The 230,686-nt window shown below is 38.4% G+C and carries 195 protein-coding genes, 1 tRNA gene, 1 other RNA gene, 5 pseudogenes and 1 riboswitch; of the genes and pseudogenes, 40 read left to right on the forward strand and 162 right to left on the reverse strand.

The features are described from left to right. Positions 1–1,709 precede the first annotated feature (1,709 nt). The 6 genes from IGJ39_RS08245 to IGJ39_RS08270 all read right to left on the reverse strand — a co-directional run bounded on the left by IGJ39_RS08245 (position 1,710) and on the right by IGJ39_RS08270 (position 10,426). Positions 1,710–2,213, reverse strand: a complete 504-nt coding sequence (locus IGJ39_RS08245; RefSeq protein WP_195339187.1) for an AAA family ATPase — start codon at positions 2,211–2,213, stop codon at positions 1,710–1,712. A gap of 1,627 nt (positions 2,214–3,840) precedes the next feature. Further along, positions 3,841–5,493, reverse strand: coding sequence for a glycosyl hydrolase family 28-related protein (locus IGJ39_RS08250; RefSeq protein WP_438764444.1), 1,653 nt, complete (start codon positions 5,491–5,493; stop codon positions 3,841–3,843). Between the two features lie 363 nt (positions 5,494–5,856). Beyond that, the gene (locus IGJ39_RS08255) at positions 5,857–6,870 is read right to left on the reverse strand and encodes an RnfABCDGE type electron transport complex subunit D (RefSeq protein WP_195339185.1); all 1,014 of its coding nucleotides are present in this window, start codon (positions 6,868–6,870) and stop codon (positions 5,857–5,859) included. Further along, positions 6,867–8,156 (reverse strand): electron transport complex subunit RsxC, encoded by a 1,290-nt coding sequence (rsxC, locus tag IGJ39_RS08260; RefSeq protein ID WP_195339184.1) that lies wholly within the window; start codon positions 8,154–8,156, stop codon positions 6,867–6,869. The genes IGJ39_RS08255 and rsxC overlap by 4 nt, the downstream gene beginning before the upstream one ends. A 528-nt stretch (positions 8,157–8,684) precedes the next feature. Beyond that, positions 8,685–9,575 carry a 6-phosphofructokinase gene (locus tag IGJ39_RS08265; protein WP_195339183.1) on the reverse strand — a complete coding sequence of 297 codons (891 nt, stop codon included), beginning with the start codon at positions 9,573–9,575 and terminating at the stop codon, positions 8,685–8,687. Between the two features lie 593 nt (positions 9,576–10,168). Next, positions 10,169–10,426 carry a PqqD family peptide modification chaperone gene (locus IGJ39_RS08270; RefSeq protein WP_195339182.1) on the reverse strand — a complete coding sequence of 86 codons (258 nt, stop codon included), beginning with the start codon at positions 10,424–10,426 and terminating at the stop codon, positions 10,169–10,171. 1,106 nt (positions 10,427–11,532) lie between these two features. On the opposite strand from IGJ39_RS08270, the gene IGJ39_RS08275 reads away from it, so the two are divergent. Next, positions 11,533–11,991, forward strand: a complete 459-nt coding sequence (locus IGJ39_RS08275) for a helix-turn-helix domain-containing protein (protein WP_066026429.1) — start codon at positions 11,533–11,535, stop codon at positions 11,989–11,991. A 50-nt stretch (positions 11,992–12,041) separates the two neighbouring features. Here IGJ39_RS08275 and IGJ39_RS08280 read toward each other — a convergent pair whose 3' ends face one another. The 20 genes and pseudogenes from IGJ39_RS08280 to rpsB all read right to left on the reverse strand — a co-directional run bounded on the left by IGJ39_RS08280 (position 12,042) and on the right by rpsB (position 35,043). Beyond that, positions 12,042–12,893: a GRP family sugar transporter gene (locus IGJ39_RS08280; protein WP_195339181.1), complete on the reverse strand. Its 852-nt coding sequence runs from the start codon at positions 12,891–12,893 to the stop codon at positions 12,042–12,044. A gap of 10 nt (positions 12,894–12,903) precedes the next feature. Then, positions 12,904–13,689 carry a glucose-1-dehydrogenase gene (locus tag IGJ39_RS08285; protein WP_062805095.1) on the reverse strand — a complete coding sequence of 262 codons (786 nt, stop codon included), beginning with the start codon at positions 13,687–13,689 and terminating at the stop codon, positions 12,904–12,906. Positions 13,690–13,880: 191 nt separating this feature from the next. After that, entirely contained in the window at positions 13,881–14,825 is a 945-nt protein-coding gene (gene ribF, locus IGJ39_RS08290) for a riboflavin biosynthesis protein RibF (protein WP_065097010.1), read from the reverse strand. Between the two features lie 7 nt (positions 14,826–14,832). Further along, positions 14,833–15,756, reverse strand: a complete 924-nt coding sequence (truB, locus tag IGJ39_RS08295; protein WP_065097011.1) for a tRNA pseudouridine(55) synthase TruB — start codon at positions 15,754–15,756, stop codon at positions 14,833–14,835. A 638-nt stretch (positions 15,757–16,394) separates the two neighbouring features. After that, positions 16,395–16,742: a 30S ribosome-binding factor RbfA gene (rbfA, locus tag IGJ39_RS08300; RefSeq protein ID WP_010735198.1), complete on the reverse strand. Its 348-nt coding sequence runs from the start codon at positions 16,740–16,742 to the stop codon at positions 16,395–16,397. Between the two features lie 24 nt (positions 16,743–16,766). Beyond that, a pseudogene (infB, locus tag IGJ39_RS08305) lies at positions 16,767–18,656 on the reverse strand (translation initiation factor IF-2); the annotation flags it as partial. Positions 18,657–18,794: 138 nt separating this feature from the next. Further along, positions 18,795–19,217 (reverse strand): annotated as a pseudogene (locus IGJ39_RS08310) (translation initiation factor IF-2 N-terminal domain-containing protein); the annotation flags it as partial. 12 nt (positions 19,218–19,229) lie between these two features. Then, complete coding sequence (locus IGJ39_RS08315) at positions 19,230–19,541, reverse strand: YlxQ-related RNA-binding protein (protein ID WP_010735196.1); 312 nt, start codon at positions 19,539–19,541, stop codon at positions 19,230–19,232. After that, positions 19,538–19,831 (reverse strand): RNase P modulator RnpM, encoded by a 294-nt coding sequence (rnpM, locus tag IGJ39_RS08320; protein ID WP_010735195.1) that lies wholly within the window; start codon positions 19,829–19,831, stop codon positions 19,538–19,540. Before rnpM ends, IGJ39_RS08315 begins: the two co-directional genes overlap by 4 nt. Before the next feature lie 23 nt (positions 19,832–19,854). After that, positions 19,855–21,042, reverse strand: coding sequence for a transcription termination factor NusA (gene nusA, locus IGJ39_RS08325; protein WP_195476197.1), 1,188 nt, complete (start codon positions 21,040–21,042; stop codon positions 19,855–19,857). Positions 21,043–21,063: 21 nt separating this feature from the next. Further along, positions 21,064–21,537: a ribosome maturation factor RimP gene (gene rimP, locus IGJ39_RS08330; RefSeq protein WP_010735193.1), complete on the reverse strand. Its 474-nt coding sequence runs from the start codon at positions 21,535–21,537 to the stop codon at positions 21,064–21,066. 205 nt (positions 21,538–21,742) lie between these two features. Next, a complete protein-coding gene (locus tag IGJ39_RS08335; RefSeq protein WP_195476199.1) occupies positions 21,743–26,095 on the reverse strand; it encodes a PolC-type DNA polymerase III in 4,353 nt (1,450 codons plus the stop codon). 642 nt (positions 26,096–26,737) lie between these two features. After that, positions 26,738–28,447 carry a proline--tRNA ligase gene (locus IGJ39_RS08340; RefSeq protein ID WP_010735191.1) on the reverse strand — a complete coding sequence of 570 codons (1,710 nt, stop codon included), beginning with the start codon at positions 28,445–28,447 and terminating at the stop codon, positions 26,738–26,740. A gap of 58 nt (positions 28,448–28,505) precedes the next feature. Further along, positions 28,506–29,774 carry an RIP metalloprotease RseP gene (gene rseP, locus IGJ39_RS08345; protein WP_062805088.1) on the reverse strand — a complete coding sequence of 423 codons (1,269 nt, stop codon included), beginning with the start codon at positions 29,772–29,774 and terminating at the stop codon, positions 28,506–28,508. 200 nt (positions 29,775–29,974) lie between these two features. Further along, a complete protein-coding gene (locus tag IGJ39_RS08350) occupies positions 29,975–30,775 on the reverse strand; it encodes a phosphatidate cytidylyltransferase (RefSeq protein WP_023519848.1) in 801 nt (266 codons plus the stop codon). Next, positions 30,772–31,578 carry an isoprenyl transferase gene (locus IGJ39_RS08355; protein WP_195476203.1) on the reverse strand — a complete coding sequence of 269 codons (807 nt, stop codon included), beginning with the start codon at positions 31,576–31,578 and terminating at the stop codon, positions 30,772–30,774. Before IGJ39_RS08355 ends, IGJ39_RS08350 begins: the two co-directional genes overlap by 4 nt. A gap of 180 nt (positions 31,579–31,758) precedes the next feature. Beyond that, positions 31,759–32,316 (reverse strand): ribosome recycling factor, encoded by a 558-nt coding sequence (gene frr, locus IGJ39_RS08360; protein WP_023519849.1) that lies wholly within the window; start codon positions 32,314–32,316, stop codon positions 31,759–31,761. A gap of 3 nt (positions 32,317–32,319) precedes the next feature. After that, complete coding sequence (pyrH, locus tag IGJ39_RS08365; protein WP_010735186.1) at positions 32,320–33,042, reverse strand: UMP kinase; 723 nt, start codon at positions 33,040–33,042, stop codon at positions 32,320–32,322. Positions 33,043–33,276: 234 nt separating this feature from the next. Beyond that, entirely contained in the window at positions 33,277–34,158 is an 882-nt protein-coding gene (gene tsf, locus IGJ39_RS08370) for a translation elongation factor Ts (RefSeq protein ID WP_195476205.1), read from the reverse strand. Between the two features lie 102 nt (positions 34,159–34,260). Further along, complete coding sequence (gene rpsB, locus IGJ39_RS08375) at positions 34,261–35,043, reverse strand: 30S ribosomal protein S2 (protein ID WP_010735184.1); 783 nt, start codon at positions 35,041–35,043, stop codon at positions 34,261–34,263. Positions 35,044–35,417: 374 nt separating this feature from the next. On the opposite strand from rpsB, the gene IGJ39_RS08380 reads away from it, so the two are divergent. The 6 genes and pseudogenes from IGJ39_RS08380 (at position 35,418) to IGJ39_RS08405 (ending at position 41,538) form a co-directional block, all read left to right on the forward strand. Beyond that, complete coding sequence (locus tag IGJ39_RS08380; protein ID WP_010735183.1) at positions 35,418–35,897, forward strand: arginine repressor; 480 nt, start codon at positions 35,418–35,420, stop codon at positions 35,895–35,897. Positions 35,898–36,302: 405 nt separating this feature from the next. Then, entirely contained in the window at positions 36,303–37,286 is a 984-nt protein-coding gene (locus IGJ39_RS08385) for a hypothetical protein (protein ID WP_195476206.1), read from the forward strand. Between the two features lie 40 nt (positions 37,287–37,326). Further along, complete coding sequence (locus IGJ39_RS08390) at positions 37,327–38,310, forward strand: hypothetical protein (protein WP_438764451.1); 984 nt, start codon at positions 37,327–37,329, stop codon at positions 38,308–38,310. Between the two features lie 188 nt (positions 38,311–38,498). Then, on the forward strand, positions 38,499–39,482 hold the full coding sequence (locus tag IGJ39_RS08395; protein ID WP_438764453.1) for a hypothetical protein: 984 nt from the start codon (positions 38,499–38,501) through the stop codon (positions 39,480–39,482). 45 nt (positions 39,483–39,527) lie between these two features. Beyond that, positions 39,528–40,512 (forward strand): annotated as a pseudogene (locus tag IGJ39_RS08400) (hypothetical protein). 45 nt (positions 40,513–40,557) lie between these two features. Further along, positions 40,558–41,538 (forward strand): hypothetical protein, encoded by a 981-nt coding sequence (locus IGJ39_RS08405; protein ID WP_071867877.1) that lies wholly within the window; start codon positions 40,558–40,560, stop codon positions 41,536–41,538. 20 nt (positions 41,539–41,558) lie between these two features. Here the strand turns inward: IGJ39_RS08405 and IGJ39_RS08410 are convergent, their stop codons facing one another. The 5 genes from IGJ39_RS08410 to arcA all read right to left on the reverse strand — a co-directional run bounded on the left by IGJ39_RS08410 (position 41,559) and on the right by arcA (position 49,604). After that, the gene (locus IGJ39_RS08410; RefSeq protein ID WP_438764455.1) at positions 41,559–43,598 is read right to left on the reverse strand and encodes an EndoU domain-containing protein; all 2,040 of its coding nucleotides are present in this window, start codon (positions 43,596–43,598) and stop codon (positions 41,559–41,561) included. Between the two features lie 355 nt (positions 43,599–43,953). Continuing rightward, the gene (gene argS, locus IGJ39_RS08415) at positions 43,954–45,645 is read right to left on the reverse strand and encodes an arginine--tRNA ligase (RefSeq protein ID WP_019722840.1); all 1,692 of its coding nucleotides are present in this window, start codon (positions 45,643–45,645) and stop codon (positions 43,954–43,956) included. Positions 45,646–46,182: 537 nt separating this feature from the next. Next, the gene (gene arcC / locus IGJ39_RS08420) at positions 46,183–47,136 is read right to left on the reverse strand and encodes a carbamate kinase (protein ID WP_010735176.1); all 954 of its coding nucleotides are present in this window, start codon (positions 47,134–47,136) and stop codon (positions 46,183–46,185) included. Positions 47,137–47,249: 113 nt separating this feature from the next. Next, on the reverse strand, positions 47,250–48,269 hold the full coding sequence (argF, locus tag IGJ39_RS08425) for an ornithine carbamoyltransferase (protein WP_010735175.1): 1,020 nt from the start codon (positions 48,267–48,269) through the stop codon (positions 47,250–47,252). 105 nt (positions 48,270–48,374) lie between these two features. Then, positions 48,375–49,604 (reverse strand): arginine deiminase, encoded by a 1,230-nt coding sequence (gene arcA, locus IGJ39_RS08430; RefSeq protein WP_062805084.1) that lies wholly within the window; start codon positions 49,602–49,604, stop codon positions 48,375–48,377. Between the two features lie 459 nt (positions 49,605–50,063). Here arcA and IGJ39_RS08435 point away from each other — a divergent pair, with 459 nt between their 5' ends. Together IGJ39_RS08435 and IGJ39_RS08440 are read left to right on the forward strand one after the other, a co-directional pair. Then, complete coding sequence (locus tag IGJ39_RS08435; RefSeq protein ID WP_023519859.1) at positions 50,064–50,765, forward strand: Crp/Fnr family transcriptional regulator; 702 nt, start codon at positions 50,064–50,066, stop codon at positions 50,763–50,765. A gap of 131 nt (positions 50,766–50,896) precedes the next feature. After that, positions 50,897–52,193: pseudogene (locus IGJ39_RS08440) on the forward strand (ISL3 family transposase). A 246-nt stretch (positions 52,194–52,439) separates the two neighbouring features. On the opposite strand, the gene IGJ39_RS08445 reads toward IGJ39_RS08440, so the two are convergent. From IGJ39_RS08445 to galE, 26 genes are all read right to left on the reverse strand, one after another. Further along, positions 52,440–53,606: a nucleotide sugar dehydrogenase gene (locus IGJ39_RS08445; protein WP_438764457.1), complete on the reverse strand. Its 1,167-nt coding sequence runs from the start codon at positions 53,604–53,606 to the stop codon at positions 52,440–52,442. Between the two features lie 103 nt (positions 53,607–53,709). Continuing rightward, on the reverse strand, positions 53,710–54,972 hold the full coding sequence (locus IGJ39_RS08450; RefSeq protein ID WP_438764459.1) for a hypothetical protein: 1,263 nt from the start codon (positions 54,970–54,972) through the stop codon (positions 53,710–53,712). After that, positions 54,972–56,366, reverse strand: coding sequence for a lipopolysaccharide biosynthesis protein (locus IGJ39_RS08455; protein WP_438764461.1), 1,395 nt, complete (start codon positions 56,364–56,366; stop codon positions 54,972–54,974). Before IGJ39_RS08455 ends, IGJ39_RS08450 begins: the two co-directional genes overlap by 1 nt. Before the next feature lie 3 nt (positions 56,367–56,369). Further along, the gene (locus IGJ39_RS08460; RefSeq protein ID WP_438764463.1) at positions 56,370–57,635 is read right to left on the reverse strand and encodes an O-antigen polymerase; all 1,266 of its coding nucleotides are present in this window, start codon (positions 57,633–57,635) and stop codon (positions 56,370–56,372) included. Between the two features lie 34 nt (positions 57,636–57,669). Further along, a complete protein-coding gene (locus tag IGJ39_RS08465) occupies positions 57,670–58,554 on the reverse strand; it encodes a glycosyltransferase family 2 protein (protein ID WP_438764465.1) in 885 nt (294 codons plus the stop codon). Beyond that, entirely contained in the window at positions 58,551–59,675 is a 1,125-nt protein-coding gene (gene wecB, locus IGJ39_RS08470) for a non-hydrolyzing UDP-N-acetylglucosamine 2-epimerase (protein WP_438764467.1), read from the reverse strand. The genes IGJ39_RS08465 and wecB overlap by 4 nt, the downstream gene beginning before the upstream one ends. Before the next feature lie 3 nt (positions 59,676–59,678). Continuing rightward, a complete protein-coding gene (locus tag IGJ39_RS08475; RefSeq protein WP_438765024.1) occupies positions 59,679–60,788 on the reverse strand; it encodes a capsular polysaccharide biosynthesis protein CapF in 1,110 nt (369 codons plus the stop codon). Beyond that, positions 60,785–61,807, reverse strand: a complete 1,023-nt coding sequence (locus IGJ39_RS08480; protein ID WP_438764469.1) for a polysaccharide biosynthesis protein — start codon at positions 61,805–61,807, stop codon at positions 60,785–60,787. Before IGJ39_RS08480 ends, IGJ39_RS08475 begins: the two co-directional genes overlap by 4 nt. Before the next feature lie 17 nt (positions 61,808–61,824). After that, the gene (locus IGJ39_RS08485) at positions 61,825–63,039 is read right to left on the reverse strand and encodes a glycosyltransferase family 4 protein (RefSeq protein WP_438764471.1); all 1,215 of its coding nucleotides are present in this window, start codon (positions 63,037–63,039) and stop codon (positions 61,825–61,827) included. Beyond that, positions 63,039–63,662 carry a sugar transferase gene (locus IGJ39_RS08490; RefSeq protein ID WP_438764473.1) on the reverse strand — a complete coding sequence of 208 codons (624 nt, stop codon included), beginning with the start codon at positions 63,660–63,662 and terminating at the stop codon, positions 63,039–63,041. The genes IGJ39_RS08485 and IGJ39_RS08490 overlap by 1 nt, the downstream gene beginning before the upstream one ends. Then, positions 63,655–64,773 carry a DegT/DnrJ/EryC1/StrS family aminotransferase gene (locus IGJ39_RS08495; RefSeq protein WP_438764475.1) on the reverse strand — a complete coding sequence of 373 codons (1,119 nt, stop codon included), beginning with the start codon at positions 64,771–64,773 and terminating at the stop codon, positions 63,655–63,657. The genes IGJ39_RS08490 and IGJ39_RS08495 overlap by 8 nt, the downstream gene beginning before the upstream one ends. A gap of 1 nt (position 64,774) precedes the next feature. After that, a complete protein-coding gene (locus tag IGJ39_RS08500) occupies positions 64,775–65,404 on the reverse strand; it encodes an acetyltransferase (RefSeq protein WP_010735165.1) in 630 nt (209 codons plus the stop codon). A 10-nt stretch (positions 65,405–65,414) separates the two neighbouring features. After that, on the reverse strand, positions 65,415–67,232 hold the full coding sequence (locus IGJ39_RS08505) for a polysaccharide biosynthesis protein (protein WP_438764477.1): 1,818 nt from the start codon (positions 67,230–67,232) through the stop codon (positions 65,415–65,417). 21 nt (positions 67,233–67,253) lie between these two features. Further along, a complete protein-coding gene (locus IGJ39_RS08510) occupies positions 67,254–67,994 on the reverse strand; it encodes a tyrosine-protein phosphatase (protein ID WP_034687636.1) in 741 nt (246 codons plus the stop codon). A gap of 17 nt (positions 67,995–68,011) precedes the next feature. Beyond that, positions 68,012–68,689 (reverse strand): CpsD/CapB family tyrosine-protein kinase, encoded by a 678-nt coding sequence (locus tag IGJ39_RS08515; protein ID WP_062805073.1) that lies wholly within the window; start codon positions 68,687–68,689, stop codon positions 68,012–68,014. A gap of 12 nt (positions 68,690–68,701) precedes the next feature. Further along, complete coding sequence (locus IGJ39_RS08520; protein ID WP_010735161.1) at positions 68,702–69,478, reverse strand: YveK family protein; 777 nt, start codon at positions 69,476–69,478, stop codon at positions 68,702–68,704. 20 nt (positions 69,479–69,498) lie between these two features. Then, positions 69,499–70,353, reverse strand: coding sequence for a hypothetical protein (locus tag IGJ39_RS08525; protein WP_010735160.1), 855 nt, complete (start codon positions 70,351–70,353; stop codon positions 69,499–69,501). A 9-nt stretch (positions 70,354–70,362) separates the two neighbouring features. Continuing rightward, positions 70,363–71,010: a class D sortase gene (locus IGJ39_RS08530; RefSeq protein WP_023519871.1), complete on the reverse strand. Its 648-nt coding sequence runs from the start codon at positions 71,008–71,010 to the stop codon at positions 70,363–70,365. A 31-nt stretch (positions 71,011–71,041) separates the two neighbouring features. Then, positions 71,042–71,623: a hypothetical protein gene (locus IGJ39_RS08535; protein ID WP_065096446.1), complete on the reverse strand. Its 582-nt coding sequence runs from the start codon at positions 71,621–71,623 to the stop codon at positions 71,042–71,044. Positions 71,624–71,914: 291 nt separating this feature from the next. Beyond that, complete coding sequence (gene tsaD, locus IGJ39_RS08540; RefSeq protein ID WP_071867865.1) at positions 71,915–72,958, reverse strand: tRNA (adenosine(37)-N6)-threonylcarbamoyltransferase complex transferase subunit TsaD; 1,044 nt, start codon at positions 72,956–72,958, stop codon at positions 71,915–71,917. After that, on the reverse strand, positions 72,955–73,425 hold the full coding sequence (gene rimI, locus IGJ39_RS08545) for a ribosomal protein S18-alanine N-acetyltransferase (RefSeq protein ID WP_065096444.1): 471 nt from the start codon (positions 73,423–73,425) through the stop codon (positions 72,955–72,957). Before rimI (IGJ39_RS08545) ends, tsaD begins: the two co-directional genes overlap by 4 nt. Positions 73,426–73,431: 6 nt before the next feature. Beyond that, complete coding sequence (gene rimI / locus IGJ39_RS08550) at positions 73,432–73,974, reverse strand: ribosomal protein S18-alanine N-acetyltransferase (protein ID WP_065096443.1); 543 nt, start codon at positions 73,972–73,974, stop codon at positions 73,432–73,434. After that, the gene (tsaB, locus tag IGJ39_RS08555) at positions 73,958–74,680 is read right to left on the reverse strand and encodes a tRNA (adenosine(37)-N6)-threonylcarbamoyltransferase complex dimerization subunit type 1 TsaB (RefSeq protein WP_438764481.1); all 723 of its coding nucleotides are present in this window, start codon (positions 74,678–74,680) and stop codon (positions 73,958–73,960) included. The genes rimI (IGJ39_RS08550) and tsaB overlap by 17 nt, the downstream gene beginning before the upstream one ends. Before the next feature lie 134 nt (positions 74,681–74,814). After that, positions 74,815–75,810: a LacI family DNA-binding transcriptional regulator gene (locus IGJ39_RS08560; protein WP_065096441.1), complete on the reverse strand. Its 996-nt coding sequence runs from the start codon at positions 75,808–75,810 to the stop codon at positions 74,815–74,817. 29 nt (positions 75,811–75,839) lie between these two features. Then, a complete protein-coding gene (galT, locus tag IGJ39_RS08565) occupies positions 75,840–77,324 on the reverse strand; it encodes a UDP-glucose--hexose-1-phosphate uridylyltransferase (protein WP_438764483.1) in 1,485 nt (494 codons plus the stop codon). A 10-nt stretch (positions 77,325–77,334) separates the two neighbouring features. After that, on the reverse strand, positions 77,335–78,324 hold the full coding sequence (galE, locus tag IGJ39_RS08570; RefSeq protein ID WP_438764485.1) for a UDP-glucose 4-epimerase GalE: 990 nt from the start codon (positions 78,322–78,324) through the stop codon (positions 77,335–77,337). A 246-nt stretch (positions 78,325–78,570) separates the two neighbouring features. Here galE and IGJ39_RS08575 point away from each other — a divergent pair, with 246 nt between their 5' ends. Then, complete coding sequence (locus IGJ39_RS08575) at positions 78,571–78,738, forward strand: DUF3042 family protein (protein ID WP_010735150.1); 168 nt, start codon at positions 78,571–78,573, stop codon at positions 78,736–78,738. A gap of 193 nt (positions 78,739–78,931) precedes the next feature. Here the strand turns inward: IGJ39_RS08575 and IGJ39_RS08580 are convergent, their stop codons facing one another. The 13 genes from IGJ39_RS08580 to IGJ39_RS08640 all read right to left on the reverse strand — a co-directional run bounded on the left by IGJ39_RS08580 (position 78,932) and on the right by IGJ39_RS08640 (position 89,792). After that, positions 78,932–80,734, reverse strand: coding sequence for an FAD/NAD(P)-binding protein (locus IGJ39_RS08580; protein WP_438764487.1), 1,803 nt, complete (start codon positions 80,732–80,734; stop codon positions 78,932–78,934). A 332-nt stretch (positions 80,735–81,066) separates the two neighbouring features. Continuing rightward, the gene (locus tag IGJ39_RS08585; protein WP_019723943.1) at positions 81,067–81,462 is read right to left on the reverse strand and encodes a rhodanese-like domain-containing protein; all 396 of its coding nucleotides are present in this window, start codon (positions 81,460–81,462) and stop codon (positions 81,067–81,069) included. Between the two features lie 14 nt (positions 81,463–81,476). Next, on the reverse strand, positions 81,477–82,442 hold the full coding sequence (locus IGJ39_RS08590; RefSeq protein ID WP_019723942.1) for an ROK family glucokinase: 966 nt from the start codon (positions 82,440–82,442) through the stop codon (positions 81,477–81,479). Between the two features lie 2 nt (positions 82,443–82,444). Continuing rightward, entirely contained in the window at positions 82,445–82,654 is a 210-nt protein-coding gene (locus IGJ39_RS08595) for a YqgQ family protein (protein ID WP_010735144.1), read from the reverse strand. 19 nt (positions 82,655–82,673) lie between these two features. Continuing rightward, a complete protein-coding gene (locus IGJ39_RS08600) occupies positions 82,674–83,378 on the reverse strand; it encodes a rhomboid family intramembrane serine protease (protein WP_271553458.1) in 705 nt (234 codons plus the stop codon). 17 nt (positions 83,379–83,395) lie between these two features. Further along, positions 83,396–83,947, reverse strand: coding sequence for a 5-formyltetrahydrofolate cyclo-ligase (locus IGJ39_RS08605; protein ID WP_195339150.1), 552 nt, complete (start codon positions 83,945–83,947; stop codon positions 83,396–83,398). Positions 83,948–84,313: 366 nt separating this feature from the next. Continuing rightward, positions 84,314–84,643, reverse strand: a complete 330-nt coding sequence (locus tag IGJ39_RS08610) for a hypothetical protein (protein WP_019723939.1) — start codon at positions 84,641–84,643, stop codon at positions 84,314–84,316. Then, a complete protein-coding gene (locus tag IGJ39_RS08615) occupies positions 84,643–86,154 on the reverse strand; it encodes a transposase (RefSeq protein ID WP_438764490.1) in 1,512 nt (503 codons plus the stop codon). Before IGJ39_RS08615 ends, IGJ39_RS08610 begins: the two co-directional genes overlap by 1 nt. Next, positions 86,151–86,498 carry a DUF3958 family protein gene (locus tag IGJ39_RS08620; RefSeq protein WP_317742935.1) on the reverse strand — a complete coding sequence of 116 codons (348 nt, stop codon included), beginning with the start codon at positions 86,496–86,498 and terminating at the stop codon, positions 86,151–86,153. Before IGJ39_RS08620 ends, IGJ39_RS08615 begins: the two co-directional genes overlap by 4 nt. After that, positions 86,498–86,779 (reverse strand): TIGR04197 family type VII secretion effector, encoded by a 282-nt coding sequence (locus tag IGJ39_RS08625; protein ID WP_019724481.1) that lies wholly within the window; start codon positions 86,777–86,779, stop codon positions 86,498–86,500. The genes IGJ39_RS08620 and IGJ39_RS08625 overlap by 1 nt, the downstream gene beginning before the upstream one ends. Positions 86,780–87,001: 222 nt before the next feature. Beyond that, complete coding sequence (locus IGJ39_RS08630) at positions 87,002–88,006, reverse strand: FecCD family ABC transporter permease (protein WP_195339562.1); 1,005 nt, start codon at positions 88,004–88,006, stop codon at positions 87,002–87,004. Further along, complete coding sequence (locus tag IGJ39_RS08635; protein ID WP_108145762.1) at positions 88,003–88,992, reverse strand: FecCD family ABC transporter permease; 990 nt, start codon at positions 88,990–88,992, stop codon at positions 88,003–88,005. The genes IGJ39_RS08630 and IGJ39_RS08635 overlap by 4 nt, the downstream gene beginning before the upstream one ends. After that, positions 88,992–89,792, reverse strand: a complete 801-nt coding sequence (locus tag IGJ39_RS08640) for an ABC transporter ATP-binding protein (protein WP_066025272.1) — start codon at positions 89,790–89,792, stop codon at positions 88,992–88,994. Before IGJ39_RS08640 ends, IGJ39_RS08635 begins: the two co-directional genes overlap by 1 nt. A 165-nt stretch (positions 89,793–89,957) precedes the next feature. Between IGJ39_RS08640 and IGJ39_RS08645 the strand changes: the two genes are divergently transcribed. Then, complete coding sequence (locus IGJ39_RS08645; protein WP_104776573.1) at positions 89,958–90,914, forward strand: iron-hydroxamate ABC transporter substrate-binding protein; 957 nt, start codon at positions 89,958–89,960, stop codon at positions 90,912–90,914. 153 nt (positions 90,915–91,067) lie between these two features. Here the strand turns inward: IGJ39_RS08645 and IGJ39_RS08650 are convergent, their stop codons facing one another. From IGJ39_RS08650 to rpmG (IGJ39_RS08680), 7 genes are all read right to left on the reverse strand, one after another. Next, positions 91,068–91,751, reverse strand: coding sequence for a response regulator transcription factor (locus tag IGJ39_RS08650; RefSeq protein ID WP_438764494.1), 684 nt, complete (start codon positions 91,749–91,751; stop codon positions 91,068–91,070). Further along, a complete protein-coding gene (locus IGJ39_RS08655; RefSeq protein WP_438764496.1) occupies positions 91,729–94,353 on the reverse strand; it encodes a DUF4118 domain-containing protein in 2,625 nt (874 codons plus the stop codon). Before IGJ39_RS08655 ends, IGJ39_RS08650 begins: the two co-directional genes overlap by 23 nt. 27 nt (positions 94,354–94,380) lie before the next feature. Continuing rightward, positions 94,381–94,902, reverse strand: a complete 522-nt coding sequence (locus tag IGJ39_RS08660; RefSeq protein ID WP_438764497.1) for a potassium-transporting ATPase subunit C — start codon at positions 94,900–94,902, stop codon at positions 94,381–94,383. A 34-nt stretch (positions 94,903–94,936) separates the two neighbouring features. Next, positions 94,937–96,967 carry a potassium-transporting ATPase subunit KdpB gene (kdpB, locus tag IGJ39_RS08665; RefSeq protein WP_019723986.1) on the reverse strand — a complete coding sequence of 677 codons (2,031 nt, stop codon included), beginning with the start codon at positions 96,965–96,967 and terminating at the stop codon, positions 94,937–94,939. Positions 96,968–96,982: 15 nt separating this feature from the next. After that, positions 96,983–98,659, reverse strand: coding sequence for a potassium-transporting ATPase subunit KdpA (gene kdpA, locus IGJ39_RS08670; protein ID WP_195476315.1), 1,677 nt, complete (start codon positions 98,657–98,659; stop codon positions 96,983–96,985). A gap of 315 nt (positions 98,660–98,974) precedes the next feature. Then, positions 98,975–99,466 (reverse strand): dihydrofolate reductase, encoded by a 492-nt coding sequence (locus IGJ39_RS08675; protein ID WP_010735128.1) that lies wholly within the window; start codon positions 99,464–99,466, stop codon positions 98,975–98,977. A gap of 82 nt (positions 99,467–99,548) precedes the next feature. Beyond that, positions 99,549–99,713: a 50S ribosomal protein L33 gene (gene rpmG / locus IGJ39_RS08680; RefSeq protein ID WP_373865805.1), complete on the reverse strand. Its 165-nt coding sequence runs from the start codon at positions 99,711–99,713 to the stop codon at positions 99,549–99,551. Positions 99,714–99,930: 217 nt separating this feature from the next. Between rpmG (IGJ39_RS08680) and IGJ39_RS08685 the strand changes: the two genes are divergently transcribed. After that, positions 99,931–100,377, forward strand: coding sequence for a DUF2188 domain-containing protein (locus IGJ39_RS08685; RefSeq protein ID WP_019724148.1), 447 nt, complete (start codon positions 99,931–99,933; stop codon positions 100,375–100,377). A gap of 127 nt (positions 100,378–100,504) precedes the next feature. Here the strand turns inward: IGJ39_RS08685 and asnB are convergent, their stop codons facing one another. After that, a complete protein-coding gene (gene asnB / locus IGJ39_RS08690) occupies positions 100,505–102,400 on the reverse strand; it encodes an asparagine synthase (glutamine-hydrolyzing) (RefSeq protein ID WP_019724147.1) in 1,896 nt (631 codons plus the stop codon). A 651-nt stretch (positions 102,401–103,051) separates the two neighbouring features. On the opposite strand from asnB, the gene IGJ39_RS08695 reads away from it, so the two are divergent. Next, on the forward strand, positions 103,052–103,615 hold the full coding sequence (locus IGJ39_RS08695; RefSeq protein WP_195476317.1) for a hypothetical protein: 564 nt from the start codon (positions 103,052–103,054) through the stop codon (positions 103,613–103,615). An 816-nt stretch (positions 103,616–104,431) separates the two neighbouring features. On the opposite strand, the gene IGJ39_RS08700 is transcribed toward IGJ39_RS08695, so the two are convergent. Continuing rightward, a tRNA-Ser gene (locus IGJ39_RS08700) sits at positions 104,432–104,519 on the reverse strand. A 330-nt stretch (positions 104,520–104,849) separates the two neighbouring features. Beyond that, entirely contained in the window at positions 104,850–105,416 is a 567-nt protein-coding gene (locus IGJ39_RS08705; protein ID WP_023519894.1) for a TetR/AcrR family transcriptional regulator, read from the reverse strand. A gap of 253 nt (positions 105,417–105,669) precedes the next feature. Here IGJ39_RS08705 and IGJ39_RS08710 point away from each other — a divergent pair, with 253 nt between their 5' ends. From IGJ39_RS08710 to IGJ39_RS08725, 4 genes are all read left to right on the forward strand, one after another. Then, the gene (locus IGJ39_RS08710) at positions 105,670–107,004 is read left to right on the forward strand and encodes a DUF1576 domain-containing protein (protein ID WP_108145755.1); all 1,335 of its coding nucleotides are present in this window, start codon (positions 105,670–105,672) and stop codon (positions 107,002–107,004) included. After that, a complete protein-coding gene (locus tag IGJ39_RS08715; protein WP_023519896.1) occupies positions 106,973–107,308 on the forward strand; it encodes a hypothetical protein in 336 nt (111 codons plus the stop codon). Before IGJ39_RS08710 ends, IGJ39_RS08715 begins: the two co-directional genes overlap by 32 nt. A gap of 186 nt (positions 107,309–107,494) precedes the next feature. Further along, positions 107,495–108,091 carry a TVP38/TMEM64 family protein gene (locus tag IGJ39_RS08720; RefSeq protein ID WP_010735121.1) on the forward strand — a complete coding sequence of 199 codons (597 nt, stop codon included), beginning with the start codon at positions 107,495–107,497 and terminating at the stop codon, positions 108,089–108,091. A gap of 101 nt (positions 108,092–108,192) precedes the next feature. Further along, positions 108,193–109,992, forward strand: coding sequence for a glycerophosphoryl diester phosphodiesterase membrane domain-containing protein (locus IGJ39_RS08725; RefSeq protein WP_195339565.1), 1,800 nt, complete (start codon positions 108,193–108,195; stop codon positions 109,990–109,992). A 58-nt stretch (positions 109,993–110,050) separates the two neighbouring features. Here IGJ39_RS08725 and IGJ39_RS08730 read toward each other — a convergent pair whose 3' ends face one another. Beyond that, positions 110,051–110,245, reverse strand: a complete 195-nt coding sequence (locus IGJ39_RS08730) for a hypothetical protein (protein WP_019724616.1) — start codon at positions 110,243–110,245, stop codon at positions 110,051–110,053. A gap of 345 nt (positions 110,246–110,590) precedes the next feature. Here IGJ39_RS08730 and IGJ39_RS08735 point away from each other — a divergent pair, with 345 nt between their 5' ends. After that, entirely contained in the window at positions 110,591–110,740 is a 150-nt protein-coding gene (locus IGJ39_RS08735) for a hypothetical protein (RefSeq protein ID WP_010735118.1), read from the forward strand. A 142-nt stretch (positions 110,741–110,882) separates the two neighbouring features. Here IGJ39_RS08735 and IGJ39_RS08740 read toward each other — a convergent pair whose 3' ends face one another. Further along, a complete protein-coding gene (locus tag IGJ39_RS08740) occupies positions 110,883–111,272 on the reverse strand; it encodes a phage holin family protein (protein WP_019722946.1) in 390 nt (129 codons plus the stop codon). A 316-nt stretch (positions 111,273–111,588) separates the two neighbouring features. Between IGJ39_RS08740 and IGJ39_RS08745 the strand changes: the two genes are divergently transcribed. From IGJ39_RS08745 to IGJ39_RS08755, 3 genes are all read left to right on the forward strand, one after another. Then, positions 111,589–111,951: a helix-turn-helix domain-containing protein gene (locus tag IGJ39_RS08745; protein ID WP_010735116.1), complete on the forward strand. Its 363-nt coding sequence runs from the start codon at positions 111,589–111,591 to the stop codon at positions 111,949–111,951. A gap of 6 nt (positions 111,952–111,957) precedes the next feature. Then, complete coding sequence (locus IGJ39_RS08750) at positions 111,958–112,386, forward strand: ImmA/IrrE family metallo-endopeptidase (protein WP_019722947.1); 429 nt, start codon at positions 111,958–111,960, stop codon at positions 112,384–112,386. Positions 112,387–112,565: 179 nt separating this feature from the next. Continuing rightward, a complete protein-coding gene (locus tag IGJ39_RS08755; RefSeq protein ID WP_019722948.1) occupies positions 112,566–113,489 on the forward strand; it encodes an Ltp family lipoprotein in 924 nt (307 codons plus the stop codon). A gap of 243 nt (positions 113,490–113,732) precedes the next feature. Here the strand turns inward: IGJ39_RS08755 and IGJ39_RS08760 are convergent, their stop codons facing one another. Both IGJ39_RS08760 and IGJ39_RS08765 read right to left on the reverse strand, forming a co-directional pair. After that, positions 113,733–113,897 (reverse strand): hypothetical protein, encoded by a 165-nt coding sequence (locus IGJ39_RS08760; protein WP_157999840.1) that lies wholly within the window; start codon positions 113,895–113,897, stop codon positions 113,733–113,735. Between the two features lie 177 nt (positions 113,898–114,074). Further along, on the reverse strand, positions 114,075–114,272 hold the full coding sequence (locus IGJ39_RS08765) for a cold-shock protein (protein ID WP_019722950.1): 198 nt from the start codon (positions 114,270–114,272) through the stop codon (positions 114,075–114,077). 314 nt (positions 114,273–114,586) lie between these two features. On the opposite strand from IGJ39_RS08765, the gene IGJ39_RS08770 reads away from it, so the two are divergent. Next, a complete protein-coding gene (locus tag IGJ39_RS08770; protein WP_019722951.1) occupies positions 114,587–115,081 on the forward strand; it encodes a hypothetical protein in 495 nt (164 codons plus the stop codon). Between the two features lie 344 nt (positions 115,082–115,425). Here IGJ39_RS08770 and IGJ39_RS08775 read toward each other — a convergent pair whose 3' ends face one another. Then, on the reverse strand, positions 115,426–116,772 hold the full coding sequence (locus IGJ39_RS08775; RefSeq protein WP_019722952.1) for a glucose-6-phosphate isomerase: 1,347 nt from the start codon (positions 116,770–116,772) through the stop codon (positions 115,426–115,428). Between the two features lie 111 nt (positions 116,773–116,883). Then, positions 116,884–118,233: an NADP-specific glutamate dehydrogenase gene (gene gdhA / locus IGJ39_RS08780; RefSeq protein ID WP_019722953.1), complete on the reverse strand. Its 1,350-nt coding sequence runs from the start codon at positions 118,231–118,233 to the stop codon at positions 116,884–116,886. Positions 118,234–118,345: 112 nt separating this feature from the next. Here gdhA and IGJ39_RS08785 point away from each other — a divergent pair, with 112 nt between their 5' ends. Next, positions 118,346–119,605, forward strand: a complete 1,260-nt coding sequence (locus tag IGJ39_RS08785; protein ID WP_010735106.1) for an NAD(P)/FAD-dependent oxidoreductase — start codon at positions 118,346–118,348, stop codon at positions 119,603–119,605. Between the two features lie 109 nt (positions 119,606–119,714). Here IGJ39_RS08785 and ybaK read toward each other — a convergent pair whose 3' ends face one another. Genes ybaK through IGJ39_RS08800 form a run of 3 tightly spaced genes read right to left on the reverse strand, consistent with a single transcriptional unit; the run spans position 119,715 to position 122,162 of the window. After that, on the reverse strand, positions 119,715–120,200 hold the full coding sequence (gene ybaK / locus IGJ39_RS08790) for a Cys-tRNA(Pro) deacylase (RefSeq protein ID WP_010735105.1): 486 nt from the start codon (positions 120,198–120,200) through the stop codon (positions 119,715–119,717). Between the two features lie 20 nt (positions 120,201–120,220). After that, positions 120,221–120,976 carry a type I 3-dehydroquinate dehydratase gene (gene aroD, locus IGJ39_RS08795; RefSeq protein ID WP_019722954.1) on the reverse strand — a complete coding sequence of 252 codons (756 nt, stop codon included), beginning with the start codon at positions 120,974–120,976 and terminating at the stop codon, positions 120,221–120,223. Between the two features lie 16 nt (positions 120,977–120,992). Then, complete coding sequence (locus IGJ39_RS08800; RefSeq protein WP_019722955.1) at positions 120,993–122,162, reverse strand: class I SAM-dependent rRNA methyltransferase; 1,170 nt, start codon at positions 122,160–122,162, stop codon at positions 120,993–120,995. Between the two features lie 391 nt (positions 122,163–122,553). Between IGJ39_RS08800 and IGJ39_RS08805 the strand changes: the two genes are divergently transcribed. The 3 genes from IGJ39_RS08805 to IGJ39_RS08815 all read left to right on the forward strand — a co-directional run bounded on the left by IGJ39_RS08805 (position 122,554) and on the right by IGJ39_RS08815 (position 126,457). Next, positions 122,554–124,752 (forward strand): LTA synthase family protein, encoded by a 2,199-nt coding sequence (locus tag IGJ39_RS08805; protein ID WP_438765026.1) that lies wholly within the window; start codon positions 122,554–122,556, stop codon positions 124,750–124,752. Between the two features lie 477 nt (positions 124,753–125,229). Then, positions 125,230–125,958, forward strand: a complete 729-nt coding sequence (locus tag IGJ39_RS08810; protein WP_019722957.1) for a hypothetical protein — start codon at positions 125,230–125,232, stop codon at positions 125,956–125,958. Next, positions 125,945–126,457, forward strand: coding sequence for a hypothetical protein (locus tag IGJ39_RS08815; RefSeq protein WP_010735100.1), 513 nt, complete (start codon positions 125,945–125,947; stop codon positions 126,455–126,457). Before IGJ39_RS08810 ends, IGJ39_RS08815 begins: the two co-directional genes overlap by 14 nt. A 77-nt stretch (positions 126,458–126,534) precedes the next feature. On the opposite strand, the gene IGJ39_RS08820 is transcribed toward IGJ39_RS08815, so the two are convergent. The 3 genes from IGJ39_RS08820 to IGJ39_RS08830 are packed head-to-tail and all read right to left on the reverse strand — an operon-like array spanning position 126,535 to position 129,024. Next, positions 126,535–127,977, reverse strand: coding sequence for a sensor histidine kinase (locus IGJ39_RS08820; RefSeq protein WP_019722958.1), 1,443 nt, complete (start codon positions 127,975–127,977; stop codon positions 126,535–126,537). Next, on the reverse strand, positions 127,977–128,693 hold the full coding sequence (locus tag IGJ39_RS08825) for a response regulator transcription factor (RefSeq protein ID WP_195339552.1): 717 nt from the start codon (positions 128,691–128,693) through the stop codon (positions 127,977–127,979). Before IGJ39_RS08825 ends, IGJ39_RS08820 begins: the two co-directional genes overlap by 1 nt. Further along, positions 128,674–129,024, reverse strand: a complete 351-nt coding sequence (locus IGJ39_RS08830) for an SdpI family protein (protein WP_019724437.1) — start codon at positions 129,022–129,024, stop codon at positions 128,674–128,676. Before IGJ39_RS08830 ends, IGJ39_RS08825 begins: the two co-directional genes overlap by 20 nt. 142 nt (positions 129,025–129,166) lie before the next feature. On the opposite strand from IGJ39_RS08830, the gene IGJ39_RS08835 reads away from it, so the two are divergent. Next, positions 129,167–129,940: a Cof-type HAD-IIB family hydrolase gene (locus tag IGJ39_RS08835; RefSeq protein WP_019724436.1), complete on the forward strand. Its 774-nt coding sequence runs from the start codon at positions 129,167–129,169 to the stop codon at positions 129,938–129,940. Between the two features lie 293 nt (positions 129,941–130,233). On the opposite strand, the gene IGJ39_RS08840 is transcribed toward IGJ39_RS08835, so the two are convergent. From IGJ39_RS08840 to IGJ39_RS08885, 10 genes are all read right to left on the reverse strand, one after another. Continuing rightward, the gene (locus tag IGJ39_RS08840) at positions 130,234–131,628 is read right to left on the reverse strand and encodes an oxaloacetate decarboxylase subunit alpha (RefSeq protein ID WP_195339551.1); all 1,395 of its coding nucleotides are present in this window, start codon (positions 131,626–131,628) and stop codon (positions 130,234–130,236) included. Next, positions 131,629–132,168, reverse strand: coding sequence for a citrate lyase holo-[acyl-carrier protein] synthase (gene citX / locus IGJ39_RS08845; RefSeq protein ID WP_195339550.1), 540 nt, complete (start codon positions 132,166–132,168; stop codon positions 131,629–131,631). It lies immediately after the preceding gene. Then, positions 132,161–133,693, reverse strand: a complete 1,533-nt coding sequence (gene citF / locus IGJ39_RS08850; protein ID WP_195339549.1) for a citrate lyase subunit alpha — start codon at positions 133,691–133,693, stop codon at positions 132,161–132,163. Before citF ends, citX begins: the two co-directional genes overlap by 8 nt. A 2-nt stretch (positions 133,694–133,695) precedes the next feature. Then, a complete protein-coding gene (citE, locus tag IGJ39_RS08855) occupies positions 133,696–134,583 on the reverse strand; it encodes a citrate (pro-3S)-lyase subunit beta (RefSeq protein ID WP_195339548.1) in 888 nt (295 codons plus the stop codon). Continuing rightward, positions 134,571–134,879 carry a citrate lyase acyl carrier protein gene (gene citD, locus IGJ39_RS08860; protein WP_010735091.1) on the reverse strand — a complete coding sequence of 103 codons (309 nt, stop codon included), beginning with the start codon at positions 134,877–134,879 and terminating at the stop codon, positions 134,571–134,573. Before citD ends, citE begins: the two co-directional genes overlap by 13 nt. Further along, a complete protein-coding gene (citC, locus tag IGJ39_RS08865; protein WP_195339547.1) occupies positions 134,876–135,886 on the reverse strand; it encodes a [citrate (pro-3S)-lyase] ligase in 1,011 nt (336 codons plus the stop codon). The genes citD and citC overlap by 4 nt, the downstream gene beginning before the upstream one ends. A 16-nt stretch (positions 135,887–135,902) precedes the next feature. Further along, positions 135,903–136,028: an OadG-related small transporter subunit gene (locus IGJ39_RS08870; protein ID WP_010735089.1), complete on the reverse strand. Its 126-nt coding sequence runs from the start codon at positions 136,026–136,028 to the stop codon at positions 135,903–135,905. Positions 136,029–136,043: 15 nt separating this feature from the next. Further along, a complete protein-coding gene (locus IGJ39_RS08875; protein WP_034691433.1) occupies positions 136,044–137,159 on the reverse strand; it encodes a sodium ion-translocating decarboxylase subunit beta in 1,116 nt (371 codons plus the stop codon). A 72-nt stretch (positions 137,160–137,231) separates the two neighbouring features. Further along, complete coding sequence (locus tag IGJ39_RS08880; RefSeq protein WP_195339546.1) at positions 137,232–137,627, reverse strand: acetyl-CoA carboxylase biotin carboxyl carrier protein subunit; 396 nt, start codon at positions 137,625–137,627, stop codon at positions 137,232–137,234. Between the two features lie 19 nt (positions 137,628–137,646). After that, positions 137,647–137,883, reverse strand: a complete 237-nt coding sequence (locus IGJ39_RS08885; protein ID WP_438764505.1) for a hypothetical protein — start codon at positions 137,881–137,883, stop codon at positions 137,647–137,649. A gap of 484 nt (positions 137,884–138,367) precedes the next feature. On the opposite strand from IGJ39_RS08885, the gene IGJ39_RS08890 reads away from it, so the two are divergent. The 3 genes from IGJ39_RS08890 (at position 138,368) to citG (ending at position 141,499) form a co-directional block, all read left to right on the forward strand. Continuing rightward, positions 138,368–139,714, forward strand: a complete 1,347-nt coding sequence (locus tag IGJ39_RS08890; protein ID WP_195339544.1) for a CitMHS family transporter — start codon at positions 138,368–138,370, stop codon at positions 139,712–139,714. 200 nt (positions 139,715–139,914) lie between these two features. Beyond that, on the forward strand, positions 139,915–140,610 hold the full coding sequence (locus IGJ39_RS08895) for a GntR family transcriptional regulator (protein WP_019724391.1): 696 nt from the start codon (positions 139,915–139,917) through the stop codon (positions 140,608–140,610). Then, positions 140,603–141,499 (forward strand): triphosphoribosyl-dephospho-CoA synthase CitG, encoded by an 897-nt coding sequence (gene citG, locus IGJ39_RS08900; RefSeq protein ID WP_229049026.1) that lies wholly within the window; start codon positions 140,603–140,605, stop codon positions 141,497–141,499. Before IGJ39_RS08895 ends, citG begins: the two co-directional genes overlap by 8 nt. Here citG and IGJ39_RS08905 read toward each other — a convergent pair. The 26 genes from IGJ39_RS08905 to IGJ39_RS09030 all read right to left on the reverse strand — a co-directional run bounded on the left by IGJ39_RS08905 (position 141,454) and on the right by IGJ39_RS09030 (position 171,817). Next, a complete protein-coding gene (locus tag IGJ39_RS08905) occupies positions 141,454–142,182 on the reverse strand; it encodes a response regulator transcription factor (RefSeq protein ID WP_195339543.1) in 729 nt (242 codons plus the stop codon). The genes citG and IGJ39_RS08905 overlap by 46 nt on opposite strands. A 569-nt stretch (positions 142,183–142,751) precedes the next feature. Continuing rightward, on the reverse strand, positions 142,752–143,765 hold the full coding sequence (locus tag IGJ39_RS08910; protein ID WP_195339542.1) for an Abi family protein: 1,014 nt from the start codon (positions 143,763–143,765) through the stop codon (positions 142,752–142,754). Positions 143,766–144,242: 477 nt separating this feature from the next. After that, positions 144,243–144,610: a transfer-messenger RNA gene (gene ssrA, locus IGJ39_RS08915) on the reverse strand. A gap of 227 nt (positions 144,611–144,837) precedes the next feature. After that, entirely contained in the window at positions 144,838–145,125 is a 288-nt protein-coding gene (locus IGJ39_RS08920) for a putative quinol monooxygenase (protein WP_023519920.1), read from the reverse strand. A gap of 21 nt (positions 145,126–145,146) precedes the next feature. Continuing rightward, a complete protein-coding gene (locus IGJ39_RS08925; RefSeq protein ID WP_010735080.1) occupies positions 145,147–145,785 on the reverse strand; it encodes a nitroreductase family protein in 639 nt (212 codons plus the stop codon). A 31-nt stretch (positions 145,786–145,816) separates the two neighbouring features. Next, positions 145,817–146,221, reverse strand: coding sequence for a MarR family winged helix-turn-helix transcriptional regulator (locus IGJ39_RS08930; protein ID WP_195339541.1), 405 nt, complete (start codon positions 146,219–146,221; stop codon positions 145,817–145,819). 286 nt (positions 146,222–146,507) lie between these two features. Further along, positions 146,508–146,771 (reverse strand): hypothetical protein, encoded by a 264-nt coding sequence (locus IGJ39_RS08935; protein ID WP_066025247.1) that lies wholly within the window; start codon positions 146,769–146,771, stop codon positions 146,508–146,510. A gap of 141 nt (positions 146,772–146,912) precedes the next feature. Then, positions 146,913–147,401: a GAF domain-containing protein gene (locus tag IGJ39_RS08940; protein WP_065095991.1), complete on the reverse strand. Its 489-nt coding sequence runs from the start codon at positions 147,399–147,401 to the stop codon at positions 146,913–146,915. An 84-nt stretch (positions 147,402–147,485) separates the two neighbouring features. Next, positions 147,486–148,193, reverse strand: coding sequence for an acetolactate decarboxylase (gene budA, locus IGJ39_RS08945; protein WP_065095992.1), 708 nt, complete (start codon positions 148,191–148,193; stop codon positions 147,486–147,488). Between the two features lie 12 nt (positions 148,194–148,205). Further along, positions 148,206–149,912 carry an acetolactate synthase AlsS gene (gene alsS / locus IGJ39_RS08950; RefSeq protein WP_195339540.1) on the reverse strand — a complete coding sequence of 569 codons (1,707 nt, stop codon included), beginning with the start codon at positions 149,910–149,912 and terminating at the stop codon, positions 148,206–148,208. A 178-nt stretch (positions 149,913–150,090) separates the two neighbouring features. Further along, complete coding sequence (locus tag IGJ39_RS08955) at positions 150,091–150,642, reverse strand: GNAT family N-acetyltransferase (protein WP_065095993.1); 552 nt, start codon at positions 150,640–150,642, stop codon at positions 150,091–150,093. 51 nt (positions 150,643–150,693) lie between these two features. After that, on the reverse strand, positions 150,694–150,810 hold the full coding sequence (locus IGJ39_RS08960; RefSeq protein ID WP_141687160.1) for a putative metal homeostasis protein: 117 nt from the start codon (positions 150,808–150,810) through the stop codon (positions 150,694–150,696). A gap of 35 nt (positions 150,811–150,845) precedes the next feature. Next, positions 150,846–150,995: a 50S ribosomal protein L33 gene (gene rpmG / locus IGJ39_RS08965; RefSeq protein ID WP_010735066.1), complete on the reverse strand. Its 150-nt coding sequence runs from the start codon at positions 150,993–150,995 to the stop codon at positions 150,846–150,848. Positions 150,996–151,257: 262 nt separating this feature from the next. Next, positions 151,258–152,274, reverse strand: a complete 1,017-nt coding sequence (locus IGJ39_RS08970; RefSeq protein ID WP_019723930.1) for a family 20 glycosylhydrolase — start codon at positions 152,272–152,274, stop codon at positions 151,258–151,260. A gap of 130 nt (positions 152,275–152,404) precedes the next feature. Further along, positions 152,405–153,802, reverse strand: coding sequence for an aminopeptidase P family protein (locus IGJ39_RS08975; protein ID WP_019723929.1), 1,398 nt, complete (start codon positions 153,800–153,802; stop codon positions 152,405–152,407). After that, positions 153,799–154,566 (reverse strand): DeoR/GlpR family DNA-binding transcription regulator, encoded by a 768-nt coding sequence (locus tag IGJ39_RS08980; protein WP_029594167.1) that lies wholly within the window; start codon positions 154,564–154,566, stop codon positions 153,799–153,801. Before IGJ39_RS08980 ends, IGJ39_RS08975 begins: the two co-directional genes overlap by 4 nt. A gap of 248 nt (positions 154,567–154,814) precedes the next feature. Continuing rightward, the gene (phnX, locus tag IGJ39_RS08985) at positions 154,815–155,609 is read right to left on the reverse strand and encodes a phosphonoacetaldehyde hydrolase (RefSeq protein WP_019724449.1); all 795 of its coding nucleotides are present in this window, start codon (positions 155,607–155,609) and stop codon (positions 154,815–154,817) included. Continuing rightward, positions 155,602–156,753 carry a 2-aminoethylphosphonate--pyruvate transaminase gene (gene phnW, locus IGJ39_RS08990; RefSeq protein ID WP_019724450.1) on the reverse strand — a complete coding sequence of 384 codons (1,152 nt, stop codon included), beginning with the start codon at positions 156,751–156,753 and terminating at the stop codon, positions 155,602–155,604. Before phnW ends, phnX begins: the two co-directional genes overlap by 8 nt. 10 nt (positions 156,754–156,763) lie before the next feature. Further along, complete coding sequence (locus tag IGJ39_RS08995; protein WP_104776716.1) at positions 156,764–157,762, reverse strand: extracellular solute-binding protein; 999 nt, start codon at positions 157,760–157,762, stop codon at positions 156,764–156,766. Further along, positions 157,689–159,374 carry an ABC transporter permease subunit gene (locus IGJ39_RS09000; protein ID WP_019724216.1) on the reverse strand — a complete coding sequence of 562 codons (1,686 nt, stop codon included), beginning with the start codon at positions 159,372–159,374 and terminating at the stop codon, positions 157,689–157,691. The genes IGJ39_RS08995 and IGJ39_RS09000 overlap by 74 nt, the downstream gene beginning before the upstream one ends. Then, on the reverse strand, positions 159,371–160,153 hold the full coding sequence (locus IGJ39_RS09005; protein ID WP_104776718.1) for an ABC transporter ATP-binding protein: 783 nt from the start codon (positions 160,151–160,153) through the stop codon (positions 159,371–159,373). The genes IGJ39_RS09000 and IGJ39_RS09005 overlap by 4 nt, the downstream gene beginning before the upstream one ends. Before the next feature lie 310 nt (positions 160,154–160,463). Next, complete coding sequence (locus tag IGJ39_RS09010) at positions 160,464–162,227, reverse strand: 1-deoxy-D-xylulose-5-phosphate synthase (RefSeq protein ID WP_195339539.1); 1,764 nt, start codon at positions 162,225–162,227, stop codon at positions 160,464–160,466. A gap of 166 nt (positions 162,228–162,393) precedes the next feature. Continuing rightward, complete coding sequence (locus IGJ39_RS09015) at positions 162,394–162,771, reverse strand: hypothetical protein (RefSeq protein ID WP_066025237.1); 378 nt, start codon at positions 162,769–162,771, stop codon at positions 162,394–162,396. 21 nt (positions 162,772–162,792) lie between these two features. After that, entirely contained in the window at positions 162,793–163,449 is a 657-nt protein-coding gene (locus IGJ39_RS09020) for a hypothetical protein (protein WP_065096003.1), read from the reverse strand. A 59-nt stretch (positions 163,450–163,508) separates the two neighbouring features. Beyond that, positions 163,509–164,048 (reverse strand): hypothetical protein, encoded by a 540-nt coding sequence (locus tag IGJ39_RS09025; RefSeq protein WP_065096004.1) that lies wholly within the window; start codon positions 164,046–164,048, stop codon positions 163,509–163,511. Positions 164,049–164,068: 20 nt separating this feature from the next. Then, positions 164,069–171,817, reverse strand: coding sequence for an InlB B-repeat-containing protein (locus IGJ39_RS09030; RefSeq protein WP_195339538.1), 7,749 nt, complete (start codon positions 171,815–171,817; stop codon positions 164,069–164,071). Positions 171,818–172,593: 776 nt separating this feature from the next. Between IGJ39_RS09030 and IGJ39_RS09035 the strand changes: the two genes are divergently transcribed. Next, positions 172,594–174,096: a helix-turn-helix domain-containing protein gene (locus tag IGJ39_RS09035; RefSeq protein WP_195339537.1), complete on the forward strand. Its 1,503-nt coding sequence runs from the start codon at positions 172,594–172,596 to the stop codon at positions 174,094–174,096. A gap of 212 nt (positions 174,097–174,308) precedes the next feature. Here the strand turns inward: IGJ39_RS09035 and IGJ39_RS09040 are convergent, their stop codons facing one another. Next, positions 174,309–175,301, reverse strand: coding sequence for a zinc-dependent alcohol dehydrogenase family protein (locus IGJ39_RS09040; protein WP_195339536.1), 993 nt, complete (start codon positions 175,299–175,301; stop codon positions 174,309–174,311). Positions 175,302–175,562: 261 nt separating this feature from the next. Further along, positions 175,563–177,986: a hypothetical protein gene (locus tag IGJ39_RS09045; RefSeq protein ID WP_104776345.1), complete on the reverse strand. Its 2,424-nt coding sequence runs from the start codon at positions 177,984–177,986 to the stop codon at positions 175,563–175,565. A 422-nt stretch (positions 177,987–178,408) separates the two neighbouring features. Between IGJ39_RS09045 and IGJ39_RS09050 the strand changes: the two genes are divergently transcribed. After that, positions 178,409–179,290 (forward strand): hypothetical protein, encoded by an 882-nt coding sequence (locus IGJ39_RS09050; RefSeq protein WP_104776346.1) that lies wholly within the window; start codon positions 178,409–178,411, stop codon positions 179,288–179,290. Between the two features lie 563 nt (positions 179,291–179,853). Here the strand turns inward: IGJ39_RS09050 and IGJ39_RS09055 are convergent. The 5 genes from IGJ39_RS09055 to IGJ39_RS09075 all read right to left on the reverse strand — a co-directional run bounded on the left by IGJ39_RS09055 (position 179,854) and on the right by IGJ39_RS09075 (position 185,342). Beyond that, positions 179,854–180,861 (reverse strand): DUF916 and DUF3324 domain-containing protein, encoded by a 1,008-nt coding sequence (locus tag IGJ39_RS09055; protein ID WP_100207160.1) that lies wholly within the window; start codon positions 180,859–180,861, stop codon positions 179,854–179,856. A 127-nt stretch (positions 180,862–180,988) separates the two neighbouring features. Next, positions 180,989–181,564: a hypothetical protein gene (locus IGJ39_RS09060; protein WP_010735043.1), complete on the reverse strand. Its 576-nt coding sequence runs from the start codon at positions 181,562–181,564 to the stop codon at positions 180,989–180,991. Between the two features lie 23 nt (positions 181,565–181,587). Further along, entirely contained in the window at positions 181,588–182,148 is a 561-nt protein-coding gene (locus IGJ39_RS09065; RefSeq protein WP_019724051.1) for a WxL domain-containing protein, read from the reverse strand. After that, positions 182,145–182,450 carry an LPXTG cell wall anchor domain-containing protein gene (locus IGJ39_RS09070; RefSeq protein WP_438764517.1) on the reverse strand — a complete coding sequence of 102 codons (306 nt, stop codon included), beginning with the start codon at positions 182,448–182,450 and terminating at the stop codon, positions 182,145–182,147. The genes IGJ39_RS09065 and IGJ39_RS09070 overlap by 4 nt, the downstream gene beginning before the upstream one ends. A 12-nt stretch (positions 182,451–182,462) precedes the next feature. Then, positions 182,463–185,342, reverse strand: coding sequence for a hypothetical protein (locus tag IGJ39_RS09075; RefSeq protein WP_438764519.1), 2,880 nt, complete (start codon positions 185,340–185,342; stop codon positions 182,463–182,465). Positions 185,343–185,963: 621 nt separating this feature from the next. Here IGJ39_RS09075 and IGJ39_RS09080 point away from each other — a divergent pair. Continuing rightward, the gene (locus tag IGJ39_RS09080; RefSeq protein WP_430607585.1) at positions 185,964–187,259 is read left to right on the forward strand and encodes an ISL3 family transposase; all 1,296 of its coding nucleotides are present in this window, start codon (positions 185,964–185,966) and stop codon (positions 187,257–187,259) included. Between the two features lie 157 nt (positions 187,260–187,416). Here the strand turns inward: IGJ39_RS09080 and IGJ39_RS09085 are convergent, their stop codons facing one another. From IGJ39_RS09085 to chvE, 9 genes are all read right to left on the reverse strand, one after another. Beyond that, positions 187,417–189,792, reverse strand: a complete 2,376-nt coding sequence (locus IGJ39_RS09085) for a phosphoketolase family protein (protein ID WP_195339479.1) — start codon at positions 189,790–189,792, stop codon at positions 187,417–187,419. 263 nt (positions 189,793–190,055) lie between these two features. Then, positions 190,056–191,480, reverse strand: coding sequence for an L-arabinose isomerase (araA, locus tag IGJ39_RS09090; protein WP_066025225.1), 1,425 nt, complete (start codon positions 191,478–191,480; stop codon positions 190,056–190,058). A 21-nt stretch (positions 191,481–191,501) separates the two neighbouring features. Next, positions 191,502–192,200: an L-ribulose-5-phosphate 4-epimerase gene (locus tag IGJ39_RS09095; protein ID WP_065096014.1), complete on the reverse strand. Its 699-nt coding sequence runs from the start codon at positions 192,198–192,200 to the stop codon at positions 191,502–191,504. Further along, positions 192,194–193,819, reverse strand: a complete 1,626-nt coding sequence (locus tag IGJ39_RS09100; RefSeq protein ID WP_411161383.1) for a xylulokinase — start codon at positions 193,817–193,819, stop codon at positions 192,194–192,196. Before IGJ39_RS09100 ends, IGJ39_RS09095 begins: the two co-directional genes overlap by 7 nt. A 262-nt stretch (positions 193,820–194,081) precedes the next feature. Further along, a complete protein-coding gene (locus tag IGJ39_RS09105; protein WP_065096016.1) occupies positions 194,082–195,170 on the reverse strand; it encodes a GntR family transcriptional regulator in 1,089 nt (362 codons plus the stop codon). Between the two features lie 176 nt (positions 195,171–195,346). Continuing rightward, positions 195,347–195,670 (reverse strand): PTS sugar transporter subunit IIB, encoded by a 324-nt coding sequence (locus tag IGJ39_RS09110; protein ID WP_062804969.1) that lies wholly within the window; start codon positions 195,668–195,670, stop codon positions 195,347–195,349. Positions 195,671–195,682: 12 nt separating this feature from the next. Further along, complete coding sequence (mmsB, locus tag IGJ39_RS09115; protein ID WP_019723427.1) at positions 195,683–196,885, reverse strand: multiple monosaccharide ABC transporter permease; 1,203 nt, start codon at positions 196,883–196,885, stop codon at positions 195,683–195,685. Further along, positions 196,885–198,417, reverse strand: coding sequence for a multiple monosaccharide ABC transporter ATP-binding protein (mmsA, locus tag IGJ39_RS09120; RefSeq protein ID WP_066025220.1), 1,533 nt, complete (start codon positions 198,415–198,417; stop codon positions 196,885–196,887). The genes mmsB and mmsA overlap by 1 nt, the downstream gene beginning before the upstream one ends. A 294-nt stretch (positions 198,418–198,711) precedes the next feature. Continuing rightward, positions 198,712–199,755 carry a multiple monosaccharide ABC transporter substrate-binding protein gene (gene chvE, locus IGJ39_RS09125; protein ID WP_229049006.1) on the reverse strand — a complete coding sequence of 348 codons (1,044 nt, stop codon included), beginning with the start codon at positions 199,753–199,755 and terminating at the stop codon, positions 198,712–198,714. A 274-nt stretch (positions 199,756–200,029) separates the two neighbouring features. Here chvE and IGJ39_RS09130 point away from each other — a divergent pair, with 274 nt between their 5' ends. The 4 genes from IGJ39_RS09130 (at position 200,030) to IGJ39_RS09145 (ending at position 204,800) form a co-directional block, all read left to right on the forward strand. Next, positions 200,030–200,995, forward strand: coding sequence for an ABC transporter substrate-binding protein (locus IGJ39_RS09130; RefSeq protein WP_195339480.1), 966 nt, complete (start codon positions 200,030–200,032; stop codon positions 200,993–200,995). Between the two features lie 8 nt (positions 200,996–201,003). Further along, positions 201,004–202,452 carry a sensor histidine kinase gene (locus IGJ39_RS09135; RefSeq protein ID WP_066025218.1) on the forward strand — a complete coding sequence of 483 codons (1,449 nt, stop codon included), beginning with the start codon at positions 201,004–201,006 and terminating at the stop codon, positions 202,450–202,452. Continuing rightward, on the forward strand, positions 202,445–204,031 hold the full coding sequence (locus IGJ39_RS09140) for a response regulator (RefSeq protein ID WP_104776355.1): 1,587 nt from the start codon (positions 202,445–202,447) through the stop codon (positions 204,029–204,031). The genes IGJ39_RS09135 and IGJ39_RS09140 overlap by 8 nt, the downstream gene beginning before the upstream one ends. A 112-nt stretch (positions 204,032–204,143) precedes the next feature. After that, on the forward strand, positions 204,144–204,800 hold the full coding sequence (locus tag IGJ39_RS09145; protein ID WP_104776356.1) for a YitT family protein: 657 nt from the start codon (positions 204,144–204,146) through the stop codon (positions 204,798–204,800). 337 nt (positions 204,801–205,137) lie between these two features. On the opposite strand, the gene IGJ39_RS09150 is transcribed toward IGJ39_RS09145, so the two are convergent. The 16 genes and pseudogenes from IGJ39_RS09150 to IGJ39_RS09225 all read right to left on the reverse strand — a co-directional run bounded on the left by IGJ39_RS09150 (position 205,138) and on the right by IGJ39_RS09225 (position 226,466). Next, complete coding sequence (locus tag IGJ39_RS09150) at positions 205,138–210,096, reverse strand: LPXTG cell wall anchor domain-containing protein (protein WP_438764525.1); 4,959 nt, start codon at positions 210,094–210,096, stop codon at positions 205,138–205,140. Continuing rightward, entirely contained in the window at positions 210,062–211,513 is a 1,452-nt protein-coding gene (locus IGJ39_RS09155) for an FAD-dependent oxidoreductase (protein ID WP_104776357.1), read from the reverse strand. Before IGJ39_RS09155 ends, IGJ39_RS09150 begins: the two co-directional genes overlap by 35 nt. A gap of 456 nt (positions 211,514–211,969) precedes the next feature. Then, positions 211,970–212,674: a fructose-6-phosphate aldolase gene (locus IGJ39_RS09160; RefSeq protein ID WP_104776358.1), complete on the reverse strand. Its 705-nt coding sequence runs from the start codon at positions 212,672–212,674 to the stop codon at positions 211,970–211,972. A 37-nt stretch (positions 212,675–212,711) separates the two neighbouring features. Next, a complete protein-coding gene (locus IGJ39_RS09165; protein ID WP_104776359.1) occupies positions 212,712–213,068 on the reverse strand; it encodes a PTS glucitol/sorbitol transporter subunit IIA in 357 nt (118 codons plus the stop codon). Between the two features lie 16 nt (positions 213,069–213,084). After that, on the reverse strand, positions 213,085–214,092 hold the full coding sequence (srlE, locus tag IGJ39_RS09170) for a PTS glucitol/sorbitol transporter subunit IIB (RefSeq protein WP_104776360.1): 1,008 nt from the start codon (positions 214,090–214,092) through the stop codon (positions 213,085–213,087). Positions 214,093–214,107: 15 nt separating this feature from the next. Then, positions 214,108–214,651 (reverse strand): annotated as a pseudogene (gene srlA, locus IGJ39_RS09175) (PTS glucitol/sorbitol transporter subunit IIC). After that, the gene (locus tag IGJ39_RS09180; RefSeq protein ID WP_104776361.1) at positions 214,651–215,133 is read right to left on the reverse strand and encodes a transcriptional regulator GutM; all 483 of its coding nucleotides are present in this window, start codon (positions 215,131–215,133) and stop codon (positions 214,651–214,653) included. The pseudogene srlA and the gene IGJ39_RS09180 overlap by 1 nt, the downstream one beginning before the upstream one ends. Next, positions 215,130–216,992 (reverse strand): BglG family transcription antiterminator, encoded by a 1,863-nt coding sequence (locus tag IGJ39_RS09185; RefSeq protein ID WP_104776362.1) that lies wholly within the window; start codon positions 216,990–216,992, stop codon positions 215,130–215,132. The genes IGJ39_RS09180 and IGJ39_RS09185 overlap by 4 nt, the downstream gene beginning before the upstream one ends. A gap of 16 nt (positions 216,993–217,008) precedes the next feature. Beyond that, a complete protein-coding gene (locus IGJ39_RS09190; protein WP_104776363.1) occupies positions 217,009–217,809 on the reverse strand; it encodes an SDR family oxidoreductase in 801 nt (266 codons plus the stop codon). Between the two features lie 182 nt (positions 217,810–217,991). Continuing rightward, positions 217,992–219,461, reverse strand: coding sequence for an InlB B-repeat-containing protein (locus IGJ39_RS09195; RefSeq protein ID WP_104776364.1), 1,470 nt, complete (start codon positions 219,459–219,461; stop codon positions 217,992–217,994). 757 nt (positions 219,462–220,218) lie between these two features. Then, the gene (locus tag IGJ39_RS09200; protein WP_104776365.1) at positions 220,219–220,419 is read right to left on the reverse strand and encodes a TfoX/Sxy family DNA transformation protein; all 201 of its coding nucleotides are present in this window, start codon (positions 220,417–220,419) and stop codon (positions 220,219–220,221) included. A gap of 305 nt (positions 220,420–220,724) precedes the next feature. Further along, positions 220,725–222,809 (reverse strand): MucBP domain-containing protein, encoded by a 2,085-nt coding sequence (locus tag IGJ39_RS09205; RefSeq protein WP_104776366.1) that lies wholly within the window; start codon positions 222,807–222,809, stop codon positions 220,725–220,727. Next, positions 222,799–223,104 carry an LPXTG cell wall anchor domain-containing protein gene (locus IGJ39_RS09210; RefSeq protein ID WP_066025718.1) on the reverse strand — a complete coding sequence of 102 codons (306 nt, stop codon included), beginning with the start codon at positions 223,102–223,104 and terminating at the stop codon, positions 222,799–222,801. The genes IGJ39_RS09205 and IGJ39_RS09210 overlap by 11 nt, the downstream gene beginning before the upstream one ends. Before the next feature lie 56 nt (positions 223,105–223,160). Beyond that, positions 223,161–224,195, reverse strand: a complete 1,035-nt coding sequence (locus IGJ39_RS09215) for a DUF916 and DUF3324 domain-containing protein (protein ID WP_104776367.1) — start codon at positions 224,193–224,195, stop codon at positions 223,161–223,163. Further along, positions 224,182–224,829 carry a WxL domain-containing protein gene (locus IGJ39_RS09220; protein ID WP_104776368.1) on the reverse strand — a complete coding sequence of 216 codons (648 nt, stop codon included), beginning with the start codon at positions 224,827–224,829 and terminating at the stop codon, positions 224,182–224,184. Before IGJ39_RS09220 ends, IGJ39_RS09215 begins: the two co-directional genes overlap by 14 nt. A 164-nt stretch (positions 224,830–224,993) precedes the next feature. Then, positions 224,994–226,466 carry a helix-turn-helix domain-containing protein gene (locus IGJ39_RS09225; protein WP_104776369.1) on the reverse strand — a complete coding sequence of 491 codons (1,473 nt, stop codon included), beginning with the start codon at positions 226,464–226,466 and terminating at the stop codon, positions 224,994–224,996. 225 nt (positions 226,467–226,691) lie between these two features. Further along, positions 226,692–226,789, forward strand: a riboswitch (TPP riboswitch). Positions 226,790–226,866: 77 nt separating this feature from the next. Here IGJ39_RS09225 and thiD point away from each other — a divergent pair. From thiD to thiE, 3 genes are read left to right on the forward strand one after another with little or no spacing between them, the layout of a single operon-like run. Beyond that, positions 226,867–227,679, forward strand: coding sequence for a bifunctional hydroxymethylpyrimidine kinase/phosphomethylpyrimidine kinase (thiD, locus tag IGJ39_RS09230; protein ID WP_065096525.1), 813 nt, complete (start codon positions 226,867–226,869; stop codon positions 227,677–227,679). After that, complete coding sequence (gene thiM / locus IGJ39_RS09235) at positions 227,676–228,488, forward strand: hydroxyethylthiazole kinase (RefSeq protein ID WP_065096526.1); 813 nt, start codon at positions 227,676–227,678, stop codon at positions 228,486–228,488. The genes thiD and thiM overlap by 4 nt, the downstream gene beginning before the upstream one ends. After that, entirely contained in the window at positions 228,478–229,119 is a 642-nt protein-coding gene (thiE, locus tag IGJ39_RS09240) for a thiamine phosphate synthase (RefSeq protein ID WP_065096527.1), read from the forward strand. The genes thiM and thiE overlap by 11 nt, the downstream gene beginning before the upstream one ends. A 63-nt stretch (positions 229,120–229,182) precedes the next feature. On the opposite strand, the gene IGJ39_RS09245 is transcribed toward thiE, so the two are convergent. Beyond that, positions 229,183–229,995: a pyruvate, water dikinase regulatory protein gene (locus IGJ39_RS09245; RefSeq protein ID WP_065096528.1), complete on the reverse strand. Its 813-nt coding sequence runs from the start codon at positions 229,993–229,995 to the stop codon at positions 229,183–229,185. Between the two features lie 13 nt (positions 229,996–230,008). Beyond that, on the reverse strand, positions 230,009–230,638 hold the full coding sequence (locus IGJ39_RS09250) for a CBS domain-containing protein (RefSeq protein WP_065096529.1): 630 nt from the start codon (positions 230,636–230,638) through the stop codon (positions 230,009–230,011). Positions 230,639–230,686 lie beyond the last annotated feature (48 nt).

Consider the following 230,686-nt stretch of genomic DNA (forward strand, 5'->3'; position numbering starts at 1 on the left):
ATAGATTCAGGCAAAACAAGATTAATATACACAATATCTGGAACAATTATTGCTATTTCATTAATGTAATCTTTCAGAATCACATGCCCTGAAATAGAATCACCGTACTGTTTAATAATTTTGTGAATATTATCACGATAACTAAAATAATCATTAATAAATCGCTCTTTAGGACAAATCTTCCTCCTACTATTCCTCTTAATTTAGTGTAATTCCATGCAATAATTGGTTCTTGAAAAACAAAATAAATTGTTACATCATAATCACGTGATAGACATCTTTCAATATTTTGTTTCGCTCGACCAATCGCAAATGTTCCATAATCAATTTCACAATTATTTCTTAATATGTATACATTGCACCTCTTTATCTAATACAAACCATCTATTTTAATAACTAATTTTATAGACTATTTTTATCTTTTAGATTACAAGCAATGTCGATCATCAGCATAATAAACATAAAAGGACCAGTTACACTCAACAAAAATGCACCTAAGAATATAGCTAGTAATGGCATAGCGCCTATACCATTTTCACTTGCATCTAAATGAGGAAAAATTTTGAAAATAACTAAAAATACAAACGGTATAAATACTAATATAAACATACTTATTAAAAACAACACTAAACTTATGTTCCGAATTTTCTTAAACATAGTACACCACATTTCCAATTTTTTGTTATTATTATGTAGTAAAATTTGGCTTCGTACAAATTTTAACCAGAGTAATAAAAAAAGTTTATTATTAGTTAAAACGTAATAATATTAAGTTAAGTGCCAGAATAAAAAATCCTATGTATATATGAAACTTGCACTTTGTTAAATAAGCTTCTGTCTTCGTATAATCTGATCTTGATAGACTTTTCCCGAGGTTTAGTCGTACTACTTTTTTTACTCTCAATAAAAAACCAATACCTATACTAAAACACATCATACTAAAAAAACATAAGCTTATCCGAACCATTAAATATATCACTTTGATTCACCTAAATTCTTTTCACTATCTATAGTCAAAAGTTTATGCAAAAAAATTGTATTTTTCTAACAGTATATCTTAATTTTCTACAGTTTTTCCAGCAGCTAATGCTGCTATTAGTTCTAGTGCCTATTGTATGCTAAAGCTTTACCACGTAATGACGTTATGGCACCTTGAACAATAATTATATTTTCTACGACCCGAGCTATATTTCACTTATCGTTTCTATTATTTCCTCTGCTTACTACCTGCTGTACTTGTTCTTTTTTTCTTGGTATCTAAGATATAGAGTATATACCAATAACATTGTTATACCAAACGGAGCAGTAATATACATCCCCCATAACGATAACCCTATACATAATAATACAATATTGCCATCAATAAAATTAGGAAACAAATGACTCAATGCACTTAAAATAAAGGGCATCACAATCAACATAAACGTATTAACACCTAATAGAAGTTGACTTATAAAATATATTTTTTTCATTTGTCCACTCTTTTCTTTAGTCTACAAGTTCAAACCTGTATTTTGTTTTCAACTACTTCCATCAGTTTTCTTTAAAAATTATACTTTTGATTTATTGGCTTTCTTATAGATATATACGTAAAAACTCTGGATTCTATCCTATCAACTAAATTCAAATATTTTTCTTTTTATTCCGTCTCGCTCAAGTTATTTGCCCTCCAGAATTATATAATACCAGTTATTCTATATAACTACCTACTACAATTGTTCGAGGTCTTTTAGGATTATTTTGAGAATCTGTTCTTCTGACATGTAATCAGTTATTGTTTTTTCATTCTCTAATCTCAAATAATCTTTTTCCAACCACCATTTCTTCATGACTTTTTCACCCCATTGGGCACTTTTCTCTCTTGTTTTATGTCGATTGACTGTTTCACCAAAAGAAATATCAAAGTAATAAATATGCGCGTTCTGTTGAAAATTCGAAACTAGTTCAACCAACATCTCTTTATAAATATGAGTGCCTAGTATTCCTTCTATAACAATAACTTTAAATTTCCCTTGACCAAATAATGCGATGGATTGGATCAAGTCAGCTGTGGGATTTTCTATGCGGTCTTTTACGTTGAGTATGTGTAATCTAACTTCATCTTGCGATATCAACATTACTTCTCCTCGAGGAAATGATTGGCGTATCTTCGATGCAATCGTCGATTTTCCACTTGCGGAATTTCCACGCAGAATAATTAATTTGCTGTTCATTTACTTTATTCTACCTCCTTTTATTCAGGGTTTATAAATTTTCTGTTGCACTCGTTTGCTCTCTATGTAAATTATCAGCACCTGTCAGTAAAATTACTTCTCTTCGATTTTTTATGGTTTTACTTTTCATATCTCTACACCCTCCTAGCTTAATAATAATCACCTCACAGATTCTTAGCCCTGTTTAACTTTGCCAAAACTATACTGATTGATACTGTAAACTTCTGGATAACTTATATATTCAGTTTACTTTGGATCGAATCCATTTTGATTAATTATTAATTAGCGTATCATTGATAATCCCACTGATTTTCTCCTCTCTTTTGACAGCTGTCAAAAACTTTAATTGTGTATTTTGCGCAATCGTCGATAAAACTTTCTCTGTCTTAATATTTTTTATGCCTTATTTATTATAACCATTCGCTAAAATGAGGAACTCTATGTATATGCTCTTTAAGAGCTACCTACATTAGTTTTGATTTGCATAAATTAAAGATTGTACTAATGAAAGCGTAACAGTACTATGTTTATTGAAATCACAAAAAATCCTATATAGACACAAAAATTACAATTCATTAAGTAGATTTTGCTTTTAAGAGCGTCTAACCTGGATAAACTTTTCCCGAGGTTTTGTCGTACTACTTTTTTTACTCTCAATAAAAAACCAATACTTATACTAAAAAATATAATACTTAAGAAACATAAGCTTATCCGAACCATTAAATATATCACTATTTTATACCTACGACCTTCTATGTATGTAATGTTAAAGGTTTATTCCAAAAGATAACTATTGTTTTTCTGACCATTCTAGCTATATCTTCTGTAATAATTCTCTTAACCCTGGTTCATACTTATAGCAATAAATTTTTTATTTACAAAAAATTATTAATCTTTAGAATTTTTTTCATAATATGCAAAAAATCATGAATTACCTTTAAACCACACGTTTAATATAACCTAATAACATCGTTATTATTTAAACTAATCATAAAAACTTATTTTGAACGCATAAACGCGAAATTTATCTCAATCAAGTATGATAAAATCAGCAAAACAAAAAAAGCCATACACATATTTTCTGTATGATTTCAGTATCCAATCCATTTTTATCTAACCAACTAATCCTCTCTGTCTTTTATTCGCTTCATCTGCTACATATTTCACCCAGCATAAAATTCTTTTGCTATGACAATCTCTACTAAATCCACAATACTTTTATTTTACATTTCTTTTACCTTTTCCTTTTCACTTTATAAGTGTATTTTTATTTAACTGATTGATAAACTACTTAGGCAAAATAAAAATCAGTTGAACATCCTCCGTCTTTATACTATGTCTATAAAAAGAGGGAATGTTCAACCAACCTTGTTTTTTGGTGCAAAAAAACAGAAGAGATATAAGTAATTTCATGCATCTGTTCTTTTTTTGAAATCACCTATTTAGCAAAACTCATTAACACCGTCGTTTCAATTGAAAATTAAGCGGTAAAAACTTGGTATTTCTGATAAAATGACTACTTGTAAATCTTTATCGAGCGAAAATATTTCTAACTCTTTCGACTTTGGCTAGAAAATGATATGCCAAGAAGTTTCAACTGTTTTTTGAATCGCTTGATCTTTTTATATTATTGAAACAGAACCGTCACATTTGCTATCGCACGGACTGTTCGTCCATTTGGATATGAAAGCATTAGCTCTAGTTGATGTTGACCAACTTTTGATAGAACTTCAGGATTCAAAATAGTGATTTCAGGACGATCGTTTTCTTCTATATGGGTTTGCTCAACAAAATCAAATGGATCAAAAGATTCACCTAAAATAATCTCAACCGTCCGACCAACAGGAAATGCATCTTGTATTGGTATGTGCGTTTCTTTATATTGATCATACATTGTAGAATCGATCAAACTTCTCCAATCCTTTGGCATTTTGTCATACTCTGCTGAGGTCCAATACTCAACATTTAATTGACGATCAGATGTATCATCACGTGTATTGCCAGAAATATACGTTGACTCTCCTTTAAAACCTTCAAAAGCTTGATTCATGATCAATAGCTCTCTCCGGCGGTTGGCTGGAATATTGTGATAATTGATAAATTTATTATCAATAAATACCCCATTGTATACGTTGTCCTTTCCAGTATGCCGATTATACTCTATCCCAATCGCGTATTTATCCTGCCACTCTTTAAAATCAAACACGTTATTTGCTACTAACCAATTCGATAGCTCAGCTACTTGACCTTGAGCAAAGCTATCTCCTAATCCAAATTCTGGTGTTTCATACATGATAATACCGGTATTACGTAGATAATTATTCATGATCGTGATGTTACGTCCTGATTTGAATTTAAATCCACCATAAGGTCCATTGTGCAATCCACGAACATGATTGCCTACAACCTGTACATTCTGTGATCCTCTTAGATAGATGGCATGATCACCTACCACACCATAGCGATCCTCGTTCTCGTACATCTGCTGGAAGAAATTATCTTTTATCAAAACATTCTTCGAATTACTATATGAATTGACACCACAAGAAAGATAATTTTGTTCGTTATGTTCAAGAGACATTTGCTCAGATTCCAACGCAGATTGTAGACGATTGATGGTTTTGATAATCTCAGGATTGCTAAAGCTCTTGATTGCCTCTAACTCATTGATCCGTAACCCAAATAGATTATCTGTAATCTGTACGTTTTCCATATACTCATATCTTCCAACCGTCGAAAAACCACCAATATAGATTGCCCGATTTTCTGTATCTGGCGTGGCATGTTCATGATCTCTCATAAATATATTATTTTGCATAGTTGCCCCGTTGGATGTCTGTAGGTTGATCGGATACAAAGAGACAGGATGATAAAACACATTATCATTGATGGTAATGTTATTTGCTAAACGTGTAAAAATTCCTACTCCATCGAAAAACAATGAATGAATCTCAATATTGTGGCTTGTCTGGTAATTTTCATCTGACAAATAAACGTTTTGTCCTGTTTCATTTTTCAGTATCGTTGGATTCTCTTCTTCTCCTTTGATCTTGAGACCGCTTCTTAACACTACATTTTTGTTGATAATATACGTACCAGCTGGAATATATAACTGTTTTGTTAAAGAATTGGTGTGATCAATAATCGCTTGTAATTGATTTGACTGATCTTCTAAACTCTCACGTCGCAGCGCATGCTCCCCAAAAATCGTCGCATCTGTTGCATCTAACCATTCGGTGGGCTGAGCCAAAAAAGTTTTTTGGCCCTCTAACTCATTCATTGATTCTGCGTTTATATTTGCTGGTATGCTTATTAAAAACAGAACCAGAAAACATAACATCATTTTTAGTTGTCGTTTATTCATTTGTCTCTCCATTCTTTTTAGCTGTGATTGGCTATCGTTCTAAACAGGAAGTATTCTTTTATTTTTGCTGTTAGGTACCTTTTGTCTAACACACTATAAAATAACGAACGATATCCATTTGTAGATTAGCAGATAAATAAATAGTTTGGCACTCAATAATTTCATTCACAGGTGAAATTATTGAGTTCTTTCGCAAAAAAATAGTTGAGCAACAGTTTTACCTTAAAAGACCCGACTAAATTTCTCTAGTCGGGTAATAGTCCTATTCGTTATAAATTATCACTTGAAACTTGATAATCCTTTTCTATTTTCTTTATCAATTATCGGGGTTATCTTAAACTCTTTTTCACCATACACCCGATGCATCGTCCACTGATCAATGAATGGTACCGCTAGATTCATGACAACAATCGCTACGCCGATCCCCCCTGGCAAATCTAAGACGATTCTTAAAACGGCACATAGTAAACCACAGCCGATAGCAAAATAATACTTCCCTTTATCGGTTGCAGGTGAAGTCGTATAGTCTGTCACCATGAAAACAGCTGCCATGATCAATGCTCCACTAAGCAAATGTGCTGTAGCAAAGCTAAAATTAAACCCACTATAAATTAAAATCGCTAGATAGAAAGAGCTTAGGGTCAACAGAGGAACGAATGGATGGATGATTTTTCGCACGATCAAATAGCCCCCTGCAATCAATAAGAGCAGTTTACTTGTTTCCCCCATTGGACCGCCTAGATCAATCCCTAAGAAAAGTTTCCACCATTCAGGTGTGGTCGCGCTGATTTCTCGAGAAAAATGACCAAGTGCCACAAGTGGCGTCACCGTTGTGATCACATCTGGTCCTGGTGCGGTCCAATTGGTGATCCAAGGAGATAAAAAGAGCTTTAGAAGGACTCGTGCTGCTACTGCGGGATTGATCCAGTTCCTTCCTAACCCGCCTCCTAGATGCTTTACAAGGACGATAGCAATAAAGTCCCCGACAAGCACTGTCCATAATGGTGCACTAGTAGGTAATGTCAAAGCTAACAGCCAACCTGTGATCACAGCAGTCAAATCATTGACCGTGATCGGTTGTTTACTTGCTTTTTGGATAACCCCTTCAAGTAATACACAGGTGAGGATACTGCTAATGATCATCACTAACGAACGCCAACCAAAAAAGTAAGTAGCACCAATCGTTGGAAATATAAGGGCAATCAACACTTGTTTCATTTTCCATTGGCTTGTCCAATCATTACGGATATGCGGACCATTGATCGTTCCGTTTCCTAGATATTTCGTACTCATCCTTTTGCCTCCATGATCTGATTTTTTACTGCTCTGATATCTTTTAATAAATCGATTTTTGAAGGACAAATAAATGAACAAGCACCACATTCTAAACAATTCAACGCGCCTAACTGTTCGGCTGTCTGAAGATCCTGATGACGGTACGCTTGACTGATCAAGATCGGATGTAGACCGATTGGGCACGCATTCACACACTCGCTACATTTGATACACTTTTGTTCCTTGGGGATCATTGCCTCTGCTGCAGACAATGCTAAAATCAAATTAGTCGTTTTTGTGACTGGTTCATCTAATGATTGGATAAGTTTCCCCATCATCGGTCCACCATTCAATACCTTAAGAGGTGACGACACAAATCCACCACAAGCATCAATCAATTCCTCTACTGGTGTGCCAATTCGTACTCGTAGATTTTTTCCTTCTTTGATCGGTGTACCTGAAACTGTTACTACCCGTTCGAAGGATGCGACCTGCTTCAACGCAGCACTAAAAATACTATGTATCGTCGCTACATTCAAGGTGATCACTCCGACATCAAAAGGGAGCTTGCCTTTAGGTATTTCTTGAGATAATACATGCTTGATCACTAATTTTTCCGCACCTTGAGGATATAGATCCCCTAGAATATGTAACTGGATTCTTGGATCAATCAGATGTTTATGTAAATGTTCAATTACTTGTACAGATGATTTTTCGATCGCAATCCTTGCTTTTGGGATTTGATAAGTATCCAAAATCATTTGGATACTCTTGATCATTTGTTCGGTATCTTCAATCAATAATCTTCTATCACTAGTAATGGATGGTTCACATTCTGCTGCGTTAATGATCAAGGTATGGATCTTTTGCTCTTCTTTAGGTAGTAGCTTTATGTCAGTTGGAAAACCAGCGCCTCCCATCCCGATGATTCCTGCATTCGCGACGATATTATGTAAATCTTTGTTTTTTGTACGTAATAATTCCATACGGTCAGAAAAGTCATTTTCTATAATGACCACTTTAGTCGATCGATGATTGACCATGCGGTTCTCGATTTTTTTTACGACTCCTGCCACTGAACTATGTACATTGGCAGATATTGGTCCATCTTTTTCTCCGATGAGTGTCCCAATTGCCACTTTATTGCCTACTTCAACAACGACTTTAGCAGGTTTTCCAAGATGCATAGACATTGGTAAAATAATTTTCTTTGGTGGCGTTAGTTTCTCGATGGCTTGTTGTGCTGTATGTTTGTTTTTATCAAGATAGACGCCATTCAACCTTTTTTTTACTATTAATTTCATTTTCATTCCCCTAACGATAGATAAAAAAGTAATAAATCAAACCAATTGCTACTAAAACTAATTGCAAACCTAATCCGATCGATTCATATTTTTTTCGATAACTAATTTTTTTCATTTCTCCCCCTACAATAACAATTATTTTTTTATATAAAACAGTTGTTTTATTACTCGCATGAACATGAACAAAACAGTATATATTCGCCATACTCCATTAAATAATATAATTGAAAAGTGAAATCTTTTACTATTTCCGTTTATATAAAAGTAAATAAAATAACCATTTGTAACAAATATAATAACACGATACAACGTAATATAAAAGATTAATTTATAAAAATTTTTATCTTATCTTTTTTACTAAATGACAATAACAAAAAATTCTAACTCATGTGTTGCTTTGAGTTAGAATTTTTGATCGATTTGCTTGCGAGAAATAATTTGAAGGGTTACCTTTTACCAAGTCCTGATTACCGAAAATTATTTCGTGGAACGTGACAATCTATCCTGCAACAATCTGCTTACTATTAGTTACTCCACTACTTGTTTTTTCACATTTTGATGAGAAGGACTTTGTTCAAACAACACCTTCCCATGTGAGAAATACAATTCAGCGTCTAAACATTGCCTGTCGTTAAGTAAATCAGTTATGACATTCGCTAATTTAATTACCGCAATTCGATCAAACGCGGTGATCATCGACTGTCCAATGGCTAAATTATCTAAAACAATACTTCTATAATCGGATAATGTGGGACAAAACGTTTCAACAAAAGATTCGATTGAACTAACTGAACGGTTCAATAAAAAATGCATAGGATGGCTATTCATATGTTTCAAAAGATATTTTTTATTATTCGTTAAATCAAGTTGATTAGCAATACAAACATCGATTTCATTTGTCAAAGATAGTTCTCTTGTGACTTTACCTGTGATGGTATCGTCAATTTGGATGAACGTTACTTTTTGATGAGAATGTCCAGTATCGACGATCCGATCAATCACTTTTGTGACGCCGTTGATAAATGTATCTGAACCTACCGTATAGTCACCACTTGGGTAATCAAGATAGTTGGATACTGGTACAGTGATTACTGAAAGTCCATGGCTACGTAGCTCATTTGCAAATACAACACTCGAAGTCCCACCTAATAATACGAAGGAGTCGTAATTTTCCTCTTTGATCAATTGAATAAATTGATAGTTAACATGGTTAGTTTCTGAACATAAATAAGAGCAATCAAATAAATGCCAATTATTTACATGTTGATCCAGCTTTGTTTGGATATATTGTTCTTCAGAAAAATTGATTGCGAATAATTCGATTTCTTGTTCAGGTATGGAAAGCACAAGCTGTTCCACTAACCGCTCTCCCCCTTTTACATAACCTTCTATTGATAAAATCCCAACTTTTTTCGCCATATTCTTTTCCCCTCACTGTATTCTTTCATTGAATTTCCATACTAAGTTAGTTCCAAGAGCTATCTTCCTCAATCAGTAGTAATTTCTCATGCCAATCAAATAAATAGCAGCCCCATGTAATCGGTATCATTTAATCGTAAAAGTTTTCAAAAAGTCACTTGATTTTGCGATTTTCATAGGATAGACATAGTATCCTTCTGCTATTTTCTATTTAAGTAAAATATACCATATTTATTCCAATATAGCATAGAGGTTTTTTTATTGGTAGAAAAAAGTATAGGATTACTAAAATAGTAGCAATTGTGACAGAACAAATTATGATATTTTTGTCTCACGGCAACACCTAGAAAGCGAGGAAGACAAAGACATTTCTTTTATTGGTGAGCATCGAATCTGGCTTTGGATCTGTCTTCAACAAAAAAATAGACCGCAAGTTTGACTTGCAGTCTATTTGTAACGTTCGATAACTCAAAATAAAACAGCTTTAAACTTATTGTACCTTCAGTTGTAACAAGTATATTTTATTCGTAGCAACAATTAGAGCTGTTTCATGTTGAATGATCCAACATAGAGTTAGATAATGTGCTTTTCATTTAACAAACAATCGATCGCTTCGACAAATCGGTTAAAAAATTTTCAATAAATAAATCTGTTCCTTCTTTTGTCAGTTCATTCGAGTGACTAAACTTTTCTTTTACTTTTAATTTGATTTCTTTGATGGTCTGTTCCTTTGTCAGAAGATCGAAGATATATGTCGCTACTTCATTCTCCAGTAGAAAGATTCCCTCATCTGATGACAAGTAGATTGTATTTCCTAATTTTTCATAAGCGATCGCCTTGTTTAACTTCATTTCTTTTTCTTCCTTTCCTATAACTCCATAACCAATAGTTCTACTATTGATTGTCTTCTTTTAACAGTAATTCTTCGAAATTGATGATGTTCTGAATATTACTTCACTTGGACTGTCTTTTCAAAAGCATTAACCGTATTACTTGTTCTTATTCCTTATTCCAAAGATAAGAGTTCCTTTATTCTTGGCAGGTGATCGATTCTTGCATTTACTTTACATCGTAAAATAATCAAATGCGAATAAGTAGTAGTTTTCATCTCAAAATGTTATGTATACCCATAAGATTACTATATAGATAAGGTTTATCCTTCTTATCTAATCTTGGTCATCGTTAACTTACAATTGATTATTGTGAGGCAAATCATAGACGAAATCATTTGCCTCACAATATGGGGATTTTTAGGAAACTAAAGTTAGTCTGTACAAAAAAGGGGAGTTTTTTAGTGTACTAACTTCGTTTCTACCATAAAAAAGAACGGTGTAAGCTTTGGTCCATTTGTTAAGCATCTAGAACAACTACATGACTTCACTTTGGTATACGGTCATCTAATGTGCTTAGAGACTCTTCTCAGATCCTTTGAGCTAACTATCACTGTCCTCCTCTCTAGCATTTAGGAAAAAATTTCACTTTTTTTCCTAACATTAGTATAACGCGATTAATGTAAAAGTCAATATCTTTGTTAGGAAAAGTTAGGAATAAGTTTATTTTTATTAAACAGCTTATTCGTACTGTTTTCATGGATTGAAGGATTTTAGACACTGAATTAAGAAGTAACTAGCTATCCTATTATTGAAACACTCACAAATTTTAGAGAATGTTTTAGAAAAGGTTTAGGCGGATTGTTTACAGACTTGATATTTACCTTATCGATATTTTGCAAAAGTTTAAAAACATAACAATAATCTTCAAAAATTATGGTTTTAATGCTTTATATTGAGTATAATAATTTGAAAGATATCCTTATTTTTTCTCTATTTATTTATTATTTTACGCTATATTTATATAATTGATAGGCAAATCATAATAGCAAGAATCATTTACCTAACTTGTAAATGGTACTAGTTATTTGTTTCTATCATTCAAGAAAACGGAGGAAGGAAAACTGATGAAGAATTATTATTCAGTCAATGAACTTGCAGAGATTCTAGGAGTAACCACTCGTTCTGTACGAAATTATCTACGCGAGGGAAAACTGCAGGGGATAAAGGTTGGAGGAAAATGGAAATTCTCAGAAGAAAATCTGTCAGAGTTTCTACAGTTCTCTCTTAAAAACAAACCAAGCTTCGTAGGAACTGACCAACCAATAAATAGTGCAGTAGTCCTAAAATTCTACCTTCAGTACGAAACGTTGGAGTCATTGCACCAATTTAGAGATTGTATGATCAGCTATCATCAAGATGTTTATTCAAATAAAGAAGATCGTTACTTTTTTTATAATGTCTTAGATGATACCTACGCGGAATTTATTATTAGTGGGAATTTTAACTATGTTCAAAGTTTTGGTACTTGGTTCAATGAAGCTGTTTTAAAACGAACGGATATCTCATTGACCGCACCAAAATAAAGCAGTGTAAGACATTTTTGTTAGTCGATGTCTTACATTGCTTTATTTTTTTAAATCAGCACAGTGATCATACTACCCCCGACAATCAAGGCTAACCCGATCAACGTGTATCTTAATTCTTTTTTGCTCTTCTTTTCGTGCAAAATAACCATACCACCTAATGTTGAGATCACTACGTTCAGTTGTGTGATGATATAGGCAGTAGCTACTCCATTGGCATTAGCTGAAAATATATAAGCAAATGCGGCTAAACTAAAAATGACTCCGACGATCGTTGCTTTCCAACTTTTTCCATCTCCGTACGCTTTTGGTTGCTTCAAGACGACGTATATAGCCGCTGCTAAGAAAACTCCTAACATTTGTGGAAAGAAGATAGCTACACCATCTGCATTGACTAATTTAGGTAATGCACTGTACACCCAATAACCAATACTTGTAGAAGCAAGAATCGAAATTCCTTTAGTTATTCCACCTTGTTTACTTCCCCCATCAGTTACTGCTGTTAGTGCAGAACCAATCACTAGCAAGACGATCGCTACTCCACCAATCACTTTCCCTGTTGTTCCTGCCCATTCGCCAAAAGCAAAAACACCGATCAGTGACGTTCCAACAAGCTGCATCGCAGTGGAAATAGGCATTGTTTTGGATACGCCGATCAAATTGAACGTGGTATATTGTCCGATTTGGCCAATGACCCAAAACGCCCCAGATAAAAGACTGATCAAAAATGTAGTAATCGAAATACCACCGGGTGCCATGAACAATTGAACAACTAGACCAACGAGTAATGCCCCAATACCTGTACCCAATATTTCATTGGTGGGACGTCCACCGATTTTTTTCAAAACCAGTGGTTGGATTCCCCAGCCAATCGCTGGTATTAATGCAATTAAGATTCCCATCAATCAATCCCTACCCTTTCCCACCTTGAAATGAAGGATAAAGCGTCATACCACCGTCTACAAACAACGTGATACCTGTAACGTAGCTTGATTCATCTGAAGCCAACCAAGCAGCCGCAGCGGCGACTTCACTTGGTTTTCCAATGCGTTCCATCGGGATCATGCTTTCTGTTGTCGCTTTTTGCTCTGGATCATCAAACTTTTCGGCATTGATCGGTGTTTTGATCGCTCCTGGTCCGATACTATTGATACGTATTCCTTCAGGCGCATACTCCATCGCAACACTTTGAGTGAATAGTTTTACCCCACCTTTTGAAGCGGCATAATGTGAGAAGGTCGGCCATGGGATTTGTTCATGGACAGAGGAAAGATTGATAATACTTCCTTTTACTTTGTGTTTTTTGAAATAATTGATCGCGGCTTTTGTTCCTAAAAACACGCCAGTAAGGTTGACTTGCATCACAGTTTCCCATTCTTCCAAGCTTAATTCGTGCGTAGGTTTTTGGTTTTCAGTGCCAGCATTGTTGACCCAAACATCCAACTGACCATAGGCTTTTATCGCTTGATCAATCAAAGTCTGCACGCCTTCTTCTGTTCCTACATCCGCTTTGACAGCTAATGCTTGACCCCCAGCTTCTTCAATCGCTTTAACTGCTTCTTCTGCTCCATCAGCATCCGAATGGTAATTTACAACTACTTTCATCTTCTCTTCTCCAAAACGCTGAGAAATGGCTGTACCGATCCCTTTGGACCCACCAGTCACTACAGCTACTTTCTGTTCTAATTCTTTATACATAGAAGACACCCTTTCTTTTATCACATTAATAACAAATATTTTAAAACATTCGTTATTAGCTATAAAGACAGTGTACACTACGCAGTGTAGGTGAAAGCAAATCATACGCACTAAAAAATTCTTTCCAAAAAAAGAAAGCCCTTCAGTTATCCTGATTGGGCTTCTTCCTTATTCTCGAATACTATATTTGCTTATTCAACATGTTCAAAAAAATCAGCAGTTACTTGTTCGTCTGCTTTTAATTGCTCGATCAAAGCTTCTGCTCCATCAAACTTCACTTGATCTCGGATAAACTCGTGCCAACGAATGTAGACATGTTCACCATAGATATCTTGATCAAAATCTAGAATATACAGTTCGACTGTCAATTCACGTCCATCGCCAAATGTATCATTATGTCCGATTGATCCCATCGCTGGATACCACGTCTCACCGATTTTGATTTCACAAACATAGACACCCACTTTTGGTAAATGAACGGTGCTTTTCACTTTGACATTGGCTGTCGGGAATCCTAATAAGCGACCACGTGCGTCCCCGTGGATGACCACACCGTCGATTTCATAAATATATCCTAGCAAATGGGCGACACTCGCGACATCCCCAGCATCCAAGTCTTGACGAATCCGTGAAGAACTGATTTTTTCTCCTTCTTGTTGCTCTTTTGGTACAGTGACTACCTCAAAGCGACCTTTTGCATAACCAGGAAGATGAGGAACATCCGCAATTTCTTTCGGACCATACGTATAGTCAAAGCCAGAAACGGCATACTTAGCATTTAGTCCTACAATATATTGATCAACGAAATCTTGAGGGGCTAAGTGGGCAAATGCTGAAGTAAATTCAATTTCGTAAAGATAATCGATACCAAGTTCTGCCATTTTTTCTTCTTTTTGTTCTAACGTAGTCAAGTATTTAACGTTACTTGGATTGATTTTTTTAAAGACGATTGACGGATGTTGATTAAATGTCATCAATGCCAATTTCAGACCCTCTCTTTGAGCAATTTCTCGCCCCGTTTCAATCACTTTCTGATGTCCTAAATGAACTCCGTCAAAGAAACCTAAGATCAATACGACGTCTTCTTTCGGAATTTGAGAAACTTGATAAGGGTGTCTGATTTTGATGATTTCCATTTTTACATTAAACCTCATTTCTTAAAACTTTACTTGGTTTTAACTTATTTTTTTCTTTTGGATTTGGTTGGTAGATACTCACTACTTTTCCTTGATAAAAAAGGGCAATTTCTTCTGATGGCATCTCTGATAGACCGAATACTTGGTAATCTAAGCGCATACCATTCTTGACTTTCTGCCACACTGTTTCATCGATATCGACCTGTTTGAACTTTGCTACACCCGTTTCAATGGGTAATAAATACTCTTCAATCGTACCATTCTCCATATATGATGCTACTTCAGCTAAAGTCATTGCTTGGGATTCATCCATGCCGGCACTCGCTGTTCTCGTCAAATCTGACATATGCGCAGGATAGCCCAGCTTACTCCCGGTATCTACAGCCAATGTCCGGACATAGGTACCTTTGCCACATTCGACTTCAAACCGCCACGAAACGGTCCCTGCTTCTTTTGACCAGAGGATTTCACTCGTTCGTTCAAAACGATAGATCTGTGCCTTGCGAACAGGTCGTTCCACTGTCTCATTATTTCGAGCATATTCATATAAACGTCGACCATTGACTTTCACAGCCGAGTACATTGGAGGAATCTGTGTGATCTCACCGACAAAAGCAGCCATTGCTTCATCTACTTGCTCCTCTGTCAATGCTTCGGTGACAGCTCGTTGTTCAACGATTTCTCCTGATTTGTCTTCAGTCGTCGTACTGTAGCCAAGTGTGATTTCTCCTTTGTAGGTCTTCCCCGAATCCGTCAGATATTCAATGACTTTAGTGGCTTTACCAATACAAATTGGAAGAACACCATCTACATCAGGATCTAATGTCCCACCATGTCCGATTTTCTTTGTATGTAAAATTTTTCGTAATTTGAATACACAATCGTGGCTAGTCATGCCGCGTTCTTTCCATAAAGGTAATAAGCCTTCCATCTTTTGTTCTCCATTCTTTTAAGTATTAACTGAATTATTATAACACATCGGATCAAAAACTGACGGGATTGATCCTTAAATGTACGATTATTTTGTTTTAGAAACATAAACGTAACAAAAGTTCACACTGTTGTAAATAGAAAGGTGGTATTCTTTTTGTAAAGGAGGGAGCACCTATGGAAAATCTTTTCTTTGCACCTTTTGATTGGTTATACGGATGGTTATCTGGTAGATGATCGGATGATTTTTTGATCAGTCAATTCTTATCTTTTGCTTTTATGATGAAACATGTTTTCCCCAAAAGCGGACAATTCAGCGATGATCATCTGCTACGAATACAACGAAAAAATTCGAAAATGGCTTCTTCTATTTTTGGATTCTTTCGTTGTATTTTGTTTGGCTCTCTAGTGTCGAATGAAAATAGACAAAAAAAAAACAGGGAGTGGGACATTAGTTCTCTCCCACCACCTAAAACCGAATAAACAGCGGGAACAGAAGTAACCTCTTCGGAAATAAGGCGCCATCCACAAAAATTTGAAGAACAATTTTCGTGGATGGCGCCTTATTTCTCGAGGCTGAACACTTCTGTCCCGACCTCTGTTTGACCATTGATACGAACGAGTTAACTCGCTAGAACATTAGTCTTTGTTTAAATTACGCAATAATTCATCGATATGATTACCATATACAACTGATTCGTCTAGCTCAAACGTCAATTCAGGTGTTTTATAAATACTCATGTTATGTCCTAATTCACGACGAATCAGTCCACTTGCTTTATTCAACCCTTCTTGCGCTTTTTTCTTATCTGAGGCTAAGTCAGATAAGAGGCTATAATAAATCGTTGCTTGTTGCAGATCACCCGTGACATGCACATCTGTGATCGTTACGTTTTCCACACGTGGATCACGTACCTTTTTGCGTAAGATATCATTCACTTCTTTTAAAATTTCTTGACCGACTCTGCGGTCACGATAGTTAGCCATAATGAGCGGCCTCCTTTTTTTAAATTAGTCGACTTTGATTTCTTCCATGATAAAGCCTTCGATAACATCGTCTACTTTAAGATCATTGAATTTCTCAACCATTGCTCCACATTCAAAGCCCATTTTTACTTCTTTGACATCGTCTTTGAAGCGTTTCAAGCTTGCTAATTGTCCTTCGAAAATGACGATGCCATCACGAATGACACGTACGCCGCTATCACGACGAATGTAACCATCAGTGACAAAGGCACCAGCGATCGTTCCGACTTTCGATACTTTGAAGGTTTCACGGACAGTCATTTGACCAGTGATTTTCTCTTCAAATTCAGGATCTAGCATCCCTTTCATCGCTGTTTCGATTTCTTCGATAGCTTTGTAGATGATACGGTGAAGACGGATATCCACTTCTTCTGTATCTGCTTGGATTTTCGCTTGTGGTGTCGGACGAACATTGAAACCAATGATGATCGCATTACTTGCCGCAGCAAGTGTTACATCACTTTCATTGATTGCTCCAACAGCTGAATGGACGATCTTGACACGTACGCCTTCAACGTCGATCTTCTTCAATGAAGCAGCTAGTGCTTCTGCTGAACCTTGTACATCAGCCTTGATGATGACATTGACTTCTTTTAATTCGCCTTCTTTTAAGCTTTCAAATAAGTTATCTAATGTCACACGGCTAGTTGCTGCACGTTGTTCTAACATCGCACGTTTGCCACGTTCTTCACCCGCCGCACGAGCTGTTTTCTCATCTTCAAAGACAACAAAACGATCGCCTGCTTGAGGTACATCATTCAATCCTGTGATTTCAACAGGTGTTGCTGGTCCAGCTGTTTTTTCACGGCGTCCTAAGTCGTTGACCATTACACGTACACGACCATATGTGTTTCCGACAACGATTGGGTCTCCGACATTCAATGAACCTTGTTGAACAAGTAATGTTGTCACAGGACCTTTTCCTTTGTCTAATCGTGCTTCAATCACTGTACCGATCGCACGTTGTGTTGGATCAGCTTTCAAGTCTTCCACTTCAGCGACTAAAAGAATCATTTCTAATAGTTCTTCGATGTTTTGACCGAATTTCGCTGAGATTTCTACAAAAATCGTTTCGCCACCCCATGCTTCAGGAATCAATTCATATTCACTTAATTCTTGCATCACATGTTGTGGGTTTGCACCTGGTTTATCGATTTTGTTGACTGCAACGATGATTGGCACACCAGCTGCTTTCGCATGGTTGATCGCTTCTACAGTCTGTGGCATTACGCCATCATCGGCGGCAACAACTAAAATCGTGATATCAGTGATACTTGCACCACGCGCACGCATACTTGTAAAGGCCGCATGTCCTGGTGTATCCAAGAATGTAATTGGTTTGCCATCAATATCGATTTGATACGCACCGATATGCTGTGTGATACCACCGGCTTCTCCGCTTGTTACGCGAGAATGACGTAAGGTATCGAGTAAAGTTGTTTTACCATGGTCAACGTGTCCCATGATCGTAACAACTGGTGGACGTGACACTAATTTTTCTGGATTCACTTCATCCGCTTCAAAGAATTTGTCAATATCCGCAATATCTACTTGGATTTTTTCTTGTGGTTCCATCCCGTAGTCTGTTGCTAACAATTCGATCGTATCTTTATCTAATGCTTGGTTTTGATTGACCATCACGCCTAGCATAAATAATTTTTTAATGATCTCTGCTGGTTCGCGGTGAATTTTCTTCGCGATATCTGCAACATTCATACCTTCTGTATACTCTAATACTTCAGGTAACTCACGGAATTTACGTGGTGGAACTGCTGGCTTGTTTGACGTTTGTTGTTTGCCTTTTTTCCCTTTTTTGTTGAAACGATTGCGGTTGTTGTTGTTGAATTTGCCGCGATTGTTATTATTGTTTCTATTTTGGCCGCCGCCTTGGTTTGCTCCTTGACGGTTTTGGTTACTGCCCTGAGTGTTTCCTTGGGTAGAGCCTTGGCGGTTTTGGTTGCTACCTTGGCTGTTGCCTTGGGTAGTTCCCTGACGGTTTTGGTTGCTGCCTTGGTTGTTACCTTGGCGATTTTGATTATTGTTTTGAGTAGCTCCTTGACGGTTTTGATTGTTTCCACCTGTCTGGTTACTCTTATTCTGATTTGTTGATTGGTTTTTTCCTTGATTCACTTGACCGCTCCCTTGACCGCGATCTTGATAGTTGCGGTTACTTTTATTTTTTTGTTGGTTCGATGGTTCGTTTGTTTTCTTTTGGTTACTTGGTTGTTGTCCGGCTGGTTTTTGGTTTGCTTTTTGTACTGGTTGCTTTTTCTGCTGTGGTTGGTTGAACGCTTGTTGCAGTTTCTTTTCATCTTGTGTGCTGACCGCACCCATGTGATTTTTCACATCGATTCCAAGTTTCTGCGCTTTATCAACGACCTCTTTACTAGACTTGTTCCATTCTTTCGCTAGTTCATAAATTCGTTTATTGCCCATGCAATCACCTTCCTAACCTTCAATTAGCTCCTTGACCTTTTTTGCAAAGCCGGTGTCCGTGATTCCTATCACTTTCCGAGGTTTACCGATCATCTGCGTGATTTCTTCCTCAGAAAACAGCTCAAAGCAAGGAACTTCGTAGTACGAACTCTTATCTTTGATTTTTTTTCTGGTATTCTCACTGGCATCACTCGCGACGAAAACGATCTTGGCTTTTTGGCGACGGATATCTCCGATCGTCAATTCTTCACCTGTGATCATTTTCCCTGCACGCATCGCTAGACCAATAAGATTCATGGCTTTTTGCCGATTCATCCCATTCATTCGCCAAATAGCTCTTTTCGGGCTTTTTGGTGAGTGACGTAATCTAATAGTTCTTGATAAAATTCATCTGTTAGCTTAGCTTCAAGTACACGATCCAAGAGATGTTTATCCCAAGCTTGTTGTACTTCCTCCGGCTCAAGTGAGACATACGCTCCTCGTCCAGGCATTTTTCCAGTAGGATCGATCGATACCACACCTTCTTTTGAACGTGTGACCCGAATCATCTCTTTTTTTGGTTTCATTTCACCTGAAACCACAGATTTGCGTAAAGGGATCTTCCTTTGTTTCATCTCTTTGCCTCCTTCACTAGCAGTTAAATTTCTTCTTGTTCAGTTATTTCAGCTGTTTCGTCTTCAAATGCGATTGTTTGATATTCATCATCTGTCAAATCTGATTGGATGATTGCTTCATCGTGTAATTCTTCAGAGATTGCTGCTTCTTCCTGAGCTTTTTTCTCATAGAATTCAGTCATGTCTGACTCTGATTTGATGTCGATTTTGTGGTTCGTCAATTTGGCTGCTAAACGCGCATTTTGTCCGCGTTTACCGATTGCCAATGACAATTGATAATCCGGCACAACGACCGTACAAGCTTTTGGATTTTGTTCGTCAAAAATGACATCCACGACTTGTGAAGGATTCAATGCGTTCGCAATGAACACCGCAGGATCTTCATCCCACTCGACAATATCCATGTTTTCGCCCTTCAATTCATTCACGATTGCTTGGACACGTTGGCCTTTAGGACCGACACACGTGCCGACAGCATCGATATTCGGATCCGTTGAGCGGACAGCCACTTTTGAACGATCGCCTGCTTCTCTAGCCACACTGACGATTTCAACAAGTCCATCATAAACTTCTGGTACTTCTTGTTCGAACAAGCGACGCAAAAGATCAGGATGACTACGGCTAACAAAGACTTGAGGGCCTTTTGATGTATTCTCAACACGTGATACATATACTTTAATACGATCATGTGGTTGATAAAATTCATTTGGCATTTGGTCTTGTTTTGATAGTACCGCTTCGATTTTACCTAAATTGACATAGATATAACGTTTGTCTTGACGTTCAACGATCCCTTGCATAATGTCTTTTTCATAAGCACTGAATTCGTTATAGATGATCGTGCGTTCTGCTTCACGTACACGTTGCAAGATGACTTGCTTCGCTGTTTGGGCAGCGATACGACCGAAATCTTTTGGTGTGACTTCAAAACGGATCTTGTCACCGATCTCGTAAGCAGGATTGATCAACAAGGCGTCTTTCAAAGATACTTCTAATTGTGAGTCCATCACTTCTTCAGTGACTTCTTTCACTGCATAGACATGGATCTTGCCTTTTTTTTGTTCAAATTCTACTTCTACGTTTTGTGCTTGCCCATAATGGCGTTTGTATGCAGAAACTAACGCAGCTTCTAAAGCGTCGATCACGATTTCTTTTGAGATTCCTTTTTCAGCCTCTAAAGCATCTAACGCGTTCAACATTTCTTTACTCATTCTTCTGTTTCCTCTCCGTGATTAAAATTGGATTGCTAAGCGAGCTTTGGCAATATTCTTACGGTCAAAAACAATTTCTTTTTCCCGTGTCTTTATGCGTATCTTCAATGTAAGCTGTTCAGCATCAAATGATTGGAGAAAACCTTCATATTGTTTTTCTCCGTCAACTGGTTGATATAAAGACACATGGATATACTCTCCTCGTGCTTTTTCATAATCTGCCTCTTTTTTCAAAGGGCGTTCTGCGCCTGGAGATGATACCTCTAGGAAATATGCTTGTGGTATCGGGTCTGGCTCTGTCGTATCAAGTTTCTCACTTAATTTTTCACTGACAAATGCGCATTCTTCAATGTCGATTCCGCCTTCTTTATCTATAAACACCCGTAAAAACCAGCTTTTTCCTTCTTTGACAAATTCTACTTCTACTAGCTCAAACTTTTGTTCATCTAAGATCGGTGTCACCATTTCTGTGACTGTTTCAACGACGCTACTCAAAGATTTCGCCTCCTTAAAATTAGATCCGTAATTCCATTAAAAAGAGTGAGCGAAAATTCCGCTCACTCACAGTTAGTATCATTACCTTAAATAACTATAACATAAATCACTCTAAATGACAAGCCATATCATTAGAACCAACTGGCAACCAGCTTTACTAATCTTTGCTTTCATTTTGATTCATTTTCATTTCTCACGTTGACTTTTATAACATATCAAATAACGATAATTGATTTTCATCAGGTAAATCTTTCAAGACACCATTTTCTGTCATATACTCGATCAATGTCTTCGAGACTTTCCCACGAGTTGCCAAGTCTTCTTTGGATAAGAAAGGACCATCTTTTCTCGCTTCGACGATTTGTTTCGCTACGTTGGCCCCTAAACTTGGTACCGCGCGGAATGGCGCAATCAGCGTGTCTCCTTCGATCACAAAGTTTACTGCATCGGATTTGTATAAATCGATCATTCCGAATTTCAAGCCACGTTCTAGCATCTCATTGGCTAACTCTAAAACTGTCAACTGATTCTTTTCTTTTACAGAAGCATCTAAGCCTTTATCCGTGATTTCCTTCATCGCTTCTTTCACTGCTTCTTTTCCTTTGCACATAGCGACAAGATTAAAGTCATCTGCACGAACGGAAAAATAGGCACAGTAATACAATATCGGAAAATAAACTTTGAAATAAGCAACCCGTAGCGCCATCAAGACATAAGCAGCCGCATGGGCTTTCGGGAACATGTATTTGATTTTCGAACAAGAATCGATGTACCAGTCAGGAACGTTATTTTCTTTCATTGCGGTCAAATACGTTTCACGCAATTCGTCAGGGATCTTATTCCATAATCCTTTACGCACCGTCTCCATGATTTTGAACGCCATCCCACTATCTAAGCCAGCATGGATCAAATAAACCATGATATCATCACGACAGCCGATTACTTCAGCCAGCGTCGCATCCCCACGTTTGATCAATTCCTCTGCGTTCCCTAACCAAACATCCGTACCATGAGAAAGACCAGAGATCTGCAATAATTCCGCAAAAGTCGTTGGGTGTGTTTCCTCTAACATCCCACGAACGAAACGTGTCCCAAATTCCGGTATCCCTAATGTACCTGTTTTAGAATAAATCTGTTCTTGTGTGACTCCCAAGACTTCGGGTCCAGAAAAGATCCGCATGACTTCTGGATCATCGGTTGGGATTGTTTGTGGATCAATCCCAGATAAATCTTGCAACATCCGGATCACCGTTGGATCATCGTGTCCCAGGATATCAAGTTTCAAGACATTGTCATGGATCGAGTGGAAATCAAAGTGGGTCGTTTTCCATTCTGAATTCTGATCGTCTGCCGGATATTGGATCGGCGTGAAATCATATACATCCATATAATCGGGGATAACAATGATTCCCCCTGGATGCTGTCCAGTCGTTCGCTTGACCCCAGTAGCACCTTTAGCTAAGCGATCCACTTCGGCGCTGCGGTAATGCAAGTTGTGGTCACGTTCAAACCCTTTAACGAATCCATACGCCGTTTTATCCGCAACAGTACCGATCGTTCCCGCACGATAGACATATTCTTCGCCAAACAATACTTTCGTATAATGATGGGCTTCTGCTTGATAATCCCCTGAGAAGTTCAAATCGATATCGGGTACTTTATCGCCATGGAAACCTAAGAATGTTTCAAACGGAATATCATGCCCATCTTTATTTAAACGAGCGCCACATTTTGGACATTTTTTCTCAGGCATATCAAATCCTGAACCATAAGTTCCATCTTCATAAAATTCAGAATACTGACAATCTGGGCAATAGTAATGAGGTGCCAATGGATTAACCTCTGTGATCCCGGTCATGGTTGCGACGAAACTAGAACCAACCGAGCCACGAGAACCAACTAAATAGCCATCTTCATTGCTTTTATGCACTAACTTTTGTGAAATCAAATAAATCACTGAGAAACCATTACCATTGATCGAATCCAGTTCTTTTTTCAGACGCTTTTCTACGATATCCGGTAATGGATCACCATACATTTGTTTTGCCTTCGTATAACTTAGATCCGTGATTTCATCTTCCGAACCAGGAATTTTAGGGGTATATAATTCATCTTTGACTGGCACGACTTCTTCACAGATATCTGCAATCTTATTGGTATTTTCAACTACGATTTCTTTTGCTAAATCTGTACCTAAGAAGGTGAAAGCAGTCAGCATCTCATCCGTTGTTCTGAAATGCACTTCAGGCAAACTGTGACGATTCAATGGATTGGCTCCCCCCATCGAATTGACCAAGATTTTACGATAGATCGCATCTTCTTCATTCAGATAGTGGACATTTCCTGTCGCTACAACGATTTTATCTAATGATTTGCCGATTTCTACTAAGTTACGAATGATTTCTTCTAAATCATGTTCATTTTTGACAAGCTCTTGCTCCAGGAGTGGTGCATAGACAGCTTTAGGCATGACTTCGATATAGTCATAAAATTTCGCCCGGTTACGTGCTTCTTCTACCCCTTTTTGCATCATGGCTTCAAAAATCTCACCCTTGTCACAGGCAGAACCAACTAACAGATCTTGTCGGAATTTTTTCAGCTGTGATCGGGGGATTCGTGGCACGCGTTCAAAATAATCGACGTTTGACATCGAGATCAGTTTGAACAGGTCTTTTAATCCAGCTTGGTTTTTAGCCAGTAATGTGACATGGAAAGGTCGCGCCCGTTTGTAAGAATCACCCTCACCTACATGGGCATTCAACTGATCGTGATAATACATTTCGTGGTTTTCCATCGCTTCTTTGATAAATATCCAAGCCAGATGTCCGGTTGCTTCCGCATCATAAATTGCGCGGTGATGCTGTTCCAAGCTAACACCGAATTTTTTGGATAGGACACCTAAACCAAACCGTTTGAATTGTGGATATAAATAACGAGCTAATTCTAAGGTATCGATGACTGGATTGGCTGCTTCAGGGATATTGTATTTGGCATAACTTGTATTCAAAAATCCCATATCGAATGCCGCATTATGGGCAACTAGGATCGCATCTTTTGAGAATTCTAAAAATAAGCGTAAAACTTCTTCTTCTGATTTTGAACCGCGGACCATTTCATCCGTGATCCCTGTCAAATCAATGGTTGTTCGTGATAAGGGATGTCCAGGATCGATAAATTCATCAAAACTTTCGATGACATTTCCTTTGTACATCTTAACAGCAGCTAACTCGATGATCGTATCATAAACAGCAGACAAACCTGTTGTCTCCACGTCAAACACGACATAAGTGGATTCACTCAATGAATCATGGGCGTCATTATACGCAATCGGCACTCCATCATCGACCACATTCGCTTCGACACCATACAAGATCTTCACACCAGCTTTTTTCCCTGCACTATGTGCCTCTGGAAATGCTTGTGCACCGCCATGGTCAGTGATTGCAATTGCTTTATGTCCCCACTTACCTGCTTGTGCCACAAGATCTGCAATATTGTTCGTCGCATCCATGGTACTCATATTACTATGAAGATGTAATTCAACACGCTTTTCCCCTTCAGGAGAATAATCTTTACGTGGTGCATGTTTGACTTCTAAAATGTCTTGGGCATTCATCACTAGGTCACGAACAAACGTGTCTTCTTGGACACTCCCACGAACTTTCAACCAACTACCCGTACTGATTGCTTCAAAGATTTGTTCATCTTTTTCATTATTTGAAAACTTTTTGACGATAAATGAAGAAGTGTAATCTGTGATCTTCAATGTCAAAATCTTACGTTTTGAACGAAGCTCGCGTACTTCTTTATCGAACACGTAGCCTTCGATCGTTACCCGGCGTTCCTCTTCCAAGATATTGATCATCGGTGTGATAGGCTCATCATTCGGGATATTTCTACCTAGTTGGATCGGCCCGTCAAGCGCTGGTAATTGCTCTTTGCGCTCTTTTTTCTTTTGTTCATGAACAATCAAGCTTTCAGCCGCTTGTTTCATGAACGCTTCAGCCTGCTCTTGTCGTCTTTCTTCAAAAAGCTTCAGGACTCTTTCTGCTTGTTGCTCATCAACTTCTGGTTCGATCCGAAACTTAGGAAAGCCGTAACTAACAAATAACTGTTCTACTAATGGCAGATATTGTTGTTTAAGATAGCCGATCGCTCCCTCACCATCAACAGGCAAAATCACCTTATGATCTTTGATCGTTGGCACTTGCGTCTTTAACACCTTTTGTACTAAAGGCGTATCGCATTGCTGACTTTCCAGTGCTTGCGACCAATAATCTTGTAAGAGTTGTTCATCAAATGTTTGATCCGCTGCTTGAACTGTGATTTTCACCTCAGCAATTTCTTTAAATGCAAGTATGACATGTTGCACCAGCGAACGATAAAGCATCACAGGCAAAATAGCTGGAAAACGTAACGTAAACTCCCACAGACGAGATTTACGATGGACCACCACCTGTTCCATTTCACCAGCAGAAATAAGCGGATGCGCTTTTTCTGTTTCTTCTAATTGGATCTGCTCCAATAATTTCTCAAATAACTCTCGTTTTTCTGACAAAAATATACGCCCTTTCTGTCAAGACCAGAAATCATTCCATTTCCGACCCTTACTTTTCAATACTATCTAGTATAACCCTTTTTAGGGAAATTTTCATCAAGGTTGTGAGAAAGCTGGGCAACTCCGAGTATTAAGAAAGAATTTGAGAAAATAGCTTCTCATATTTTTTCAAATTTTGGCTTAATATCGTAGGAGTTAGCTTTCGAACACCGTTCATTAGGTTGTGAGAAAAGCGCTTTGACCTGAGCAGTAAGATGGAAAATCAGAAAATAGCTTTTCATATTTTTTGATTTTCCAGCTTAATGTTGAAGGTTAGCTTTTCGAACACCGTTTATCAGGTTGTGAAAGAAGCGGTCAGCACTGAGTAATAAGACAGGAAAATCGAAAATGGCTTTTTCATTTTTGATTTTTTTGGCTTATTATTGAAGTATTGCTTCTTGAACACCGTTTATCAAGGTTGTGAGAAAGCCGGTTAGCTCCGAGTATTAAGGCGGAAATTGAGAAAATAGCTTCTCATATTTTTTGATTTTCCAGCTTAATGTTGAAGGTTAGCTTTTCGAACACCTTTCATTAACTGAAGAAAAGGAAATGAAAAAGTCGCTTCCGTCTTCTAAAAGACTGATACGACTTTTCCACTCTTATTTATTCGCCTTGATTCAATAAAATCGGTAATGTATTTACAAGTTCTTCTTTCCGAACTTCGACCATTTCACCTGTTTTTTTGATTTTCACTTCGACGATGCCATCTACTGCTTTTTTACCGACGGTGATACGGATTGGACATCCGATCAAATCAGAATCAGCAAACTTAACACCTGCACGCTCATTGCGATCATCAACAAGTACTTGATAACCCGCTTCGTTCATTGCTTTTTCCACTTCATTCGTCAAGTTCGTTTGGAACTCATCTTTTAAGTTCATTTGTACGACATGCAAATCAAATGGTGCAATGCCTTTTGGCCAGTGAATACCGTTTTCGTCAGCATTTTGTTCAACGATCGCTGAAAGTAGGCGGCTCACACCGATACCATAGCAACCCATGATCACGTGTTTTTCACGACCATTCTCATCAAGAACAGTAGCGCCCATCGATTCGCTATAACGTGTACCTAGTTTGAAGATATGCCCGATCTCGATTCCTCGAGTGAAAGCTAATACGCCATTATTATCTGGCGAAGGATCGCCTTCTTGGACAAAGCGTAAGTCTTCATATGCTAGGACATTGAAATCACGTTCTGGATTGACATTGATATAATGGTAGCCAGTTTCATTCGCTCCCGCAATTGCGTTTGCCAGATCTTGAACATGACGATCCGCATAGACTTTGACTTCTTCTGCTACACCGATTGGTCCAACTGATCCAAAATCAGCGCCTAAATAGTTTTTCGCTTCTTCTTCTGTTGCTTCTTCTAAGAAATCTGCACCTAAGAAGTTTTTCAATTTCACATCATTGACTTCATGATCGCCGCGAACTAAAACTAGAACAGGCTGCTCATCTGCTGTGAAAAGTACAGATTTGATGATTTTTTGTGGTTGAACGTCAAAGAAAGCTGCAACCTCTTCGATGGTTTTCACATCTGGTGTTTCTTTCTTTTCCATTTCCAATTGTGTTTCATGGGATTTTTTTGGCACATAGTAGCTCGTCGCCATTTCCAAGTTTGCCGCATAGTCACTTTCTGTTGAATAACAAATCGTGTCTTCACCAATTTCTGAGATCGCCATAAATTCTTTTGAGTCTTTTCCGCCCATCGCGCCACCGTCACCGATGATCGCGCGGAACTCTAGACCACAACGCTTAAAGATCTCTGTATAAGCTTTTTCGTAATCTTTGTATGTTTCATCCAAACTCTCTTGAGAAGCATGGAAAGAATAAGCATCTTTCATGATAAATTCGCGTCCACGTAATAGTCCAAAACGAGGACGTTTTTCATCACGGTATTTTGCTTGGATCTGATAAAGATTCAAAGGTAATTTTTTGTATGAATTGACTTCATCACGGATCAATTCTGTAAATGTTTCTTCATGTGTTGGTCCTAAGATCATCTGACGATCGTTGCGATCATTCAAGCGATACAAGTTGGGACCGTATGTTTCATAACGACCAGATTCTTGCCATAACTCAGCAGGTAAAATCGCTGGCATCAACATTTCTACTGCGCCGATTTTTTCAAATTCTTCGCGCATGATCGTTTTTAATTTTTCTAATACACGATTTGCAAGTGGTAAATAAGAATAGATTCCAGCCGAAACCTGACGAATGTAACCGGCACGTAGTAAGATTTGATGACTTAATACTTCCGCATCATTTGGAACTTCTCTTAATGTTGGAATCAACATTTTTGATTGTCTCATTATATAAACTCCTTTATTCCTCAAATAATCTAACGCATGTCATTATACCCTACTTTTTCTAGAAAAAGAATCGTTGAATGTCATTCCATGTTACTAATACCATCAATAGCATCAGGAAGCCAAAACCAACGAGCGTCAAAACGCCTTCTTTTTCCTGACTAAGTGGTTTACCACGGACACCTTCAAAAATATTCAAGACTAGTTTTCCACCATCTAATGCTGGAATCGGCAATAAATTGACGATCCCTAAATTCATTGATAAGATCGCCATCAAACCAATGACTGTCATGATCCCTTGATTCGCTGCCTCAGAAGACAATTGGAACATCATCACCGGTCCACCCAATTTATCCAAGCTAAAGCCGGTAAATAATGAACCTAATGCTTTGAATATTTCTAAAGAGCTACTAAATGCACGTTGTGTGCCACCGATGATCTTATCGAAGAAGCCAGTTTTCATTGGCGCTTGTATCCCAAGTTGACCAATTTTTTCACCATTCGACTCAATTGCCTTCGGTGTCACTTCAACAGAAGAAACCTGTCCATTTCGTTCAACTTCAAAATCAAGTGGTTTATCTGGATTTTCAGTAATGATCGCTGTCAGATCATTCCATGTTTGGATTGATTTTCCCTCTACTGAAAGAATTTCATCATTTTCTTTCAGTCCAGCTGCAGCCGCAGCTCCATCTGGCGTAACAACACCGATTTGGTTGGTATTTGTGACAGTCACCCCGCCTTGCATGAACGCTAATACGATGAATAATAGAATTGCTAGAATAAAATTATTCATTGGACCCGCAAAGTTCGTTAACATTCGTTGCCATAATTTGGCTGATTGGAACTGCACATCTCTCGGTGCGATCCTCAATTCAGTCCCATCCGCCTCGATGATCGAAGCATCGTGATCCACTGCATACGTTACTTCTTGCGTTTCATCACCATTCACATAACCTGTGATCGTGAGTGCTTCATCAAGATCATAACGGATCAATTCCATGGGGATCGCATTAGTCAATTGGATCTTTTTGCTCAAGTTGATTTTCTTTACGACATGATCTGAATCCATCAAGAGTGATAACGGCATTCCTGGGGCCATTTCCGTTTCGTCGTCCCCATTCCCAGCCATTCTCACATAGCCACCGATCGGTAACAAACGCAATGTATAAGTCGTGCCGTCTTTTGCTTGATGACCGTAGATTTTAGGTCCCATGCCAATCGCAAACTCGCGAACTAGGATTCCTGATCGTTTCGCAAAGAAGAAGTGGCCAAATTCATGTACGATCACTAAGATGCCAAAAACGATAATGAACGTGATAATTGTTCTCATCCTATTCTCCTTTACATTAATCATTATTTTTTATTCAGTTAAAATAAAACTACTTAATTTTACCATATTATCGACACTTCACCAAGCACCTATTAAAATGTAAAAAAATAAAAATCCTGTAAAGAATCTCCTTACCGATCGTGTCTGATTGACGGACGAAAAACTTTTGGCTTCGGAAGCTTCTTTTACAGAATTTTTATTTATATCAATCCAAATAAGTACATGACTGGAAAGACGAACAATAGACTATCGAATCGATCTAAGATCCCACCATGTCCAGGTAAAATGTTCCCTGAATCTTTGACCTCATAGTGGCGTTTAATTGCCGACTCGACTAGATCCCCAAATTGGCCTACGATCGATAGAATGATCGTTAGGAGTAACATGACGAATAAGCCATGTCCAAACAATTCTTGTGGTGGATAAAGTAAGAAATATAGTAAGGCAACAACTAACGCACTACCTATTCCCCCTAATGCACCTTCAATCGTTTTGTTGGGTGAGATATCTGGCCATAGCTTACGCTTACCAAAACGTCTACCAACTAGATATGCGCCAATATCGGTTGCCCAAACGATGAACAAGCCAAAAAGCAATACGTTGATTCCTTCTGTACGCGCACTAACAAAGTTTTGAAAACCAAAACCGACATATAAACTAGTAACAACTGGAAAACCAGCTTCATCGATCGTATACATATTTTTTGAGAAGACAGCGGCACCCAAAAGGATCATCACAGTCAAATAAAACAACATAAATTCATTTGTTTGTTCAGGTAAAAAGAAAAACCAGCGCTCTTTCGGCAGGACAAGAAAAACTGCACCAATGGCAGAAAGAACTCCTTCAAAACTTAATAGTGTCAATCCTTTCATACGAAAAAGTTCATAGACACCAACTACTGCTAATAAAGCCGCTACTAGCTCAAGACCAATTCCTCCGATCCAAATGATCGGAATAAATAATGCCAATGCTACGACCGCAGTGATCACACGTTGCTTCATGATTGTTCTCCTTTATCTACACTTTTTACGCCACCAAAACGACGGTCTCGATGTTGATAAGAAGCGATTGCTTCCTCTAAATGGGCGCCGTCAAAATCTGGCCATAAGGCTTTTGAAAAATATAATTCACTATAAGCAATCTGCCACAATAAGAAATTACTGATCCGTTCTTCGCCACTTGTCCGGATGACTAATCCTGGATCGCGAAGTTCGGGAGGTAAGAAACCGGTCATCAAATGATCCGCGATCATGTCCTCGTCGATGTCTTCCGTAGAAAGATCGTTTTCTTTTACTTGTTCACTGATTGCTTTGACTGCAGAGATGATTTCTGCCCGACTACCATAATTCAGTGCGAAGTTTAAGATCATTCCCGTATTTTCTTTGGTTTGTTCAATAGCACGGCGTACTGCATCTTGCGTATGTTCCGGCAAGAGTTCTTCATAGCCCATCACTTGTACCTTGACATTTTCAGCAATCAACTCAGGGACGAACGTATCAAAAAAGTCTACAGGTAATTGCATCAAAAAATTGACTTCCTCTTTTGGACGTTTCCAATTTTCGGTTGAAAACGCATAGAGCGTTAACACCTTTACCCCAAGTCGAGAAGCTTGTTTAGTGACTTTCTTAACGGTTTCCATGCCTTCTTTGTGGCCAGCCACTCGTGGAAGACGACGGTTTTGTGCCCAACGACCATTCCCATCCATGATGATGGCGATATGTTTCGGGATATCTCTCTGCGCATCAAAATGGTGCTCACTTTTTTCTTGAATATATTTGTTTTTTTGCGGAAAAAAACGTAACATTCTTTTTCCTCCCATACTAAAAAATTACAACTATCTTTACCATTATAGCAATATCTATCGTTATTTCCTATGGTATAGCCCTTTTTTTACGCAAATTCAAAGGATTTTTTAGTTTTTCTTAGTTAAAAAGTAAAAAACAGGAGACAGCACTTCACACTGTCCACCTGTCTTTATTGATTCTTATACTTCAAGCAATTCTTTTTCTTTGTCTGCAGCGATACGATCTACTTCTTTGATACTGTCATCTGTTAGAGTTTGCACTTCTTTTTCTAAGTCACGCAAATCATCTTCTGTGATATCGCCATTTTTTTGTTGTTTTTTGTACTCATCGATTGCATCACGACGAATGTTACGGACAGCGATTTTCGCATTTTCAGCTTCTTTTTTCACGTCTTTCGCTAATTCTTTCCGACGTTCTTCTGTTAACTGAGGAATGACTAAACGGATCACATTTCCGTCATTTGTTGGGCTGATACCGATGTCGCTTGCCATGATCGATTTTTCGATGTCTTGAAGCACACTTTTATCGAATGGTGTGATCATCAATACTCTTGCTTCTGGGATCTGAATCGATGCTAATTGGTTCAATGGTGTTGGTGCGCCATAATAATTAACAGTGATACGATCTAATAAGCTCGCATTCGCACGGCCGGCACGGATCTGTCCAAGTTCACGTTGTAGATTTTGTGCTGCTTTTTGCATCTTGTCTTTTGCTTCTGTCATAATTGCATCTGCCATTGTTTATTTCCCCCTTACGGTTGTTCCGATATTTTCACCTAAAATTGCTCGGCGAATGTTTCCATGTTCATTAAGATTGAACACAAGTAACGGGATATCATTGTCCATACTCAATGAACTAGCAGTTGAATCCATTACTTGTAATCCTTTTGCAATGACTTCCATGTGTGTCAATTCATCGAATTTCACTGCTGTTGAATCGATTTTTGGATCGGCAGAATAAACACCGTCAACATTGTTCTTAGCCATTAAAATAACATCAGCGCCAATTTCAGCTGCACGTAATGCCGCAGTTGTATCTGTAGAAAAATAAGGGTTTCCAGTACCTCCGGCAAAAATAACGATGCGCCCTTTCTCTAAATGACGCTCTGCTTTACGACGGATGTATGGTTCTGCGATTTGTCGCATTTCAATTGAGGTTTGGACGCGTGTAGGAACACCAACATTTTCTAATGTATCTTGTAATGCTAAAGCATTCATCACAGTTGCTAACATGCCCATGTAATCCGCTTGTGCACGTTCCATCCCCATTTGTGCGCCAATTTGACCGCGCCAGATATTTCCACCGCCGACAACAATTGCCATCTCTACGCCTAACTCGTGGACTTCTTTGATCTCTTGGATGATTTCTTTGATAACTGGTGGTTTGATTCCAAACCCTTCATCTCCAGCTAAAGCTTCTCCACTTAATTTTAAGACGACACGCTGATATTTTGGTGTGACCATGTTCATTCCTCCAATATTTTCTATTGACATTCTACCATATCCAGATAGTTTAGGCACGAAAATACCTATGCTCTTGATATCTCTTGCCCTAAAAAAAAGAGCTGTGACGAATGTCGCTGCTCCTCATTTCATTCAAATAAGCGATGGAACCGATGTGGTCACAAAGAAAATGCAGAATGATCTCTATTTTCTTTGGACCAAACATCGTACCATTAAACAAGTCCGTAAACCGGATTATTTTTTCACTTGGTTCATTACTTCTTCTACAAAGTTATCTTCGCGTTTTTCGATACCTTCGCCGACTTCAAAGCGGACAAATGATTTCACAGTTGCGCCTTTAGAAGCAACATATTTTTCAACAGTCATATCAGGATCTTTAACGAATGGTTGGTCAACCAATGCGATTTCAGCTTTAAATTTGTTTAAGCGTCCTTCAACCATTTTTTCAACGATGTTCGCTGGTTTGCCTTCGTTCAATGCTTGTTCAGTCAAGACTGTACGTTCGTGATCTAATTCAGCTTCAGGGATTTGTGTTTCGTTTACATAACGAGGGTTGATCGCTGCTACGTGCATCGCTACGTCTCTAGCAACTGCTTCGTCAGTTGTACCTTCTAAAACAGCTAATACAGCAATACGTCCACCCATGTGTAGGTAACCACCAAATGCAGCGTTGTCATCTTTTTCGATTACTTCAAAACGACGGAAGCTGATTTTTTCACCGATAACTTGTGTTGCTTCGATCAAGTCAGATTCAACTGTTCCTTTTGATGTTTTGATTTTCATTGCTGCGTCCATGTCAGCTGGTTTGTTTTCAGCAACTAGTTCAGCGATTTCTTTTACTAAGTCTTGGAACATTTCGTTTTTAGAAACGAAGTCTGTTTCTGAGTTAACTTCAACGATTGCTGCAGTATTCCCTTTCACTGCAACTGAAGCAAGACCTTCAGCGGCGATACGATCGTTTTTCTTCGCAGCTTTAGCCATTCCTTTTTCACGTAAAAGATCTACCGCTTTTTCGATGTCACCTTCAACTTCAACCAATGCTTTTTTCGCATCCATCATACCTACGCCAGTCATGTCGCGTAGTTCTTTTACCATTTTAGCTGTAACGTCTGCCATTTTTACTTCCTCCTAGTTGTATGCTTTTTCTTTAAAAAAAGCTGTTTCAAAGGAGAGTGAGGCTTGTCGCCTAGCCTTTGAAACAGCTCCATCATTTAAAAATTATTCTGCTGAAGAGTTGTCGCCTTCAACAACATCAACGATTTCTTCGATTGAAGTCGCTGTGTTTTCTGCTGAAAAATCTTCTTCAACTACTTGATCTTCCCCTTGATTTCCTTCGATGAAAGCATCAGCCATTTTTGAAGTAATCAATTTAACGGCACGAATTGCGTCGTCGTTTGATGGGATAACTACGTCGATCTCATCTGGATCACAGTTTGTATCAACCATTGCTACGATTGGGATATTCAATTTGTGTGCTTCTTGAACGGCAATGCGTTCTTTACGTGGGTCAACGATGTACATTACATCTGGGATTCTTGGCATATCAGCGATACCACCTAAGAATTTTTCAAGACGTTCACGTTGTTTGTTCAAACCAGCAACTTCTTTTTTAGGTAGAACTGCAAAAGTTCCATCTTCTTCCATTGCATTGATTTGTTTCAAACGAGCGATACGTTTTTGGATCGTATCCCAGTTTGTCAATGTTCCACCTAACCAACGGTGGTTTACAAAGTATTGTCCAGCACGAGTAGCTTCATCTTTGATTGCTTCTTGTGCTTGTTTTTTCGTACCTACGAATAAAGCAACGCCGCCTTCTTCTGCTACGCTCTTCATGTAATCGTAAGCTGCATCTACTAATTTAACTGTTTTTTGCAAGTCAATAATGTAGATTCCGTTTCTTTCTGTGAAGATGTATTTCTTCATTTTTGGGTTCCAGCGACGAGTTTGGTGACCAAAGTGTACGCCGGCTTCTAGTAATTGTTTCATTGAAATTACTGCCATGTTTGTTTCCTCCGATTTGGTTTTTATTTTCCCTCTTCTTGTCTTCCAACTCGCTAGCCAACTTTTTCAAGCACCGACCAACGATCCAACAAGAATGTGGATTTATTGAGTAGTGACGTAAGATACACCAAAGTGATCTTTTTCTGCTCAACATTCAATAGTTTAACTGAATTGGGCATAAATTTCAAGAAAAAAAATCAACTTACTTATTTTTTTGTGTCTTCTTTTTCTCCCTCTCATTTTTTAACTTTATTTCTTTGTTTTTTTATAAGCAATTCGTGAAAAAATAAACAGGTAACTGGAAAATAAAGATGGGCAATTCAACGTTTTTTTGTTATGATACTTGTGAAAAGTTTCGTTAAAGGAGAACTAAAATGCGAAAAACTGAGCGACACTTGTTGATTAAACAAATCATTGAAGATTATACGATCCGTACACAAGATGAAATGTTAGCTAAACTGACTGAAATGGGTGTATCTGCGACTCAAGCGACGATTTCCAGAGATATACGTGACTTAAAAATCGTCAAGGCGCCTGATGAAAATGGTGTTTCCCATTTTGTCCTGTTCAAAGAAAAGGAGACAGCTGAATCAAAAAGCGAAGATGAAAAACGTTTGATCCAGATGATTGAAGATATCGTGTTAAAAGTGGAACGAGTTCATTTTTTGACTATCGTCCATACCTTACCAGATAATGCCCCGTTGTTTGCTGCTGTCTTAGATGAAATCAAACCGCCACATATCGTCAGTACCATCGCTGGTTTCGATACAACGATCATTATTTCAAAAGATGATGAAGATGCGCAGTTAGTTGAAAACTTCTTGCATCATCCCACTACAGCAACAATTTTTTAAATGCCATAACAGATAGTAATTGTATATATATTTTTTGATGTTGGTGAAATTTGCCAGCATCTTTTTTTATTTAAATCAATACTGGAGAAGATCCATGAACCTCTCTCAAGTTGACTTAACCTTCAGTTACTACGAAAGTTCCGCTATACCTCGCACTCAATGCCTCATAGAAACAACAATAGTAATGTTTTCCATTAGTAGAATAAATACAAATCTCATGGAGAAACACATCAAGCGCTAAAAATCATATAAAGCTTCGTTCACTTTGAATTAGGCAGGTATTGCTTGTTTCATTATAAATCCCCACTTTTTTCTGATCGACGAAAAAACAGTCCCCCACACTCCTTATTTACATGTCATACTTTAATTTAAAAAACTTTTATAGCATAGAAAGGAAAAACGATTATGACCTTCTTCCCCTTTGTCGATCCCAATCGTCGACCACAAGCAGAAATCAAAAAAATGACAGAAGAACTCACACAAAAATTTCAAGCAATCGATTCAGATTTGACTTTGATACATAATGATAACTTTATTGATTACGGTCCAGAGGTCTTTCCAAAGCTATCGAAAATTTATTGGGACCCTCGCGTGGCAAATCATCCGATGGAACATTTTGTGTACTCGGAGTACCAACTTAGATATAAAAACTACCCTCTTTACTGGTTTACTCCTTATGGTGAATGGCTTTACGAATCTTATAAAAAACCTGGAGGAACTCCAGATCCAGAAAGAAAAACTTTAAAAATGATTGATCAGACTATCCTAAGAATCATTCATGACTATCAAGTACGTAACCTACTCTACTGGAAAGATATATTTACTGAAAAACAATTGGAACAAGAAAAGTTAGAACCTTATAAACGATTATCACAATTCGTTGGACCAGCAAAAATCATTAGTTCGCCAATTAGTTTCACTGACCCCAAGCACCGACCTTTGGCGGCTGTCGAACAGAATACGGAATTTCTAGAAACTCAGTTAAATCACTTAGATTCTCGATTAACAGTGATTCATGATGATTCTTATATTGATTTTGGTCCGGATATTGGCCATTTTCTTGCGGAATGTCCTTATGATCCTGAAGAAGACGAGCCAGATGATCCTAGACGTTACTTATCTCACTATGATTACAACATTTATTTTAATGAGACAGCCATTTACGGACTTTCTCCTTATAGTATAGGAACTAGTTTTCATGGCGACTTCTTTAATGGGGGGATTGCTAATGTTACGTACCTTGGACTTAGTAAGGAACTAGATGATGCGATCGAAGTGATTATGAGGAAATATATGCTCTATAATAAATATTACTGGCGCAACAATTATTCCTATGAAGATTTCCAAAAAATAGTGCGTAACTATAAAAAGACATGGAAGTTGAATTAATTCAACTTCTTATGATTCTTGAACTGAAAGGATATTAACTATGACCTTCTTCCCCTTTGTCGATCCTAATCGTCGCCCACAAGCAGAAATCAAAAAAATGACAGAAGAACTCACACAAAAATTTCAAGCAATCGATTCAGATTTGACATTGATACATAATGATAACTTTATTGATTACGGTCCAGAGGTATTTCCACAACTTTCTACTATCTACTGGGACCCTCGTGTACCGAATCATCCGATGGAATATTTTGTGTATTCGGAGTATCTGCTTAGATATGGAGGTTACCCTCTTTACTGGTTTACGCCCTATGGTGAACAAATCTATGAATATTATAGAAGACCTGGAGGGAATGCAGACTCACGAAGAAAAAATTTAAAAATTATTGAACAGACTATCCTAAGAATCATTCATGACTATCAAGTTCATAACCTACTCTATTGGAAAGATATATTTACTGAAAAACAATTTGAACAGGAGAAGTTAAAACCCTACAAGAGAGTATCGCAATCTATTGGACCTGGCGAATTAATTAGTTCACCAATTAGTTTCACTGACCCCAAGCACCGACCTTTGGCTGCTGTAGAAAAAAATACCGAATTTCTAGAAACTCAGTTAGATCAATTAGATTCTCGATTAACTATTTCTCATAATGATTTGTATATTGATTTCGAACCAAAAATAAGTCGTTTCTTAGCTGAATGTCCCTATGATCCCGAAGAAGACGATCCTAACGATCCAATAAATAAATTATGTAGTGAAGAATATAAACTTTATTATGAGAATATTCTACTATTCAGCTTTTATCCTTTTCAATTAGGTTACGGTTATCGTGGTAATTTCTACGAGGGAGGCATTCCTAACACAACGTATCTTGGGTTAAGCCAAGAATTCATAAATCAAATTGATAATATTATCTCAATGTATATGATTTTTAATCTATATTATTGGCGTGATCAGTATTCTCCAGAGCAATTCCAGTATGAAATTCATAAATATAAGAAAATGTGGTGCTTAGAATAACCAAGTAACGCTATTCTTTACTATGATAAGCAAATCAATTTAACGCTTAGATAGGTGTCCAACCTACATGTTTATTATCGCTTTACTCATGTTCTCTTCACTTCAACTTTTACGAAAAAATTCTTTAGAATGCCTTTTAACTTGTTATCTTTCAAATGAAAAATCTTGAATAGAAAGGAATAATACCTATGACCTTCTTCCCTTTTGTCGATCCCAATCGTCGACCACAAGCCAAGATTCGAAAAATGACAGAAGAACTGACCCAAAAATTTCAAGCAATCGATCCAGACTTGACTTTGATACATAATGATAACTTTATTGATTACGGTCCAGAGATCTTTCCAAAGCTATCGAAAATTTATTGGGACCCTCGTGTGCCAGATCACCCGATGGAACATTTTGTGTATTCGGAGTATCTGCTTAGATATAGAGGCTATCCTCTTTACTGGTTTACTCCTTACGATGAACAAATTTACGAATATTATAGAAAACCGAGCGGGGCTTCAGATTCTTCTAGACAAGCAGTAAAAGTGATTGACCAAGCTATCTTAAAAGTCATTCATGAATATCAAGTGCATAACCTGTTCTATTGGAATGACTTATTTACAGAAAAACAATTGGAACAGGAAAGGTTAAAACCTTATAATCGTCCATCACAATTCATTGGACCTGGCGAACTAATTAGTTCACCAATTAGTTTCACTGACCCCAAGCATCGACCTTTGGCTGCTGTAGAAAAGAGTACGGAATTTCTAGAAACTCAGTTAGATCAATTAGATTCTCGATTAACCGTGATTCATGATAAATCATATATTGATTTTGGTCCAGATATCGGTCATTTTCTTACGGAGTGCCCTTACGATCCAGAGGAAGACGAGCCAGATGATCCTAGACGTGATTTATCTCGTTACGAGTACGACATTTATTTTAATAAAACATTACTTTTTTCTCTCTCTCCATATTGTAGTGGGACTGGATTTCATGGCGATTACTTTAATGGGGGAATACCGAATGTTACCTACCTTGGACTAAGCAAGAAGCTAGTTGATGCGATCAATGTGATTATGAGAAAATATATGCTTTACAACAAATACTACTGGCGGGAAACCTATACCCCAGAACAATTTCAAAGTAAAATACGTGAAGATAAAAAATGGTGGACTTTATTTTAACAGTTTATTCAACAAATAAAATCTTGAACTGAAAGGATAGTAACTATGACCTTCTTTCCCTTTGTCGATCCCAACCGTCGACCACAAGCCAAGATCAGAAAAATGACAGAAGAACTCACACAAAAATTTCATGCAATCGATCCAGATTTGACCTTGATCCACAATGATAACTTTATTGATTATGGTCCAGAGGTCTTTCCAAAGTTATCGAAAATTTATTGGGACCCCCGTGTGCCAGATCATCCGATGGAATATTTTGTGTATTCGGAGTATCTGCTTAGATATGGAGGTTACCCTCTTTACTGGTTTACGCCTTATGATGAAAAAATTTACGAATATTATAGAAGCCCTGGAGGGAATGCAGGCTCGCGAAGAAAAACTTTAAAAATGATTGAACAGACTATCCTAAGAATCATTCATGACTATCAAGTTCATAACCTTCTCTATTGGAAAGATATATTTACTGAAAAACAATTTGATCAGGAGAAGTTAAAACCCTACAAGAGAGTATCGCAATCTATTGGACCTGGCGAATTAATTAGTTCACCAATTAGTTTCACTGACCCCAAGCACCGACCTTTGGCTGCTGTAGAAAAGAATACGGAATTTCTAGAAACTCAGTTAGATCAATTAGATTCTCGATTAACCGTGATTCATGATAAATCATATATTGATTTTGGTCCAGATATCGGTCATTTTCTTACGGAGTGCCCTTACGATCCAGAGGAAGACGAGCCAGATGATCCTAGACGTGATTTATCTCGTTACGAGTACGACATTTATTTTAAATAAAACATTACTTTTCTCTCTCTCTCCTTATTGTAGTGGGACTGGATTTCATGGCGATTACTTTAATGGGGGAATACCGAATGTTACCTACCTTGGACTAAGCAAGAAGCTAGTTGATGCGATCAATGTGATTATGAGAAAATATATGCTTTACAACAAATACTACTGGCGGGAAACCTATACCCCAGAACAATTTCAAAGTAAAATACGTGAAGATAAAGAATGGTGGACTTTATTTTAACAGTTTATTCAAAAAATAAAATCTTGAACAGAAAGGATAGTAACTATGACCTTCTTCCCCTTTGTCGATCCCAACCGTCGACCACAAGCAGAGATCAGAAAAATGACAGAAGAACTGACTCAAAAATTTCAAGCAATCGATCCAGATTTGACTTTGATACATAATGATAACTTTATTGATTATGGTCCGGAGGTATTTCCAAAGCTATCGAAAATTTATTGGGACCCTCGTGTACCGAATCATCCGATGGAACATTTTGTGTATTCGGAGTATCGTTTAAAAGGTAAGTTCTATACTGCTTATTGGGTTACCCCTTATGGTGTGATTATTGATAAATCACGATTACCAGATAGTCATGAAAAAAATTTGCAAAAAAAAGTAAGTAGCATTAATGATGCAATTCTTGAAGTCATTCGAGATTATCAAGTTCATAATCTTCTTTATTGGAAAGATTTGTTTTCACAAAAACAATTCGCACAACATGCTTTGGCCCTATATAAACAAAATCAACAAATAATCGGAGACACAAATATATGGAACTCCCCATTTGATTTCAGTGATCCAAAGTACCGACCTTTAGCAGCTGTTAAAAAAAATACGGAATTTCTAGAGACACAGCTGAGACAGTTAGATTTTCACTTAACTCTTACTCACGATGATTCATTTATTGATTTTGGACCAGAAATTGGTCATTTATTAGCTGATGCGCCTTATGACTCTGAACAAGATGAGCCTGATGATCCAATTGCTACCATATCTAATTATGAATATAATATTTATTTTAACCAGATACCTATTTACAGTCTCTCTCCTTATAGTATAGGAACGTGTTTTCATGGCGACTTCTTTAATGGTGGAATTACTAATGTTAAGTATCTGGGGCTAAATAAGGTGTTAGATGATGCGATTGAAGTGATTATGAGAAAATATATGCTTTACAACAAATACTATTGGCGTGAAACCTATACGCCAGAACAATTTCAGCACAAAATACGTGAAGATAAAGAATGGTGGCACTTAGTTTAACTAAGTACCACCATTCTTTATCATTCTATGATTGGATAAGCTGTCACAACATTTATTTTACCATTTGCTTTTATATTTACTCGCCCTGCTATTTTAAATCCTTCTATACTATCGCCACTAAAAGGATGATTCCCTGGGACGGAACTAGATACTTTTTCCTTTACAATTCTTTCTACTTCACTAATAATCTTTTCCGCATCCCAGTTGTCGGGAAAAACAGTAGATTTAGTATTTTTAATGTTCCCATCATATCTAACTTCTGCCTCAAAAGGTTGCCCTTCCACCACTGTTCCTGTCGGCTTATATACAACTCCACTTTCTGGACTATAAAAATCAGGATGGCGCGAATGTGCACCTGTGATTTCAGGATTGCCATCTCTCCCCGGTCTCACCTCTCCTGCCACATGTCGCAACGACTTGCGGTTATAAAATTCAGTGGTTGGTAACTTCTCTACTAAGGCTTCATTTGGACAGCCCTTGGTAATCAGAGCCTTTTCCGCTTCCAATACGCGAGCGGCTTCAGCTTCTTCGACTTCGATCGCTGTTACGAAGACTTCTTCGGATTCAACTGCTCGTAAGACAGAAAACATTTCAGACAACGGTAAGCACATAATGATCAGTAAGATGTCTGTTTTTTCGAGCTGGATTTGGGACTGTTTGATGACCCAGTCGGTATTTTCGTAATTTGGTAAATTCTTCAATACATTGCCACCGACTTCAGAAATCGCTGCAATGGTGGTTTCATCTAGACTTCTTGGTAAGGCATTCGTGCGTTCTTCATCAAACAAGCCATCGGCTAACGCATAGTAGTTGCAATAGACACCGAAAAAGCTTTGCACTTTGCGGATCGTATAGATGACTTCTTGGTTAAAGCCGATGTCGATTTGGTCTAAGGGAACGATTTCTTGCGTTCCCCGATACACAAACTCACCTTCCCGATCAATGACAACTTCTTTTTCATTGGCTTTCGCTGCAATCCGGAATAGATTAGTCTGAAACGTATCAGGCAATTGATCAATCAGCGCATCCCGCTCATCGATCATCTGACGGGTGATTTCTTTTCCGACTTCATTGACGGAATCGACATCTGTTAGGTCTACTGCCCCGAATTGGACCGAAGAATATTCTTTAACCAGTTCCAAGGCTTGTTCAGGTGTGGCGATTTCTGCTAAAAATGTATCAAAGTCCGTCTCCATGGGAATCGTGATGCCGCGAACATCATATTGTGTATATAATTGTTGACGATGGTCATAGGCGGTATAGCTCATGGTCACATTGACATAGGGTGTTCCTGGACCATTATATGGAGAAAAATTGATTTGTTTCAGGGCGCCGATCCGCGGAGGTAATTTTTCATTTCCCGGTAAGTATTCATTCAGTGAAGTATCTGGATAAACTAACAGACTTTGATTGTTTGTGCTTTTCGGCACGAATAATCTGCTCACACCGTCTGTGCCAGTTCGCAGCTCATATCCAGATAAGTCGGGAGTCGTTTCTATGTATTCGAGAAACTGGTTTTGGACTGAAATCCAACTAGCCAACTCGATTTTGGTGGTTGGATAAATCTCAATCGGATCTTCGGGTGCATCAATGGCGTCACCAAGTAAACTGATCGATTGTCTTAAGATATTGGTGGAGGTCACACGATACAACTGACTGACAGCTGTCTCTTTGGACGATTCTTTTAAGTAGGGTCGGGTAAATTCAGCAAAGGCGGTAGCTTGGATGATCGGTGCAATTTTCGAACGAGCAAACCGTGCACTGAGGGGTAACGTACTTGGCCCTTCCATCATGTCTAAATAATCCGCTACAACTAAATTATCAAATACGTTATGTTCGGCAGTCAGGGTATCCGTAAATCCTCGGAGTTTTACCCATTCGTTCCATGTTTTTTCATCTTTTGCTGGCGAAGTGCCACTTAAATCAATCTCAACAGCTGGACGCGAGGTTGCTTCTTTGAAGGATCGATCACTCGCAAAGGCTAAGAGTGTCGGTTGGAAAACCGACGACAACAACATCACAACCATCAACAACGAGAACCATTTCTTTTTCACTTTCATTTTTCCACTCCTTTTCTTTTTTATTTACACCGAGAGTATACCGCAAGAAAAGAAAGCGCTTAACAAAAAGTGAAGATTCTCATGAAACGACTTTTTCTAAAATAAGAAAAGGAAATCCAATTATTTATTCATAAAAATTTTTGTATGTACAATTCAACATAAAACAACTATGAAAATGTATGCCGTACCAAAAATACGTCAAAAAAGCCGGGATTTTTTCAAATCCCGACTTGGCTCGTTTCTAAAAGAGAACCTTCTAGATAAAAATCAATTCAATTGTAAATATGCAATGGATTATTGACTGATAAATAACTTTTAGATTTCTCTTCAGAAAATCATTGAGCAATGAAACTTTTTACATTTTATCTGGTGCATGTAATCCTAATAGACGTAAGTCTTCTTTTAGTAAAACAGTTACCGCATAAACTAACGCTAAGCGCGCATCTTTTTGGTCATCGTCCGCTAAGATTTTTGTATGTGCATAGTATTTATTGAACGCTTGTGCCAATTTGATCGCATGTTTTGCAATGATCGATGGCTCATATTTTTCACCCGCTTGAAGCACTGTTTCAGGATATTTCTGTACAAGCTTCACGACTTCCCAACTATTTTCATCATTCAACGCATAAGCTTGATCTTCAGAAGGAACAAAACCTGCTTTGTCTAATAAACTCATCGCACGAGCATGAGTATATTGGACATAAGGACCAGTTTCCCCTTCAAAACGAACCACTTCTTCTAAATTGAAGTCAAAGGTATTCAAACGATCATTTTTTAAATCGTGGAAAATAACAGCACCAACACCGACTTGTTTTGCGATGACATCTTTGTTTTCCAAATCAGGATTCTTTTCACTGATTTGTTGTTTCGCTGAGTCGATTGCTTCATTCAATACTTCTTCTAGTAAAACGATCTTTCCTTTACGTGTAGATAGTTTTTTACCACCTTGTGTGATCAAACCAAACGGGATATGGTGCATATCATCTGACCAGTCAAAGCCTAGTTCTTTCAAGACAGCTTTCAATTGTTTAAAGTGATAACTTTGTTCATTACCAACTACGTATAGTGATTGACTGAAATCATACGTACGTTTACGGTATAGTGCAGCTGCCAAATCACGAGTAATATAAAGTGTCGCACCATCTGACTTTTTGATCAAGGCAGGATTTAGATCATAAGCAGATAAGTCAACGATTTCTGCACCTTTGTCTTCTTGTAAGAGATGTTTTTCTTCTAGTAATTCGACGATTTCATCCATCTTGTCATTATAGAAAGCTTCCCCGTTCAATGAATCAAAACGAACTTCTAACAAGTCATAGATCTTGTTGAATTCTTTCATTGATTCGTCACGGAACCATTGCCATAACTCCATCGCTTCTTCGTCGCCTTCTTCTAGACGCTTGAACCAAGAACGAGCTTCATCATTCAATTCAGGTTGTGTTTCAGCTTCTTCGTGGAATTGGACATATAGACGCAATAATTCATTGATTGGTTCAGCTTTTACAGATTCAGCAGATCCCCATTTTTTGTAGGCAACGATCAGTTTTCCAAATTGTGTGCCCCAGTCTCCTAAATGGTTGATACGTACTGGTTGGTAGCCTAATTTTTCCATGATAAAGCCAATTGAGTTTCCGATCACTGTCGAACGTAAGTGACCCATTGAAATTGGTTTTGCAATGTTTGGTGAAGACATATCGATAGGCACGCTTCCTTGGTTACCGATCGTGCTATCACCATAGTGTTCTTTTTCTTTTACTACTGTAGCTAACACTTGCTTACTAATGATCTCTTTGTTCATAAAGAAGTTCAAGTATGGTCCAACGACTTCGATTTTTTCAAAATTTGTTGCATCGATTTTCTCAGCAAGATCCGCTGCGATCTGTTGTGGTGCTTTACGGAAGATTTTTGCTAAAGAGAACGTGGGAAATGCGACATCTCCATGGTCCGCTGATTTTGGATTTTCAAGTAATTGTGCGACTTGCTCCAACGTCAAATCATCTTGTACTACTTCATATAGTGCTTTTGCAACAACATCTTTGTTATTCATTTATTTTCCTCCTACATATTGTTTGCTGTAAAACAAAAAAATCTCTAGCAAATCCATATTTCCTATGAATTTACTAGAGACGAGAATTCCCGCGGTACCACTCCAATTGTCCTAAAAAAGGACCTGCTCGATCTGATATCGGTAGACGACCGTCTGTCAAAGACAGAGTTCTCCAAGTGCGCTTCATTGGGATTTGTCCGTCCGGCTTCCACTCTACCCAGACTCGCTTTGAACGAAATGACACCAATTACTCTCTTGTTCAGCAAACGTTGCTCTTATTTAACTTGATTTGAATTATAGCAGATATCCAATCGACTGGCTAGAGTTTTCTTCATAAATAAACGGTGTTCGAAAAGCTGACCTTCAACAACAAGCTAAAAAATCAAAAAATATGAGATACTATTTTCTGATTTTCTATCTTATTGCTCAGGTCAAAGTGCTTTTCTCACAACCTAAAATGTCCAGGAGGTCTAAAGGAGATTAAAAACCAACTGGACATTTTATACACATGGTCATGGTAAAACGATAAAAAGTTTCTTACGCTTCATCAGCAACAATGATCGTTCCTTCTTCTGAAGCTAATAGATTCTCAATATTTTCTAAGGAAGTAATAATTGCTTTCCCAGTAGGACGAGCCTCAACAAAGGCAATCGCTGCTTCCACTTTTGGCAACATGCTTCCTGGAGCAAATTGGTTTTCAGCAATGTATTGTTTCATTTCTGAGACACCAACTGTTTCTAGTTTCTTTTGATCAGGTTTTTGATAATTCACATAGACATTATCGACACCCGTCAACACGATCAGTAGATCTGCTCCGATGATCTCTGCTAATTTTTCAGAAGCAAAATCTTTGTCGATCACGGCTTCTTTTCCTTCAAGACCTGTTGCAGTTTCCACTACTGGAATACCGCCACCACCTACAGAAATGGTGATCACGCCTTGTTCCACTAATGTTTGGATGACACGAGCTTCTTTGATTGAGATTGGTTTTGGAGAAGCAACGACCTTACGCCAACCACGTCCTGCATCTTCTTTGAATGTTACGGAAGAGTCTGCTTTCATCTGATCGTTCGCTTCTTCTTCTGTATAGAAAGGTCCAACTGGTTTGCTTGGATTTTTGAACGATGGATCATTTTCATCAACGATGACTTGTGTCACTAAAGAAACGACATCTTTATCGATTCCTTTTTCCTTCAACACTTCGCCCATCGCATTTTGCAACCAATAGCCAATTGAACCTTCCGTCATCGCCACGCATGTATCTAATGGCATTGCCGGTGTTTTTTCTGAATCAGCCGCTTGTTGTTGGATCAACAAATTTCCAACTTGAGGACCATTACCATGTGAGATGATCAATTCATCTCCTTGTTCAATAAATTTCACTAAGTATTTTGCTGTTTCCATCAATGCGTCTTGTTGTGCTTTTGCACTTGCATCTGTTGATAAAATCGCGTTTCCGCCTAATGCAACAACCACTTTTCTGTTTGCCATGTCTATCTCCCTTTCTTTCAGAACATTCTGAATTTTACCGATGACAAAACAAGCCAGCGTTCTTTCTGAACGATCCTCACGCTGACTCGTTTTGATTATTTACTTGTTAGTTGTTACACACGAGGAATGAATAAGTTTCCTAGTGTTGCTGCCATGATTGCTTTGATTGAGTGCATACGGTTTTCTGCTTGCTCAAATTGACGTGCATATTTACTGCGGAATACTTCGTCTGTTACTTCCATTTCAGTGATGCCGAAGCGTTCTTTCATTTGTTCACCGTAAACTGTCTTCGTATCATGGAAGGCTGGTAAGCAGTGTAAGAAGATCAAACGATCTGTATTGTTTGTTTTTTCGATCATATCCATATTGATTTGGTAAGGTTTCAATAATTTGATACGTTCTTCAAATTTATCTTCTTCACCCATTGATACCCAAACGTCTGAGTAAAGAACGTCTGCTCCGTCAACCCCTTTAGCAACATCGTCAGTGATCATTAATTGTGCACCTGATTTCGCTGCAAACTCTTCAGCCATTTTCACGATTTCTTCTTCAGGTTGTAATTCTTTTGGTGCAACGATACGCATGTTTGTTCCTAAGATCGCACCTGTTACTAACAATGAATTCGCCATGTTGTTACGTCCATCGCCACAATAAGCAACTGTGATGCCTTCCACTTTACCGAAGTTTTCTTGGATCGTTAAGAAGTCAGCGATCATTTGAGTTGGGTGCCATTCATCAGTTAAACCATTCCATACAGGTACGCCTGAGAATTCAGCTAATTCTTCCACCATTTTTTGGCTGAAACCACGGAACTCGATTCCGTCAAACATACTACCTAATACTTTGGCAGTATCTTCTGTAGATTCTTTTTTACCTAATTGGATGTCATTCGCACCTAGATATTCAGGATGCGCACCAAGATCGATTGCTGCAGTTGTAAATGCTGCACGAGTACGTGTTGATGTTTTTTCAAATAGTAATGCAATATTTTTTCCTTCTAAGTAATGATGTGGGATGCCACGTTTTTTCAAATCTTTCAAGTGTTGAGAAAAGTCGATCAAATATTGTAACTCTTCCTTTGTAAAATCTTTTTCTGCTAATAAACTTCTTCCTTGAAATACTGATTCTTTCATATGAACATTCTCCTTTAAAATTGTATTCTATTTGATAGTACATAAAGTACTTGGTATTAAGAGGAAATCTGATGGCAGCTGACAGTGACTGCCATCAGGAATAAACTATTTTAAATCTTCACGAACTAACGGTTGGCTCATGCAACGAGGGCCGCCACGACCGCGTGACAATTCACTTGAAGTGATTTCCAATACTTTGATGCCGTAGCTTCTCAATAATTCGTTTGATACATAGTTACGATTATAAGTAACTACCACCCCTGGAGCGATCGCTAATGTGTTTGAGCCATCATTCCATTGTTCACGAGGTGCAACGATCGCATCGCCATTACCTGTTGGGATCAATACAAGATCATCTAAACCTAGAACTGATTTCAATGACTCTTGTAAATCATCTGAATGAGAAATTTTGATATCATCGCCAGCTTGTTCGATTGTAAAGACGTCCATTTTTCCTTCTTTACTTTGGATCGCTGGGTGGATCGTGAATTTGTCATGGTCAACCATTGTAAATACTGTATCTAAATGCATCATCGCACGATTATTCGGAATCTTGATTGCCAAGACTTTTTCAAATCCTGCGTTTTTCGCAAATAAGTGACGTGCTAAACGCTCGATCGCTTTTGCATTTGTTCTTTGTGAGATACCAACAGCGACAACTGTGTCACTAAGGATCAATTCATCCCCACCTTCGATATGATCTGGATTTTCGCGATCCAACCATACGTCAACACCTTTATTTGCAAAACGTGGATGGTGGTTCAAAATGTATTCTGTGAACATTGACTCACGACGACGCGCTTCAAATGCCATTTTATTGATTGTCATCCCATTTCCCATTGATGCGGAAGGGTCTCTTGTAAAGTATAGGTTTGGCATTGGGTCCATGTAGAATGGATAGTCGTCATCAGATGATAAATCGTATAAACTACGTGATTTCACATCGATATCTTTTGTACGGACACCCGCCATGATCTTATCTACCATATCTTGAGTTTCCATTGATAGAAGGAACTCATGAAGACCATCTCTAACAGCATTAGATGCAATAAAAGATTCATCTAACATTTTATTTAAAAATTCCTCTTTGACATTACCTGCATCGATTGCTTCAGCCGCTAATTTCTCTAAATATAATGTTTCAGCGCCTTCACTTTGGAGCACTTGTGCAAATTCATCATGCTCAGCTTGTGCAATCGGTAGATACGGAATGTCGTCGAACAACAAACGATCCATAATATCAGGTGTTAGATTTTCCACTTCTTGACCAGGTCGTTTTAATAATACTGTCTTTAACTTTCCTATCTCAGAGAAAACGTGAATCGGTTTATCCATGTTGTGTTGCCTCCTTCGTTTTGATTACATACTTAGAATAAACTGCTTTTGTAATCACTTTCATGCTTTTCTCGCATTTTAAATGAGAAGAATCTCTCATTATTAAAGCTTAATTAAATAATTACACATTTTTGCATCTTTTATTAATAATTTCTCTTTTTTTTATACTGAAAACTCTATCAAAAAAATTTTTATTCATCAAAAAAATTTTTCTGTATATTTTTAAATCCCATTTAAATTAAGGTTGTTAGCGTTTACTTTATGTATATTATTTGTTTTTTATACACTTTTATGATCACTCATCAAATTATATTCATCTGTTTTGTATAAATCCTACATAATAACAAACGCAATTGATTTTTTACAAAATATAGCTTTTCTCGGAATGTATTATGGCTTTACAAAAGAAATAAAAGAAGTCACAATAGAATTAAAGAATAATAGGAAGCAGGGATGTTCATGCGTGTAAATAAAATCGATTATCATTTTTCTAAACTCAGATATCAACCTGATTTTGAACACTTTACTGATGAGGAATTTGAAGAAATCAAAGAGCAGACTGTCCTACGTTCATATAAGAAAGGACAAGTGCTTTTTGATGAAGGAGATGAGCGGCAACGTTTCTATGTCTTAACAGAAGGATTGATCCGTTTAGAGCGTTATGACGAAAGTGCGACTTATTACTACTATGATTATGTCACAGCAAATAATCTCTTTCCAATGTCTGGTATTTTTGAAGAAGAACCTTATACGTATACAGCACAAGCCATGACAGATATCGAGACTTTTTATTTTCCTGTAGCTTGTTATGAAAAAATCGTCAAAAACAACCCCAATCAATTGATTTACATGATCCAAAAGTTAGGAAAAGTCGTTCAGATGCACGAACTACGCATTCAAATCGGCTTGACCTCCAGTGCATTTGACCGAGTGAAACAAAACTTATTTGTTTTAAAAGAAGAATTAGGAATCCCTACAGAAGACGGTCATATATCGATACCCTATCCGATCACGTTGAAAGAACTAGCAGTCAATAGCGGTACCACTCGTGAAACCGCCGGACAGGTGATCAAACAGCTGAAAGATTCAGGCTTGGTGAATTATGACAAGAAGCGGTTCACGTTTTGTAAGGAGGCAGTGACGCCGGGGTGGCGGGAGTGAAAAAATGAGCTCTATAATTTATGGGACTGATGAATCAAAATTGATTCTTCAGTCCCATTTTCATTTAAGTTATAAAAAAACATATCGTTCTCTAGTCCACAAAATAAACAACTGAGAGGACGATATGCTATATGAATGATTCTCTCAAAAAAATGCTGAGACTAATAGATAAAGATTTGATGATTACTGAGATCTCTTACGTGATCTTTCATAAGGAAAAGACATTGATCATTAATGCCATTCTCTCAGCTGATCCTCGTGCCTGTAGAAGTTGTGGTTCTACTGTGGTAGATGGAAATGGGAAAGCAAGTGTGGTGAGAAACGGGAAGAAGGAAATCATTGTCCGCTTTGAACAATACAATCATATGCCTATGCTTATGCGTTTAAAAAAAGCAACGCTATACCTGTAAAAACTGTCGAACCCATTGGACTGCTCAAAGCTATTTTGTACGCCCAAGACATTCAATTGCGGATCATGTCAGATATAAAATTGCTTCTTTACTGACTGAAAAAGTCTCTTTATCTTTTATTGCGAAAAGCTGTCAGGTATCTTTGACTACCGTTATTCGTACATTGAAAGAGTTTAAACGCTATTTACCAAAGCCCACTAAGAGGATTCTCCCCAAAGTATTGATGGTTGATGAATTTCGTTCGCACACTTCCATAGAATATAAAATGAGCTTTATTTGCGCAGATGGAGAAACAGGTAATTTAATTGATATCTTACCTACTCGTAAATTACCTCGATTAACAAACTATTTCTTTGGCTGCACCAATCCAGAAGAAGTAAAATTCTTAGTCACAGACATGAACGCCGCCTACTTCCAGCTCACCAAACGCGTTCTGCCAAATGCGAAAGTAGTGATTGATCGGTTTCATATTGTCAAACACATGAATCAAGCTTTCAATGAGTTGCGTATCCGTGAAATGAATGAACTGCGTAAAGCAGGACAGAAAAGCCATGCAGAAAAACTGAAAAAGAACTGGCGCTTTCTGCTAAAAAATCGTGCAAACATTAATCACTATGAGTATAAAACATGGAAAAGTTTCCGAGCACCTAAATACCCATTTCTTACTGAAGCAATGATGATTGATCGATTGCTTAGCTTTTCTAAGCCCCTAAAGGAGGCGTATCCCTTTTTCCATGAATTAGTTGAAGCTTTTCGAGACAAAGACCCTGACTTGTTTTTCTCCTTATTGGCAGAACTTCCCGAAACGTTAGATGACGGCTTTCGTGAGAAACTTCAAAACCTACTGACCTACGAAGAAGGCATCGCCAATGCGATGATTTATCCTTACTCCAATGGAAAAATAGAAGCAAAGAATACCCACATAAAAACGATGAAACGAGTATCCTACGGATTTAGATCATTTGAGAACATGAAAATTAGAATCTTTTTGACCAATCAATTAATCAAAGTGAGATAACAAAAAATCTGAGCCAGAATGAGGTTCATTCTGACCCAGATTTAATTTTTCGCAACTCATCAGTCCTTATTGACAAAGAGCCAGCTTATTTATGCTCCGATTGATTCTCAATTAAATTCTTTCAATTTGAACTCACAACACTACTTGTTGAAGTGCCAAAAAGAGGTAGTATTGTGAACCACTTCAATATTTAGGTTTTATACTACTATTTTTCAATTCATATTAAGTATATTTAAAACTATTTTTTTAATCACGACTGAAAATATCTCTCGTGTATATTTTTTCTTTAACCTCTTCTAAAACAGACTCCATACGATTAGATATAATTAAATCAGATATTTGTTTGAATTCTTCAAAATCTTTAACCACACGTGATTCAAAAAAGAAATCGGATTCCAAAGTAGGCTCATATATCACGATCTCAACCCCCTTAGCTTTTATTCGTTTCATAACTCCTTGAATCGATGAATATCTAAAATTATCAGAGTTTGCTTTCATGGTTAAACGATATATTCCAACTTTTTTCGGATTCTTTGCAAGTATTTGTTCAGCTATAAAATCTTTCCTTGTTGCGTTTGCCTCTACAATTGCACTAATAATATTACTTGGTACATCTTTATAATTCGCCCTCAATTGCTTAGTGTCTTTAGGTAAACAATATCCTCCATAACCGAAAGAAGGATTATTGTAATGCATCCCAATTCGTGGGTCCAATCCGACCCCTTCAATTATTTGCCTAGCATTTAAGTTATTTAATTCAGCATAAGTATCTAGTTCATTAAAATATGCAACACGAAGAGCAAGATAAGTATTAGAAAATAACTTTATTGCTTCAGCTTCAGTAGAATCTGTCAATAACACTGGCACACTTTCAGCAAGAGCATTTCTTTTAAATGTATCAGCAACGTCTCTGCCCCTATCAGAATTTTCACCTACAACAATTCTAGAGGGATATAGATTGTCGTACAATGCTTTACCTTCACGTAAAAATTCTGGTGAAAATATAATGTTATCTGTTTTAAAGTACTCTTTTAATTCCACTGTATAGCCAACAGGAACGGTTGATTTGATGATAAAAATTGAATCTGGTCGAATAGCTAATGCATCTTCAATTACCTTCTCCACAGTTGAAGTATTAAAACAATCTTTTTCTTCATCATAATCAGTAGGTGTGGCAATAATTAAATAATCCCCGAAAAAAACTGCTTCTTCAAAATTTTTAGTAAAATTAATATTTAAATTTTCTTGTCTTAAATATTCATTTATTTCTTTATCTTCTAAAGGTGATACACCATCTAGTAAAGAATCTATTTTCTCTTGTACTATATCAAATGCCATAACTTCTTCAGATTGCGACAACAATAATGCATTCGCTAGGCCAACATATCCTAGACCAAAAACTGATATTTTCATTTCCACCTATCCTCGCTGATTTACTAAAATAAATTCTGCTTACTTAACTATTACTAATAAGTTAGCTTTGGTTAACAATTAAGAACTTCATATATATATATAGTTAAACACTAAATATAAGATCTCGAATAATACTAGCATAGTAATGTGGAGTCGCCTCATAAAGACTTGCTTCAGTATTATTTTTAAATGAATTCATTTTCACTTTGTTAATAAAATTATCAAATTGTTTCATAGAATATTCCATCTTTTTATAGTCTTGACTAATTGATAGTCCTTTATCATATTGATTTAAAATATTAAGCACAGGGTCTTCTATACTATGATAAAAATGAATTATAGGCTGATTTAATCCAATATATTCAAATACTTTGCTTGGAGTTTGACTAGTATCTGTATTTCCAATAGAAATCAATACATCACTATTTTTCATCAATGATGAAATTTCGTCTTTACTAACAGTTGAATTACTCATAACCTGATTAGGAAAAGATTTCGACAAAAAATCAAGTTTTTCTTTCTCATTACCTTGAGTATAAAAATCTACATGGTACTCAGCATTTTTGTGCAATAACTGACTAAAAAAGTCTATTATAAATTTTACTGGTCTAATATTTTTATTAACCGAACCAGCAAAAATAAATTTACCGGTAAAAATCTCTTTTTGATATAAATTTTTAGTTGACTTTAATAGTGTAGGTGGATAACCATATAATGTAAAATCATCGTTAAAATTCCAATTAGCTATAATATGTTTTTTCCAATCATATGAAGCTATAACTTTATTTGAATATCTGATATTTTCTATTTCAAAAGACAAATTCCTTTTGAATTTTAATTTTCTATTAAGCTTATTCCGGTGTAAAGTGTTACTAACACTATACTTATCAAATAAAATCGGTGTGTAGGGAATTTCAAATTTTTCATTAACTTCTTTACTAGCAATCACACTTTCAAATGGAAAACATACTGGAAAAATATAGTCGATATTATCTTGTTTATTAACTTCAATTATTTTTTCTACTAAAACTTTTTTCAACGACCTATCATACGTAGTTAAATGTAATATATCTTTTAGATACTTATAAATTCGAACAATATTCATATAGAAAATTTTTTTATTTGACTTAATATTGGAACTTTTTATGTCATTTCGGATTTTACGCTCAAATGTTTCAATTCTTTGAACTTTTATATTATCTATTATCTCAAATGCTTTTTGTTTTTTTTCACTTTTCAAACAAATAATAGTGATTGACAAGTCATTTTTCTTTGAGAGTTCTGCAATCACATTAGAAATACAAACTCCATTTGCAGAAGGAAATGGAAGATACTCACTCACAATGAAAACTAAGTGTTTTTTCATTATTTACCTCCCTTTATTAAAATCTTGATATTATTAAAAAATTTAGTGCAAACTAAAGTGAAAACTATTACATAAATTCCTAGTGAATACGGAAGAGGAATTAACCAAATTATTATTATTATTATTAGAAAAGTTATCAGCTGAAAAAGGTTATTTCTATTAGGCATTTTCATTTCAGATAATAAATATATTTCGGAAAACAAACATCGTATCCAAGATACTAAAAATGTCATCAATGCTATATTTACTGCTTGTACTGACACAAAATAAAATTGTAGAGAAAATAAGCCAATTAATATAATTGAATTAACATTAGCCACAAGTAAATTTTTTTCTTTTCTCAAAATTTTATAATACGTATTATTTAATATTTGCATCCTAGATTGCATTCCAATTACTCCAAATAATAAAATCAAATATTTTAGAACTAACGAATAATCTTTTAGAAATAATATTATAAACAAGTATGCTAAGAAATAAAAAAATGGAATACAAAATAGAGCAAAAAAAGTAATTATTGATAATTTTTCATATATTCTACTATAATTTTTATCCTCAATCCTTTTTAGCGTTGGATATAGAATTGTTGATAACGCTGAGGCTAAAATTATTAACATATTGCTTATAGTAATTCCTAAAGAATACTTTGAATACTCTTCGATACTTGAAAATCTTTCAAGTATAAATCTACCTATACCGATCATCCACATTGAAGTGAACAATGCTAACATGATATTAATTCCAGATTTTATATTTTTGAAAAATTCATCTACACCTAATTTTATTGACTCTATTTTTCTAAACAAGTAAATTTCTTTCAAATCAATTATCATCATAACCACAACAATAAAAGTCGAAATAAAGTCGAAAATAACATAGTACTTATAATCATGGATCTCTTGAAAATAACCAATTGCGATTGTAATAACAAATACTATTTTAGGCAATAAATTAAAAAAACTATATTTTTTTAATTGATTAGTAATTTGATATATATATATGGTAACTCCATTCAAGCCCAAAACTAATATGTTACACGAAACTAAACTAAAAATAAATCTCATATTTTGGTCTTTTATATAAAAAAGTACTAATAATAATGAAGTCAGTGTAAAACTTAATAACATAAAGAAATGAATAAAATTACCATTTCTTATTTTTCTTTTAGGCAAATTTTCAATTGAATACTCTCCAAATCTTAAATATATACCTTCGTTATAACCTAATGAAAAAAATCCAAGATATGATGTATAAAATAAATAAATTTGAAACAAGCCGTAATCTTCAATATTGAGTAACATGGGTAAAATAAAAGCGCGTGCCAATCCAAATAGTAAAATAAAAATTTGTGAAGAAAATACATATTTGAAATTTTTATAGAAATTACTAAGCATAATTTATTTCCTAACTATTTTTTTTGAATTCACTATTAAAATTAAATTATAAATAACGAATGGCATAAAAGTACTTGGATGTGATAATACTTGGTTATTCATTGGAATATAAAATATTAGCTGTACCATTAAACAAAATAAGCCCACATATATTGGTCTTTTTGTATAAATTGCTTTACTACAAACAAAATAAAAATAATATCCAATAAGAAACATTAGTGGAAAAATTCCTATTAATGAGACATCATTTGCAAACCATAAATATGCAGAGTGCCAATTTAGACTCCCACTCCATCCTAATAATTCTAATCTAGATTGGTAAGTATACTGGTATACATCCATATTAATAAATCCTTGTAGTTTTTCAATAAGGAAACTTGAGTTACCAACTCCGAACATTGGAATAAAATTAGTTTGAAAAGCTAAATCAATTGCATAAAATCCTTGTGTCAAATAAATGGTCATAAATATATATATATACTTGAGTGATTCTGGTAACCATTTATATATACTGTTTTCTAAATTTATTTCAGTTCCATTTGTTATGCTAGAAAGGACAAAAATATTATCTCCTATCCTGGATGAAATATTTATTGAAAATATTACTAACACTCCTAATGCCGTTAAAACAACCAAACCTTTAATAATATTATTACTTTTTTTATATACATCTCTTTTTAAATAATATATAGCTATAAAAATTAAAAATAAATCAATTAATCCTTTATTTGTTCCTATTAATAGCCATTTTAAACATTCAAGGATGATATTTACCATACCAATAGTTTTTAAACCTAAGTTTAGTTTAGAAAAGTAGTACAAAGTTAGTGGTATTGCTAAATATGTTATAGGTGAAGTAAACGTACTAAACATTGTTAAAAAACTTGAACCAGTATTTTGAATTTTATTACTATATAATGTTGAAGATAAATCACCAAAATTAGATAAAGTTTGTACTATATAAGAGAAAGTCAGCAAACCATGTCTGGAATATAAGATTAATACATTCATAATTAGTGAAAAACCAATTATGATGAAAAGTATTTTTTTTGAAAGATTATATTCATTAACTAAATTCTGCCTTTTCATTTTTATTTTTTTAACAGAAACTGTATAACCTATGAATAAAAATATTTGCGCTAAAATAAGAAATCCAACTGTTTGAAATGGATAATGTAATACCCATTTCATCGGTCCAAATATGAAAAGCATTAATACAAAAGTTAAATAAATTTGTGCGATAAGGATTGGTTTATACTCTTTACTCATTTTAACTCCTTTAATCAAGTTATTCTAAAATAATTTACACCTTTTTTCTTTTAAATAAATTTTCATAAATAAAAGACAATTTAAATATAATCTTTGAAGGGTAATTTATTATTTTAGCCATTTCTTCATTAACTTTAAACTTATGCAATACTAAATAATTAATATTATTAATTTTGTAACCAAACTTAGTAAGATAATTACTCTGTTTGTATAAATTGGAATCATTACTTAAGCTAATCCACAACATTTGTCTAGCATTAATTTGTACTGTTCCTCTAAACCCTGCGTTTCCATTTCTAATTCTAAAATAAGACAAGTAATCATCAACATAATACAACTCAAATTTTTTTGCTAATCCTAAATAAAAATACATATCTTGACCATATCTTGCGTCTTCTCTGAAAGAGATAATTAAGTTCCCATATTCATCAAACAAAAACTTTTTTTTCACCATCACTGTTGAAGTTTGAATTTTGAACGATGTAAACACCTGATTTGATACATTACCAGCATAATACTTTGTGTTTATTTTTTTCAGCCGTTCTAAACTATCGTCATACATATAGTAATAGTTGTGTTGCGACCATACACTTTTATTCTCTACCATTTTCATTAACTGTAGTTCTAATTTTTTGGGTAACCACATATCATCTGAATCAAGAAATGCTACATATTCTCCTTTTGAACTTTCAATACCTTGATTTCTAGCGGAAGCTGGACCACCATTCTTTTTATTAATTATTTTAATTCTTGAGTCAATCTCCTCAATATCTTTTATATTTTCAGGGGAACCATCATTTATCACTACAATTTCAAAAAGCTGATATGTTTGCTTTAAAACACTCTCAATTGCTTCTTTGAGCCATTTCTTCTCCTTGTAGAATGGGATAATGACCGATACTAAAATATTTTGATTCATTTATCCCACACCACCCGATTCACATAATCGGTATAAGACAAAATAATTCGTAATACTTTTTCTGAAACATTTGGCATCGAATAATCTGAGACCTTTCTCAAAGTATAATTGTCTTGTGTTTCTAACACTTCTAGACCTTGAAGGATTCTTTCTTTTTCAAGTCCAACCATCATCACACTTGCTTCTTCCATTGCCTCTGGGCGTTCATGTGCTTGACGGATATTCAATGCTTTAAAATTCAAGGTAGAAGCTTCTTCACTAATTGTTCCACTATCACTTAACACTGCTTTGGCGTTGAGCTGTAACTTATTATAGTCATTGAATCCCATCGGTTTCATTGTTTGGATCAATTGATGAAATTCGATTCCTTTCGCTTCAATCATTTTCATTGTACGAGGGTGCGTACTTACAATGATTGGTAACTGATATTTCTCAGCAATCGTATTTAGACTATCTACTAAATTCATAAAGTTGTTGTCGGAACTGATGTTTTCTTCACGATGGGCGGAAACAACAAAATATTGTCCTTTTTCCAGACCTAAACGTTGAATGATGTCAGAATTCTGAATGTCCTCTTTTCTCGAATGAAGAACTTCAAACATCGGACTTCCAGTTTTAATAATACGATCGGCAGGCAATCCTTCACGCAAAAGATATTCTCTTGCAATATCACTATACGTAAGATTGATATCTGCTGTGTGGTCTACGATTTTTCGATTTGTTTCTTCTGGCACACGTTGGTCAAAACAGCGATTCCCAGCTTCCATATGAAAAATAGGAATATGTCTTCTTTTTGCAGCGATTGCACACAGACAACTGTTTGTATCACCTAATACTAGGAAAGCATCAGGTTTTACTTCCTCTAAGATAGGATCAATCTTGATTAAGATATTTCCTACTGTTTCAATTGCTGTGCCATTTGCAGCGTTCAAAAAGTAATCTGGTTTTCTTAATTTAAAATCTTCGAAAAATACCTCATTTAATTCATAGTCATAGTTTTGACCGGTATGAACTAGCACGTGCTCAATCGCTTCTGAAGTCTCTAAACGATTGATTACTGCAGATAGTCTGATGATTTCTGGACGAGTACCAACAACGGTCATCACTCTTAATTTTTTCATTCATTAAACCTCCACATAATAAGTATCAGGATGTTCTGGATCAAATGGTTCATTGACCCACATGACGGTTACCATATCTGATTTACCTAGATTCTCAATATTGTGTGTATAACCAACTGGGATATCCACTACTTCCAGTTTTTCACTGGAAACAAAATATTCAATCACTTCATCTGAATCTATTTTTCTGAAACGAATGACTCCTTCACCATTCACTACTAAAAATTTTTCATTTTTTGTATGATGCCAGTGATTTCCCTTAGTGATTCCTGGTTTTGAAATATTAATTGATACTTGGCCACGATCTTTTGTTCTTAAAAATTCTGTAAAAGATCCACGATCGTCTACATTCATTTTTAAAAAATATGAAAATTCGTCTTCTGGTAAAAAACTTAAATAAGTGCTGTAAAGATTTTTTTCAATTCTTCTCGAAAAATCTGGTAAAGTTAAGCTCACTCGACTTTCTTTAAAAGAAATAATCAGTTCTTTCAATTCACCAACAGTGATTTGATCAACTTCTCGAACAGAGCAATACCCTTTTTCCATATATGGTTTATCATTTAAACAAAAAATCAATTCCTTGACTACGTCATCGATGTAACACAATTCAATCATCGCATTAGGGTCATTGACTGTCACTTCTTCATCACGAGCAATCTTGTAACAAAAAGTAGCAACTACCGTATTATAATTTGGGCGTGACCATTTACCATACAAATTTGAAAAGCGATAGATGTAAACTGGTGCGCCTGTTTCCTCATGATATGATTTTAAAAGATCTTCACCAGCTTTTTTACTTTTACCGTAAGAGTTATCCAAAGAAGCTTGAATAGATGAAGAAATCATCACGGGACATGTATTATGATATTCTTTTAGCTTTCCAAGTAACTCTGAAGTAAATCCAAAGTTACCTTTCATGAACTCGTCCTCTTCTTTCGGGCGATTCACACCTGCTAGATGAAAAACGAAATCTGCTTTTTCGCAATATTCGTCTAATAAATTTTTTGGTGTGTCGATATCAAAGTTGAAAATATTTTCATATCCTTCATTTTTTAATTCAGCAATCAAATTTTTACCTACAAATCCATTGGCTCCAGTTACTAAAATATTCATTTTGTGTGCCACGCTTTCAACTCTTTTTTTACATAATCCAATTCAAGGAGCTTCTCTTTGATTTCTGCTACTGATAATCGATGAGTATTATCTGAATTGTACTCACCTTCTTGTGTTAATTCTTTACTACCTTCAAAAAAATATTTATCGTAATTCAAATCACGCGTATCCGCAGGCACACGATAAAAATCACCCATATCTTTAGCAACTAGATACTCTTCTTTGGTAAGCAAGGTTTCATATCTCTTTTCGCCATGGCGCGTTCCAATCACATGGACTTCGTTATCTACATTAAATAATTCAATAATTGCTTGAGCTAAATCCCCAACAGTTGATGCAGGTGATTTTTGAACCATGATATCGCCAGCTTTGGCATTCTGAAATGCAAAGATGACCAATTCTACAGCTTCGTCTAAACTCATTAAAAAGCGGGTCATTCCTGGATCGGTAACGGTTAAAGGCTTACCTTCCTTGATTTGTTCGATGAACAACGGAATTACTGAACCACGAGAAGCCATGACATTTCCATATCGAGTGCCGCAGATTGTTGTTCGTTCATCTGATACAGTTTTCGCTTTTGAAACAAAAACTTTTTCCATCATCGCTTTAGAGATTCCCATGGCATTGATTGGATAAGCTGCTTTATCTGTAGAAAGACAAATCACCTTTTTTATCCCCATCTCAACCGCTGCTGTAACTACATTATCCGTTCCGATAATATTTGTTTTTACAGCTTCCATTGGGAAAAATTCACACGATGGTACTTGTTTAAGCGCAGCGGCATGAAAAATGTAGTCCACACCGTACATAGCGTTTTTAACACTGTTGATATCTCGAACATCACCAATATAAAATTTTAATTTGTCATTGTTGTATTTCTTTCTCATATCGTCTTGTTTCTTTTCATCACGAGAAAAAATACGTATTTCTTTAATATCAGAATCTAAAAATCTTCGCATGACTGCGTTCCCAAAAGAACCGGTTCCACCGGTGATTAATAATACTTTATCTTTAAACATTCTAAAAACTCCCTATCCTATGGTTTTAAGTGTTTTATTATAATTGAGTAACTATTGTTAACGTCATAATTATCTTTTAAATAATTATATGCATTTTTCCCTAATTCGATTCTTTTACTATTATCTTTTAACAAAAAAATGTTTTTAGTAAAACTTTCCAAGTCACCATGTAATGAGCTATAACCAAATTTTCCTTTTTTAATTATTTCATTAAGATCAGTGTTTTCATCTATTGCAGCTACTATTGGTTTTTGAGACTCCATATAACCTAAAATTCGAGAAGGAATATTAGGAATTGTGAATTTTTTATCTAGAAATACTAACCCTATATCAGAAATAGATTCTATCTTTTTATATTCTTCCTTAGGCAAACTATTTATTAAAACTGTATTCTTAATTTTATTGTAGCTCAAATAATTTTCTATTTTTGAGTATTCGGTTCCAGAACCCACAATTACTAATGTATAATCTTGGTTATCTTCTAAATATTTGATGATGTCGATTAGAAAATCTATCCCTTGAGGTTTCCCTAAATTCCCTCCATAAAGTAATACAATTTTTTCTTCTGGAATATTATATTTTCTTTTTACATTACCAATAGCTAATGTAGAAGAATCTGTCGGGCCAACTTTAATCGAATTAGGATTTATTTCAATAATCTTATTTGCATCAAAAGTGTTATTTGTTTTTATATATTCTAAATTCTTATATGACATTGTTCCAATAAAATCAGAAACCTTATATAAATCAATTTCTTTTTTTCGAAAATACTTATAAACAATACTTTTTTTGGATAAATGTTGTAAATCAACTGCATTTTGCGGAAATATATCTTTTAACAGTAGATAACTTTTGCAATTATCTCGTCTTTTTACATATTTTATCACTTTGGCGAAAGTCACCGGAGGTGTAGAATATATAACTAAATCAAACGTTTTGTCGCTAAAATATTTTTTTATTCCTGCAATAAACTGATTTTCTATCAAAATGGTAGAAATTCCTTTTTCTATTTTATTAGTCTTTTGTATATTGCCAATTTTCAGTTTTAAAATTTCACATTTATTATTATCTTTTATTAGATGTGTGTTTTTTCTTTTTTTTCTTTCGGTAGGCGATATGATGGAAATATTATGTCCATGATCAAAAAATTCAGACATCAAGTCCGTATAAATATTTCTATCAGCTAAACTATCAAAATCTAAAAGAGTAATAAACAAAATATTTAATGGCATCAATACTGGTCTCCTTTAAATTTTTCTGGGATATCTTGTGTAAGTGTATTAATATTTTCACTTCTAATCACTTTAATTACTGTTTGAAATATTATTGATACGTCACACAAAAAACTTACTGAATTAATATACTTGATATCTAGTTCGAATTTTTTTTGCCAACTAATCGCATTCCTACCGTTGACTTGCGCTAATCCTGTCAATCCTGGGCGGACACTATGGCGTTTTCTTTGATCCTCATTATATAAAGGCAAATATTCAACCAATAAAGGTCTTGGACCCACAAAGGACATATCCCCTTTTAAGATATTCCAAAGTTCAGGTAATTCGTCTAAACTGGTTGCTCGTAGTAATTGTCCAAATTTCGTTAACCGAACATTATCAGGTAAGTAATTTCCATTTGCATCTTTTGCATCCGTCATTGTACGAAATTTATACATGGAAAAAATGACTTCATCTTTTCCAGGTCGATTTTGCTTAAATATGATTGGAGAGCCCAATTTAATTTTTACTAGAAGAGCTACGATTAAAAGAACAGGCGATAAGACAACAAGAGCAAGAGCTGAGAAACATATATCTAATGCTCTTTTTCCCCATTTCTGATATACGCTTTTATTATTCATGTTGTAACACTCGCTTTATTGTTTTCACGACTCGAGACAAATCTTCATCTGTCATCTTCGTATCTGATGGCAAACACACACCAGTATTAAATAATGTTTCAGCAACATTATTTCCAACATAATCATATTCTGCAAAAATTGGTTGTAGATGCATTGGTTTCCAGACAGGACGGGCTTCGATATTTGCTTTATCCAATTCATCCATAAGCATATTCGTGTCCACATCTGAAAGCAAAATCACACTTAGCCAATAATTAGGTTGATTCCATTCATTTTCAGGCATGAAGGAAATGGAAGGAATGTCAGATAGTTCACGTTTATAGTAATCATAAATATATCGTTTCTTGTTGATTCGGTCTGACAAGACTTTTAGCTGTCCTCTGCCGATCCCTGCTACAATATTGCTCATACGATAGTTATAGCCTATTTCATTATGTTGATAATGACGTGCTTGTTCCCGGGATTGTGTTGACCAAAATCGAATCTTTTCAATTCGTTCAGGATTATTTGAAACAGCCATTCCTCCACCAGATGTGGTAATGATTTTATTTCCATTAAAAGAATAGATACCATATTCCCCAAATGTGCCTGTATATTGACCTTTATATGTTGTACCTAGTGACTCTGCCGCATCTTCGATCAATGTCACTTGATATTCTTTACATATCTTGATGATTTCATCTAAATTTGCAGATAAACCGTATAAATGAACGACAACTACTGCTTTTGCTTCAGGATATTTCTCTAAAGCGATTCTAAGTTGTTCAGGGTCCATATTCCAAGTTTCATTATCACTATCTACAAACACTGGTTTTGCACCTTGATAGACGATAGGGTTTACAGTAGCTGAAAATGTTAATGATTGACAAATCACAATATCATCTTCTCCAACCCCAGCTGCTTTTAATGCTAAATGGATAGCTGCTGTACCTGAAGTCAATGCAGCCGCATGCTCAATCCCTACATACTCAGCCAATTCTTTTTCAAAGTTATTGACATTTGCACCAAGCGGAGCAACCCAGTTGGTGTCGAATGCCTCCTTGACGTATTCTTGTTCGTATCCTTCATCACTCATATGTGGTGATGCTAGGAGTATTCGTTCATTTTCCATCTTAATCCCAACTTTCTATTATTTTTGCAGGCACTCCCACACTTTTTGTATTGTTATGAATATCCTTAACAACTACACTTCCTGCGCCTATAATATTTCCTTGGCCAATCGAGACTTCTGGTATCACTTTAGTTCCGACTCCGATTTCATTTCGATTGCCTAATAGTGCATAACCAGACAGATTTACATTTGGATAGATTGAATTATAGTTTCCTATCTTTGAATCATGCCCAATTGTTGAATAGATATTGAACATATTGAAATTACCTATTGTTATATCGGCTGTATAAGTTGTGTAAGGCATCAAAATGTTCCCTATACCTAGTTGTACATTCAATCCTACTAAAGCAGTAGCATCAATCAGATTTGGAAATGTCAGATTATTATTACCTTTCAATTCCAAAAAAATTTTTTCCTTAATACGCGGATTAGCAATTCCTATAAATACAGCAATCTTTAGTTCCATTTTTGTTAATAATTCTATTTTTCCTAGCACTGGTATTCCAACAATCTTTTCATCTACCGTCTTGACATCATCAACAAATCCAATTAACTCATATTCGGACTGTCTACTTAATAAAAAAGCGAGTTCTTTACCGAAACCTCCAGCACCAACAATTATTGCTTTCATGACACTCCCCCTATTTACTCGAAGCCCTTGCAAATGCTACGACTTCTTTTGCTAGTTGTCTGTCATCGTCGGATAAACCTGTGACAAATTCCATGACTTCTTGGATCGGGTAACCTTTGATATTCCCGACAAAAATCTTTTCATACACCTGTTCATCATTTCGTTCTTTGTCCAACAACAGTTCTTCATACAATTTTTCGCCAGGTCGGATGCCTGTTTCGACGATTTCGATTTCTTCTTCGGTGTAACCACTCAAGCGGATCATATTTCGTGCAAGATCTAAGATTTTAACTGGTTCACTCATATCCAAGACAAAGATTTCGCCACCTTTGGCTAATGCACCCGATTGGATGACTAAGCGACTTGCTTCTGGGATCGTCATAAAGTAACGGGTCATCCGAAAATCGGTGATCGTGATTGGTCCGCCTTTTGCGATCTGTTCTCGAAAAACGGGGATCACACTGCCTCGAGAGCCTAATACATTACCAAATCTTACGGCTGAAAATTTGGTACAATTCTCTCCATTCAAGCCTGTGACGATCATTTCTGCGATTCGTTTTGTGGCTCCCATCACGTTTGGTGGGTTATTGGCTTTATCTGTGGAAACCATGACAAAGTTTTTGACATTCGCTTCTTTGGCAGCTTCAGCTACGTTTTTTGTTCCTTTGATATTGTTTTTCACTGCTTCTCTTGGGTTATATTCCATCAAGGGCACATGCTTATGTGCTGCTGCATGATAGACGATATCCGGCTGATGTTCTTTCATGATATGGAAGATCTTTTCACGGTCTTGGATATCTGCAATAATTGGAATGATTTCTGTTTTATTATAAGAGGGATCTCCTGATAGTTCGCGATGAATCAAATAAATCGAGTTTTCACCATGTCCTAATAAGAGTAATTTTTTTGGCGAAAAAGCAAGTACTTGACGACAAATTTCTGAACCAATAGAGCCTCCAGCTCCGGTAACAAGTATGACTTTTTCTGAGATGTGTGATTTTAGTTTGTCTAAATCTAATTTGACTTCTTCTCGTCCTAACAAGTCGACCACGTCGATTTCTTTCAGGCGAGAAACATTGATTTTCCCTGATGCGATTTCTTCAATCGAAGGCATGGTATTCATCTTGACTTCTTTTGATTCGATAAGATGGAAAATTTCACGAATTCTTTTTCGTGGCAAGGAAGGTATCGCGATCGTCACCATATCGATCGACAATTCGTCGATCAATCTTGGTAAGTCCTTGGTATTCCCTACGACTTTTATCCCAGACAAATATGTTTTATATTTGTTCGGATCATCATCCACAAAGCCAATCACTTCCAAATCGTTGATTGCTTTTGAACTAAGAATACTATTAGATAGAATACGTCCGCCTTCGCCAGCTCCGATGATCAGTGTTCTGTGTTTGTTTAGTGGCGATTCTTGACGCTGTGTTTTATGTTCGATATATATACGCCAGAATAAACGACTGCTGATGATGAGAAACATAGATAAGATGTAAGTTAATAATTGTAATCTAAGGCTGATTTTTTGCATAAACAAATATTGGATGATAAATGATGAAATAACGGTACAAGTAATGGCTGAAAAAATAGCTGCCATCTCATTTAAATTCGTATATCGATTGATTCGCGTGAATGTTTTGAACAGCATGCCATATCCAATGTAAAAAATTAGTGATACGCCTAAATTCACGGCTAAGTAATCTTGATCGATACCAACAAATGGTGTCATAAAATAATAGCTTGATAATATAGAGATGCCTAATAAAAAACTATCAACCAAAACTAAAATGATTACTTTTCTTCTTCTAGTAAGTTCAAACAACCCCTGCGCCCCCTAAAACTTTTATACAATAGGTCGAAAATCTTTTGCATGCACTTGCTCCCCATTGATGATGTCTCTTGTTACTTGATCCATTTCTTCGATGACTGTAGATCCAAATTTTTTCTCTACGATACTATATGCTTTTTCCATATAAAAATCCCGATCTTTTCGACTATGGGCATCTGAGGCGATCATCTGGACAAGCCGATGTTGAACCAGTTCCTCACTTAACTTCTTGATCTGTTTGCCATAAACACCTGCAATACTCGGTGCAGTCAACTGCGCCAAACAACCCATATTCAAGTAGGGTAATAATAGATTAGGACTTTCTTGGAAACCGCGGTTACGCTCAGGATGGACAATGATTGGTACGATCCCCATCTGACGTAATTCATAAAACAAACTTTCTGTGTATTCGGGAATGCTGTTTGTTGGTAGCTCAGCTAGCAAATAGCGATCGGTGACATCTGCAAAAAGAATCTTGTCACTTTTAATTTCATCTATCAAATTACTTTTTATTCGAACTTCTTGTCCTTCAAATAAAGTTAGGGGGATGGACTGTCGATCGAGTTCTTTTTGCAAGTCTTCGACAGCTAATAATACATCTGCTTTTTCATTGGTGAAACGTTGATTGTGATGAGGGGTGCATAAAATGTGGGTGATTCCTTGTCGAACAGCTTCTTCTGCCATGGCGATCGATTCTTTGACCGTTTTTGGTCCGTCATCTATACCAGGTAAAATATGACAATGTAAATCAATCATTTTTGCTCACTTCCTCATCAATAGTAATAATAATTAAAATCTGCATTCTTCTTCGCACCGTTGTAAACAACACCTAAAATCGTTGCTTGTGCAATGGATAGCAGTTCTTTCGCTTTGATTAATTCTTGTTTCATTGTTTTGCGTTCTCGGACGACTAAAAGTGTCCCATCTGTTTTTGCGGCTAAGATCTGAGCATCTGTGACTGTTGCAATGGGAGGTAAATCAAAAATGATCAAATCAAATACTGCTTTTAGTTGTTCGATCACTTCTTCCATTCGTTTCGAATCAAGTAGTTCTGATGGATTCGGTGGTTTTGGTCCACTTGTCATGACCCAAAGATTTTCGACGGAACTGGTATGATAATATGATTCCGGTCTTCCTTCACGATCGCCTAAAAAATTACTTAATCCATTGACATTTGGCAATTGAAAGGTCAATGCTACACTTGGTTTTCTCAAATCAGCATCCACCAGCAAAACTCGTTTGCCACTATTTGCGAATACGACAGCTAAGTTAGCAGCTGTTGTTGATTTTCCTTCACCTGGACCAGATGAAGTCACGACCATCGTCTTCAATTCACGATCGACAGAAGCAAATTGGATATTTGAACGAATCGTCCGATATTGTTCGGAAACCATGGCATTTTTATCGGTAATGCTGAGGAGTGAAACAGGTAAAATAGTGTTTTTCTTCATAAATACTTCTCCTTATACACGTTTTCGTGAACGACGGCTTTCTCTTTGTTCAGTTGTTTCAATTGTTTCGACTTCTGCGGGTTGAAACATACGGCCGTTTTCAAGTTCTTTCTTCGTCATTTCATTGACATCTCCAAGAATCGGCAATCCTAATTCTTCTGTGACAAAACGTTCATCTTTGACTGTTTTATCTAACAACTCTAGAAGAAAGGCTAATCCGACTCCAATCATCAAGCCAAGCAACCCACCGATAACTACGTTCAACATGTTATTTGGTGAAACAGGTGTAGGATTGCTTTGTGCTGCAGAAGTGATTGTCACTTTATTGACATTCAATACGTCCGTTGCTTTTGATTGGAATACTTGTGCTGTAACGTTGGCGATATCCGTCGCATGATCTGGATTATCGACAGTTGCAACGATTTGGAACATTTGTGAGTTTTGTGATTGATTGACACTGATCACCGATTTCAACTCACCCTTTGTAAGACTTTGTCCATAATTTTGTTCAAGTTCTCTTTGAACATCATTAATGACAACATCGCCTAAAATCATATCTTTATAAGTATTGATCAACAATACGTTAGCGTTGACATCTTGTAGATTCGTATTCGTATTTTCTGCTTTTGACTGAACGATCATCTCAGCTGATGAACTGTATTTAGGTGTGATCAAAAAGAACGTGACTCCAGCAGCTAATGCAAATCCGGCAAGCGTGGTCGCAAGAATCAGCAACCAACGCTTTCTTAAAATCTCAAATAATTCTCCTAGACTAATCGTTTCTTCCATGTTTTCTCCACTTTCTATCGTTAATATCTTTTCTTAACTTTTCGTCTTCTTAATAGTTCGCTCAACATCCAGATGATGAAACTACAAATAATGAGCACGATTCCCCATTGGATAAATGTTACAATAAAGTTGCTTAGATACGTAGTTAAAAAATGATAGAGCGACTTTGAATTGATGCCGATACGCTCGACCATTTTTGAAAGGTACACAAAAAGAGGTAACGCTAAAAGCATTAGACCAGCGCCACCCACTGCATAACTTAAATAGCGTAACGCACGATGGAAAAAACGTGTGTCGATTGCAATGATCGCAATCACTAATAATGCAGAAACTGTCATTGTAAAGAAGATCAATAAGGTCAGCGTTCTTTTATACCCCATCACTTGCTTCCCATAGGTCAAAAGATAAGGGATCTCAATATATTCACTATAGGTTTCGATGGCAGATTTTTTTAGATTATCAATTGATTGTTGTGTTTCTGCATTGATTTCATAATTGTTTTCTTTCGCATAGTCTTCGACTTTTTTCTGGATGATTTTGTCTACATCCTCTGTCCGTTCAATCAAAAAAGGAATGTCTGTATAAATGGTGCGAATATAGTGTTCAACATTCGATTGTACATAAGCTTGAGGAACAGTGTCTGCCAATACATCTGCAGGAATATTGCTTCCTCGACCTAGATCGCTGATTCTTTGATTGATCTCAGAGGTGATCGTTTCTGAATAATTGGCTTCTTCCATGGCTTTTTCCATAAACTGTTGGTTGAACAACGTTAGTCTCAATACAACTAACGTCATGCCGGCAAACAAACTCAAAGAACAAATAAAAGTAAGTAGCCAACGAGACCCTTTTTGCATGAATTTTTGCGTACTCATGATTTCCTCCTATTTATTAGGATTGATCAACGGACCTTCAACTAACTCACAGATAACAAAAAGTCGTTCATCCGTCATGCCTAAACTATCAACAGGATAGCATGTATAAAGAAGCAGTATTGGTTTATCTTTTTGACTGATCAATTCATTGATTTCCGGATCATCTTTATGACGAATCACCATTTCTTTTACTTGATAGCGGTAATTCGCATAGGTCGTCTTAGCTGTCACGATATCATTTGTTTGAATACCGCTTAGCTTACCAAACCCATCAACATTGTGCCCACCAACTAGTGAAGTTCCAGTCTCACCTATGTAGACAGAACCCATATATTGTCCGGCACCTTTTCTTAATATCTCATCGGTATCTCCAAAATACAAAGGCACATTCAGATCTAAAGAATCCACCATGATGTCACCATAACGTTCGCCACCTCTAGGGTAAGCGATACTGCTAGATGCCAGTTCATTGTTCTCATCTTTAGCGACATCTTCTTCTTTTACAGCTTCAAAGCTTTGTTCTTGCGTTTCGAATGTTGGGACATCTGAAAGTAAAAACAAATTTAAAGAAGAAGTGGCAAAATGAATGACAGGTCTTCCTATGACGTACATTAGAGAATAACCAGCTGCCAAAAAAAAGACAGGGACAAAAAGCATTGCCCCTAGTCTCTTAAGCAGCTTGCGCTTTTTACGCAATCTTTGTCTTTCTTCCTACTACAACCGCACCTGCTGCGACTAATAGTAATGAAGCAATTGCCATTGCACTAGCGGTATAGTTACCACCTGTTTGTTTAATTGGAGAACTAGTACTAAAAGCTGGTGATGTTGTTCCATCAGCGTTTTTCACACCGATTTGGATGTTACTTCCATTCCAACTTAGTACAACTAATCCCAACGCGTCAGCAACTCTCGTTACCTCTTGTTGGATTTGCATGATGACATCCCGTGGTAAAGCACGGATCAAATCATCAAGCGTGTTGACTCCTGTCATATCTATTGTTACTGAACCTAACAGATTACGCACATTTTGAATACCTGTAACGGCAGTTTCTACTTGTGCATCCGTTAAATCATTTTGTTTCAAATGGTTTTCGGCTTGTGTAATGTAAGTATCAGGGACAGTGAATTCTTTTCCTTGAATACTTACTGGTGCTTTCAACAAGTCTAGGATCTGTTGCTCATTCGCAGAAATCGCGCCAGCGGCATCTACAGGGACAGTGAACAATAATGCAGTGAAAAATACAACTAAATATCCGACAAACTTTTTCATCCATTCGACCTCCTTTGCATTGAATTGTGAAGGCTTTCAGCCTTCGGTAAAACATTATAGAAAATAACATTATCCTTTTTATTTTCTACAATTCTTATACTATCACATAGAATTAACTGACACAATTTATATAACCTGAGTTAACTTAAGTTTTTTAACCTATCAGCCTTGTCAGTGCTAAGTGTATGGAAAAGGAAAAGCCTCTAATTCCATAACTACACTTATAATAACCTAGATTATATCCATATAATCTTTATTGTATTCAAATTTCTAAGATGAATGTCAGGTAAATTACCTGACATTTTCTATTGGTTCACCTAACACTAAACCTGGTTCTGCATTCAGTCGATAATCAGCAAGATGCCCTTTTCGCCATTCGACGGATGCAGCGGCACCGATCATTGCCGCATTGTCCCCACAAAGGCGTAATGGTGGTACGATCAGTTCCAATTCAGGTAATTCTGAGGCTAAACTTGCTTTCAAGCTTTCTCTTAGTCCTTGATTGGCAGCAACGCCACCTGCAAGGATCAATTGTTTCACCGGATAACTTTTGCAAGCACGTATCGTTTTTGTTACCAAGACTTCGACAACACTGGCTTGAAAACTTGCAGCAAGGTCTGCTCGATCCAATTCTTCCCCTCGTTGCTCCGCGTTGTGAACTAAATTGATAAATGCACTTTTTAAGCCACTGAAACTAAAATCATAATTATCTTCACGAAGCATTGCCCGAGGAAAGTGGTAGGCATCTTTACCTTGATGGGCTAATTCATCGATTTCTTTTCCACTTGGATAGCTCAATCCTAAAACACGTCCTACTTTATCGTAGGCTTCTCCAGCGGCATCGTCTCTTGTTTCACCGATGATCTCATAAGCGCCATCTTCTTCCATATAAACTAACTCCGTGTGCCCTCCACTGACCAACAACGCCATCAATGGAAATTCATATGCTTTTTCGAAGCGGGCGGAGTAAATATGTCCTGCCATATGATTCACTGGGATCAATGGCAGATGATTTGCCCAAGCAAAAGCCTTTGCTGCTGAAATACCGATGAGTAATGCCCCTACAAGACCTGGTCCTTCTGTGACAGCAACCGCAGTAAGTTGTTCGGCAGTCACGCCTGCTTCTACCAACGCTTCTTCGAGACATAAAGTAATTTGCTCTACATGATGGCGACTGGCCACTTCAGGTACGATCCCGCCAAAGCGTTTATGGCTGTTGATTTGAGAGGCAACGATATTCGATAAGATTTCTTGTCCATCTTTCACGACCGCTACGCTTGTTTCATCACAGCTTGACTCGATTGCTAAAATCAATTCTGTTTGTTTATCATTCATGGTTTCATCACCTCTGTTTTTAGCTTTGTACACATGATGACCGCATCTTCGACCGGATCATGATAGTAGGCTTTTCGTTTACCTACTTGGCGGAATTTTTCTGATTCGTAAAGGTGTTGGGCAGCAATATTTGACTGTCGTACTTCTAAAAAAACACTATGCGCTTGGTTAGCTTTTTCTCGTTGCAGCATCTCTTGTAATAATTGTCTTGCTACACCTTTGTGTTGTTCAGCAGTCAGAACTGCAAGATTCGTCACTTCTACTTCATCAAGTACTTTGGCATATCCAATAAAGCCAATGATTTCATCTGCCTGGTGAAGGACTAAATAATTGGTTTGCGGTTGTTGGATATCAGACAAAAATTGCTCTTTTGTCCAAGGTGATCCATTTAAAAAAGCATCGTCACTGACTTGCCAAAGCGCTTGGGCTAATTTTGTATCATTGAAAGCTGTTTTTTCTTCAATCACTTTATTTCACTCTTCTTTTAATAGTTTTACCATATCTAAGGCATCTTCATTCGTTTCTGTATAATACCCTTTTTTTACTTTTCTCGATTGGAAGCCTAGTTTTCTGTATAAGCGTTGGGCATTCTGATTACTGATCCGTACTTCTAATGACATGGTCTCGCATTGATTCATCCGTGCGAATGTCTCGATCTCGTTGATTAAATAGGTGCCGATACGCTGCCGTTGGTAACTCGGACTGACCGCAATGTTCGTGAGATGGCAATCGAGTCCTAATACTCTAGATCCAACAAAGCCGAATAATTCTTCTCGATCGAATATCCCTAAATATAAAGTCATGAATGGGGAAGTCAGCTCTGAGATGAATGCACTTTTTGTCCAAGGTAATTCCCCTAAATAAACTTCCCGTTCGATACTTAACAACGCCTTGACATCCTCAACTGTCAACTCTCGTAATTGATATTGCTTTTCGCCAACAGTGATCGTTTTCTCTGGATAATCTGCTTTTTCTTGAAGCATGGTCCGTAGATAGGCTTTAAATTTTTTCAACATAGCTTTCTTCTCCTGGCGTATGTGTCTCCAACCATTTTTCTTCTGCTTCCACTCGTTTTAAGTAACGTGGTAAGAAGGCTTGGATATCGTTGACCGGATTACTTGAAGCCCCTAATTGCGCGACGACAACTCCACTAGGAATATCCCAAAGTGGCAAGGAGTTACACTTAGCATCAGGTATTGATTGAGCGATTTCTGAGTTGAATTTGTGGCAATCGCTACCGACAAAAGTGATCGATCCATCCATTTGTTTTAATTTTTCGGTTAATTCTACAAAAGCAATATGGGTGTCTTCTAGAACGTTTTCTAATATTCCATGATGCCAGCGATAGGCACCAGCATAAACATTTTTTCTTCTCGCATCAAACATCGGTACAATGATTCCTTCGATTCCTACGCAATTTGCTGCAAGTACAGCAAGACTGGAAACACCAACCAATTCTTTATTTAAAGTATATGCTAATGTCTTGGCAGTTGTGACACCGATTCTCAATCCTGTATAAGAGCCTGGACCACTTGACACAGCAATTCGATCGATTTGTTCTGGTGTGAGTTGGCAATCTGAGATCAATTGATCCAACGCTGGCATCAACGTCAGACTATGATTTTTCTTTCTATTGATTTGGATTTGACCTAACACTGTTTCGTCTTCCAATACGCCAACAGCTAAGGTTTGATTTGCTGTATCGATCCCTAATGTAATCATTTGACCGTTCCCTTCTACTACTCTAATGTCGTTTATCATTGTAGCATACTTCGAGGTAAAAAAGGGGAGGAAAAATCAAGTTTGGCTCTCGCCGCTGTTGAAATTCCCACCCCTTTACTAAGGTTGATAATCGTCTATTTGATCGTAGCTTGTTTTGTTGATTCTCGTAAAATTAGTTCTGTCGCGATCGTGATTTTTCTTGCAACCGGTGCAGTACTATGGATTAACTGGGTCAATGTCTCAACTGCCAACTCCCCCATCCATTCGGTGTACACTTTGACTGTAGAGAGGGGTGGTGAGACATACTTTGCCACACTGATATCGTTGAAGCCAATCACTGAGATATCTTGCGGAATAGTCAATCCTACTTCTTTGATTGCCTTCAATGCACCAATTGCTAACGCATCATTCGCAGCAAACAACGCATCCGGTAATTCCTTTTCTTGCAATAAAAAATCATGAACAGCTTGATATCCTGCCTCCACTGAAAAATCCGCTTCAATGATCTTTCCTGTGAGGTTCTTTTCTTCACTGATCAGTTTTTGAAAAATTGCCGTTCTAGGATCAGTCACCGGTGTTCGGTGTTGCTTCGTGTACTCTTTTCCGGCTAACATCACGAGTTGTTTGACTTCTTCTTGTAAGAAATGATCCATCACTAAGCGAAGACTCGACTCAAAATCAACAACTAAAGAATCGATGCCAAATCTTGTGCCATCTGAATCGACAAGTAAAAGGTTCTCTTGCGTACGTTTCAATTCTTTCAATTGCTCTTCGTCAAACTTTCCTAAAGCAATCGTTCCATCTGCAGATTGCTCACTGATGGCATCCCATGTTTCCTTGATCAGGCGAATATTCGCTTCCTCCGCTTTTTTTTCGATTCCTAAGCGTATAGAAAGATAATAAAGATCTTCTAATTCTTCTTGCGTGTCATACCATTGGATCAATTTGATCGTTTGTTTTTCAGAGGCTAGATTCTTATGATGTTTTTTATAATTCAAGTGTTCAGCTGCTTCAAAAATTTTTTGTTTCGTTTCCATTCCTACTGACAATTTCTCATCATAATTCAGCACTCTTGAGACAGTGGCAGGAGAAACTCCCGCCAACTGAGCAATATCTTTGATTGTGGCCATTCGTTTCCCCTCCTGTAAGTGACCGATGCTTATAATGTTTCAGTAAAGCGCAAGAACGCAGCTCTTCCTTGTTCGTCCCGTTTGAAGACACCGGCATCTTCTAACACTCTGGCGAAGACTTGCCCAACAGCATTTTGGATAACAACTGTCGCAGTCTCTTCAGTCAAATCAGGATTTGCTTGTTTTAGCTGTTCTGCCCATTCACGATGATAGTCCGCGACTTGGTTTTCTTCACCTAATAGATATTGCTTCACTTCTTCCAATTCTGGTTTTAAGCGTGGCGGCAACACAGCCAACCCCATCACTTCGATCAAGCCAATGTTTTCTTTTTTGATATGTTGGATATCACGATGAGGATGGAAAATCCCTTCAGGATGTTCTTCGGACACATTGTTGTCACGCAATACTAAGTCGATTTCAAAGTAATCCTCTCTGCGACGAGCAATTGGCGTGATCGTGTGATGTGGCGTACCATCTGCTGAATAGGCGATGACTGATACTGATTCATCTGAATAGTTCTGCCATTTGTTTAAGACCGCATCTGCTGCTTCTACTAATAAATCTTTATCGGGCGACTGTAACCGGATCACCGACATCGGCCATTTGACGATCCCTGCAATCACCTGCGGATACTCGCTTAGCTTGATCAATTTCTCCATCGGCGCTTTTGCCATCGGAAATTCGTGACGTCCAGCTTGATAATGGTCATGTGAAAGGATCGATCCACCAACGATCGGCAAATCAGCATTTGAACCTACGAAATAATGTGGTAAGACTTCAGTGATCTTCAACAACCGAGCAAACGTTTCTTTAGTGATGCGCATTGGTCGATGTTCTTCAGATAAAATGATCGAGTGTTCATTGTAGTAGGCATAAGGCGAATACTGAAATCCCCAACTTTCTCCGTCTAAGTTCATTCGGATGATCCGATGATTGGTTCGTGCTGGGTAATTCAATCTTCCTTTGTACCCTTCATTTTCCATACATAACATACACGATGGGTAATCGACGTGCACCGCTTTTCTTTCTGCAGCGATTTGTTTTGGATCTTTTTCAGGTTTAGATAGATTGATCGTGATTTCCAAGTCTCCGTATTCAGACGGATAAGTATACACGATATTTTTTGCGATGGCTCGTGTTTTGATATAGTCATTGTTGCGGCTCAACTGATAAAAATAATCCGTTGCTTCTTCTGGACTTTTTGAATAATGTTGAGCAAAAAAAGCATTGACAACAGAAGGTGGTGGCGTCAAAAAATCCATCAATTGTGCCTCAAATATTTCTCGGTCAGCTGTTACATCCGTCACCAAGCCATTTTCTTTTGCTTGTTCAACTAAACGATTCAATAGGTCGACCGATTCTTCTTGCACTGGACGTACTTCAAAAGAGTCGCCGGCTTCTTCGCCAATAAGACCTAAAATACGATTTTGTAAGTAGATACGGTCCATTTCCATCCAACCACCAGACGCGATTGCTAGTGTGACAAAATCTGCAATTGTTTGACTAATCGTCATTTTCTTCCACCTACTTTTCATACCCGTTAGGATGGCTTTCATGCCATGCCCAAGCAGTTTTGATGATTTCTTTCACATCTGTATATTCAGGTGCCCAGCCAAGGATTGCTCTCGCTTTTTCACTTGACGCTACTAAACGACTTGGATCACCCGCTCTTCGTGGCGCGATTTTCGCAGGAATATCACGGCCTGTGACTTCTCGTGCTGCTTCTAGCATCTCTGTGACTGAATAACCTTTGTTACTTCCCAAGTTGAAGAAGTTGCTTTCATTTCCAGCTTTTAAATATTCTAAAGCTAAAATATGCGCAGCAATTAGATCTTCCACTTGTACATAATCTCTGATACATGTTCCGTCTGGCGTATCATAATCATCCCCATAGATCGCTAATGACTCTCGTTGGCCTAAAGCTACTTGTAAAATGATCGGCACTAAATGAGTTTCAGGTGTATGATCTTCGCCGATCGACGCATCATTCTTAGCTCCTGCTACATTAAAATAGCGTAAAGCCACATAACGCATGCCATATGCTTCGTCACACCACTTCATCATTTTTTCCATCATCAACTTACTTTCGCCATAAGGATTTTTCGGATTCGTTGGTGACTCCTCTGTAATTGGCGATTCTTTTGGCTCACCGTAAGTCGCAGCTGTTGAAGAAAAGACAATCCGTTTTACATCAAACTCGTGCATTACTTCTAATAATACTTGCATGCCATAAACATTATTATTGAAGTAGACTAAGGGTTTTTCAACTGATTCACCGACTAACGAGCTCGCTGCAAAGTGCAAGACGCCTTCAATCGTTTCTTTTTGGAAAACTCCGCGTAAAAATTCTTTGTCACGAATATCGCCTTCATAAAAACGTGCATCAGTATGAACTGATTGACGATGGCCTGTCAAAAGATTATCCACGACTGCTACATCATAGCCCTTTTCAATTAATTGATCGACGGCATGGGAACCAATATAGCCTGCTCCGCCTAATACTAAAATTGTCATGTTAAGACTCCTTTATCCATATAATTATATTCGTTATTTATTTTAACAAAAGTGATGACCAGAAAACAGGGACTTTTTTTGACAAAACCTTCTTTCATTTTATTTAGTAAATTTATAATAAAACATTTAGTAAATTTTTTCAACATTTTATTGTAAAGGGTTTCAAATAAAAAAACGAAAGACTAGCGTTTTTCCTTGTTTTGCTTCATAATAGAAGTGTCAAATAGATAAATGAGGTGAATCATTATGAAAAAATTTGTATCAGGTATCTTAGTAGGTAGCTTGGCTACTGTAGCAGCTGTGGCTGGTTTAGTAACTTCTGTGAAGAAAACAGTCATCGACCCAATCGACGAAAAAGAAGCAATGATTGAAGAAAATCGTAAAAAAGCAATGAGAAAACGTGTATCACGATAAGAGCTAGTGATTGAAGCATTCAGCTTCAAAAACGAAAAAACCCAAAATTGTTCTTCAATTTTTTGGGTTTTTTTGTTTCTACCGAGTTTTTTCTAAAACTCGCATTTTTAAGTTACGATAGAAATGGGAGCTGACAAATAGCACAGTTGTATTTCCTCTATCTCCCTCATGCTATTCAAAAAGAACGTTCTTTTTATGATTTTTCTGCTAAAATCAGTTGTGCGATACGATCAATTTGTCTAAGATTCCAAAAATCGACATGGGGTCTCGGAACGGAGGCTGTTAACCATTCTACCCCTTCAGTTGGGATGCCGATACAATACAAATTGTTTTGTACTTCTCCATGGGCATCGATCACACGTGAATTTTCTCGTTCGATTGCTACCGCACCAGAAACGAAATCGCCACTTGGATCATGCAACTGGAATGGCTGAAGGATCTGGGCATCACGTAGACTGATCAAGGCTGGATTTCTTGTTGTTCGTAAGTCATTTTTTGGTAATCGTGCCTCAATTAGATAGCTACTTGTAAGCCCTTCTGGTTCCAGGTGAAATCTCTTGTCCTTTCCTACAACAGTAAAAGGAGGTTCCACCAAATGGAAAATTCCTGCATCGATCAATGCTGCTAATTCCTGGGTTCTTCGTAAAGGCGGACCAATAGTAAAAAAAGCATCAAACGTATTGAACCATTGCCACAATACTTCTTTATATTCTTTTGCAGAAAAAACTTCCCATAGCATTACTTGATGCACCATATTTCGCCAATCTTTCAATGCATCCAACGTCGCAATCAATGGACCGTCCACATTCCCTTTTTGCGCTTCATTGATTTGATCTTCGATATACCTCCGACTCATTTGTGGATAGGGTAACGTGTGGTCGGTCAAATGAGCCAGTAAGTCCCATGACCACAAGTGTCTTGATAATTCAGGATATTTTTGCAGCCATTCCTTTTCTATAGCTCCAAGAAAGACTTCTTGAAATTCGCTGAGAGAAATCGACAACCCATGTTCCTCGATCACTTTTTTATAATAGAACAATTCGAGATCTTTTTTTAAGTCCGCAAAGAAATCTTGTCCAGTCAGTTTTTGGGTCCGATAGTACGTATTTAATCGTTCTTGCGTCAGAATAACTGGCTGTGCCACCTCGCCAACTTTTTTCTGGTTGCGTCCATGGGGATAGTAAGGTAACCCTCGCCGAGAGCCACAATAGACGATAGGTTCTTCTCCAGACGGACGATAAACCAATCGACCTTCCAGTTCTTCAAAGCGCCCGCCTCGTTGTTGCGTCAATAAACCGATATAGTCAAAAAAGCACAAACCTAAGCCCCGAATAAACACCGGCTTTTGAGCAGGAATTATCGATAAATCAACATCTGCTGGATTAGCTGGTCCTTGGTAAAATAAGTGATGCTCAGCCGCATACTCACTTAATTGGCTTTCTTCCGAGGTTTGTTCATGTTCCCAATGACCCGTTGCTAGAATCAGTTGATCCACCACATATGTTTCGTCTTTAGTTCGCAGAATGAATTGTTTCTCTTTCTTGGTAGTTTCGATAACTAATTTTTGGATATAATCGAAACGATCAGAAAATCGTTCCTGTAGTCCTTCGTAAAACCATTGGAGATAGGCGCCGAAAAATCGCCGACTCGTTGGTTGGTTTTCTAATAAATTAGCCGCTTCACCTATAAACGCTTCTTTTTCCTTGATGGTTGTCTTACTGAGATAGGAAGGGGCAAATTCTTTCGCCCATTGATAGAGGTTCACTCCGTTAGCGATCACACCCCCACTGCTCAATGTCTCATCCGTAAACATCGTCACTTGGGACGACAATGAATTCATCAGTACTTCTTTTGGCTGATCGACTCGCCAAACCTTACCACCGATCCCACTTGGATCAAAAAGGAGGATCTCAATATCTTCTTGTTGTTGATTATAGAGTAAACGCTCTAACATGCTAAGTCCGCGAGGTCCTGCCCCGATGATCCCAATTCTCATCTATCCACCTACCTATATGTATTTGCTTAGTTGTTACGCATATATCCTTTTGATTTCACTTAATATGCGCTACGCTGATTTTCTTAGCTAACTCACTGAGGAGCAACAGTTCTTCATTTTTTTCGTTTAGTGAACAACTGAGTCCCTATAAACATCCGTAAATTTAGAGAACGATTTAGGAAATTCCTTGGAGCTTACTACCTCCGTCGTGTCCTCTCATCCAATCATAGCATAATTTTTCTTCGATAAGAAAAAACAACAAGAAAAAAGAGCGAATAACTGCTCTTATTCTTGTTGCTACTAAGGTGACACAAGAAGTACAGGACTCCTCGTTAGACTTTTTTGCTTTTGATTTTACCTGACCAGCCATCGTAGCCGCCTTTTAAGATATAGATATCTTGGTAGCCTGCTTTACGCAGTTGGTTGGCTGTACGAATACTCAAACTTTTCTTTTGATCATAAATGTAAACAGGTTGGTCTTTACGAATCGAACCAAGTGAATTTTTTAGCACTGTGTAAGGAATATTTCTAGCGCCTAAAATATGACCCGCATCAAAGACATCTTTTTCACGAACATCGATGACTTGTGCACGACGCATTCCTTCGCGAAATTCTTCTTCTTCAAGCATTGTTGCAGAACGTTTAGCCATTACTCGTAAGTAAACTTCCCAAAATACGATAGCTAAGATGATCAGTAATAAAATGATGTTAATAATCCATAAAACCATGTCGTGCCTCCACTTTATTCAGCATATTTCAAGGCTAATGAGGCAGCACCAATGACACCTGCTTCATTTCCTAATTCAGCTAATTTGATTTTTGTTGATTCTCTCACTTGTGGGAAAGTAAATTCTTTGAAATATTTCTCCACACGACTGCGTAAGAATTCTCCCGCAGCAGATACGCCTCCACCGATGACAATACTTGATGGATTCAACGTGTTTCCTAAATTCCCACAAGCTAGTCCTAGATATAGACAGACACGATCGACCACCATCAAACCAAATGGATCATCTGCTTCTGCTAATTCAAAAACATCTTTACTTGTTACTTCTTCACCATTATCAAGCATTGCTTTCAGTCTTGAATCGCCAGCGTATTCTTCTGCTAAATGACGCGCTACTCGGACGACACCTGTCGCACTTGAGACAGTTTCTAAACAACCACGTTTGCCACAAGTACATTCGAATCCATTTGGATCGATCGTGATGTGTCCGACTTCTCCAGCTGCTCCCGTCACACCGTGAAGTAAATGACCATCCGCAACGATACCGCCACCAACACCTGTACCTAGGGTGATGAATACGACATCAGGATCGTTTTCACCTGCACCTTTCCAGCGTTCGCCTAGTGCTGCGACATTGGCGTCATTATCGATGGCAAATTTGATACCCGTTCCTTCTTCAATCATTTTTTTGACAAATTGAAGCTCGCGCCAGTTTAAATTGTACGCACCAATCACTGTACCAGCTTCGCTGTCGACTGTCCCTGGTGTCCCCATACCGATACCGATGAAATCTTCCGCTTTCATACCGTATAAGTTCAGACGATGATTGATAGATTCAATGATTTCAGGAATAATGTGTTTGCCATCATCCAAAATATTGGTATCGATACTCCATTTCTGTTGAATTTCTCCGTCAGGTGTCAAGATCGCAAATTTTGCTGTTGTTCCACCTAAATCAATCCCAATAATTTTTTTGTCCATGATCAAATTCCTTTCTTTCTGCTCTCTTCGATTCGGTGTTCTCTTTTTAAGATGTGCCACGCAGTCATATATGTTTCGTGATCGATCAAATGATTATCATAAAGCTTACGTAATTCGATCGTCATCAATTCAATATCATAAATCCGTGCTCCCACATAAATAAAGATACCAAATCTCTTGAATAGCTGTTGTACGTCGTATAAGCTTTCCATTTAAAGCACTTCCTTCACATTATACAAGTATTCCATAATTTTTTAAACCCACTAAAACACATATTATAAAAAGAAAGAGAAAAACGATCGACGATAAAATACGATGATGGATCGAGTAATCATTGGATCGATTTGGTAAACCTAGTAGATTCCCTATCAGGAAACCTCCGATCAAGCCACCAACATGCCCCCAAATATCCACTGAACTGTCTGATAAACCGAATATGAAAGAAAAAACGATGAATATCATGTAACGGCGTACAAGCTGTTTCACCACATAATCATTTTTGTAATGAATACCAAGAACAAATAATGCACCAAATAAACCAAAAAGCGATGTACTTGCTCCACCAGATAATACATTCATTTCATTGAAGGCGAAACTGGTCACATTTCCCATGATACCACTAAGTAAATAAATCAAGAAAAAGCGCCAATGACCGTATACCGTTTCGATTTGTGAACCCATAAAATACAAGACGACAGAGTTCAATACAAAATGCATCATTCCAAAATGAATAAATATTGGTGTGATCAAACGCCACCATTCATGTAAATAGGCAACATGCTGGCCAGACATACCTAGTTCAAAAGCCACGCTATTACCAGGTAATACCTCCATTGCGATAAAGACGATTGTTTGGATCACTAAAAAAATCTGAGTTAAAAATGGCCCATCGAGCCAAGATTTTAATTTGAATTGTTGCTGCCGATTTACTTTCATATATACCCCCTTGATTTTTAGTCGCTCAATAAATGTTGGATTTTCTTATCAAAGTCTTCTGGTTCCCAATCATTATGGATCATCTCTTTGAAAGTCAAGCTGCACGTTTGATGCGGATACTCTTCCAGATAGCGATCATAATATCCTCCACCAAAGCCGATCCTGTACCCATCTGGATGAAAGATGATTCCTGGGACGATCAATAAATCAATCATTTGTGACTCATAAAGATGCGTTGAAACGGGTTCTAAGACACCAAAACTTGACCGTTTCAATACTGTGTTCTCAGAGAACTCATAAAATGCCATTTGACGTTTTGGCAATGTCTTGGGGATCACAACGATTTTCCCTGTGGCTCTCGCTTGTTCGATCAACGGTCGTGTATCTATTTCAAATTCATTTGAAAGTGTCAACCCGATGACTTTCGCCTGTTTCCAATACTCTGTTGCAAACAATAGCTTATAGATTTTTTGTTCTTTTTCTTTTTTATAGCCACTAATAGCAATTTTTTTAAGTTTATCGATACCAAACTGTCGGAGCTGTTCTTTTTTCTGCTTTTCGTACCCCAAATAATCACCTGCCTACCTTCTGTTAAAATGGTAGCGGAAAACGGAGAAAATAGCAATTTAACTTTTTCGATTTTTGGATTTGTTCTGTCTAATTTTAGTTAGGACATCGATCTATCATAGCTTTGCTGGTTTTACATTCGTTGAACCTTGGGTAACCCGCAGCTACGTCATGTAGTTATTGCCATCAAATTCCACAAAAAACATTCACAAATTAGTTTTGACTAATAATGTGAATGTTTTTTATTAACTATGTTTCCTATTCAGTTTCAACTTCCTTACTTATGAATTGAGTATTTTCAAGTATTTAAATGTGTTTAATCTTAACAACTTGATTTCTATTAAACCTTAGTTTACTTTTTTCATTTTTTAAAAAATATATAATATATCTTTTTTTGAAATTAAAGATTTTGGAATGACTTCTTCTAAATTCTCAATCCTAGCAGTCATGTATTCTTTCTCTTCTCCCTGAAGATTTGCTATTGCCCAGCTCTTCAGTAAATCTAATTCTTCCATGACAACTTCTAGTTTAGTATTATTAAATTCCGCACCATCTTGTATATATTTGATACCCAATTCTCCTATAGCTTTTTCCCAATACCTTTCATAAAATGATTGTGAGGATATGTTTTCACTTAATATAACTTCAGAGTTTTCCTCATAGATATCCCCATTATATTTAAATAATCCTACTGACATTATTTTTCACCTCCATATGTTACATTAAAATTATAGTCTGGATACTTTGTTTTAAGATTATTAATTTGTTCTTGAACAGCTTCACGCAAAGCTGGAGTATCTGTATCAATCCTAAATGTATAATCTTTAATATTTTTAATCTCATCCATGGAAGAAACTAAACTACTGTCTATACCAGATATACTAATTTCAGTTTGATTTAGCGCATCCAGTCTATTAGAACCTTTTTTAAATATATGTTTATAAGCCCACTGCTTTTCAGTTTGAGGAAAATCAGGATTTTCCATATATAGCTTAGAAGCAGATTTATCTTCATAAATAACCTTGTTAATTAAATCAATTTCATCTAATTCCGTATTTAGTTTTCCATGAATATTAATTTCTTTAGGATTACCCACCTCCTCAATCTTACCATTCTCTACATGCTTCACACCAGTGGTCGTCAATACTTTGTAAGACGCATAAGTAAAGCCTAAGATCATCAGGGCTTGACCGAGTTCAGATTCGTTGATCCATGTGTAGCCGTCTTTAACGTATTGCGAGGTAGAGACGAGACTGCCTAAGAGTGGGTCTAGTTTTTCACCGGTTTCGTAATTGACACCTTGGCGCCAAGCCGCATTGACTTTCTCTTGGTAAGTATCATACGTCATGAACTGGATCAGTTCAGGTTCTAAGTAGTGACCTACTTTCGTGACATATTGATACAGCTCGGGGTTCACGATGCCGTAGCCTGATTGCTTGTCTTCGATTTTCCAAAAGACACGTGGGTTGCCCTCGCTATCGTGAATAATGAGAGCATAGACGTTGTACTTTTCTAGTTCTTTGTTTTTAGTTGGATCGATACCTTTTTTCTCGTTGTCTGCTTGTTGCCATTTGTCTTGGATCGTAGTTGTCCAGGACAAATCTTTCGGCATAGAGAATGTCTTCGTTTGGCTATTCCAAGCAGTTTTCGTTTGAGCAAGGCCTTGATTGACTGCTTGTTCGAGACTTTTGATTTCTGTAAAAAATTGCGCGGAGCTTTGGTTGTAAGCTAAGAGTTTTTGGAGTTTTTCTTCCAGCTTGTGTTTCAAGTCATGATACATCGTGAGTAACAACGTATTCTGATTGAGTTGAAACCCTTGGTGTTCTTCCGGCATATGAGGTGAAAGAAGCAACTGCCGTATCCCCTCGGCTTGGGTGATATATTGATTCATTTGACGAATTTGCGCTTCTAATTCGGATTGTTTCAAGCTGATGGAATCAACTTGATTTATGTATTCCTGTGGAAATCGTTTCGCTGCTTTTTCGACCGCTTCGGAGAGTAAGATTCCTCCTTGGACGAGTGGGTAAAGTATTTGAGAAAAATAGGCTTTCGCAGCGTCGTAGGTTTTTCCTTGGAGATTGGGCGTTTGTAAAGTGAATTGAGTGATGGCTTGTTGGAGATTTTGGTAATCAGTGACTTGTTTTTGGCAGAAGTGACTGGCGCTCGTGGCTTGGGCTAAGGAATCCGAAAGATACATATCAATACTCATGTGTTTTGATCCTCCAACAAAATTTTTCTTTTCTCAAAGGCAATCTCATCAAGCTTTTGTGTGATGCTTTGCTGTTGGAGCATTTCGTGGTGTTGACATTCATCAAAGCCATTCATCAATCGCCTACTTTGTTGTGAAAATTCTGTGGTGAATATTTCGATAGATTTAGAGGTATTCGACTTCTGGTAAGACAATTGTAATCGAAATAAGAAGTTTCCGATTTCTTTAAAGTGATTCTGGTAATCTGAACGGCAGGCATCAAGTTGTTTCATTTTCTTTGCCTGTTCTTCTCTTTTTGCTTGCAGCAACGTTTCCTCGGTATCAAGAGTTGTCCATTGATCCATTAGCGTCTCTCCTTAAAAAGATCTCGACTTAACTGAGTGTCTAGTGCAGAAAATCCTTGAGCAGCAGTTTGCAATTGATTAGCAGCGCCTGAGATGGCTGAGGCAATTTGATTGGCTGAGTTTTTGGCGGACGTTATGCTACTTTGAATGTCTTGATTGCCAATTAGCGTGGTGCGTGTGTCATTTTGAAGCGATGATGCTTGGTTTAAAGGGGTGGTTGCACTGGTGATTCTTGAAGTGGACTGTTGGGCTTGTTGAGAATTACTGCTGAATGTGACCATAACTTCCTCCTTTATCACAATGTTTAGATAGAACGCTTACATATTCATTATAACAATACATAACCTTTTGTTGGATGAGAATTGTATTAGATAGGTCTTGTTACTTTATTTCTTATCTGGTTGTTAAAGGTATTTCTCAATGGACTAAAAAACACTGAAGGAAAAATCTCCTTCAGTGTTCCTCTATGCTATCCAAACTGATTCCAACATTCTGCTCTTCTCTTATACAGATAATTGTTTCTTTTGAATATAAAATAATAAATAAAGAAAATACGGTGCGCCCAAGACGGCAATCAAGATCCCTGTAGGTACTTCTCCATCTGGCAAAATGACGCGCGCAAGAATATCAGCAATGTTGACAAATAATCCTCCGAACAAACCACTAAAAAGGAGGGTCCACTGATTTTCTTTACGTACAATGATTTTGGCAGCATGTGGTGCGAGTAAGCCTACAAAGGACAAACTACCTGCCACAGCAACACTGCCACAGGCTAAGCCTACAGCAAGCAGTAGTATAATCGACTGACTTCGTGACACATTCAATCCTAAGCTTTGCGCACGTTCTGGTCCAAAGGATAAAAGACCGATCCTGCGACTATAGAAAAACGCTAAAGGGATCAGAATAAGTACCCATGGCAAAAAGGCAGTGACATAAGGCCAACTAGCCCCCCAGATCGAACCTGCTAACCAAGCGTTCACAAAGCCATAATTTTCTTTTGAGATTTTTATCGTACTTAATAGCATTGCCGCAGAAAAGCCCGCATTCACAGCGATACCTGAAAGGAGCAAGCGATTCATCGCTACTTGTCCAGAACGCTGATAGGCAACAAAATAGACTAGACATGCAGCAAGCGTGCCGCCTAGAAAGGCAACGAAAAGCAACAAGAAAGGTGACGCATGGCTAGTAAAAAAACCTAAGTATAACATCACAAAAAATCCTGCGCCGGAGTTGATACCTAAAATACTTGAATCAGCTAATGGGTTTCTAGTTACTCCTTGCAAAAGATAGCCTGCGATTCCTAGACAGGTACCTGCGAATAAACTGATCAATAGGCGTGGCAAGCGAAATTCTGTCAGAACCAATTGTTGGACCTGTGTTCCTCTACCAAGTGCGACATCGATCAATTGGTCAATATAAAGAAACGGTGTACCGATCATTAAACTGATTCCCGCAGTCACAAGCCATAAAAATAGTAACAGGCCAATCCCCCAATATATTTTTTTCACACGCGTTCCCTCCTAACCTGTACCAATAAAAAAGGGACACCAATCAAGGAAATGACTAAGCCAAAAGGTGTTTCAAATGGTGGATTGACCATGCGTGCCACAAAATCTGCTAACATAACTAAGATCCCCCCAGCGATAAATGAAGCTGGCAAGACGTACCGATAATCCGTACCAACAAAGCCACGAACAACAGGTGGAACCATCAAACCAATAAAAGAGACGGGACCAACTAAAGAAACAGCTAACGCTGCTAAGATCGAAACAAAGATGAAAACCAATACCCGTGTGCGCTGTGGATGTCCTCCTAAGGCGATCGCATGTGATTCACTCAAATGGATCAGGGAGATCGACTTCCCTAAGAGAAAAGAGCCAATAACCGCCACTAGATAGATAGGTGAAAGAACGAGCAACTGTTGCCAAGTAATATTCGCCGCGCCGCCAACAAACCAAAAAGTCAAATCTTGTTGTAGATTAAATAACTGGGTCAACGCTTGGCTGATTGCGGTAAAAAAAGAACTGATTGCCACACCGGCTAAAATCATCTGCATAGTACTGAGTCCTATTTTTGAAAAACTGAAAAAACCTAGAACGATCATCGTCACGATCAACGAACCAAGTAATGAAAGCAGAAAAATTGAAAACGGCGAAGCTTTAGGTAAAAAAGCAAAGCTAAATGCCATGGCTAACGAGGCACCAGCATTGATCCCTAACAATCCTGAATCTGCCAAGTTGTTTCGCGTTACCCCTTGCATCAAAGCGCCACTGAGGGCGAAACAGCTACCCACAATAAATGCTCCGATGACCCGAGGCAGACGGATATTACGTATGATCTGCTGGGCTTGATCAGTTGGATCGAACTGGAACAACGCCTGCCAGACTTCATTTCCTTTAACTTCAGAAGCACCATTATACAAAGCAAAAAAGAAGACAAGGATTGCCAATAACAGAAGCAGCCATAGGATATTTATTTTTTTCCCTTTCCTCATCATTTTCCCTCCGGTTTCTTGATGAGATCATATGTTAAAAAGACAGGTTTATTTGTTTCAGGTAATTGAACGATTTGTGCTTCGATCTCAAAAATCTCTCTCATCCATTCTTTCGTGATGACTTGTTCTGGGGTCCCGTTGACGATTAATCGCCCATCTTTCATTGCGACTAAATAATCGGAAAAGCGGGAGGCATGATTGATGTCATGGATCGACATCAAAATCGTTGTTTTTTTCATTCGGTTGATTTCTTTCAGCAGATCTAAGATTTCCAGTTGATGCGCCGGATCTAAAAAAGTTGTCGGTTCATCAAGGATCAAGATATCTGCTTCTTGAGCTAACGCCATCGCAATCCAGACTCGTTGGGCTTGACCTCCGGATAAACTCGCTAAGTCTCGATCTTTTAGCGAGATCAGATCGGTCGCTGTCAATGCCCACTCAATGGCTTGCAGATCTTGATCATCCATGCCACTGAATAGTTTTTGATAAGGATATCTACCGTAAGAAACGACTTCTTCGACTGTCATTCCTAATGGGTATTCACTCGTTTGGGCTAGTAAGGCAAGTTTCCGAGCGAGTTCTTTCGAATGATAGGTCGTCAAGTCACGATCGTTGACTAATATTTTACCGTTTTTTACAGGAAGTATGCGGGTAAAGCTTTTTAATAATGTAGACTTTCCACTGCCGTTCGGGCCAATCAAACTGGTGATTTTCCCTTCTGGTATAGCGACAGACAAATTTTCAATTATCGTTTTGTTGGGGTAACCGGTAGTAATTTCAACTGCATTTAATCTAGACATATACTTCCCCCTCTCATTGAAAATCATTCTCAATTATGACGGTACTTCACAAATTCGTCAAGCACAAATTTCGTCGTTTACGTTAGTAAAAAGAGTTGACAGCGCCCTTTTCTTGGGGAATAATAGCAATTGAGAAACATTCTCAATTACGTTTGGAGGAAAGACATGAGACTTAAAAATAAACTATTCACAATCTCTAGTGCATTACTTTTGGTGGGATTACTGAGTGCTTGCTCGCCAGGCTCATCTACAACCGAAGAGACAACCGCCTCATCGACTACTGCCGATAATGGTACGCATACCTTGACAGATACATTAGGACATTCAGTTGAAATACCTAACCAACCGAAGCGGATCATCGGCAGTTATTTAGAGGATTATCTTGTTGCGTTAGGTGAAACCCCGGTTGCTCAATGGACAGTCGGCAGTGGTTCGATCCAAGATTATTTACAAGATGATCTGAAAGATGTCCCAACTATCTCCTATGATCTACCCTATGAAAATGTGTTAAGTTTTGAACCTGATTTATTATTGATTTCTTCTTCAGCCACTGTTGAAGGCGGCAAATACGAGCAATATAGTAAAATTGCTCCAACCTATGTTGTTAAAAATGGTACCGATGTCACATGGGAAGAACAGTTGCAAGACATTGGCAAAGTATTGAATAAAGAGGACAAAGCAGAGGAAATCATTCAAGATTATCAAGATTACGCGAAAGAAACACGAGAAGAATTGAGTGATCAGATCGATGGGAAAACAGCGGCCGTCTTATGGGTCACGAACAACTCTGCCTTTATGGTCAGCCAGAATCGTTCAAGTGGTCGCATCGTTTATGAAGATCTACAATTCGGTGTCCCACCTTTAGTGGAAGAAGTATCAAAAGAAGCAACCTCTGATTGGTCTGCTGTTTCATCAGAAAAATTAGCTGAATTAGATGCAGACTATATCATCTTAGTCAATAGTGATGAACAAGCAGCGATGTTCAACGAACCCACTTGGCAAAATCTGAAAGCAGTCAAAGCGGGTCAAGTGTTCGAATTTGGTCCAACTTCTAGCTGGTTATATAATGGACCAATCGCTAGTCGTCAAATGATCGATGATATCAAAGGCGAGCTAAAGTAAAAACGTGAAAACCACAATTTGGCTTGCGCTGTAAATAAAAGAAGTGTTCCATGTGCTAGCTGGTAAACAGCACATCGAAAAACGACAATCACCAAGAGGTAAAATTCTTCGGTGATTGTCGTTTTTTTCGATATTCAATTTGTTTGTCGCTTACTAAGAATTTCGGTAATCACGTAATCGATAGCCCACCCCGATCTCAGTGATCAAGTATTCTGGACTAATGGTATTTTTCTCGATTTTTTTCCGAATGTTTGACATATTCACACGCAACACTTGGGAATCTGTTCCATAAGGTCCCCAAACTTCTGATGTTAATACACGATACGTGACGACTTTTCCGAGATGTTGGAATAACACGAGTAAGATACGATATTCATTCTTAGTGAGATGGATCGGTTCTCCTGCTTTGGTCAACAGCTGACTTTCTGTGTCCAATGATAATTCCCCGTTCGTGATAACTGAAGGTAATTCTTCTTGTTTACGATGACGAAAAGCAGTTCTGATCCTAGCAAGTAATTCATTCATCCCAAAAGGCTTAGTGACGTAATCATCAGCACCGAGATCGAGGGCTTTGACTTTTTCATGCTCGTTGTTTCGCGCTGAGATCACGATCAACGGTGTAGCCAGTCGTTTACGAATGATTTTCAATAATTCAATGCCATCAATATCTGGCAAACCTAAATCAAGTAAAAGTAAGTCAAATGAATTTTCTTGGAACACATTCAAAGCTTCCATGCCTGTTGTAGCAATCGTAACGTGATAGTGTTCTTTTGCCAACACGACTTCCATAAAATCAGTGATCGTTGGGTCATCTTCAATCAATAGTACTTTCCTCATGTAACGTCACCTCCTCACTCTTATTCAAATAGATGCGAACCACTGTTTTTCCTTCTGATACAGCCATCTCTAATTTCCCATTATGGGCATGGACGATGGTTTTGACAATACTTAAGCCAATGCCAAGACCATTTTTTGAATCGATTGGTACTTCTTCTTCATTGGATAGATTCATCTGGATTTTTTCATATTGCTTCAATGAGATTTCACCATCATTCTTCACTTCACAAATGACCTGTGGTCCCTCTTGAAACACGCTGACTTCTACTTGCCCTTGTGTCGATCCATGACGAAACGCATTTTCCACCAGATTGAACATCGCTTGCTCAATCAAGATAGGGTCAACTTCGACAAATAAAACCGCTGTCGGTAAATGAACCAATAATTCCTTGTCAGGATAAACTTTTGTGACATGTTCATAGACTGCTTCGATGATTTCCTCAATCGGTTCTGTTGTTTTTTTCACTTGCATCGTGTCCATATTGATCCGTGTGATCGACAACAGATTCTCCACCATGCGAATCAGCCATTGGGATTCTGTCTGGATATCGGTCAGCAATTTTTGGCGCGTTGCTTGTTTCAGCTCTTCATCTGTTTGCAAGAGTGTTTCTGCAATCCCAGAAATCGCAGTCAATGGCGTACGCAAATCATGGGAGACCGCACGTAATAAATTACTGCGAACTTTTTCACGTTCATTTTCTAACTCAATTTGTTCTTTTTCATTCTTAAGCTCTGTTTGCTCTAAGATAACAGCAAGCTGAGTCAACACTAATCGTAAATAGTTCAATTGGCTATCCTCTATTGGAAGCCCGCGGCTGCGACGAATCCCTAAAACAGCTAACGTCTTACCATTTGCGACAATCGGTAAATAAAAACCTTTTGCGCCACTTAATGTATCCGTTCCATAACCTGAGTCTTTTTGATTTTTAGCCGTCCAATAAGCTACTGCTGCTTCTTCTGGATGATCGAGTAAAAATGGGGCGTCTTTTGGTGTATATTGGCTTAGCTTGATGGCATGTTTATCAAAGAAAATCACTTCCCGATCCAATAGTCTACCTAAATAAGTGGCAGATAATTCAACGATTTGTTGCTGGTCTTCTGCTAAAACAAACTGCTTGTTCAGTTCATACAGAATTTCCATCTGTTGTTCTTTTTCTCTGGCATGGACAGCCTGTTTTTTCAGACGAACCATCAAATTACTGATCATCAGTGCAACGATCAGCATGATGACTAAAGTAATCGGATAACCTTGTTTATATACGGTCAAGGAATACAGCGGCTCGACAAAAAACCAGTTGAAAGCTAAGACACTTAAAATAGAAGATAATGCGCTCCAAAAATAGCCAGAGGTCAAACGGGCAACAAGTAAGATAAAGAAAATGTACACCAACATCAAGTTTTGTTCTCCAAAGTGAAGATACTGCATCACTTCAGTCAAGAGCGTTGCTACGAACACACAGATCAATGAAATCGCAAAATCTTTTCCTCCCCCTTCCACTAATTTCTTGGAATGGGAAAGGATGGTTGAACGTTTTTCTTTATAAGGAATCAAGTGAAGTTCAGTTTCTGGCAATCGTTTGAGCAGTCGTACATCCAGCTCTTCTGAAAACAATCGCTCCGTCCACGGTTTCGCCAAATTTTTACCGATGATCAAATCGGTTGCGCCGACCAGTTTAGCATATTCGACGATCGTTTCAAATGAATGATCCTCCTCGATCACCACGACTTCTGCGCCAAGTTTCTCCGCTAAGTCATTCGTCCCTTGTAAACGATCATCGGAACGAATGTATAGCACGATCCATTCTGCCCCCAAGCCTTGAGCTAACCGAGCAGTCCACCGAATACTTTTCTCAGCCATTTTAGGGAAAGCATCTTGAACGATCGTGATCAATTTACTTTGGACACCATTTGTTTTACCGATCACACGATTGATATGATCCGAAGCCCGTTGGATCGCTAGACCTCGTAACTGTTCCAATTTTTTAGGAATAAAGAAGTGCTGCAAGGCGCGTTTTGCATTTTCATCCGCATAGATTTTCCCTTGCGCTAAACGATCGATCAATTCATCTGGTTCCACATCGATCACCTTCAATGTCGCCTGTTGGAAAAACGTATCCGGAACCGTTTCTTTTACTTCGATCCCAGTCACTTCTTCAACGATATCATTCAAGCTTTCAATATGTTGGACGTTGATCGTCGTATGGACATTGATTCCTGCATTCAATAATTCTTCGATGTCTTGATATCGCTTGCGATTTCTTGATCCTGGCGCATTACTATGGGCTAATTCATCGATCAAAACGATCTCTGGCTGACGTTTGATAATAGCATCGATATTAGGTTCACTCAAAGTCAGCCCCTTATACGTCACTTCTTTTAAAGGAATCTGTGGTAATCCTTCTAATAATTGGTTCGTATCCGGGCGATCATGAGGTTCGATGTAGCCGACCACAATGTCTTTACCTAGTACGCTCAGCTCTTGTGCTTCCGCCAGCATTGCATACGTCTTGCCGACTCCCGCCGCGAAACCAAAATACACCCGTAGACGACCTCGGCTTTTTTCACGCTGGTGTAACATTTCTGAAACATCCTGTCTTTCCATTTTTGTTTCTCCTAACCCCTCTGCCGCCTACATGTTATCAAGTGACAGATTCAATTCAAGCACGTTGACAAACATTCGATCTGAAAACCAATCTTTTTGTGCTTTTTCCTGTATTATAGCACGAATCTTGGTAACGTCTTCTCCCCGCTCTTTAGCGATACGGGACACTTGACTTTCTGCAGATGCCACACTGATATGCGGATCAACACCGCTTGCAGAGTTTGTGACTAGATCGATTGGGATCTCCATAATTTGATCGTTTTGTTGCGCCAATTTCGTTTTATCTTCTACTAATTTCTTTTGCTCCGATGAGGTTGGTGAAAGTTGGGTCACGTCTTGCCCTCTTCCATTAAAATAAGCTTCCTGTTGAAAGGATTGTCCAATCAACGAAGAGCCGACCACCTTCCCTGAAACCACTTCCTGACTACCATTGGCTTGATGGGCAAAGAAAAGTTGACCGATACCAGTAACAGCGACGGTGTATAGCCCACCGAGGAGTAGGATGCTGAGGAATAAAAAACTAAGCTGTGCTCTAAGGATCTTTTTCATAGGTGAATTCCTTCTTTCTGCAAAATGTCTTTTTTTATATTAAGAAAAAGCTCAAAACGAGATCGATCAGTTTGATGAATATGAATGGGGCAATTAAACCACCTAATCCATAGACCAATAGATTATGACGCAAAATCTGACTGGCAGGTTTTTCTGTATACTTGACTCCTTTTAACGCTAAAGGAATCAATGCGACAATAATCACTGCATTATAGATAACAGCCGATAAAATCGCCGTAAGAGGACTACCTAGTGCCATGATATTCAATTGGGCCAATTCGGGATAGATCCCATAAAACAAGACTGGGATCACAGCAAAATATTTTGCGACGTCATTTGCAATACTAAACGTGGTCAAAGCACCTCTAGTCATCAATAATTGTTTACCGATACGTACGACCTTCAATAGCTTCGTTGGACTAGAATCTAAATCGATCATATTGCCCGCTTCTTTTGCTGCTTGTGTCCCTGTATTCATCGCCACTGCCACATCCGCTTGCGCTAATGCTGGCGCATCATTCGTTCCATCACCTGTCATTGCTACAAGATGTCCTTTTTCTTGATAGTCACGAATAAGATCCATTTTATTTTCAGGTGTTGCTTCTGCGAGAAAGTCGTCGACCCCCGCCTCAGCCGCAATCGCCGCTGCTGTCAAAGGATTATCTCCTGTGATCATGATAGTTTTGATCCCCATTTTACGCATATCTGCGAAGTTTTCCTGTACACCATTTTTTACAATATCTTTGAGATAAATGACCCCCATCACTTGATCATTTTTTACAACTACCAAAGGAGTTCCGCCAGCTTGGGCAACTTTTGCAACGATGTGATCACATTCTTCTGGATATTGTCCACCACGTGCCTGCACATATTTCTTGATCGTATCTGCGGCACCTTTACGGATCTGATCGCCACGATAATCCATGCCGCTCATGCGGGTTTGCGCACTAAAATCAATGAACTTCACTTCAGATTTTTCAAAAATACGTTCCCGCAAAGCAAATTTTTCTTTAGCTAAAATGACAATACTGCGGCCTTCTGCCGTCTCATCTGCCAAAGATGAAAGTTGTGCTGCATCAGCTAATTGTTGTTCTGTGACACCATTGACCGGTAAAAACTCACTTGCCCGACGATTTCCTAAAGTAATCGTTCCTGTTTTATCTAACAGTAATACATCAACATCTCCCGCTGCTTCGATGGCACGACCACTCATTGCAATCACGTTTTCTTTCGTTAACCGACTCATTCCAGCAATTCCGATCGATGAAATCAATGCACCGATCGTCGTTGGCGCTAAACATACGAATAAAGCAATGACAACGATCGTCGCAATCGGCGTCCCTTTACCTGACAGCTGACTACTGAATTCGGTAAAAGGAACTAAACTAACAGAGACCGCTAAAAAGATGATCGTTAAAGTGATCAAAAAGATTTGTAACCCGATCTCATTCGGGGTTTTCTTTCGTTGTGTCCCTTCCACCATTGAAATCATTTGATCTAAAAAGGAGTGTCCATTTTCGGATGTCACACGGATCACCAAGTAATCAGAAACCACCGTCGTCCCACCAGTAACGGCACTTCGATCGCCCCCTGATTCACGGATCACTGGCGCTGATTCCCCTGTAATGGCACTTTCGTCCACTGAAGCAGCTCCTTCGATTACATCACCATCCGCCGGAATTTGTTGACCCGATACTACGTAAATCAGATCCCCCTTTTTGAGATCAGAAGATTTGATCTCAATAAATTCTTGGTTTTCAATGTCTTCTAAGCGATTGATCTTATAAGTGACTACTTCTTTTTTTGCTTGCTTCAAGCTATTTGCCTGCGCTTTTCCGCGACCTTCTGCCACTGCTTCGGCAAAATTTGCAAACAACAAAGTGATCCATAACAAAGAGGTGATCGTTATAGTAAACCATAAAGGCACGGTTGTTTGTTCAAAACAAAGGATCGTCGCTAAGATCGCTCCGATGTAGACCATGAACATCACTGGGTTTTTGATTTGTTGTCTTGGGTCTAATTTGACAAAGGCTTCTTTGATTGCCCATACATAAATAGTTTTCATTTGATTTTACTCCTTCTAACTTAAGGTAAAATGATCAGCGATCGGACCTAATGCCAACGCTGGTAAAAAGCTCAATGCTCCGACAACAAGGATAACGATCATCAACATGGAGATGAATGTGCCATTCGTTGTTGAAAGTGTTCCATCATTGATCGCGATGGTTTTCTTCCTTCCCATGTTTTCAGCCAAGAACAAAATAGCAACGATCGGAATGTAGCGAGAGCACAACATCAAGACACTTCCTAAAAGATTTAGAAACGGTGTATCTGCCGTCAACCCACCAAATGCACTCCCGTTATTATTTGCTAAAGAAGTCACATTATATAGCAACTCACTAAATCCATGGGGACCTTTATTGGTCAACCAAGTTAAAACATCAGGATGCAGTGAAACTGCCATCGTACCAAACAACGTCAATAATACTGGCGTCAAAATCACTAAACTAGCCATCTTGATATCGAAAGCTTCGATTTTCTTGCCTAAATATTCTGGCGTACGACCGACAAGTAGCCCAGCGATAAAAACCGTCAGTAGTAGAAATGCCAACATGCCATATAATCCACTACCCACACCTCCAAAGATGATCTCCCCTAATTGCATCAAGAAAAGCGGAATACCACCACCGAGAGGCGTAAAACTGTCCAACATTGCATTGACTGATCCATTCGATGCCGCTGTTGTGCTAACAGCCCATAAGCTTGACCAACCCACACCAAAACGTACTTCTTTTCCTTCCATATTCAGTGAACCCAGTACATCCGTAAAAGCGGGCCCATGATATTCACTAATTGCTACACCTACAAAAGCTGCAAAAAGAAAAACAAACGAAACGATCAAAATCGTTCGACCTTGTTTCCATTCTTTGACCCAATAGCCGAAAGCAAAAATCAATGCAGTAGGTATCAACAAGATGGCGAGATTCTCGATGAAATTAGAAAAGATCGTCGGATTCTCAAATGGATGCGCGGAATTTGCACCAAAAAATCCACCACCATTGGTTCCTAATTGCTTGATGGCTACTTGACTGGCCACAGGTCCTAGATACAACCATAAAGATTCTCCAGATAGACCAGTGTATGACATCCCATGACTAAACGTTTGAACCACGCCTTGGGAAATCAGAAGTACAGCAGTAATTAATGAAAGTGGTAAAAAAATGTAAAGCAAACTACGTACTAGATCTTGCCAAAAATTGCCCAGTTGGCTTGATTTCCTTTGGATGATGCCGCGGATCAATGCACAAAGAACCGCTAAACCAACCGCTGCTGACAGGAAATTTTGCACAGTCAAACCAAACATTTGCGTCGTATTCGACAGTGTCACTTCTCCTGCGTAAGCTTGCCAGTTGGTATTTGTCACAAAACTAACAGCTGTATTCACGGCTAAATCAAATGACAGATTTTCTACGCCGTTATTACCAGGAAGCCAACCTTGGACCATCAATAATCCGGTTAAAAATAGCAAAGAACAGATTCCAACACCCAACACATGCGCTAAATAGCGCTTCGCCGTCATTTTCTTTTGACTCTCAGGACCAATCAATTGATAAAAAAAGCGTTCGATTGGTTGGATGAAACGTACATATTTTGGTGTTTCCCCTGTCATGATCAACTTGATGTACCACCCAAGAGGTGCGGCTAAAACGAGTAGAATAAAAAAGAAAAACAACCCTTGAAATACTGCACTCATCATTGCTCTTCCCCCTTAAATAAAAACCAGAATAGATAAGCTAACAAAATAATACTGATACAACCTAAAAATAAGATCATTTTCTTCCTCTCCTTTGTTTTCATCATAGACAAAGGACTATAAAGATAGTGTTAATATTCAAGAAATTTCTTTATATGTTCTTTATACAACACAAAAAAACAGCTAAATCTTAAGGAGCAACGCTCGCTTGACTTAGCTGTTTCTCTATAAAAAAGACAAAAAAAAGATGCTCCCATGATCTTGAACATCTCCCTTTATTTCTTTCAATCCTCCATTTTATGCATCAATGATCAGAGCTTACTTTCTTACCCATTTTTGGAAGCGATGGGCATAATGGTTTTCTTGATCCGTGATACCGATATGTTCTTCTGCTAGTTCAAAATCACTAAAGTCGATTTCTCCAATATACGTATCTCCTTCAAACTCACCATCGATCAGTGTTCGCCAAATGATCCCAGTCTGGGGCAATAGTTCTTGAAAGATCCGACTTCCACCAGAAACATAAATATCTTCTGAAACAGTCTCCGCAAAAGCCAATAATTCATCGATTGAATGCATGACTTCTGCATTTTCTTTGACCTCAAAATCTTCTTGGGTAGTCAACACGATGATGTGGCGATAAGGAAGAGATAGATCGCCCATGCCTTCATATGTTTTACGCCCCATCACTAATAAACGATCCACCGTATGTTCTCTGAAAAAACGCATATCATTTGGCAAACGCCAAGGCAATAACCCATCTTTACCGATCAATCCATTCTTGTCTTGGGCCCACATGGAAATAAACATTTTGACTCGCTCCTTTCATCTACTACTTGATTATACTAAAAATAAAAAAGCTTGGGTACAGACCCAAACTTTTTTAGACATATTATTTTGTTTCGCGGTGCAAAGTAACTTTACGTTCGCGTGGGCAATATTTTTGCTTTTCCAAACGATCAGGATTGTTACGTTTGTTTTTGTTAGTTAGGTAGTTACGTTCTTTACAAGAAGTACACTCTAAAGTAATGTTTACGCGCATGATTTTCCCTCCCATTTATACTAGAATCCTCTAAGATGACTCTCAGACTTGATTATCTTACCATGATTTTTATCAGATTGCTAGCCTTTTTCACGATTTTGTTAAGTAGTTCTACTTGACGAGAAAAAAATAAGCACAGCAAAAATTGAAACAGATGATTTTTCTTTTTACCAAGTTGAGATTACACTTGTTATAGTAGTAAAATCAATTATTCTTTTAGGAGGAGTTAACTATGCCTTGGAATATGAAAGATTTTCCACCAGCCATGAAGAACTTGGAAGAATTGACGAAAAAGAAAGCAATCGATATCGGCAATGCGCTTTTAGATGAAGGCTATCCTGATGATCGTGCAATCCCGATTGCGATCAGTCAAGCGAAAGAATGGGTTGAAAGTGCAGATGAGAAAGAGAAGAAAGCTTTCTCAAAAGAGAAAAATCCACAAAAAAATGACAAGCATGATAGCAATCCACGAGCGGCGAAATTATTAGATGCTACAGTCGAAGTAAAGTTTGAAGAGGAGCACTGGATCGTTCGCTCAAAAGGAGCTGAAAAAGCAAGCAATCACTTCGACCATAAGGAAGAAGCCGTTGAAAAAGGCAAAGAAGTAGCTCGTAATAAAGAGACTTCCTTAATGATCTACAAAAAAGATGGTACATTCGAGCGAGAAGTGCATTATTGATTGTTCCTCATCGCTTGTTTGGATTAAAAAAGCAAGCAATGTCAATTTACGACAAAAAACGAAGAGTCTATCCATTATGGATCGGCACTCTTCGTTTTTTTATTCATTAGAAAAAATATTTTACCTTCTAAACTGTTACATATTGGATCGGTTCAGCTTGAGGAATCGTTTCATCCACAAAATAAACTTTGTACCACGTCAAGAAACTGAAAATCGTCCAAATCTTACGTTGTTCTTCACTTCTACCTTCATGATGGTCATCAAGTAATTGGATGATTTTCGCTTGATCAAAGAACTCTTTCGCAAAATCAGCTGTAAATAATTCTTTTACTTGGCGGTAGCCATGTTCTTCTTTAAGCCAAGCTTTGATCGGTACAGGGAACCCAAGTTTTACACGATTTGACCATTCCTCAGGCAGATGCTTATTCGCAGCTTGTCTAAAGACATCTTTCGTATTGTTTTGATTCAATAAATACTTGCTTGGGATCTGTTGTGCTAATTTCATCACTTCGATATCTAGTAATGGTACTCGCACTTCCAGTGAACTTGCCATTGAAAGTTTATCGGCTTTCAATAAAATATCTTTTGGCATCCATTGGTGTAAGTCAACATATTGCATCTTGTTGATCTCGTCTTGGATTCCTTCCGTTTTCGCATAATGTTCTGCCATGATTTCTTTGACTGTTGGGGCTTGTTGAAACTCTGGAGTCAACAGGTTGGCTGCTTCGTTTTCTTCAAAGATCCGTGCATGCCCGATAAAATATTCTTTGGCAGGCGCTAATGATTCATATAAATGGATCCTACCATGGAAATTACGCATCTTACCGATTTTTCTTCCTAAGTTATAGCGCGTTCCTTTAGGTAATTTTTTCAATCCTTGGGCAATCACTCGGATAAATTTTGAATTCGTGTGGAAGCCATACGATTGATAGCCAGCAAATAATTCATCTGCCCCTTCACCAGATTGAACGACTCGTACACTTTGTGCCGCAAGATTTGCTAAGAAATATAACGGTACACAAGATGGATTAGAATCCGGTTCATCTAAATGGTATTGGATCAAAGGGAAAGCCTTAAAGGACATGTCTCCATCAATGACAGCTGCGGTGTTATCCAAGTCAAGCATTTCTGTTAATTTACGCGCCTCGATTGCTTCATTATAGGTTTTATCATCAAAGCCTATTGAGAATGAATGGTCTGGTTTCAAAACAGAAGTCACATAACTTGAATCGACCCCACTTGATAAGAACGAGCCAACTTCCACATCACTGATCGTGTGTGCTTCGATCGATGCTTTCACAGTTTCATCAATTTGATCGATCCATTCTTGACGGCTTTGTGTGCCCTTTTCTTCAAAGTTCGCATCCCAATACTGTTGGATATCCATTTTGCCATCTTTGTAAGTGAAATAATGACCTTCTGGCAAACGATAGACACCTTTAAAGAAAGTTTCACCATTCAAAGGAGAATATTGGAACGTCATATATGGTTTCAATGCTTCCCGATTTAATTCTTTATTGAAATCTGGATGTGGTAAGAAGCTCTTGATTTCAGAACCAAACATCAATGTTCCGTTCATTTCAGCATAATAATATGGTTTGATCCCAAAATGGTCTCTTGCACCAAATAATTCTTTTTTCTCATTATCCCAAATCGCAAAAGCAAACATTCCACGTACTTTTTGCAATAACTCAGTGCCCCATTCTTCATAGCCATGCAGTAAAACTTCTGTATCTGCATGGGTTTTGAAAATGTGACCCGCGTCGATCAATTCTTTTCTAAGTGGTTGATAGTTGTAGATTTCTCCATTAAAAATAATGATCTTTGTTTGATCTTCATTGTAAATGGGCTGTGTGCCCCCTTCTAAGTCAATAATACTTAGACGTCTAAAACCCAAAGCCACATCACGATCAATGTATTCACCTGAACTATTCGGTCCGCGGTGAATGATGCGATCCATCATGTCATTGATGATTGCTTTTTTATTATCTTTGTCATTAACAAATCCTACGATTCCGCACATTTATTTCACATCCTACTAAAATTACTATTCCATTATTATGTCCACATGAATCTTATCACAGGAAGGCATCCAGAATGAATGATTTTCACTCTTACAATTTCGTCACATGAAAACAAATAAAAATGAAAAATCTCTATCTTTAAAAAAAGTAGACTCAACAATTAATTTAACATGTTTTATCCTAGGAAGCTACTGGATTCTCCTATAGTTTACAAATATTTCATGTTATTCATAAATAGGGAGATTTTTGTAGACGTATATCTTCAAAATAACAAGCGATTTCATTTTTTATTTCAATCTAAAATCTTCTTTACTTGCGCTTTGATAGGATACCTTTTATCCATCACTGTCTTTTACGTCGGCATGTAAGAAAATCATCATGCGAAAAAAAAGTCAGTTATTCTGTTTGGTAGAAACGAGAACTACTCGGCACAATATTAAAAAAACTTTTTATTTGCCTCTTATTACATTTGAAAATAACTGAGTAACTCTTTGTACTACCTGCTTCACTTTATATAATAGGTAAATTTCAAGTAATAAAAATCAATATACAATAACTGTAACCTGCTATCAAATCACTTGACGAAAAAACGAATTTCGGAGATGCTCAATTTAAGAACATATTTTATTTTAAAGTTAGGAAGGATCAACATGAAAATCGGAAAAGTACTATTGGGGATATTGTTAGGGGTAACAACTATTATTGGGGCATTTATGTTAGGAATCATGCTATTTCCTTTATTTGCCCCAGAAATCCAAAATACGGCAGTTCAAGAAGCCACGAATACTTCACAGACAAAAAGTACCGAACGTTCATTAACTACAACAGAAACAACAAGCGAAAAGAATCGACCATTTGCAAACCAAACACTTACAGAACAAAAGCAAACAGAAGATCCAGTTTTGGAAAAAGCAATGAATACACCTGCTACACCATTGAGTGCATTTAGCTCAGATCCTTATGATTGGGATTTAAATCAAGCGAATATCACGAACGGTACCGCTCAGTCTATCGGCTGGATTCAAGCAGAAGACGCAACTGGAAGAATAGAGGTAGAATATCACTGCTTCGCTTGCGACAAGAATTGGAGCGGCAGAAATTACGCCTATGAATGGAATGGGCAAACGACGACGACTAAAATAACTCCTTTCACGATCGTCGGAACACCTTGCGAACATCAAAAATCCCTAAAAAATCATGGCTATATTAGCTGATTTCAGATAAATAGAAAATATATTTAAAGAGAACAGATTACTTGAATACAAGAAAACAAGCGCAGAAACCAAAAAAGACTACACCGTTGTTTGGATTTCTGCGCTTATCTTCTTCTAAATAAAAATTATTTATTCCTCAAGCTAGGAAGCTAATTGATTTTTTTATTGCGAGCAACAAAAAGCAATAACTTGAGATTCAACGACAAAAAAATCAAGATTAGCAATCGCTACTTTAATAATAAATTTTTTTCCATCCTTTTTATTGCAAGATTTTTTTTAAACAACCTCTTCCATCATAGCGAAAAAATAATCCTCATGATCACTCAACCTTCCCGTATAATTTATACTATCAACGAACAAGACGTTGAAATAAATCAGGATGGTAGATATAGATGGCAATTTATTATTTTAACAAAAAAACAGATGATCGAGGAAATCACGAAGTCCACGTGATCTCATGTACGCATTGTCCAGAGGATGCACTTTTTATTGGCGTATTTTCTACATGTGAAGAAGCCCTACATAAAGCAAGCACAACCCACACATCCAAAAGTTTCGATGGATGTCGCTACTGTTGCAAAGACTGCCATAACGGTTGACTTTCAAGGGATAGCTAGGCTGTCCCTTGTTGTTTCTTTCTTTTTATAGAGAACTTTCTTTATACATAAAATAGACTGTGTTTGTAAATTTACAAATCACATGAGATGAGTATGTAAAATGATAAAAGGAGTACCAAAAGGGGAGTCAAAAAATATTCTAGGGTAAAAATTCAACAAAAAAGACACGATCTAAATCGTGTCTAACCGTTGGTATAAAAGGAAGGTACAGGATTTGAACCTGCGCGCCGGTGTTAGCCGGTTCGCCGGATTTCGAGTCCGGTGCATTACCACTCTGCCAACCTTCCATGCCTACTATTTTTAATCTTTTTTCTACAAATGTCAAGAGGTATTATGCACTCCAGTTCATCTTATTTGTTTTGTAAACTGGTCATTTAAATACCATAACTGTTATGTTTAAATTTGAAAACACTTTTCAAATTACAGGATTGGAATAAAATAGCTTACGGGACATTCGTCTTCTCGCACCACCAAAAAACGAAGAAACGGCGTTAACAGTAGAAGTAACCTCTTCGAAAAATAAGGCGCCATCCACAAAAATTTGAAGAACATTTTTCGTGGATGGCGTCTTATTTCTAGAGGCTAAACACTTCTGTCTCGACCTCATGCTGTTGTAATTAACGTATTTTTTCTGGGTTTTCAATTGCAAGTACAGAATCGACCGTCGTTTTGATGATCGAAATGATTTGCTCTTCTGTCGGATGCATAATACTAGAAGACATCAATGAAGCAATACCAGTGATGGTTACCCAAGTACCAGTATGAAGCGCATCAATATACTCTTCCGATAAATCTTTATAGCGGGCGTCCTCTTTTAATAACTTGCGGAAATAATTATAAGAAAAATCATGCATCTTTTGACCATTTCCATGCTCATCGATATATAAAGCCATATAAAGGCTATGGTTTTTCTTAGCGAAATAAATATAATTCAATCCTAAATCGATGATTTTATCTCCTGTACGCTCTACAGGAAACACTTCTTCTTCTAACTGTTGGAAGATGACATCTAATAGCGTATTTTTTAAATCTTCCATATTTTTGAACTCTAAATAAATCGGTTGGGTAGATATCCCCATCTTCTTCGCGATATTTCGTGCAGTGAAACCTTTAAATCCTTCTTTAGCAACAACTTCATATGCAGCTTTCAGAATTTGATCCTTCGTATAGACTTTTCTTCTCATAATAAACTCCCCCACTTCATGCTACAGTCTCTGTTCTTTTATTTTAACCGATATTGATCAATTTTTGCAAATAATATACCTAAATTGTTATATTTTAAAGCATATATGTGTTTTTTATTGATTTTCTCAATTTTCTAAATATTTTTTTGCGTAATTTGTTTCCCCTTACAATTTTTGATTTTGTGTTGAATTTAAGTTGACCTAAAGTTTTCTTTCAAGTTATAGTTAAATAAAAAGGAAAAGAAGGTGTGTAATGAAGAATAAAAGTGACGTTATTTATATTCATCCTAAAAAAAGAATCATTTCTCAAAGGAAAAACTATTTTTACCTTATTTTTACAGGCGTGTTTTTTTTGATTATTGGATTGCTTAGCGATTCTTTATCAAATAACCTCGTGGGATTAATGGTCATCATGACCTCCCCCAGTAATCTTTTGACCGACTATATTGCTTTAGGTGGATTTGGAAGCGCATTTATGAATGTAGGCTTACTTACACTCTCTTCTGTGTTACTCGCCTATCGCCATAAAGTCATGTTGAATGGTGCAATGTTTGCTTCCATATTGACTGTCGCAGGTTTTTCATTCTTTGGGAAAAATCTATACAATTCCATCTCCATTATCCTCGGTGTTTATTTATATGCCTATTTTATGCACAAACCGTTTTCTCAATATGTAATGATTGGCTTATTTGGTAGTGCACTCTCCCCTGTTGTCAGCTATATTACATTCGGGATGGGTTTACCAATCCTTCAAGGTGCTTTCCTAGGTAATTTAGCCGGTTTGATCGTTGGCTTTTTATTGCCGATCCTAGCTGTTCAGACTCTGACCTTTCATCGTGGTTTTACACTTTATAATATTGGTTTTACTTCAGGGTTGATTGCTATGTTGGTGACAGGTATCCTTCGGCAATTTAGTTATTCGATCGAAGTGCATTCGATTCTTTCGACTGATTACCACCATGAATTGACTTGGATCATTTTTTTATTCTTTTTATCAACCGCTGTTTGTGGCTTCTTCTTTAATGCCTTCAAATTGAAAGGATTACGTGAAATCTTTGAGTCTTCTGGAAAACTTACAACAGATTTCATCGGCACATCAGGTATCGGCGCCACCTTGATCAATATGGGCTTGGTTGGCTTGTTATTGATGTCTTACGTCCTGCTGATCGGTGGTGTGCTAAATGGACCTGTGGTGGGAGGAATCATCTCAGTGGCTGGTTTCAGCTCATTTGGAAGTCATGTTAAAAATTGTTTTCCGATTTTGATTGGTATCTACATTGCCTCAATATTAGGGACGATGCATGATATGACCGAAACAACCATGCTCGTAGCTGCGATTTTCGGTACAGGGCTTGCCCCGATCAGTGGATTTTATGGCGGCGTTTATGGAGTGATTGCAGGCTTTTTACATATTACTCTTGTCCATAATCTCAGCACATTACACGGAGGATTGAATCTATATAATAGTGGGTTTTCAACGGGATTTATTGCTGGTATACTAGTGCCTATCCTAGAAAATTTTACGTTTACCGGGAAGGGAAAGAACGCACATGGAAATGGAAAAAGAACTATCAAAGAGGATCATTGATGAATTTCTCACGTATTTTTACGAACACGAGATCAATGAGATTCGTATTGGCTTAGAATATACAGATGAAGGACTGTATATCGAATTTCAAGGAACAACGAAAAATCCGCCAAAAGATTTGAATACATTGGCCTCACTGTTGAATACACCTAGAGATCCTAGTATGGAGATCTATTACCACGAGTTGCTAGGCACCCCTTCTCATGGCCAAGAATCCTATCGATTACTTGGGAATCTGATCGATGATGTGGAAATCATGTATGATTCGCCAATTTTAAACATCAAGATTTTTCGTCGGATCTAACATTTCATAGATCATAAAATTAAGTAAATAAGACTCTAGATGGATGTTTTATTTTGTTTCATCCTCTATACTTGGTTTGAACTTACAAAATTGTTTGTTGTTTCTCACTTGAAATAGTGGCGCGCAGTTGCGCTTTTCAGGTAAAATACAATTATCAGATGAAAACCTCGAAGGAGTTGACTAGGGATGAACGTTGCAGTATCACGTAAATTAATGAATATTATATCGATCATCGGTATTGGTTTTTCAATTGCACTCACGATTTATTTTATTAATCTAGGCGTCTTTAAAGATTTGAACGCATTAAGAGGTCTTGTAGGTGATTCAATTATTTTAGGACCGATAATCTTTATCTTGATCCAAATACTGCAAGTCGTTATACCGATCATTCCTGGAGGGATCAGCACCGCAGCAGGTGTCCTGATTTTTGGTCCTTACGCTGGCTTTATCTATAATTATGTTGGTATTTGTATCGGTTCGATCATTATTTTCCTATTAGGTAGAAAATATGGAAAACCATTTATCCTGTCGATGATTAGTGATAAAACATACGACAAATATATTGGTTGGTTAGAAAACCAAAGTCGCTTTGAAAAGCTTTTCGCGCTAGCAATCTTCTTACCAGTAGCACCAGACGATGCCTTGTGTTTAATGGCTGGTTTGACAAATATCTCAGTCAAAAAATACACATTGATTATTTTGATTGCTAAACCCTTATCGATCTTTTTGTACAGCATGGCATTGATTTATGGTGGTAACTTCCTGACTGGCTTGTTAGGATGATTTCTTAATAGATACACTGTGAGTACTGCAATGAAAGATTCCTGCAGTACTCCTTTTTTATGTTTTTTGCGCTATAATGTTAGGAGTAGGTGATAATAATGATCGTTTATTTAAAACGAAGTTTAGGAAATGCTTGGGACTTCCTGAAAGGAACACAAGCTTATTTTCGTGATGTAGTTCTGATGCATGGGTTTATTTTATTTATTTGTTTGCCTTTGCTTGGTAGTATGACACGCTTGATTTTACAACGTGGGTCGATCGATTATCTTTCAACGGATAATATCCCCACACTGATTTCGCAACATCCAGGAGTTTTCTTCTCCTTGATCGCTGTCTTATTGTTGATTTTGCTCTTAGTCTATTTTGAGTTTACTTTTTTGCTAATGAGTGTTTATTTCATCAAAAAACAAGAACCAATTTCATTAAAGCAATTATTGCAGTTGACCATCCGACAAATAAAAAAAGTTCGTCCGATGATTTTTTTATTTTTCTTAGCTTACTTTTTTTTGATTTTACCAATCAGCGGATTAAGTTTTAATTCGGACTTACTTTCTAAAATAAAAATTCCTGCATTTATTATGGATTTTATTTTCACTAACCGCTGGATCATCGTAAGTTCTTTTCTACTTGTCTATGTCTTTCTCGGTTATATCGGGATTCGTTTAATCTTTGCATTACCTGAAATGATTTTAAGAGATCGCCCTTTTCGTGAAGCGATCCGTGAGAGTTGGCGTTTGACCAAAGCACGTTTTTTTGCGATTTCAGGTCAATTTTTAGTGATCAGTGGTACGATTTTATTGATTTCAACAATCAGTTACTTGGCGATCTTGTCCGGTCAGATCTTTGTTGAGGAATATTTCTCCGATTACTCATTGATTAGTGCTGTTTTTGCCATGACACTCTTACAAGGCGTTCTTTTGTTCAATATTGTGATGTCTACCGTCGGAATTTTTTACGTCATTGTAGACTTTATGGATGATGAAGGTTTCTTACCAGATATACCCAGCTGGTTCTCTTCACAAGAAGTGCCCAAAAAACACACAGCTTTAAAAAATACTGCGTTTACTTTATTTGCTGTTTTCTTCGGTGTTGGTGTTTGTATTTACAATATGAATTACCTGACATCTGCTTCTGAAACAAAACCTCTAACGATTTCCCATCGTGGCGTTAGCTTAGGAAACAGCGCACAAAATACGATTGCTGCACTAGAAAAGACGAGCAAAGATTACCATCCAGATTATGTAGAAATGGACATCCAAGAAACCAAAGATGGTCAATTCGTGGTCATGCATGATTTCAATTTAAGAAATTTGACTGGAGTCAATAAAGCACCGCAAGACCTAACTCTAGCAGAACTGAAAAAATTGACTGTGACTGAAAATGGTGCCAAAGAGCCATTGGTTTCATTCGATACGTATTTAAACCGAGCAAATGAACTGAACCAAAAATTATTGATCGAAATCAAAACGACTCGAAAAGACTCAGATGATTTAGTTAAAAATTTTGTTAAAAAATACGAAGAAACTATTTTAACACATGGACATATTTTACAAAGTTTGACTTATCAAACAGTGTCAGATTTAAAAGCGGAAAACCCTAATTTTTACGTTGGCTACATTTTGCCTTTTAATCTAGTTGGTCCTCCAGTAACACCTGCCGATTTCTTGACCATGGAGTACAGTACGATCAATCGTAATTTCATTGATTCTGCCCATCAGGATGGCAAAAAAGTCTATGTATGGACACCCAATGAGTCAGACGATATGAGCCGGATGATGTTTTATGGTGTAGATGGTATCATCACAGATGATATGCAAGCGTTGAATGATACGATCAAAGATTCTGAAGGAGAAATTACTTACTCTGACAAGTTATTAAACTTTGTTCTTGGTGTTGGTTAATATAAAAACGTGTTGCTCACTATCCCACCGGATAAGTAAGCAACACGTTTTTTTTAGTTTATCTTTGCTTTGATTCCTTAATAGCTCGAACGACTGCTAAAACAGCAGGGATAGCAGATATAACTGCTAGAAAAATGCTTAGTTTACCAGAATTTTTTCTTTTTTGCATAGCGATTCGCCCCCTTTCTTTTATTATAATGAAGTTTGCGAAATATCTCAAAGCAAGTGTTTGCTCACCGCTTCCAATTTTCACTATTTTGATTCCTTCGTTACTATTATTTCAGTCATCCCAACCAAAAATATGACAATTTTGTTTGAACTTTATCCCCCACTGTTCGTGAGTCCAAGCTAAAAAAGAGCTACACTAGGGTCAAAGAGGTGAATAATGATGGTCTATATTCAAACTGGTATATTTATCTTATTAATGATTGGATTATTGATGGGAATCTCAGAGAATTAATTTCAAGTAAACTAGCAACAGCTATCTTATAGCACATTGATTGCCCAAATTTTAGAATGGTGCTAAACTTAAGGTGTATTCGGAAGTTTTATGAAAAATTTCATGAATACACAAATACCAATGAAAGGAGAAATATCTATGACATTCACAAAAACAAGCATCAGCTATCGTGTAGCATTTGATAGTTCAACGAATCGCTTCATGGCAATCGATGCAATGAACGAACAACACATCGCTTATGGGATCACCATTGAGCAAGCAGTAAAAGCGCTACACGAATCTAACTAAGGAGTGTTCCCTTTTCATGTCAGCTGATAATTCTATAAAGAATTAAAAGACGTTTTTGGCTAAACGAGCCATAGAAACGTCTTTTTTGTTTACTCCAAATAAGAAGAATATCCTAGCAGCACTTTTAAGAAAATCCTATCGATCATTTTTTGTACTTCCCCTGCTCCTCTGAGAAATCACGCCATTTTTTCAAACGTACTTTAACAAAATCAGGTACAGGTATTCCTAGTTTCCTTAGATTTTCAATAACGGACAAGCCATAGATCGCACAATACGAAAAAACCAAAGCAATACCAATTGCTTCAAAACCTGTAATTTTGAGATAGGGATAAGCAATCAAAACAATAAGTAAAATCAACAAATATTTGATTACATCTTTTACCACAGAACGTTTGAATCGTTTCTTTTTTCCTGTTTTCAGACAGATACCACTAATAAAATCAAGACATAGAATCAATACAAAAATCTGAATGTACACATTACTTACAAGATTTCTAAACTCATTCAATACCACAGCATTCTCTACAATCATTTTGCTCACCCTCCACTTTCTGGAATACCTAACCTTTGTTTGATCTTACCTATTCCGACAGACTACTTCAATTTGATTACAATTCAATGTTCATCATCTTTGACACAAAATAACTTTTAAGCTATTATAAAGTCAATAGAAATCATAAGAATACGCTTTATCTTAAGCATGCTTTATCGAAAGAACTTTTAAGTAACTGTATTCTTAACTTTTCGAACAATTGAATCAGTGTATAAGCAAACTATAATAGCTTAAAAGCTAATTGTCAACCATAATGACTTTTATGCTATTTGAATATCAAGAAAGGTGGTTCCTTATGACACTAGTTGCGCGAATCAAACAATTAGCAGAAGAAAAAAAAGTAACCTTTGCTGAAGTCGAACGTGCCGTAGGAATCTCTAATGGCCAGATCCGAAGATGGGATCGTGTTTCACCCAAGTCGGAAAATTTAAAAAAAGTAGCGGATTATTTTGGGGTAACAACTGATTTCTTATTGGGCAGCAACCAAGCGCCAAAATGGGCAAATAAAGATGATTTATTTGAGTTAGACAAAATGCTCAATTCAAATGTCAATATGGCGTATGGTGGAGAAACATTGACAGAACAAGAAAAGCAACGTGTGAAAGATGTATTGACGGGGCTTTTCTGGGAATTTCGAAAACGTGGCAAAGAGAAGTGAGCATATATGGAGATGGATATTATCAAACTAGTAAGCGAACTGAAGCGTACCTATGATACCGCCAATCCTTTTGTGATTGCTGAAAAATTAGGAATAGAAATCAGATATGTTTCTTTTCTCGATAATCCAAAAGGACAGTTTCAAGAACTATTAGGCTCCCCTATTATTTTATTGAACAACTCACTGAAAGAATCAGAAGAACGTTTTTATATTTGTGCCCATGAACTCGGACACGCTTTGTTCCATCGAGAAATATCTAGCTACTATGTATCCTCTAGAAATTCAAGAAGCAAATCTGAAAGCGAAGCCAACTGCTTTGCTTCGAACTTGATCGTTTCCTTGTACAAAGAAGATACGGAAACCTACCCAAGAGAAGTGGAAGAGCTGACAAGACTTTATGGCCTTCCAGAGAGTTGTTATCGGTTTTTGATTTAATGAGTGTACTATTTTATGTTTATTTAGGACTTAGTGGGGTAAGTCCTCGATAATATAGATTTGGCGACTACTACTACCTGCCGTTAAATGGGAGTAAGAAACAAGGAAGGAGTAATGGAAAAAGTTAAATTGGGTATATAAAATATGATGAGTATTCATCAAGGAAAAGGGAGTTAAATATGAGTACTTTATTTACTTTAACATTTTTATTAGGTTGTGTAGGTATTTGGTATTTTATCAAAAAGGTTCCAAATAAAAAAAATCGAAATATTTCGATTGCTACGGTTATAATTTCTATATTATTAATTAGTGTATTTACCCCCGCAAGTTCAGAGAATAGTAAACAAGACACTAAAGCGGAAACAAAACAGACATCCACTATTGAAACAAAAAATGATTCAACTATCACTTCAGAAACCACTAGTACCACAACTCAAAGTTCTGCTCCAAAGATAAATCTTTTATTGGAAATACCATCTGAAATCGAGTGTGATTCATCGAATAAGGCTACAATTTCAGGGAAAACTAACCCTGGCGCTAGAGTGAGTGTTGGACTAGGTATTGTCGGAGATGCTACTGAAGCAGATAGTGACGGTAACTTTAGTCTTGTTTATGAAATGACAGAAGACGAGAACAAGGAATTAACTATTTATACTAGTATAGATAAAGATTCTAAAAGTTCTAAGATCACTATCAAGCCAAATGCGCAAGTTCTAGCAGCAAAAGCAGAACAAAAGGCTGCAGCCGAAGCGGCAAAAAAACAAGAAGAAGAACGTAAACAACTTGAAGCAAGTTTGCCTACTGAATATAAGTCTGCTTTAACGAAAGCACAATCTTACTCAGAAATAATGAATATGTCTAAATTAGCTATCTATGAACAACTTACTTCTGAATATGGAGAAAAATTTGCTCCAGAAGCAGCTCAATATGCTGTAGATAATTTGCAAACTGATTACAATGCAAATGCGCTAGCAAAAGCTAAATCTTATCAAGAACAAATGGCTATGTCTCCTGAAGCAATTCGTGATCAACTTATTTCTGAGTATGGCGAACAATTTACACCAGAAGAAGCTGAATATGCGATACAACATTTAAACGAATAATAATATTTAAATAAAGATTGTAGGTGTTTGTTGGTCTTACTAACTATCTACAGTCTTTTTTTATATTTCAACATCTAAAGTATCTTACTTAGCACCTGCACCAACTGCCCAAACTAATCATTACCCTTAGTTACTCCCAATATCCCGATTTCTCATATAGCTCTTCATGTTGTATTTTTTATATAAAATTCACTAAACCTATTTCCCATAATAGATATTCACCTATTTAAACTAACTTCTGGCTCATATGCTTTCCTCGTTATGTTGATGTGACAAAATGGTTGTAATATCAAAGGTATATCCATTTGTGTCGATAATATCTTCTTCTATAAGAGTCCAAAATCCCACACCTTTGTCTCTTTCTTTTGCGCTAATCACTGATTCCCAATCTACAAATTCTTTCTTCATTTTTCCACTGTATAGTTTGCTGTTTTCCAATCAAAGTGACTATTATAGTTAGCCCCTTTTAGCCAGATGGACTATCTATTTGCCAAGATCAAGTAGTCCATATAGTTTTCCTCTTATGATTTTTTTAATAACAAAAAAACCATCTCACAAAGAGATGGTTCAAAGTCGTCTATTGAATTATTTATTGATATTTACTGCTTGTGGTCCACGTTGACCATCTTCAATATCAAATGTAACTGCTTGACCTTCATCTAAAGTCTTAAAGCCTTCACCTTGGATAGCTGAAAAATGTGCAAATACATCTTGTCCATCTTCACCAGTGATAAATCCAAAACCTTTGTCTGAGTTAAACCATTTTACTGTACCGTTATTCATATATATTTCCTCCTATTACGTATATCATACGTGTTTTGTTGCAATTAATATTACTTAGTAAAAGGAGTTTTTATAGTGTGAATATATCGCTCAGATTACGTTTCAAATTAGATTACTTATATAATATAGCATGTATCAGCTAAGAACACAAATAATAACTCTCGCAAAACATCATTAGAGTTTATGATACCTATCTCTAGTCAAAACAAGTTTAATGGAAGTTATTATTATCACGCTAATTTGGATGTCTTATCTTTTTACAATATATATACGAAGTGTACGATAAATAAATAATATATATGGGAGAAATTATAATGAAAAAAATTGTTTTTATTGGTATGGTAACTAGTCTTCTTTTACTCGCTGCTTGTGAGACAACTACCTCAAAAAATACAGAGTCAGATAACCAATCTATAAGTTCAACGAGTAATATCAAACTAAATTCAATAAATAAAAAGAGTTCGTCTCAAGAAAATTCATCAATATTTCAACCTTCACAAATTCAAGAAGCTATAAATTCTACTCAATCATCTGAGGTAACAACGGAATCAGCGGCTGCTTCTTCGCCCCTTGTAGGTAATGCAATAACCTCTCAGGAACGAGCAATGCAAGTACTTATCAGTGATTCTCCTGAATTACAAAATGAGGATATCGTGGTTACTTTCTATAAAATGATTGAATCAGACTATCTATTTCATGCACAAAGTAAATCAATTCTTGAACAAGGAGGATCAGGATCGGTAGGTTTTTATCGAGTTTCTAAGGAAGGAACGATCACAATAACTGATGCATACGGAAACGCAGTTTAATTATTTAACCAAAAATTTAGTAGGCTTTATTTGTCAATAAAGCTTGATCAACCTATCCTACCTCCATAAATATATTTCTCACTCCATTTATACTCAGTTACAAAGAAGTATCTCCCCCCAGATATATGCTCACCTCTCTCTCCTTGTCAAAGAACGTGCTATAAGTAAATCAGATGATTTTTTAAACAATCCAGATAAGAAAGAAACTGGTCAACTGGTCCAATTTACATCAAAAAAAGACAGCCAATAATCGGCTGTCTTTTCTGCATGTAGTACCACTAAAATAAAATGGTATCTACATGTTTAGTCGTTTGCATTACTAAGAATCTTCTCTAGCCCCTATCTTACAGGCGTTCGTTCAATTCTTTCGCAAGGTCTTCAAACCCTGGTTTGCCTAGTAAAGCAAACATGTTTTTCTTGTAAGCTTCTACTCCTGGTTGGTCGAATGGGTTAATACCATTCAAGTAACCTGAGATGCCGACAGCAATTTCGAAGAAGTACATTGTGTAACCTAATGTGTAAGCATCCATTGTAGGGATTTTAACTAATAGGTTTGGTACATCGCCGTCTGTATGAGCTAATAATGTACCTTCAAAAGCTTTTGTATTTACAAAGTCGATTTCTTTTCCTTGTAAATAACCAAGTCCGTCCAAGTCTTCTGCTTGTTCTGGAATTGTAATCGATTTACGTGGTTTTTCAACTTTTACGATTGTTTCGAAGATATTGCGACGTCCTTCTTGGATGTATTGTCCAAGTGAGTGCAAGTCTGTTGAGAAGTTTGCACTTGAAGGGTAGATTCCTTTTTGGTCTTTACCTTCTGATTCGCCGAATAATTGTTTCCACCACTCAGAGAAGTATTGCATTCCTGGTTCGTAGTTGATCAACAATTCAGTAACTTTGCCTTTACGGTAAAGAATATTACGCATTGCTGCATATTGGTAAGCTTCGTTTTCTTCAAGTTTGTCGCTTGAATAAGCTTTGCTTGCATCGGCAGCACCTTGCATCAAGGCATCGATATCTGCTCCGCTTGCGGCGATTGGTAATAAACCAACTGCTGTCAATACAGAGAAACGTCCACCGACATCATCAGGAATCACAAATGTTTCCCATCCTTCTGCGTCTGCTTCTACTTTAACAGCCCCTTTTGCTTTGTCTGTTGTAGCGTAGATGCGTTTGTTTGCTTCTTCTTGACCATATTTTTTAACAAGTAATTCTTTGAATACACGGAATGCAATGGCTGGCTCAGTCGTTGTTCCTGATTTTGAAATGACATTTACTGAGAAGTCACGGTCGCCGATCACTTCGATCAAGTCAGCAAGATAAGTTGAGCTGATTGAGTTTCCAGCGAAGAAAATTTGTGGTGTTTGGCGTTTGTCGCTTCCCAACAAGTTGTAGAAGGTATGTTGTAAGAAATCGATTGCTGCACGAGCACCTAAATAAGAACCACCGATACCGATGACCACAAGGACTTCAGAATCAGATTGGATTTTCTTAGCAGCAGCTTTGATACGAGCAAATTCTTCTTTGTCGTAGTTCGTAGGTAGGTCGATCCATCCTCGGAAATCGCTACCTGCGCCAGTTCCTTCTCGTAATAATTTGTCTGCAGCAGTAACTTGACTCTGCATATAGCCTAACTCATGTTCATTGACAAATGGTGCAACTTTTGAATAGTCAAAATGAATGTGTGCCATTTTTGTTCCTCCTTAAAAGTTTCAATCTACAGATATACTTTACGTTTTTTTTTATTATTTTTCAAGCAAATATGCGAGAAGCTTCTAATATTTGCAAGAAACTTCCATTTTTTAGACTAAACCTTGCATAGCCATTACTTTTGCGACTTTTTCAAAACCTGCCACATTGGCACCAAGCAAAAGATTTTTTTCGTTGCCAAATTCTTTGGCAGTTTGACGACATGTTTGATAGATCGTTGCCATGATCTCATCAAGTTGCGCATCAACTTGGCTGCTTTCCCACACCAATCGTTGTGAATTTTGGCTCATTTCTAGCGCAGATACAGCTACACCACCAGCATTGGCAGCTTTTCCTGGACAATACCAGATATCTGCTTTTTCATAGACTGAAACAGCATCTAATGTGGATGGCATGTTCGCACCTTCTGCGACGATCTTCACGCCATTTTCTACAAGGATCTCTGCCAATTGTCCGTCGATTTCATTTTGCGTTGCACAAGGTAAAGCAATATCAGCCGCTTGTTTCAAAGTCCAAACCGATTCATTTGCGTGGTATTCAGCCGATGAGCGTTCTTTGGCGTATTCTGTTAAACGGGCTCTTTTGACTTCTTTCAATTCTTTTAATAGATCAAGATCGATACCTTCTGGGTCATAGATATAGCCACCTGAATCAGAACAAGTAACCACTTTTCCACCTAGTTCATGAACTTTTTCGATTGCATAGATTGCCACATTCCCACTGCCTGAAACCATCACTGTTTTGTCAGCAAATGAATCTTGTTCTTCGCTCAATAGGTGTTTCACATAATAAACTAAGCCATAACCTGTTGCTTCTGTTCGGATCTTACTTCCCCAGAAATCTAAAGGTTTCCCTGTCAAAACGCCTGAATCATATTGTTTCAATCGTTTATAGGCACCATACATATAGCCGATTTCACGAGCACCTACACCGATATCGCCTGCCGGTACATCAATTGAAGGTCCGATATGTTTTGCCAGTTCCAACATGAAACTTTGACAAAAGCGCATGATTTCATTATCCGATTTTCCTTTTGGATCAAAATCACTTCCGCCTTTACCGCCACCGATTGGTAGGCCTGTCAGGCTGTTCTTGAAAATTTGTTCAAATGCTAAGAATTTTAAAATACTCAAATTGACACTTGGATGAAAACGTAAGCCACCTTTATATGGTCCGATGGCTGAATTGTATTGGATTCGGTACCCACGATTCACTTGCCAGTTTCCTTGATCATCTTGCCAAGGAACACGGAATTGGATCACTCGTTCTGGTTCTACTAAAATCCCTAGAATATTTTTTTCAATGTATTCTGGATTTTTTTCTAAAAATTGGATGACCGTAGGCATAAATTCATCGACCGCTTGCAGAAACTCGATTTGGCCGTCATCTTTTTGGTGAAGTTTTTCTTGTATCGCTTGTACGTATTCTTTTGCATTTGACATAGGTTCACGCTCCTTTATTCATCTGACTTTATTTTAGCTTATTTCAATCATAGGTCAAAACATTTTCTGCGAATCGTCTTCAAATATGCTACACTCTCTGTGAGGTGAGAAAATGGAAAAAACTTATGACGTAATTGTTGTTGGCGCAGGAACAAGTGGCATGATGGCTGCAATCAGTGCGGCCGAGTACGGTGCCAGTGTCTTGTTGATCGAAAAAAATAAAAAAGCAGGTAAAAAATTATTGATGACTGGTGGCGGTCGATGTAATGTCACAAATAATCGCCCTGTTGATGATTTGATTGCGCATATCCCAGGAAATGGTAAATTTTTATATAGTACGTTTTCTCAATACAACAATTTTGACATCATGGAATTCTTTGAAACACAAGGGGTTCACTTAAAAGAAGAAGATCACGGACGGATGTTTCCAGTGACAAATAAATCAAAAACGATCATTGAAGCGTTGGTTCATCGTCTGAATGAATTGAACGTCACGATGTTTTTTGGTGAACGTGTAGAAAAATTGATCCATAAGGACAACCAAATCTATGGTGTGCGTACTGAATTTGATGAATTTAAAGCAAAATGCGTCATTTTGACGACTGGTGGACGCACCTATCCTTCTACTGGTGCAACGGGTGATGGGTATAAATTGGTCAAAAAAGTAGGCCACACGATCACACCACTTTATGCAACAGAGTCTCCTTTGATTTCTGAGGAGTCATTTATTGCGGATAAAGTGTTGCAAGGTCTTTCTTTACAAGATATCACGTTACGTGTCTTGAACCAAAAAGGAAAAGTGATCACGGAACACACGATGGATCTTTTATTTACCCATTTTGGGATCTCTGGACCAGCAGCTTTAAGGTGTTCCAGCTTCATCAACAATGAGCTACAAAAAACGCAGGCACCTGTAACTGTTTCTTTAGATTGCTTCCCGACGAAATCAGTCGAAGAACTGATACAGGAGTTAGTGGAACTAAGTAAGGAATCGAAAAAGAATTTGATCAATGCGTGGCGTGGTTTTCTACCTGAACGTCTACTCCAATTTTATCTTGAACGGCTAGAAATGACCGAACTAACTGGTAGCCAAACAACCGAAAAACAAATCCAAGAATTTGCTGAATTATGTAAAAACTTTGAGCTATTGATCCATAAGACATTTCCCATCGAGAAATCTTTTGTTACTGGTGGTGGCGTTTCATTAAAAGAAGTCAATCCAAAAACCATGGAAAGCAAAGTATTGAACGGACTGTTTTTTGGCGGTGAATTACTTGATGTAAATGGGTATACAGGTGGCTTTAATATCACGGCAGCTTTTGCTACGGGACGTGTTTCAGGAATGCACGCAGCCATGCAAAGTCAATGGTAAGAGACAAAAAAGCAAAACATTGCTTGAATGAAACATCCATGAAAGGCAACGCGTGTCGTTCGCCTTTCATGGATGTTTCAGCATTTGTTTTGCTTTTTGTTTGTGGTTTTTAAATTTTGATATCGACAAATGTTGCATTGGTCAACTCAGCGATTGCTTCTGGAGCAAGTTCCATTTGCAGTCCGCGCTTTCCAGCAGAAATAATGATCTGGTCATATTCTTTTGCCTGTTCTTCAATAAATGTTGGGAATAATTTTTTCATACCAATTGGTGAACAGCCACCTCGAATATATCCGGTCGTTTTTTCCAAGTCCTTGAGATGGAGCATTTCTACTTTTTTATTGCCGGAGACTTTTGCTAGTTTTTTTAAATCAAGTTCAGTGCTTCCAGGAATAACGGCAACGATCGGGCCTGTGTTATTCCCCACTGCTACTAATGTTTTAAAAATTCGTGATTCACTTCCTGGCAACTGAGCAGCAACGGATGAGGCACTGATATGTGCTTCATCCCAAGCATATTCATGTTCTGTATAAGCAATCTTTTTTTGTTCTACCATACGTATAGCATTCGTTTTTACTGGTTTCTTCTTTGCCAAAATCTTCACCTTCGTCTAGCTTAATTTTCATTGAGTAAACTAATGATTTGTTTTAATTCTTTAACTGGTAATTGGCCAGGTGCAGAAGCTCGTGTTGCATCTAACGCACCGAAAGTGATGGCTGAACCTGTCACGTTGCCTGCAAGTCGTGAGACCATGCCGAGTTCACCCATTGACATGGTGACTAGAGGCATCGAAACAAACGCATGTGCACGACGAGTCAATTCCATCATCCGTAAAACATCTCGTTCATTGTTTGGCATCACCGCAATTTTGCCGATACTTGCACCAAAATGTTCCATCATATTCAATCGATACAGCAAGACCGGATCTGCTGGTGTTTCTTTGAAATCGTGACTACTGATGACCAGTGGGATCTGGCGGCGATGGATATCATGGAGTAAATCCTTTTCCATACTTTCGATTTTGAACAACTCAACGTCTAGCATGTCAACTAATTCGGTGTCGATCAAAAATTTATATAGATCGTGATAGTCCTTGATCGAAATATCTTGCATGCCACCTTCTTCTAAAGTTCGAAAGGTCAAAAGCAAAGGAAGTCCTTCGAGCATTTCATAGATCAGTACCAAGGTTTCCTTTAATTGTTCTTTATTGAAGACATCATGGTAACAATCGAGACGCCATTCAGCTAAATCAGCACCGGCCTCCCTCGCTAGGATCGCTTCTCTCAGAAGTTCCTCGCGAGTTGTACCAGTCAAGGGCGCACAGACTTTTGGACGTCCAGTACCAAATCTTACTCCTTTTACTTGAAACATTTACTTCACGCCCTCTCTATTTTTTTATTTCATAAACAAATACCTTCAAATAATTTCCTTCTGGGAAAGAATCAATGGTTTGAAAATCATCAGGCAAACGATAGACACCGCTGATTTGATACTCATACTCAGCTGAGATCAATTCATCTTCGATCATTGCTTGAAATTGATCGATCGACACATTGGCTGCATTTGTCGAGGCAATCAGGATTCCTTCATCGGCTAAGATCGACAAGCTATCTTTCACTAATTCACCATAATTTTTTGCCACGCGAAAGACTTTTTTCTTATTACGTGCAAAGCTTGGTGGGTCCAAAACGATCACATCGTAAGAGAAACCTTTGCGTTGTGCGTATTTGAAGTATTCAAAAACATCCATGACGATGATTTTATGGGCATCAGGCGCCAACCCGTTGACCTCAAATTGTTCACGAGTTTTTTTCAAGCTTCGCTTTGCTAGATCGACACTTGTGGTTTCTGTTGCCCCGCCCATAGCAGCAGCTGCAGAAAAAGCACCTGTATAGCTAAACATGTTCAGTACTGATTTTCCTAAAGCCAAGCCATCGATCAATGCCCCTCTGACTTCTTTTTGGTCAAGGAAAATCCCGGTCATCAGACCTTCATTCAAATAAGTGGCATACGTCACTCCATTTTCTTGGACAAGTAAAGGTTCTTTCGCCTCTTCACCAGTCACATGCTGACTCTCCGGTAATCGTGTCGTTTCAAATCGGATTTTTTCGTAGATTCCGATAATCTCAGGATAAGCAGCTTGAAAAGCTTTTAGTAAAACTTCACGAGCCAAATATAAGGTTTCATTGTACCAAGAAAAGACAGCAAAACTATCATAGTAATCGATGATCAATCCACCGATGCCATCTCCTTCTCCGTTGAACAAACGAAAAGCTGTTGTCTGTTCATCATTAAAATAGCTTGTCCTTTTTTCTTTAGCTGTCAGAAATTTTAGTTCAAAGAACGATTGATCAAATGGTTCATCCTTGTGACTTAGTATCCAACCAATCCCTTTGTTTTGTTTCCCTAAATAGCCTTTTCCTAAAAATTTACCTTGCGGATCAACTAATTCTACCCATTCTGTCGTTTTTTTCATTTGGACGAGATCCTCTTCTTGGATCAATGGATAGCCTTTTAAAAATTTCTTGACTGCTCTTTTTTTTATTGTTAGTTTCATTGGCTCACCTGCTTTTTCATTGTCCCTTTTAGTATAACAAAAAACACGCGTCTTGTCTTAGAGATTCCCTGTCTTGTAGGTAGTTTACCTTAGAAAAGAGTTTAGAAAAAAGGCCTCTTGTCTCCCCCCTAAAATTGAATAAACGGTGTTCCAGAAGTAGCCCATTTAGAAATAATCATGAAGCCCTGATAATTTAAAGAATAATTTCCGGTTTTCCATGATGCGTTCTCAGTACTGATCACTTCTATCACAGTCTCTCTTCATGTGTAGATTTTTGTACAAAACTCAGCGATCTTAAAGAAAATCTTAATCTATCAAGCTGGATTGGCACTTTCAATTGACACTATTTTGGTCTACTAGTAAAATGGTTAGGAGTATGTGAGTCGTGAGTATGTTTCATGTCACTCTTTTTTTATGTAAGAGTGCAGAAAGGAAGATTAATTTGAAAATAAAAACACCCGCTTTTTTAAATAAAAGGCTCGGATTTTTTTCTTTACTAGCAGTTTTGTTATGGGTCAAAACGATTGCTACTTATCTATTTGATTTCCATTTAGGGATTGATAGTGGGATCCAATATTTTATCTTGTTCATCAATCCAATTGCAACGACTATCCTTCTTTTAGGGATTGCCTTATATGTTAGACGGACGAAAGCAGCGTATATCACGATGCTGGTCATCTATTTCTTGTTGACCTTGCTCTTATTTTCTAACATCATCTATTATCGTGAGTTCACTGATTTTATTACGATCAACGCGATCCTAGGCGCAGGAAAAGTCGCAAGTGGTTTAGGCGAAAGTGCCTTACGGTTATTCCGTCCTTACGATGTTCTTTATTGGATCGATATCATTTTGATCGTGGCACTTTTAGCCACGAAAAAAATCAAAATGGACACACGTCCTGTACGCGCTCGAATGGCGTTTGCCTTTACTACCTTAGCAGTGATGATCTTTTCAGGAAATCTCTTTTTAGCTGAAGCAGATCGTCCAGAGTTATTGACACGTACATTCTCTCGTGATTATTTAGTTAAATATCTTGGACTAAACGCGTTCATGGTGTACGACGGTATCCAAACCTACCAAACAAACCAAGTACGAGCTGAGGCAAGTCCAAATGATATGAAAGAAGTAGCGACTTACGTCAAAGAACATTATGCTCAACCAAACCAAGATCTCTACGGATTAGCTGAAGGTAAGAATGTCATCTATATCCATTTAGAAAGCTTACAACAATTTGTGATCGATTATAAACTGAAAGACGAAAATGGCGTAGAACATGAAGTAACGCCTTTCTTGAATAGTTTATTCCACAGTAATGAAACATTTAGTTTTGACAATTTCTTCCATCAAGTAAAAGCTGGAAAAACAAGTGATGCAGAAACATTGATGGAAAATTCATTATTCGGTTTAAACCAAGGATCGTTGTTCACTCAACTTGGTGGTAAAAATACTTTCCAAGCGGCACCAAATATTTTAAAACAAACAAAAGGATACACCAGTGCAGCATTCCATGGTAATGCTGGTACATTCTGGAACCGTAATGAAACGTACAAGAGTTTTGGTTATGATTACTTCTTTGATGCTTCATACTATGATGTGAATGACGATAACTCATTCCAATACGGTTTACATGACAAACCATTCTTTGAACAATCCGTCCAATATTTAGAACGGATGCAACAACCTTTCTATTCAAAATTCATTGCGGTATCGAATCACTTCCCTTATTCAAAATTCACGAATGAGGAAGCTGGATTCCCGGTTGCAAATACGAACGATGAAACAATCAATGGTTACTTTGCGACAGCTAACTATTTAGACACAGCGGTAGAAGAATTCTTCAACTACTTAAAAACAAGTGGCTTGTATGAAAACTCAGTCATCGTCTTATACGGTGACCACTATGGTATCTCTAATACAAGAAACAGATCTTTAGCTGAATTAGTTGGTAAAACAAGTTCGACATGGACAAACTTTGACAATGCAGCGATGCAACGAGTACCATATATGATCCATATCCCTGGACAAACAAAAGGCGGAATCAATCATACGTATGGTGGTCAAGTCGATGCTTTACCGACATTGCTTCATTTGCTAGGTGTTGATTCAAAAAATTATATCCAATTAGGTCAGGATCTCTTCTCTCCTGATAATAATCAGTTAGTCGCTTTCCGTGATGGTGACTTCGTTTCACCTAAGTACACCTATTATGGTGGAGCTGTCTACGATACTCAAACAGGCGAAGTACTATCCGATATGACCGAAGAACAACAAGCAGAAGTCACTGCCTTACGTGAAGCAGTCAGCAAGCAACTCGCTGTTTCAGACCAGATCAACAATGGCGATCTACTTCGTTTCTATACAGAAAGTGGGTTAGAACCACTTGATACTTCTACGTTTGATTACAAAAATGGCTTACAACATCTGAGTGATGCTGAGCGTTCACTCGGTGATAAATCAACAAGTGTCTTCAGTGAGAACAACAATCAAACGACACAAAATCTTTACGAAACAAAAACGTTCCAAGATATCCATGGTATTCCTGCTGAGGAACCTACGGATAGTGAAGGTTCAGTGGAAAACAACGAATGAACAACGTGAGAACAAGTAACTGATGTTATCACTCAACGAACAGCACTCGAGGAAAGCCTTTCTTCGAGTGCTTTTTTTTGATCTAATAACTAGAAATATAAATAGATTTGCTTATTTCTACTCAGTGATTTTTTTCTTACCCGCACGATTGAAAAGTGCAAAGAGATGCTACTAATCATATTCGATGCCCCTCTGTCCCCTCATACATACTCTAAGTCTGAACCAGACAAATCATTTGATTCTTGGGGACTCATCGCTCGTTCATAAATCTTGAAATTGATACATTCTCCTATTAGTTTTTGCACTGGATCTCATAGTAGGACCAAAAGAATAGCGTCACTAAAGAAGTTTTTTATACGCCTCCAGGTTCCCTTTGCTTGTCCTACTTGATCAGCCTTCCTTTATTTCGGTTTTTCACTAAATGATTTTCATACTTTATTCATATTCATTTTTTATACTATTCTTGAGGTGAAAAGTATGAATATGATCCGTTATTCTACCGCACGATTACTTTATTACAAAAAACAAACATTTCTATATACTTTGTTTTCAAGCTTTTCTGCTTTTCTATTATTGATCAGCTTTAACTTATATAATCTACAAACCACTTTACACAAACAAATCCAAGATCGGGTGTTGATATTTGATGCTTCTGATGTCAAAGAGAACTTGCCTTCATCAGAAACGCTTCAACAAGCCTATCTGGTTGTGATCAGTTGTATACTGGCACTGTTTGCCTTGTGTTTCTTTTTTTTCTTTTTACTCTCACTCTATCGTCATCGTATGGAAATCATCAATTGGCGATTAGCAGGTCTTTCCAAACCAAAAATGTTCTTCTTTGTTTTTTGGCAATCCTTGATTCCATTAGTTCTGAGTTGTCTTGGCGTTCTTTTGATCGTTTTTGCTTTCCAAAATGGCTATCAAGCTTTACTCCAAAAAATCAATTTGGCTCTGTTAGATTTCTTCGAACTACCGAACTTACCAAGTGTCTTTTCTTCTGGAAATGGTTTATCGATCTCGATTGACCAAAATAGTTTTTTTATGATCGATTTTTTTAGCGATAACTTTTTAGTAGATACCTTAAAAGGGATCGGACAGACGATCATTTGTTTAGTTAGTATTAGCACATTACTTAGTACCTGTCTTTTCATGATTTCAAATCGACTTTTAAAAAGAAAGAAGCTGATCATTGATGAACCAACATGATTCACTGATATCATTTAGCGGTTTTACTGTTCTGATCGGTTCGAAAGCCGAACAACAGGTGATTTTCACAGAGATCAAAGCACAACTCCTTGCTTCAGAACGAACTGATCTGATGATCGTTCAAAAAAATTGGCCGTTCTTCCCTTATCTTAATTTAAAAGAACAAGTATTTTTGGACATCCCCGAAAAACAAAAAAAAGCCAAACAGGAACAAGCGCAAGATAAGCTAATGATAGATTCCTCGTTGCTCAAAAAATCAGTAAGTGAGTTGAGCACGTATGAAAGAATCAAATTGCAACTGATGCATGCGATCCTCGCCGATAAAAATAAACTGATCATCGAAGACCCTATCGATGATTTGTCGATTATCGAGATTCAAGATCTTTTGACAAATCTTTGCGATTTAGTCAACGATCATTCTTTTTCAATCTTATTATTGACGCATGATCTTTCCATTGCCGAAAGCCCCTATGTCACTGATTGTAAAGAAGCGAGTTAACTTGAGCTTGTTGATCTTCATAAAAAAACCGTTAAAACAAGAGAGAAGCCTTGTTTTAACGGTTTTTGATTTAGTTATCATTCGATTTCAACATCTGGTAATTTTACAGTAAATGTCGTTCCTTTTCCTAACTCACTTGTTACGTCGAGTTTTCCTTTATGCAATCGAACTAATTGTTGAACGATCGGTAACCCTAAGCCGGATTCGCCATATTTTGTATTTTTTCTAGATGGATCAACTTTGTAATAGCGATCCCATATGCTTTTCATTTGTTGTTCTGACATACCAATACCAGTATCGGTCACTTTAATGATCGTTTCAAGATAACCTTTTTCTAATGTGACTGTGATCGTTCCATTTTCAGTGAATTGGATCGCATTTTGAATAATGTTGACCATGATCTGTACAAACCGATCATAATCAGCGTATACGTCTAATTGTTCAGGTGCTTCTAAAATCAATTGATTACCCGCAGCTTCTGCTTTTGCTTCCAATTGAGCAACAATGTTTTTTAACGTTTCTGTCCCATCAAATTTTTTGATGACCATACTGATTTGATTCGTTCTGATTTTTTCATAATCTAGATTCTCATTGACTAGACGAATCAAACGTTCAGTTTCATTTTTCATTAATTTAATGGCATTTTCCCGTTGGTTTTCTGGGATGGCATTATACTCTAAGCCTTCTAACAAGCCATTGATGGTTGTTAAAGGGGTCCGCATTTCATGGGAAGCATCTGCCATGAATTGTCTGCGCCGATTCTCTTGTTCCTCGATTTCTGCTCGTGATTCTTTCAATGAGTTGGTCATCTTATTGAAATCGTCTGCTAATTCATCAAATTCATCTTTGTCATTTACAGGTAATTGCACATCGAAGTTGCCATTCGTGACTTCTTTTGTAGCATTTCTCAAACGATTGATCCGTTTGACTTGGAAAGCCGCAAAGGCATAGCTTGCGATGATTGCAATGATACTTGAGAAAATGAAGCCTTTGAAGAGATTCAAGGTGACTGATCGCACGCTATTATCGATATTTCTGGCTGGTTGGCTTACAACTAATCCACCATAAAACTCATGATTCAAGTTGAAAGGAACCAACGCATAGGAAGTGGCTTGATTCTCTCCTGAGATATTTTTATTTGAAGTAAACTTGACTTGGCGACCGCTTCTCAAACTTTCCCATTGATCTGCTGTAATCGTAAAATTCAAGTAAACCCCAGCAGTTGGATAAATCACTCGCTCATATTTATCAATAAAGATAAAATTGACATTTTGTTCGGTTAATACTTGTTCAGTCAGTTCCAACGCATTTTGGAATGCTTGATCTTGATTGAATTGAGGAAACGTATCCGCAAAGGTTTGGGTCGTTTTCTCCACCGACTCGGCATAACCAAAAAGTTGTTGGTAATTATTTTCTTCGATGGTCTGCTTGGTCAATTGCGTAAAAGAAATACCGACGATCAAGATGATCATCGCGATCATCCCACAAAATGCCAGTAATTGTTGGTATAAATAGCGCATCAGGAAACACCTGAATCATCAAATTTATAGCCTACTCCCCAAACGGTCTGGATCACTTGTGGGCCTACTTTCTCGATTTTTTGACGCAGTTTTTTGATATGGGCGTCGACGGTTCGTTCATCACCAAAATATTGATAATCCCAAACGAGTTCCAATAACTGTTCTCTTGAAAATACTTGTCTTGGTTTTTTTGCTAATGTAAATAAAAGATCAAATTCTTTTGGTGTCAATCCATCGATCGGTTGGTTATTCAAGTAGGCTTCACGCGTTTTCGTATTCATCTTGAAGTGATCGGTTTGGATGTCAAAATTTTGATCAGATAATGGATTTTCTTCTTTTGTTTCTACCAATTCGCTACGACGGTGTAATGCCTTCATACGTGCAATCAACGTCAAGGGACTAAAAGGTTTAGTGACATAGTCATCAGCTCCCATTTCCAAACCGATCACTTGATCACTTTCAGAATCTCGTGCGGTCAACATGATGATTGGTACCGTACTAGAAACTTTTCGGATTTCTCGTCCAACCATCATGCCATCCAATGTTGGAAGATTAAGATCCAACGTGACCATATCCCAATGTTGTGGATTCTCTAAAAACGCATCTAGTCCTTCTTTTCCGTCGTATTTGAAGGTTGCTTCCCATCCTTCATTCAAAAAAAACATCTGCATCATTTCAGATACGGATTGATTATCTTCAATCATTAAAATGTTCATGCTCGTCTCCTCCATTTATCAAATCGTAAGTTTGTAATTTTTTTTCTGTTAATATAAAAATCGGCATGATCGGAAACACTAAGACCAACATTTCAATAATAAAAAAATTGGTATGTTCGGTGATTTTTAATCCGTAGCCGATCAAGGTCATCAATAATCCGAAAATCAAGAAATATTTTCCGCTTGTTCGTTGGGCAATCCGCCAATGTTCGTCGGATCTAGTGGCACGTTCTGAATGATAACCATAGAAAGGTAAATTACCTTTAGAAGGCAAAATTAAAAATAAGAGCCCTATCAAGGTCAAAAAAAGACCAACTGTTAAAAAAATCATGATTTCACTCTCCAATCTCTGTCTATAGTATACTCTAAAATGGTTGCTGAACCAATAAGTTCAGTAATTCTTCACGAAACGTTTGTCTTTTGTTCATTCTTTGATAAGATAAAGATAGTCAAATGAAAAAGGAGTTTTATTTGTGACAAACTATCAAGCAATCACATTTTTCGATCTCGATGGGACTTTATTAGATGGACATTCTAAAATAACTCCTGAGATCGCCGCAGCAATCCAAGCATTAAAAGAGAATGATATCCTACCTGTTATCGCTACTGGACGGACAGAAATGGAAATCAAACAAATCATGCGTGATGCAGGTATTACTTCCGCTGTAACAATGAACGGTTCTTGTATTAGCGTAGAAGGAGAAGAAATTTATTCTGTACGCTTTTCTAAAGAAGAATGTCAAAAAATGCGTGACCATATCGAAGAGCAAGGTCATGCCCTTTGTTTTTATAATAGAGAGAACATTTGGAGTACTCATCACACAGAGACCATGAGAAAAGCTTATGGCTTTATCCATTCAGATGTGCCACCAATCGATCCTTCCGCTTTTCAGGATCATCCGATCAATATGTTGCTGATTCTTTCCGAATCAGGTGATGAATATTATCATGAACGTTTCCCAGACATGACTTTTTACCGCAATAGTCCCTATTCGATCGATACGGTCAGAAAGGGTATTTCAAAAGGTGCAGGGGTCAAACGCTTAAAAGAAACATTAAAATTAGAGAATGTCCCAACTTTTGGTTTTGGTGACGGGCCGAACGATTTTGCCTTACTTGAAGCTTGTGATCACAAAATCGCGATGGGCAATGCTTATGATGAGTTGAAAGAACTTGCAACCTTCATTACGAAGAAAAATACCGAAGGCGGGATCGTTCACGCATTGAAGCATTTTGAATTGATTTGATTGTGGAACTGCTTAAACATGACAAAACGAAATAGCCGTCACTTTAACAGAGGACGACTATTTCTACTATACCGAATGAAATTTTTGGCGCCTTTTTTAGCGGCGCTTTCCAAAGGGACTGTTCACGCAGTTCCTTTTTTATTGTTAATCTCGCCCAAGACTGAGGATTCAGACATCGCCCCTAAGTCCATGAGTAGGGAATTTTAACTACTCAACATCTCTAAAATGACATATATCCACCTTTATTTTACTATCTCTCAACCGCGGCTAAAAACCGAATCCTTGTTTTGATATCAGTCCATGTCGATCATCACTTCAACCGTTTGCAGTGGTACGTCATAAAAACGGTCTTCGCGACGCCCTAAGAAATCTTTGGCTTGTTGAGGGAATAAGGCATAGCTTAAAAGATCTTCTGGTGATTTTGCATACTCACTGATTTCTTTTTTGAGTAGCGGCAATTGAGGTGCTAGTAAATCTGCGGGTCGCTCTTGGATCACTTGTTCATCGCCAATGATTGTTTGTTGGATGGCTTCAGCGATTGGTGCTGGAGGACGGCCGTACAACCCTCGAACATATTCTTTGATCTCAGTAGGGACAAGCTTGTACCGCTCACCAGAGAGTACATTCATCAGCGCTTGCGTTCCTACCATTTGGGACAACGGAGTAACAAGTGGCGGAAACCCAAGATCTGCTCGAACTTTTGGCACTTCTGCTAATACTTCTTCATATCTGTCTTGTAATCCTTGTTCCGTCAACTGACTTAATAAATTAGATAACATACCGCCAGGCACTTGATAAATCAATGTTTTAGGTTCAATGTCCTTGACTTTAGGATTTAACATCCCTTCTTCGCGAAAACGATCTCTGATCGGATTGAAGTATTCTGCTATTTTTGTTACTTTTTTCATATCTAACCCTGTCTCATAGCCCATTTCTTCAAGCACCAAAGCCATTGATTCAGTTGCAGGTTGGCTCGTTCCACCCGCAAAAGAAGAGATAGCCGTATCGATGATGTCCGCCCCTGCTTCAACTGCTTTTAAATAGGTCATTTCAGCGATCCCACTTGTTGCGTGAGTATGGACTTCTAATGGTAATGGAACAGCATCTTTGATTCGACTGATCAATTCGTAACCAGTTTGCGGGGTCAATACGCCCGCCATATCTTTGATACATAACGAATCTGCTCCTGTATCCGCCATTTCTTTTGCTAACCTCACAAAATAATCGATCGTATGGATTTCACTCGTTGTATAAGAAATAGCTGTTTGGCAATGTCCACCAGCTTCTTTCGCTGTCACAATAGCAGTCTGTAAATTTCGAACATCATTCAATGCGTCAAACACACGAATACTATCAATGCCATTCTTGATCGATTTCTCGACAAATTCTTTGACTACATCATCTGCGTAATTTTTGTACCCAAGGAGGTTTTGTCCTCGAAGCAACATTTGTAGCTTTGTTTGTTTGACTTGTGAACGAATCATACGCAAACGCTCCCATGGATCTTCATTTAAGAAACGTAAGCACGCATCAAAGGTAGCGCCACCCCACATCTCTAATGAATGGTAGCCTGCTTGATCCATTTTTTTCAGGATTGGCAACATGTCTGCTGTAGTCATTCTTGTGGCAATCAAGCTTTGTTGCCCATCACGCAAAACGGTTTCCATCATTTGGATTTTTTTTGCCATTTACTTTCTTCCTTTCTCAACAAGTTGCTGGATATGTGTGCGTATCATTTGCAGGGAATGTTTCTGTTCGCGACTACAAACTTTGGCTACTTCGTTACACACGTAACATGTCCGTTGGTTATATCCCAGCATCTCGCGACTCAACTGCTGCATCTTTCCTTCTTCCCAAAAAAGTACATCAAGATCAACTAATCGACCATAGGGGCATGTTTCTTCGAGTTCGATCATGCGCTTTTTTAGTAGCTCTTTTCTTAAAGGAAGAAGCAAAAAATACTCGTAACCTGTTTTTTTCTTACGGTACAATTGGACCAATGGAGTGACTTCTGAAACACATTCTTCTATAGCTTCGACCACTATATGAAAGACTTGTGCGATTTCTTCTGACGTTTTGACAGGACCTGGTATATTCATTGTTGCTGAAAGCAACACATGTTGTGGATTTGCTTCCAATAATTTTCTTTGTCTGTTAGCACGGGCCTCTCTTGCGATAAGGATCTCTTCATGCGTCACAATTGGTCCATCGAATAATTTGCTACACATTTTTGACCACATCGATCAGTGTGCCATCACGATATTCCACCAAGGCAACGATCTTTTCGCCATACTGGATGGCCGAAGGTTCTCCAACGATGGCATATGCTTTTTGTTTAAGCTCGTCAATCGTATATTGCGGTATATCTACACCCTTAAAATACTCGATCAGATCTTGTCGTTTAGGATTGATGGCGATACCTACTTCCGTAACTAAGACATCAATGCTAGTTCCGGGAGTCACAACCGTATTGACATGATCAACAACAGTGGGTATCCGTCCACGAACGAGTGGCGAGATCACTAGGCTCATTTTACAACCCATGCTGGTATCTGGGTGGCCGCCAACAGCTCCACGAATCACTCCATCTGAACCAGTCATGACATTGACATTGTAAGCCGTATCGATTTCTAGCGCAGACAAAATGGCTGTATCTAGCTGATTTACCATAGCACCTTTACTTGCTGGAGAAGCGTACATACTTGCATCGATTTCATAATGTTGGTTGTTTTCGCCTAAAGAAATCGCAGATAAATGATCGAAATCCTGGACATCGATAATCTTTTCTACTAAACCTTCCTCTAGTAATTCCACCATCGCATTTGTAATTCCACCTAAAACAAAACTAGCAGTCATTTGGTCTTTCAACATTGCTTCGCGTAAAAAACGGGTAACTGCCAGTGCCGCACCACCTGTGCCAGTTTGAAAGGAGAATCCCTGTTGATAATAAGGCGAATGAGTGATGACTTTTGCTGCATACTCTGCGATCAATAGTTCTTTAGGATTTTTAGTAAAGCGTGTCGCACCTTTGGCAATGCCCTCAGGATCACCTATCGCCTCCACTTCTACAACATAATCGACATCCGTCTGTGCAATACTGATTGGGATATTAGGAAAAGAAACTAATGTATCTGTGAGGATGACCACTTGATCCGCATATTTTGCATCGACCATGGCATAACCTAGTGATCCGCAAATGGCCTTTCCAGTGGTTCCATTGGCATTTCCATATTCATCTGAACTCGTCGCTCCTAAAAAAGCGACATCAATATGCAGGTCACCGGATGCGATCGCTCGCGCTCTTCCACCATGTGAACGAATGACTACTGGTTTTTCCATGATTCCTTCCGAAATCGCGGCACCTACTTTATCCCGCAAGCCGCTCGTTGTAATTCCAGTCACAACGCCATTTTTTATATGCTCGATCAATGGTTCATGGACATTTGCGATTGAACTTGGTGCAATCGTGATATTTTTGATTCCTAGAGATGCAATTTCTTCCATGACCATGTTTAGTACAAAGTCACCTTCACGGAAATGATGATGAAAAGAAATCGTCATCCCGTCTTTCAGTCCAGTTTTTTCAATGGCTTCTTTGAGACTTCCCACTATTTTTTTGTCATTCGGACGGACAGGATGGATGCTTCTACTGGCTTCTTTGTATGGTTCAATATGGTCCAACTCACCTTCGTACAGACGATGAGCAACTGTTGCTGTTTGTGGAATCTCTTTACCAACTTTATTTACAACCATTTCTAGATCTCCTCCTCTCTGATCAACTTCGCCGCTTTTGCAAGAGCAATCACTCTTTCTGCTCGCTCGACGATTGGTTTATCCACCATCTTGCCATTCACAGAAATCACGCCTGAACCTTTTGCTTCTGCTTCTTGGATGCCCCAGATCACTTCTTTCGCTGCTTGGATCTCTTTTTCTGTTGGTTCATAAATGGCATGGACTAATGGAATCTGACGTGGGTTGATCACTGATTTCCCATCAAAGCCTAATTGTTTGATCAGACGGACTTCTGCTTGAAATCCCTCAACATTTTCAACATCTGAATAGACAGTATCGATTGCTGCAATACCAGCAGCTCTGGCTGAATGAAGGATCATATTTCGGGCAAAAGACAATTCTTGTCCATCGGGATATCGTTGAGTTTTCATATTGGTCACATAATCTTCGGCACCTAACGCGATGCCAACTAACCGTTTGGAAGCTTTAGCGATTTCTCTTGCATTCAATACCCCTTCTGCAGATTCGATCGCTGCCATCATTTTTGTGGTTCCCATTGGGATATGATAAGTTTCTTCCACTGAAGTGATGACCTGATCAACCTCGATGATGTCTTGTGCGGTTTCTGTTTTTGGCAAGCGAATGACATCGATCCCTGCTAATACCATTGCCTCAATGTCTTGGTCACCCCCAGCCGTCAATGCGTTGATTCGAACGACCGTTTCTACTTTGCTATAGTCAAATGTTTTTAATGCCATATGAACGAGCAAGCGTGCCGAATCTTTTTCTTTTAAAGATACGGCGTCTTCCAAATCAAACATGAGTGAATCTGCACCGTATAATGGCGCATCTCTCAGCATCGCTGCATTTGCACCAGGGACAAACATCATCGTTCTCCTTAAACGTTCCATGAATTGATCTCCTTCCAATCATAGCGCTCTTGCTTTCCAGCTCGATGGACTGCTGTAATCGTCCTTGCCTGGATCGTGCAATCAAGCGCACCTTTATCGACAGCTGTTACTTTGGCGGCTTCAATGCCTAACTGTTGAAGGGTGTCCATAATGACTTTTCTGATTTGGTGACCAAATTGTTTTTCGACATTGCTTGTCAAGGAAAGTTCAATGCCTTTTTCTATCTTTGGATCGATCGTGATCATGATATCACTGGATTCAATTGTTCCAGCCACTGCACTTTGATAAATTTTCACTTCCTGTCACCTCTATTACGTTTATGATTTTTAATATAGTTATAAGTCGAAGCAGGCAAATACGCTTGTAATGTCTGCACGTCATCTTCTTGTAAGGCTTTTCGGACTTTTGTTGCACTGATTGCTACTCTTTTGATACGTTTGCGTGGTAGGACGATCAAAGAAAGCGATTCTCCAAATATCTTTTTCAACGTTTCATTATAGATTTCAGTTACCTTAGAGTAGGGTTCTTCACCGACAAACCGACTTTCAATTGCAAGTATCGGTGCAATTTTTTCTTTGAAAAGTAGCGCATCCAAAGTACCTTGCACTTTTGCCGCTTCTTCTGTAGCATGTTCCTTTAAAAAATAGGCAGGAAATGTGGCGGAAGAAATCAGATAATCTTCTGTCGGTAAAATCGTGACATTTTTTACATGCGCGACCCCTTGCTTGACCATTTCGAACCGTTCGGAAAAGGAAAATTCTGAACGATCTTCTGAAAGGATAAAAAGGTAGACTTGGTCTGCTTGTTTGGCTGCGCACTCCACCAAGTACTGATGTCCTTTTGTAAAAGGATTGGCATTCATCACAATCCCACAGCCTGTACCTTTTTTCTTTTTTACCTTCAACATGGCAAGATAATCTTGAAAGTCAGGTGTACCTTGTTCCATAAACAATATGGTTTCAGTGGCAATGATCTCTTTAAATCCCATAGCATGAAAAATCGGGTGATTACTAGGACTTGTGTAGACAAAGAAATGCCTTTTGTTTTCTTCGGATAAATGATCAATTAATTGCTGAACGATCTTCGTCAACAAATTTTCTGATTGGAAATCCTTCGCAACAGCCAAATATTTTAAAATATTGCGCTCATAAGAACCGGTGGCAATCAGCCGCTCTTCTTGATAGATCCCAACGGTATAGTCAACCTTTTCATTCAATGTGAGACCGGATTTTTCGATCAGCTCCAGCCATTGTTGATAGACTTGAGCATCCTTTTCCAACCATAATCTTTTGATTGTATACATGTACAAGACCTTCTTTTTATTTTCTTACTGGAAACAAGCGACTCAATAGCATCGAAGCAAGATAAATGATCAAGATAACAACGAATACGCCACCCCATCCTAAAACTAGTAGTTCAAGAGATTTGATTAACTCTGCTGACATCGTTTTTCTCCTTTCTTATACCAATAAGGCGAGCAATAAGCCGCCGGCAATCACTGAAGCAATCTGACCAGATACATTGGCTCCAGCTGCGTGCATCAAAATAAAGTTCTGTGGGTCTTCTTCTGTTGCCATTTTCTGAATGACGCGGCTAGACATTGGAAAAGCAGAGATTCCTGCTGCTCCGATCATTGGATTGATTTTCTCTTTTCGGAATAAATTTAACAATTTAGCAAACAATACTCCACCGATCGAGTCCATAATGAAAGCAACCAGCCCTAGACCGATAACCATCAACGTATCGATCTGTAAGAATTCTTCATACTGCATTTTGACCGAAATGGCGATCCCTAATAATATGCTGATGAGATTGACTAACTCATTCTGAGCAGTGATCGACAAACGATCCAATACCCCACATTCTCGTAACAAATTTCCAAACATCAAAAAACCAACAAGTGGCAGAGAGACAGGCGCAATCAAACCAGCGACGACTGAAATAACTAAAGGAAAGAGGATTTTTGCTGTTTGCGACACTTCCCCTGCACGATAATTCATTCGAATACGTCGCTCTTTTTTAGTCGTCACAGCTTTGATCGCAACTGGCTGAATGATTGGCACGAGGGCCATATACGAATAGGCAGCTACCATGATGGCACCCATATATTTCGAATTCAACGTATTCGCGACAAAAATGGAAGTTGGTCCATCCGCTGCTCCGATGATGCCAATAGAAGCTGCATCATTCAAATCAAAACCTAATAGGATCGCTACGATGATCGTAAAGAAAATCCCAAATTGTGCGGCGGCTCCAAAAAGTAATAAAAATGGATTTTGTAACAAGGGGCCGAAATCGATCATTGCACCAATACCAATGAATAATAAGAGCGGAAATAGCTCCGTCGTAATCCCCATATCAAACAAAATTTGGAATGCGCCGGCCTCACCACCGGCACTCAGCACACCTGAATTAGGGAAATTGACTAAGATCGTACCTAACCCCATCGGTACGAGTAACGTTGGTTCATATTCTTTTTTTATCCCAAGGTACATGAGGACTCCGCCAATCACCATCATCACGATGCGTCCCGGCTCTTGCCCCATGCCAATAACTCCTTCAATAAGTGTTTCCACACATGTCACTTCCTTCTACTTAATATTGAATACCAAGAGTCACCAAAATGACTCTACTCTCAAAGCGAACATTTAACTGATCGTGATAAGTGGATCACCAGGATTCACCATTTCTCCTTGACTGATATGGATTCCAGTCACTTGACCAGCTTTTCCAGCAACGATTTCATTTTCCATTTTCATCGCTTCTAAAATCATCAAAGGTTGATTGATTTCCACTACCTCCCCAACTGTAACTAATAAACGAGAAATCGTGCCTGGCATCGGCGAATTCATCGCATCCGCTCCCGCTTCGACTGAGGATTTCGTTTCTGGTACAGTTGTTGAGACCTCTGATGGTACGACCGCTTCCACTGGTGTAGATCGTTCTGGTGTTGGAACTGGGTTCGTTTGCGGACTTCCACCGATTTCTTCCATTTCCACTAAATATTCTTTTCCATCAATTGAGATTTTGAATTTCCGCAACATTTTTTCTCCTCCAAAACATTTATTTTTTGGCTATTTTTCGTATAATAAACTGACTATTTGGATTGACTCCCGCTGCTACACCTGTAGCAATCAGTGAAACCAAAATTGCTTCCGGATTTCTCTGCTTGATTTTTTTGATAATGAATCGACTCTCCGGATCATATTCTGCTGCTAAACTTGCAGCTACCACACTGACAAGCTGAACATCAGCTGGCGCAGCATCAATATATGCACGAACCGGTTTCATTTCATCCATCTTTTCATTGTCTCTTTCTACTATTGTGGGGCTGGGCTCCACTGCTGGTTGCTGCTTCTTTCTTCGTTTTGTAAACAGCCACATACTTCATGCTCCTTTCTTCTTTTCTGTCCTTATTTTTATTATAGAGTGATTCAACCAATTATGTTTTCCAAACTGACATAAGATTGTTTTTTTGTTGTTTCTTTTTCTTGAATCAGGCAAAAAAAAGCAATACAAACATTGATATAAAAGCTTTTTCCAATGAATTAATGTTCTGTTAAGGTACTATTAAGCATTCGATAAGATTAGGTAGACCAAATTGTTTTTTTCATGTTCTTTTTTCTTACTTCACCTATCTTCCCTTTAAAATATTGCTTATCCTAGAGTCGTCAAGGAGGCGTCAATTTTAGTAAAATACAACTCTTTCTGTCCTAAGAATAATTTTCTACCCATCTAATTTTGATACCGCTTACAAACAATACAATCAGAAAAGGAGAAGCGTATGTTATTAACCGTTTTATCTTATGCAATGATCATTATCTTCATGTATGTCATCATGAAAAAGAAAATGTCCCCTTTTACTTCCCTTGTGGTTATTCCACTTTTATTTACCTTAGTTGCAATGATTTCTGGTGCTTCAAAGAAAGGAAATATTGGCGATTTTGTATTAGAAGGCATCAAAACAACTTCAAATACAGGAATCATGCTATTATTTGCCATTTTATATTTTTCAATCATGTTGGACGCTGGTCTATTTGATCCAATCACTAAAAAAATGATTTATTTTGCCAAAGGCGATCCAATGAAAGTTTTAATGGCAACTGCGATCGTTGCCGCAACCGTTTCGCTGAATGGCGATGGGACAACGACTACGTTGATTTGCTGTTCCGCTTTTATTCCTATCTATAAAAAATTAAACATGAAAATGATGAACTTAGGGGTATTGATCATTCTTCAAAATACCATCATGAATCTATTACCTTGGGGTGGACCGACCGCTCGAGCGATGGCAGTATTGGAAGTCGATGCGGATATCTTGTCTTACCTAGCTCCTGGAATGATCTTGTCTTTGCTTTATGTCATTTTTTTCGTTGCACGCCGGATGGGAAAACAAGAACGTGACCGTTTAGGTATTACCCAATTATCAAATGAGGAAATTGAAGAAATCACTAAAATCACCGATCCTGAAACAGTCAAAATGCGCTGTCCTAAAAATTTTGTATTCAATGGTGTACTCACCATCGTGTTGATTGCCTGGTTAGTTGCCAGCTCATTTATCTCTTCGATTGCCTTGCCACCTCTTTTATTATTTTTAGTAGGAACATGCATTGCCTTAATGGTCAATTACCCTAATCTAAAAGATCAATCCGCCCGTATTGGTGCAAATGGTGGTGATGCGGTGCAAGTCGTGATTTTAGTTTTTGCAGCGGGAGTTTTTATGGGGCTTTTCCAAGGTTCAGGTATGGCTGAAGCACTCGCGAACAGCTTTACTTATCTCATTCCAAAACAATTAGCAGGATTCTGGGGATTAGTTATTGCGTTGATCTCAGCGCCCGGTACTTTCTTTATTTCAAATGATGGTTTTTATTTCGGTGTATTACCGGTTTTAGCAGAAGCCGGTCATGCGTACGGCTTTACCAATATGCAAATGGCCCTTGCCTCTTTGATGGGTCAAGCCTTCCATTTGCTCAGTCCGTTAGTGGCTTTTATCTATCTCTTGTTACGTTTGACCGGATTGGATATGGGGAAATGGCAACGAGAAGCTGGAAAATATGCCTTGGGTATTTTTACTATTTTTGTCGTCACAATTATTCTTTTTGGACATATGCCATTTTACATCCCACAATAAAAACCAATCGTACCAACAAGAGTGACTAACTAAACGAACGGCTCCTTCATTATTGGAATACTAATTTTCACGTTCTGCCAAAGTGAAGGAGCCGTTTTAACTGCTATTGACATATTTTTGGGTTCGTTCTCTTGAGGGTTGGAAAGCATGATAAACTTAGAACAGAAACTGAATGTCTAAGTAGAAATGGGGAGAAAAAAATGAAACAAGTGGTTGAAGCATTACGAAAAAATTTGGATCTAACTCAAAATAAAACATTGAATGCACTTATTTATGAAGCGTTTCGTAAAACGATCATTCTTGGTGATATTCCTGCAAATACACGAATCAATGAAAAAGTCTTAGCGGAAGAATTGAATATCAGTCGCACACCCATTCGCTTAGCAATGAAGCAATTAGTCAATGAAAAATTAGTTGAACACGTGCCTAAGATCGGCATCGTCGTCAAAGGTATTCGCATAAAAGATGCTTACGAAATCTATGATATCCGTAAATCTTTAGATACCCTTGCCACGATCAAGGCAATGAATCAGATGACAAAAGAAGACTTCATTGAACTAAAAGAACTATTATTACGAGGCGAAAGCTATAATCAAGCAGATCAAACAGAAAAAGTCTTGCAAAATTTTTCGGACTTCAATACGTTTATTTACGAGAAAAGCCAAATGCTCCGTTTAAAATCCATTGTCTTAGAGTTACAAGCTTACCTCGTTTATTTTCGCGATATCGCCATTCGTTCATCCAGACGCAGGGATAAAGCCCTTGAAGAACATTGGCTGATCTATCGCGGGATGCAAACAAAAAATGCAGAACAAATCACTTTGATCACCCACGAGCATTTAGATCGTTCATTACAATTTATTTTAGCTGAAATGGAGCGTAGAAAAATTGACTGACCACAAACTGATCGGTATGATCGCACAGGCTGCACAGCACGCTTTGTTTTACGAAGTAGCATTAAGTCCAAAACCAGGATTAGTCGATCCTATTTCAAATGGCGCGCATACAGATATGGATTTTCAGACTTTTCAAATAAGTATCCAAACCTTAACACCTTTTTTTCAAAAATATATCGAAGCAGGTTTTACTCATAAAGGGAATACGAAATCATTATTTAAAAAACTAAGAAGCATGGGGTATCAAGCAGAACAAGCAATGCTTGTCGCAACGAATGATATCAATACACATAAAGGAGCGAATTTTTCGTTTGCAGTCATCTTAGGCGCTATCGGTTGGCACATGCAACAACGTTTTATCCAAAGACTTCCATTAAACGCTAAACAGACGGAGCAAATACTAGATTTTACAGGAGAACTGACACATGATTTGATCAAAGAGGATTTTCACGACTTAGCGCGGAAGACAAAGCGTACACATGGGGAAGAGCTTTTTTTGACACATGGTATTTCAGGTATTCGTGGCGAGGCTGCTCAGTGTTATCCCAGCCTTACTTCCATTCTTCTCCCTTACTTACGTTCAGCAAACTATCATGCGCCCGATGAAGTCTTTCTACGTGCCTTGGTTTTATTAATGAGCGAAATCGAAGACGGAAATCTACTTCACCGAGGCGGTATTCAAGAGTGGCAAAAAGTACAACAAGAAACAAAAAAAATTCATCAAGCAAAGCTTCCATGGAAGCAGCTAATTGATGAATTAACAATCTATGATCAACGATTGAGCAACCGCAATTTAAGCCCTGGTGGTGCAGCAGATTTACTTTCATTAGGTATTTTTTTCGCTCAATTAGAAGGATTACTTTCTTTACCAGAGGGTAAGAAAATATAACCAAGTCCTCTAACCGTTCTGAGGTACTGGACATTTTTTGGATCATCTTCGATTTTGTTTCGTAAGTGATTGATAAAAACCATAATGGTATTGGCATCCAGCTCACTGTCATTCCAAACACTTTGATAGATTTGTTCCTTTGAAAAAACCTGTTCGGGATTTTCTATAAAGAATTGCATCAGCTTGATTTTTTTTGAAGACAACTCAATGGATCTGCCTTTTTTATATAAACGATAGAGCGCTTTGTCAAAGCAAAAATCACCTATGATGATTTTATTTTCTTTACAGTTGGTGGTTTGTTCTTTAAGTACCTTGTGTCTATCCAAAATAGCCATGACTTGCGCCTTTAATAGTGTTGGATTGAATGGTTTAGTGATGTAATAATCTGCTCCCATCTCCAATCCAGTGATAATTTCAATTTCATTTTGTTGTTCAGTAAAAAAAACGATCGGTGAAAGATTGTCTTGCTCTCGAATCAGTTGCACAATATGGTAGCCATCTGTTTGATGAGCTAAACGAATATCTAAAAGATACAGATCAAAGGTCACTCTAGACATGATATCCAGTGTTTTTTCGACGGAATCACTTTGATAAATCAAAACGCCAGTTGGCTGTAATGCCTTCCAAATCATTCTTCTAAATGTTAGATTTTCATCAATCGCCAATATCTTTTCACTTCTCATTTTCTTTCCTCCTGCCCAGAACATCCATAGGTTAAAACTGTAATTTACTTATTCAAGTAAAAAAAGCAATTGATCATAATATCACAATTTATCCCTCAGCTCTATTATACGCACAGAGACGATGATTTATTGTCTCAAAAAAAAGAAAATACAATAAAAAAACATTTTTATTTACTCCATATAGACGTCGCTTCATATAATAATTTGTTTTTACTATTTTTTATGATAGTTAAACCTAGTGAAAATTTTTATAGAATTTTTTTTACAGCTTTATAGTATGACTAACTGTAAATATCTATTATTAAGAAAAGTACAATTTGTCCTCAGAAAAAACTTTGAAAGAAAAATCCTTTAAAAAAGAAAGATACTTATAATTGTGGATAGAGTATGCAATGGAATATTTTGCTCATTTTTTTAATATGTTTTAATTATGTACACAAAATAATTCTAATACAGATTTGAATGTTACTGCTGAAGTCACTTTAATCAAGAGTTTTAAAAAACATAGCATATTATAAGAAAGAACGGTAAAAATGTCCTGAAATACTCATACAAAAAACTTTTAAAAATTAAATTATATCTCTTAATAGTTCTGAAAAATCGTAATCAAGCCTAACCTTACTCGTTACTCTCGTATATAGATTGGGATTAGCTAATTTAAAATTATAAAATAGCGCCTTAAGTTCTCTTATGAAGTTGTTCCTAATTGTATTTCTCTTTGATAACATAATGGCTATAGTAACGAATAAAGAAGAGATATCATTTTTTAATATACCCTTTGTATATAAGCTTCTAATTTCTTTTCTTTCAAGTGCGTATAACTCTAAAAGATGGATTTTGATATTGTGTCTAGAGCGATGATTAATGATTCTATTACTGTGTGCAGCACGATTCCTGTATTCTTTTATGATTGTAGTTAGATTTACAAAGAATTCCAGATTTTCTTCTATATCAGTTATGTGGTAAAACGGGTACTGGCTGAAATCATACATCATAGTTTTAACAGTTTGCTCTTTTATTTGTCTATCAGATAGCTTATACCAATACATAAGAGTATCCATAGATAAACAACCCGCCAATACCCATGGTGGTACATAGCCATACATATTGGAATAATGCTTTATCTGTAAATCTCTTTCCATATCAATAGTTCGATTTAATTTTTCTAATAAAATCTCAATTTCGTATTTTTGTTCTTTTTTTACAAAATTACCTTTTCTATATTTTTTTCGATTAAGATAATCATGGTTTTTATGTCCATAATGTTTACCAATATGGTATGAAAATATAGCTTTAATAGAATCTTCAATTCTCAATAAGTATTTAAAAATCAATGCTGAAAGTTCTTTATCAAATTCATATGTATCTCTTAAATCTACAAATAGTACGTATTGATAATCATCTTCCCCATTTTTATCTATAATACTGAAAAAATCTTTATATCCGTTAACTAGTGAATAATATGAATTATTTTGCAATGTATATATTGCATCTTTCCTTTCTTCATCATTCCTAAAACTAAGTTTTCTAGACTCAAGTTTTTTTATTTGTTCTTCCAAAGATAAAAAAATTTTTTCTCCCATATTATTATCCCTTCAAAATGATAGAAAAATAGCCCCAATCCATAAAAAATATGAAATGGGACTATTTTCCTAGGCATCGCGCCCTTCGTTAAATAAAATATATCATAGCAATTTGATCAAATCAATAGATAGATAGATTTTTTCATACTAATTTTTTAGCACAAGAATTTTTTCTGTTTAGTTGGAATAGTCAATACTTAATACTTAAAATAAAAATTCTGATGTTCTTCATTATTCAAAACCAGCAAAACATATAAGAATGTCCAATCTTGCTTAGGTCATTTGGATATCCAAACGATTATGAACATCTATACTCATGTTTCTCCTGAAAAGCGTCATGAGACGGCCGTTAATTTCGCCAACTATCTAGCTAGGAACTGAACGTAGTCAAAAACGTAGTCAGAAATAAAAAAAAGTAGCAAGAACACTGTACAATCGTTGGTACAACAGTGTTTTTGCTACTTATATGATTTCTCCGAATGGAGACGGCGGGAGTCGAACCCGCGTCCAAACACATCGCCACTTAAAAATCTACGTTCATAGTCAACTCATTTAGAGGTTCGCTTTACAGCTTGCCGAGTGACAGGCATTCTGTATCGCTAGTCTGATGTTCTCTTTTTCAACTTACAGACGGAAAGTTGAAACGTATCCCACTAAAGTTAGGACCCTTACTCGAGCACATGGGCGATGCCGAGAGGATCTACGCTAACTGTTTTTAGGCAGCTAAAGCGTAAGAGTTGTTTTCGTTTTTAGCAGTTATATTTAACTGTAACGTTTTAGCGTAGACGTAACCTACGAAACGCAATTCAAGCTCGAACTGTGCCTGTCGAATCCGTAACGTCCCCTTAATAAAATGGGTTACGGTATTTTCAAGATACTTACATAATATACCATATATGTCGTTTTTTTTCAATATGGTTGTTTGCTTTTCGAGTAGATGCTTCACTTCTTGAGCGAAGCAAGAAAGGTCTTAGGGATGAATAGACATCAGACTTTTCTTGCTCCCTCTTAAAGTGGACGTTCTTTCTACTTTAGCTGCTTCGATCGCAAAAGAACGTGTCAGCAAATCCTTTTAAGCAAGTGTTTTTGCGACATTCAATTCTGTTTCTTTTTCTGCATATTCAGGCATGTTCTTGAACAATTGTTGCAACAATGGACTTTGGTTATGTCCTTCGATTGCTTGTTCGTCACGCCAGTTTTCAACCATCACAAAGACATTTACTTGTTCCGTTGACTCATACAATTGATAACTCAAGCAGCCATCTTCTTTTCTAGTCGCTTCGATCAATTGTGTCGCTTCTTCTAAAAATTCAGCGCGTTTTGCTTCTTTGATGGTAAATTTTGCATTGATGATGATCATTCGTCCGTCTCCTTTTTCTTTCTATTTGAAAGAAGTGATTTTTTCTGAAGCTAAACGAACAGATTCGTAGCCTTGATCGACTGCTTTACCAACTGACAAGATCATTACAGGGACATAACGTTCTTTGTCCAAATCGAAAGCTTCTGCTAATTGGTCTGCTTCAAATCCGCCGATTGGATTTGTATCATATCCATGGCTACGTGCAGTTAACATAAATTGCATAGCTGCTAAGCTTGAATCGATTTTCACTACGTCATTCATTTGTTCACGTGTGAAATTTTTGTAATAAGGAATGATCGCTGCTAATTGTTCGTCACGAACTTCTGCTGGCATTTTGCCTTCTTCCACAGCTTGATCATAGATTTCTTCTCCGTATTCATAGCAATTCATATCACCAAAAATCAAGACCATGGCAGATGACGTATCATTTTGTTTTGTGTTGAAACGGATCAATGGTTTCAATTTCGCTTTTGCTTCTTCGCTTTCAACTACTACAAAGCGCCAAGGTTGTAGATTCACAGAAGATGGTGCTGTTGTTGCTTCTTGGATCATTTCCAACATTTCTTCATGAGGGATTTTCACATTTTCGTCGTACACACGGATTGATTTTCTGCCAAAGACGATATCAGAAAAATCATTGTTTGCTAGAGTTTTATTCATTACTTAACCGCTTCTTTCTTCGTTTTGATTTTTAGTATAATTTATCTAGTAATTTAGTCAGTTGATCGATTTCTTCATCTGATAGCGAAACACACAGGGAGTCATCTGATTCTTGATGTTTTTTTTCACACTCGGTCAATTCATTCACTGCTTTATCGGACAAAGAAACGAATACTTCACGATTATTGTTCTCATTTCTTTTTCTGATCACATATCCTTTTTGTTCTAATATCTTTAGATGACGTGAAATAGCTGCCAAATCGATTTTTAAATCGCTCTGTAACTTATTTTGCAAACATTCCCCGTTTTCTTGTAAGAACATCAAGATCTCGTACCTCGTTAAACTAAATCCAGTTTCTTTTTCAAATAAAGCTGTTCCTTCTTGACTGATGATTTTTATCTGATAAAGCAATTGACTTAACTTTCTCAGCTCCATAATGTTGCCTCCTACTATCGTTGACTAATCAATTATTGACTTGTCAATAATATAAATCATTTACTTCCTTTTGTAAAGTAAAAAGAAAAAGAAGCAAGTTAAAAGTTATTTTCCCTTTTAACTTGCTTCTTCTTCAACTGTCTGTATTCGAGTATTCTATTTCTTAACGATTATGTATGAATGTTCAATTGCTTCTATATATGTATGCAAATTAAAGGAAGTCTGATAATTAACAATAGCTTATTTAAATCAGACTTCCTGCTAGGCGATAGGCGTATTCATCACTTTAAGATACCATTGCTTGTGTGTACAGCTTGGTTGGTGACTGAAAGACTTGTTCAACGGGACTCAACTCAAAGATATCTGTATATTTTGCGACAACTTTCCCACATTTCTCTAGAATATCTAAGTGATCTGTACGATCATATTCCTCTACACTCATAATCACACAGTTTTCTAATTTTCCGATTACTTCTCCAACTACTTTATTTTTGATGCCGATTGGATGACATACATATTTTTGTCCTAAAACGATTGTTTCGCTTGTCATAACTCATTCTCCTCTTGGTTCTTTAATATTTTATAAAATGATAATAACATTAAAATTAGATTATGAAAACAAAAATATTCAATAAACTAAAAAAAAGTTGAAAAAAAGTGATCAAACACCTTTTTTCAACTCTTTTTCACTTTATTTCATAACATTTACAGGAAAATCACCTAACAATAACTCAACATATTGTTCCAAAAATTCTTGATCTAAAGCATCGTAGCCCTCGGTCACACCACAATCGATATCAAGTACTCCGATCAATTGACCTTCTTTGATCATAGGTACTACGATTTCAGATTGTGCGGCTGAATCACATGAAATATAATTTTCATGGGTTTTCACGTTCGCAACGATCAATGTTTTTTGTTTTTCTGCTGCTTCGCCACAAACACCTTTTCCCATTTTGATACGGGTACATGACACTCTACCTTGGAAGGGGCCTAAAATCAATTCTTGCCCATCATATAAATAATAGCCGGCAAAGACTGTTTGAGGTAATGTTTCATTCAATAATGCAGAGGAATTAGCTAAATTGGCCAACCAGTTGTCTTCTGCTTCTAAAAGTCCTTTTTGTTGGAGTAGCAAAATTTCATAAGCATCTCTTTTTTCTTTTTCTGTCCATAACATCCAAAATCACTCCTTCTATGCCCAAAATTATAGCCTAATTCAAGGAGCAACGCTATGATTTGTTTTTGATTCTCAATGACTAGATCATTCTGCTTGCTCGATTTCAGCAGCTAGATTTGCATAGTCGATTTCATTTTGGATAAAAGTCGGATCATTCGTCGGAAAATGTTGCACCAAAGATTCTATTTGACTGATTTCTACTGTTCCTTGCGACACAGTAAAATCGAGGATATGCCCTCCAAATGTTTTCTCATCGTCAATAAAATGTAAATGGAAGCCTGCAGCAGCCACCCCTTGAAATAATTCCGGTGTATAAAACCCAACAATTGTCCCTTGAATATCTGATCGATGAAACTCTGGCTGGGATTCTGAGATCTTCGCTAAGCGTCGATATGGTTTTTCTTGTTTTGGCATGATACGGATATGCATATCTTTAAATAAACCGCTGATCTTGACTGCTAAAAAGAGATTTTTTCCTGCTTCGTCCTTCAGGATTTGTTCTTTTAATGCTTCGCTAGATAGATGTTTGACTGCAAATGAACGATCCGCTGAAAATGCAGTGATTGCCGCATAAGGAGTGGACTCTTCTCCGGACAAATGGATCAATGCGCCATCTGATCTACCTTGATAGGCTTCACCGTCTAAAAATATCACTTCGCCGTCTAACCCATGTAGTGTTCCAAGACCTAGTGTACCGTACTTTAAGATCTCCGCGATGGAAGTTGTACCGTCCATCAGTCCCGCCATTAGCGCACCTAATGTACCATGTTGATATAATACTTTCTCTGTCATCTGAACATCCCCTTAGTAAAATTGGTCTGGTAAGATCGTTTCACCTAATTTTTCATTATCTCGATAGTCAATCGGGATATCGATGATGACTGGTCCTTCTGTAGCAAATCCTTCTTCTAAGGCAGAGGCCAATTCTTCTGCATTGCTTACTCGCAGACCTTTAGCCCCAAAAGCTTCGGCATATTGAACAAAATCAACTGGACCAAAATCAACCCCTGATGCTCGATCATATTTCATGATTTCTTGAAACTCGACCATATTATAACGACCATCATTCCAAATCAAATGAATGATCTTCAATTTTTTACGCACAGCTGTTTCTAAGTCTTGGGCAGAAAATAAGAAGCCACCGTCTCCTGATACAGAGATTACTTGCGTATTTGGACGAACTAGTGCAGCAGAGATCGCCCAAGGAAGTGCGACTCCTAATGTTTGCATGCCATTACTGAATAGCAAATGACGCGCTTCATAACTTCTAAAGTGACGGGCCATCCAAATGTAATGACTACCGACATCAACCGTCACAGTCATGTCGTCCGTTACTTTCGATTGCAGTGTATTGATCACCTCTAACGGATGTAAGATCCCGTCTTCACTACTGGTTTCACAAATATCTCGTGCCTTCAACTTTTCTTGCAACGTATTTAAATATTCTTGCGCATCTGCCGATACTTGTGTTTCTTCTAACGACTCTGTCAGTAAATCTAATGTTGCAGAAATGTCCCCGATTAGTTCACGTTCTGGTTGCATGAAACTGTCGATTTCAGCTGGTGTTTCATCAATGACGATGATTCTAGCATCTTTTTCAGCATTCCAGTTTCTCGCTTCATATTCGATTGGATCATAACCAATCGCAATCACTAAATCACTCCGTTTTAACAGCATATCTCCTGGTTGATTGCGGAATAGACCTACTCGACCAAAAAAGTGGTCTTCTAATTGACGAGAAATGACACCGGCTGCTTGGAAAGTTTCTACCACAGGCAATCCTGTTTTTTCAACAAGTTGACGAATGGCTGCTGTTTCATCTTTACTTGATCCACGCATTCCAACTAACAATACAGGTAACTTCGCTTCACGAATCCGTTCAACCAGATAGTCGATATCTCCTGAAGATGCTGAGCCTAATTTAGGATCTTGTAATGGTTTGATGACCTCACTTTTGACTGGTGCATCTACCACATCTTGAGGGATACTGATAAAACTAGCGCCTTTTTTCGAACTCTTTGCCATTCGATAGGCATTAGCGATAATTTCTGAAATTGTTTCAGGATCTTGGATCTCTGCACTATATTTTGTGATTGGTTCAAACAATGCAGCATTGTTCATGCTTTGATGTGTTAATTTTAATAAATCACTTCGTTTTACTTGCCCTGCGATTGCCAACACAGGATCACCTTCTGCTGTCGCTGTGACTAGTCCGGTTGCTAGATTACTCGCACCAGGCCCACTTGTCGCAATCACCACACCTGGTTCTCCAGTAATACGACCAATTGCTTGCGCCATAAAGGCAGCGTTTTGCTCATGACGCGTCACGATCAACTCTGGACCATGATCTTCTAATTCATTGAATACTCCATCGATTTTCGCTCCTGGAATACCGAATACGTAATCAACTTGATGATTGATTAAACTTTCTACTACAGTTGTTGAACCTTGTTTTTCTTTAATTACTTCTTCTGATACAGTTTCTACACCTTGTTTTTCCTTAAGCAACATGAGACATCTTCCTTTTCAACGCTATTTACATGATCATTACATTATAAATAGAAATAATATTAATACAGATATTCACACCTGTTTCATCTATTAGTCTAGCACTTAATGAGTCATTTGTGTAGTAAGAAGCAAAAAAAAGACATACATTTTTGTCACATGGACAAAAAGTACATCTTTTTTATTGCTTTTGATATTTTTTTCCTAGAATGATCAGGTCATTTTCTTGATTGCCCATATTGGCAACTTTTGGCAAATGTCCCCAAACGGCATATCCATTTTTGAGAAATAACTTTTTACTTGCCTGATTCACATCAAAAACAAATGCAAGCACTGTCTGGATTTTTAAACGATGTAGTTGAGTTTCCACAAAGGCAAGCGCGGCCTTACCTAAATGATGACCACGTGTCACTGGGTCTAGATAAATACTGATTTCCGCTGTCTGTTGATACGCAGGCCGACCATAAAAATCACTAAGGCTGATCCAACCGACGATATGATCGCCATGACGCATTACCCAAAGCGGTCTAGAATCAGCATGATGCGCCTCAAACCAAGGGACCCTCGAGTCAACCGTTATCGGTTCCAGATCCGCCGTTGCTTTTTTCGATGCGATAGACTGATTATAAATGTCAACAATTCGCGGTAGATCCTTGATCGTTGCATAGGTATACTTGATATCGATTGGTTTCGCCCCCTTTATTTTTGAATAGTATAACACGTTTTTTATCATCGTTATATAGCAAAAAAAGGAGTTATATTGAAACCATTGATATTACTACTATTAGTGTTTATTCTTCGATCTTTTTGATTGTTGGATGAGTTTGAGCGCACGTTTTCGTGTTTTGATATTCGGGCTTTTCAATCGTCTATATGCGCTTGAAAGGTCTTGCTTCTCCATTTTATCCCCCCATTTTCTAGAACATTCATTTCACCTTATTTTACTTCTGTAAATAGCATTTTCTTTCTTAACTTTGGCGAATATTTCTTTAACGTTAATCGTTCCGGTGTATTTCTTTTGTTTTTACTCGTCAGATAGATTCGCTCACCCGTTTCTTTGCATTCTAATGTAATGTTTTGGCGCATGTTTTCTCCTTCTCTCACTCTTTTTTAGTCATTCAATCGTTGCCCTATTTTCAGCTTCGATCAAACCACTCAAGTTTCAAATAGTAATGATTACGATTTATAAAATATAATATACGCTAGTAGCGAATTACTGTCAATAAAAAAACGAATGAAAATACCTTCAAATGAATGGCCACTCATTTTAAACAATTAAAAATAACAAAAAAACTGATTTTCAACGGGCAACTACGTGCGCCATCGAATGACAGTTTTTTTGTTTTGACTATTGTTTTACAGTTGTTACTAGTAGTTCAAACAGATCGGCTAGTACAAACTCTGCTTGTGGCTCATCTGCCCAAACACCGACCATACTACCCATCACTGGTAATTCGGTATTGCTGACTACAGTGGATGTCGAAATTGTCGCTAGTGCGTTTTTTGCTGTATCAAAGGAGTAATGTCCTTGTTCGCTTGTTTTTCGACCGATGACCCAATACCAGTGATCGTTCGTATTCACCAGTTGATGCCCTTGATCAAGTAAAAATTCGGCAGAACTGACGTGATAGTTGTCCCACCCTGCTGTCCAATAGGCAATCACTAAGTCTTGATTGAATCGACCAAATTGTTCTTTTTCCTCGTAGTAGATGCCGTCGTTAAATACGATCGGAATCATCCCATAGGTTTTGACCAGTTCAGCCAATTGATTGGTATAAGTGACAAAATCGCGATACTTCCCAGACTGCTGGAGTCCTCGCCACCCGCCATCAGTTAAATCATTGGCAAATTCATCGCAACCTATATTGAAAGAATTAGTGATCGTTGAGAAGTAGCTCACATATTTTTCAAGTAGTGCTTTCGTGAAAGCGACCGCTTCTTGATTATCCAAATCAAGTGTTCGAATCGACGTTTGATAACAAGGATGTTCGATGCCTAATTGTTGCATTCCTGTTAGAATCGCGTCCATATGGCCAGGGGTATTTATAAGCGGGATCACTTCCATGTTTTCTGCCTTAGCCACACTAGCTAACTCTGTCATTTCTGTTTCCGTCAAATAAGTACCATTAGGATCATCATAGTACTGTTTTGTTCCTGCAATCAATGCTTCTTTGACTGATTGACTGGAATAAGTTTTTCCTTTGACAGTCAGCGTCATGTCATCCAGTAAAAAGCGTAATCCGTTATTTCCCAGCGCAAAAGAAATCGCCGTGTATCGACATTGTCTTGCTTTTTTTATGATCTGGATCAATTGTTCTTTCGAAAAATATTTACGTCCATTATCAATCAATAAAACCTTTTTCATCTTTACCTCCACAAAAAGAAATCGTTTACATATTATACAATAAAGGAGGCCCAACGAGAATACTCTTTTGCACTTAAATAAAAAAATCCCCTCTCAACCAGATTACTCGATCGTTAAGAAGGGAGGTTGCTTATTCAACTGAATCTACACAAAATGCCTTTTCTTTGGCTAAAAAGAACGGACGGAGATAACCGACAGTGTTTGATAAAGGCAGCAATTCTTCACTTAAATGAATCTTCAAGACGTCCGCTAAATATTGCTTACGTCTAACGATCCGCTCCCACATGTCTGGATATTGCTCCTTCAGTTCATTTCTCAATCCTTCATCTGCAAGTGCCACACATTCTTCTGCACTTACTCCAGTATATCCTGATACAGAAGGAATAATATCTAACTGGAAGATCATACCACTCTTGATGATTTCTTGCGAACCAGAATAAATGGGCGAGGCTAACCATTCTTCATCCGCCGTCAAGTGTCCTGGATTCAAATGCCAGTGATAGGTCGCTTGTGGCAAGACTGTTTCAATCAACTGATAGAGATCAGCCCCTTTCATTCCGATATGGATAGCTTCTAGCCAGCTGACGATAGCTGCATAATAAGGTTTTGCTACTCGATCCAGATAATCAGCTTGTTCTACTGGCAGTTGAGCTTCTTCTTCGATCACAAATCCTGTACGACTGGATAAGCCACCTTTGAAGCCTGTCGTCAATGACAGCGGATCACCGAATTGGATCGTTTTTGCTGTTGGATAAAGATTCGCAAATTCAAAACGGCGTCCAGTTGCAGCAATCGTGATCACTGTATTCGCTTGTCCTTGTCCGTGCAACAACTCTCCGATCTCGGATTCTTTCACACCAAGCTCAATGGCATCTAATGCACGTAGCATGCAAGACGAAGCAAGATTTGCCCCATATTCGTAGTGTGCAATTTCATTTGCATTGTTCGTGACACGCGCCCCTTCCTCACCAATCAATAGATGAGTGCCATTGACGATAGCAGTTTCCGCAGTGATTGCTTGTTTTAGCGCATCTACGATAAAAAATGGTACATCGAACAATTGGCGATTGTTTTGTGTCATAGACGTAAACAACTTCCAGCCGACTAACCCGATTTTCTTTCTATCTGCCACCTTTAGTGATGCAAAAATAGCTGACAGGTTTTGTTCATGGTCCATTGGTTGATTCGGTAAAGAAAATGCTGGATAATGGATCAAATCCGCAGTGATCCGCGCATGGGCATTCATCTTTAGATTCTCATTCCCAAGGATCATCGTGAATTTGCCCGATTGATCTAACACTAGTAACCCTTCTTCAAACCGCGGGATAAAGCCTGTAAAATATTCAAAATTGCCACCATGCTCTTTATCTGCATATATCACCAACAGATCTATCGCTTCGTCTTTCATGCGTTTGATCGTTTTGTTGATCCGTTCGGTGATTGTGTCCTCTGTCAAAAAGACAGGGGGAACATCTGGAAAAATCGCTGGTTTTGGTATAGTTGTTAACTGGATGTTTTCTTTTTTCATTCATTCTTCCTCGCTTCTATGAGTTCTACATGGTTCTCAGTCAGTGCTTTGGCTAATGCTTTTGGAGGCTTTTGATCCGTGATCAAATAATCAATCGCTGATAAGTCGCAGACTTTATAAAAACCAGTTTTATCTAGTTTTGTATGATCCGCTAGTGCGATCACTCTGCGTCCTTGTTGGATCATCTGACGTTTCACTAAGCCTTCTTCCTCTGTATGGATGAACAGTCCTTCGCTTGTCAACGCAAATACTCCAAGTAGTGTGTAGTCTGCTTGATAATTTTTCAACTGTTCCACTGTTTCCGTTCCAAATAAAAACAACTGTTCTTTGTGTAATCTACCAGGTAATAAGGAAATAGCTGTTTTCGGATGATTAGCTAGTAATAAAGCGTGAGATAAAGAATTGGTGACCGCATGGATTCTTTTGTCCGGTAGTTCTCTGATCACTGCTTCCACTGTGGTCGAAGAATCAAAGATGATCGAGGAAGGATCTGCCATTATTTCAAGCGCCTGCTCAGCCATTTGTTTTTTCACATCATTCAGGATCGTTGACCGTTGCTCATAATCAAAGATCGTTGCTTCTTTTTGAATCGCTAAAGCACCGCCATGGGTCCGTTTGATTTGGCGCTTTTTTGCTAACTGGATCAAGTCCCGACGAATCGTATCTTTAGACACCTCTAAGCGATCTGCTAAATCTTCGATCGAAGCACTTTTTTCTTGATCAATCATTGTTTTAATACGTTGGATGCGTTCTTCCTTCAACATGACGCTCACTCCTTTTATCTAAGATACGCTATTTTGCATTTTTTTGCAATATTCTGCTGTTTTTTTCGTAAAATAAGTGGGCCACTAATTCTTTACCACCTAAAACCGAATAGATGGCAGGAACAGAAGTAACCTCTTCGAAAAAAATAAGGCGCCAGCCACAAAAATTGGAAGAACAATTTTCGCGGCTAGCGCCTTATTTTTCAAGGCTAAACATTTCGGTCTCGACCTCTTGATGGTTGATTGATTCAATTCATAACAGCTTGCTTCTCTTCAATTGTTTCAATGAGTCTTGGCAAATCAGAAAACCGATCGATCACATAATCTGCGCCAGCTTCTAAAAATTCTTGCCGCACCCGTGCAAAAAGTTTTTCTTTTTCAGCAGCCGCCAATTGCTGATACGTGTCAAAGGAATAACCAGCTTGTGAACTTCCTTCAATTACGCCCACAGAAAGAACTCCTGCATTCTTCCCTTCAAGTATATCAGAGATCGTATCTCCTAGTTTTAACACTTCTTGTCTATTTTCCTGTTTAAAATAATTCAAGTTCGTTAATAACATCTCTGGAGAGGGACGCCCTTTGCCGTCTACTTCATCTGGTGTGACGATGTGATCTGGCTGATACCCTTGTTCTTTCGCCTTCGCAACAACGATTGCCATCATTTCACTCGTATAACCAGTCGTACTGCCGATTTTGGTTCCTCGCTTACGTAAAGTTGCGACGGTGTCAAGTACACCCGGTTTCACTTCTGCATGATTTGCCAATTGCTGGAACAATACTTCTTCAAATGTTTCATAGATTGCCTCGATATCAGTAGTTTCAGGCTGACGTCCGTGAGTTTCTAACCAACTTTCAGCAATACGAGGCATTTCTAGCATCATTTGGATATGCTCGATTTTTTTCATTCCCATCGGCTCTCTGATTTCTCGTTCTGTCACAGTGATCCCTTGATGTTTGAATGCTTCGCGAAACGCCGCCACCGGTGCCATACAACCAAAATCGACTGCTGTTCCTGCCCAATCTAAGATGACCACATTAATCATTTTTTCGCTCCTCCATATATTGCTGGATCAACCCAGCTACTTTTTCGATATCTTCCAGATAGATTTCACCAATATTCCCAATCCGGAAGCAATCAGTATCACTGATTTTCCCAGGATAGATCGCGTAGCCATGTGCTTTTAAATAGTCATAAAATGCTTGGAATTCGAATTGGATATTCTCAGGATATTTGAATGACGTGATGAAAGGTCCCTGATTCTCACTAACATAGGCTTCAAACCCAATTTCTGCCATTCGTTCACGCAAACGCTCATTGTTCATCTGATATCTGTCATAGCGAGCATCGATACCACCTTCTTCCGCCAACTCTTCTAGCGCTTGCCAAAATGCGAGAACAGTATGGGTTGGTGAAGTGAAACGCCATTTCCCGTCTACATCCATCACACGAAATTGATCATACAGATCCATGCTCAACGTGCGTGCTTGTCCGGCACTTTTTTTTAGTAGCTCTTTTTGACAAATCACAAAGCCAAATCCAGGTACTCCTTGGATACATTTATTTGCACTCGAAACAAGAAAATCGATTTCTAACGCGCCAACAGGGATCGGAATGCCGCCAAAGCTTGACATCGCATCGACGATAAAACATAATTTGTGTTTCTTTGTCACTGCTGAAATCTCTTCTAAAGGATTCAAAATACCAGAAGTCGTTTCACTGTGGATCATTGCAAGTGCAGTAATACCAGGATGCAACGCTAATAGTTCCTCGATTTTTTCAGCTTGTGGTGTTTCATTTTCAGCCACTTGATAAATCACATGATCAATGCCATGGTATTGAGCCATTTGCACCATCCGTTCGCCATAAGCACCATTTGTACAGATCAGTAAACGATCGGTCGCGCCAACAACTGAACTTAACACAGATTCAACTGCAAAGCTGCCACTTCCTTGCATCAAAACAGCTGTATAAGCCTCATTGGAGACACCAGCAAGATCAAGCAATCGTTGTCGAATCGCCTGAGTGATGACTTTAAAATCATCATCCCATGTACAATGATCGACAAGCATTGCTTCTTTCACTGTACGACTCGTGGTCAGAGGACCTGGTGTCAGTAATTTATAATTGATTTTACTGTGATTGATTTCTTTTTCATAATGTTCGATCACCTTTGTTTTTCCACTCATTTTCTTTCTCCTATTCAACTAGACTGGCATGTTTTTTTAGCAGATCTGGGGTTAATGCTTCCGGGAAAACTTTTTGATTTTTGGCGGTTTCAACCCCCGCTAGATCATCTGTTTCATAAAGTTTACTTGGGTAGAATTGTAATAAATCTGCCCGACCTTCTTTAAGGATCACATTCAACATTTCTTCGGCTAAAGGATTTGTCGCTTCTCCTTTATCGATCACTGCGAGTGATTCTGTTAAAGCATATGTTCCTTCACTTGGTTCCACAAAATCGATCGGCAATCCTTCTTTTTTATCTTTGATTGCTTGATGACGTAACCCAAAACCTAACGCCACTTCACCGACGCGGACTTTTTTCAACGGACCCGAACCAGACGCTTCAATATGGTCGCCTGCATTGTCATAAATATCGGCTAAAATCGTTTGCGCTTCCGTCTCCCCATATTGATCAATCAATCCTTGGAACAACAACCAAGCTGTTGAGGAATGGTTGATATCAGAAATCGCTAATTGTCCTTCATAGATTGGATCAGCTAGATCAGCTAAACTTGTCGGTATAGGCAAGTCTGCTTCTTCCATTGCTTGAGTATTATAGAAAATGACCCCTTCTTGTGTCGTCATCGGTGCTTGGTAATTTGGCAGATCATCGATTGGTTGGACTTCTAATGCCAATTCTTTGAATATCGGTTCATTTTCTTGGACACCATCCAAATAGAACGTACTCATTGTCACTAGATCCGCTTCAATATCTGTGCCTTCCGCCCAAAGCTTTCCGCTCAATTCCGAAGTGCCGAAGGATTGTAGCAAGTATTGGTTTTCAAATCCATTCGAATCAAGAACATCTTTGATGATTTGAACCGGCTCTTCATCTGCATTCGTGTAGATGATGACTTTCTCTTCGTTACCGTTGGCATTCTCACTTGCGTTTGACGTACTACACGCCCCTAAAATTCCTAAAGCGCTGGCGAAGGACAGATAAATGAACCCTTTTTTGACTAATTTTTTCATTTGCTTCAAATCTCCTCATGATAGATTGCGCAAGTATTCTTGCGGTTAAATTGATCAACAATAATAAGATGGATAGGATAAAGATCTCAGTGAATCTGCCGAAATGTTGTAATTCTTTGATTTTGGTCGTGATCACCATCGTTCGGGCACTTGTCAAAAACACCACTGCACTGATCGTAACCATCGAATTTGTAAAATAGTAACAAGCCATTTCTACGATCGTCCGCTTTGAATTTGGAAGAATGATGCGAACCACTGTATCAAGCCAACTATCCCCCATCATCTTCGCTGTGTTTTCCCAGTTGGGATTCATTTTTAATAAGGCACTTTTCGCTAACTGATAAGGGGTTGCAAAATAATGCACCATGTTGGCAATCACCAAAATACTGATCGTACTTTGAAGAGTTGTTCCGCTAAACACCAGCAAATAGGCAATCCCTAAAACCATTCCTGGAATCGAATTCGTGACAGAAGCAAGACTATCAATCATTTTCAGGATCACATTTTGTTTTGCGGATCTAGCGGTAAAAATGGCTGCCAAATAAGCAATAACCGTTCCAAACAACGCTGTCCATAGGGCAACGAATATCCCTGTATTCAACGTTCTTCTTAAATCAGACGTTTGTAGGAACGCTTCGATATGGCGTGTAGTAAAAGTCATATCAAAGGGCCACCCTTCTACAAAAGGAAGAAGAAACATCACGAGGAAGACTCCTAAAATAAATAAACCACCAACTGTCAGTCCTACGCCAAAGAATAAATCTCTGACAGGGTTGCTTTTTACTGACGTATTTGTCCCGGGGGTTGCATGATCATTTTTTTGGATCTTACGCAAAAACAGAATGCTAATGATCGAAGGAACTAACATGATCAATGCAATGACGGCTCCTCGATTAAAGTCTGGGATCGAACCCATAAAGTACTCATACAATAAAGTCGTGATAAACGGTTCTCGGCCCCCCACCGCTACAGGTATACCAAAATCCGTAAAACTCATGAAAAAGGCTTGGACGAAAGCAACACCAAATGTTTTGCCCAAAGGTTGCAGGATCGTGATTTTCAATCCTCTAAAAAATCCGTCTCCCATCAATCTCGATACCGTCAAATAGCGTTTATCCAAATAATTCATGGCGTCATTCATCAATAAGAAAGTCACTGGGATCGTATAGATCAGTAATCCTAAGATCACACCTGATTTTCCATAGATCGAAAACAATTCTTGACCGAATAGACGTGTCCACAATCCTTGACGGCCAAATGAATAGATCAACACAAACCCGTATGTGATGGTCGGCAATAACATTGGCAACATAAAGCATTTCTCAATCACCCACTTGAACCCCTTAGGTAGATTCGTAAAGTGCATCCCGTAAGCAAACCAAAAGCCAAGAAAGGTAGCAAAAAGTGCTGTGATCCCAGCAATAAGCAAACTATTACTTAACGCATTTAGCCAATCGAAGTTCCTTGCTAGTTCTAGGAACAGCTCAAAGGAAAAGCCGCCTTCAACAGTCAACGCTTCTTTCAAAACATTCGCTAAGGGATAAAACAATACGAGGACAAAACCAAATAAGATGAACGCTGGCAGTAGTGCTTCTATTTTCATCTTTCTCATGAGAAGCGAACCACTTTTTCATGAACTACGCCGGTTGCTTGAGTAAAGATCCGTTCAATATTACGTCGTTTGATTATTAGCTGATCGACAATAAATGCCTGTACAAAGGGTTCCATCGTATTCGTCACGATTTCTTTTGGTGTACTGTATTGTGCGATTCGGCCATCTTTCAAAACCATGATTTTATCAGAAAGGGTCAATGCCTCTTCTGGATCATGCGTAACGATGATCGTCGTTAAGTTCAGTTTTTTAGCAATCAATTGGATACGTTCTTTGATCGATTCTTTGATGACACCGTCCAATGCACTTAAGGGCTCATCAAGTAACAATACTTGGGGTTTCATCACCAGAGTCCGACCTAATGCCACCCGTTGTTTTTGCCCGCCAGATAGTTGGTGGATGCGTTTATCCAAATGATCATTCAAATCCAATAGATCGATCAATTCTTGCAATTCTTCTTTAGAAGTGATATTTTTTTGTTTTCTCAACCCGTACACCAAGTTTTCATAGGCACTTAGGTTAGGGAATAAAGCATAGTCCTGAAAGACAATATTAAATGGTCGTTTTTCCATGACCTGTTTTGTGATATCTTCGCCATCATAAAGTAGTTGACCATTTGTTGGTTGCTCCAATCCAAGGATGATATTCAATAAAGTTGTTTTTCCTGAACCCGAGGCACCGAGTATCGAAACGATCTCACCTTTAGCGATCGATACATTGATTTCTTTTAACACTTCATGATGATTAAACGTCTTACTAATACCATCTAGCTTTAACATGCGTTCACTCCTTTGTTCTTTCTATACTGCTAATTGTAGAAAATCACTTTTTACTTCTGATTAACTTTAAGTAAATTATTTGTAGGAATATATATTTTTTGTGTAAATTTTCTAATCATTTTCAGATAAGTATTTCTATAAAAAAACAGTGGCTTGCTTCAATGCGCTATCCTCAGCATTGAAAGCAGACCACTGTTTCAGTGATTACTTATTAGATCATTTTATTTATCTATTTGATGTAAATTTGGTTCAAGTGTAAGCTCACTTCGTTCCAAATCGTTCTCCATAAATAAGCACTTCTTCGACTTGATTATCGTTGTTCGGCAAGTGTTTCTTTAATATTTTTCACGATATTCTCTACTGTCAGCCCATTTTCCGCTAATAGTTCTGATGCTTCATAGCGATCATGAAAAGCTTTATCTAAGCCGTAAGTTTGTACACGAATCGCTGCATCTCCTAAATAGCCAGCGACCATTTGACCGTACCCACCTTCCAAGAGACCATCTTCAAGCGTTACTACTATATCGTGCGTTTCTTTAAGTTCATCCAGTAATTCAGTATCTAAACCAGAGATGAACGCTGGATTGATCACTGTAGCAGTTAGTTGGAGATGTTTCTTCAATTCAACAGCAACTTCTTCTGCCAAACCATAAAAATTACCTACACCCATGATTGCTACTTTTTCGCCTTTTTGGATGACTTTGTTCTTATATAACTGACTGTAATCTGTTCGATCTACTTCACCAGAAGAAGTGATTGGGCCGACTGGTACGCGGATTGCCACTAATCGATCCGTTTGATCGATCGACCATTCAAGCATCGCTAAGTATTCTTCTTTCGTAGTTGGGGCTAAGTAGACTAGATTTGGGATATGACTCAAAAATGGAATATCAAAGATCCCTAAATGACTTTCATCATTCATTCCGTTTACAGAAGCAAGTGTCACGAGGATCGTACCTGATAAACGATTCAACGCTAAGTCATGAGAAATTTGATCATAACTTCTTTGTAAAAATGGTGAATGGACTGCCCATACAGGTTTTACTCCGCCTTTAGCTAAACCAGCAGTCATCGTCGCCGCATGTTCTTCGGCAATCCCTACATCAACAAATTGTGCGCCGACTTGTTGACGTTGTTCCGGTGAAAATAAAATCATTGGTGTGCCTGCATTTACTGCCACAACTGTTGGATCTTCCGCCATTTTGCGCAATAAGAAGTCTGTGGTTAGACTGCTATAGGTATCTGCTCCTTTCGATCGCAGATACTCACCTGTTTCGAGACTAAACGGCCCACCCGCATGGAACTTTTCGCGATTTTCTTCTGCAAAAGAGAACCCTTTTCCTTTGATGGTATGGATATGCAGGACAACCGGCGCTTGTTGATTTTTTACTTCTTCGAATAATGCGATCAAAGCAGCTAAATCATTGCCTGCGTCAAGATAACGATAATCAAGTCCTAATGCTTTAAAGAAATTGTTCGCTGCCTGACCATTCGTTTCCCTTAACTCTTTGAGATTTTTGTAAAGTCCCCCATGATTTTCTGCGATCGACTGGTCATTGTCATTGACGATAATGATCGTATTCGTGCCTAGTTCTGAAATATTATTCAAACCTTCATAGGCTAAACCACCCGATAAAGACCCATCACCAATCACTGCAACGACATTATTTGTTTCGTTTTTTAAATCTCTCGCCTTAGCTAGACCATTTGCTAAAGACAATGAAGTCGATGTATGTCCGATCGTAAAGAGATCATGTTCACTCTCTAATGGGTTCGTGTAACCTGAGACTGCCTGATAATGCGCTTGGTCCAAAAACGCTTGCGCTCTTCCTGTCAACATTTTATGCACATAGGTTTGGTGTGAGACATCAAAAACAAATTGATCTTTTGGTGAATCGAACACATAATGTAGCGCTACCGTCATTTCAACAACGCCTAGATTGGGGCCATTATGTCCACCATATTGGCTGATTTTTTGCAATAACGCGGCACGTGCTTCCTCTACTACTTGTTGAAGCTCTTCTTGCTTCAATTGCTTTAGATCTTGAGGACCTTTTATTTGTTTTAATAACATGAATTTCCCTCCTTTATTTCTGCTTAATCATACACCTTGAACCGAACTCTAAGTCAAGTGATTTTTTTAACAAATAATTCTGATTTGCGAAAATGTTGATTCTGTTGTTTTAAAGCTATTTTTTTCATTAAAAAAGCCGTAGATCCTTCAATCTACGGCTTTTCATTTATTTCTTCGATGAATAGTTCACAATGATTTTACCCATTTTTTTTGGATTTCGTCGCTTGTCACGAATAATTTGATAACTAACAAGAACGATCAAAATCAAAATCACACCTGTCAAAACGTACAATACTTGTATTTGTTCTCCCAATGGTGGTAAAACGTTCTTTTTAGGCGGTGCGCTTGGTGTCACTGATTCTTTCGGATCATCGGTGTTCGGCTTTGTGGGACTTGTTTCTTGTGTCGCATTTGAATCAAACTCTAGTTCTCCAGTGACTTCAATGGTATTAGAACTAGCTTCTATGTGCGTTTGTGGCAATCCAACGATCAATAGACTTAAAGCCATGAACAAACAAAGAATTGTTTGTTTTTTTTGTTTCATCCAATCACCTCACAATTTGAACTATGGATAAGGATCTCCAGCTTCATCTAGCGCTTCAATATTCAATGTCAACGTACTTGCAATTGAGATTGATCCTTTATCCGTTGGAAAATCAAGAACATCAGTATCAACATCTCCTTCAAAAGTAAACGTCGCTGTGCTTGCTCCTGTTAAATCACCAGGACGTGCATTCGGTGAAGCTAAGGTCATCAAATTGCCTGATAAGTTTGAATTCACCAAACCATTTTCAATCAAAAGATTGCTGTCTCCTAAACTACCAACCAATGTTAACCGATCGATTGCTGAGATATCACCAGATGAAACTGCGTAATTTCCTAGAGTGATTTTTACTGGACGACCTGAATGATTGGTGATCGTATGCTCTCCACCTAGAATTGTCTTATAGTCTTCTGGTTCAGTGAAGAAGACCGCTTTTAAAGGTAACGTCACATTCAACCATTTATCTGGATTTCCTGGTTCTGGTGCCTCCGGATCTGTGTTATCAAAACCTAAAGTTCCATCGATCGCCACATCTGCAGTCTTATCGATCGATCCACCTAATGAATTATCGATCGTTTGATCATCTCCGTTGATGACAATATCAGCTTGAACACTTGCCCCTGCTGCTAAAATCGTGCCGAACATCAAACCTGTTGCTAGAATATTTTTTGCTTTCATTTTGTTTTCTCCTTTATTTATGTCTTTATATCCTAAAGCATGATTGCTTTATTCCCTCTTTATTGATTGACATTGATGGTCACGTCAACCGTCGTTTTACCCATAAGCTTTTTATTTTCTAAATCATAAAACTCTAATTCCACTACTCCTGGATGCGTGCCTGTCGTCAACTCTTTTGCTAATGTCAATTCGGTTACTTCATATCCTGGCTCCAATAAGCCTGTTTCATATAATGTTTCTTTAGAATCCTTCATAGACAATATGGCTTGTTGCCCATAGCGATTGGTCGGCAAGTTTTGGATCCAGATATTGCCCGTTTTCCCATCCGCATTGACACTGACTTCTGGATACACATTGATAGTTACATTACTGTCGTCTACCGCTTGATTGGCATATTTTTTCAATTGGTCGCCTGTCATTTTTTCCGCATGTTTGATTTCTGGAAAATCGTCCGACAAAATCTGCGTTGGTTGGTTATTGACATACCAATACCAACCAATCGCAACGAACGCAAGCAATAATAAAAGAAGCGCCAGTAATCTTTTTTTCTTTTGTTGTTCATTTTTTTCAGTTATTTTCTGTGTTTCCTGTGTGATCATGTTCACCTTCTTGTGTGTGTTCAATTTATCTTCGCAGCAAGGTGTAAATTTAACTTGCCTGTTACTTTATTATTTTGTGTGGTATCCCCAAAATATTTTCCTGTAAAACCAAGCGACATCCGGGAATCTGACGGCACTGATTCGGCCCATTGGGTACCAGCAAAAGTACTTGCTTGTCCAACTAACGGCTTGTCAGATGGTGCCGCACCGATTCGTTGCAAATATAAAAACATCGATTCGCTCGTCGTCTCTTGTTCTGATGAATCTAAAAAGACAATATCTGAAGTACTTGCTAATTCCACATCGTTTTTGGTATGGAAGGAAACTGTCAGTTCTGTCGTTGTCGAATGATTGACCACCTGGTAATCATCACTAGTCACTTGATCGTCTAAGACATCAAAAGCCATCCGAACCGGTAACGTTACATGGATCGCTGGATCACTTTCCACCACAAAAGGAACGGTATATTCCCATGTGGCTGTTTCGCCATTAACCAATGACTCGCTGACAACGATCTTGCCAATCGTCGCTCCTTCTTTTGATGTATCAGGATATTGAGTAAAACCTTCAATTTTCAAGGTTGGATATTGACTGATATCTAAATATCGCCCAACTTGACGATCCATATCTTCACGAGACATTCCTAACACTATTTTTTGTTCCCTTGGATTTAAACGATCGATGTTTATTCGTTCAAACCCCTTCGCAGTGATTTGATAACGACTTCGATTATCCGATATCCTTGGCTGCACCGCATTATCTTGGAAGTTGTCCAGTCTGCCATTAGCTTCTGCATGGAAAATTTCCACGATATCGCCTTTCGCAACTGATAGTCTTCGATTTGTTCCGAAACCATTCAATGTATCTAACCTTTGATTGCCATTTACAGAAAAATCGAAATCTGGCGTTTGTGCATTCAATGGACCATTAGAAACAGTTGCTTGGTTATAGTGCCTGATTTGATAGTACATCTCATCTCCAAAATAGGAATGAACCGAAGTTCCAGCTAATGCACTATTATAGGTCGCAACAATTTGTGTCTGATCACTGTTCAAGCTTAAAGTTGCTGCTCGTAGGTCTGTTCCTTGAAAACTAATGCCTCTTACATTTAGTGAATGACCAAACTGATAAGTGACAGGAACATCGATCGTAGCTAATACTGTGCCATTTTTTGAAACCTCTACACGTGCAGCTTGACCATTCAGTGAATCAGGGAAACTTACAAAACGTGCATCATAATCCTCTGTTTCAGTTTGATCTTTGAAGACTGTGACAAAGTCTTTTGCCTGATAATCCGTTTCTCCATATCCATAGTTCAAAACTTGGTTCTTTGGCTGGATATCTGTATAATTTCCGATACCAGTAAAACCAATGACGCCTTGTTCATTGATGACCCCGATTGAAAAGCGTTCGGCATTATTCCGATTGATCTGGAATGTACCTGATGTGATCTCTCCTGCCAAGTCCGCTTGATATGGATTGAATAAGCGAACAGGTTGTCCTGCAAGATCTAAAGTTACTGTTACTTGGTTGGTTGAGACAGCTGTATCTACTTCTGGTTGGATCGAGTGGAAGAACTCGGCTGTTTGTCCCCCATTCGTCTGCCACCTCAAGTACGGATAAGTTCGATTGGCATTGCTCCCCAAAGCAAAACCTGTGAACCACTTCTCACCAAACCCAAGTTCAGTTATCGTTCTATCGATCAATCCTGTAGTACTACGTGCTTCACCCACACCATTTGTCGTTGTTTTTCTTGTCGTGCTTGAATCAAAATAAACATTGCTTGCTGTGATTCCTGTGGTAGTATTCGAAATTGGTTCTCCAGCAGTAAATCCTGCGACGAATAAATTCGTAAGTTGTGCGGTAGCAGTCGAATCGATTGTTCCGATCACTCCATGCCCATTTGTTGAGCCAACACTATAATTATCCGTCAATGTTAAGCGACCATTTCCTTCAATCCTGCCAATGAAACCACCAGTGCCAGTTGCAACATTTCCAAGGATATAGCCACTGTGATAACTCTCATTGATGGTGACATTCCCTAACATGACACCTATGAATCCACCAACAGAACTATTTCCACTTCGGAGATCACTCGAATTGATACTTCGCTCAATCTGCACTTGACTATTTTCTGTCACATAGCCAATCAACCCTCCACGGTAGCTAGCAGTTGAAGAATTCACTGTCGAGCGAGTTTCACTCTGTGTATCGGTGATCGTTACTGTACCAGATACTTCACCGACCAGCCCGCCTAGATTCAAGGTATAATTATTACCACCAGTAAAATTCACTTTTGAACTAGAGTGACTCATGTTAAGCACGCCCGTCGTGCGACCGACGAGACCCCCTAATAGACCGTTCGAAGTATTCGAGTGAAGGTTACTTGATACTTGGCTATTCGTAATCGTTAGTTGTCCATTGTTGGTTCCAACAAAAGCTCCGCTTCCATTTGACTGGTTTGAAACAATGCTACTGTTACTATCCATCTGGATATTCTCAAGTTCAACCATATTTCCTGTACCAATTTGAGCAATCACCCCTGCTGTATAGTTGGTATATGACTGTCCTCTAGTATTCGTCACCCTCAAGTTTTCAAATGTTAGATTCTCAATTCGTAAAGAAGCATTCCCGACTGAGCGAATAAAGGCTAAGTCTACTTCTCCACTAGTCAATGTCAAATTCTTGATGACCGCATGATTACCGATCAATTTCGCTCCGTATACTTGTCTGCCAGAAAAGGTACCTGCATTTGCCATATCGATTGCTATCCCATCTTCTGGTTCAATCGAATAGTTTTCATCGTCTTGATCAAAAGGTGCTTGACGATTCAAAAAGCGACTTAGATCTTCTGCTGTACGAATGACCGTTTGCACATAATTTGCTGTCACTGTTGCATCTTCTGTCCCCATCGTGAAAGTAGCTGTTCGATTTTTTTGATCAACATTTGTCACGGTACTTCCTGTGCCCGTCACGCTAAATCCAACAAAACGATACCCTGTATTTGCTTCAGCCGCCTGAATCGTTGTTGTTTCCCCTTCGATAAAATTCGTTTGGTCAGCGTTTGGATCAGCTGCACTCCCTGCCAAGGGATCACGGGCCAGTGTCAAACTCATTCGCCTTGCGGTAAAGCCAACGACTCCTTGCTGATTGATGACCCCAATTGATACGTTTGCGACATTGCCTCGATTGAAAACAAAGCTTCCTTCTGTGGCTTCAGTGGCTAACCCCGAGCTGTATGGATTAAATAATCGCAATGGCTCATTTTTCAAATCCAACGTTACCGTTACTTGGTTGCCCGTCACTTGACGATCGACCATTGGATCGATGCTATCAAAAAACATAGATGGTTGCGTATTTTGGGTCTGCCAACTCAGGTATGGATAGGTTTTATTCGTACGTTGAGCCACTGAAAAGTCGGTTCGCCAACGACTCCCGAAACCTAGTGCAGTGGTTGTTGATTCAATCAACTCTAGCGTAGTTTTCGCTTCACCTACTCCAGTCGTAGTTGATTTGTTCGTTGTACTGGAATCAAAATACACATGGGTCGCAGTGATACCCATCGTATCTGAGGAAATGGGTTGTCCCCCAGTAAAACCTGCAACAAATAGTTTGCTGAGTGTCACTCGATCCGTTAATTGATTGATCCCGATCACACCATTGCCATTGGATGAGCCAATGCTATAACTATCCACGACACTAAGTCCGCCATTGCCTTCGGTCATACCAATGAACGCAGCAGTTCCTAGACTTGTACTTCCTTGGACATGTCCATTATGATAGCTTTCCTCGATGTTAGCAGTTCCTGACATCCTTCCGATAAATCCGCCCACATAACTGTTATTTCCTCGCATATCACCGGCATTGATACTTCGTTGGATCGTGACCTCCCCTGAGAAGGTCACTCGACCAATCATTCCACCTCGATATGTTCCGCTCAATGAATTGATTGCTGTTTGGCTTTCACTTACAGAATCAGTGATTGTTACCTCACTACTGGTTTCACCCACTAGTCCACCGATATTTAATGTATATGAACCACCACCAGTAAAAGTAACTCGAGAAAGACTACTCTCAATGATCAATGGACCGTCATTTTTACCAACAAGTCCACCCATTAGTCCATTAGCTGTGTTGGAATGTAACGTTCCTGAAACCTCACTGTTTTTGATTGATGCTGAACCTTGGTTGTTCCCGATCAATCCGGCACTCCCATAGGGTTGACTAGCAGCAATTTGACTGTTTTCATTGATCGTGATATTTTCAAGTTCAACTGACTTACCGCTTACTACTTGACCGATGATTCCAGCCACGTTAGATTGCGTCCTCGTATCATTGACGAGTAGTCCTTCTAACTTCAAGTTCTCGATTCGTGAAAGGTTGCCACCGTTTAACGTTTGGATCAATCCAAGAGAAACACCGGAAGCTACTAATGAAAGATTTTTGATGATCGTGCCATTTCCGATCAGATGACCAGAAAATTGACTACGTCCTGAAAAATCACCTTCTCCTGACATGTCGATCGTTTGATTTGTTTCTGGTTCGATCGTGTAAGTCTGGTCGTTTGCATCATAAGGAGACTCACTTCGTAAAAACTTTCCGAGATCATCGGCATTACGGATAATCGTTGAGGCGTATTCTGCTGTGATGACCGTGTTTTCAGTTCCAATCGTGACTGTCGCTGTTCGTGCGGTCAAATCGATGTTTGAAACTGAACTACCCGCACCGGTCACACTAAACCCAACAAAGCGATAGCCTTCGTTAGGTGCAGCTGCTTTGATTTGTGTCGTTTCACCTTCAAGAAAATCATTTTTTTCAATCTCTGGATCATGATCACTACCAGCGATTGGATTACGAGCGCTCGTCGCCGTCATTCGTCGGGCAGTAAAGCCAACGACGCCTTGCTGATTGATGACACCAATCGACACTCTTGCAATAGATCCACGATTGAAAGTGAAGGTTCCTGCTGTCGCTTCACCAGCTAAGCCAGAACTATATGGATTGAATAGTTTCAATGGCTCGTTTTGTAGATCTAACGTTACCGACACTTGATTACCCGTTACTTGACGATCGACCATTGGATCGATGCTGTCAAAAAACATCGCCGGTTGCGTGCCTTGGGTCTGCCAACTCAGGTAAGGATAGGTTTTATTCGTTCGCTGAGCCACTGAAAAATCGGTCCGCCAACGATTCCCAAAACCTAACATATCGGTTGTGGATTCGATCAACTCCAAGGTTGTTTTTGCTTCACCTACACCTGACGTAGTTGTTTTATTCGTGGTACTTGAATCATAATAAACGTTTGTCACATTGATTCCTGACGTACTTGAAGTGATGGGTTGCCCCCCAGTAAAACCTGCGACAAAGAGTTGATTCAACGTAACATTACTTGCTAGTTGATTGACACCGATCACCCCATTACCATTGGAAGAGCCAATGCTATAACTATCCATGATATCAAGAGCGCCACTGCCTTCAGTCAAGCCGACAAAGCCTGCGGTTCCAAGGCTCGTACTTCCTTGGACATGCCCGCTGTGGTAACTTTCTTCAATTCTTGCAGTTCCAGACATTTGGCCGATAAACCCACCGACATAACTATTATTTCCACGCATATCACTGACGTTAGCACTTCGTTGGATCGTCGCATTTCCGGGAGAAATCACTCGACCAATAAATCCACCTCGAAAAGTGCCACTTAATGAATTGATGGCTGCATGACTCGCACTCCTTGAATCAGTGATCGTGACTGATCCATTGGTTACACCTACTAGACCTCCTATACTTAGTGTATAAGATCCCCCTGAGGTAAATTCCACTTGTGAGAGACTCGTTTCAATGGTCAATTGACCTTCATTTTGTCCAACGATCCCCCCCATCAAACCATTGGCAGTGTTGGAATGCACAGTACCAGCGATGTCACTGTTTTTGATTGTTACTGACCCCTGATTGTTCCCGATCAGTCCCGCACTTCCATTCGGTTGATTCGCTGCGATTTGACTACTTTCATCAATCGTGATATTTTCAAGCGCAACTGACGTACCAGTAGCAACTTGACCGATGATTCCAGCTGAGTTAGACAATGTTCGTGTATTATTTAGTACCAAGCCAGCTAAGGTTAGATTTTCGATTCTAGAATCATTGCCGCCGTTGAGTGTTTGGATCAATCCAAGAGAAGCATTTGACGCCACTAATGAAAGATTTTTGATGATCGTCCCATTTCCGATCAGGTTACCTGAAAATTGACTACGCCCTGAAAAGTTCCCTTGTCCAGACATATCGATTGTCTGATTGGTTTCTGGTTCGATCGTGTACGTCTGTTCATTGGAATCATAAGGAAATTCGCTTCGTAAAAATTTTCCAAGATCCTCTGCATTGCGGATGACCGTCGAAGCATACTCTGCTGTGACTGTCGCATTTTCAGTTCCCATAGTAAAGGTGGCTGTGCGATTGGCTAAATCAACATTTGTGATCGTACCGTTACCTGTCACATTGAAACCCGCTAAACGATAGCCAGGTAAAGGTGCGCCTGCTGTGACCGTCGTCGTTGCACCTACCACTAGAGTAGTCGTTGGTGCAGTTGGGTTGCTTGCACTTCCGGCTTGTGGCGAACGTGCCAGAGTCAAGGTTCGATTACTCAACTCATAACGTGCGGTAACGGTCGCATTTTGTGATCCCATGGTAAACGTTCCTGTGCGATTGGCTGTATTCACATTCGTGATCGAACTTCCTGTACCACTCACATCAAATCCTGCAAATTGATATCCCGTCGCTGGAGCCGCAGCGGTCACTGTCGTTGTAGCCCCTTGTGCCAGTGTAGTCACAGGCGCCGATGGATTTGCACTCGCTCCTTGTGATGGGTTTCTAGCAAATGCTAATGTATGAGCGGGTAGTTCAGTAAAACTGCCACGGATCGCTTGGTTAACCGTTGCAAAATAGTTCACATAGTACATATGAATATAACTAGGTGCATGGTAAAAATAAGTATTGAAAATCCAATCTAAATCAACTAAAAAGGAGTTTGCTCTTTGACTAGTGATTGTTGCGTCTCTGATCCTTTCCACTCGTACCGTAAACTCTTGAAAGTCAGCTAAACTTCCTTCATTGCTATTTGACGGAGATAAGACAGGATTTTTAATTTGATAAGGGCTACTTTCTTGAATAGTAAAACGAAAATCTCCATTGCTATGCTGAATCGAATTTACTCCGAATTGGTACTGGTTTCTTGTGGGCATCCCGGAAAAACTAACACCTGCATACAATAAATCATTAACATTTCGATATAAAAATTGTCGTGGTAACATCACTCGCCCTTCAATACTATTCCCAGTTCTGTTACCTAATTGATTGCCCCCCGACCATACAATGGACGCTCGGCTATCATTTAAAAAATAATTCCTAAAAGTTGTTGGAAACTGTGTGCGGGTACCACTGGCATTTCCTTGCAAGAATTGTGAAATCCAAAAACTATTCAAATTATTTAGCTGTTGTAAATTTCTTGGTTCTCTTTCCAGTAAAGGCTCATCGCCTACTACTTCTGGTACCACTTCTTCTGGCACTACCGGTTCACTCTCTTCCTCAGTCGCCTCCTCACCTTCTACCAATGTTTCTTCTATTGTTTCCTGTAATTCACCAACATCTTCTACCTGTTCTTCTACGCTTGACTCGTTGATCGTCTCAGCGATAACACTGATAGTATTTCCTAATGACGAGAGAAGCAGCAAGATAATTACAATAATATGTAAACTTTGTTTCTTATAAAAATGAGTCATTTCCTCCTCCTACTCTACACGTATTACTTGACGTGACGTAATCTGCTGATTTTTTGGCAGAAAGTTATACTCAATGTATTGAATGTACTGATTTATAGTGATTCATTTTCTACTTAGTATCTTCTATTGCACGATTGATTCCCTAAACAACTGTTCTTTGTAATAGAACATGCCTACTTTTTTAGATATTGCTAGTTATATGTTCGACTAATTGAATAGCTGCACCCCTTTCTTAACCCAGATGAAACTATGATATTAAATAACGATGTAACAAAGCTATTATTTTTTCATCTTTTGATTATAATAACACTAATCTATTCTTTGTTTATTTTTATTTTTTTTCGAACAAAAAAAAATAAAGCACTGCCTTATTTCTATAAGTTCTGTAATTATAGTAATAGTCATTGGTTTCAATACATACACCCATAGTCAAAAACTATTTTTTTATTATTCAGAAAAAAATATCACACTATGCGCCTAAGAAATTTTTGTATACTCTTTATTGAAAAAACAAAATATCTTCACTTATAAAAAATAACAAAATTATTTAAAAAACAATTATTCGATAAAAAACACGGCAATTCCAACTATTTGCCCTTAATTTAAAACAGATTATTTTTAAATTATAATGATTTTTTATTTCAAACGTTTGTTTTTTTTGTATACTTATAATATGCACATCTTTCCCTGAGCCTATCTAACTATGTGTTTTAACTTTACAGAGAGACTATATTTCTTACATATTTATAGAAAAATAAAGATTGGAAGCCAGAATAATGGAAAATTTACCCATCACCTTACAACTTGATAATCAGTTTAAACGACAATATCAAATTTTAAATTTAGTACATAAAAATAAAACCAACCAGTTAACGCTCAATGAACTTTCTCTTAACTTAGAGAAGTCAAAACCAACACTAAAAAAAGACATCGAGGAAATCAATCAAGCGCTGAACGAGCAGTGCGTTTCACTGAAGATTGATCACAAAGGACTACTATCGTTTCACTACAAAAAGGTAATGACAATCGATTCGATGATCACCTTATTAGCTAAAAGGACCATCACCTACCAGATCATGGATCTATTGCTTCATAATGTAACTTACTCAACCGATGAATTAGCCGATGCCTTGATGGTCTCTAGAAGTACAATTTTTAAAACGATCCGTCATATGAATAATATCTTGAAGGAATTCAGTGTGACGATCACCACTGGACCATTGACTTTATCAGGTAGAGAAGAAGATATTCGTTTTTGTTTTTTTGCCTTTTACTCAAGTTTTGGCGATAGTACGATCATTGATTCAGATAGTGAAATCGATGCACAGTATTTAGTCGACGAAGGCCATAAAAGAGATCATGCCTTTTTACATTTTAGCCATTTTCGTGCCGCTTTATGGCTGTCGATTGCAAAAGCACGTTGGAAGTGTAAAAAACTTTGCAACTTAAATCGAAGTATCAAAGTGTTGATCAAAAGCAGCAAAGGCTTCTCTTCACTTGAGCCATTATTACAGGATTACTATCTTTCACGCTCGAATGAAACACTCTCATTAAATGAAACGATGTGGTTATACTTGGTCTCACTTCATTGTATTTCCTACACACGTCAAAGCAATTTGGACGATGGTCGCTCCTATGCATTTTATCGAGAAGAAAGCCCTGGTGTCATCGAAGCGATCCAACGTTTTCTAGCGACTGTTTTCCCGGAACACATGATCAAAGACGGGACACTAGAAAAAATGGAAGCCTACTTGGTCAATGCGCGTTTACTTTCTAAAATGAGCCATACTTATGAATTACATTCACCCACGATGGTGACGCAAATGAAGGCACGTTATTCTGAGCTCTACCAAGTATGGCTTGAAAAATTGACGATTCTAAAAAATAACCCATTATTTGGTTTTGTTCATATCGATTATCTTGCAGCTGCGTTGACAACGTTTCATGCTTCGCTGTTGATGAAGCAGTCGTATCGCCCTTTACGCATTTTGTTTACGATCCAAGGACCGCCATCTTTAGATGATTATATCCTGAATGAGATCGAGACACTTTTTATGCAACGGTCAACGGTCGAATTTCAAATTGAACATGCTGTCACAAAAGAATCGATCGAAACCTACCAAGCTGATCTCGTAGTTTGTAATTACGATCTTCATTTGATTGATGAACAGGTTTGTCGCATCCATCGAATCTCCAATGTGCCGACGATAGCGGATTGGCGTCTTTTAATGGAGACGATCACTTATTTGTCTTTGCCTGCTTATTCACAAACTAACTAAAGGAAAAACACTCCCTATCCTTTAGCCGTGATCTCAAAAAGAGGTCGAAACAGACGTGTTTAACCTCGAGAAATAAGGCGCCACCCACGAAATTTGTTCTCCAAGTTTTCGTGGGTGGCGCCTTATTTTGCGAAGAGTTTCCTTCTATTCTTGCCGTTCATTCGGTTTTAAGTGGTACAAGAGGACGAATATCACACTCTCTTTTGATTGTCTCAGCCCTCTAATGGAACATCGAAATTTAAAAATATTTTTTCTTTTTTCTTTTCTGCCTCTATCAATGCCTGACGATACTCAGAAATTGGATACATGGGAGCGGTAGTTAGTAGGTTCAATTGTCCCTCTTCAACCAAACGGAATAGTTGTTGAAATTGTTTCTGCCATTCTTCATTGGAAACCGAATCCGCCCAATGCCTTAGATGATAGACTTTGGCTTGGATCGGCAATGTTTGGATGAGCGACCAATCAACTTGTTGACCAGAGAGTAACCCGATCGCAACGAACTTCCCATACGGTTGAATCGCTCGCGCCATAGTTTCACCGCTTTTCCCACCTACTTGATCAATCGCCGCCCTTACGCCTTTCCCCTTTGTATGTGCTAAAATTTGCGGCAACGTTGTTTCTTCATCCCAAAGAACGACCAAATCTGCTCCTAGTTCAGTTAACTCTTTTTTATATTTTTCGTGGCGAACGATTGCAATGACTTTAAATGATAAAATTTTACTCAATTGGATAAAAATTCTACTAATGGAAGAATTTCCTGCATTGAGCAAAATATGATCTCCTTTATTTAGGTTCAATTCTTTTGTACAGATCAACCATGCGGTTACAGGATTGATGTACATCTGGGCAGCTGTTAATAGATCGACCGAAGAGGGAACAATTACTAATTCACTCTTGGGTACTGTGTGATAGGTTTGCCAAGTTCCTTCCCCTCGTAGGGGTAAAACGTACTGTCCTATCATTTGTTTATCCTGAGGATCAGTGACTTGGATCACTTTCCCGACACCTTCATACCCAGCAATTTGTGGCAAGTTGATGCGATGTGCATAGGCGCCGTGGATTGGAATCAAATCAGAAGGATTGATTGGAGCCACTAACATTTTGACCAAGACTTCTCCTTGTCTTAAAGTGAGTGGTTGCTCTTCTAGTTGCACAACCTCTTGTGGCAAACCAAATGCTCGGTAAATCAGACAGTGATTTTTCATTTTTTTCTCCTTTGATGATCGTTGGATTCTTTTCACAAGTGTAACATTTACCTGAAATAAAAAGAAGACTGTGCGCACCTTAGAAACGAATAAACGGCGGAAACAGAAGTACGATCTTCAAAAAAAGACGACGACCACAAAAATTTTAAGAAGCAATTTTCATGGTTGTCGCCTGATTTCTTGAGCTTAAACACTTCTGTTTCCATCTCTTGTGATATCCGTAAGATAATGAACCGGTACAGATCAATTAGTAATGACGTATCAGTTGACTGCTACGACTGTTACTTTGACAGTTTTTGCCCCAAAACCATACTGATTCGCCATCAGTACCACTTCATATTCGCCAGGAATAGGCAAAACATTGTTCTCTTTGATGACTGCACCTTTCACGACTTTGCCATCACTATAAACAGTTCGTGCATTTGTCGCTTTGATAATGGAGGCGTCATCTATTTCATCGGCCGTAATAACAGCATCTTCTGCTAAAAACGTATAGCCTTCTGTAAGATTTTCAGAACGAACGATCACTTCAACTGTTTTTTCAATATCGCCTTTATCGATACCGATCGTTACTTCATAGTAACCGACTTCGTCTTTGACTGTCGATGCTTTGATCACTGGTCGTGCGTCGACTGGTCGACCAGATAAATCTGTCACAGTGGCCCCGACTGCCGCTAAGATTGATTGGTCATCCGTCTGTCCGACAGTCACAGCAGCATCTGCTGCATTTAAAATGTACTCTTGTTGTGGAACTTGCTCCCCAACTACTGTGATTTTCACTGTTTTTTCCACACGTTCATCTTGTTCGATACCAATCGTCACTTCATATTCTCCTGGAGTATCTTTTACTGTGCTATGCTTGATGATCGGTACGACTTGTTTTCCTAATGTTTGATTGAACACATACGCATTGGTTGCTAACAAAAGGGAGTAATCATCTGTCTGTCCGACCTTGACTTCTGCATCTTCTGCAATCACGAAATAATCAAAGTTAGGGATTTCAGTTTCTTCTCCTTCAACAGTCACATTCACTGTTTTTTCAATCGTAGAGTCTTGACTGATTCCTAGCGTGACTTTGTAGACACCTGCTTTATCTTCTATCGTTGAGTTTTTAACGATAACAGCGATCATATTTCCATAGCTATCATAGGCCTGCGCATTGGTTACTTCAATGATTGAACGAGCATCTGTTCGACCAACTGTTGTGAAGCCATCATTGGCATAAAGTTCATAGGATAATTCAGGTTCAGTTGTCTCTTCACCAATGACTGTCACTTGGATCTTCTGTTCGATTGAAAGGTCTTTATCCACTGCAATCGTTGCTTCATAGACACCTGCTTTATTTTCAACGGTTGAGGATTTGATGATTGGTTTTGCTTCGTACGTCAAATACCCATCTTGATCCTTCACTTCAGCGCCACTAGCCCAGAGAATTGTCGCCTCATCGGTTTGCCCAACTTGTAAAGTGATATTCTTTTCCAAGACATTCAAATGATACTTAGGCTGGTCCTCTGGATTTTGTACCGTAATTTTCACTTTTTTTTCAATAGAATCATCTTGGATTACACCAAATGTCACGTCATACTCTCCCGGAGTATTTTGGACTGTTGACTGTTTGACAACGACTTGTCCCACTTTTCCTGTCGTTGCATCGATTGCATATGCCCCACTTGCCGCTATCAATGATTGTTCATCTGTTTGTCCAATAGAAACTATCGTATCTTCAGCAAGTAATTGATAATTGGGCTGACCTACTGTGTCCTCGTTTGCCTGCATCACGGTGACAGTGATTGTTTTTTCAATAGTCATATCTTGATCGACAGCGATTGTCGCTAGATAAATACCTGGAAAGTCTTGGACAGTGGATGACTTGATGACGGCTTTTGCGTCCACTGCTTCGCCACGCTGATTCGTGATCTCGACATTAGCAGCTGAGAGGATTGATGCCTCATCCGTTTGACCGACCATGACTGTCGCATCCTGGGCACTGAATACGTAGCTTTCTTTGTCTGAGACAGTGACTTTGATCGTTCGTTCCACACGAGGATCTTCCTTGATCCCTAAGGTCATTTCATACTCACCTAATTGATTTTCAACGTTTGAGCTTTTTACGATCACATCAAATAACTCGCCCTTTTCATTACGTGCATAGGCACCGGCAACTTTTAGAATGTAATCAGTAGCGGTTTGTCCTACTAGTACAGTCACGTCTTCTGCTAAAATCGTATATTTTGTTTCTTGTTTCTCATTTAAAACTGTTACTTTTACTGTTTTTTCCACACTGGCATCTTCTTTTAAGCCAACGGTCAGCTGATATTCCCCTGGCTTTGCTTCAACGGTTGTTGCTTTGACATAAGGCGTGAAACCACTTAGAGGTTCACCTTCTTCATCAACGACTTTCGCATCTGCAGCCACTAAGAGTGAGGCAGAGTCAATTTTTTCGGGCAAGACAGTTGCATCATAAGCGACTAACTCATACTTTTGATCTAAACGATTGATTTGTTCTTGGTCGGAAGTGATCGATCCTAGTAAAGACTGATTGAGTTGACTCGTCTGTAAAGAATCATTCTCCTTGCTCTTTTCTACTGACTGAATTGCTGCTGACACATGGGAAACTGGCACCATCATTGTCGACACAGTGAGACCGAGCAACATCAACTGACACATTGTTTTCCTTTTTTTCATAATGTAGATCATCCTCCTAAGGAAATTTTACCCACCAATTATCTATGGATAGATTCTTCACCCATTCATAGCCCCCTTTTATTGGCGGTTTTTTTGTAAAGAAATAACAATCCACATCCTTTACACCAAGAATAATAACACCATTTATCAGCATTATCGTGCTTATTATTTCCTATTATAGAAATAAATTCACACCAATATCTTAGAAATATTCGCCATTGATTACTGCTATTAAAAGAACACTCAATTATTAGAAATCTCCCAGTATCATAATTTTTTCGGAAATAAAAAAAAAGAACATCAAAATATACCAGCTAAAATTTGATGGCTGCGCCATCATGGAACCGCCATTTGATGATATACTTGATTTGTGAAACCCTTACCAAATACTCACAATAAGCAATTGAAGGAGTCATGCTTTTATGGATGCAGCTTATCGATTAAAAACGAAAATAGACCAAAATGAACCAATTGAAGATCCCATGATCTATCTTGAGCAATCACAGATCGTCAAAAAATATGAACAACAAGAGAATCTATCCGCTTTAGGAAAAATTTTTGCTTTGGTTGGTTTAGCCGAAATCCCCTATGCCAGTCAATTACCAGTTACCCAGTCATTGATCCAGTATGTAGAAAAAACGATTGCGACGTCAGACGGTTTTTCTTATACCGGAAAAGCAGAAGATATCGTTCCTTGCTACAATGCGATGTTACTGGAAGCCTATGTTCGTCTCGGTTTAGGGCAAAAACTTTCTGCACAGCGAGCACTCATGTGGATCAAAAATTATCAGCTCTTTGAACGGAATCAAACAACCTCATGGACAGGACGTGGTATTTGTCAACATGGCGGTTGTTTAAGAAAAACCCCTTGTTACATCGGCATTGGAAAAACTGTTCGTGCGTTGATCACTTATCAAAAAATGGTGGATCAAACTGACCCACAAGTAAAAAAAATGATTGCTGATGGTGTGATGTATATGGAAAAGCATCAATGGTTCAAACGCTTATCGAATGGACAGCCCATTTCTGCACATATTACAGAAAATATGTTTCCACAAGGCTACGTTTTATCCTTGACCGATCTTATCTACATCGCTTCTCATACTCCAGATCTTGATCAAGAGGCATTACACCCATTGATCAAGTTATTGAAAATGAAGCAAACCAAAACAAAAGGTTGGAAAAATGAATATATCTATCGCTATAATGGTTACCAACCCTTCAGTATGCGTCGCCAAGACTGTCCTTGGATCACTGAAATAGTTTTACAGTTTATTCATACAAATTCGTTAAAATCATTTTAAAAAAATGGTCGATATATAACAAAGGAACCTAATCCCATTTTTTAAAATGTTATTAAAAAACGAACGTTCTACATGAACATATTTTCACAATCCTCTGCAAATCAAGCGTTTATATATAAAAACCACTTATTTTTATTTTAAAATCAAAAAAAATATTTTGTTATGATACTATTAATAGTTTTAAAAATAACACAAAAATGGTATTATTTGATTATGAAGATAATAGAGGAGTGAATGATGTTGGTTCAGTTAAGCAAGTTTTTATTTTGGTTTCCTTTAAGTATTGCCGTGCTAGCATTTTTTTATTTCTTTAAATTAACTAAGCGCACTTTTCTGGTGTTCCTAGCTGCATGTCCAGTGATTTATTTTATCACTAAAATCATGGCGTATTACTTTTATGATTCTCTGAGGGTGTTTGTATATTACGAAATCGGCCTTCTAATATCTGTGATTTTTTTCATCAGTGTGCTTTATTATTTCTATAAAAAACGCTAACTGACAGAAAGAGATTGTGATCCCTATGCTAAGACTCGTGTTAACATAAGGATCACAACCCCTTTTGGTTACTCTTCTTTTTTCTTCTTACGTATGAATAGAAAATAAATGATCAATAGAAGGATGATCCCAAGTAAGACACCCACAACTACATAGACCCAAGTCGGGATTGACTGCTGATTCACTTTAGAGATTGCTACCTTATTCACTTCTTTCGCATCACTCTCACTGATTGTAAATTCGCGATCGAATACCCACTCGTTGTCTTTTGCATCTGAGATTGTCAAATGTAAGGAATAATCTCCCGCTTCCAGTCGTTCATTGTCCCAATCGATTGCAAATCGATACGTTGACAAGGGCGCCATTTGCATCTCTTTATCATAGGATACTTCTTTTATGACTTCCCCTGTGGCATCTTTCACCTCAGCTGCATATTTCAAATGACCGATCGCATCCATCGTTGGATTCTTCAAAGTGGCTACCACACTTGTTTTCCCAAATGAAATGGCTGGTTCGACGCCTTTCAATTCCACTTTTCTTTGCACTTCATTCGTATTATTCGTTAATTTCAATCCTAAGACATAGCCATAATTGTTGACGATTTGGCCCTCTTGTTCCGCTTGACCTACTTTCATGACATGGATGGCTGCCAAGATTTGTCCATCAAATTCTTTTTCCGGCATTGTGAGGTCAACGCTAACTTCTTGTGACTTCCCACCAGCTAAAGTGATGCTTTCTGGGACTTTTGCAATGTTGTCGATTTGAAATTCCTCCGGTATATCTGGATCATCAGTTGGTTGCGTGTAATCAATAAACCCTTGGTCATTCGTATAGGCTTGGTTTACTGCAACCTGATAAGTTGACTCTTCATTCGATGTATTTTCTATCAGAAACTTGATCGTTTGTTTTTGACCAGGTTCTAGTTGTAAATCAAAATAAGTTAATTTTTTATCGGCTTGATTTTCTGGAATAATTGCTTTGATATGAAAGCCCACTTCACTCTCAGTCTCTGCCTCGGTGACTAAGGGGAAGCAAAAAGCAAACATGCAACAAATGGCTAAAATTATTTTCCGCATCACTACACCTCATTTATCGATTCATTTGGTTTTTCCCAGAGATTTGATCATGAACAAAAACCTATAGAAAGAATTGAAGCAATCGCTGAATGCGATTGCTCCAATCTTCTCAATTTGAGCACAACCATTAAGAAGCATCTGCCGTATTGTACAATTGATAATTGATCGTACCGTTCAAGACATTATTTACTTGTAAGACATTGCTCGGATCAGTAAAACCAATTGCGATCGATGTTACCGGAGTGGTGATTTGACCGGTATTATTTCCGGCATCTGGTGTAGTCGCTGATCGAGCGACAATCCCAGTTGCGCCTGTACCAACTAATTGTGCACCATTGATTTGGAATGAATTCACATCAAATGTGGCTGGTGCAGCTGCTCGTGTCAATTGATTGTTCGCAACAGTTGCTCTCACTGACCATGCTTGAGCGATACTATCATTTGAAACAACGATATTTCCTGGTGTACCGATCGTTCCAGTACTAAGTGAATACGTGCCATTTTCGATTTCCGTCTCAAACGCATAAGTCGCTGGAACGGCATCGAGTCTTAAATCTCCTGAAGTAGCATCGGTGATCGTTACAGTCGTTGGTGTACTTCCAGTTTGTCCTGGTACCTCTGCTGCGAATGCTGCTACTCCACCTATATTTACTAAAATCAACCCTGCGAATACTGCACTTAATGTTTTTGTTTTGTGGTTCATTTTTATTCCTCCTTGATTTTCAATTAATCTACATCGGCAACCACATTTACGAGGTTGACCGTCTGTATCGCTTTATAGGTACCACTTGGACTATTAGCAGGAACACTCAACTTAATACTTTCTTTCGGGATGATCAATCGAAAGTTTTGTTTCGTTCCTTGACTGACTTTGACGAGTTCTTGCGTTTCGCCATGACTGATATTTTCTATATCATTGACTTGATAGACAGTGGTTTTTTCTGTCGTCAACTGTCCATCTTTCATAGAAAGTTTTGCTGTATATTCCTGCTGATTTTTAAAAGCAGATAATGAATAATCGAGTTTCCACCCGTTTGTTCCAGAACGATTGTCAACCACTTCGATCACTAGATCTTGCTTTGCTTGTACTTCAATGTCCGTCTCAGGGACTGGGTAGCGATCAAAAGTTGGTGGTATTACTTTCTTTAAATAAATAGCAGGTTCGATGATTTGGACATTCACTGCTGATTTTTTCTCTTCACCAACAGAAGAAGCTCGGATCTTTGGAGGAGAAACAAACATCAGGAGCAAGATAAATAGTAGCAACCATTTGATTTTAGGCTTCATCGCTTCTGCCTCCTTGATCGATACATCAGTCCGACAAATCCAATCAGCAATGTACCGAGAAATGCAGACGTTCCATACAACAAACTACCTGTTTGCGGAAGCATCCCCTCCGCTTGCGGTTTGGTCGTTCCACTTTCACCCTTATCTATGGGACTCACTTCATCTTTTTCATATAATTCAAACTGGATTTCTTGCTGATCGGAAGCAATCACTTCGTCGACAAACGTAGGAGCGACTCGCACAAAGCCAGTGAACAAAACAACACTAAGCAGGAACAAAAGATTCATAGTTATTCGCTTCATCTCATCGCCTCCTTATTCGATCGTAGCCGTGTTATATAGCTTCCAATTAGCTGTTGCTCGTCCACTATAATCACCTACAGGCAACAGTTTTGAGCTATTCAACAACACACCCGCATTTTCACTCATATTCAGCGTATAAACATAACCAGTCGGGGTCACACTCGCAGAATCAAACACTTTGATTGGTGAATTACCCAAATTTTGAACCGCACTCGTAGGACTTATTTTCCAGACGAAAGAAAAAGGTGCGTTCGTTCCACTCGTGATCGAAAGTCCAACCGACCAATTTCTTGTTGTTCGTGGATCTCTCGAATCCCATACCTTTAATTCTAAGCTATTGCCCGCATCACGATCCAAGATCCCTTTACTTTGACGAACCTTTCGATTCGTCCATTTGAATGTACTTGGTGCCTGCTCAAGTCTTAATTCACCAGTGTAGGTTACCGTTAGATTCAATGATGCAGCCGGTTCTTCGGGTTTCGTCAATTTTCCAGAAGAGTACACTTCAATGACAAATTTATTTTCACCATAATCAAAATATTTTGTAGGAATCACTAACTGTGTATTTGCATTAAAACTTGTCGCCCCTGTTGTCGTGACATCAGAGAATGGAACATCAGTGAGATAAGTCGTTCCTTTTCTCACTTTGAAACTCAATCGATCGCCGACATCTAAATCTTTCCAATAAAATGTTCTTTTGTACCCAGGATCGCGATTCGCAGAGATATCCAACGTCTCACTAAAATTGGTCACCGTATTGACATTTTCCCATGACAGAGTGGTAAACTGATCCGTTTTTTTAACCCAGTAATACACGGTATCGCCATAGTAGGTGACGTTCGTTGTGTCGTTGGGGGTCGTTCCCACTGGATTTGCTAAGACTGAACTTCCGTAACTAGTTAGTGCATCCGCTGACAATGTTCTTGTTGGTGCTGAATAACTCAGTGTCGCTGAATCTCCGGGATTGAGATTGATCGCGTTATTGGCTATCGTCGTGACCACTGTGATCACGCCAGTCGTTGCGTTATTTGTCACGACTGTTGCTAAATTTGCTGGGGCAATCGTTGACGTCACCCCTGCGGCAGTCGTTTTCGTGATCGTCGGTGTGACTGTCGCATTTGTTGCCAAATTGATTGCTTTCGCATCAAGCACCGTCGTCCACCTCGTAGTATTCAAGGCGGCTTCGCCTGTATTTACCTTGATCGTTGATTGGATCTTAGCTGGCTGCTCACTCATCAAATATTTACTTTTACTTGTATCTGTACTTGGAACAGTCACAGATGTATTGGCGTTGTCCAATACATTACTCGTCACTGTCGCGCCTATCGGTATCGGCGGTTGTGTAAAAGCAAAACGAACTTGTCCTGATACGCTACCGTTGGCTGCAGTAAATCCCCAGTAGGCTCGATTGTTGTTGGTTGCTAACTGCAATTCCGAGTTCAGCTCTCCCCAAGGTATCGTTGTGTCAGCAGTTTTTGCTCCATTGACAGGATTTCTAAATGAATACGTAAAGTTCCGTGTGGTGCTATTAAAGCTATAATTGAACTCGTACCATGTTCCATCTTGGACATTGGTACTGACAGCTCCATTAAGTGGGATCAAGCTGTTGTGTTTGATCCGTCCGGGATTGGCGAGGGTCAAAGTGAACCAATCATTTGCTCCTAAATCACCATTCACTGCATTGATCGGTTGATACGTTCGGCTTAGGTTACCTGGAAAGGTATAAGCCATATGCGGCGTATTTCCAGCAGGAATCTGTGCATCATAGCGTGCTCTACCAGTTACTGCTTCATTAGCAAATAAATCAAATTCAACCGCAAATGAATTACGAATCGCGGTCGTTTCTGGCGTACGTGGTGATAATCCCTCATAGTATCCGCCAGTTGCTCCGTAGACGCCCAAGTTTTGTCCGTCTACACCGACTGCTCGAGAATTCGTGATCGCTGTTGTCTTTCTTGCATCATTATGCATGACAAACGCCACGCCATCTGCCTGCTGTGTGCCAAAATTGACGTAGACCCGTTGTGAAAATGATTTCGTGAAATCTAAGCGATACGCGTCATTTGACCAAATCGACGTCCAGTTATTACTCCCCGAAAGAGAGATTTGTGAAAATGGTTTTCCGCCATTGTCATTCGTATTCGTGACATTTGAAACGACAGCCCCACCATTTGGTGCAGCAAAAGCGCCACTGATAGGCATAGCTCCCGGCGGTACGTATTGAGAACCTGTACCTGTTGCAAAAGCTTGGATTGCTCGTGCCTGGGGTGGTTGATAGTCAGAAGACGTCGAGCTTTGTTCTTCCGCTACTTCCGCTTCACTGGTTGCTTGCTGTGTCTCAGTTGGTTCCTGATTTTCTCCAGTTTCGCTATTTTCTTCAATGGTACCGCTCGTTACTTCGGTTGGTTGACTCCCTGAAGTACCTGATTGATCATTATTTTCTGGTTCAACAAGTGGAAGAATTTCTCCTTCAGGTGGTGTCAGATCCGTCAGTGTTCCATTTGCGGACTTATACTTGACAAATAATCGAACAGGTTCAGTTGGTTTGGTAAAATGTAGGGTAGAAAATTGTTCTTCTGTCAATACCTGATTCTCAGCAATGGGTTGATCCTCTATCATAAGCGGGATTTTTTCACCCTTAGAATCAATCAAATTTACGGAAAATTGTAACGCTTCAGATGAATTTTTTTCTAGTTTAAATCGCACCCCTTTATTCGTGTCTTCGAGTGATAACGCCACTTCTCCATTATCGATCAACACATTCGTTGATTGCCTTTGATTGACATCAGCAAAAACAGAAGAGCAAACGCCTCCAATAAAGAACACCACAATAATAACGAACGTTATAAAAAACGGTCGCGTATTGGTTTGAATTCCATTCCTTATCCCCACAAACTTTACCTCCTTTGTCCAAACTATCGCAATTTGAATATAGAAGACTTTTAAAAAGTCGTTACTTTTATCATTTTTTCAAATAGCCTTTGAGATCAGGTCCATTTCTACTAGATTTCACTAGAAAATGAAAATTTATCAAAGACTATTATGTAAAAACAACGGAGGAACTAAGCGAGTTACCCAAAATAAAAAAATAAAACTATGTATAATTTAACTATTCTCTTACGATATCTCTCATCAAAAAAATAATAACATACTTTATTTTTTAAATGAATTTTTATGCTTATAACATTATATTTTTAGAGAACGCTAACTACAATAAAATACTTTGACATCAATAGTTGCAAACGAAATCATAAAACATTAATATTTATGAATAAATAATGAATACGATGCTCATTGTATACACGACTCACTTTTTTAATCCACTAATAGGTTGCTTTGATTTTTCCCACACTAAAATTCTGCAAAGCAACTAAATTGGCTCTATAATTTATGGGACTGATGAATCAAAATTGATTCTTCAGTCCCATTTTCATTTTAGGTATTAAAAAACATATCGTTCTCTAGTATGATTAAATCACCACAAAATAAACAACTGAGAGGACGATATGCTATATGAATGATTCTATCAAAAAAATGCTAAGATTAATAGATAAAGATTTGATGATTACTGAGATCTCTTACGAGATCTTTCATAAGGAAAAGACATTGGTCATTAATGCCATTCTCTCACCTGATCCTTGTGCCTGTAGAAGTTGTGGTTCTACTGTGGTAGATGGAAATGGGAAAGCAATTGTGGTGAAAAATGGAAAGAAAGAAATCATTGTCCGCTTTGAACAATACAATCATATGCCAATGGTTATGCGCTTAAAAAAGCAACGCTATACCTGTAAAAACTGTCGAACCCATTGGACTGCTCAAAGCTATTTTGTCCGCCCAAGACATTCAATTGCGGATCATGTCAGATATAAAATTGCTTCTTTACTGACTGAAAAAGTCTCTTTATCTTTTATTGCGAAAAGCTGTCAGGTATCTTTGACTACCGTTATTCGTACATTGAAAGAGTTTAAAAGCTATTTACCAAAGCCCACTAAGAGGATTCTCCCCAAAGTATTGATGGTTGATGAATTTCGTTCGCACACTTCCATAGAAGATAAAATGAGCTTTATTTGCGCAGATGGAGAAACAGGTAATTTAATTGATATCTTACCTACTCGTAAATTACCTCGATTAACAAACTATTTCTTGGGCTGCACCAATCCAGAAGAAGTAAAATTCTTAGTCACAGACATGAACGCCGCCTACTTCCAGCTCACCAAACGCGTTCTGCCAAATGCGAAAGTAGTGATTGATCGGTTTCATATTGTCAAACACATGAATCAAGCTTTCAATGAGTTGCGTATCCGTGAAATGAATGAACTGCGTAAAGCAGGACAGAAAAGCCATGCAGAAAAACTGAAAAAGAACTGGCGCTTTCTGCTAAAAAATCGTGCAAACATTAACCACTATGAGTATAAAACATGGAAAAGTTTCCGAGCACCTAAATACCCATTTCTTACTGAAGCAATGATGATTGATCGATTGCTTAGCTTTTCTAAGTCCCTAAAGGAGGCGTATCCCTTTTTCCATGAATTAGTTGAAACTTTTCGAGATAAAGACCCTGACTTGTTTTTCTCCTTATTGGCAGAACTTCCCGAAACGTTAGATGACGGCTTTCGTGAGAAACTTCAAAACCTTCTGACCTACGAAGAAGGCATCGCCAATGCGATGATTTATCCTTACTCCAATGGAAAAATAGAAGCAAAGAATACCCACATAAAAACGATGAAACGAGTATCCTACGGATTTAGATCATTTGAGAACATGAAAATTAGAATCTTTTTGACCAATCAATTAATCAAAGTGAGATAACAAAAAATCTGAGCCAGAATGAGGTTCATTCTGACCCAGATTTAATTTTTCGCAACTCATCAGTCCTTATTGACAAAGAGCCACTAAATTTACGAGTGCTAAAAAAACACTAGTAAAGGCAGATAGATCCGCGTTTTACTAGTGTCATTCTTAGTTATTATTCCTTCACCCGAGCTAACTCCGTCCATTTCCAGTTTTCCACTACTGGCAGATCATGACCTTCTTTCCGAATATACTCTCGATGTTCTTTCAATTGTTGTGTCATTTCTTCAGCAAAAGCTGTTGCTTCTTCACCGTAGACAGTTACCGCTGCATGTTGCGCTAAGTGGAATCGATCCAACTCACTAAAGACACGCATATCAAACGGTGTAGTGATATCGCCATTTTCTCGATAACCATGAACCATCAATTGGTGATTGTGCCGTAAGAAGAAAATATCCCGGATCATGCCTTCATAGCCATGGAAAGCAAACAGAATTGGTTTGTCTTTCGTAAAGAACGTGTCAAACACTTCATCACTTAGTCCTCTCTGATCAACAGATGGGTGTCTTAACTTCAAGATATCCACCACGTTGATAAAGCGGATTTTTAGTTGTGGAAATGCTTGATTCAATAGCGAGACTGCCGCAAGTGCTTCAAGGTTTGGTTCTGTGCCTGCTGCTGCGATCACTAGATCTGGCTCTTCATTCGCAGAAACCGTACTAGCCCAATCGATGATTTTCAACCCCTCATTGGCTAGTTCTTCTGCTTCTGTTGCCGAATAAAATTGCGGACGTGGATGTTTACTGGAAATAATCAAGTTGATGACTTGCTCTTCTTGCAACGCACGATCCATCACAGCCATCAAACTATTCGCATCTGCAGGCAAGTATTCGCGAATAAACTCTGCTTTCTTCTCTGCTAGATGGGTCAACACACCAGGATCTTGATGGGTATACCCATTGTGATCTTGTTGAAAAACAGTCGATGTGGCAATCAAGTTCAAGGAAGGATAGTTTTTCCGCCAAGGCTGATCACTAGCTTTACGCATCCACTTGAAGTGTTGCGTCAACATCGAGTCAACCACACGTAAAAAAGATTCGTAACTAGCAAAGAACCCGTGTCGCCCTGTCAAAACATACCCTTCTAAAAATCCTTCCGCTTGATGTTCCGACAGTTGTCCATCAATGACCCTTCCTACAGAAGACTGCCACTCATCTGAAGCATCTTTAGGTTCCATCCATTGTCGATCAGTCACTTCAAAGACTTTGTTCAAGCGATTGGATTTTGTTTCATCCGGACCAAAGATCCGAAAATTGGTTAGGTTCTTCGTGATTATATCTCTAGCTTGTTCCCCAAAGACCATCATATCTTGTGCAACGACAGCTCCTGGTGTGGCAGTATCCACGGCATAGTTTTTCCAATCAGGCATAACTAACGGTTTGGGATCGATTCCGCCATTTGTGATTGGATTTGTCGACATCCGACGATTGCCTTTCGGTGAAAGATCTTTGATTTCTTGTTTGATTCTTCCTTGTTCATCAAATAACTCTTCCGGGCGATAAGACTGTAACCAATCAATCAAATGATCGACGTGTTCCATATGCTCTGAATCAACTGGAATCGGTACTTGATGGGCACGGAACGTTCCTTCCACTTGTTCATTTTCCCACGTCTTCGGTCCTGTCCAGCCTTTTGGCGTCCGAAAAATAATGACGGGCCATCTTGGCATCGTGGCTGATTCCGCAGGTGCTTGTCTTGCTTCCTTTTGGATTTCTTTGATTTCTTCGATCACTGTATCTAGTGTTGAAGCCAGGATGTGATGAACAACCTCTGGATCTGTTCCCTCAACAAAATAAGGTTTCCAGCCCATTCCTTCGAAATACTTTCGAAGATCCTCATCACTCTTGCGGGCAAGGATAGTTGGATTAGAAATTTTTCCGCCATTCAAATTCAAAATTGGTAACACCGCACCGTCATTGACCGGATTGATAAAGACATTTGAAAACCAACCGCCAGCTAATGGACCTGTTTCTGCTTCGCCATCGCCTACAACTGTCGCCGCGATCACATCCGGATGATCAAGGATCGCACCTGTCGCATGGGCAAGTGAGTAGCCAAGTTCTCCACCTTCATGGATCGATCCTGGTGTTTCCGGCGCAGCATGGGATGCAATCCCGCCAGGATAAGAAAACACCCGACATAAATGTGCCAATCCGGCTTCATCTTCTGTAAATTCAGGATAGATCTCACTGTAACTGCCATCAATATAAGAATTGGATACCATCACTTGTCCACCATGACCAGGACCCTCTATGTAAAACATATCCAAATCGTATTTATTGATGACACGATTTAAATGTGCATACACAAAATTTTGTCCAGCAATCGTTCCCCAATGCCCAATAGGATGTGTCTTTACATCGTCTTTAGTTAATGGACGGCGTAATAATGGATTATCTTTTAAATACATTTGAGCAACAGAAATATAATTTGCAGCCCGCCACCAAGCATCTAATGGTTCGAATTCTATTTGTTTGTCTACGTTTGTCATATCGAACACCCCTTTAATCATTGCTAGTCCTACGAAAGAACAAAAAATGAGTCTGGCCTTTACCAGAGTGTCCAGACTCATCTTCGTCGCTTCTTTCGACTGCTCGTATGTGCTATCCCTTAATCAGCTGATAACATTACGGTATTTATTTAACTTTAACTTGAATCTCTAAGAAATGACATCATAACGCTCTACTTCTTTGAAAAAGAGTGTTAGACGTAAGTTTTTCTAAAGTCCTAAAGTCCTTCAATTGATTATTTCAGTTATTTGATGACGATATCTTCTAAATCAACCAAGCGCGCCCACGTTTGGATCTGCTCAGTAGTAAGATGCAATGACACAACGGTATGGTGTCCGCCACCTGTGCGGATCCAAGCACCTACCCCCTCATGGAAATTCGGTTTGACTTTCCAAAGTACGCGTGCCACTGGTAAATGTGGGGCTTCTTCCGTTGGTTCGAAGGCTTCCACTTCATTGATCAACAATTTGTAATGCGTGCCAAAATCTGCCATGGAAACCACGACACCATCGCCTGCTTTACCGTCAAACACCAAACGAGCCGGATCTTCTCGATCACCCATCGATAATGGCGAAACAACGATTTTTGGTCGATTGACCGCCAATGTCGGATCTACTTCCATCATGTGAGATTGTAAAATTGCTTCTTTTCCTGGCGTCAATTCATACGTGTAATCTTCCATAAAACCTGTGTCTTTGTTTTGTGCCATGATTTTTAACATCCGATCCAAAGCAGCTGTTTTCCAATCCCCCTCACCGGCAAATCCGTAACCTTCTGCCATTAACCGTTGGACTGCCAAGCCAGGTAATTGTTGCATACCGTAAAGATCTTCAAAGTTTGTTGTGAAAGCATTATAATTGCCCGCTTCCAAGAAACGTCTGATCCCGATTTCTTGTTTTGCTTGTACTTTGACATGTGCCTCCCAAGTGTCATGGTCATAATCTGCATAATCAAAATCATAAAGTTGTTTATATTCTTCAAATAATGACGCTACCTCTTCATCAGTGACTTCATCGATCACTTTGACTAAATCGCCGATCCCATAATAGTCGACCACCCAGCCAAACTGGATCTGTGCTTCTACTTTGTCTCCTTCGGTCACAGCCACATTACGCATATTGTCTCCAAACCGAGCAACCTTGATCGAGAAGCTTTCATTATAAGCCACAGCCACGTGCATCCAGTCTGAGATCTGACGTTGCACATCTTCGGATTGCCAATGACCTACCACGATTTCATTTTTCTTATTGAGTCGTGCATTGATAAAACCATATTCCCGATCCCCGTGGGCTGCTTGGTTCAAGTTCATAAAGTCCATGTCGATCGTTTCCCAAGGAATACTCTCATTAAATTGCGTAGCTAAATGCAACAAAGGCTTTTGTAATAACTGCGTGCCACGAATCCACATTTTTGCTGGGGAGAAAGTATGCATCCAAGTGATCACACCTGCTACTTGCTCCTGGTAATTCGCTTCTTTCATGATCGAGGTGATCGTATCAGCAGTTACTGCTAGTTCTTTTAGTACGATCGGATAAGGCAATGTTTGGTGATCATTTAGTGCCGTAACGATCGTCTCTGCATTCTTTTTGACCTGCGCTAACGCTTCTTCCCCGTATAGATGTTGTGAACCTACGACGAACCAAAATTCTTTTTTACTGATTGCTAACATGATTGTAACTCCTCTATTTTTTTATTTTTTTTGGCCATAATACGCATCTTTACCATGCTTGCGTAAATAATGTTTATCTAATATTCGTTGGGGCAATGGTTCGGAAAAACTATTCAATTGGCGAGTAAATAAGTTCATTTTCGCCACTTCATCCAGTACAACGGCATTCATCACCGCTTGGGAAGCATCTTTCCCCCAAGTAAATGGTCCATGGCCATGTAATAACACTCCTGGAATTGCCATGATATCAATATTTCTATTTTGGAATGTCTCAATGATCACATTGCCGGTTTCGTGTTCATAACCAGCATCGATTTCTTCTTGTGATAAAAATCTTGCACAAGGAACGCTCCCATAAAAAGTATCTGCATGAGTCGTACCCATGGCGGGTAGATCGATACCCGCTTGTGCCCAGATCGTTGCCCACGTCGAATGCGTATGACAAATCCCGCCAATTTCCGGGAAATGTTTGTAGAGAACCGCATGTGTCGGTGTATCGGAAGATGGATTTAGTTCACCTTCGATGACTTGATTATTCAAATCAACAACGACCATATCTTCTGCTTTCATTTCCTCATAGCTCACGCCGCTAGGCTTGATGACAAAATAACCCGTTTCCCGATCAAATGCACTCACATTCCCCCATGTGTATTTGATCAGTCCTTGTTTTGGTAAAGCTAAATTCGCTTGATAAACAGATTCTTTCAGACTTTCTAACATTCTCTCACTCCTTCTTCCATTGATACGATCGCGGATGCTTCGATAGGCAACCCTTTTTCATACATCTCAATAAACCGTTCGTAACCACTTAAGTCTTCCTCCGATGGTTCGATCGTCAGACCTTCACTGGTTGAAAATACCTCTTTTGCTAAAAATTCTTCCAAAGTCGTGCCATCTGCCGATCGGAGATAAGCAGCTAATAAGGCAATCCCCCAAGCGCCTCCTTCTCCGGCTGTTTCCATGACTGTGACAGGTGCTTCCATTGCTGAAGCTAAAATCGTTTGAGCAACTTTCGGCGTTTTAAAGATCCCGCCATGTGCGACTAAACGATCGATCGTGACTTGTTCGGACTTAAGAATCTCCATCCCTAGACGCATCGCCCCAAAAGCACTCGACAGGTGCATCCGCATAAAATTCGCTAAATCAAACTTACTATCCGGCTGTCGCACGAATAATGGTCTGCCTTGTTCCATTTTTGTGATGTTTTCTCCTGAGTGGTACCCGTAGCTGAGTAATCCTCCACAGTCACCCTCTCCTTGTAGCGCTTTCAAAAATAAGGTTTCATAAATCTGCTGTGTATCGATCGTCACACCAAGACTCTCACTGAACTCTTTGAAAATCTTGACCCATGCGTTGATTTCTGATGAGCAATTGTTTGTATGCACCATTGCAACAGGGCTTCCGTCAGGTGTTGTTACTTGGTCGATCTCTGGATGGATGTTTACTAACTCTTTGTCTAGTACGATCATTGCAAACGCCGATGTCCCTGCTGAAACATTCCCTGTACGTAACCCCACACTATTCGTTGCGACCATACCTGTACCAGCATCTCCTTCAGGTGGGCAAACAGGAATCCCTGCAGATAAGTTACCGGATAGATCTAAGAGCTTGACTCCCTTTTCAGTCAGCGTCCCTGCAACCTCACCAGCCAAACGAATTTCTGGAAGGAGCGTTTCTAAAGGTTGCATAAAACCTTCTGCTTGTGCCAATTGATCAAAAATAGCAATCTTTTGTACATCATATCCCTTCGTTTGACGATCAATCGGAAACATTCCTGAAGCATCTCCAACTCCTAATACTTTTTGTCCGGTCAACTGCCAATGGATATACCCAGCTAATGTTGTAAAGTAACTAAGATCTTTTAGATGTGTTTCTTTATTTAAAATTGCTTGATATAGATGGGCAATGCTCCAACGCTGTGGAATTGTATAATGAAAGGCTTTGCTCAACTTTTCTTCTGCCTCTGCGGTAATGGCATTGCGCCACGTGCGAAAAGGAACAAGCAATTCATCGTGCTGATCAAATGCTAAATAACCGTGCATCATTGCGCTAAAGCCGATCGCTCCTATCGTAGTCAGTGTCGTGTCATACTCTTCAGAAACCACGTCGACTAATTGCTGATAACTCGATTGTAACCCCTTCCAAATCTCATCAAGTGAATAGGTCCAAATACCGTTTTCTAACTGGTTTTCCCAATCGTAACTTCCAGCTGCAATCGGCTCATAGTGTTGATCGATCAGCACTGCTTTGATTCTCGTCGAACCTAGCTCAATACCTAGTGCTGTTTGCCCTGTGCGAATCGCTTCTATTCGTTTCAGCCTAGTTTCTTTCGCTTCGATGTCAAACGCCTCCTTAGTTTCTCTTTATGATAGTTACAGTATAAAACTTTTTGTACGTACATGTCAACGCAAATATAGTTATTTGTTCGTACATAAATCCTTTTTCTTTTTCCTGATAAATTCACATTTATCATATAAAAAAGGCAAAGAGAGTAAATTCCTCCTCTTTACCTTTTTAAGAGCAAATAATCTTGCTAGACATTGACTAATGTTCATTAAATAAATTTTTATCGTATTTGGTACACTTATCGTTTTCCCTCAGCTACTCGGCATTCTTTGCTGCACTTACTGAATCTCTGATCACCAAACTAGGTTCATAGACGATATTTTCTCCTTGATTGCCCGTTTGGATCGTGTGAATGATCCATTCTGCTGCATCTTTCCCCATCCGCTCTTTTGGATGAGTTAAAGTGGTCAGTTTCACTGCGCCCATCTGACTCAACGAGGAATCATCATTTCCGATGATCGACAATTGCTGCGGTACTTGATAACCCTTTGCGATCACCTCATCAAGCAACTGGCTAGCAACTTGATCGTTGTAGCAGATGATGCCGGTGCTTGCCGATTCCTTTAGCTGTAAGAGGACTTTTTCACCTAGTTTCCCACGTGAATCAGTCGTGTAGGTAATGATATCTTCCGGCGAAAATTGGATACCATAGGCTTCGCACGCTTGAATAAATCCTTTCATCCGATATTTCCCTTGTAAATCATCGATTTTCGTGATGAACAGTAATCGCTGATGTCCTTGCTGGATCAAATACTCCGTCCCTTTAAAGCCAACTTTTACATCGTCGACACAAATCGAGGCGACCGCTAATTCTTCATAGACAGCATTGATCATGACCATCGGGATTCCTTGCTCTCTCAATCGGACATAAAGCGCAAGGTTCGGATTGTATTCATTACTTTTTGTCGGCTCTACGATTAAGCCATCTACACCAAACTGCAACATTTTTTCCAAGCAGTTTTTTTCTTGTTGATGATCATTATTCGTACTGGCTAGTAAGAGGGAATAGCCTTGTTCACTCAACGCTTTTTCAATTCCTCGGATGATCGAGGGGAATATATAATCCGATAAATACGTCGTGATCACGCCAATCGTTTTTTGGTTTTTTCTACTTTCTGAAGTTTTCTTATACGCGTCATCGACATATGTTCCAGAGCCTTTCTCTTTACGCAGGTACCCTTCATTGACTAACAGTCCAATCGCTTGTCTTACCGTATGACGGCTGACTTGATAGTCTTTTTGTAATTGGAGTTCAGGCGGTATCGGTTCATTTAGTTTGAAAATTTGGTCAATGATCTTATCCTTTATCTCATCTGCGATCATTTGATATTTTGTTTTCTCCATGGTTACTTTGCCAATCCTTTCACTCCGACGTAAGTTGTCCGAACAATTATTTGATATCATTGTAGCACAACTTGTTTTGGAAAGGCTTGTTAACACGAAAAAATATCTATGAGTTTCTTTTTACTAGCGCTTTGTAAGGAACAACTGCTTTTTTTCAGCTTTTAGTTCAAGTGATTTCAAAAGAATTGTAAGATATCTGCTAAGACAGATTCTCCATCAAATGTTTCGTAATCTTCTTTACGAATCAATTTGTAAGGAACAGCTTTCACCGTCAGAAAATCTTTTAATCGTTCCACTTCATATTCTGATTGTGGACCGATCATCAGTCCGTCAATCTGCTGGTTTTGGATCGCCTGCTCTGCCACGATTGCTGGTGCAGAGTATACATGTAGAGGTACACCTTTTTCATTTGCTGCATTTTGGATATTTTTTACTAGCAGACCTGAAGTGATCCCAGCGGTGCAAATCAATAATATCCGTTTTTCCTCTGTCGTTTCCATCCGTTCACCACCTTAAGAAATTTTGCGTTTTTTATTGTAAATATCCAATACGACAGCAAGCAACAAAATCAAGCCTTTGATCGCTTGTTGCCAGTCTACTCCAACACCCATGATCGACATCCCATTGTTCAGCACGCCCATGACTAAGCCACCGACGATTGCTCCAGTGATCGTTCCAATCCCTCCAGAAGTGGAAGCTCCTCCGAAGTAGACAGAAGCCATCGCATCCAATTCAAGCGAAGTCCCTGCCTGAGGGGTAGCAGCATTTAAACGTGCGGCTAAGATCAGTCCTGCTAAAGCAGCCATGACGCCCATATTCACAAATACCCAAAAAGTGATTTTCTTCGTCTTGATCCCAGATAATTGAGCAGCTTTCAAATTACCACCTGTGGCATAAATTTGTCGTCCCGCAACTGTCCGATTGGTCAAAAATCCATATATCCCAACAATCACACCTAAAATGATCAATATTACTGGAAATCCTTGGTAGGAAGCAAAGATATAACTTAATCCTAAGACAAGAACGATCGTCAATGCCGCTTTGATCAAGAAGGCGTTCATTGATGGTACTTCAAATAAATTTTCTTTTCTTCGCGCTCTCGCACGCCATTGAGCAAATACTAAACTAACAGCTAACACGACACCTAAAATCAACGTCAATAAGTGCATTCCAGGAACACCAAAGATATCTGGTAAATACCCCGTCGAGATTTTTTGGAAACCTCCAGGGAAAGGCGCTAAAGATTGCCCTCCTAAGACAACCTGTGTCAAACCACGAAACATCAATAGACCGGCAAGTGTCACGATGAACGCCGGAATCCCTACATAAGCGACCCAAAAGCCTTGCCATGCGCCGATCACTCCACCGACTAATAAACATAAAGGAACGGCGAGCCATGGACTGATGTTGTTGTTGACCATCAACATACCGGCCATCGCTCCAACAAATGCCATGACTGAACCTACCGATAGATCCACGTAACCTAAAAGCACGACCAACAACATTCCCGCAGCCAAAATCAAAATATGGCTATTTTGTAACACAATATTCGTAATATTCAACGGTCTTAAAAAGATCCCGCCGGTCATTAGTTGAAAAGCAATCAATAAAGCGACCAAAATAATGACCATACTATATTTACTAAAGATATCTAATATCTTTTCTTTTACATTCCAAGCATTTTTTTCCTGACTTTTTTTTGTGACATTTTCCATCAGCCCACTGCCTCCTCTTCTTTTGTCATCAGGTTCATCAATAACTCCTGATTTGCCTCTTCTCTAAGCACTTCTCCCGTCATTTTCCCTTCATTCATGGTATAGATCCGATCACACATACCGATGATCTCAGGTAGTTCAGAAGAAATGATACAGACACATTTTCCTAAGGCAGCCATTTCTTCAATAATCGTGTAGATTTCATACTTTGCCCCGACATCGATACCACGAGTCGGTTCGTCCAGAAATAAAATTTCCGGTTCTGTCATCAACCACTTAGCTAAAACGACTTTTTGTTGATTCCCACCACTTAAACTACCAACGTTTTGGAACACATTAGTGGCTTTGGTCCTCATTTTTTTCCGGAAGTTTTCTGCTTCGATCACTTCTTTTTCTTGATCTAAAATACCACTTCGACTAATTTTTTTGAGACTAGCAATCGTCGTATTTTCTCTGATGTCCATCAAAAGATTCAAGCCAACCGACTTACGATCTTCGGACACATACGCCAACCCATGATCAATTGCTTGAGAAACATCTTTGATCACTAATTCTTTTCCGTCTTTAAAAATCTTACCGCTGATATTGCTTCCATATGAGCGACCAAAAATACTCATGGCAAATTCAGTGCGTCCTGCCCCCATCAATCCGGCGATACCAACAATTTCTCCTCGTCGAATCGAAAAATCGATATGATCATTGATGATTCGGTCGGTGGTCAATGGATGATGGACCGTCCAATCCTTGACTTCAAAATAAACCTCGCCGATATCAGGATGACGATCAGGATAACGATTCGTTAAATCACGACCAACCATCCCCTTAATGATCCGTTCTTCACTGATTGCTGTATTTTCTAACGTTTCGATCGTTTGGCCATCTCGTAAGATCGTGATCCTGTCCGCCACCGCAACGATTTCATTCAATTTGTGCGAAATGATGATCGAAGTGATCCCTTGATTGCGAAACTCCTTGATCAAGGCTAAAAGATTGGCACTTTCTTCTTCATTCAGTGCTGCTGTCGGTTCATCTAATATGAGTAATCGAACATTTTTAGAAAAAGCCTTCGCAATTTCCACCAACTGTTGATGCCCGACACCGATTTGTGAAACTAAGGTATTCGGATCGATTTTCAAGCCCACTGTTTTTAGTAGATTTTCTGTTTTTCGTTCCGTCAAGTTCCAGTCGATCACGCCATGCTTTGTTTGTTCGTTCCCTAAAAAAATGTTTTCTTTGATGGATAGATAAGGACTCAAGGCTAATTCTTGGTGGATGATCACGATCCCTTTCGCTTCACTATCTCTAAGATTTTTGAATTGGCATATCTCACCGTCATACATGATTTCGCCTGAATAACTGCCATAAGGATACAAACCGCTCAACACATTCATCAACGTGGATTTTCCTGCACCATTCTCGCCACAAAGGGCGTGGATCTCTCCACGTTTGATGCGGAGATTGACATTGTTCAACGCACGAACACCAGAGAATTCTTTGATGATTTCTTTCATTTCTAAAATATAATCTGCCATTTTTTCACTTCCTAATCGAGAGTGTGATAGTAGCGCTCAACTTCGAAAAATAAGCGCGAAAACTGAAAATCGTTCTTCAAATTTTGAGATCTCACGCTTATTTTTGAAGGAGCTACTACTGAAACACTGTTTATTGAGGTTGTGCCAGAAGCGTTTTGACCTTAGCAATAAGAGAGAAAATTGAAAAATAGTTGGTTATATTTCCCGTTTTTTTGCTTAATATTGAAGGTCAGCTTCTAAACACCGTTTATTCGGTTCTAAGGAGTACAAGAGGACAAATGTTCCAAAGCCCTCTTATTGGCCTAAATCACTTTCGCTGTAATACTCAGTATCGATCAGCTCTTGTTTGTAATTTTCTTTATCTACAGAAACTGGGTTAGCTAGATAAGTCGGAATGACTTTCACACCGTTATCGTAGGTTTCCTCATCATTGACCGGCACTTCTTTATCATTGTTGATTGCTTCGATCATCTCTACCGTATTATCAGCTAGCACCCGTGTATCTTTAAAAATCGTTTGTGTTTGCTCTCCTGCAATGATAGATTTCACTCCAGCAATCGTTGCATCCTGTCCTGTGATAACTGGAAGTGGTTTGTCGGCTGAGCCATACCCTACTCCTTTTAAGGAAGAAATGATCCCTAAACTAATTGGATCGTAAGGAGATAGAACTGCATCTAGTTGGTCATCTGTATAGTTAGCACTTAATAAGTTATCCATACGTGCTTGTGCAGTTGAGCCATCCCAACGAAGCGTCGCGATTTGATTGAATTTCGTTTGACCTGATGAGACGTTCAATTGTTTGCTGTCGATATAAGGTTGAAGAATCGACATCACACCATTGTAATTGATCAATGCGTTGTTATCGTCAGGCGAACCGCCAAATAATTCGATCGTAAATGGGCCAGCACCATCTTTTAAGCCTAATTTATCTTCGATATAAGAAGCTTGTAAAACACCTACACCAAAATTATCAAATGTTGCATAATAATCGACATATTCAGAGTTCATCAATAAACGGTCATATGCAATGACTTTGATATCCGCCTGATGTGCTTTTTCTAAGACATCTGTCAATGCTGAACCGTCAATCGAAGCAATGACCAACGTATCCACTCCCTTTGTGATCATATTTTCGATTTGCGCCACTTGGTTTTCTACTTTGTCTTCTCCATATTGCAAATCCGTTTTGTAGCCTTTTTCTTCTAGTTGCTTGACCATATTGTCGCCATCTGCGATCCAACGCTCTGCAGATTTTGTTGGCATCGAAATCCCTACAAATCCTTTTTCATCTCCGGCTGCACTGCCATTGCTACAACCAGCAAATACTGTCACTGACATTAATAAAAAAACAATTGCTACCAACCAATTTTTCCCAACTCGTTTCATGTGTGTCCCTCCAAATACTTATTTGATGAATTCATCATAGTTGAAATATAAAACGCTTTCATTGATTATTTTTCTGTGTTTCTATAAATTCCCTCGCAAATTTATGTAAACTTTTGATTTTTCTTCATTTTCTTTTGACGATTCTTGATTTTCTTACGAAATTGACAAACATGCTAATATGAAATTTGAAAACGCTATATGATATAGATAAAAGGGGAGATTCATTATGAAGAACAAAAGTTTTTTTATTCTGGCAGTTTTTTGCCTGTTGTTGACTGGGTGTGCTTTCAACTCTACTGAGCCTACAAAAAATGAGTTGACTATTGGTTTTTCTCAAGCTGGCACCGAAAGTAATTGGCGCAAAGTTCAAAATCAGTCCATCAAAGAAGCACTGGAAAAACAAAATTTCCAAGTCCTTCACCGAAATAGTTACTCTGATCCAAAACAACAGATACAAGATGTGATGACATTTATTGCCTATCAAGTCGATATGATCGTGTTATCTCCTATCGAAGAAACTGGCTGGGATTCTGTTTTGGAAGAAGCCAAAGAAGCGAATATCCCAGTCATCATCGTTGATCGTAACATCACAACGGAAAAACAAGATCTCTATTTGACCCATATTGGTTCAAGTTTCAAAGCACAAGGTAGTCGAGCTGGCCTCTACGTCACCAATCATTACCAGCAAAACACACAAGAATCGATCCAAGTATTTGAGATACGTGGTTCAGAAAACACATCTCCCACTCGCTTGCGATCAGACGGCTTTTTAGAAACTATCGGTCGCGACCCAAGAATCCATGTCAGGCAAGTGATCACCGGAGACTATATTCGCTTAAAAGCCAAAGAACAATTTTCAAAAGCCATTGATGAGGGAAAACTTGAGGGAATCGATGTCATTTATTCTCACAATGATGAAATGACACTAGGTGCCTTAGATGCGATCAAGGAAAAAAAGCTCGAAAAGAATTTTGTGATTGTCAGCATTGATGCACAAAAAGAGATGATCGATCAATTAAAAAAAGGAAAGGTCAACTGTGTGGTAGAATGCAATCCTTTTATGGGTGAACTAGTAGCCAATACAGTCAAACGCTACTTCGAAAAGAAAGCGATTCCACAAGACATCTACGTTTCTGATACGGTGTTCTCAGATCAAAATGATTTTTCAACGATCCCACCGCGGGGATATTAGGAGGAAAAATGAAAAAGAACGAAAGCATTAAAGTACTACTTCGACATACAAGTTGGCTCATGTTATCTTTAGCAATCACGCCTTTGATCATTAGCATTGCACTTTATACACATTATCTTTTTTCCTATGAAAAAAGTATCCATAATATCTCGATTGCTAATCAAATCGCCAGTAATGTAGAAGAAACAATCATCGAAGAAGCTCTTGGATTAACTTATGGGCAGATCACACCTGAAGAATTCCAAAAGAGCAACCAGATCAATCGCATCAAAGAAGAAATCAGTGCAATCAAGGTCAGCACTCAAAACTCACAAGAATTAGCAACACTCAATATCGTTTTACGCTCCCTTGATAATGTTTCTGACTATTTAGACAAAATCATTGCAAATATCCATCAAAAAGAAACATTCGCAGAGAATCAAGCATTGATGTTACATGTTGAATCTGCGGTCAAACTTGCCCATGACATCTTACAAGATTTTGTCAAAATCGAAATCGATACGGCTTCCGTAAAAAGTGAAGAAGTTCGCAGTTCCTTGGTGATTCTCTCCACCATCGAGGCTGTTATCATCGCGCTGATTTTCCTATTGACAAGAAAGTTCAACACGAAAATGATGTACCAAATTCAACAGCCTATGGATGAAATGATCAAAATGGCTGATGCTTTAGCAGAAGGACATTTAAATCATCGGATCAAAACTCCACAAAATAATGAGTTAAAAAAATTAAGTAATAGCATGAATGATATGGCTGATAACTTAGTGATTTTGTTAGAGGAAAATGCGTTGAAGCAATATAATCTTGCGCAAAGTGAAGTCAGGACACTACAAGCTCAGATCATTCCCCATTTTATTTATAATAGTTTAGATGCCATTTTGGTCTTGGCAGAAATGGGTCAAATTGAAAAAGTCAAAGAAATGACATATGCCTTATCTGACTTTTTCCGCATTTCATTAAGCCAAGGAAAAGACTGGATACCAGTCGAACAGGAAATTCGACATTGCGACAATTACCTGAAGATTTTGCAAATCCGCTATGGAGACCAATTATCTTATCAATTAACCATTGATCCAAAAGTCAATCATCATCCAATATTGAAAATGATTCTTCAACCATTGATTGAAAATGCGGTCTATCATGGAACCAAATTGGTACGTCGGCCAGGAAAAATCATCGTAAAAGCGTATATAGACCAAGAAGAATTTATCCATTTTTGGATCATTGATAACGGAAAAGGGATTACTGAAACCAAGTTAGAGGAGATCAACCAAGAACTCGCAGATGGTTTAGATACTAATTTCCATAAAGGATATGGACTCTTTAATGTCAACAAGCGCTTGCTTTTATACTATGGAACCGATGCAAGTATCAAGATTACTAGTCGGATCGATCATGGAACGGTCATCCATGTCGTTGTCCCTACAAAAAATATAGATAGGAATGAAGCAAATGTATAAAATTTTTATTGCAGAAGATGAACATTTGATTCGCGAATCATTGAAGAGGATGATCACTGAATTTTCAACCTTTTTACCTTTGGGCTCTATTGAAGATGCCAGCGATGGCGAACTTGCTTTATCAATGATTGCTGAGCAGAAACCAGATATCTTATTGACAGATATTCGTATGCCTTTTATGAATGGGATTGAATTAGCCAATGAAGTAAAAAAACTTTTGCCTGATATCCAAATCATTTTTATTAGTGGATATGATGAATTTACGTATGCAAAAGCTGCGATTCAACTTCAAGTAGCCGAGTATCTGTTAAAACCGATCAAACCTAATGAACTACAAAAAAGCCTAGAACAAATCATTCAAAAACTAGAAGCTGCCTCCTTATTGAAACAGTCTAAAGAAACAAATGGCTATTCCTTAGAAGTACAAAAAAACTTCTACTTGAATGCCCTGTTCAATAATCAGTTACTACTTTCAGAAGCAATTGAAGAAGGTCGAAAACTTGAACGTGAAATCGCCGGAAATAAATATATGGTTCTTTTAATCGCAAATCATACAAATAAATTTTTTTCAGATTATGATATTTTTCATGAAAAGATGGCTGAGCTATTCGATAACGATAAACAAATACTTTTTTCTTCCCTTTCTTCACGATTTATCAAACTATTGATTTTTGATCCAAATGAAGATCTATTACAAAAAAAAGCAAATCAGGTTGCATTGCTTTCTCACAAAACATTAGGGCATACAACAGATGATTTAGTTATTGCAATCGGATATCCTGTGAAACGAATCAGTGAAATTCCACATAGTTATCAGACTGCTGTTCATTTGCTCAGTTACTTGAAGATCGATCCTAAAATAAAAATTCTTTCTTATTTAGATTATGAAAAAAAGCTTGGCAATTACGGACAATCTTTTGATCTAAAAGAATCCATTCGTTTACTAAGAAAAAGCGAAATTTCTTCGTTTGTTGAGAAGTTGGTCAAACAGACCAATCAACATGCCGATCCACTTCTCGTTAGGCATCTGATCATCAATGAGTTGAATGAATTAGTAACGATACGTCAAAACCAAACCAATCAAGTCGTTTCTTTTACCACTACAGAGGAAATTCCGAACATTCTGTCAGACACGCCTCTCTTCATCCAATACCTTGAACAAATGATTTACTTTTTAAAAGAAATGGTACTTGAGAATCACATGAATCAATATAAAGAAGTACTCGAACAATCCATCACGTATATTGAAAACCACTATTTTGAACCAGAGCTTTCTCTTAAAGAAGTGGCTGATCATGTCCATTTGAGCAGCTCACATTTCAGTACGATTTTTTCTCAAGGAATAGGACAAACATTTATTGACTACCTTACTGAACAACGATTGAGCATGGCTAGGCGACTTTTGCGGGAAACCAATTCAAAACTATCTGTCATAGCCTCAGAAGTGGGATACAATGATCCAAATTATTTTAGTTCTATTTTTAAACGAAAAGAAAAAATCTCACCTAAAGAGTATCGAAAAATGAAACAAAATCGTGCACATTCTTTACAAGAAAAAAATTATCTAGTCAACAAATAAGCAACAAACCCGCGGAATATTTTTTTCAGTTTAGTCTGAAAAAGTTGTTACTTTCTTAACTGGACTACTTGCTATAATTATAGAAATAGTGAAAAAAGAAAGGAATACGCGTGTGAAAGCAGAAATAAAAAAATTACCTGTGATTATTGTTGGAATCATTAGTATTACTGTGGGACTAAATATGTTTTTGCTTCCACATCAAATTGCTTCAGCAGGCGTAGGATCAATTGGTTTTCTTCTAGAAATGGTCTTGCTGATCGACCGGACATTGATTGTTTGGGCAATCAATCTAGCGATGCTTTGTTTAGCTTTTATCTTTCTGGAAAGAGCAGTTTTTTTTAAAACTCTGATAGGTAGTTTGATATTTCCGATTATTTTAGCATACACACCGGCTTTGGTAATCACCCAATATTTCCCAATCGCCTTAGTCGCTGGCAGTTTTCTATTTAGTCTTGGAATATTCATTCTTTATCAAATCGGCGCGTCAAACGGCGGGGTTACGGTTCCCCCATTGATTTTCAAAAAATATTTTGGGATCGAACATGCTCTAGGCGTTTTACTGACAAATACCGTGATCATCGCTCTAAACCTTGTGATTCTTGGGATAAGACAAGCGGTTATCTCTGCCATCTCTATTTATCTCATTTCATTTTTCATGAAAAAACTATTACAATTTCAAACTCAATTTTTAGCTATTAAGCCGATTGATTTAGTGAATGAGAGTTCGCCTATTCTAGATGAACAACCTAATAAAAATCTAGCAGAATAAGCATTGTAGCTAATAGCTATTAGAAAACAACCCATGAAATCCAAAAATAGGAAACTATTTTCGGGGTTTCATGGGTTGTTTTCTATCGTTTTATTTTATCCATTCTTTAGTTAGAATGAGTTGAATCAAAATGACCACTTCAAAATAAAGTGTCTGGACATTAGTCCTATCACACACCTAAAACCGAATAAACAGCAGAAACAAAAGTAACATCATTGGAAATAAGGCACCATCCACTAAAACAAATTTCGTGGATGGTGCCTTTTTTTCGAGGCTAAGCACTTATATTTCGATTTCTTGCTTATCGAGGTAAAAGTACTCTATGGTATCTTATCTTCTACTTTTTATCCTTATTTTCCTCTTTATTTTCTTGTTCTTCATCTTCCTCTTTGATCACACGTTCGACACGATCTTCATCCTTTTGTAATTCACGACGTTTACGTTTGAATAGTCCAAAGAATCCCGCAAAAGCAACAAGTATCCCACCAACAAATTTTCCAAACATCCCTGAAGTTGAACCAGTCTTAGGTAATTGCTTACCTGAAACATCTTCAGAGTCACTTGTTCCTTGTGTGTTAGTCGTTTGGTCATTCGTTTGATTATTACTAGATAATCCATTGTTAGAGCTGTTATCACTTAGTACTTGGGTTCTTGCAATTTGAATATCTGTATCGGTAGTCTCAGTTGGTGTGGTACTACTTAAATCAGTTCCTCCACCACTGGTTCTTGGATTTACCTCTGGTGTTGTCGTGCCTACCTCGGTTTCGCCGTCTCCTGTTCCGGGATCGACTTCTGGCGTGCCGGTGCCTGGATCGGTTTCGCCGCCCGTTCCTGGATCGACTTCTGGTGTGCCTGTTCCTGGGTCAGTTTCGCCGCCTATGCTTGGGTCTACCTCTGGCGTGCCTGTTCCGGGATCGGTTTCGCCGCCTGTACTTGGGTCTACTTCTGGTGTGCCTGTTCCGGGATCGGTTTCCCCGCTTGTACTTGGGTCTACCTCTGGCGTACCTGTTCCGGGATCGGTTTCGCCGCCTGTGCTTGGTTCTACCTCTGGCGTAGTTGTTCCTGGATCAGTCTCGCCTCCACCTGTTCCGGGATCGACTTCCGGCGTTCCGGTGCCGGGATCAGTTTCGCCGCCTGTTCCGGGGTCGACTTCCGGTGTGCCTGGGTCCGGATCAATTTCCCCTCCTGTACCTGGATCTACTTCTGGCGTTCCTGTATCAGGATCAATTTCTACACCCGTTCCTGGGTCTACCTCTGGTGTTCCGGTGCCGGGATCAGTGCCACTACCTGTGCCTGGGTCTACTTCTGGTGTGCCTGGGTCCGGATCAGTTTCGCCCCCTTTGCCTGGGTCTACCTCTGGCGTAGTTGTACTTGGATCAGTCTCGCCTCCACCTGTTCCGGGATCGACTTCCGGTGTTCCGGTGCCGGGATCTGTTTCTCCACCTGTGCCTGGGTCTACCTCTGGCGTGCCTGTCCCGGGATCAGTGTCACCACCTGTGCCTGGGTCTACTTCCGGTGTTGTCGTTCCGGGATCGGTTTCACCGCCTGTGCCTGGATCGACTTCCGGTGTGCCTGTTCCAGGTTCGGTCTCGCCTCCAGCACCTGGATCGACTTCTGGTGTGACCGTGCTGGGGTTAATAGGTATTAACGGATCAATTTCTGGCGTGACCGTGTTTAGACTTTTATCTGGTATTACGATATCTACACCTGGAATACTTGCTCCTGGTTGACTTGGTAAAACTGGATTGACAATTGGAATACCTGCATCTGGCTTATCTGGAATCGTTGGGTCTACCTCTGGTGTGCCGGTCTCAGGGTCAGTTTCGCCACCTGTACCTGGATCGACTTCTGGTGTGCCTGTTCCTGGATCAGTTTCTCCACCTGTACCTGGGTCTACTTCTGGCGTACCAGTTCCTGGATCTGTTTCGCCGCCTGTCCCTGGATCGACTTCTGGTGTTGTTGTCCCTGGGTCAGTTTCGCCGCCTGTGCCTGGATCGACTTCTGGTGTGCCTGTGTCTGGATCAGTTTCCCCTCCTGTACCTGGATCGACTTCTGGCGTTCCTGTATCAGGATCAGTTTCTCCACCTGTACCTGGATCGACTTCTGGCGTGCCTGTATCAGGATCAGTTTCTCCACCTGTGCCTGGGTCTACCTCTGGTGTTCCGGTGCCGGGATCAGTGTCACCACCTGTGCCGGGATCTACCTCTGGCGTAGTTGTTCCTGGATCAGTTTCGCCGCCCGTTCCCGGATCTACCTCTGGCGTAGTTGTGCCTGGATCAGTCTCGCCTCCACCTGTTCCGGGATCTACTTCCGGGGTGCCTGTTCCCGGATCAGTTTCGCCGCCTGTGCCGGGGTCTACTTCCGGTGTTGTCGTTCCGGGATCGGTTTCTCCACCTGTGCCGGGGTCTACTTCTGGTGTGCCTGTTCCCGGATCAGTCTCGCCACCGGTGCCTGGGTCTACCTCTGGTGTTCCGGTGCCTGGATCAGTGTCACCACCTGTACCTGGATCGACTTCCGGTGTGCCTGTTCCCGGATCAGTTTCGCCGCCTGTGCCGGGGTCTACTTCCGGTGTTGTCGTTCCGGGATCGGTTTCTCCACCTGTGCCAGGGTCTACTTCCGGTGTTGTCGTTCCGGGATCGGTTTCGCCGCCTGTACCTGGATCGACTTCTGGTGTGCCTGTGTCAGGATCAGTCTCGCCTCCGCCTGTGCCTGGATCTACTTCTGGTGTGCCTGTCCCCGGATCAGTTTCCCCTCCTGTACCTGGATCGACTTCTGGTGTGCCTGTGCCTGGATCTACCTCTGGCGTTGTTGTTCCTGGATCAGTCTCGCCTCCACCTGTGCCTGGGGCTACTTCTGGTGTGCCTGTCCCCGGATCAGTCTCGCCTCCGCCTGTACCTGGATCGACTTCCGGTGTGCCTGTTCCCGGATCAGTTTCGCCGCCCGTTCCTGGATCGACTTCTGGTGTGCCTGTTCCCGGATCAGTTTCTCCACCTGTGCCTGGATCTACCTCTGGCGTAGTTGTTCCTGGATCAGTCTCGCCTCCACCTGTTCCGGGATCGACTTCCGGCGTTGTTGTACCTGGGTCAGTTTCCCCTCCTGTACCTGGATCTACTTCTGGTGTGCCTGTTCCCGGATCAGTTTCGCCGCCACCAGCGCCTGGATCTACCTCTGGCGTTGTTGTTCCTGGATCAGTCTCGCCGCCACCTGTGCCTGGGGCTACTTCTGGTGTGCCTGTCCCCGGATCAGTCTCGCCTCCGCCTGTACCTGGATCGACTTCCGGTGTGCCTGTTCCCGGATCAGTTTCGCCGTCCGTTCCTGGATCAGTCTCGCCTCCACCCGTTCCGGGATCGACTTCCGGCGTTCCGGTGCCGGGATCAGTTTCTCCACCTGTGCCTGGGGCTACTTCCGGCGTTGTTGTCCCTGGGTCAGTTTCGCCGCCTGTGCCTGGATCGACCTCTGGCGTGCCTGTTCCGGGATCAGTTTCTCCACCTGTGCCTGGATCGACCTCTGGCGTAGTTGTACCTGGATCAGTAGTTTCTCCGCCACCTGTGCCTGGATCGACTTCTGGTGTAGTTGTTCCTGGGGTCACTTGTGGGTTGGTTGCATCCGGTGTTGTTTCATCTGGTGAAGCCATATCCGTCATTGAGGAAGAAATATAAGCAAATTCTCCCCCGATTTGGTAGATATTAAAGTTCGTATCTTTCACAACGATCGTAAAATCACTGCCGCTTCCGTTTGCACCAGTTAAATAACCAGCATACTGAACCCCATTGACCATGATTGGTTGAGCAACAAACTGATTATAAGACACACCGTCTACTGTTATATTGACCGTACTTATAACTGAAGAAAAGTTTGTCTGAGAAACCTGTCCTGTTTTCACAGTTACTGCCGAATTCGCTGTAATCGTGTGTCCACCATATCCACCACCAGAAAACGTCGCTGTCTGATTCCATCCTGCTAATCCAGCTGCGTCTTCTGCGAGATTACCATCAACTGCTCCCCCAGGACTAATACCTGATTGAGAACCACTATACGTTGGCATCGACATCTCATCTGCGTATGCTGTAGTTGAATCAGTGGCTTTTTGCTCATCTAAACTAACGGTCACATATTCATATTTCAATGACTCGATCACTTGATCTTTTGCTTGGATTTCATAGTAAGTTGTATTTTCATCCGCTAATTGATCAACGAAATTTACTTTTACATTGATATTGGATTCATCTGTATTTAACCAAGAATCTGTGTTCTCAAAACTCCGTACACCGTGCAAGGATAAAGACGTTTTTAAGCTGTCAACTGTACTACCGAACTGAACAGGTGAGACCAAGTAGTGACCATTGATCTCTAAAGGCAATCCATGTGTCGACGAAGAAAATGTGAAATAACCATCTGCTTGATTTTTACCATGGTCGGTAGAAATAGACTCATCATGATAAACTGCATAATAGGTACTACCTTCATAAGTGATGGAAAAATTCTTCTCCATTGCATCTTCAAAATCGCTTTTGATTTCATCTGTTAATTTTGCTTGACCATTTTCTGCTTTCACGTTCAAAGAAAAGCCTGTATCGATTTTCATATTTCCTAATACTGCACCATCATCCGCGGTAAAGTTGGTGCTTTCAGGTTTCGTTTTAGATGAGAAACTTAAGGATTTTTCTCTCGTACTTGCAACTACTTTTGAATCTTTCCAGTTTGCAGAATCTTCATAAGCCTTTTCTTTGGATTCATATAAATGAGGAGAGACCGTTTTATAATTATCTTGTGAAGTTACCTTCACATTCGGATTTGCTTGAATCAATTGCCGATAGCTTGACATTTTCATTACTTGCGCATCACTTGTAGATAAAGTAGAAGTCTGGTAATAAACGTCCGCATCTTTGATTCCTAGAATTTGTTGGATATCATATGCCGTATGACTATCACTGACTTTGATCCCTTCTCCTTCATACATAGAAGAAAGTTTTTCTTTACTTGGTAGTTGATCCATTAACTTAGCTACAAAGCCAGTATTTGTCTTCACACTGCTACTTTGACCTTTTTGTAAGGATTGATTCAATTCATCCACAGAAGTATGTTCAATATCTTGGATGGTCTCATCTTCAACAAGTCGCTTTTCGGACAAAGAGGAACTGTCTGCAGAGGCAGAAAGATTTGGAATCGTGACGCCACCGATAAATGCACCAGCACCTACTGTCAACAGTGCGCCAGCTTCAATCATTCGCTTTTGTTTTTTTGACATCTCTTTATCTGGTTTATTTAATTTCATTTGATCTTTCTTCTTTGCCATCACGACCACTCTCTCTTTCTTTTTCCCTAACTAAAGAGGCTAATATTTTTGTAAAACCTAGAGGATTCTTGTAGCCATGTTCATAAAAGAAATCCGTAAATTCAATTTCTGGCACGGTCACATTTTTTTGGATTGCTAAACTGATGATATTGACATATTGAGAAATATCAACTGTTCCTAGAACCTGCAATCCTAAGATTTTTTTTGTTTTCTTCTCATAAACTAGATAAATACTTGAATAATGATTCTTTCTGCCTTTTTCAATTGGTGAGTATTTGACAATCGATTCATGCACAAACTGTCCGCCACGCTCTAGATAACGATTCTGGTAGTGTACTTCTTCTGCATCATATCCGAATTTTCTTGCTTGATTCAATGTAATCCCAGTATTCGCAATGGTAAAGCCATCCATATTGAATTTATAAGTCCCTGTGGTCATTGCTACTTCTTGCTTTTTCTCGTGGATATTGACAGCAGCGATCAGTCCTTGACGAAAAGCATCAGAAGCATGAGGATTATAAATATTTTCTTTGGTCAAGTCCATATAAGTCGTAGAACAATCCCCTATCGCTAAAATCGAATCATCTGTTGTATACATGTACTTATCAACGACGATTGCTCCACGGTCACCGGTTTCGACTTGTCCAGCTAATAAGAACGAATTTGGTCGGAAGCCAACAGAAACAAAGACACCATCTGCACGGATAGTCGAATCAGAAGAAGTTTCAACTTCGATTTTAGGTCGACTCCAGATTTTTTTATCTATTGTATGGTAGCTTGTCACTCTAGTACCTAGTAATAGTTGGATACCTTCTTCTTCTAGTTGCTTCTCTACTTCGATTGCGGCATTCTCATCCAAATATTTGTCAAGGATTCTTGCATTTGATTGGATCAAAGTGACTTTCATTTTTCGTTGGGCTAAGATACGAGCAATCTCTACACCGACCAGTCCAGCGCCAATCACTACCGCATGATGGGCTTCTGATATGAATTTTTCAATTGCTTCAGCATCCTTACGCTCTTTCAAAAGAAAAAGTGTCTCATTCAGTTTTCCGCCAGTTGGAGGAAGGTTGGGATACGAACCCGCAGCCATGATCAATCGGTCATAAGTTATTTCGTGCTCATGTTGACTTAACACATTTCTAAAATTCAACGTCTTCTTTTTCGCATCGATGTTGGTTACTTCTTTTTGAATGCGTAAATCCACTCCTTGAGCAATAATTTCATGCGGTGTTGCATAATTTGCTTGGGAGTGGATATCTTGATGTCCCATCAAAAATAATGGGATTGTTTGGGAGACAAATGTTATTTCATCTTTTTTTTCAAATACGATTACTTCATCGTCTGGATATTCCTCACGAATACGAAGTGCTGCGGCAATCCCCGCGTGGTTTCCTCCAACAATTATGATCCTCATCAACTGCCTCCTTCATTAATAAAAGCATGCTATAAAATATACATACGGTTATTTTTAATCTACTATTTATATAAATTATATCACTTAGAAAGACTAGTTGTCAGTTATAAAGGTCTAACCACTAAGACGCAATGAAGCAACTATTTCCTCTTCCACTAATTCAAATCGGTATATTAAAGAATATAATCATTCTTGCTTCAACGGATGAAATAAACCGTTCATTTTTTTAGTAAACATCCAGTCATAAAGTAGATTTGCTCATTTATTGAATGTCATAAAAAAAATTTATTTTTTACGATATCAACTATAAGTATATGGACATATGAAGTTCCCATTCCATTGTTGGTTTAACTACACGGTGACTATTTGATTATGGATGAATATAATAAATATAACGTTATTTAAAAAGAGCCACAGAACGGATCGATCAACCATTCCATGACTCTTTATTCTTTTTTATTTAGTAGGACTTATCGCCCCTGTTGCTCCTAATGCTTTCACATCTTTGACACCGAATGTCTCTTCCCAATCTTTCCTAAAATCTGTCACGGCCTTTTGAATAGAAGGCATACCGAATACTTGTGCAAAAATATCTGGTGACGCAGTAATACTATGCGCCCCTTGACGGCAAGCTTGATTGACTTGTGCGACATTTTTAAAACTAGCAGCTAAGATCTTGCTTGGAGATTGCGTTCGCTCGATTTCCATTGCTAAGGCTTTGATAATAGCAACCGCATCAATATTCAGATTTTCCATACGGTTATAATAAGGCGCCAAATAATCAGCACCTGCGGCAATGGCTAAGTATCCTTGCATTTCGGAGTAAATAGCGGTAGCAGTGACATTTATTCCTTCAGCTTTCAGTTGTTTGATGGCAGCTAATCCTGGTTCGTTCACTGGTACTTTAATGAAGATCTCCTTACCAAGTTGATCGATGATTACTTGCGCGTCAGCTAAGATCTCCTCCGTTGTTTCTCCAACTACTTGTACATGTAAACTTGCTTTTCCAATGAGCTGCTTGATTTCTTTCAAGTGAGCAAACAAATCAATCTTTCCTTCTTTTTTGATGATTGAAGGATTCGACGTTACTCCAGATAGCGGAAGGATCGATTGGTAATAACTAATTTTCTCAATATTGATCGTATCTAACATAAATTCCATTTTATTCATCCTTTCAACAGATATGTTGCTCTGTATTTTACTGAATACTGATTTTAGTCTTGATACCAATCTCAACGATTTCTTTTCCTTCGACGTATAAAGTACCTGGAAGTTCAGGCGTTACCGCTCCATCAAATTTAATTGTGATATGTCCAAGCTCTTTTAGATTATCATTGACCAAACTTCCGACAGACGTGATGCGATAGCTTGTCTCATCGACGAAGAGCTGTTGTCCTACTTTGATCTCTCCGTGGATTGGCTGAAGTTCAATATTGTAACAATAGGCTGATAGCATATCTGGTGCATCTTTTCCAAATAGTATCACGAGCTTCTCTTCTTTAAAGAGCGTAGCTTCTGCGCCAATCGAAGTGACTTTTGTTGAATAAACTGACATTTTTTTCCTCCTAGATTCAACTATACATGCCAAAGCTTGCTATCCATGCGACTAACACCCTAGGTACACCGTTTAAAAAGCGTGAATACAAAACGGAAGGTACGCCAACCTCTACTGTTTCAGCCTCTGCCTCTTCTAAGCCTAATCCGACAGGGATGAAATCACAAGCATTTTGAGTATTGATGGCAAATAACGCAGGTAAAGCGAGCTGTGGCGGAATATTGCCTTTTCCGATCTCCACCCCGATCAGTGTCCCGATGACTTGGCTGATTACTGCTCCAGGTCCTAATAATGGAGATAGAAACGGTAAGGAACAGATAAAACCGATGATCATCAACCCCCAAATATTCCCTGCTAAAGGTGCCATAATATTGGCAAAGAAATTACCGATACCAGATCCTTGTATGATCCCGATCAACAAAGAAACAAATGCCATGAATGGAATGACCGTATTGATCATCGTCTGTACACCTTCGCGCGCGGACTGATTAAAAGTTGCCACTACTTTTCCTGCACCCATGCCGATTTTTGCAATAAAATTCTGCTGTTCAGCTTTTTGTTCAGTAATTTTTTTGCTTGTATCGTATTTATATTCACGTGCTGCTACACGCTTATTTTCTATGTTACCAGATTGACCGACTGTGCCTTCTTCAGTAGTCAGTGTAATTTGATTGACCCCTACTGCCGATACATAGATGTCTTCTGTAATATATTGTGCTAATGGTCCACTTTTTCCTGTTGGCACCACATTGATCGTAGGTATTCCTTTTTTTGGATAGATCCCACAACGCAATGTCCCTCCACAATCAACGATTGCTAAAGCGATTTCATTATCTGGGATAGAAGTTTTAAAGCCATTGACTGCTTCCATTCCTGTCAATTCAGAAATTTTATCGACGATTACTGGTTTTTCTCCTCCGCCAGTAATATAAATGAATTTGTGTTTTTCTTCTGTTGGTGTGATCACTAATGGGCCTCCGAATCCACCAGTTCCTCTTACAACTCGAATACTGTGATAGCTCATTTTTTCACTTCCTCCTTATTCTGTCGCTGTTTCTACTGTTTTACTCAAGGTGACCCCTTGTTGTTTACAAACATATGCGGTGGTAAAATCTGTCACCCAACCACCAATAAAATTCATAAGAATTCCGACAAACATATAACGTACAGCTAATTCCATTGAATTTAATCCTAAGGTTGTGATTCCTTGGGCGATTCCTAACCAAACAAATAATTCACCCGGATTGATGTGGGGAAAGACGCCATTGCTCGTATGACAAAATTGTGCTTGAGAAGCATAATAGCTTGGCTTGTAATATTCAGGCCATTGTAAAAGACATCGGATTTCCCAACATAAAGGCAGATAAAAAAGGTAAGATCAAATATCTTGTGACGGGATTCTTTGTTGATAGTTTGGCAACTTTAGTTACTCGTTCTTCACCTAAGAAAGCAATCAGAGTATTCATTGCGACCATTAGGATCAACACTACAGGGACGATGCCAGTCATCCAAGATATAAAAGTTTCCGCACCCGTTTCGAATAAACCGATGAAGCCTTCCGCAAATTTTGTGATATATTCCATTATTCAACACTCCTTTTTCTTGATAGGTATTGTTTTTTCCATAAACTGAATTGAATGCCAAGCATCGTAAGTGGGGAAGGTCGCGATTCTTCTTGATAATTGCCTAATTCTACCCGCAAATAGATTTCTCTGGCATTTGCCATTGCTTGTTGCACCAATTTATTTTCTGTTCGTACCAAAGGATGATAGTTGTCGATGTAGTGGATATCTGTTCCGATATATTGTGGCAATAGACGAAATTTTGCTAGAACAGTCACGCCCTGCATCTTTCGCGCATCAATAATAATCCCTTTATGATCGACAGCAAACATGACGATCGTTCCTGCTTTGATTTTTCCAGCTCGCCGACCGATAGCCACTTTCCCTTTTCTGCGCATTTCTTGATAGATTTGATTAAAGTGCTTGATTTGTTTCATTCCAAATATGACTTGCAGTCCGTAAGCAACAAGTGCAAATGCGCCGAATATATATATGAAATTCATGTTATGACCCCCTTTCGTATCATCCAATTTTGTAACCCAACTAAATCATCCAAACGACATAGTTCACTTCTAAATTCAGGATCGCCAATAACAGCAAAAAGCTGATCATACAGTTTTAGCAATTCTTTTTCTTTTTTCATCGTTAGATCTTGTGGAATGGCTAACAACAAGACGACTTGTACTTGTCCGTTGATCGTGGAGATCCCTTTCCTAAAGATACCCACTGATAAAATAATTTCAGCCGATTTTTTATTGATGGCATGAGGAAAAGCAATGCCATATTCAAAAATCGTACTCCTTAACTTTTCTCTAATAAACAGTTGCTCCTTAAATTCTTGATCGACTAAGCCTTTGCTCTCAAGAGATTCAAGCATATGATCAAGATTTTGTTTGTAGGGTTTCTTTTCATTTAAAATATCAAAATCTAATTTTAAGTGATGAACGTTTGCGGCTCTCAACTTTTCTGCTTTACGCCACTCTTCTTGCAACCAAGTTTCGTTGAATAGATTGATCAATCGAATGATTGGCGTATGTTTCTTTACATTTTTCAGCGGAATGGTTGTAAAAACAGCAAAATATTGATCTAAGTCTTCCTGCTGATACTCCTCCTCAGAAAAATGGACCATGCTGATTTGCGGACCCAAAACCCGTTCCAATTGACGGCGAATAATCAAAGCTGTTCCTTTTCCGGTATTACAGACGATTGCAATTTCTTTGTGTTCGTTGTTACTGGTTTGTTTCCTCAATGCAAGTTCAAAATAAAAGGCAATATAACTGATTTCAACAGTCGGAACCACTCGTTGTAACTGCTCCCCGATCTGCTGTAGACCAATTTTTGCCAGTTCATAGGCTAGAGGATATTGGGATTCGATTTCACCATAGAAAAGATCTTGAAGCTCTATTCGAAAAATCAAACGATTGAGCATGTAAATGAAGTGTTCTTTTATTTCATGGACTAAGAAGGTTTCATCAAATTCTACTAGTAAATTTTGATGAATTGTCTCTATCATTTGTTGAAATAACTGTTCGATTTTTTGCTCATCAATAGTAGACTTATCCATGCCAGCAATAGCACTTATATTAAGAGGAAAACTGAGAAAAGCTTGTTCTGTTTGGCTTAATGTGATGCTATATTCATATTCCAAATGATGGATCAATTCGACAAAAGCAGGATGACTCGTCATAAGGTCCATATATTCATTTGGCAAATCTACCAATATATTTCCTTTAAGGAGTCGTTTCATTGTAATAGAAATCGTTTTTTTCAAAAGAAGGCCCTGATTTTTAGGTAAATTAAATTTTTGAACTAAGTGTTCTACGAAATCTTGTGTGCGTTCTGATAATGGACGTTCGGCAAAATATTCTTGTACATAATGAAGGTGTAACAGTCGTAGATCCAGTTCTTCTCCACGCATACGCAGTCCACGATTCGGCGTTCCAATCACTTCGACATTAAAAGAGGAAATCAGTTTTTTCATCACTCGTAGATCTTTGACAACAGTACTTCGGCTGACCCCTAATGCTTCTGACAGATCATCGATCAGCAAAAAATCTTTTTGCTCGATCAGCTTCTTGACGATAAAGAACACTCTTTTACTGCAAGAATTAAAATCGCTCTTCCGCCTCAAACTGCCGTTCATTATCAAATCAAATTTTTCAAAATTTTCAATTTCGATATGAAAATCATTCTTATGTTGAACGATTTCTGCAATTCCAATCAATTCTTCGTTTAAAGATTCAATGCTGGTTTTCACCGTTTGCGTACTTGTATTCAGCTGTTGTTTCAAACTGCCGATCCTCATTTCTTTGTGGGTAACCAGTAATTGTAGAATTTGATACCATCTGTTCACCACCGTCATTTACTTCCCCCACTTTTTATCCTCTAGTTTTTCCTCCGGCCACATTTGTGGTTACTCCAGTGATATAACTCGAACGATCAGATAGATAGTAACTAACTAAGTCAGCGACTTCTTTTAATTTCCCGCTTCGACCTAATGGAATCGTGCTCGTTTTGGCATAACCTGCTCTAAGCTTTTCAATCGTGATGCCACGAGTATAGGCCAAGGCTTCTTCATAAGAAAGTGTGCGTAGTCCGGTTTCCTCCATGATTCCTGGGGCAATCCCTATTACCCGAACATTTGATTTTCCTAACTCTTTTGCCCAAGATCGAGTAAAGCTGTTGACAGCGGCTTTCGTTGCCGCATACGCACTTTGCCCCTCTGAACCTTCAAGTCCTGATTCAGAAGACATATTGATGATTACTCCTTCTCCTTTAGCAACTAAGATTCTACTTACTGCTTGAGTCATTAAATACAACCCTTTTTGATTGATTGCAATGATTTTGTCAAATACTTCATCGGATAATTCATATTTTCCATGCGCTTGTTTCTTATCCACTAATAAGCGCGGAATGTTGATGCCTGCATTGTTGACCAAACCATCTACCGTACCAAAGTGATCCTTTACTTTTACAACTCCAGCTTCTACTTCTTGTCGCGATGTTATATCGGTTTTTACGAATAATAATCGTTGATGTTTAAGTGTCGAATCTCTAATATCAAAATTTGCTACATTGACATGTTGTTCCAATAAACTTTCGACGATACTTTTCCCGATACCAGAAGATCCTCCGGTTACAATAATCGTTTTCCCCTCAATGTTCAGCCAATTTGTCATAAGCTATCACCCCTTTTTTTGTTTAAGCTTTCAGTATAGCTACGTAGAAGAAAATAATTAAGTCAGACTTTTTTTGAATTTCCAAAAAAAATCTGACTTAATGTCTTTTTATGAGTGATGTTTTTTTATTTACTAGTTCTTTCCTCTATAATATTTTTTTACGTGAGCATTATCTTTCAGTTTTATCGGCTACCTTCTGATTTCGAACGTTTTAACCAGCATATTCCTATTACGAAGACTATAAACATACCCAAGCCAACCATACTAGTCGAATACATCGATTGTTCCGCCGTTTTTGGAAGATGACTCACTTTTCTAGGTTGTTTTATGGGTGTACTATACGTAACTTTATCTTTTTTCATTACTTTAGTTATTGCTTTAGTTGTTTCAGTTGTTTTTACTGTTTCATACACTTTGTTTCCTTCTGGTTGTTGGATCGGTGGTGTCACCGGTTCAATGATTTGCGGTAATTTTTCCCATTGTGCGGTATAAGTCATATTACCTTCTACAAACTCGCTGACAGTTGGCGTCCAACCGATGAATTTATAGCCTTCTCTTGATGGTGTTCCACTAAACACAGGGGTTGCTATGCCTTTAGATAATTCTGAAAATACTTGGTTTTCAAAAATGGTTTGATTTGTAACACCGTCTGTATAGACCACTTGATAAGTGACAGTTTGTGGAATCACAGGTTCCCAAATAGCCGTATAAGTGACATCACCAGTCACTGTATCAGTTATTGCTTTATCCCATCCTTTAAATATATACCCAGCTCTTGTAGGTTGCCCACTAAATATGGGTGTCGCAGAACCGGCGACTAAATTGTTAAAGACTTGATCAGCAAAAATCTCTTCATCTGGTACACCGTCTGTATAGTTGACCTGATACGTTGGAATTGGTTCCCATGTTGCTGTATAAACCGCATCGGTTGTAACTGTCTCGCTGACAGTCGGACTCCAACCAGCAAATGTATAACCTTTTCTTGTTGGTTCTGCACCAAAACCTGGTGTAGCAGCTCCGGGTTCAATACGTTTGAAGGTTTTATCCTCAAATACAACTTCATTCTCTACACCATCTACATAACTCACTGTAAACGATTCAATTGGTGTGAATGAAGCATTTACAGTAATTGATGCTAGTCGAGAAGCATTTGACGCATCTACTGGTAGTGAGATATGAATTTCAAGTGTATTTATATCACCGACTTCACCTTCGATAGGAAGTGGAACGCCTATCATACGAACACTTGGATCTAGGTACGGGCTAGTATTACTGAATAGGTCGCCGACCTGATATTTTCCTAAGGAGGTCCCATTTAGAAAAACTTCCAGCTCCATCTCACTAGGATTTCTTCTTTCCGCATCAGTATTATCTAGCGTGCTTAGATCAACCATGACCATTGCTCTGCCACTTTGTTGGTTTTGAGATAACAATTTCACTTGGGTTGAAAATATCCCTGGAGAACTTCCAGGATTGATTTGTGCACCATTAAAACGCCATGGGATCATTGCATCTTCCCCGACATCATAATAATCAATGCCATTTGCAGAATACGACACTTCTGAATTGATTCCTAGAGTTGCCGCAGAAATAGTTGGATTGAAACCTAAAAATACCAGTAAAACAATAAAACAAGCGACTATCTTTTTCATAATGATCCTCCATTCTGATATGAAGTCAAAAATCACATTCCGTTTGCATATTAAATTGCTCAATACTGATCAATGATAAAATGAATGTTTTCCGTTTTGTAAAATCCCCCTTTTTTGAAAAAAGTAATGATAGTAAATTCGATCACAAATTTAATCTCCTACCTTTCTATTTAGTTATAATGTTTCATTCGCTTTTAATTTATTATTAAAATTAGAAAAATATAAAAGCCTGCGATCATACACCAAAATTGTTATATTTTTTTGTTTATCAGCTATTTTTTAGCGGTTTCCAAAAATGAAAGTTCACTTAATCTCAAGTAAATCATAACAAATTTTACATTAAAATTTCATGAATTTTAGCATGTCAAATTCTCATAATGCTAGTAAACCAGTAATTAAATATGTTCTATTTTTTGTTTAAGTTCTCGTTTTTTTCAATTTCAATCAATTTCATCGCTTCTTCCTAACAATATATATTTCTGTTAAAAAGTTATAAAAAAACTTAATATTGTTATTAAATTCACAAAAATTATTTTTTAATAATTTCGTATTTTCTATCTTCACCGATTATTTTGGTCAGAAAAGTAAAACAAATGATTGCTTATCTATCGATAGCAATTAACTTTTTTAAAAAATTATACAAAAATAAGCAACGAAATACGGAACAAGCCACAATTTCCGGATTTCATTGCTTATTATTTTAGCTTAGGCTTCGATAGAATTGCTTTAACTTTTCTTTTTCTTCTTTTGTCAAAGCTTACACAGGCTTGCCTTTTCTCGCTCCTTCGATTCCATATAGCATATGCAGACAGGCGCCACCGTCCACTTTTTGTCGAATTTCAAAAAATATCTGTTCCGTTCCCTTTTCTTTAAATTGTTCTTCCGTTGTCACACCAATCTTTCGTAAATTTTCTTCTAATACTTCCCCTATATTCGGTAGATTACTTAACTCTGTCATGAGATTCCCTCCAAAAGTTTGGCTTTGATATATTGCATCGTACACTTAGAATATTCTATCGTTTTTCTTTAGTCTACCATCTTGAGAAACGCACTAGCAATTCCTATAAAAACGCTACTTCGAAAGAAAGTAAACTGTTGCTTTTAGCTACTCCGTGTAGGCTTGCTCCTGTAAAACTTGAATCTTCTGCTTTTTTAGATATCATTGGTTCGTAACTAAATATGATTTTGTTTGCAGGGGGACGTTATCGCGTTGAGTAGGTTACTCTATACGATTGTACAATAAATCATTTTTTGTATATAACATTATTTTGGGGCTTGTTCTAAGGTCCAAATAAGTGTTCCTTCATATTCTCCAACGAAATCTGTCGGAGAAATAATTACCCTCAGTTTACCTATATCTGATAGTTTGATATTTCCGCTACCTTCACAAATTATCTGATTTGTTGTGTTAATATTTTTTATCTCTTTTCCACCTAAAAATTCTATATTGTTCGTAAATAATTTATTTTCTTTGTTCGTTAACTTTTTTTCTTCCTTTACTTTTACTGTCCACTTTTCTTCCTCTAGCATATTTTCATCTTTGATCTGGATTTCTTCTTGATTTATCGCTTCAATTGATTTGTCATAGCTTGGTATTTCTTGCGTGCCAAATGTGAGATTAGCGGGTAGGAAAAGTTGTACTCCCTTATCTAAAATCAAGTGACGCGTTTCAATATTCGATCGCTCACCTTTATCATTTTCCATGTAAAAGTCCACGTCTTTATCTAGCCAACTTTCAGAAAAATTAACTTGCAACTCGCTAGTGCCTTCTTTTTCAGCGTTTGGAAGATCTCCTAGTGTTCGCCGCTCATTTCCGCATTGTGCTACCAAACGAATTGTTTCATCGGTATTGTGAGAAAAACGAATTTTCAACTTCCTTTGTTTTTTGAAATGAGATACTCTCAAAGGATTTTCTGCGTCGATTAAAGAAAACGTCAATAAGCTACCTTCTTTATAGAAATGGCTAACTTTTTTTGGCTCAGGTGTATAAATCCCCTGATTTTCATTCTCTTTGATAGGAAAATAACCAGTGATTTCAGGATACTTTTCTGAAAGATCATAGGGATCGGTGATCAAACCAGAAATAGTTTCTGGCGGTAGTAGCGTTTCTCCTGTCTCTTGCTTCAAATATTCAACTGTTACTTGTCCAAGATAATTGACAGATGTAAAGGCAGAACTGTTTGGTTTTGTCTCACTATCGACGGTTGATACAACTGAAAATGGTATTTTCAAGTAATTGTTCTCAATCGAATCTTTATCTACTGGATTATCTTTGCTTCCGATCCATTCTAGTACTACTTGATAGTTTAAAACTGTATCGTACAATCTATTATTGCCAGAATCCTTTGCCGTCAACTGATAGTCATGATTATTCAACGCCTTTCCTTCAAATAGATCAGACACATCTTCCCCGCTGAATTTTGTGACTCTGAAATTTTTCACTTTATATTGAGGATGTTTCAGATTATTATCCAACAAGAAGTCCACTTTCAAATTCTTCATTTTCTGGCTTTGTAAAACACTCGGTACGGTTTGGACACCTTGTATGCCAACTTCTTTTTGAGGGTCATCAATGGTCGTGTTAGTAGCAGTTATACCAGAATATTCAGGCGTTGCCAGAAAGTCAGTTTCATACATTAGAGAAGAAGGGGTACTGTCTAAATTTTGAACGATCGTTTCAATTTCAGATACTTTTTTTGTACTCACTTGAAAAGCTTGAGTAGGGTGTCGCCACGTACGATGCTCGTTGTTCTTTAAATAAGTCCAACTATCCTCCCCTTGTTCTTCTGTATCATAAGTGATATCAGTTGGATCATTTGCAATCAAATATTGAGTTAACCCGAATATATTTTTATACCCAATACTTTTGTTTGCATTTAAGCCATTATAAGTAAATGTAGTTTCAACAGGCAGTTGTGTTCCTTCATTGTTTTCAAAAAAATAAGTAACACCCATTTGCCCCCGAATCGTGATGTCCAAGAAAGTAGATGGATTCCTAATGGATATTTTACCGCCATCATTTGTTCCAATTACTTGCAAAACAATTCTTACGTTAACAGCTGCTCCATTATAATAACCGACATTTTTTATCAACGCACTTGCGTTGGGACTTGATTGGCTAACATCCAACCACCCATTAGAATAGTTACCCTCTACTTCTTCAGTGGAACTGTTCTTGCCATAATGCATTTTGAATGTAGTTCCTGCTGGCGTTTTCATGCTATTTGCATAGTGGAAGTACGGTAAATTAGTAATACTACCTCCTGCATGGACATTACTCGGGTGGATAAATAAACAAAAAAACAGTACCCCTAAACATCCTACATATTTTTTTAGATCATTTTTCATGTTTGACTCTCCTTTTCAAAAGGATCGACAAATAACTAATCAAAGTTGTTATGCCGAGTAACTGAATTAACCAACTATTTTTTTCACTGGTCTTTGGCAAATAAGAAACTGATTGAACATTTTTTTCTTGGACCTCATTAACTGTTGAAGCCTCTATTTTTTTCATTGGGATCGTCTTATTTTCTGGTTGAACAAACCGAATACCGACTTGACTTGTTCCTTCCTCTATAGCAGACACGGGGGTTGTTGCCCCAATCAACAGCCCCACTAACCCGATCCAAATTATTTTTTTCATCTCTAAACTCCTTTCGTAAAAAAGTCGTTTGTTATTGATCAATCACTTCGTAAGTATCATTTTAGTTGACGGCGCAGCTTGTTTATATACCAAATCAAACTAAGAATGATCAACACAGCAAAACTAAACAAGCAATATATAAATAGATTTGAATCATCTATATCATTCACTTTAACTGCCTGATCATTCAATTTTTCATCTGTTCCTTTTATTTCAAATGTTTTTTTTAAGTGCCATGTCTTTCCGTCTTCATCTTTCAACTCCATAGCAAGTTCATAGGTTCCTTTTTTTAATGGTTCATTGTCCCAACTTAGTGGCAGTTTAAATTTTGTACGCGGCGTAAAAGACACTTTCTTTCGAAATTCCTTGATTGGTTTTTCTTCCCCTTTTTTTGTTACGATTGCATGAACGTCTAGTTGACTTTTTATGACTGGTGCAGCATTAGCTAAAGATGCAAAAATAGTCAAGTACCCATTTTCTAAACCTGGCGTCACCTCGTCTAATGAAAATTTCGGTTCGATTTCTTTGTCAGTGCAAGTCAATTTAGCACCTAAAGTGTATGCGAACTTATTTCTCAAACTAAATCCTTCATTTTTTTTATCTTCACTATCCGTATCTTCATAACAATAGAATCCGCCTAAGATCGTGCCGTCAAATCCTTGTTTCGGAATTGCTAAATGGAAAACCACTGATTTTTCTTCCTCAGGCGCCAACATGACCGTTTGCGATTCCGAAATCAGGTCTTCAAACGAAGGTCCTCCCAAAAGTTTTTCTCCATGGTTAGAATAATCGATAGCTCCATTCTTGTTGGTCAAAGCGTTATTTGCCTCAACTATCACTTTTATTTGGTTTGAACTTGTATTACGTACCTTGAGTATAAGATTTTGTTTTTCACCAGGTTTTACTTGCAAGTCATAGTAGCTAGCATCTGATTGCTGATTTTCAGGTAAGACAGCTTCCGCATCGAAAGAGACTTTATTCGACTCTGCATGAACATTTGTGGTGAGACAAAAAATAAAGAAGCAGATGATACTAATAAAAAAGAGAGGAGAGTATCGACTCTGCTCTCTCATAAAATCAAATCGGCGCATCATTCAACACCCAAGTGATATCTGCCGTATAGCTTTGAGCTTCTACACCCGCACGTGGTACATGGAGTTTGACATTTTTATTTGCTTTGTCTTCTCCTTTAAATGCAACAGCAAACGCCCCTGCTCCTTGCCCCTCTTTTGCTAACATGACTTCTTGACTTTGTCCATTTAAATCAATTGATTGTTGTGAGATGGTTGGTGGGGCAGATTGATTATTTTTTGTAATGACTTCACCACCAGAAAGTGTCATTTTTGCTCCTTTCAATTCCTCACCGTTTTCTCCTACAAATGGCGATATTTTTACACCTAAAGTCCAACCTTTTGCTCCTCCACGCGTATCATTTACTTGAACGTATGGACTTCTATTTAGCGCATAGTAATCCGCATCTCCTTGTTGGATCTCTTGTTTACCAAATGTGATGTTCGATGCAAAAGGAATGGACAACGCTCCAGTATTTCCTGTACTTGGATTATCATCGTGTGTGTCATCTGAAATAACAGGTTCGACGTTTGTTCCAGTTCCCGCTGTCAGTGTTACATTTGTCTTGTTTGTTGCTTCTTCAGCAAATGCGATTGTTCCATATGCACTTGCTGTTAACAAAGCTAACGTTGCTGTTGTCACTATTCTCTTCATTTTATAACTCCTCCTAAAAAATAATTATTCTAATCGAGCTATTGATTATTTTGTCATGAGCTCCATGATTTTTCTAGTTTAAAAAAACGTCTGATTTTAGAAAAAAAATAAAAGTATCGGAACATGATTATTCTATAACACACTAAAAAAGCTAGTTTGATTACTTACAAACCAGCTTTTTTATACGCAATTCTGAAAAGAATTTCACCCAATTGTCGCCAATTTCTATCGGAAGGAATATTTTTCATCAATAGTAAAGGTGTATTTTTCGTCTTTAAATAATAATTAGAAATTACTAAATCAACTTCTGATAATTCAGTTTGATAATCATAAAAAGCCAAAACATAAGCATTACCATAATACACTTGTATCTTATTCATCAACCACAAACGATGAGTATGATGCAGATCATCTTGGATCAGGATTTTGATTGGCGCCAAATTGTTCAAAAATAAATCATAATAATCCAAGACAAAATAATAGGACAAAAATAATTGTTCCCAATTTTCCAAAAGATCATTTACGTCACTATCCGATGTTTCTTTCAAGATTTTAGATAAATCTTCCATTATGACTGATTCTCGCAAATTCTCTTCTTGTATTTCCTTAATATATGAACGATTGAAAAACAGATCCGTATTCCCATAAAATAAAGAACTCCTTTCATGAAAAGCAACAAAATTGAAAATCAATTCCGGATCTTCTAAATCTAGTTTAAATTGAAAGGTTTGATTCAACGCATCCGCTAAATTTTGCACGGCTCGAAAGGAAGTCGTACAAAATTTTCTATGGGCGGCCGCATGGCTATTTTCATATTTTTTATGACCATCAATGATCCCAAACGAATAAATGATCTGATAAAGAAAGTATCGTTCATCTAATGACAGTCCCAGCTTCACTTGTTCTACCCACTGATTTAAATAGCTGAAATGAGCATCCTCATCAACGACTACTTGGTAAGAAGGATCGATTTTGATTTTTCTCGTTTTACTCCGCTCTAAATTGATGGTCAGCCAATATGAAAGAGTTCGTCTTTGTAATGGACTTAATGAAATTTGATAGATTGCTTCGAATGAATCAATGTAAGTTTCTATTGTCGATAGCGCTGTTTGGAATGGCCAAGCCCGTTCACTCTCTTTCGTGGAATGCCAATAAAAATAATAAAAGAAACTACGAATGTTTCTTTCTTCTGCATTCAACTCCAACTTAAAGGGTTGGAATTTCAAGCGGTAGCGTTTAAAGTAGGGAACCAATAATTTAGCATAGCGAAAAACCGTAGAAATACTAGTGAATTGAGCGTTCGCAAAGGTTTCCAAAGTCTCTTCAGGATGACGATACATAAAATCGATCAATTGGTAGTTATAAGAAGATTTGTAAAAATATAGATAAATCGTATAGATTGGGAAATCGTTCTTTTTATGTACCCAAAATTGTTTGTTATTCTCATTTTCAAGAAAGATATTTTCTCCATATTCAGCCAATAAAGTCGTTAATTCTTCGATATAATGGAGAACTGTTTTATCAGTTACCTGTAATAGCTGTTTCAGTTCTTCCATGGAGCACCAGTTATCTTTTTCCAATAAATAATCTAATAACACCACTTTTTTCTGTGATAATTTTGTTAAGAATGTTTCCATAGTATTCACCTCTGAATGTTTCGTTTGGAAATGCATCATTCTGCATTTTATCATGTGTGTAAAAGGAAATATACTTATAAAATTTCTGGAATTTGGAAATAATTTGACAGTAATCACAAATAAGCTCACTTGTCATTCACTACACATCAAGGCATTCTTGCTAGATACTCAAAAACTTGAATCTTCTGCTTTTTTTAGATATCATTGGTTCGTAACTAAATATGATTTTGTTTGCAGGGGGACGTTATCGCGTTGAGAAGGTAAAACCTGACCCTTTGAACCTGTTGGTTGATACCAGCGTAGGGAGCAAATGTCCTTTTTGTTGATGCGAAATCGAAACAATCAAGGCATTCTTCTATACTGGAAGAATGTCTTTTTTTCTATTTTAAGGAGGAATTTGATGAAAAAAGTACTAAGTATTGCTGGCTCAGACTGTAGCGGTGGCGCCGGTATCCAAGCCGATTTAAAAACATTTGCCGCTCATGGTGTTTATGGGATGTCTGTGATCACCTCAGTAGTCGCTGAAAATACCGCTCGTGTGATCTCATACCAAGATATCGCACCAACAATAATCAATGAACAAATGACAGCCGTCTTCGAGGATATCTATCCAGATGCAGTCAAAATCGGTATGTTGTCTTGCACAGATACCATGTTAGCTGTTGCAAACAGCCTACAAGAATGGCAACCTAAAAATATTGTACTAGATCCTGTGATGTATGCAAAAAATGGCGATGCCTTGATGGAGCCACAAGCAATCGACACATTGATCAAAAACGTCTTACCATTAGCTACTTTGATCACCCCCAATATTCCAGAAGCAGAAAAAATCGCAGATCGCTCGATTACTTCCCTGGAAGAAATGGAACGAGCAGCAAAAGCCATTTATGAAACATCTCACGCTGCAGTTTTGATCAAAGGAGGCCATCGCACAGGTGAAGCCACTGATATATTGTATGATGGGAAAAATATTTACTCCTATACGTCTGAACGAATCGTCACAAAAAACACCCATGGCACTGGTTGTACCTTCTCTTCAGCGATTGCCTCACAACTCGCTTTGGGCGTACCATTAGACCAAGCAATTTCCAAGGCTAAAAAATATATCACTACTGCAATCGCACATTCACTAGAATTAGGCGAAGGTCATGGCCCAACCAATCATTTCTATTCACTCTATCGCAATGGTCTTAAGGAGGAACAAAGTCAATGAATACATTTTTAAAAACAGCTGTAGAAACGGTCCGTATGAAAAAGCCTTTGGTCCACCATATCACGAACTATGTAACGGTCAATGATTGTGCGAATGTCACACTTGCGATCGGTGGTTCACCGATCATGGCTGATGATGCGTTAGAGGTAGCGGAAATCACAGCAATGTCACAGGCATTGGTACTAAACATGGGTACTTTGAATGAACGTACCGTAGCTTCGATGCTTTCAGCTGGGCAAACAGCCAATGAAAAAGGTATCCCGATCATTTTTGATCCAGTCGGTGCAGGGGCTTCACAGTTTCGTAATCAAACAGCGAAAACGATCATAGAAAACTTGAAATGTGCAGTGATTCGTGGCAATATTTCAGAAATCCGCTTTTTAGTGGGAATCGCAAGCACGACGAAAGGTGTCGATGCCTCGGCAGATGATGCAAGCTCCATTGAAGAAGCCCAACGGATTGCTGATCAATTAGCAACCGTTCACAAATGTATCGTAGTGATCACCGGTGCGACAGATGTAATTTCTGATGGGCGGCGTAAAATCTTAGTGCACAATGGTTGTCCTGAAATGAGTCGGATCACTGGCACTGGCTGTATGCTCACTTCATTGATTGCTAGCTTTTGTGGGGGTTCTCCTGAACATCTTTTCCATGCAACAACTACAGCTGTTCTTACCATGGGGATTGCTGGCGAGCTTGCGTTGGAACAAACGGCTGGTACGGGAAGTTTTCGGATCGCATTGATTGATGAAATCAGCCGTATTGATCGGGAAACATTACTACTGCGAGGAAACTACTTTGAAAAATGACATCAACTATTCCTTATACCTAGTGACAGACCAGTCACTGCTGAAAAAAAAGCCCCTCCAAGAAGCAGTGCAACAAGCTCTTGAAGGAGGTATCACCGTCTTACAGTTGAGAGAAAAAAAAGCCAATTCACGAGATTTTTATGAGGAAGCGATCGCATTGAAACGATTAGCTAAACCATACAATGTTCCATTGATCATCAACGATCGAGTAGACATTGCGTTAGCTTGTGACGCAGACGGTGTTCATGTCGGTCAAACAGATCTACCTGTGGCTGTGGTGAGAAAAATGATTGGCCCTGAAAAAATCATCGGCGCTTCCGTCCAAACACTCGAACAAGCAATTTCCGCTGAACAAGCTGGGGCAGATTATTTAGGTGTAGGGACGATGTTTCCAACCGCTACTAAAACAGATGCCATAATCGTATCAAAAAATGAACTCAAGAAGATTCTTCAACACGTTTCGATCCCTGTTGTTTTGATCGGTGGTCTCAACGAACACACGATTGCAGAATTCAAAACCTTCCCCGTCCAAGGCTTTGCTGTGGTTTCAGCGATCCTAGCAAAAGAAGAAATCAAAAAAGCGACTAAAGAACTTGCTGCACAAATCAATACGATTATCAAAAAACAGTAAATCAAAAAAGCGACCCATGTAAAGTCAAATGATCTTTACATGGGGCGCGTTTCATTTCATACCTCACTTCAAGCTTTTCAAATGATGTTCAACGATAAAAGCAGTTTCTTCAATCGATTTATCTGATACATCAATGACAACATTTCCATAGCGATCAAAAATCTCTTGGGAGTATGCCAATTCTTTGTGGATCGTTTCTAAATTGTTGTAGCTTGACGACTGATGCAAGCCTAAAGAATCTAAGCGATTGCTCCGGATTCTCACTAAATTCTCTGGATGACAGATCAAACCAACGATTTTATTCTTGTCTACTGCTTCTAATACTTTGGGTAATGGTACTTCAGGGATCAGTGGCAGATTCGACACTTTGTAGCCTTTATTTGCCAGATACATACTTAGAGGTGTTTTTGATGTTCGGGAAACGCCAAGAAGCACGACATCTGAATCTAAAAAACCTTTTGGATCTTTTCCATCATCATATTTTACAGCAAACTCGATAGCAGAGATCCGATTGAAATATTCTGTATCCAATTTGTGGACGGCCCCTGGTTCTTCAATCGGCTGCATCCCAGTTTTCGCATGAATGATCTCAAAAAGAGGGTGCATCAAGTCAATATAGAGTAATCCAGTTTTCCGACTAAAAGATTTTGCCACTTCCGACAGTTCATGATTCACGAGGGTACTAATCACAATTGCTTTATCACGTAAAGCATCTGCTAAAATCGACAACAGCTCATCCTTCTGATTCACAAAAGGAAATTTATAGTTATTATTGAACACTAAGTTAGGATATTGGACCATCACAGCGGATAATAATTTTTGAGACGTTTCACCTAGTGAATCTGAGATAGAATAAACAATGACTTCATTTTGCATGGATAAACTCCCCCTATCGATTTCGTTCAGCATTTCTCGCTTGCTGAGTGATAAAATTCAATACTTTTGATTTAGTGATCTTACCGATTACGTTTCGCTCATTTGCTGCATCCACCACTGGTAGAGAGTCAACTTCAAAATCTTGAAGGATCGTCGCTACTTCTAATATATCCATTTTTTTTGTACAAGTTTTGATATGTGGACTTCGAGTCATACAAAGAGCGACCGGCGTATGATCGATTTCGGTATTTAAGGAAGCTCTCAACAAATCTTTTCGAGATAACACGCCCACCAATTGTTTATCTCCATCAATCACATAAATCGACCCAACGTCATATACAAATAACGTCGTGATTGCATCACGGATCGAGGTATTCAAATCGATCAACAACGGTGGAACCATGATCTCACCCACTTTTACTGTGAATGTTTTAAAGAAAAAAAGCGTTTCTAAATCTGATCCTGTATAGGTATAGCCAATTTTAGGCGTTGCTTCAAGTATGCCTGCCATTGTCAAGAAGGATAGATCTGATCGTAATGTCGCTCTGGAGACGTCTAAGAGTTCAGAGATTTTTTCTCCACTGACAGGTTGCGTCTCTTTGACGATCTCGATGACTTTTTTTTGTCGTTCGCTCAGTTTCATCTATACTATTTCCTCCCTCCTTCGTTCTCATTACTTATTATACACATA

This window comes from Enterococcus sp. AZ140 (assembly GCF_051714405.1).
Taxonomy (GTDB): domain Bacteria; phylum Bacillota; class Bacilli; order Lactobacillales; family Enterococcaceae; genus Enterococcus_B; species Enterococcus_B pernyi.

Bases quoted from the DNA above. Each gene is read 5' to 3' on its own strand.
- IGJ39_RS08245 (WP_195339187.1), bottom strand. From the start codon at position 2,213: ATGAACAGCAAATTAATTATTCTGCGTGGAAATTCCGCAAGTGGAAAA.
- IGJ39_RS08250 (WP_438764444.1), bottom strand. From the start codon at position 5,493: ATGAATGAGTTAGAGGGCCAAAAAACTTTTTTGGCTCAGCCCACCGAA.
- IGJ39_RS08255 (WP_195339185.1), bottom strand. From the start codon at position 6,870: ATGAGTACGAAATATCTAGGAAACGGAACGATCAATGGTCCGCATATC.
- rsxC (WP_195339184.1), bottom strand. From the start codon at position 8,156: ATGAAATTAATAGTAAAAAAAAGGTTGAATGGCGTCTATCTTGATAAA.
- IGJ39_RS08265 (WP_195339183.1), bottom strand. From the start codon at position 9,575: ATGGCGAAAAAAGTTGGGATTTTATCAATAGAAGGTTATGTAAAAGGG.
- IGJ39_RS08270 (WP_195339182.1), bottom strand. From the start codon at position 10,426: ATGAAGTTAAACAAGGCGATCGCTTATGAAAAATTAGGAAATACAATC.
- IGJ39_RS08275 (WP_066026429.1), top strand. From the start codon at position 11,533: ATGAAGAATTATTATTCAGTCAATGAACTTGCAGAGATTCTAGGAGTA.
- IGJ39_RS08280 (WP_195339181.1), bottom strand. From the start codon at position 12,893: ATGGGAATCTTAATTGCATTAATACCAGCGATTGGCTGGGGAATCCAA.
- IGJ39_RS08285 (WP_062805095.1), bottom strand. From the start codon at position 13,689: ATGTATAAAGAATTAGAACAGAAAGTAGCTGTAGTGACTGGTGGGTCC.
- ribF (WP_065097010.1), bottom strand. From the start codon at position 14,825: ATGGAAATCATCAAAATCAGACACCCTTATCAAGTTTCTCAAATTCCG.
- truB (WP_065097011.1), bottom strand. From the start codon at position 15,756: ATGGAAGGCTTATTACCTTTATGGAAAGAACGCGGCATGACTAGCCAC.
- rbfA (WP_010735198.1), bottom strand. From the start codon at position 16,742: ATGGCTAACTATCGTGACCGCAGAGTCGGTCAAGAAATTTTAAAAGAA.
- IGJ39_RS08315 (WP_010735196.1), bottom strand. From the start codon at position 19,541: ATGAATGGGATGAATCGGCAAAAAGCCATGAATCTTATTGGTCTAGCG.
- rnpM (WP_010735195.1), bottom strand. From the start codon at position 19,831: ATGAAACAAAGGAAGATCCCTTTACGCAAATCTGTGGTTTCAGGTGAA.
- nusA (WP_195476197.1), bottom strand. From the start codon at position 21,042: ATGAGTAAAGAAATGTTGAACGCGTTAGATGCTTTAGAGGCTGAAAAA.
- IGJ39_RS08340 (WP_010735191.1), bottom strand. From the start codon at position 28,447: ATGAGACAATCAAAAATGTTGATTCCAACATTAAGAGAAGTTCCAAAT.
- rseP (WP_062805088.1), bottom strand. From the start codon at position 29,774: ATGAGAACAATTATCACGTTCATTATCGTTTTTGGCATCTTAGTGATC.
- IGJ39_RS08350 (WP_023519848.1), bottom strand. From the start codon at position 30,775: ATGAAGCAACGTGTGATCACTGCGGTCGTAGCATTGGCATTATTTATT.
- IGJ39_RS08355 (WP_195476203.1), bottom strand. From the start codon at position 31,578: ATGTTACGTTTTTTTCCGCAAAAAAACAAATATATTCAAGAAAAAAGT.
- frr (WP_023519849.1), bottom strand. From the start codon at position 32,316: ATGGCAGATGCAATTATGACAGAAGCAAAAGACAAGATGCAAAAAGCA.
- pyrH (WP_010735186.1), bottom strand. From the start codon at position 33,042: ATGGTCACACCAAAATATCAGCGTGTCGTCTTAAAATTAAGTGGAGAA.
- tsf (WP_195476205.1), bottom strand. From the start codon at position 34,158: ATGGCAGACGTTACAGCTAAAATGGTAAAAGAACTACGCGACATGACT.
- rpsB (WP_010735184.1), bottom strand. From the start codon at position 35,043: ATGGCAGTAATTTCAATGAAACAATTACTAGAAGCCGGCGTACACTTT.
- IGJ39_RS08380 (WP_010735183.1), top strand. From the start codon at position 35,418: ATGCGAAAAACTGAGCGACACTTGTTGATTAAACAAATCATTGAAGAT.
- IGJ39_RS08385 (WP_195476206.1), top strand. From the start codon at position 36,303: ATGACCTTCTTCCCCTTTGTCGATCCCAATCGTCGACCACAAGCAGAA.
- IGJ39_RS08390 (WP_438764451.1), top strand. From the start codon at position 37,327: ATGACCTTCTTCCCCTTTGTCGATCCTAATCGTCGCCCACAAGCAGAA.
- IGJ39_RS08395 (WP_438764453.1), top strand. From the start codon at position 38,499: ATGACCTTCTTCCCTTTTGTCGATCCCAATCGTCGACCACAAGCCAAG.
- IGJ39_RS08405 (WP_071867877.1), top strand. From the start codon at position 40,558: ATGACCTTCTTCCCCTTTGTCGATCCCAACCGTCGACCACAAGCAGAG.
- IGJ39_RS08410 (WP_438764455.1), bottom strand. From the start codon at position 43,598: ATGAAAGTGAAAAAGAAATGGTTCTCGTTGTTGATGGTTGTGATGTTG.
- argS (WP_019722840.1), bottom strand. From the start codon at position 45,645: ATGAATAACAAAGATGTTGTTGCAAAAGCACTATATGAAGTAGTACAA.
- arcC (WP_010735176.1), bottom strand. From the start codon at position 47,136: ATGGCAAACAGAAAAGTGGTTGTTGCATTAGGCGGAAACGCGATTTTA.
- argF (WP_010735175.1), bottom strand. From the start codon at position 48,269: ATGAAAGAATCAGTATTTCAAGGAAGAAGTTTATTAGCAGAAAAAGAT.
- arcA (WP_062805084.1), bottom strand. From the start codon at position 49,604: ATGGATAAACCGATTCACGTTTTCTCTGAGATAGGAAAGTTAAAGACA.
- IGJ39_RS08435 (WP_023519859.1), top strand. From the start codon at position 50,064: ATGCGTGTAAATAAAATCGATTATCATTTTTCTAAACTCAGATATCAA.
- IGJ39_RS08445 (WP_438764457.1), bottom strand. From the start codon at position 53,606: ATGAAAATATCAGTTTTTGGTCTAGGATATGTTGGCCTAGCGAATGCA.
- IGJ39_RS08450 (WP_438764459.1), bottom strand. From the start codon at position 54,972: ATGAAAAAACACTTAGTTTTCATTGTGAGTGAGTATCTTCCATTTCCT.
- IGJ39_RS08455 (WP_438764461.1), bottom strand. From the start codon at position 56,366: ATGCTTAGTAATTTCTATAAAAATTTCAAATATGTATTTTCTTCACAA.
- IGJ39_RS08460 (WP_438764463.1), bottom strand. From the start codon at position 57,635: ATGAGTAAAGAGTATAAACCAATCCTTATCGCACAAATTTATTTAACT.
- IGJ39_RS08465 (WP_438764465.1), bottom strand. From the start codon at position 58,554: ATGAATCAAAATATTTTAGTATCGGTCATTATCCCATTCTACAAGGAG.
- wecB (WP_438764467.1), bottom strand. From the start codon at position 59,675: ATGAAAAAATTAAGAGTGATGACCGTTGTTGGTACTCGTCCAGAAATC.
- IGJ39_RS08475 (WP_438765024.1), bottom strand. From the start codon at position 60,788: ATGAATATTTTAGTAACTGGAGCCAATGGATTTGTAGGTAAAAATTTG.
- IGJ39_RS08480 (WP_438764469.1), bottom strand. From the start codon at position 61,807: ATGTTTAAAGATAAAGTATTATTAATCACCGGTGGAACCGGTTCTTTT.
- IGJ39_RS08485 (WP_438764471.1), bottom strand. From the start codon at position 63,039: ATGCCATTAAATATTTTGTTTATTACTCTTTTAGATTTTGATAGTTTA.
- IGJ39_RS08490 (WP_438764473.1), bottom strand. From the start codon at position 63,662: ATGAATAATAAAAGCGTATATCAGAAATGGGGAAAAAGAGCATTAGAT.
- IGJ39_RS08495 (WP_438764475.1), bottom strand. From the start codon at position 64,773: ATGGAAAATGAACGAATACTCCTAGCATCACCACATATGAGTGATGAA.
- IGJ39_RS08500 (WP_010735165.1), bottom strand. From the start codon at position 65,404: ATGAAAGCAATAATTGTTGGTGCTGGAGGTTTCGGTAAAGAACTCGCT.
- IGJ39_RS08510 (WP_034687636.1), bottom strand. From the start codon at position 67,994: ATGATTGATTTACATTGTCATATTTTACCTGGTATAGATGACGGACCA.
- IGJ39_RS08515 (WP_062805073.1), bottom strand. From the start codon at position 68,689: ATGAAGAAAAACACTATTTTACCTGTTTCACTCCTCAGCATTACCGAT.
- IGJ39_RS08520 (WP_010735161.1), bottom strand. From the start codon at position 69,478: ATGGAAGAAACGATTAGTCTAGGAGAATTATTTGAGATTTTAAGAAAG.
- IGJ39_RS08525 (WP_010735160.1), bottom strand. From the start codon at position 70,353: ATGAGTACGCAAAAATTCATGCAAAAAGGGTCTCGTTGGCTACTTACT.
- IGJ39_RS08530 (WP_023519871.1), bottom strand. From the start codon at position 71,010: ATGCTTTTTGTCCCTGTCTTTTTTTTGGCAGCTGGTTATTCTCTAATG.
- IGJ39_RS08535 (WP_065096446.1), bottom strand. From the start codon at position 71,623: ATGAAAAAGTTTGTCGGATATTTAGTTGTATTTTTCACTGCATTATTG.
- tsaD (WP_071867865.1), bottom strand. From the start codon at position 72,958: ATGAATGATAAACAAACAGAATTGATTTTAGCAATCGAGTCAAGCTGT.
- rimI (WP_065096443.1), bottom strand. From the start codon at position 73,974: ATGTTGAAAAAATTTAAAGCCTATCTACGGACCATGCTTCAAGAAAAA.
- tsaB (WP_438764481.1), bottom strand. From the start codon at position 74,680: ATGATTACATTAGGGATCGATACAGCAAATCAAACCTTAGCTGTTGGC.
- IGJ39_RS08560 (WP_065096441.1), bottom strand. From the start codon at position 75,810: ATGGCCACAATCAAAGATATTGCTCAGTTGGCGGGAGTTTCTCCTGCC.
- galT (WP_438764483.1), bottom strand. From the start codon at position 77,324: ATGACGATTAGTCAAACAATTGCAGATTTTGTCACACTAGCAATCGCG.
- galE (WP_438764485.1), bottom strand. From the start codon at position 78,324: ATGACAATTTTAGTATTAGGCGGAGCAGGCTATATTGGTTCCCATGCC.
- IGJ39_RS08575 (WP_010735150.1), top strand. From the start codon at position 78,571: ATGAAAAAATTTGTATCAGGTATCTTAGTAGGTAGCTTGGCTACTGTA.
- IGJ39_RS08580 (WP_438764487.1), bottom strand. From the start codon at position 80,734: ATGAGAATTGGGATCATCGGGGCAGGACCTCGCGGACTTAGCATGTTA.
- IGJ39_RS08585 (WP_019723943.1), bottom strand. From the start codon at position 81,462: ATGGTTTTATGGATTATTAACATCATTTTATTACTGATCATCTTAGCT.
- IGJ39_RS08590 (WP_019723942.1), bottom strand. From the start codon at position 82,442: ATGGACAAAAAAATTATTGGGATTGATTTAGGTGGAACAACAGCAAAA.
- IGJ39_RS08595 (WP_010735144.1), bottom strand. From the start codon at position 82,654: ATGGAAAGCTTATACGACGTACAACAGCTATTCAAGAGATTTGGTATC.
- IGJ39_RS08600 (WP_271553458.1), bottom strand. From the start codon at position 83,378: ATGAAAGTAAATCGGCAGCAACAATTCAAATTAAAATCTTGGCTCGAT.
- IGJ39_RS08610 (WP_019723939.1), bottom strand. From the start codon at position 84,643: ATGTCAGTAGGATTATTTAAATATAATGGGGATATCTATGAGGAAAAC.
- IGJ39_RS08615 (WP_438764490.1), bottom strand. From the start codon at position 86,154: ATGAGTATTGATATGTATCTTTCGGATTCCTTAGCCCAAGCCACGAGC.
- IGJ39_RS08620 (WP_317742935.1), bottom strand. From the start codon at position 86,498: ATGGATCAATGGACAACTCTTGATACCGAGGAAACGTTGCTGCAAGCA.
- IGJ39_RS08625 (WP_019724481.1), bottom strand. From the start codon at position 86,779: ATGGTCACATTCAGCAGTAATTCTCAACAAGCCCAACAGTCCACTTCA.
- IGJ39_RS08635 (WP_108145762.1), bottom strand. From the start codon at position 88,992: ATGAGGAAAGGGAAAAAAATAAATATCCTATGGCTGCTTCTGTTATTG.
- IGJ39_RS08640 (WP_066025272.1), bottom strand. From the start codon at position 89,792: ATGTCTAGATTAAATGCAGTTGAAATTACTACCGGTTACCCCAACAAA.
- IGJ39_RS08645 (WP_104776573.1), top strand. From the start codon at position 89,958: ATGAGACTTAAAAATAAACTATTCACAATCTCTAGTGCATTACTTTTG.
- IGJ39_RS08650 (WP_438764494.1), bottom strand. From the start codon at position 91,751: ATGAGGAAAGTACTATTGATTGAAGATGACCCAACGATCACTGATTTT.
- IGJ39_RS08655 (WP_438764496.1), bottom strand. From the start codon at position 94,353: ATGGAAAGACAGGATGTTTCAGAAATGTTACACCAGCGTGAAAAAAGC.
- IGJ39_RS08660 (WP_438764497.1), bottom strand. From the start codon at position 94,902: ATGAAAAAGATCCTTAGAGCACAGCTTAGTTTTTTATTCCTCAGCATC.
- kdpB (WP_019723986.1), bottom strand. From the start codon at position 96,967: ATGAAAACTATTTATGTATGGGCAATCAAAGAAGCCTTTGTCAAATTA.
- kdpA (WP_195476315.1), bottom strand. From the start codon at position 98,659: ATGATGAGTGCAGTATTTCAAGGGTTGTTTTTCTTTTTTATTCTACTC.
- IGJ39_RS08675 (WP_010735128.1), bottom strand. From the start codon at position 99,466: ATGTTTATTTCCATGTGGGCCCAAGACAAGAATGGATTGATCGGTAAA.
- rpmG (WP_373865805.1), bottom strand. From the start codon at position 99,713: ATGGGAGGGAAAATCATGCGCGTAAACATTACTTTAGAGTGTACTTCT.
- IGJ39_RS08685 (WP_019724148.1), top strand. From the start codon at position 99,931: ATGCCTTGGAATATGAAAGATTTTCCACCAGCCATGAAGAACTTGGAA.
- asnB (WP_019724147.1), bottom strand. From the start codon at position 102,400: ATGTGCGGAATCGTAGGATTTGTTAATGACAAAGATAATAAAAAAGCA.
- IGJ39_RS08695 (WP_195476317.1), top strand. From the start codon at position 103,052: ATGAAAATCGGAAAAGTACTATTGGGGATATTGTTAGGGGTAACAACT.
- IGJ39_RS08705 (WP_023519894.1), bottom strand. From the start codon at position 105,416: ATGAGAAGAAAAGTCTATACGAAGGATCAAATTCTGAAAGCTGCATAT.
- IGJ39_RS08710 (WP_108145755.1), top strand. From the start codon at position 105,670: ATGAAGAATAAAAGTGACGTTATTTATATTCATCCTAAAAAAAGAATC.
- IGJ39_RS08715 (WP_023519896.1), top strand. From the start codon at position 106,973: ATGGAAAAAGAACTATCAAAGAGGATCATTGATGAATTTCTCACGTAT.
- IGJ39_RS08720 (WP_010735121.1), top strand. From the start codon at position 107,495: ATGAACGTTGCAGTATCACGTAAATTAATGAATATTATATCGATCATC.
- IGJ39_RS08735 (WP_010735118.1), top strand. From the start codon at position 110,591: ATGACATTCACAAAAACAAGCATCAGCTATCGTGTAGCATTTGATAGT.
- IGJ39_RS08740 (WP_019722946.1), bottom strand. From the start codon at position 111,272: ATGATTGTAGAGAATGCTGTGGTATTGAATGAGTTTAGAAATCTTGTA.
- IGJ39_RS08745 (WP_010735116.1), top strand. From the start codon at position 111,589: ATGACACTAGTTGCGCGAATCAAACAATTAGCAGAAGAAAAAAAAGTA.
- IGJ39_RS08750 (WP_019722947.1), top strand. From the start codon at position 111,958: ATGGAGATGGATATTATCAAACTAGTAAGCGAACTGAAGCGTACCTAT.
- IGJ39_RS08755 (WP_019722948.1), top strand. From the start codon at position 112,566: ATGAGTACTTTATTTACTTTAACATTTTTATTAGGTTGTGTAGGTATT.
- IGJ39_RS08760 (WP_157999840.1), bottom strand. From the start codon at position 113,897: ATGAAGAAAGAATTTGTAGATTGGGAATCAGTGATTAGCGCAAAAGAA.
- IGJ39_RS08765 (WP_019722950.1), bottom strand. From the start codon at position 114,272: ATGAATAACGGTACAGTAAAATGGTTTAACTCAGACAAAGGTTTTGGA.
- IGJ39_RS08770 (WP_019722951.1), top strand. From the start codon at position 114,587: ATGAAAAAAATTGTTTTTATTGGTATGGTAACTAGTCTTCTTTTACTC.
- IGJ39_RS08775 (WP_019722952.1), bottom strand. From the start codon at position 116,772: ATGGCACACATTCATTTTGACTATTCAAAAGTTGCACCATTTGTCAAT.
- gdhA (WP_019722953.1), bottom strand. From the start codon at position 118,233: ATGTCAAATGCAAAAGAATACGTACAAGCGATACAAGAAAAACTTCAC.
- IGJ39_RS08785 (WP_010735106.1), top strand. From the start codon at position 118,346: ATGGAAAAAACTTATGACGTAATTGTTGTTGGCGCAGGAACAAGTGGC.
- aroD (WP_019722954.1), bottom strand. From the start codon at position 120,976: ATGTTTCAAGTAAAAGGAGTAAGATTTGGTACTGGACGTCCAAAAGTC.
- IGJ39_RS08800 (WP_019722955.1), bottom strand. From the start codon at position 122,162: ATGAAACTAACAATAAAAAAAAGAGCAGTCAAGAAATTTTTAAAAGGC.
- IGJ39_RS08805 (WP_438765026.1), top strand. From the start codon at position 122,554: ATGTTTCATGTCACTCTTTTTTTATGTAAGAGTGCAGAAAGGAAGATT.
- IGJ39_RS08810 (WP_019722957.1), top strand. From the start codon at position 125,230: ATGAATATGATCCGTTATTCTACCGCACGATTACTTTATTACAAAAAA.
- IGJ39_RS08815 (WP_010735100.1), top strand. From the start codon at position 125,945: ATGAACCAACATGATTCACTGATATCATTTAGCGGTTTTACTGTTCTG.
- IGJ39_RS08820 (WP_019722958.1), bottom strand. From the start codon at position 127,977: ATGCGCTATTTATACCAACAATTACTGGCATTTTGTGGGATGATCGCG.
- IGJ39_RS08825 (WP_195339552.1), bottom strand. From the start codon at position 128,693: ATGAACATTTTAATGATTGAAGATAATCAATCCGTATCTGAAATGATG.
- IGJ39_RS08830 (WP_019724437.1), bottom strand. From the start codon at position 129,024: ATGATTTTTTTAACAGTTGGTCTTTTTTTGACCTTGATAGGGCTCTTA.
- IGJ39_RS08840 (WP_195339551.1), bottom strand. From the start codon at position 131,628: ATGGCAAAAAAAATCCAAATGATGGAAACCGTTTTGCGTGATGGGCAA.
- citX (WP_195339550.1), bottom strand. From the start codon at position 132,168: ATGTGTAGCAAATTATTCGATGGACCAATTGTGACGCATGAAGAGATC.
- citF (WP_195339549.1), bottom strand. From the start codon at position 133,693: ATGGTTGTAAATAAAGTTGGTAAAGAGATTCCACAAACAGCAACAGTT.
- citE (WP_195339548.1), bottom strand. From the start codon at position 134,583: ATGGAACGTTTAAGGAGAACGATGATGTTTGTCCCTGGTGCAAATGCA.
- citC (WP_195339547.1), bottom strand. From the start codon at position 135,886: ATGTATACAATCAAAAGATTATGGTTGGAAAAGGATGCTCAAGTCTAT.
- IGJ39_RS08870 (WP_010735089.1), bottom strand. From the start codon at position 136,028: ATGTCAGCAGAGTTAATCAAATCTCTTGAACTACTAGTTTTAGGATGG.
- IGJ39_RS08880 (WP_195339546.1), bottom strand. From the start codon at position 137,627: ATGTTGCGGAAATTCAAAATCTCAATTGATGGAAAAGAATATTTAGTG.
- IGJ39_RS08885 (WP_438764505.1), bottom strand. From the start codon at position 137,883: ATGGATGAAATGAAACCGGTTCGTGCATATATTGATGCTGCGCCAGCT.
- IGJ39_RS08890 (WP_195339544.1), top strand. From the start codon at position 138,368: ATGTTATTAACCGTTTTATCTTATGCAATGATCATTATCTTCATGTAT.
- IGJ39_RS08895 (WP_019724391.1), top strand. From the start codon at position 139,915: ATGAAACAAGTGGTTGAAGCATTACGAAAAAATTTGGATCTAACTCAA.
- IGJ39_RS08905 (WP_195339543.1), bottom strand. From the start codon at position 142,182: ATGAGAAGTGAAAAGATATTGGCGATTGATGAAAATCTAACATTTAGA.
- IGJ39_RS08910 (WP_195339542.1), bottom strand. From the start codon at position 143,765: ATGGGAGAAAAAATTTTTTTATCTTTGGAAGAACAAATAAAAAAACTT.
- IGJ39_RS08920 (WP_023519920.1), bottom strand. From the start codon at position 145,125: ATGATCATCATCAATGCAAAATTTACCATCAAAGAAGCAAAACGCGCT.
- IGJ39_RS08925 (WP_010735080.1), bottom strand. From the start codon at position 145,785: ATGAATAAAACTCTAGCAAACAATGATTTTTCTGATATCGTCTTTGGC.
- IGJ39_RS08930 (WP_195339541.1), bottom strand. From the start codon at position 146,221: ATGGAGCTGAGAAAGTTAAGTCAATTGCTTTATCAGATAAAAATCATC.
- IGJ39_RS08935 (WP_066025247.1), bottom strand. From the start codon at position 146,771: ATGACAAGCGAAACAATCGTTTTAGGACAAAAATATGTATGTCATCCA.
- IGJ39_RS08940 (WP_065095991.1), bottom strand. From the start codon at position 147,401: ATGTTATGGACAGAAAAAGAAAAAAGAGATGCTTATGAAATTTTGCTA.
- budA (WP_065095992.1), bottom strand. From the start codon at position 148,193: ATGACAGAGAAAGTATTATATCAACATGGTACATTAGGTGCGCTAATG.
- alsS (WP_195339540.1), bottom strand. From the start codon at position 149,912: ATGTTGCTTAAGGAAAAACAAGGTGTAGAAACTGTATCAGAAGAAGTA.
- IGJ39_RS08955 (WP_065095993.1), bottom strand. From the start codon at position 150,642: ATGATAAAAAACGTGTTATACTATTCAAAAATAAAGGGGGCGAAACCA.
- IGJ39_RS08960 (WP_141687160.1), bottom strand. From the start codon at position 150,810: ATGGAGAAGCAAGACCTTTCAAGCGCATATAGACGATTGAAAAGCCCG.
- rpmG (WP_010735066.1), bottom strand. From the start codon at position 150,995: ATGCGCCAAAACATTACATTAGAATGCAAAGAAACGGGTGAGCGAATC.
- IGJ39_RS08970 (WP_019723930.1), bottom strand. From the start codon at position 152,274: ATGAAAAAGGTTTTATTGATTGATAATGGACGTAAATATTTTTCGAAA.
- IGJ39_RS08975 (WP_019723929.1), bottom strand. From the start codon at position 153,802: ATGAAAAAAGAAAACATCCAGTTAACAACTATACCAAAACCAGCGATT.
- IGJ39_RS08980 (WP_029594167.1), bottom strand. From the start codon at position 154,566: ATGTTGAAGGAAGAACGCATCCAACGTATTAAAACAATGATTGATCAA.
- phnX (WP_019724449.1), bottom strand. From the start codon at position 155,609: ATGATTAATGTGGTCATCTTAGATTGGGCAGGAACAGCAGTCGATTTT.
- phnW (WP_019724450.1), bottom strand. From the start codon at position 156,753: ATGAGTGGAAAAACAAAGGTGATCGAACATTATGAAAAAGAAATCAAT.
- IGJ39_RS08995 (WP_104776716.1), bottom strand. From the start codon at position 157,762: ATGAAAAAATTAGTCAAAAAAGGGTTCATTTATCTGTCCTTCGCCAGC.
- IGJ39_RS09000 (WP_019724216.1), bottom strand. From the start codon at position 159,374: ATGAGAAAGATGAAAATAGAAGCACTACTGCCAGCGTTCATCTTATTT.
- IGJ39_RS09005 (WP_104776718.1), bottom strand. From the start codon at position 160,153: ATGTTAAAGCTAGATGGTATTAGTAAGACGTTTAATCATCATGAAGTG.
- IGJ39_RS09010 (WP_195339539.1), bottom strand. From the start codon at position 162,227: ATGTTATTAAAACAAATAAAAGGTCCTCAAGATCTAAAGCAATTGAAG.
- IGJ39_RS09015 (WP_066025237.1), bottom strand. From the start codon at position 162,771: ATGAAACAAAAAAAACAAACAATTCTTTGTTTGTTCATGGCTTTAAGT.
- IGJ39_RS09020 (WP_065096003.1), bottom strand. From the start codon at position 163,449: ATGAAAGCAAAAAATATTCTAGCAACAGGTTTGATGTTCGGCACGATT.
- IGJ39_RS09025 (WP_065096004.1), bottom strand. From the start codon at position 164,048: ATGATCACACAGGAAACACAGAAAATAACTGAAAAAAATGAACAACAA.
- IGJ39_RS09030 (WP_195339538.1), bottom strand. From the start codon at position 171,817: ATGACTCATTTTTATAAGAAACAAAGTTTACATATTATTGTAATTATC.
- IGJ39_RS09035 (WP_195339537.1), top strand. From the start codon at position 172,594: ATGGAAAATTTACCCATCACCTTACAACTTGATAATCAGTTTAAACGA.
- IGJ39_RS09040 (WP_195339536.1), bottom strand. From the start codon at position 175,301: ATGAAAAATCACTGTCTGATTTACCGAGCATTTGGTTTGCCACAAGAG.
- IGJ39_RS09045 (WP_104776345.1), bottom strand. From the start codon at position 177,986: ATGAAAAAAAGGAAAACAATGTGTCAGTTGATGTTGCTCGGTCTCACT.
- IGJ39_RS09050 (WP_104776346.1), top strand. From the start codon at position 178,409: ATGGATGCAGCTTATCGATTAAAAACGAAAATAGACCAAAATGAACCA.
- IGJ39_RS09055 (WP_100207160.1), bottom strand. From the start codon at position 180,861: ATGCGGAAAATAATTTTAGCCATTTGTTGCATGTTTGCTTTTTGCTTC.
- IGJ39_RS09060 (WP_010735043.1), bottom strand. From the start codon at position 181,564: ATGAACCACAAAACAAAAACATTAAGTGCAGTATTCGCAGGGTTGATT.
- IGJ39_RS09065 (WP_019724051.1), bottom strand. From the start codon at position 182,148: ATGAAGCCTAAAATCAAATGGTTGCTACTATTTATCTTGCTCCTGATG.
- IGJ39_RS09070 (WP_438764517.1), bottom strand. From the start codon at position 182,450: ATGAAGCGAATAACTATGAATCTTTTGTTCCTGCTTAGTGTTGTTTTG.
- IGJ39_RS09080 (WP_430607585.1), top strand. From the start codon at position 185,964: ATGAATGATTCTATCAAAAAAATGCTAAGATTAATAGATAAAGATTTG.
- IGJ39_RS09085 (WP_195339479.1), bottom strand. From the start codon at position 189,792: ATGACAAACGTAGACAAACAAATAGAATTCGAACCATTAGATGCTTGG.
- araA (WP_066025225.1), bottom strand. From the start codon at position 191,480: ATGTTAGCAATCAGTAAAAAAGAATTTTGGTTCGTCGTAGGTTCACAA.
- IGJ39_RS09095 (WP_065096014.1), bottom strand. From the start codon at position 192,200: ATGTTAGAAAGTCTGAAAGAATCTGTTTATCAAGCGAATTTAGCTTTA.
- IGJ39_RS09105 (WP_065096016.1), bottom strand. From the start codon at position 195,170: ATGGAGAAAACAAAATATCAAATGATCGCAGATGAGATAAAGGATAAG.
- IGJ39_RS09110 (WP_062804969.1), bottom strand. From the start codon at position 195,670: ATGGAAACGACAGAGGAAAAACGGATATTATTGATTTGCACCGCTGGG.
- mmsB (WP_019723427.1), bottom strand. From the start codon at position 196,885: ATGGAAAATGTCACAAAAAAAAGTCAGGAAAAAAATGCTTGGAATGTA.
- mmsA (WP_066025220.1), bottom strand. From the start codon at position 198,417: ATGGCAGATTATATTTTAGAAATGAAAGAAATCATCAAAGAATTCTCT.
- chvE (WP_229049006.1), bottom strand. From the start codon at position 199,755: ATGTCAGTGACAGTATTTGCTGGTTGTAGCAATGGCAGTGCAGCCGGA.
- IGJ39_RS09130 (WP_195339480.1), top strand. From the start codon at position 200,030: ATGAAGAACAAAAGTTTTTTTATTCTGGCAGTTTTTTGCCTGTTGTTG.
- IGJ39_RS09135 (WP_066025218.1), top strand. From the start codon at position 201,004: ATGAAAAAGAACGAAAGCATTAAAGTACTACTTCGACATACAAGTTGG.
- IGJ39_RS09140 (WP_104776355.1), top strand. From the start codon at position 202,445: ATGTATAAAATTTTTATTGCAGAAGATGAACATTTGATTCGCGAATCA.
- IGJ39_RS09150 (WP_438764525.1), bottom strand. From the start codon at position 210,096: ATGGCAAAGAAGAAAGATCAAATGAAATTAAATAAACCAGATAAAGAG.
- IGJ39_RS09155 (WP_104776357.1), bottom strand. From the start codon at position 211,513: ATGAGGATCATAATTGTTGGAGGAAACCACGCGGGGATTGCCGCAGCA.
- IGJ39_RS09160 (WP_104776358.1), bottom strand. From the start codon at position 212,674: ATGGAATTTATGTTAGATACGATCAATATTGAGAAAATTAGTTATTAC.
- IGJ39_RS09165 (WP_104776359.1), bottom strand. From the start codon at position 213,068: ATGTCAGTTTATTCAACAAAAGTCACTTCGATTGGCGCAGAAGCTACG.
- srlE (WP_104776360.1), bottom strand. From the start codon at position 214,092: ATGAGCTATCACAGTATTCGAGTTGTAAGAGGAACTGGTGGATTCGGA.
- IGJ39_RS09180 (WP_104776361.1), bottom strand. From the start codon at position 215,133: ATGAATTTCATATATATATTCGGCGCATTTGCACTTGTTGCTTACGGA.
- IGJ39_RS09185 (WP_104776362.1), bottom strand. From the start codon at position 216,992: ATGACGGTGGTGAACAGATGGTATCAAATTCTACAATTACTGGTTACC.
- IGJ39_RS09190 (WP_104776363.1), bottom strand. From the start codon at position 217,809: ATGACAAATTGGCTGAACATTGAGGGGAAAACGATTATTGTAACCGGA.
- IGJ39_RS09195 (WP_104776364.1), bottom strand. From the start codon at position 219,461: ATGAAAAAGATAGTCGCTTGTTTTATTGTTTTACTGGTATTTTTAGGT.
- IGJ39_RS09200 (WP_104776365.1), bottom strand. From the start codon at position 220,419: ATGACAGAGTTAAGTAATCTACCGAATATAGGGGAAGTATTAGAAGAA.
- IGJ39_RS09205 (WP_104776366.1), bottom strand. From the start codon at position 222,809: ATGAAAAATGATCTAAAAAAATATGTAGGATGTTTAGGGGTACTGTTT.
- IGJ39_RS09210 (WP_066025718.1), bottom strand. From the start codon at position 223,104: ATGAAAAAAATAATTTGGATCGGGTTAGTGGGGCTGTTGATTGGGGCA.
- IGJ39_RS09215 (WP_104776367.1), bottom strand. From the start codon at position 224,195: ATGCGCCGATTTGATTTTATGAGAGAGCAGAGTCGATACTCTCCTCTC.
- IGJ39_RS09220 (WP_104776368.1), bottom strand. From the start codon at position 224,829: ATGAAGAGAATAGTGACAACAGCAACGTTAGCTTTGTTAACAGCAAGT.
- IGJ39_RS09225 (WP_104776369.1), bottom strand. From the start codon at position 226,466: ATGGAAACATTCTTAACAAAATTATCACAGAAAAAAGTGGTGTTATTA.
- thiD (WP_065096525.1), top strand. From the start codon at position 226,867: ATGAAAAAAGTACTAAGTATTGCTGGCTCAGACTGTAGCGGTGGCGCC.
- thiM (WP_065096526.1), top strand. From the start codon at position 227,676: ATGAATACATTTTTAAAAACAGCTGTAGAAACGGTCCGTATGAAAAAG.
- IGJ39_RS09245 (WP_065096528.1), bottom strand. From the start codon at position 229,995: ATGCAAAATGAAGTCATTGTTTATTCTATCTCAGATTCACTAGGTGAA.
- IGJ39_RS09250 (WP_065096529.1), bottom strand. From the start codon at position 230,638: ATGAAACTGAGCGAACGACAAAAAAAAGTCATCGAGATCGTCAAAGAG.